General features: G+C 64.8%; 177 protein-coding genes, 8 pseudogenes and 1 riboswitch (2 of these 186 running past the window's edge). Of the genes and pseudogenes, 92 read left to right on the top strand and 93 right to left on the bottom strand.

All coding sequences use genetic code 11. The annotated features are described in order from the left end of the window. On the top strand, positions 1-663 hold the 3' portion of the coding sequence (locus tag KI242_RS16045) for a LysR family transcriptional regulator (protein WP_011061341.1). Its footprint begins 201 nt before the window's first position; the window shows 663 of its 864 coding nt (coding positions 202-864); its start codon lies beyond the left edge, outside the window; the stop codon is at positions 661-663. Positions 664-754: 91 nt separating this feature from the next. On the opposite strand, the gene KI242_RS16040 is transcribed toward KI242_RS16045, so the two are convergent. From KI242_RS16040 to arnB, 11 genes are all read right to left on the bottom strand, one after another. Next, positions 755-1,459, bottom strand: coding sequence for an HPP family protein (locus KI242_RS16040; protein ID WP_015635647.1), 705 nt, complete (start codon positions 1,457-1,459; stop codon positions 755-757). Between the two features lie 288 nt (positions 1,460-1,747). Then, positions 1,748-2,263, bottom strand: a complete 516-nt coding sequence (locus tag KI242_RS16035) for a GNAT family N-acetyltransferase (RefSeq protein ID WP_019095581.1) — start codon at positions 2,261-2,263, stop codon at positions 1,748-1,750. A 41-nt stretch (positions 2,264-2,304) separates the two neighbouring features. Beyond that, entirely contained in the window at positions 2,305-3,930 is a 1,626-nt protein-coding gene (locus tag KI242_RS16030; RefSeq protein WP_053151697.1) for a phospholipid carrier-dependent glycosyltransferase, read from the bottom strand. Beyond that, a complete protein-coding gene (locus KI242_RS16025) occupies positions 3,931-5,295 on the bottom strand; it encodes a UDP-glucose/GDP-mannose dehydrogenase family protein (RefSeq protein WP_011061338.1) in 1,365 nt (454 codons plus the stop codon). Beyond that, the gene (gene arnF / locus KI242_RS16020; protein ID WP_053151695.1) at positions 5,292-5,705 is read right to left on the bottom strand and encodes a 4-amino-4-deoxy-L-arabinose-phosphoundecaprenol flippase subunit ArnF; all 414 of its coding nucleotides are present in this window, start codon (positions 5,703-5,705) and stop codon (positions 5,292-5,294) included. The genes KI242_RS16025 and arnF overlap by 4 nt, the downstream gene beginning before the upstream one ends. Continuing rightward, entirely contained in the window at positions 5,702-6,046 is a 345-nt protein-coding gene (gene arnE / locus KI242_RS16015; RefSeq protein WP_011061336.1) for a 4-amino-4-deoxy-L-arabinose-phosphoundecaprenol flippase subunit ArnE, read from the bottom strand. The genes arnF and arnE overlap by 4 nt, the downstream gene beginning before the upstream one ends. Continuing rightward, positions 6,043-7,692 carry a lipid IV(A) 4-amino-4-deoxy-L-arabinosyltransferase gene (arnT, locus tag KI242_RS16010; RefSeq protein WP_212805337.1) on the bottom strand — a complete coding sequence of 550 codons (1,650 nt, stop codon included), beginning with the start codon at positions 7,690-7,692 and terminating at the stop codon, positions 6,043-6,045. The genes arnE and arnT overlap by 4 nt, the downstream gene beginning before the upstream one ends. After that, positions 7,689-8,573, bottom strand: coding sequence for a 4-deoxy-4-formamido-L-arabinose-phosphoundecaprenol deformylase (gene arnD / locus KI242_RS16005; RefSeq protein WP_015635642.1), 885 nt, complete (start codon positions 8,571-8,573; stop codon positions 7,689-7,691). The genes arnT and arnD overlap by 4 nt, the downstream gene beginning before the upstream one ends. After that, positions 8,573-10,579, bottom strand: a complete 2,007-nt coding sequence (arnA, locus tag KI242_RS16000) for a bifunctional UDP-4-amino-4-deoxy-L-arabinose formyltransferase/UDP-glucuronic acid oxidase ArnA (RefSeq protein ID WP_011061333.1) — start codon at positions 10,577-10,579, stop codon at positions 8,573-8,575. The genes arnD and arnA overlap by 1 nt, the downstream gene beginning before the upstream one ends. Then, positions 10,576-11,595 carry an undecaprenyl-phosphate 4-deoxy-4-formamido-L-arabinose transferase gene (gene arnC / locus KI242_RS15995; RefSeq protein WP_011061332.1) on the bottom strand — a complete coding sequence of 340 codons (1,020 nt, stop codon included), beginning with the start codon at positions 11,593-11,595 and terminating at the stop codon, positions 10,576-10,578. Before arnC ends, arnA begins: the two co-directional genes overlap by 4 nt. A gap of 5 nt (positions 11,596-11,600) precedes the next feature. Then, entirely contained in the window at positions 11,601-12,740 is a 1,140-nt protein-coding gene (gene arnB / locus KI242_RS15990; RefSeq protein WP_015635639.1) for a UDP-4-amino-4-deoxy-L-arabinose aminotransferase, read from the bottom strand. A 462-nt stretch (positions 12,741-13,202) separates the two neighbouring features. Here arnB and KI242_RS15985 point away from each other — a divergent pair, with 462 nt between their 5' ends. Beyond that, positions 13,203-14,144 (top strand): tyrosine-type recombinase/integrase, encoded by a 942-nt coding sequence (locus tag KI242_RS15985; protein ID WP_011061330.1) that lies wholly within the window; start codon positions 13,203-13,205, stop codon positions 14,142-14,144. A 12-nt stretch (positions 14,145-14,156) separates the two neighbouring features. Here KI242_RS15985 and KI242_RS15980 read toward each other — a convergent pair whose 3' ends face one another. The 4 genes from KI242_RS15980 to KI242_RS15965 all read right to left on the bottom strand — a co-directional run bounded on the left by KI242_RS15980 (position 14,157) and on the right by KI242_RS15965 (position 18,168). After that, positions 14,157-14,369, bottom strand: coding sequence for a DUF4880 domain-containing protein (locus KI242_RS15980; RefSeq protein ID WP_011061329.1), 213 nt, complete (start codon positions 14,367-14,369; stop codon positions 14,157-14,159). 109 nt (positions 14,370-14,478) lie between these two features. Beyond that, positions 14,479-15,543, bottom strand: a complete 1,065-nt coding sequence (locus KI242_RS15975) for an ABC transporter ATP-binding protein (protein WP_053158558.1) — start codon at positions 15,541-15,543, stop codon at positions 14,479-14,481. Further along, positions 15,540-17,150, bottom strand: coding sequence for an iron ABC transporter permease (locus KI242_RS15970; RefSeq protein ID WP_212805336.1), 1,611 nt, complete (start codon positions 17,148-17,150; stop codon positions 15,540-15,542). Before KI242_RS15970 ends, KI242_RS15975 begins: the two co-directional genes overlap by 4 nt. A 4-nt stretch (positions 17,151-17,154) precedes the next feature. Further along, the gene (locus KI242_RS15965; RefSeq protein WP_053158552.1) at positions 17,155-18,168 is read right to left on the bottom strand and encodes an iron ABC transporter substrate-binding protein; all 1,014 of its coding nucleotides are present in this window, start codon (positions 18,166-18,168) and stop codon (positions 17,155-17,157) included. A gap of 301 nt (positions 18,169-18,469) precedes the next feature. On the opposite strand from KI242_RS15965, the gene KI242_RS15960 reads away from it, so the two are divergent. Both KI242_RS15960 and KI242_RS15955 read left to right on the top strand, forming a co-directional pair. Continuing rightward, a complete protein-coding gene (locus KI242_RS15960) occupies positions 18,470-18,925 on the top strand; it encodes a glucosaminidase domain-containing protein (protein ID WP_015635634.1) in 456 nt (151 codons plus the stop codon). Next, a complete protein-coding gene (locus KI242_RS15955; RefSeq protein ID WP_011061324.1) occupies positions 18,919-19,389 on the top strand; it encodes a hypothetical protein in 471 nt (156 codons plus the stop codon). The genes KI242_RS15960 and KI242_RS15955 overlap by 7 nt, the downstream gene beginning before the upstream one ends. A 44-nt stretch (positions 19,390-19,433) precedes the next feature. Here the strand turns inward: KI242_RS15955 and KI242_RS15950 are convergent, their stop codons facing one another. From KI242_RS15950 to KI242_RS15935, 4 genes are all read right to left on the bottom strand, one after another. Beyond that, on the bottom strand, positions 19,434-20,924 hold the full coding sequence (locus KI242_RS15950; RefSeq protein WP_212805335.1) for an aldehyde dehydrogenase family protein: 1,491 nt from the start codon (positions 20,922-20,924) through the stop codon (positions 19,434-19,436). 137 nt (positions 20,925-21,061) lie between these two features. Continuing rightward, positions 21,062-21,496, bottom strand: coding sequence for a hypothetical protein (locus KI242_RS15945; protein WP_041752756.1), 435 nt, complete (start codon positions 21,494-21,496; stop codon positions 21,062-21,064). 177 nt (positions 21,497-21,673) lie between these two features. Then, a complete protein-coding gene (locus tag KI242_RS15940; RefSeq protein ID WP_202945056.1) occupies positions 21,674-23,146 on the bottom strand; it encodes an alpha/beta hydrolase in 1,473 nt (490 codons plus the stop codon). After that, positions 23,146-23,922 (bottom strand): metalloregulator ArsR/SmtB family transcription factor, encoded by a 777-nt coding sequence (locus KI242_RS15935; protein WP_103290191.1) that lies wholly within the window; start codon positions 23,920-23,922, stop codon positions 23,146-23,148. Before KI242_RS15935 ends, KI242_RS15940 begins: the two co-directional genes overlap by 1 nt. 108 nt (positions 23,923-24,030) lie before the next feature. On the opposite strand from KI242_RS15935, the gene KI242_RS31830 reads away from it, so the two are divergent. The 4 genes from KI242_RS31830 to KI242_RS15925 are packed head-to-tail and all read left to right on the top strand — an operon-like array spanning position 24,031 to position 26,809. Next, complete coding sequence (locus KI242_RS31830; protein ID WP_244868131.1) at positions 24,031-24,414, top strand: MFS transporter; 384 nt, start codon at positions 24,031-24,033, stop codon at positions 24,412-24,414. Then, complete coding sequence (locus KI242_RS31825; RefSeq protein ID WP_244868130.1) at positions 24,399-25,286, top strand: MFS transporter; 888 nt, start codon at positions 24,399-24,401, stop codon at positions 25,284-25,286. The genes KI242_RS31830 and KI242_RS31825 overlap by 16 nt, the downstream gene beginning before the upstream one ends. Then, positions 25,250-25,444 carry a hypothetical protein gene (locus tag KI242_RS31820; RefSeq protein WP_244868129.1) on the top strand — a complete coding sequence of 65 codons (195 nt, stop codon included), beginning with the start codon at positions 25,250-25,252 and terminating at the stop codon, positions 25,442-25,444. The genes KI242_RS31825 and KI242_RS31820 overlap by 37 nt, the downstream gene beginning before the upstream one ends. A gap of 48 nt (positions 25,445-25,492) precedes the next feature. After that, positions 25,493-26,809 (top strand): DUF6687 family protein, encoded by a 1,317-nt coding sequence (locus KI242_RS15925; RefSeq protein ID WP_212805334.1) that lies wholly within the window; start codon positions 25,493-25,495, stop codon positions 26,807-26,809. Between the two features lie 33 nt (positions 26,810-26,842). On the opposite strand, the gene KI242_RS15920 is transcribed toward KI242_RS15925, so the two are convergent. Next, positions 26,843-30,115 (bottom strand): carboxyl transferase domain-containing protein, encoded by a 3,273-nt coding sequence (locus KI242_RS15920; RefSeq protein ID WP_212805333.1) that lies wholly within the window; start codon positions 30,113-30,115, stop codon positions 26,843-26,845. A gap of 31 nt (positions 30,116-30,146) precedes the next feature. Then, the gene (locus tag KI242_RS15915) at positions 30,147-31,838 is read right to left on the bottom strand and encodes an AMP-binding protein (protein ID WP_015635627.1); all 1,692 of its coding nucleotides are present in this window, start codon (positions 31,836-31,838) and stop codon (positions 30,147-30,149) included. A gap of 162 nt (positions 31,839-32,000) precedes the next feature. Here KI242_RS15915 and KI242_RS15910 point away from each other — a divergent pair, with 162 nt between their 5' ends. Both KI242_RS15910 and KI242_RS15905 read left to right on the top strand, forming a co-directional pair. Next, the gene (locus KI242_RS15910) at positions 32,001-32,918 is read left to right on the top strand and encodes a LysR family transcriptional regulator (RefSeq protein ID WP_015635626.1); all 918 of its coding nucleotides are present in this window, start codon (positions 32,001-32,003) and stop codon (positions 32,916-32,918) included. Positions 32,919-32,989: 71 nt separating this feature from the next. After that, positions 32,990-33,607, top strand: a complete 618-nt coding sequence (locus KI242_RS15905) for a class I SAM-dependent methyltransferase (RefSeq protein WP_053158535.1) — start codon at positions 32,990-32,992, stop codon at positions 33,605-33,607. Positions 33,608-33,610: 3 nt separating this feature from the next. Here the strand turns inward: KI242_RS15905 and KI242_RS15900 are convergent, their stop codons facing one another. From KI242_RS15900 to KI242_RS15870, 7 genes are all read right to left on the bottom strand, one after another. After that, positions 33,611-34,552, bottom strand: a complete 942-nt coding sequence (locus tag KI242_RS15900) for a hypothetical protein (protein ID WP_041752258.1) — start codon at positions 34,550-34,552, stop codon at positions 33,611-33,613. Beyond that, a complete protein-coding gene (locus KI242_RS15895) occupies positions 34,539-36,233 on the bottom strand; it encodes an AAA family ATPase (RefSeq protein ID WP_125063232.1) in 1,695 nt (564 codons plus the stop codon). Before KI242_RS15895 ends, KI242_RS15900 begins: the two co-directional genes overlap by 14 nt. A 201-nt stretch (positions 36,234-36,434) precedes the next feature. Continuing rightward, positions 36,435-36,914: a copper chaperone PCu(A)C gene (locus tag KI242_RS15890; protein ID WP_053158532.1), complete on the bottom strand. Its 480-nt coding sequence runs from the start codon at positions 36,912-36,914 to the stop codon at positions 36,435-36,437. Beyond that, complete coding sequence (locus KI242_RS15885; protein WP_011061312.1) at positions 36,914-37,519, bottom strand: SCO family protein; 606 nt, start codon at positions 37,517-37,519, stop codon at positions 36,914-36,916. The genes KI242_RS15890 and KI242_RS15885 overlap by 1 nt, the downstream gene beginning before the upstream one ends. Positions 37,520-37,654: 135 nt before the next feature. Further along, a complete protein-coding gene (locus tag KI242_RS15880; RefSeq protein WP_015635620.1) occupies positions 37,655-38,071 on the bottom strand; it encodes an NUDIX domain-containing protein in 417 nt (138 codons plus the stop codon). 158 nt (positions 38,072-38,229) lie between these two features. Beyond that, complete coding sequence (locus KI242_RS15875; protein ID WP_026020264.1) at positions 38,230-38,865, bottom strand: LysE family translocator; 636 nt, start codon at positions 38,863-38,865, stop codon at positions 38,230-38,232. An 84-nt stretch (positions 38,866-38,949) separates the two neighbouring features. After that, positions 38,950-39,756: an AraC family transcriptional regulator gene (locus tag KI242_RS15870; protein ID WP_053158529.1), complete on the bottom strand. Its 807-nt coding sequence runs from the start codon at positions 39,754-39,756 to the stop codon at positions 38,950-38,952. 329 nt (positions 39,757-40,085) lie between these two features. Between KI242_RS15870 and praB (KI242_RS15865) the strand changes: the two genes are divergently transcribed. Further along, entirely contained in the window at positions 40,086-40,583 is a 498-nt protein-coding gene (gene praB / locus KI242_RS15865; RefSeq protein ID WP_015635617.1) for an alkane oxidation protein activator PraB, read from the top strand. 80 nt (positions 40,584-40,663) lie between these two features. Here praB (KI242_RS15865) and KI242_RS15860 read toward each other — a convergent pair whose 3' ends face one another. Continuing rightward, the gene (locus KI242_RS15860; RefSeq protein WP_053158820.1) at positions 40,664-41,737 is read right to left on the bottom strand and encodes a linear amide C-N hydrolase; all 1,074 of its coding nucleotides are present in this window, start codon (positions 41,735-41,737) and stop codon (positions 40,664-40,666) included. 187 nt (positions 41,738-41,924) lie between these two features. Between KI242_RS15860 and KI242_RS15855 the strand changes: the two genes are divergently transcribed. Beyond that, complete coding sequence (locus KI242_RS15855; RefSeq protein ID WP_053158524.1) at positions 41,925-42,758, top strand: enoyl-CoA hydratase-related protein; 834 nt, start codon at positions 41,925-41,927, stop codon at positions 42,756-42,758. 48 nt (positions 42,759-42,806) lie between these two features. Here the strand turns inward: KI242_RS15855 and KI242_RS15850 are convergent, their stop codons facing one another. Beyond that, entirely contained in the window at positions 42,807-43,406 is a 600-nt protein-coding gene (locus tag KI242_RS15850) for an MliC family protein (RefSeq protein WP_015635614.1), read from the bottom strand. Between the two features lie 242 nt (positions 43,407-43,648). Between KI242_RS15850 and KI242_RS15845 the strand changes: the two genes are divergently transcribed. Further along, a complete protein-coding gene (locus KI242_RS15845) occupies positions 43,649-44,224 on the top strand; it encodes a hypothetical protein (protein WP_210482071.1) in 576 nt (191 codons plus the stop codon). Between the two features lie 697 nt (positions 44,225-44,921). Here the strand turns inward: KI242_RS15845 and KI242_RS15840 are convergent. The 4 genes from KI242_RS15840 to KI242_RS15825 all read right to left on the bottom strand — a co-directional run bounded on the left by KI242_RS15840 (position 44,922) and on the right by KI242_RS15825 (position 48,062). Next, positions 44,922-45,434 (bottom strand): Imm15 family immunity protein, encoded by a 513-nt coding sequence (locus KI242_RS15840; RefSeq protein WP_244868128.1) that lies wholly within the window; start codon positions 45,432-45,434, stop codon positions 44,922-44,924. A 102-nt stretch (positions 45,435-45,536) separates the two neighbouring features. After that, positions 45,537-45,935: a hypothetical protein gene (locus KI242_RS15835; protein ID WP_169897159.1), complete on the bottom strand. Its 399-nt coding sequence runs from the start codon at positions 45,933-45,935 to the stop codon at positions 45,537-45,539. Positions 45,936-46,041: 106 nt separating this feature from the next. Beyond that, positions 46,042-47,187: an AAA family ATPase gene (locus KI242_RS15830; protein ID WP_053158518.1), complete on the bottom strand. Its 1,146-nt coding sequence runs from the start codon at positions 47,185-47,187 to the stop codon at positions 46,042-46,044. Positions 47,188-47,201: 14 nt separating this feature from the next. Further along, on the bottom strand, positions 47,202-48,062 hold the full coding sequence (locus KI242_RS15825) for an RNA ligase family protein (RefSeq protein ID WP_015635611.1): 861 nt from the start codon (positions 48,060-48,062) through the stop codon (positions 47,202-47,204). A gap of 338 nt (positions 48,063-48,400) precedes the next feature. Here KI242_RS15825 and KI242_RS15820 point away from each other — a divergent pair, with 338 nt between their 5' ends. Next, a complete protein-coding gene (locus tag KI242_RS15820; protein WP_011061294.1) occupies positions 48,401-49,060 on the top strand; it encodes a hypothetical protein in 660 nt (219 codons plus the stop codon). Between the two features lie 72 nt (positions 49,061-49,132). On the opposite strand, the gene KI242_RS15815 is transcribed toward KI242_RS15820, so the two are convergent. Next, positions 49,133-50,824 (bottom strand): SulP family inorganic anion transporter, encoded by a 1,692-nt coding sequence (locus KI242_RS15815; RefSeq protein WP_011061293.1) that lies wholly within the window; start codon positions 50,822-50,824, stop codon positions 49,133-49,135. Between the two features lie 609 nt (positions 50,825-51,433). Between KI242_RS15815 and tssI the strand changes: the two are divergent. The 9 genes and pseudogenes from tssI to KI242_RS15770 all read left to right on the top strand — a co-directional run bounded on the left by tssI (position 51,434) and on the right by KI242_RS15770 (position 61,618). Then, positions 51,434-53,682, top strand: a pseudogene (tssI, locus tag KI242_RS15810) (type VI secretion system tip protein TssI/VgrG). A gap of 11 nt (positions 53,683-53,693) precedes the next feature. Next, positions 53,694-54,140: a DUF6484 domain-containing protein gene (locus KI242_RS15805; RefSeq protein WP_053158515.1), complete on the top strand. Its 447-nt coding sequence runs from the start codon at positions 53,694-53,696 to the stop codon at positions 54,138-54,140. A gap of 14 nt (positions 54,141-54,154) precedes the next feature. Next, entirely contained in the window at positions 54,155-55,267 is a 1,113-nt protein-coding gene (locus KI242_RS15800; protein ID WP_053158512.1) for a DUF2169 domain-containing protein, read from the top strand. Then, on the top strand, positions 55,264-56,304 hold the full coding sequence (locus tag KI242_RS15795; protein ID WP_155494414.1) for a hypothetical protein: 1,041 nt from the start codon (positions 55,264-55,266) through the stop codon (positions 56,302-56,304). The genes KI242_RS15800 and KI242_RS15795 overlap by 4 nt, the downstream gene beginning before the upstream one ends. Continuing rightward, entirely contained in the window at positions 56,304-57,416 is a 1,113-nt protein-coding gene (locus tag KI242_RS15790) for a PAAR-like domain-containing protein (protein WP_073698940.1), read from the top strand. Before KI242_RS15795 ends, KI242_RS15790 begins: the two co-directional genes overlap by 1 nt. A 27-nt stretch (positions 57,417-57,443) precedes the next feature. Beyond that, positions 57,444-58,325: a hypothetical protein gene (locus KI242_RS15785; RefSeq protein WP_053158506.1), complete on the top strand. Its 882-nt coding sequence runs from the start codon at positions 57,444-57,446 to the stop codon at positions 58,323-58,325. 24 nt (positions 58,326-58,349) lie between these two features. Further along, the gene (locus KI242_RS15780) at positions 58,350-59,600 is read left to right on the top strand and encodes a TIGR02270 family protein (protein ID WP_212806358.1); all 1,251 of its coding nucleotides are present in this window, start codon (positions 58,350-58,352) and stop codon (positions 59,598-59,600) included. Positions 59,601-59,699: 99 nt separating this feature from the next. After that, on the top strand, positions 59,700-60,680 hold the full coding sequence (locus tag KI242_RS15775; RefSeq protein WP_152686217.1) for a response regulator: 981 nt from the start codon (positions 59,700-59,702) through the stop codon (positions 60,678-60,680). Between the two features lie 20 nt (positions 60,681-60,700). Continuing rightward, positions 60,701-61,618 (top strand): LysR family transcriptional regulator, encoded by a 918-nt coding sequence (locus KI242_RS15770; RefSeq protein WP_053151662.1) that lies wholly within the window; start codon positions 60,701-60,703, stop codon positions 61,616-61,618. Here KI242_RS15770 and KI242_RS15765 read toward each other — a convergent pair. The 6 genes from KI242_RS15765 to KI242_RS15740 form a co-directional block, all read right to left on the bottom strand. Further along, positions 61,615-64,785: an ATP-binding protein gene (locus KI242_RS15765; protein WP_212806383.1), complete on the bottom strand. Its 3,171-nt coding sequence runs from the start codon at positions 64,783-64,785 to the stop codon at positions 61,615-61,617. The genes KI242_RS15770 and KI242_RS15765 overlap by 4 nt on opposite strands. 128 nt (positions 64,786-64,913) lie before the next feature. After that, the gene (locus KI242_RS15760) at positions 64,914-66,383 is read right to left on the bottom strand and encodes a TolC family outer membrane protein (protein ID WP_053158497.1); all 1,470 of its coding nucleotides are present in this window, start codon (positions 66,381-66,383) and stop codon (positions 64,914-64,916) included. 78 nt (positions 66,384-66,461) lie between these two features. Next, positions 66,462-75,476, bottom strand: coding sequence for a TcdA/TcdB pore-forming domain-containing protein (locus KI242_RS15755; protein ID WP_053158494.1), 9,015 nt, complete (start codon positions 75,474-75,476; stop codon positions 66,462-66,464). Positions 75,477-75,597: 121 nt separating this feature from the next. Further along, on the bottom strand, positions 75,598-77,757 hold the full coding sequence (locus tag KI242_RS15750; RefSeq protein ID WP_123473383.1) for a type I secretion system permease/ATPase: 2,160 nt from the start codon (positions 77,755-77,757) through the stop codon (positions 75,598-75,600). A gap of 2 nt (positions 77,758-77,759) precedes the next feature. Further along, on the bottom strand, positions 77,760-79,148 hold the full coding sequence (locus tag KI242_RS15745; protein WP_053151654.1) for an HlyD family type I secretion periplasmic adaptor subunit: 1,389 nt from the start codon (positions 79,146-79,148) through the stop codon (positions 77,760-77,762). Next, positions 79,145-81,286 carry a type I secretion system permease/ATPase gene (locus tag KI242_RS15740; protein WP_212806357.1) on the bottom strand — a complete coding sequence of 714 codons (2,142 nt, stop codon included), beginning with the start codon at positions 81,284-81,286 and terminating at the stop codon, positions 79,145-79,147. The genes KI242_RS15745 and KI242_RS15740 overlap by 4 nt, the downstream gene beginning before the upstream one ends. Positions 81,287-81,776: 490 nt before the next feature. Between KI242_RS15740 and KI242_RS15735 the strand changes: the two genes are divergently transcribed. Beyond that, positions 81,777-82,544: a transporter substrate-binding domain-containing protein gene (locus KI242_RS15735; protein ID WP_123473380.1), complete on the top strand. Its 768-nt coding sequence runs from the start codon at positions 81,777-81,779 to the stop codon at positions 82,542-82,544. Positions 82,545-82,657: 113 nt separating this feature from the next. Here KI242_RS15735 and pelG read toward each other — a convergent pair whose 3' ends face one another. The 8 genes from pelG to KI242_RS15695 form a co-directional block, all read right to left on the bottom strand. After that, entirely contained in the window at positions 82,658-84,028 is a 1,371-nt protein-coding gene (gene pelG / locus KI242_RS15730) for an exopolysaccharide Pel transporter PelG (protein ID WP_011061266.1), read from the bottom strand. Then, positions 84,029-85,561: a GT4 family glycosyltransferase PelF gene (pelF, locus tag KI242_RS15725; RefSeq protein WP_053151647.1), complete on the bottom strand. Its 1,533-nt coding sequence runs from the start codon at positions 85,559-85,561 to the stop codon at positions 84,029-84,031. Further along, the gene (locus tag KI242_RS15720; RefSeq protein WP_123473379.1) at positions 85,558-86,547 is read right to left on the bottom strand and encodes a HEAT repeat domain-containing protein; all 990 of its coding nucleotides are present in this window, start codon (positions 86,545-86,547) and stop codon (positions 85,558-85,560) included. Before KI242_RS15720 ends, pelF begins: the two co-directional genes overlap by 4 nt. Then, a complete protein-coding gene (locus tag KI242_RS15715; protein ID WP_015635591.1) occupies positions 86,525-87,895 on the bottom strand; it encodes a PelD GGDEF domain-containing protein in 1,371 nt (456 codons plus the stop codon). The genes KI242_RS15720 and KI242_RS15715 overlap by 23 nt, the downstream gene beginning before the upstream one ends. A gap of 5 nt (positions 87,896-87,900) precedes the next feature. Next, positions 87,901-88,422: a transporter gene (locus KI242_RS15710; protein WP_011061262.1), complete on the bottom strand. Its 522-nt coding sequence runs from the start codon at positions 88,420-88,422 to the stop codon at positions 87,901-87,903. A gap of 28 nt (positions 88,423-88,450) precedes the next feature. Further along, positions 88,451-92,047 carry a tetratricopeptide repeat protein gene (locus KI242_RS15705; RefSeq protein WP_123473378.1) on the bottom strand — a complete coding sequence of 1,199 codons (3,597 nt, stop codon included), beginning with the start codon at positions 92,045-92,047 and terminating at the stop codon, positions 88,451-88,453. Beyond that, positions 92,025-94,835, bottom strand: coding sequence for a bifunctional glycoside hydrolase 114/ polysaccharide deacetylase family protein (locus tag KI242_RS15700; RefSeq protein WP_015635589.1), 2,811 nt, complete (start codon positions 94,833-94,835; stop codon positions 92,025-92,027). Before KI242_RS15700 ends, KI242_RS15705 begins: the two co-directional genes overlap by 23 nt. 80 nt (positions 94,836-94,915) lie before the next feature. Then, a complete protein-coding gene (locus tag KI242_RS15695) occupies positions 94,916-95,848 on the bottom strand; it encodes an NAD-dependent epimerase/dehydratase family protein (protein ID WP_212806356.1) in 933 nt (310 codons plus the stop codon). Between the two features lie 361 nt (positions 95,849-96,209). After that, positions 96,210-96,415, top strand: a riboswitch (cobalamin riboswitch). Positions 96,416-96,524: 109 nt separating this feature from the next. On the opposite strand from KI242_RS15695, the gene KI242_RS15690 reads away from it, so the two are divergent. Continuing rightward, a complete protein-coding gene (locus KI242_RS15690) occupies positions 96,525-98,675 on the top strand; it encodes a TonB-dependent siderophore receptor (RefSeq protein ID WP_080644455.1) in 2,151 nt (716 codons plus the stop codon). Positions 98,676-98,845: 170 nt separating this feature from the next. Continuing rightward, positions 98,846-99,145, top strand: coding sequence for a hypothetical protein (locus KI242_RS15685; protein ID WP_015635587.1), 300 nt, complete (start codon positions 98,846-98,848; stop codon positions 99,143-99,145). A gap of 9 nt (positions 99,146-99,154) precedes the next feature. Here the strand turns inward: KI242_RS15685 and KI242_RS15680 are convergent, their stop codons facing one another. Continuing rightward, positions 99,155-99,496 carry a lipoprotein gene (locus tag KI242_RS15680; protein WP_015635586.1) on the bottom strand — a complete coding sequence of 114 codons (342 nt, stop codon included), beginning with the start codon at positions 99,494-99,496 and terminating at the stop codon, positions 99,155-99,157. Between the two features lie 218 nt (positions 99,497-99,714). On the opposite strand from KI242_RS15680, the gene KI242_RS15675 reads away from it, so the two are divergent. The 4 genes from KI242_RS15675 to KI242_RS15660 all read left to right on the top strand — a co-directional run bounded on the left by KI242_RS15675 (position 99,715) and on the right by KI242_RS15660 (position 103,291). Next, positions 99,715-99,960, top strand: coding sequence for a hypothetical protein (locus tag KI242_RS15675; protein ID WP_015635585.1), 246 nt, complete (start codon positions 99,715-99,717; stop codon positions 99,958-99,960). A 105-nt stretch (positions 99,961-100,065) separates the two neighbouring features. Beyond that, positions 100,066-100,704, top strand: a complete 639-nt coding sequence (locus tag KI242_RS15670) for a GIY-YIG nuclease family protein (RefSeq protein WP_123473375.1) — start codon at positions 100,066-100,068, stop codon at positions 100,702-100,704. Positions 100,705-100,786: 82 nt separating this feature from the next. Beyond that, on the top strand, positions 100,787-101,167 hold the full coding sequence (locus KI242_RS15665; RefSeq protein ID WP_015635583.1) for a RidA family protein: 381 nt from the start codon (positions 100,787-100,789) through the stop codon (positions 101,165-101,167). Positions 101,168-101,290: 123 nt separating this feature from the next. After that, positions 101,291-103,291, top strand: a complete 2,001-nt coding sequence (locus KI242_RS15660) for a U32 family peptidase (RefSeq protein WP_015635582.1) — start codon at positions 101,291-101,293, stop codon at positions 103,289-103,291. A 115-nt stretch (positions 103,292-103,406) separates the two neighbouring features. Here KI242_RS15660 and KI242_RS15655 read toward each other — a convergent pair whose 3' ends face one another. Both KI242_RS15655 and KI242_RS15650 read right to left on the bottom strand, forming a co-directional pair. Continuing rightward, positions 103,407-103,943 (bottom strand): hypothetical protein, encoded by a 537-nt coding sequence (locus KI242_RS15655; RefSeq protein WP_011061248.1) that lies wholly within the window; start codon positions 103,941-103,943, stop codon positions 103,407-103,409. Between the two features lie 37 nt (positions 103,944-103,980). After that, positions 103,981-104,199 (bottom strand): PLDc N-terminal domain-containing protein, encoded by a 219-nt coding sequence (locus KI242_RS15650; RefSeq protein ID WP_015635581.1) that lies wholly within the window; start codon positions 104,197-104,199, stop codon positions 103,981-103,983. A 246-nt stretch (positions 104,200-104,445) separates the two neighbouring features. Here KI242_RS15650 and KI242_RS15645 point away from each other — a divergent pair, with 246 nt between their 5' ends. After that, positions 104,446-105,141 carry a peptidoglycan DD-metalloendopeptidase family protein gene (locus KI242_RS15645; protein ID WP_172621746.1) on the top strand — a complete coding sequence of 232 codons (696 nt, stop codon included), beginning with the start codon at positions 104,446-104,448 and terminating at the stop codon, positions 105,139-105,141. 220 nt (positions 105,142-105,361) lie between these two features. Here the strand turns inward: KI242_RS15645 and KI242_RS31815 are convergent, their stop codons facing one another. From KI242_RS31815 to KI242_RS15635, 3 genes and pseudogenes are all read right to left on the bottom strand, one after another. Beyond that, on the bottom strand, positions 105,362-105,604 hold the full coding sequence (locus KI242_RS31815; protein ID WP_244868207.1) for a hypothetical protein: 243 nt from the start codon (positions 105,602-105,604) through the stop codon (positions 105,362-105,364). Positions 105,605-105,804: 200 nt separating this feature from the next. Then, positions 105,805-106,047: pseudogene (locus tag KI242_RS31810) on the bottom strand (response regulator); the annotation flags it as partial. Positions 106,048-106,338: 291 nt separating this feature from the next. Then, a complete protein-coding gene (locus KI242_RS15635) occupies positions 106,339-106,764 on the bottom strand; it encodes a response regulator transcription factor (RefSeq protein ID WP_015635578.1) in 426 nt (141 codons plus the stop codon). Positions 106,765-107,199: 435 nt separating this feature from the next. Here KI242_RS15635 and KI242_RS15630 point away from each other — a divergent pair, with 435 nt between their 5' ends. From KI242_RS15630 to KI242_RS31805, 3 genes are all read left to right on the top strand, one after another. Further along, positions 107,200-107,826: a response regulator transcription factor gene (locus tag KI242_RS15630; protein ID WP_015635577.1), complete on the top strand. Its 627-nt coding sequence runs from the start codon at positions 107,200-107,202 to the stop codon at positions 107,824-107,826. An 85-nt stretch (positions 107,827-107,911) separates the two neighbouring features. Continuing rightward, positions 107,912-110,755 (top strand): transporter substrate-binding domain-containing protein, encoded by a 2,844-nt coding sequence (locus tag KI242_RS15625; RefSeq protein WP_244868206.1) that lies wholly within the window; start codon positions 107,912-107,914, stop codon positions 110,753-110,755. Beyond that, positions 110,743-111,042 (top strand): Hpt domain-containing protein, encoded by a 300-nt coding sequence (locus tag KI242_RS31805; protein ID WP_244868205.1) that lies wholly within the window; start codon positions 110,743-110,745, stop codon positions 111,040-111,042. The genes KI242_RS15625 and KI242_RS31805 overlap by 13 nt, the downstream gene beginning before the upstream one ends. Before the next feature lie 30 nt (positions 111,043-111,072). Here the strand turns inward: KI242_RS31805 and KI242_RS15620 are convergent, their stop codons facing one another. Then, entirely contained in the window at positions 111,073-111,987 is a 915-nt protein-coding gene (locus KI242_RS15620) for a helix-turn-helix domain-containing protein (protein ID WP_011061242.1), read from the bottom strand. Between the two features lie 163 nt (positions 111,988-112,150). On the opposite strand from KI242_RS15620, the gene KI242_RS15615 reads away from it, so the two are divergent. The 3 genes and pseudogenes from KI242_RS15615 (at position 112,151) to KI242_RS15605 (ending at position 115,954) form a co-directional block, all read left to right on the top strand. Beyond that, on the top strand, positions 112,151-113,509 hold the full coding sequence (locus KI242_RS15615) for a glutamine synthetase family protein (protein ID WP_011061241.1): 1,359 nt from the start codon (positions 112,151-112,153) through the stop codon (positions 113,507-113,509). Between the two features lie 47 nt (positions 113,510-113,556). Continuing rightward, positions 113,557-114,645, top strand: coding sequence for a polyamine ABC transporter substrate-binding protein (locus tag KI242_RS15610; protein ID WP_015635574.1), 1,089 nt, complete (start codon positions 113,557-113,559; stop codon positions 114,643-114,645). Further along, a pseudogene (locus KI242_RS15605) lies at positions 114,642-115,954 on the top strand (FAD-binding oxidoreductase). Before KI242_RS15610 ends, KI242_RS15605 begins: the two are co-directional and overlap by 4 nt. Before the next feature lie 118 nt (positions 115,955-116,072). On the opposite strand, the gene KI242_RS15600 reads toward KI242_RS15605, so the two are convergent. Beyond that, entirely contained in the window at positions 116,073-117,020 is a 948-nt protein-coding gene (locus KI242_RS15600) for an alpha/beta hydrolase (RefSeq protein WP_011061238.1), read from the bottom strand. A gap of 122 nt (positions 117,021-117,142) precedes the next feature. Then, on the bottom strand, positions 117,143-117,886 hold the full coding sequence (locus KI242_RS15595) for a TetR/AcrR family transcriptional regulator (RefSeq protein WP_011061237.1): 744 nt from the start codon (positions 117,884-117,886) through the stop codon (positions 117,143-117,145). 355 nt (positions 117,887-118,241) lie between these two features. Here KI242_RS15595 and KI242_RS15590 point away from each other — a divergent pair, with 355 nt between their 5' ends. From KI242_RS15590 to KI242_RS15575, 4 genes are read left to right on the top strand one after another with little or no spacing between them, the layout of a single operon-like run. Beyond that, the gene (locus tag KI242_RS15590) at positions 118,242-118,946 is read left to right on the top strand and encodes an ABC transporter ATP-binding protein (RefSeq protein ID WP_015635572.1); all 705 of its coding nucleotides are present in this window, start codon (positions 118,242-118,244) and stop codon (positions 118,944-118,946) included. Continuing rightward, the gene (locus KI242_RS15585; RefSeq protein ID WP_015635571.1) at positions 118,943-120,142 is read left to right on the top strand and encodes an ABC transporter permease; all 1,200 of its coding nucleotides are present in this window, start codon (positions 118,943-118,945) and stop codon (positions 120,140-120,142) included. The genes KI242_RS15590 and KI242_RS15585 overlap by 4 nt, the downstream gene beginning before the upstream one ends. Then, positions 120,135-121,625 (top strand): TolC family protein, encoded by a 1,491-nt coding sequence (locus KI242_RS15580; protein WP_011061234.1) that lies wholly within the window; start codon positions 120,135-120,137, stop codon positions 121,623-121,625. Before KI242_RS15585 ends, KI242_RS15580 begins: the two co-directional genes overlap by 8 nt. Further along, a complete protein-coding gene (locus KI242_RS15575; protein ID WP_015635570.1) occupies positions 121,615-122,910 on the top strand; it encodes an efflux RND transporter periplasmic adaptor subunit in 1,296 nt (431 codons plus the stop codon). Before KI242_RS15580 ends, KI242_RS15575 begins: the two co-directional genes overlap by 11 nt. Before the next feature lie 81 nt (positions 122,911-122,991). Here KI242_RS15575 and KI242_RS15570 read toward each other — a convergent pair whose 3' ends face one another. The 10 genes from KI242_RS15570 to KI242_RS15525 form a co-directional block, all read right to left on the bottom strand. Next, on the bottom strand, positions 122,992-124,695 hold the full coding sequence (locus KI242_RS15570) for a long-chain-fatty-acid--CoA ligase (protein ID WP_015635569.1): 1,704 nt from the start codon (positions 124,693-124,695) through the stop codon (positions 122,992-122,994). Between the two features lie 19 nt (positions 124,696-124,714). Further along, entirely contained in the window at positions 124,715-126,013 is a 1,299-nt protein-coding gene (locus tag KI242_RS15565; protein WP_015635568.1) for an acetyl-CoA C-acetyltransferase, read from the bottom strand. Then, on the bottom strand, positions 126,013-126,903 hold the full coding sequence (locus tag KI242_RS15560; protein WP_015635567.1) for a MaoC/PaaZ C-terminal domain-containing protein: 891 nt from the start codon (positions 126,901-126,903) through the stop codon (positions 126,013-126,015). The genes KI242_RS15565 and KI242_RS15560 overlap by 1 nt, the downstream gene beginning before the upstream one ends. A 3-nt stretch (positions 126,904-126,906) precedes the next feature. Continuing rightward, on the bottom strand, positions 126,907-128,259 hold the full coding sequence (locus KI242_RS15555) for a 3-oxoacyl-ACP reductase (RefSeq protein ID WP_015635566.1): 1,353 nt from the start codon (positions 128,257-128,259) through the stop codon (positions 126,907-126,909). A 30-nt stretch (positions 128,260-128,289) separates the two neighbouring features. Next, positions 128,290-130,839: an acyl-CoA dehydrogenase gene (locus KI242_RS15550; RefSeq protein ID WP_015635565.1), complete on the bottom strand. Its 2,550-nt coding sequence runs from the start codon at positions 130,837-130,839 to the stop codon at positions 128,290-128,292. 278 nt (positions 130,840-131,117) lie between these two features. After that, on the bottom strand, positions 131,118-132,566 hold the full coding sequence (locus tag KI242_RS15545; RefSeq protein ID WP_015635564.1) for an outer membrane protein transport protein: 1,449 nt from the start codon (positions 132,564-132,566) through the stop codon (positions 131,118-131,120). Between the two features lie 122 nt (positions 132,567-132,688). Further along, on the bottom strand, positions 132,689-133,195 hold the full coding sequence (gene praB / locus KI242_RS15540; RefSeq protein ID WP_011061226.1) for an alkane oxidation protein activator PraB: 507 nt from the start codon (positions 133,193-133,195) through the stop codon (positions 132,689-132,691). Between the two features lie 132 nt (positions 133,196-133,327). Beyond that, the gene (gene praA / locus KI242_RS15535) at positions 133,328-133,819 is read right to left on the bottom strand and encodes an alkane oxidation protein activator PraA (RefSeq protein ID WP_015635562.1); all 492 of its coding nucleotides are present in this window, start codon (positions 133,817-133,819) and stop codon (positions 133,328-133,330) included. A gap of 141 nt (positions 133,820-133,960) precedes the next feature. Then, a complete protein-coding gene (locus tag KI242_RS15530; RefSeq protein WP_011061224.1) occupies positions 133,961-135,253 on the bottom strand; it encodes an alkane 1-monooxygenase in 1,293 nt (430 codons plus the stop codon). A 295-nt stretch (positions 135,254-135,548) separates the two neighbouring features. Next, the gene (locus KI242_RS15525) at positions 135,549-136,544 is read right to left on the bottom strand and encodes an alpha/beta hydrolase (protein ID WP_015635560.1); all 996 of its coding nucleotides are present in this window, start codon (positions 136,542-136,544) and stop codon (positions 135,549-135,551) included. A gap of 268 nt (positions 136,545-136,812) precedes the next feature. On the opposite strand from KI242_RS15525, the gene KI242_RS15520 reads away from it, so the two are divergent. The 4 genes and pseudogenes from KI242_RS15520 (at position 136,813) to KI242_RS15505 (ending at position 141,022) form a co-directional block, all read left to right on the top strand. Continuing rightward, positions 136,813-138,381: an NAD(P)/FAD-dependent oxidoreductase gene (locus tag KI242_RS15520; RefSeq protein ID WP_212806355.1), complete on the top strand. Its 1,569-nt coding sequence runs from the start codon at positions 136,813-136,815 to the stop codon at positions 138,379-138,381. Next, positions 138,368-139,266, top strand: a pseudogene (locus KI242_RS15515) (SDR family NAD(P)-dependent oxidoreductase). The gene KI242_RS15520 and the pseudogene KI242_RS15515 overlap by 14 nt, the downstream one beginning before the upstream one ends. Before the next feature lie 39 nt (positions 139,267-139,305). After that, on the top strand, positions 139,306-140,145 hold the full coding sequence (locus tag KI242_RS15510; RefSeq protein WP_019095520.1) for a metal-dependent hydrolase: 840 nt from the start codon (positions 139,306-139,308) through the stop codon (positions 140,143-140,145). A 91-nt stretch (positions 140,146-140,236) separates the two neighbouring features. After that, the gene (locus KI242_RS15505) at positions 140,237-141,022 is read left to right on the top strand and encodes a type 1 glutamine amidotransferase domain-containing protein (protein ID WP_041118136.1); all 786 of its coding nucleotides are present in this window, start codon (positions 140,237-140,239) and stop codon (positions 141,020-141,022) included. Here KI242_RS15505 and KI242_RS15500 read toward each other — a convergent pair. The 5 genes from KI242_RS15500 to KI242_RS15480 all read right to left on the bottom strand — a co-directional run bounded on the left by KI242_RS15500 (position 140,998) and on the right by KI242_RS15480 (position 145,397). Beyond that, positions 140,998-142,200: an MFS transporter gene (locus KI242_RS15500; protein ID WP_212806354.1), complete on the bottom strand. Its 1,203-nt coding sequence runs from the start codon at positions 142,198-142,200 to the stop codon at positions 140,998-141,000. The two genes, KI242_RS15505 and KI242_RS15500, sit on opposite strands and share 25 nt — an antisense overlap. Positions 142,201-142,338: 138 nt before the next feature. Then, on the bottom strand, positions 142,339-143,199 hold the full coding sequence (locus KI242_RS15495; RefSeq protein WP_212806353.1) for an NAD(P)-dependent oxidoreductase: 861 nt from the start codon (positions 143,197-143,199) through the stop codon (positions 142,339-142,341). 149 nt (positions 143,200-143,348) lie between these two features. Further along, complete coding sequence (locus KI242_RS15490) at positions 143,349-143,930, bottom strand: TetR/AcrR family transcriptional regulator (protein WP_011061216.1); 582 nt, start codon at positions 143,928-143,930, stop codon at positions 143,349-143,351. A gap of 112 nt (positions 143,931-144,042) precedes the next feature. Continuing rightward, positions 144,043-145,119, bottom strand: coding sequence for a sigma-54 dependent transcriptional regulator (locus KI242_RS15485; protein WP_011061215.1), 1,077 nt, complete (start codon positions 145,117-145,119; stop codon positions 144,043-144,045). A 65-nt stretch (positions 145,120-145,184) separates the two neighbouring features. Continuing rightward, positions 145,185-145,397 (bottom strand): hypothetical protein, encoded by a 213-nt coding sequence (locus KI242_RS15480; protein WP_173476950.1) that lies wholly within the window; start codon positions 145,395-145,397, stop codon positions 145,185-145,187. A 170-nt stretch (positions 145,398-145,567) separates the two neighbouring features. On the opposite strand from KI242_RS15480, the gene KI242_RS15475 reads away from it, so the two are divergent. From KI242_RS15475 to KI242_RS15445, 7 genes are all read left to right on the top strand, one after another. Further along, complete coding sequence (locus tag KI242_RS15475; RefSeq protein WP_053151569.1) at positions 145,568-146,641, top strand: ABC transporter substrate-binding protein; 1,074 nt, start codon at positions 145,568-145,570, stop codon at positions 146,639-146,641. A 22-nt stretch (positions 146,642-146,663) separates the two neighbouring features. Next, positions 146,664-147,887 carry a lipase family protein gene (locus KI242_RS15470; RefSeq protein ID WP_123473351.1) on the top strand — a complete coding sequence of 408 codons (1,224 nt, stop codon included), beginning with the start codon at positions 146,664-146,666 and terminating at the stop codon, positions 147,885-147,887. Positions 147,888-147,902: 15 nt separating this feature from the next. After that, a complete protein-coding gene (locus KI242_RS15465) occupies positions 147,903-149,111 on the top strand; it encodes an LLM class flavin-dependent oxidoreductase (protein ID WP_011061211.1) in 1,209 nt (402 codons plus the stop codon). Between the two features lie 4 nt (positions 149,112-149,115). Then, the gene (locus KI242_RS15460; RefSeq protein ID WP_053151563.1) at positions 149,116-150,699 is read left to right on the top strand and encodes an ABC transporter substrate-binding protein; all 1,584 of its coding nucleotides are present in this window, start codon (positions 149,116-149,118) and stop codon (positions 150,697-150,699) included. 244 nt (positions 150,700-150,943) lie between these two features. Then, a complete protein-coding gene (locus tag KI242_RS15455; protein ID WP_212806352.1) occupies positions 150,944-153,523 on the top strand; it encodes a TonB-dependent receptor plug domain-containing protein in 2,580 nt (859 codons plus the stop codon). Positions 153,524-153,559: 36 nt separating this feature from the next. Then, positions 153,560-154,642, top strand: a complete 1,083-nt coding sequence (locus KI242_RS15450; RefSeq protein ID WP_053158398.1) for an LLM class flavin-dependent oxidoreductase — start codon at positions 153,560-153,562, stop codon at positions 154,640-154,642. Between the two features lie 486 nt (positions 154,643-155,128). Then, the gene (locus KI242_RS15445; protein WP_053158395.1) at positions 155,129-156,382 is read left to right on the top strand and encodes a ferredoxin reductase family protein; all 1,254 of its coding nucleotides are present in this window, start codon (positions 155,129-155,131) and stop codon (positions 156,380-156,382) included. Here KI242_RS15445 and KI242_RS15440 read toward each other — a convergent pair whose 3' ends face one another. After that, the gene (locus KI242_RS15440) at positions 156,383-157,921 is read right to left on the bottom strand and encodes an MFS transporter (RefSeq protein ID WP_011061205.1); all 1,539 of its coding nucleotides are present in this window, start codon (positions 157,919-157,921) and stop codon (positions 156,383-156,385) included. A 128-nt stretch (positions 157,922-158,049) separates the two neighbouring features. Here KI242_RS15440 and KI242_RS15435 point away from each other — a divergent pair, with 128 nt between their 5' ends. The 4 genes and pseudogenes from KI242_RS15435 (at position 158,050) to KI242_RS15420 (ending at position 163,454) form a co-directional block, all read left to right on the top strand. Beyond that, on the top strand, positions 158,050-158,958 hold the full coding sequence (locus KI242_RS15435; RefSeq protein WP_212806351.1) for a LysR family transcriptional regulator: 909 nt from the start codon (positions 158,050-158,052) through the stop codon (positions 158,956-158,958). Between the two features lie 292 nt (positions 158,959-159,250). After that, the gene (locus KI242_RS15430; RefSeq protein ID WP_041118111.1) at positions 159,251-160,732 is read left to right on the top strand and encodes an APC family permease; all 1,482 of its coding nucleotides are present in this window, start codon (positions 159,251-159,253) and stop codon (positions 160,730-160,732) included. Positions 160,733-160,831: 99 nt separating this feature from the next. Then, positions 160,832-162,027: pseudogene (locus KI242_RS15425) on the top strand (iron-containing alcohol dehydrogenase). Further along, positions 162,024-163,454, top strand: a complete 1,431-nt coding sequence (locus KI242_RS15420) for an aldehyde dehydrogenase family protein (protein ID WP_053158387.1) — start codon at positions 162,024-162,026, stop codon at positions 163,452-163,454. Before KI242_RS15425 ends, KI242_RS15420 begins: the two are co-directional and overlap by 4 nt. A gap of 9 nt (positions 163,455-163,463) precedes the next feature. Here KI242_RS15420 and KI242_RS15415 read toward each other — a convergent pair whose 3' ends face one another. Next, positions 163,464-164,360, bottom strand: a complete 897-nt coding sequence (locus tag KI242_RS15415) for a LysR family transcriptional regulator (protein WP_011061200.1) — start codon at positions 164,358-164,360, stop codon at positions 163,464-163,466. Between the two features lie 144 nt (positions 164,361-164,504). Between KI242_RS15415 and KI242_RS15410 the strand changes: the two genes are divergently transcribed. Further along, a complete protein-coding gene (locus tag KI242_RS15410; protein ID WP_011061199.1) occupies positions 164,505-165,056 on the top strand; it encodes a GNAT family N-acetyltransferase in 552 nt (183 codons plus the stop codon). Here KI242_RS15410 and KI242_RS15405 read toward each other — a convergent pair. After that, positions 165,049-165,969 carry a carbon-nitrogen hydrolase family protein gene (locus tag KI242_RS15405; protein ID WP_011061198.1) on the bottom strand — a complete coding sequence of 307 codons (921 nt, stop codon included), beginning with the start codon at positions 165,967-165,969 and terminating at the stop codon, positions 165,049-165,051. The two genes, KI242_RS15410 and KI242_RS15405, sit on opposite strands and share 8 nt — an antisense overlap. A gap of 84 nt (positions 165,970-166,053) precedes the next feature. Here KI242_RS15405 and KI242_RS15400 point away from each other — a divergent pair. Then, positions 166,054-166,988: pseudogene (locus KI242_RS15400) on the top strand (LysR family transcriptional regulator). Here the strand turns inward: KI242_RS15400 and KI242_RS15395 are convergent. Next, on the bottom strand, positions 166,960-167,214 hold the full coding sequence (locus tag KI242_RS15395; RefSeq protein WP_011061196.1) for a hypothetical protein: 255 nt from the start codon (positions 167,212-167,214) through the stop codon (positions 166,960-166,962). The pseudogene KI242_RS15400 and the gene KI242_RS15395 overlap by 29 nt on opposite strands. Before the next feature lie 197 nt (positions 167,215-167,411). On the opposite strand from KI242_RS15395, the gene KI242_RS15390 reads away from it, so the two are divergent. Continuing rightward, a complete protein-coding gene (locus KI242_RS15390) occupies positions 167,412-167,732 on the top strand; it encodes a DUF883 family protein (protein ID WP_011061195.1) in 321 nt (106 codons plus the stop codon). Positions 167,733-167,790: 58 nt separating this feature from the next. Here the strand turns inward: KI242_RS15390 and KI242_RS15385 are convergent, their stop codons facing one another. Both KI242_RS15385 and KI242_RS15380 read right to left on the bottom strand, forming a co-directional pair. After that, positions 167,791-168,828, bottom strand: coding sequence for an Ldh family oxidoreductase (locus KI242_RS15385; protein ID WP_011061194.1), 1,038 nt, complete (start codon positions 168,826-168,828; stop codon positions 167,791-167,793). A 201-nt stretch (positions 168,829-169,029) separates the two neighbouring features. After that, positions 169,030-169,299: a PepSY domain-containing protein gene (locus KI242_RS15380; RefSeq protein WP_011061193.1), complete on the bottom strand. Its 270-nt coding sequence runs from the start codon at positions 169,297-169,299 to the stop codon at positions 169,030-169,032. 151 nt (positions 169,300-169,450) lie between these two features. Here KI242_RS15380 and KI242_RS15375 point away from each other — a divergent pair, with 151 nt between their 5' ends. Next, complete coding sequence (locus tag KI242_RS15375; RefSeq protein ID WP_011061192.1) at positions 169,451-170,464, top strand: FecR family protein; 1,014 nt, start codon at positions 169,451-169,453, stop codon at positions 170,462-170,464. 50 nt (positions 170,465-170,514) lie between these two features. Here KI242_RS15375 and KI242_RS15370 read toward each other — a convergent pair whose 3' ends face one another. Continuing rightward, positions 170,515-172,848: an acylase gene (locus KI242_RS15370; protein ID WP_212806350.1), complete on the bottom strand. Its 2,334-nt coding sequence runs from the start codon at positions 172,846-172,848 to the stop codon at positions 170,515-170,517. Positions 172,849-173,144: 296 nt separating this feature from the next. Between KI242_RS15370 and KI242_RS15365 the strand changes: the two genes are divergently transcribed. Continuing rightward, positions 173,145-173,525 (top strand): hypothetical protein, encoded by a 381-nt coding sequence (locus tag KI242_RS15365; protein WP_011061190.1) that lies wholly within the window; start codon positions 173,145-173,147, stop codon positions 173,523-173,525. 17 nt (positions 173,526-173,542) lie between these two features. Here the strand turns inward: KI242_RS15365 and KI242_RS15360 are convergent, their stop codons facing one another. Next, positions 173,543-173,731 carry a hypothetical protein gene (locus tag KI242_RS15360; protein ID WP_015635538.1) on the bottom strand — a complete coding sequence of 63 codons (189 nt, stop codon included), beginning with the start codon at positions 173,729-173,731 and terminating at the stop codon, positions 173,543-173,545. 171 nt (positions 173,732-173,902) lie between these two features. On the opposite strand from KI242_RS15360, the gene KI242_RS31985 reads away from it, so the two are divergent. Continuing rightward, positions 173,903-174,031: a hypothetical protein gene (locus tag KI242_RS31985; RefSeq protein WP_011061188.1), complete on the top strand. Its 129-nt coding sequence runs from the start codon at positions 173,903-173,905 to the stop codon at positions 174,029-174,031. A gap of 94 nt (positions 174,032-174,125) precedes the next feature. Here KI242_RS31985 and KI242_RS15355 read toward each other — a convergent pair. Further along, positions 174,126-175,021 (bottom strand): annotated as a pseudogene (locus KI242_RS15355) (LysR substrate-binding domain-containing protein). A gap of 136 nt (positions 175,022-175,157) precedes the next feature. Here KI242_RS15355 and KI242_RS15350 point away from each other — a divergent pair. Continuing rightward, the gene (locus KI242_RS15350) at positions 175,158-176,153 is read left to right on the top strand and encodes an aldo/keto reductase (protein ID WP_011061186.1); all 996 of its coding nucleotides are present in this window, start codon (positions 175,158-175,160) and stop codon (positions 176,151-176,153) included. Between the two features lie 44 nt (positions 176,154-176,197). Here the strand turns inward: KI242_RS15350 and KI242_RS15345 are convergent, their stop codons facing one another. Beyond that, positions 176,198-176,731, bottom strand: coding sequence for a hypothetical protein (locus tag KI242_RS15345; protein ID WP_015635535.1), 534 nt, complete (start codon positions 176,729-176,731; stop codon positions 176,198-176,200). Between the two features lie 443 nt (positions 176,732-177,174). Here KI242_RS15345 and KI242_RS15340 point away from each other — a divergent pair, with 443 nt between their 5' ends. The 21 genes and pseudogenes from KI242_RS15340 (at position 177,175) to KI242_RS15240 (ending at position 202,767) form a co-directional block, all read left to right on the top strand. After that, positions 177,175-179,169, top strand: a complete 1,995-nt coding sequence (locus KI242_RS15340; RefSeq protein ID WP_212806349.1) for a methyl-accepting chemotaxis protein — start codon at positions 177,175-177,177, stop codon at positions 179,167-179,169. Positions 179,170-179,248: 79 nt separating this feature from the next. Next, positions 179,249-179,704, top strand: a complete 456-nt coding sequence (locus tag KI242_RS15335; protein ID WP_011061183.1) for an SRPBCC family protein — start codon at positions 179,249-179,251, stop codon at positions 179,702-179,704. A gap of 85 nt (positions 179,705-179,789) precedes the next feature. After that, the gene (locus KI242_RS15330) at positions 179,790-181,538 is read left to right on the top strand and encodes a copper resistance system multicopper oxidase (RefSeq protein WP_212806348.1); all 1,749 of its coding nucleotides are present in this window, start codon (positions 179,790-179,792) and stop codon (positions 181,536-181,538) included. Continuing rightward, positions 181,528-182,427, top strand: a complete 900-nt coding sequence (locus KI242_RS15325) for a copper resistance protein B (RefSeq protein ID WP_015635531.1) — start codon at positions 181,528-181,530, stop codon at positions 182,425-182,427. Before KI242_RS15330 ends, KI242_RS15325 begins: the two co-directional genes overlap by 11 nt. A 154-nt stretch (positions 182,428-182,581) precedes the next feature. Continuing rightward, positions 182,582-183,031, top strand: a complete 450-nt coding sequence (locus KI242_RS15320) for a DUF411 domain-containing protein (RefSeq protein ID WP_015635530.1) — start codon at positions 182,582-182,584, stop codon at positions 183,029-183,031. Then, a complete protein-coding gene (locus tag KI242_RS15315; RefSeq protein ID WP_015635529.1) occupies positions 183,028-183,465 on the top strand; it encodes a YqaA family protein in 438 nt (145 codons plus the stop codon). Before KI242_RS15320 ends, KI242_RS15315 begins: the two co-directional genes overlap by 4 nt. Positions 183,466-183,644: 179 nt before the next feature. Then, positions 183,645-184,655 (top strand): alpha/beta hydrolase, encoded by a 1,011-nt coding sequence (locus KI242_RS15310; protein WP_212806347.1) that lies wholly within the window; start codon positions 183,645-183,647, stop codon positions 184,653-184,655. Between the two features lie 15 nt (positions 184,656-184,670). Then, on the top strand, positions 184,671-185,624 hold the full coding sequence (locus KI242_RS15305) for a D-2-hydroxyacid dehydrogenase family protein (protein WP_015635527.1): 954 nt from the start codon (positions 184,671-184,673) through the stop codon (positions 185,622-185,624). Between the two features lie 558 nt (positions 185,625-186,182). Then, entirely contained in the window at positions 186,183-187,751 is a 1,569-nt protein-coding gene (glgA, locus tag KI242_RS15300) for a glycogen synthase GlgA (RefSeq protein ID WP_011061176.1), read from the top strand. A gap of 13 nt (positions 187,752-187,764) precedes the next feature. Then, positions 187,765-189,561, top strand: a complete 1,797-nt coding sequence (gene treZ / locus KI242_RS15295) for a malto-oligosyltrehalose trehalohydrolase (protein ID WP_041118090.1) — start codon at positions 187,765-187,767, stop codon at positions 189,559-189,561. After that, positions 189,558-191,638, top strand: a pseudogene (gene malQ, locus KI242_RS15290) (4-alpha-glucanotransferase). Before treZ ends, malQ begins: the two are co-directional and overlap by 4 nt. Next, a complete protein-coding gene (locus tag KI242_RS15285; RefSeq protein ID WP_212806346.1) occupies positions 191,635-194,415 on the top strand; it encodes a malto-oligosyltrehalose synthase in 2,781 nt (926 codons plus the stop codon). The pseudogene malQ and the gene KI242_RS15285 overlap by 4 nt, the downstream one beginning before the upstream one ends. A gap of 21 nt (positions 194,416-194,436) precedes the next feature. Further along, complete coding sequence (locus KI242_RS15280) at positions 194,437-194,736, top strand: DUF2934 domain-containing protein (protein WP_015635523.1); 300 nt, start codon at positions 194,437-194,439, stop codon at positions 194,734-194,736. Between the two features lie 113 nt (positions 194,737-194,849). After that, on the top strand, positions 194,850-197,009 hold the full coding sequence (gene glgX / locus KI242_RS15275; RefSeq protein ID WP_011061171.1) for a glycogen debranching protein GlgX: 2,160 nt from the start codon (positions 194,850-194,852) through the stop codon (positions 197,007-197,009). Between the two features lie 2 nt (positions 197,010-197,011). Beyond that, positions 197,012-198,028 carry an acyl-CoA dehydrogenase gene (locus tag KI242_RS15270; RefSeq protein WP_011061170.1) on the top strand — a complete coding sequence of 339 codons (1,017 nt, stop codon included), beginning with the start codon at positions 197,012-197,014 and terminating at the stop codon, positions 198,026-198,028. Continuing rightward, on the top strand, positions 198,025-198,783 hold the full coding sequence (locus KI242_RS15265) for a PIG-L family deacetylase (protein WP_212806345.1): 759 nt from the start codon (positions 198,025-198,027) through the stop codon (positions 198,781-198,783). Before KI242_RS15270 ends, KI242_RS15265 begins: the two co-directional genes overlap by 4 nt. Then, entirely contained in the window at positions 198,780-199,379 is a 600-nt protein-coding gene (locus KI242_RS15260; protein WP_011061168.1) for an SAM-dependent methyltransferase, read from the top strand. The genes KI242_RS15265 and KI242_RS15260 overlap by 4 nt, the downstream gene beginning before the upstream one ends. After that, positions 199,376-200,041: a glycosyltransferase gene (locus KI242_RS15255; RefSeq protein ID WP_015635520.1), complete on the top strand. Its 666-nt coding sequence runs from the start codon at positions 199,376-199,378 to the stop codon at positions 200,039-200,041. The genes KI242_RS15260 and KI242_RS15255 overlap by 4 nt, the downstream gene beginning before the upstream one ends. 282 nt (positions 200,042-200,323) lie before the next feature. After that, entirely contained in the window at positions 200,324-201,082 is a 759-nt protein-coding gene (locus tag KI242_RS15250) for a PIG-L family deacetylase (RefSeq protein WP_011061166.1), read from the top strand. Between the two features lie 83 nt (positions 201,083-201,165). Then, positions 201,166-201,972: an endonuclease/exonuclease/phosphatase family protein gene (locus KI242_RS15245; protein WP_011061165.1), complete on the top strand. Its 807-nt coding sequence runs from the start codon at positions 201,166-201,168 to the stop codon at positions 201,970-201,972. A gap of 105 nt (positions 201,973-202,077) precedes the next feature. Further along, entirely contained in the window at positions 202,078-202,767 is a 690-nt protein-coding gene (locus KI242_RS15240; protein WP_015635519.1) for an alpha/beta hydrolase, read from the top strand. A gap of 118 nt (positions 202,768-202,885) precedes the next feature. Here the strand turns inward: KI242_RS15240 and glgB are convergent, their stop codons facing one another. From glgB to KI242_RS15225, 3 genes are all read right to left on the bottom strand, one after another. Further along, positions 202,886-205,117: a 1,4-alpha-glucan branching protein GlgB gene (gene glgB, locus KI242_RS15235; RefSeq protein ID WP_053151449.1), complete on the bottom strand. Its 2,232-nt coding sequence runs from the start codon at positions 205,115-205,117 to the stop codon at positions 202,886-202,888. Next, entirely contained in the window at positions 205,114-208,461 is a 3,348-nt protein-coding gene (gene treS / locus KI242_RS15230) for a maltose alpha-D-glucosyltransferase (RefSeq protein ID WP_015635517.1), read from the bottom strand. Before treS ends, glgB begins: the two co-directional genes overlap by 4 nt. Before the next feature lie 120 nt (positions 208,462-208,581). Next, the gene (locus KI242_RS15225; RefSeq protein WP_212806344.1) at positions 208,582-210,570 is read right to left on the bottom strand and encodes an alpha-1,4-glucan--maltose-1-phosphate maltosyltransferase; all 1,989 of its coding nucleotides are present in this window, start codon (positions 210,568-210,570) and stop codon (positions 208,582-208,584) included. A 201-nt stretch (positions 210,571-210,771) separates the two neighbouring features. On the opposite strand from KI242_RS15225, the gene KI242_RS15220 reads away from it, so the two are divergent. Beyond that, positions 210,772-210,963, top strand: coding sequence for a hypothetical protein (locus KI242_RS15220; protein WP_212806343.1), 192 nt, complete (start codon positions 210,772-210,774; stop codon positions 210,961-210,963). A 26-nt stretch (positions 210,964-210,989) separates the two neighbouring features. On the opposite strand, the gene KI242_RS15215 is transcribed toward KI242_RS15220, so the two are convergent. Beyond that, on the bottom strand, positions 210,990-211,493 hold the full coding sequence (locus tag KI242_RS15215; protein WP_015635514.1) for an MgtC/SapB family protein: 504 nt from the start codon (positions 211,491-211,493) through the stop codon (positions 210,990-210,992). A 278-nt stretch (positions 211,494-211,771) separates the two neighbouring features. On the opposite strand from KI242_RS15215, the gene KI242_RS15210 reads away from it, so the two are divergent. The 7 genes from KI242_RS15210 (at position 211,772) to KI242_RS15180 (ending at position 218,751) form a co-directional block, all read left to right on the top strand. Then, on the top strand, positions 211,772-212,005 hold the full coding sequence (locus KI242_RS15210) for a DUF3203 family protein (protein WP_011061159.1): 234 nt from the start codon (positions 211,772-211,774) through the stop codon (positions 212,003-212,005). A 208-nt stretch (positions 212,006-212,213) separates the two neighbouring features. Then, a complete protein-coding gene (gene ccoG / locus KI242_RS15205) occupies positions 212,214-213,629 on the top strand; it encodes a cytochrome c oxidase accessory protein CcoG (protein ID WP_011061158.1) in 1,416 nt (471 codons plus the stop codon). Positions 213,630-213,786: 157 nt separating this feature from the next. Beyond that, positions 213,787-215,196, top strand: coding sequence for a GntR family transcriptional regulator MpaR (gene mapR / locus KI242_RS15200; protein WP_011061157.1), 1,410 nt, complete (start codon positions 213,787-213,789; stop codon positions 215,194-215,196). 295 nt (positions 215,197-215,491) lie between these two features. Continuing rightward, complete coding sequence (locus tag KI242_RS15195; RefSeq protein ID WP_212806342.1) at positions 215,492-216,547, top strand: hypothetical protein; 1,056 nt, start codon at positions 215,492-215,494, stop codon at positions 216,545-216,547. Between the two features lie 14 nt (positions 216,548-216,561). Beyond that, positions 216,562-217,347 (top strand): PoNe immunity protein domain-containing protein, encoded by a 786-nt coding sequence (locus KI242_RS15190; RefSeq protein WP_212806341.1) that lies wholly within the window; start codon positions 216,562-216,564, stop codon positions 217,345-217,347. Positions 217,348-217,361: 14 nt separating this feature from the next. Continuing rightward, complete coding sequence (locus tag KI242_RS15185; protein WP_123430828.1) at positions 217,362-218,138, top strand: PoNe immunity protein domain-containing protein; 777 nt, start codon at positions 217,362-217,364, stop codon at positions 218,136-218,138. A 58-nt stretch (positions 218,139-218,196) separates the two neighbouring features. Beyond that, on the top strand, positions 218,197-218,751 hold the full coding sequence (locus tag KI242_RS15180; RefSeq protein ID WP_161466844.1) for a hypothetical protein: 555 nt from the start codon (positions 218,197-218,199) through the stop codon (positions 218,749-218,751). Between the two features lie 225 nt (positions 218,752-218,976). Here the strand turns inward: KI242_RS15180 and KI242_RS15175 are convergent, their stop codons facing one another. From KI242_RS15175 to KI242_RS15150, 6 genes are all read right to left on the bottom strand, one after another. Next, positions 218,977-219,723 carry an SDR family oxidoreductase gene (locus tag KI242_RS15175; RefSeq protein ID WP_015635506.1) on the bottom strand — a complete coding sequence of 249 codons (747 nt, stop codon included), beginning with the start codon at positions 219,721-219,723 and terminating at the stop codon, positions 218,977-218,979. Between the two features lie 208 nt (positions 219,724-219,931). After that, positions 219,932-222,007, bottom strand: a complete 2,076-nt coding sequence (locus KI242_RS15170) for an EAL domain-containing protein (RefSeq protein ID WP_161466845.1) — start codon at positions 222,005-222,007, stop codon at positions 219,932-219,934. Positions 222,008-222,274: 267 nt separating this feature from the next. Continuing rightward, positions 222,275-223,768, bottom strand: coding sequence for an efflux transporter outer membrane subunit (locus KI242_RS15165; RefSeq protein ID WP_019095227.1), 1,494 nt, complete (start codon positions 223,766-223,768; stop codon positions 222,275-222,277). Further along, positions 223,765-226,872, bottom strand: coding sequence for an efflux RND transporter permease subunit (locus KI242_RS15160; protein ID WP_212806340.1), 3,108 nt, complete (start codon positions 226,870-226,872; stop codon positions 223,765-223,767). The genes KI242_RS15165 and KI242_RS15160 overlap by 4 nt, the downstream gene beginning before the upstream one ends. 37 nt (positions 226,873-226,909) lie before the next feature. Beyond that, positions 226,910-230,008, bottom strand: a complete 3,099-nt coding sequence (locus KI242_RS15155) for an MdtB/MuxB family multidrug efflux RND transporter permease subunit (RefSeq protein WP_212806339.1) — start codon at positions 230,006-230,008, stop codon at positions 226,910-226,912. Next, positions 230,005-230,686 carry the 3' portion of an MdtA/MuxA family multidrug efflux RND transporter periplasmic adaptor subunit gene (locus KI242_RS15150; protein WP_212806338.1) on the bottom strand. The gene runs 638 nt beyond the window's last position, so the window shows 682 of its 1,320 coding nt (coding positions 639-1,320); its start codon lies off the right edge, out of view; it ends in the stop codon at positions 230,005-230,007. Before KI242_RS15150 ends, KI242_RS15155 begins: the two co-directional genes overlap by 4 nt.

Raw genomic sequence — 230,686 nt, 5'->3', positions numbered from 1 at the left:
GCCAACCAACTGGTGCAGACCTGGGAGGCAGCCCAGCGCGACCTGCCGCTGCTGGCCGGCTACCGCAATGTGCTGCACATCGGCGGCGAGCTGAGCCTGTGCAGCCCGCTGATGCTCAACTGGGTGCGGCGCCTGCGCCAGGCGTTGCCCAACCACGCCGTGCGCACTCAGATCGGCGAAGGCGCCAGCTTGCAGCGGCAACTGGAGCTGGGCGTGCTGGACGCCGCGCTGGTGTTCCAGCCGCTGTACTCGCCGGGCTTGCAGGTGGAGCAGTTACTGGAGGAAAAACTGATCCAGGTGCGCTTGGCCGGGCGCCCCGAGCCCTATGTGTACATCGATTGGGGCGAGGACTTTCGCCGCCAGCACGACGCCGCGCTACCTGCGCAGGCCAAGGCGGCAGTGGGCTTCAACCTCGGGCCGCTGGCCCTGCAGTTCATCCTCGATGCCGGTGGCAGCGGCTATTTCCGCACACGGGTGGTGCAGAGCTACCTGGACAGCGGTGTGCTGGAGCGGGTGGAAAAAGCCCCGGAGTTCAACTTCCCCACCTACCTGCTGTACGCCCGCGAGCGCGATACCCCAGAGCTGCAACAGGCGTTCGCGGTACTGCGGGAAGTGATAGAAAGCGACACCGACTGGTCCCAGCGCTGGTCGCCGATGGTCTGAAACCCGGCAACCTGGCAGGCGAGGAGGCCCTTGAGTGATGGGCTGTCCTTGAGGGCGCCTTGGCGGGCAAGCCGGCGCCTGGCGCTGGCTGTCAGCGGCGTGAGGCGAGCACCTGGCCGATGCTGCGGCGCCGGGCGTGGGCTTCGCTGGCATGAATCAGCTGTTCGAGGTCTTCGGGGGTGACGTCGAAGAACTCCTCCATCTCCGCCAGGGCCAGTTTCAGGTCCTGGGCCGTGATCGCCAGGCTGTCGCTGGCAGCGGTTGCTGGCAGGAGCGCCGGAGCTTCGCTGGGGCCCTTGGGGTAACGGGTGCGCGTCAGGTTGTTGTAGGCCAGGGCGCTGAGCAACAGGCTGGCGGCGGCCAGCATCACCGGCCCCAGCTCGTACCAGTCCAGGGCCACGCTGGCCGGGTCCGCCAGTACCAGGGTCAGGGCCAGGGCGCCGGCCGGCGGGTGCAGGCAGCGCAACCAGCACATCAGCACCAGGGCCATGCCCGCCGCCAGGCAGGCACTGCCCAAGGTACGGCCCAGTACATGGGCCACCGCCAAGGCCATGACGGCGGCACAGAGGTAGCCGCCAAGAATCGACCAGGGCTGGGCCAGGGCGCCTGAAGACACCGCGAACAGCAGCACCGCCGACGCGCCCAGAGGGCCGATCAGGTGCAGGGCCACCGGCATGCCGAAGACCTGGGCACAGAGCCAGACACTGAACAGGGTGCCCAGGGCCATGCCGATGGCGGCGCGGCTCCATTCCAGTGGGCGGGTATTGATGGCGGCGGGTTTCCAGCGGGCGAACATCGGTAAACGCTTTCCAATCCAGAACGACAGGCAAAAAGAAGGGCTTGCCTGGATGACCAGAAAGCCCTTGAACGTTCCAACATTTGGGGAGGAACCGGCACAGTGTGCCGAGGAATCTTGCGCCTGACAAATTCATAATAATGCTGCTTCAGTGCATTTGTTTTGCACTTAAATACGACAGCCCCTGTAGGAGCCGGCTTGCCGGCGAAGAGGCCCTTGAGTGTGGTGTAGCCCTGGCGGACGCCTTCGCTGGGAAGCCAGCGAAGGCAGCCAATTTCTCACCGGTTTCTACAGCGTAAGGCGCATGGCGCAGCGGCGCGCCGCGGGCAGGCCGTACCGGGCTTCATCGGCCAGCACCTGGCACAGCCGTGGGCCCAATTGCGCCTGTTCGAGGGTGACAAAGCCCTGGCGCTGGTAGAAGGGTTCGTTCCAGGGCAGTTCGCGAAAGGTGCTCAGGGTTAGGGCTTCAAGCTGCTGCTCCAGAGCGTATTGCCGCGCCGCCTGCAGCAGGCGCTTGCCGATGCCCTGGCCCTGGTGAGCGCGGGCGACGGAAATCTCCCACACATGCAGTTCCCGGTCGCAGGCTTCGGCGTTGAGAAAGGCGCAAGGGATGTCATCCGCCGTCACCGCCACCCAGACCGGGTGGCGCTGGATATTGGCGCGGTGGCTCGGTACGTCGGCCACTGCGGCGTCTGCCAGCCAGGCCAGTTGCGCATCGGAGCGAAACAGTTCGGCAGCGCAGGTTTCAATGGCGGGAAGAAAGTCGGCGTCGGTCACCCGCGCCCGGCGGATCTCAATAGTCATGGGCGCGAGTGTAGGCAGCGGGCAGGGGCCGTGCAACGCTTTCAGGGTTGCGCGGCGGTTGGCCCGGTCAGGTGCAGGAGGACGAAGTCGTTCTTGTCGAAACGCCCGCTCAACACCGGCTTCAGGTCGGCCAGCGGCGTATTCTGCAGGCTGGCCAGGTCGCTCTGATCGAGGATGACCCAGGCCGGGCCGGGTACCTGAGCCAGGGCGTCTGGGCTTTCGGTGAACTGCGGTTGCAGATCCCGGTCCAGGTTGACCATGAACTTGATGGCCTTGGCGTCCTTGCCCATGCGGTGCAGGACCACCGGTGCCGGGTCGGCCTCGATCAGTTGCATGGCGCTGTGGCTGAAGGTGCGCGTGTCATAGAGACGGTGCTCCACCGGCTCGAAGACTCCGATGTAGCAGGCCCAGACTGCCAGCACTGCGCTGTAGGCCAGGCCCACGGCGCGCCACTGGCGCTTGAACAGCAGCCCCAGGGACAACAGCTGCAACAGGCCGAGCACCAGCAGCATCGGCGTCAACGAGTCGAGCTGCTCGGGGAATTTGCGCCGTAGCACCAGCAAGCCGATGATCAGCAACCCCGGCAGCAGCAGCCACAGGCCCTGGATCGCCCCGCGCAGCCAGGCCAGCAGCCGTCCGCGGCCGGCCTGGAACGGATAGGCGGCAATGATCGCCGCCATGGGCAGCATCGGCAGCAGGTAGCGAGCCTTTTTCGCCTGGGGAATCGACAGGCCGATCATCACGATCAACCCGGCCGCGGTGCACAGGCGCAACAGTTTCAGGCCCGGGCCCTGTTCCGTGGCGCGGGTCAGCAGCACGGCCAGCCACGCCAGGATCGCCAGGGGGTAGGCCAGGGCGTAGTTGCCCAGGGAACTGGTGAAGTAATAGAAGACATCGCTGGAGCCTTCGCTGCCGTCCATGCGCCCCATGAACTGCATGCGGATCACATCGTCGACGAAGGCCTGGCCGCCACTGAGCTTGGCCAGCCACAGCAGCAGGCCGACGCAGGCCACCAGCAGCGCCAGGGCGCTGAAACCGACGCTGAACAGCCGCCGCCACTGGCCATTGAGCAGGTAGTAGCTGCATAGCATGCCGGTGGGAATCACCAGGCCGATGGGCCCGCGAATGGCAAAGCCCAGCACCAGCAGGAGGAAGATCCAGCCCAGGCGCCGGCGGGTACCGAAATGGTCATGGGCGTAGCCCAGGTAGAACACGGCCAGGGACACCGCAGCCAGCATCTGGTCCAGGGACACGGCGCGGGTTTCACTGATAAAGGTGTTGCTGAGCAACAGCAGGGCAACGCTGAGCAGGGCCCAGGTGCGGGAATAGGGCGCCAATAGGCGATAGATCAGGCTGACGATCAAGGCCGAGGCGATGGCCGTGGGCAACCAGGCGGTAAGGCTGGTGACTTGCCCCCCTGGCAGGGAGAACAGCCAGACCAGCAGGGTCGAGGCGCTGGAGTAGTCGGCGTAGGGCTGGCCGTAGGTGGTGGGGAAGAACCCCGGCCCGTGGCGCAGCATTTCCTTGGCAAACAGCACGAAGCGCGAATCGAAGCCGATCGCCGACTGGTGGTCGGCGCCGACGCAGAACAGCAGCAGGGCCAGCAACCCCAGCCCCAACGATTGCCAAAGAAGAGTGTTCGAAGGGGAGGAGTGACTGGTGTTCATTCAGGCCTCAGCAGACCACTGCTGGTGGGGGATCGGCAGGTTGCGCGATTCACCGCGGCCAATCGGGAAGTAGGTGAAGCCGTTGCGCGCCAGGCGCTCGGCGTCGTACAGGTTGCGCCCGTCGAAGATCACCGGCGCCTTGAGACGCTGCTGGATCAGGTCGAAATCCGGTGCCTTGAACTGCTGCCACTCGGTGCAGATGACCAGGGCGTCGGCGCCCACCAGTACCGATTCCGGGGTGCCCATGAGCATCAGGCGCGACTCGTCCGGGTACAGGCGCTGGGTTTCCTGCATGGCTTCCGGGTCGAAGGCCCGCACCTGGGCACCGGCGGCGAACAGCGCATCGAGCAGCACCCGGCTCGGGGCGTCGCGCATGTCGTCGGTGTTGGGCTTGAATGCCAGGCCCCACAGGGCAAAGGTCTTGCCTTTGAGGTCGCCCTTGTAGAACGCCTTGATGCGTTCGAACAGCTTGTGCTTCTGCCGCTCGTTGATGGCTTCCACGGCTTGCAACAGGTCGCTGGAGCAGTGGGCTTGCTGGGCACTGTGGATCAGCGCACGCATGTCCTTGGGGAAGCACGAGCCGCCGTAGCCGCAGCCCGGGTAGATGAAGTGGTAGCCAATGCGGGTGTCGGCGCCGATGCCCAGGCGCACCGCTTCGATGTCGGCCCCCAGGTGCTCGGCCAGTTCGGCGATCTGGTTGATGAAGCTGATCTTGGTCGCCAGCATGCAGTTGGCGGCGTACTTGGTCAGCTCGGCGCTGCGCAGGTCCATGAACATGATGCGGTCATGGTTGCGGTTGAACGGTGCGTACAGGTCGCGCATCACATCGCGCACTTCTTCGCGCTCGCAGCCGATGATGATCCGGTCCGGCCGGCGGCAGTCGGTGACCGCCGAGCCTTCCTTGAGGAATTCCGGGTTGGAGACGATATCGAATTGCAGCGCACGGCCATCCAGGACCTTCTCGATGTGGGCCTTCAAGGTGTCGCCCGTGCCCACCGGTACGGTGGATTTTTCCACCAGGATTACCGGCTGCTCACGGTGGCGGGCCACCGCGTCGCCCACTGACAGCACGTAGCGCAGGTCCGCCGAACCGTCTTCGCTGGAGGGCGTGCCCACGGCGATGAACAGCACCTGGCCATGCTGCACCGCGAGTTTTTCATCGTGGGTGAAGTGCAGGCGCTTGGCTTCGAGGTTTTCCTTGACCAGGCTGGCCAGCCCCGGCTCGAAGATGCTCACGTGTCCCTGTTGCAGCTGTTTGACCTTTTGCTCGTCGATGTCCATGCAGATGACATCGTGGCCGACTTCAGCCAACACGGCAGCCTGTACGAGGCCGACGTAACCACTTCCAAATACACTGATTTTCATGGGGTATTCCTGGGACTTGTCGCGGGTGCAGATCGAGAGTTGATGGTGATGACCCCGAGGATGACCAGGGCCACCCCGAGGGTTTTGGAAAGCGTGAAGGGTTCGTTGAACAACGGCAGGCTGGCGGCCAGCAGGTAGACCAGGGCGTAGCTGATGCTGAGCAGCGAATAGGCCCGGCCCAGCGGCAGGTCGCGCAAGGCCAGCAGCCAACAGAGCATCGACAGCGCATAGGCAGCGATGGCCGCGGCCACCACCGCCAGGGCGGCCAGGTCGACGCTGCCGGCACTCAACGCCGGCAACCACTGATCCGGGGCGGGCAGGCGGGTCATGCTCCAGCGCATGCCCAACTGGGCGCCGCTGACCAGGGCCACGCTGCCCAGGGCGAAGGCAAATCCCTTGACCCGGCTCATGCGTGGCGACTCAACAGCAGCACGCCGCCGATCACCAGGGCCACGCCGAACCAGTGGCGCCGGTCGATGTGCTCACGGAATACGAAGTGGGCAATCAGGGTGATGAAGACGAAGTTCAGGCTGAGCATCGGGTAGGCCACGCCCACCTCCATGCGTTGCAGCACCAGGAGCCACACCAGCAGGCCTAGGCCGAGGCTGAACAGAGCCAGCCACAGCCAGCCCGAGCGCAGTTTCTGCAGGGCGCTGGAAGGCTGGCCGCGCCAGCTTTCCACGGCGAACTTCTGCGCCACCTGGCCCAGGCAGGTCAGCCCGCAGGCCAGCAACAAAAGCAGCAGGCTCATGGCTGGCTCTGGGGAATGATGAAGATCACGATATTGCCTTGCTCATAGCGCTTGGCATCCTTGGGCAGCAGCTCGACTTCATGTTCCTCGTCGCTGCTCTTGACCCGCATCACCACGCCGATCGAGCCCTGCTTGCGGGCCTCGGCGATCCACGGCTGGACCTGATTGAGGTCGACCTTGCGCGCGGCAGTGTCTTCGTAGCCCAGGCCGTATTTCACTTCGCCTTCGGTGTTGTACAGGGTCACGTCAGGGCGCCGCAGGCGCCAGGCCAGGGCGGAAGCAGCTCCCAGGTCGTTGCTCAGCAGGGCCTTGGCCTGGCCCAGCTCGGCCACGTGATCGATGATGAACTGGTCGGGGATCTTGTTGTAGACCACCGAGTTGGGCAGCGCTGCCGGGGCCAGGGCCACCAGCAGGAAGCTGCCCAGGGCCGGCGGCGCCCACAGGGTCAGGGGGCGCATGGCTTGCAGCAGGTTGCTGAGGATCCAGCCCAGCAGCAACACATACACCAGCACCAGGTGCTGCGGCTCGTCCACATACACCGGCTTTTTCATCTGGAAGTACACCAGGGCCAGCAGCCCCAGCAGGCCGGCCACCAGGTTGAGCACGCCGTTGAATGCCAGCAGCCGGGTCTTGCCGGCAGCCAGGCGGTCCACCAGGGTGTTGCCCATCAACAGCGCCAGGGGCAACAGGCACGGCAGGATATAGGCCGGCAGCTTGCCCTTGCTCAGGCTGAAGAAGGCCAGGGGCAGCACCAGCCACAGCAGCAGGAAGCCGCTGCTGTTCTGGCGCCGCTGTTGCCAGGCCTGCTTCAGGCCGGCCGGCAGCAGCAGCACCCAGGGCACGCTGAACCCCACCAGCAACGGCAGGTAGTACCACCAGGGCGAGGCGTGCTGGGCATCATCACCGGCAAAACGGCGGATGTGCTCGTGCCAGAAGAAGAAACGCCAGTAGTCCGGTTCCTGGGAGTGCACCGCCAGGGCCCAGGGCAGGCTGATGAGAATGGCCACCAGCACACCGATGCCGCCATAGATCAGCAGCGAGCGCAGGCGCTTCTGCCAGATGGCGTAGGGCAGGGCCACCAGCACCGGCAGCAGCCAGGCCAGAAAGCCCTTGGTCATGAAGCCCATACCGCAGGCCAGGCCCAGCGCCACCCAGGCCAGCACCTGGCCGCGGGTTGTCCGGCAGTCGAAGGTGAACCACAGCGCCACCAGGCTCAGGTTGACCCAGAAGGTGAATTGCGGATCGAGGTTGGCGTAGCCGGCCTGCAGCGCGACCACGGTAAAGCTCATGTAGAGCAGGGCGCTGGCCAGGCTCTTGCGCGGATCGTTCCACAGGCGCCGGGCCAGCAGGTAGGCCAGGACCACGCTCAGGCCGGTGCTCAGGGCCGAGGCCACGCGCACGCCAAACAGGTTGTCGCCAAACAGCGCCTGGCCGATGGCGATCATCCAGTAGCCGGCCACCGGTTTCTCAAAATAGCGGATGCCCATGAAGTGCGGCGACGCCCATTTGCCGGTCAGGAGCATTTCCTGGCTGATCTGCGCGTAGCGGGTTTCATCGGGAATCCACAGGCCGTGGGTGGCCAGGGGCAGCAGGTAGAACAGGCCGAACGCGATCAGCAGCAGCGGCAGAGCCCAACGTCTGGTCATGCGCCTTGCACTCCCAGCCAGCCTTCACGGCCTTCCAGCGCACCGCGCACCACCTTGCCCGCGGGCAGGCTGGCCAGATCCGCCGGGAGCATGTCGCCCAGGGGTTGGAAGTGGATGTCGCGCTGCCTGGCGCTGGCCAGCAGCTGGCGAAAATCGTTGGCCATGAGAATCCCTTCTACTTCTGCATGCACGGTATAGACGTTGAGTTTGTCCGGGCTGAACCGGTCGAGGATGTAACTGTTGAAATCCTTGGCGGCCACCACCGGCCCGACCACTTCGTCGAAGGTCGGCAGGTCCACCGGAATCTGTGGTGCGCCCAGGCTGCCGTCCGCCAGGCGTGGCAGGAACAGGCTCTGGCCGCGGCAGTCGCTGTTGTAGCGAAAGCCGAATTGCTGTTTGGCTTCGATGACGCGTTCGTCGGCGCGCCAACCGGCGGACGCCGAGCAGCTCACCGCTTGCCCGAGAATATCGTTGAGGCTGTCGACGCCACGGCGGATCTGTTCGACCAGCTGTGCCTGGCTCCAGCGCCCGGTATTGGCCTGCCAGCCGTGGTGATCCCAGGCGTGCAGGCCGACTTCATGACCGGCGGCCAGGGTCTGGCGCATCAAGTGCCCCAGGTCCCGGCCAATGGGTTTACCCGGCCAGGCCGTGCCGGCCAGGAGAATGTCCCAGCCGTACAGGCCCGCGGCATTGGACCGCAGCATTTTCCAGAGGAACTGCGGACGGATCAGGCGCCACAGGTGGCGCCCCATGTTGTCCGGCCCGACGCTGAAGAAGAAGGTGGCCTTGACCCCGGCTTCATCCAGCGATTCGAGCAGCCGTGGCACCCCCTCCCGGGTGCCGCGGTAGGTATCGACATCAATGCGCAGACCTGCCTGCATCAGCGTGCTTCTTGCTTGGCGCGGTCGGCGATTTCCAGCATCGCTTCACGCAGGAAGAAGTCCAGGGTATTGCCGATGGTTTCGCTCATTTCCACGGTCGGCTCCCAGTTCAGCAGGCGCTTGGCGTTGTCGATGCTTGGCTTGCGGTGTTCCACGTCCTGGTAGCCGGCACCGTAGAACGCCTTGCTCTCCACATCGCGGAAACCGGCGAACGGCGGGAAGTTGCCGCGCAGCGGGTGAGCTTCGAACTGGCGCAGCAGCTCTTCGCCCAGCTGACGGATGCTGGCTTCGTTGTCCGGGTTGCCGATGTTGATGATCTGGCCGTTGCAGCAGTCGTTTTCGTTGTCGACGATGCGTGCCAGGGCTTCGATGCCGTCGGCGATGTCGGTGAAGCAGCGCTTCTGCTCGCCACCGTCGAACAGACGGATCGGGGTGCCTTCCACCAGGTTGAGGATCAACTGGGTGATGGCCCGGGAGCTGCCGATGCGTGCCGAGTCCAGGCGGTCCAGGCGCGGGCCCATCCAGTTGAAGGGACGGAACAGGGTGAAGTTCAGGCCCTTGGCGCCGTAGGCCCAGATCACCCGGTCCAGCAGCTGCTTGGAGACCGAGTAGATCCAGCGCTGCTTGTTGATCGGGCCGACGATCAGGTTGGAGGTGTCTTCGTCGAAGTTCTTGTCCTGGCACATGCCATAGACTTCCGAAGTCGACGGGAAGATCACGCGCTTGTTGTACTTGACGCAGTAGCGAACCAGCTTGAGGTTCTCTTCGAAGTCCAGCTCGAACACGCGCAGCGGGTTGCGGGTGTACTCGATCGGGGTGGCGATGGCCACCAGTGGCAGGACCACGTCGCACTTCTTGATGTGATATTCGATCCACTCGGAGTGAATGCTGATATCGCCTTCGACGAAGTGGAAGTTCGGATGGCTGCGCAGGCGCTCGATGGCGTCGGAGCCGATGTCCAGGCCATAGACGTCGTACTTGTCGTCACGCAACAGGCGCTCGGACAGGTGGTTACCGATAAAGCCGTTGACGCCCAGGATCAGTACGCGGGTGCGACGTGGCTTGCGCCCCGATTCGGCGCCGCGCAGCAGGGAACCGTCCACCAGGCCCAGTTCGTTGGCCAGTTGCGGGCCACCCAGGAACAGGCCGTTGGCGTTGCGCTGGCCGGAGGTGATCACCAGGGAGTCCTGGCCACAGGCGATGCGCAGCGGGTCGACGCTGATGACCCGGCCCGGGGCCTGGCCTTCGTTGCCCTTGGCGACTTCGGCGCTCCAGACGATCAGCTTGTGCTCGCCCACGGCGCAGAAGGCGCCCGGGTAGGGTTGAGTCACGGCGCGCACCAGGTTGAACAGCTCTTCGGCCGGACGCTGCCAGTCGATCTTGCCGTCCGCCGCGGTGCGACGACCGAAGTAGCTGGCCTTGGACTCGTCCTGGGCGGTTTCGGTGATCTTGCCCTGGGCCAGTGCCGGCAGGGTGTCGCGCAGCAGGCTGGCGGCGGCGTCACGCAGTTTGTGGTGCAGGCTCAGCGCGGTGTCGCTGCGCTCGATGGCCACACGCTCCTGGGCAATGATGGCGCCGGCATCGGCACGCTTGACCATACGGTGCAGTGTCACGCCGGTTTCGGTTTCGCCCTTGACCAGCACCCAGTTGGCCGGTGCGCGGCCACGGTAGCGCGGCAGCAGCGAGCCGTGCAGGTTGAACGCGCCCTTGCTGGCAGTGGCCAGCAGCGGCTCGCTCAGCAGGTTGCGGTAATAGAAGGAGAACAGGTAGTCGGGGTTGAGCTTGGCGATGCGCTCGATCCACAGCGGGTGGTTGGCATCTTCCGGGGCATGCACGGCAATGCCCTTGCGGGCGCAGAGCTGGGCCACCGAGCCGTAGAAGGTGTTTTCCTTGGGGTCATCGGCGTGGGTGAACACGGCGGCGATCTCGTAACCTGCGTTGAGCAGGGCTTCGATGCCAGCACAGCCAATATCGTGGTAGGCGAAGACAACAGCTTTATTGCTCATGGCGAAACCTGATCAGTATGAGTGGAAGTTAAACCGTCGACAGTCACAGCAGGGGCCGGGGCCGCAGGCTGGCTGCGCAAGACTTTTTCGATGAAGAAACGCGGGCGGGCCCGCACGTCGCTGTACATGCGTCCCAGGTATTCACCCAAAAGACCCATGCCGATGAACTGGCCACCGGTGAACACGAACAGCACCGCGAACAGCACGAAGGTGCCGTCGCCGGCCCAGGTGGCGCCGAAGATCAGGCGCAGCACGATCAGCATCAGGGCAAACAGCGCGCCGAGGCCGGCCATGCCGAAACCGATGATGCTCAACAGCCGCAGGGGCGTGGTGGTCATGCAGGTGATCAAGTCGAACATCAGGTTGATCAGGCGCATCGGGCTGTACTTGGAGTCGCCGTGCTCGCGCTCGGCGTGCTCCACCAGCACCTCGGTGGTGTGCCGGGCAAAGCTGTTGGCCAGGATCGGGATGAAGGTGCTGCGCTCGGTGCAGGCCAGCATCGCGTCGATGATGGTGCGGCGATAGGCCCGCAGCATGCAGCCGTAGTCGCTCATGGCCACACCGGTGGAACGCTGCACGGCCAGGTTGATCAGCTTCGAGGGCCAGCGGCGGAACGCCGAGTCCTGCCGGTTGTTGCGCACGGTGCCGACCACGTCGTAGCCCAGTTCGGCCTGAGCCACCAGGCGCGGGATTTCCTCCGGCGGGTTCTGCAGGTCGGCGTCGAGGGTGATCACCACATCGCCGCGGCACTGCTCGAAGCCGGCCATGATCGCCGCATGCTGGCCGTAGTTGCGGTTGAGGATCACCGCCACTACCGGGCTGTCTTCGCGCTCGGCGGCAGCTTGCAGGATGTTCGCCGACTCGTCGCGGCTGCCGTCGTCCACCAGGACGATTTCAAACTCGTGCTTGAGCTGGCGGCAGGCCGCTTCGGTACGCCGCAACAGCTCGGGGAGGCTCTGTTCTTCGTTGTAGACCGGGATCACGATCGACACGAACTGAATCGGATAAGGTTTCAAAGGCTTCAGTCCAAAAGGTTTGCAATGGCACCGGTCACCCGCGCGACATCGTCGAGGGTCATGTCCGGAAACAGTGGAATCGAGCATAGCCGCGCCGAATTCCATTCGGTATGGGGCAGCTGCACTTCAGGGAAGCGCTGTCGGTAATAGGTATGCAGGTGCGTCGCAATGAAGTGGATACCGGTGCCGATATTCTGTTCCTGCAGGCCTTTCATGAAGGCTTCGCGGTCCAGGCCGCAGCGTTCGGCGTCGATGCGCAGGATGAACAGGTGCCAGGCATGCTGCTGCGGGTACTGGGGCAGGAGCAGGGGCTGTACCGGCAAGCCTTCCAGGCGCTGCAGGTAGGCCTTGGCCAGCACTTCACGCTTGGCGTTGATCTCGTCCAGGCGTTGCAGTTGCACCAGGGCAATGGCCGCGTTCATGTCCGCCAGGTTGTACTTGAAGCCGGGCTCGATGACCTGGGCCTGTGGCTTGCGGCCATGGGTCAGGCGGTCGTAGGCGTCCACTCCCAGGCCGTGGAACTTGAGCATGCGCACGCGGTTGGCCAGGGCTTCGTCATCGCTGACGAACATCGCGCCTTCGGCGCACGTCATGTTCTTGATCGCGTGGAAGGAAAAGATCGCCGTGCCCCGGGCGCCGATGGCGCGGCCGCGGTAGGTGGTACCGGCGGCGTGGGCGGCGTCTTCGATCACCGCGATGCCGTGCTTGTCGGCCAGGGCATAGAGCGGGTCGAGGTCGAAGGCTGCGCCGGCGTAGTGCACCGGGATGATCGCCTTGGTCCGCGGGGTGATGGCGGCTTCGATGGTGGCGGCGTCGCTCATCAGGGTGTCGGGGTCGACATCGACGAACACCGGGGTGGCACCCAGCAGGCAGATCATGTTGGCGGTGGAGACCCAGGTCTGCGACGGGGTGATCACTTCATCCCCGGGGCCGATGCCCAGGGCCAGCAGGGTGATGTGCATGGCGCCGGTGGCGGAGGATAGTGCCACGGCGTGGCGGGCGCCGACGCGTTCGGCGAACTGCTGTTCCAGTTCCTGGTTTTTCGGGCCGGTGGTGATCCAGCCGGAGCGCAGAACCTGCTCCACTGCAGCAATCTCTTCTTCGCCAATACTCGGGCGCGAGAAAGGAAGGAAAGCCTGGTTCATGGTTACCTCGGGTTTACACAATGCGAATTACTGGAATACGGGTTGCTGCGGGTGAACGGACAGTTCATGGAAAGCGGGGAGGTCTTGCAGTCATCAAGGCGCATCCAGTTATTGAGCCAACAGGGCATTCCATGCAGCGAATCAGTAAAGACTGAGTTTGTGAAAAGTAAAGGTGGATCAAGGTGTTATCTTTACAACCTGAGAACAAACTGCACTCGGATGGTTGTCTGTCGGGGGCTGAGATTAAGCCGAAAATTGTGAAACGAATATGAAAAATAAGGTAAAAGTCCGTTTTTCTGCGAGCCAGACAGCTAGTGTTCAGTTTGTTTCCAAAGTTATCGAAGTGCGCAGGCCTGGCGGCTTTTGTAACCAGTTTTCAATGGGTATTGAAGGGGCCTGCGGGAGTGTTTTTTTCACCTCGCCAAGGTGCTACCCGGTACAACCTTGCCCAGCGGAGCATCCATGAACCCGCCGGGCCATGACCGCGCCGCCGGCCTTGACGCGCCCAACCCCTTGAGCCTGTACCTGAAGCGCCTGGCCCCCTCCAGCCAGTCGACCCTGCGTTATGTGCTGCAGGACGCCGCCGACCGCCTGGGCTACGCCGAGCAGAACCTGGAGGAAATCCCCTGGCACCTGCTGCAACCCGAGCATGTCACGGCCCTGGTGGCCACCTTGCGCGAAGACGGCTATGCGCCCAATACCTCATCGCTGTACGTCAATGCCCTGCGCGGGGTGATGAACGAGGCGTGGCGGGCCAGCCTGATCAGCCAGGACCACCTGCTGAAGATGCGTTCGGTCAAGGCCATCAGCGGCACGCGCCTGGCCCGCGGACGCAACCTCAAGCGCGGCCTGATCCATGAACTGATGGCCGTGTGCGCTTCCGACCCGCGCCCCCAGGGCGTGCGCGATGCAGCGCTGATTGCGCTGCTCTATGGCTCGGGCATGCGCAAGTCCGAGTCGGTCAACCTGGACCTGGCCCAGGTGGATTTCAGCGAGCGCAGCCTGCAGGTGCTGGCCAAGGGCAATCGTCAGTTGATCAAGTACGCACCCACCTGGGCTTTCGACAAGCTGCAGGCCTGGCTGGAGCTGCGCCGCCGGCATCTGCCCGCGGGCCTGGTAGACGACCCGTTCCTGTTCAACCGCATCCGCCGGGGCGGGCACATCACTCGCGAGCGCATCACCAAGCACGCCATCTACTACATTGCCCGGCAACGCGGGGCCCAGGTGGGCGTGCGGATCATGCCCCACGATTTCCGACGCTCGTTCATCACCCGGGTGATCGAGGAACACGACCTGTCGCTGGCGCAGAAACTGGCTCACCACAGCAACATCCAGACCACGGCCAGCTATGACCTGCGCGATGACAACGAACGGCGCCGGGCCATCGACCGCTTCGATCTGTAGGCCGTGGCAGGGTCAGAGCGAGGGCAGGGTGGGCGACAACTGCCCGGTGAGGTCCCAGGCTTCCAGCATCTTCGCGTACTCGAAGGCATGGCTCGGGTCGCTCTGCAACCAGTCCTCGAATGCCCGGCGCTCGGCCAGGCTGCAATCGGCCTCGCGCAGGCGCATGCACCAGTGCGCGGCCTGCATCATCAGGTATTCCTCTGCTTGGCTGGCAGAATCAGTCATGGTTCATTCCTTGTTCAAGGTGGAGCCGGTAGCCACGGTGTACAGCGGCATGGCTGAAGTATCGGAGCGATTGCCGCGCGTGACCATGATCAAGGGCAGCATCCTTCACTCAAGCACCGGGGGCCGCCCCCAGCACATGGGCATGCCCCAGGGTGCGGATGCGCACCCGGCTGCCGACCGGTAGCGCATGCAGGCCGGAACTGCGGACCGGCACCAGTTGTTCATGGCCCCCGGCACCGGCCACGCCGATGCTCAGGGTGCAGGTGTTGCCGGCAAAGTCGCAGTCCCTGACCACTCCCGGGCAACTGCCGGCGCCATCGCCGTCGTCCGCCAGCACCTGCAGTTGCTCGGGGCGCAGCATGATCCGCGCCGGGCCCTTGAGCGAGCGCTCGCGGATCGGCACCTGCCCCAGGTCACATTGGGCCAGCCCCTGGTCCAGCTGCGCCGGCAGCAGCACCGCCTCGCCGAGAAACAGCGCAGTCTGGGCATCCCGCGGGTGCTGGTACAGCTCCAGCGGCGCACCGGCCTGCACCAGCCGGCCCTGGCGCATCACCGCCAACTGGTCGGCAAAGGACAAGGCCTCGGCCTGGTCATGGGTGACCAGAATGGTGGTCACCCCGGCCTCAGCCAGGAGCCGTGCCACGGCCTTGCGCATCGAGGCCCGCAGGCCGGTATCGAGGGCGGAAAAGGGTTCGTCCAGGAGCATCAGCCGCGGGCGCTGCGCCAGGGCCCGGGCCAGGGCAACCCGCTGCTGCTGGCCGCCGGAAAGCTCGTGGGGCCAACGGGCGGCCAGGCTGCTATCCAGAGCCACCATGTCCAGCAGCTCGGCAATGCGCTGCTGCCTCTGCGGGTTCTTGCCCGTCAGGCCGAAGCCGATATTAGCCGCCACGTTGAGGTGCGGAAACAGCGCGCCATCCTGGGGTACATAGCCGATCAGGCGCTGATGGGCCGGCACCGCGCCCTGAGCGTCCGCCAGCACCTGGCCATTGAGGCTGATGCGCCCGCGATCGGGAAACTCGAAGCCGGCGATCATTCGCAGCAAGGTGGTCTTGCCCGAGCCCGAAGGGCCGACGATAGCCGTGCGGCTGCCGGCGGGCATGCTGAGGCTGATGTCCTGCACCGCCGGCACGCCGCCGAAGGATTTGTGCACTGCGTGGAGTTCGAGAGCGTTCATCGGCCCGCCGTACGTCTGGATTGATGGTAGAGGAGGCCGGTCAACGGCAGGGACAGCAGGATCATGATCAGGGCATAGGGCGCCGCGGCGACGTAGTCGATCTCGCTGGTCCTGGCCCAGAAGCCGGTGGCCAGGGTGCGGGTGCCGTTGGGCGCCAGCAGCAGGGTCGCGGTCAGTTCATTGCTGATGGCCAGGAATACCAGCGCCGCGCCGGCTGCCGCTCCCGGTGCCGCCAGGCGCAGGGTGACCCGCCACAGCGCCTGGAGCGGCGAGCGGCCCAGGCTGCGGGCGATGTTTTCCAGCTCCACCGGTGCCTGGGCGATACCCGCCCGCAGGCTGACCAGGGCCCGGGGCAGGAACATCAGCAGGTAGGCCAGGAGCACGGTGAAGCTGGTCTGGTAGATCGGCCTGGCGAATTTCACCGTGACCGTCACCAGGGCCAGGGCCACCACGATGCCGGGCAGGGAACTGGTGAGGTAGTTGCAGCTTTCCAGTAGCCGCAGCAGGCGCCCTGGGGCACGGATCGACAGCCAGGCCACGGGGATCGCCGCACAGGTGGTCAACAGCGCCCCCAGGCTGGCCAGCATCAGGGTCTGGCGCAGGCTGGGCAGCAGCTCCGGCACCTGCCAGACCTCAAGGCCGCCGGCCAGCAGCCAGTTGCCCAGGGTCAGCAGGGGCACGCCCAGGGCCAGAGCACTGGTCAGCGCCGCCAGCAACAGCCCGGCGGCCCGGGCCACGCGGCGCAAGGCCTGGATGCGCTGGGGCCGCGGGCTGCCCGAGCCGACCCGGGCATAGCGCGCCTGGCCACGGCTGGCGGACTCCACCCCCAGCAGCACCAGGCAGCACAGCACCAGGATGCCCGCCAGCATGTTCGCCGCCGGGCCGTTGTAGGTGGATTGGAACTGGTCGTAGATGGCGGTGGTGAAGGTGTCGAAGCGGATCATTGCGTACAGGCCGTACTCGGCCAGCAAATGCAGGCCCACTAGCAAGGCACCGCCGCCCACGGCCAGGCGCAACTGTGGCAGTACCACCCGCAGGAACAGGGCCCAGGGTTCGAGCCCCAGGGCCTCGGCCACGTCTTCCAGGGCCGGATCCAGCCGGCGCAGGGTGGCCGCCGCCGGCAGGTAGACAAAGGGGAAGTAAGCAATCACCGACACCAGCACCGCCGCCGGCAAGCCGTGCAGCGCGGGCGCCAGGCTGACCCAGGCATAGCTGTGGACGAACGCCGGCACGGCCAGGGGCGCCACGGCCAGCAGCGACCAGATGCGCCGCCCGGGCAGGTCGCTGCGTTCGGTCAGCCAGGCCAGCGCAATCCCCAGCAGCACGCACAGCGGCAGGGTCAGCACCAGCAGCAACAGGGTATTGCCCAGCAGCTGCGCGACTCGCGGGCGCAGCACCAGCTCGGCGATGGTCGCCCAACCGGTCTGGATCGAGATGCCGACGACAAATCCCAGGGGCAGCAGCGCCCCCAGCGACACCAGCAGCGCCGCGCCCAACAGCCAGGGAGCGGCCCGCCGTCCCGGCCCGTGGCGGCGATAGCCAGTGTGGGTCGCGGCAGCGACCCGGGTCGTATCCCCGGCGGGCAAGCGTGAGAGGTCGTCGGCCATGGGTTTACAGGAGGCCGGCCTGGGTCATCAGGTCCACGGCTTTCTTGCTGTTGAGCCTGGCGGCGTCAACCTTGGGCGCGTCCAGCTCGGCCAGGGGCACCAGCTTGGGATTGGACTGCGCGCCCAGGCCGACCGCGTATTCGAACGACTTGCCGCTGCCGAGCACTGCCTGGCCCTTGGCGCTGGTGATCCACTTGAGGAAAGCCTGGGCCTGCTCCTGGTGCTTGCTGGAAGCCAGAACCGCACCGCCGGAAAGGCTGACAAACGCCCCTGGATCCTGGTGCTTGAAGTAGTGCAGGGCGGTGTTCTTGCTGTTTTCCCCCGTCTTGGCCTGGTCGACGAAGCTGTAGTAGTGATAGATCACACCACTGTCCACCTGACCGGCGTTGACCGCCTTGAGCACCGCGCTGTTGCCCCGGTAGAGGCTGGCATTGCTCTTCATCCCCTTGAGCCATTCCAGGGTGGCGGCTTCGCCCTTGAGTTCCAGCACCGCGCTGACAATGGCCTGGAAGTCGGCTCCGGCAGGGGATGCGGCCCAGCGGCCTTTCCAGGCTGGGTTCGCCAGGTCGAGCAGGGACTTGGGCAGGTCGGCCTGCTGCAGCTTGGCCGGGTTGTAGACGAACACCGTGGAGCGCGCGGCGATGCCCACCCAGTTGCCATGGGTTGGACGATAGGCAGCGGCCACTTGCTCCAGGGTAGTCGGAGCCACTTTGGCGAATAGCCCGGCGTTGTCCACCAGGGCCATGGCCGGTGAGTTCTCGGTGAGGAACACGTCCGCCGGCGAAGCCTGGCCTTCCTGCACCAGCTGGTTGCCCATTTCGCTGTCATCACCGTTACGCAGGGTGACCTTGATCCCGGTGTCCCGGGTGAAGCCTTCGACCCAGGCCTTGGTCAGGCCTTCGTGCTGGGCGTTGTACACCAGCAAGCCGTCGGCATCGGCCGCATAGGCATGGCCGGCAGTCAGCAAGGCACCGACCAGCAGGCCGGTTTTCAAGCGTGAGGGGATACGTGGGGTCATGGAGAAGGCAGCTCCTGCGGTGGTTTTTGGATGCATCAAGCCGGAAGAATCGAGCCGTCGGGCAGCTCGAACAATAGGAATCATTTGCAAATGAAAACTGCGCGCAATGTAGAGCGGCAAACAAGAAAAAATCGTCAAATTTATGGTGAATTCCCGTGATGCCCGGAGGTTCTCGCGGTAGCCGGTCACGCGTCTGCCTTGAGGCTGTGACGCACTCGACAGCGTGGGCCCCGGGTTGCTTTATAATCACGCGGCGAAAACCGCAGTAAATGGAATTGACCGGTCAACCGAGGGAACAAACGTGAGCGCCAGACTCTGCAACAACATCAGTGCCGTGACCTTTGTCAGCAAGTACAAGGCGGTGTGCCAGCCGATTGCCGACCAGCTGGACCTGCCGGTGGAAAACCTGCTGGGCCTGGCCGCCCAGGAAAGCCAGTACGGCACCGGGCGCATTGCCCGGGAACTGAACAACTACTTTTCCATGCACGCACCGGCCCCCCTGCAGATCGGCGCCGAGGCGCCCCTGGGCAACGCCAGCATCAAGGTGGCCAAGTTCGACTCCTTCCAGAAGTCCGCCCAGTCCTTTGCTTCGAGCTTTGGCACGGCAGTACGTGGCCAGCGTGACCCCATGGCATTCGCCCAGGCGCTGGTACGCAGCGGCTACAACACCGGCAACGCCAAGACCGGCGGCCGGGATGGCTTCGCCCGCTACCTGGCGGACATCATCATCGCGGTCAGAGGGCGCATGGCGTGCTGAAACTCAAGAGTCCTTCCTGGGTGCTTGGCCTGTCCCTGGCCTGCACCACACTGGTGGCCTGCGCCACCGATAGCCTGCAGCCGGCGCGGATCAAGGACAGCGGCCTGACCCGCGAACAGGCGGAGCAGGTCCTGCGGGTGGCCCTCAAGCACCAGGACTATCAGTTGCAGCGCCCCGGGGTGTTCATCGACGGCGACCTGCAGGACGAAAACGGCAAGCCGCCCCATCCCGGGTACTACGACTTCAGCCTCGGCTACAACGACCCCAAGGCCGGGGCCACCGAGTACTGGGGCCTGTTCTCGGTCAGCCTGAACACGGGCGATACCTGGGAAATCAACAGCTGCAAGCGCCTTGATGGCGCCGAGCTGCGAGCCTTGCAGCGGCGGGTCATGGCCCGCACCGGCAAGAGCCTGGCGGATGAAAAAAGCCAGCGCGAGGGCCTGGGCTGCGAAGACCAACAATAAGCCTAGGAGCACCGTCGCCGCGTGCTCTTCCAACCTCTGGCTCATCACTCGGGCAGCCCTGCGGCAAAGGCTTGCACCGGCGCCTGCTGCGTGGCCGGGGCCGCTGCAGCACCGAGCAATAGGCGCTTGGGCCGCCGGAAAGCATCCAGGGCGCTGGGAGACAAGTCGCCGGCCAATTGCGACAGGGTCCAGTGGTGCTCGCTGTCGGGGTGGTTCGGCACGGGCGGCGGGTTGATCCGCACCCGGGCGCTCAGTAAGCGTTGGGCCAGCTGCACCGCGTGCGCCGGATCTTTACTGAACAGGGTCACCTCAAAGCTTGCCGGGCAATCGTTGGCCAGTTGCGCGGCTGCGCCAAGGTCACTCACCCGTCGGATGACCGCCACCGGGCCCAGGCACTCTTCCTGGGTGATGACCATGTCGTCGTCGATCTCGGTGAGGATCACCGGCGGTTGCAGGCTGCCGGGCAGCGGGTTTTCGAGTGCCTGTTCTCCGGCCAGCAGTGCGGCGCCCTTGGCCAGGGCGTCACGCACCAGCCGCCGGACTTTGTGCCGTGCGGCCTGGCTGATCAGCGGCCGCACAGCGCTGCTGGAGTCGTGGCCCGGGTGGCGGGTGTGCTCGATGAAGTGCCGGACGAACTGGTCATGAACCTGCGCCTCGACGAAAAAATGCTGGATCGACAGGCAACTCTGGCCACCGCGGCTGAAGGCGGCGCGAGCTCCGTAGGCGGCGGCGAGCGCGACGTCGGCGTCCTGGGCAACGATCATCGCGCCGCGGCCGGTGCTCTCGATCGCACAGGGCTTGAGCAGTTCGGCGCAGGTCACCGCCACCGCGCTGGCAGCGCCGACACTGCCGGTGAAGGCTACGGCATGGGTGCCGCTGGACTGCAGCAGCCATTGCCCGGTGGCGGCGTCCCCGGGAATGCACGAGACCAGCCCCGCCGGCAGGCCAGCGAAGTGCTGCATGAAGGCCAGGGTGGACAGGCTGGCGTTCTGCGCCGGCTTGACCAGGCAACTGTTACCGGCCGCCAGGGCCGCGGCCAACGTGCGCCCCAGCAGGGCAATGCCCAGGGTGAACGGCAGGATATGCACGCTGACGCCATAGGGCTCGTACCGTAGCCGGCACTGCGCTGCACCGCTCGGGCTCGGGGCCGGGACATCGCTGTCGGCCAGTGCCCCGTAATAGCGGAACACGGCTGCGCAGTGATCCAGCTCGGCCCGGGCTTCGGCCACGCAAAGCGCCAGTTCCCGAGTCATCTGCCGGATGATCTGCCGGTTCAGTTCGCTGTCGGCGGCCATGCTGTCCGCCAGTTGCAGCAACAGCGCCTGACGCTGATCCGTATCCAGCAGGCGCCACAGGGTGTGGGCAACGTTGGCCGCCGCCACCGCGGTGTGCACATCGTCCTTGGTACAACTGGGGTTGAGCCCGATGGGCTCGCGGGTGTCCGGGTTGAACACCTGGTGCGGGGCATCGCCGGAAGCCGGCAGGTACAGCGGGTTGATATAGAACTGCGGGTTCCAGGGTTGAAAACCGTGCATTGGAAGATCCCTTTCCAAGTGTGCCGGGACTGGCAACGATGGCAACGCCGGGCCACCGCGGCGCGGTGGTCATTCAGCGGGGAGTCTAGGAAGGGGAGTGCAGAGGCGTCTTGTACGATTGTGCGAGGGCCGGGTGCTCAGAGGCGGTAGCCGACGTTGACCATCACCGCCGCGGCCCCCAGCACCACCAGCTCTGCGCCCACCGGGCCGTAATGGGTGCCGATGGCCGGGATCAGCACCGGCGCCACGCCAAAGTGGTTCAGCGGGATCTTGTCCTTGTAGTCGCCCTTGTAGCCCTGGATCAGGCCGCCACTGAGCTTGGCGTAAACCGGCCAGTCGGCATTTTCCCAGGCCTTGCCGACATAGGCGTAGTAGGAACGCTGGGAGAAGGAGTTGCGAAAGGTGCTCACGCCCCACAGTTCACCGTCGGCGTAGTTGCGCTCCAGGCCGATCAGGTCCTGGTGGTTGTTGTGGTCGGGGTCGTTGCTCCAGTGGTTGGTGTACACGCTGGTCTGTACGTACCAGAAGTCCTGTTGCTGGTCGGCCTGGGCACTGGCGGCCGCGCCCAGCATCAGCAGGGCCACAGCGGCGGCTTTCAGGGTGCGGTGCTTGGGCGTTGGCAGGCCCAGGGCCGGAAATTGAAGCATGTAGATCATGGGCTTTCCCTGCCATGGCGGCAGTTGCGCCCCCTCGGAAATCAAGGAGGGTAGGGGGCGGCGAAACTACCACTCGGGCATTCACGGGATCAATCAATGAACTGTTGCTTTATCTATCTGCGCCTCGATGCGCTGGATCAGGTAGGGGTAGAACGGGTTCGCGCTCAGGCGCATCAGCTCATCCATGGGCACCACCAGCACACCCCGTTCGCCACGGGCGGCAATGGTGCCCAGGTGCACGCCAAAATCCTCATCGGGGCTGGGCTGGGTGCCGTACAGGCCGTCATCGACGGGGAAGGGCAATGCCACATGGGACAGGGAAAACACCCCCGGCGGGTAGGCCAGGCCAAGGGGCCGCCGGCTGCTGTCCGGGCTCAGGGCGGGGGTGCTCACTTCTTCCAGTGCCGCGCTGCCCGTGCCTTCGTTGCTGAGGATGCGGGTGGTGTAGTTGCGTGGCGCGGGCGGTAGCAGGCTGGCCAGGGAGGTGACGCTGGCCGGGTCCAGCAGCCCTTCGAAATCGCGCTCGCGGTTGAGGTCGAAGATCACCAGTTCACTGCCGTTGGCCGGCAGTTGCCGGTACAGCCCACTGACCAGGGCCGGGGTGCTGACGGTGGCGTCGGTCAACGACTGGAAGCTGAGGATAGGTGGCAATCGGGCCAGCCGTGGATCGCCCACCAGGGCCAGCAGCTGCTTTTGCAGGGTGTCGGTCAGCAGCCAGGACTGGCGCGCGGCATTGGCTGGAAACGAGTTGTACTTGAACGGGTTGTATTCGGGCCGCAGGTTGAGCCACGCCGCCTTGCTGAAGGCCGGGAACACCGCAGGCAAGGCGGCCAGCCCGGCAAAACGGGCGGACGAGGCGACGCCGATCATCGGGGAAATCAGTACCAGGCGCTGGGCCTGGGGCAACTGCGGGTCGCTCAAGGCATCCAGGGTGTACTTGACTGCCAGTGCGGCGCCGTTGGAGTAGCCCACCAGGTGCAGCGGAGCCGGCGCCGGCACTTCGGCCCGGGCGGTACGCAGGGCCAGGCGGGTGGCGGCTAGCCAGTCCTGCCACTGGGCATCGGTCAGCCCCGCCGGCACCGTGCCATGGCCGGGCAGGCGCAAGCCGATGGCCAGGTAGCCGTGCTCGACGTAGCGCTGGGCGACATGCCGCAGGCTGTAGGGCGAATCGGTCAGGCCGTGCAGCAGCACCACCACGCCCCGGGGCGTACCCGCCGGGCGCAACAGGTAGGAACGGTTCCAGTTCGTGGCAAAGCGTGGCGGGTAGGCCCGGCTGTCCTGGCGGTAGCGGTTGAAGGGCGGTACCTGCCCGGGGTCCAGCCGCTCGCTGACCTGCTGCCGGACCTCGGTGAATACCCGGTCCTCGGCCTGCAGCCAGGCGCCCCAGTCGGCGTGGTCCAACTGCTCCACGCTCAGTTCATGGGGCACCTTCAGGTGCCAGGGCTGCAGCGCCGGGCCGCGCTCGCTGTCATAAGCCCGCCAGGCCAGCAGGGTCAGGGTGGCGACGCCGAGGATCAGCGCGCCCTGTTTGAGCAGGCGGGACAGGACTGGCAGGGGCACGGGCATCAACTCACTGGGGTGGCACGGATGCGATAGACGCAGCGTCGATCGCCGGTAATCAGGTGTTCCACACGCTGTACCTGGCCCAACTCGCCGATGGCGGCCTGGAACACTTGCAACTCGGAACGGCAGAAGCCCTGGCACTGCTGGGCCGCGACGCAGATCGGGCAATGGCTCTCGATCAGCAGCCAGGCATCGCCGTCGGCTTCGACACTGGCCATGTAGCCGGCCACTTCACGGATCTGCGCCAGGGCCCGGACCCGCTGCTCCAGGGTCGGCAACGGCGCGCAGACGCTGAGGTACTCGGCGCTGTTGGCCCGCTCCATATCGCTGACGATGCGCTCCACGCCGTCGGCGCCATACACCGCGCGGATCGAATCGATCAACTGCAGGGTCAGGTTGGCGTGGGTGTCGGGAAAGCGCGCCTGGGCCAGCTCGGTGAGCACCCATTTCTGTGAGGGCCGCCCGGCGCCCTGGGCCGGCATCAGTTGGCCGACGATCAGTTCGCTGTCCACCAGCTTCTGCAATTGCTGGCGCGCGGCTTCCTGGGACACCTTGAGCAGCGGCGCCAGATCGGCGGTTTTCAACGGGCCGCGGGTTTTCAGCAGAAACAGGATCCGCTCGGCGGTAGCCCCGGGGCTTTTCTTATCGGTGGAGGGGGAAATCGAAGACATCTGGGCCATTAACCAATGCACAGGTGGGGTATCAGGAGCGTCCATGACGCCGGCAACCACGCAAGCATAACAGGCTCGGGCGCAGGGGCTCGCAGCTTGTCGATCCATTGCCTGCTGCTGGGGGGAATTGCCGGAACGGCTGGAAAAAACAATTATCAAAGTATTTGCTTGTGTATTACATTCGCCCAACAGCGAACAACACACATGGAGAACGGCATGGCATCGACAAGCGGATGGTCGGCACTGTTACTGGGCAAGAACGGGCTGCGTTCTGCGGCCCTGGCTGGTGGCGTGGCCCTGCATGCAATCAACGTCTACCTGGTAACCACCCTGTTGCCCTCGGTGGTCAAGGACATTGGCGGCCTGGACTACTACGCCTGGAACACCACCTTGTTCGTGGTGGCCTCGATCATCGGCTCGGTGCTCTCCACCCGGGCCCTGGCGCTCCTGGGGCCCAAAGCCGCGTACGGCCTGGCGGGCCTGGTGTTCATGCTCGGTTGCAGCCTGTGCGCCCTGGCGGCGGACATGGGCGGGCTGATCCTCGGGCGCAGCGTCCAGGGGCTGGGGGCGGCCTGCTGTTCGCGTTGCCCTACGCCATGATCCGCCTGGTGTTCGACGAGCCGCTGTGGCCCCGGGCGATGGCGTTGATTTCCGCCATGTGGGGCGCAGCGACCCTGATCGGCCCGGCGGTCGGCGGAATTTTCGCCGAACATGGGGCCTGGCGCGCGGCGTTCTGGGTGCTGCTGCCCTGCACCTTGCTGTTCATGCTGCTGGCCGTTGCACTGTTGCCGGGCAAGAGTCGGGAAAGCGCGCCCCGTAGCCCGATTCCCGCCCTGCAACTGCTGTTGCTGACCGCCGTGGTACTGGCCATTTCCATCGGCAGCATCACCCCATCGCCGCTGTACAACGCCCTGGGGCTGGGAGCCGGGCTGGTTCTGCTGGTGCCGGTATTCGCTCTGGAGAACCGCGACGGCGCGCGCTTGTTGCCGCGCAATAGCCTGAAGGCCGGGAGTGCCTTGCTGGCGCTGTACATTTCCATGGCCCTGCTGGTGGTGGGCATGACCAGCGAGGTCTTCGTACCGTTGTTTCTGCAGGTGCTGCATCAGCAGACGCCGTTGCTGGCAGGTTATATCGCCGCGCTGATGGCCGCCGGCTGGACCCTGGGGGCGATCTTCAGCTCAGGCCTTGGCCCGCGGGGCGCGGCCCGGGCGATTGCCATCGGACCGTTCCTGGTGGTGGCCGGGCTGCTCCTGGCCTGCCTGTTCATGCCTGCCACCGCCACCCCGGCCCTGAGCCTGGGGCGGTGTGCCTGGCCATGCTGCTGGTGGGCGTCGGTATCGGCCTGGCCTGGCCGCACCTGCTGTCCCGGGTTCTGGAACAGGCCCCGCAGGATCAGAAGGAACTGGCCGGCGCCTCGATTACCACGGTGCAACTGGTGGCCACTGCCCTGGGGGCGGCGCTGGCGGGAATGATCGTCAACCTGGCAGGCCTGACCTCCACGGGCGGGACTGCTGGCGCGGCCCAGGCTGCGGCCTGGCTGTTCGGCCTGTACGCCGGGCTGTCGGCGCTGCTGTTTGTCTCGGTGCGCCAGGTACGGCGCAACGGTTCACCGCACCTGGCCCAAGCCTGAACCCTGTCGGGCGTGCGCCTGGCGTCATTGACCTGTAAGGAAACCACGATGAACAGCCTTGCCACTGATGCGCCGCAACCGGCCTTGATCCTCGATCCGGGGCTGGCCCCGCACTTGCACCACCTGCAGCTCAGGCAGTTGGGAGGAAGGGTGATCGGCATTGCCGACAACCGCTTCACTGACTTGCTCAGCGTTGTCGGCGGGCCCGGCTGCGCGGTGCGCAACGGCAACCCCTGGGACCTGCGCCGGGAGAATATCTGCCAGCTCGGCTATCGCCTGGGCGGGCAGGGCGAATTGACCCGTGCAACCGCGCCTGCGCCGGCGGCGCCCCCAGGGCCGGTGGCAACGCCGGCCCCGCCCCTGGAGCTGGATTTGCCAGCCCTGCGCCTGGGCCGGCAAAGCCGCTATGGCTTCCTGCCCCTTGGCCAGAGCACACACCGCGAGAACATCTCCCTGGATTCCATCGATACCCCGGCGACCTTATTGACCCTGTCCCATTGGCCGGCGAACAAGACGCCTGTCGAGCACAAGGCCAATCACTCCACCACCAGTGCCCTGGGCTTTCTCCAGCAGGGGTTGACGGTGGACCGGGCGCAGGTGATCACCAGCGATCATTTCGACCTCGACGGGCTGGCCTCGGTGTATGCCTTCCTGACGCCGGAGCATGCCCTGGGGCACCGCCAGTTGCTGATCGACATTGCCCGCCTCGGTGATTTCTCCCGGGGCACTTCGGCCCAGGCCCTGCACTGCGCCTTTGCCCTGCATGCCCTGGCGGGCCGGGTGCGCGTCGACCCACAGGCCAGCAACGACCGGCAATTGCTGACACGCTTCGCCGCGCTGCTGCCGCAGATGGCCGATGTACTCGACAACACCCGGCGCTATGCGCCCCTGTACGCTCCGGCCATGCTCGCGCTGCAACGCAGCGAGGCGCTGCTGGCCGATCCGGGCACGGTGATCGAGGAGTACCCGGGCATTGATCTGGCGGTGTTTGTCCTGCCCGAGCAGGGCTGGGACGGTTTGGGCGAGTATTGCGGCCTGTCGCCGGTGGCGGTGCATAACCGCAGCCGTTGCGGGGTGCTGGCCATGGTCCGTCAGGGGCGGGTGGAGATCCGCCAGCGCTACGAGAGCTGGGTCGAGCGCATCAGCGGCATTGCCCGGCCCCGGCGCGACCTGGCGATCTTCGCCCGGGCCCTGCAGGAAGCCGAACGCACCCCGGGGCAATGGCACTACGACGGCGTGCAGGAAATCATGCCGGCCCTGAGGTTTGTCGCCAGCCGGCCCAGCAGCCACGCCAGCAGCACCCTGCTGGCCGAACTGCGCCAGTTCCTCGAACAAGCCCCTGTCGCCTGGGATGCCAACGCCTGAGCAGCGGCCTGCTCCTACGATGGAGAGGCAGGGCTACCAGGTATCGACAAAACCCTGCGCGCGCTCGGCCCAGGGCACCGGGCGCGGTGCGGCCTGCAGGCCACGCAGCAGCCACGCTCGGCTTTCCAGGGGGTCGATCACCGCGTCTATCTCCAGGTAGCTGGCCATGTTCAGCGCCTTGCCCCGGGCGTAGGCCTTGGCCACCAGTTTGTCGAACAGCGCCTGTTGCGACTGCGGGTCGGGCTGGGCCGCCAGTTCCTTGGAGAAGCCCAGGCGCACCGCACCTTCCAGGCCCATGGCGCCGAACTCGGCGCTGGGCCAGGCGACGGTGAACAACGGGCTGTGAAAACTCCCGGCCGCCATGGCCTGCGCGCCCAGGCCGTAGCCCTTGCGCAGCACCAGGGTGAAGAACGGCACCGTGAGGCTGGCGGCACTGACAAACATCCGTGACACATGGCGCACCGTGGCCTGCTGCTCCGACTCCGGCCCCACCATGAACCCCGGGGTGTCGCACAGGGACACCAGCGGCAGGCCGAAGGCTTCGCACAGGCGCATGAAACGTGCGGCCTTGTCCCCGGCCGCGGCGTCGATGGCGCCGCCCAGCACCGCCGGGTTGTTGGCCAGCAGGCCAAAGGCCCGGCCTTCGACGCGGATCAGCGCGGTAATCAGCCCCGGGGCGAATTGCCGGCGCAACTCCAGCACGCTGTCGCGGTCGGCCAGGGTCTCGATGACCCGGCGGATGTCGTAGACCCGCAGGCGGTTTTCCGGAATCAAATGCCGCAGCTCACGCTGGTCGGCGCAGTGCCAGTCCTTGAGCGGCCCCTGGAAATAGCTCAGGTACTGCTTGGCCACCTGCACGGCCTCGGCTTCGTCGGCCACCAGCACGTCGATCACTCCGTTGGGGCCTTGTACCGACACCGGGCCCACCTGTTCCGGGGTGAAGCTGCCCAGGCCGCCGCCTTCGATCATCGCCGGGCCGGCCATGCCGATGCTGGCGTTCCGGGTGGCGATGATCAGGTTGCAGCAGCCGAGCAGGGCGGCGTTGCCGGCAAAGCAGCGCCCCGAGGCGATGCCCACCGTGGGCACCCAGCCGGACAGCCGGGCCATGGCGGCGAAGGTATGGCAATCCAGGCCGGCGACCCCGACAAAGTCGCTGTCGCCGGGCCGGCCACCGCCGCCTTCGGCAAACAGCACCACCGGCAGCCGCCACTCCTGGGCCAGGCTCAGCAGGCGGTCGGTCTTCTTGTGGTTCATCACCCCCTGGGTGCCGGCGAACACCGTGTAGTCGTAGGCCAGGGCCAGGCAACGGGCGTCCTGGCCGTCGAACAGCCCGGCATTCACCGTACCTATGCCTCCCACCAGCCCATCAGCCGGGCTCAGGGCCTGCAACTCCTCGACGCTGCGCCGACGCCTTTGGGCGGCCAGGGCCATGGCGCCGTACTCCATGAAACTGCCCGGGTCCAGCAGGTGCTCGAGGTTCTCCCGGGCGGTGCGCTGGCCGTTGCGGCGACGCTTGGCCAGCGCCTCCGGACGCTGGGCATCCTCCAGCAAGGCATGGCGTTCGCGGACTTCCGCCAGGTCGGCGCGAATCAGTGCCAGGTCCAGTTGCTCTTCGCTGTGCTGGCCCTGGTCGGCAAACTCCGCCGGCTCCAGAAACAGCAGGGGCTGGCCTTCGCCCAGTGCTTCGCCAACCTGGACGGCCAAGGCCCGGACGATACCGCTGCTCTGCGCCTTGACCTCGAACTCCATCTTCATCGCTTCCAGCACCGCAACCCGCTGGCCAATCCGCAACTCATCACCCACGGCCACTTCCAGGCTCACCAGCACCCCGGTGCTCGGGGCGTTCAGCGCCGCCGTGCCCGGGGGCGCCTGGACATCGCTGCGAGTGCTCTGCGCAGTGGCGGCCTGCCGGGCAAAGAACATCGGCCGGTGTTGCCCGGCGCAATCTTGCAGCAACTGGGCCCAATGGGCTTCGACGAACCTGGTGTCCACCTGATAGTCCAGCACCGCCGGCTGGCGCAACAGGTTCAACAACAGCCCCAGGTTGCTCGGCACGCCCTCCAGGCGAAACTCGCAAAGCCCACGATAGGCCCGGCCCAGGGCCGCGGGAAAATCCGTACCCTGGGCGATCAGCTTGGCCAGCAGCGAGTCATAGCCGGGGTTCACCGGGTAACCGGCATAGCCGTAGCCGTCGACCCGCAGCCCGGGCCCGCTGGGGGCTTCATAGGCGCTGAGGGTGCCGGCCACCGGCCCCATGCCGCCATCGGCCAGGGGCTGTTCCAGGTTGATCCGCGCCTGCACGGCAAAGCCTTGGGGCTCTGGTGGCCGGCTCAGGCCCAGGCTGGCCAGGGAGGCGCCCGCGCCAAGGCGCAGTTGGGTGTGCAGCAGGTCGACGCCGGTGATGGCCTCGGTCACCGTGTGCTCCACCTGGATCCTTGGGTTGGCCTCCATGAAATAGAAGCGCCCCGGGTGTTCCTGGTCGAGAAGGAATTCGAAGGTACCAATGCCCTGGTAACGCACTCGCGCGGCCAGGGCCAGGGCGGCGTCGATCAACTGCTGGCGCAATTGCGGGGCAAGGTCCGGGCTGGGGGCGATTTCCACCAGCTTCTGGTGCCGGCGCTGCAGGCTGCAATCGCGCTCCCACAAGTGGCTGACCGCGCCGCTGCCGTCTCCCAGCACCTGGATCTCGATGTGCCGCGCCCGCTGCAGCAGTTGTTCGACATACAGCGCGCCATTGCCGAAGGCCGCCTGGGCTTCGGACTGGCAACGGATGAATGCCTGCTGCAGTTGCCCGGCCTCGGTGACCGCGCGCATGCCCCGGCCACCGCCACCGGCCAGGGCCTTGAGCATCACCGTGCCATGGCGTTCGAGAAAGGCAGCGGCCTGTTCCAGGCTGACTGCTCGGTTGATGCCCTCCAGCAAGGGCACCCCACAATCTTCGGCCAGGGCACGGGCCGCGGCCTTGTCGCCAAACAGTTGCAGCACCTCGGGGCCGGGGCCGATCAGGGTCAGCCCGGCTTCCAGGCAGCCCCGGGCAAAGTCGGGGTTTTCCGCGAGAAAGCCGTAGCCCGGGTGAATCGCCTGGCAGCCCTGTTGCAGGGCCAGGGCGATCAGTTGCTGGCGGTCGAGGTAGGCCGCCACCCCGCGGCCCTTGAGGGGCAGGGCCAGATCGGCCTTGCGCGTGTGCAGGCTGGCGGCGTCGTCCTCGGCAAATACCGCGACGCTGCGAACGCCCAGGTCGGCGCAGGCCCGGGCGATACGGATGGCGATCTCGCCGCGATTGGCGATCAACAGACTCTGGAACATGGCAATTCTCGCAATGCTGAAAAGGAAGGGCTCAGAGCTGTTGTTCCAGCTCGTTCTTCTTGACCTTGCCGGTGGCGGTCATGGGCAGGCTGGCCACCAGGCGGATCTGCGGCACCTTGTAGGCGGCCATCACCTCCTGGCACCAGGCTGCCAGGGCATGCGGGTCCTGGGGCGCATCGGGCTTGAGCACAACGAAGGCCACCGGCTGCTGGCCCCGACGTTCATCGGCGCGGCCGATCACTGCGCTGGCCAGCACCTGCGGGTGCTGGCCGAACAGCGCCTCCAGCTCGCTGGGAAACACGCTCATGCCATTGACCTTGAGCATTTCCTTGCGCCGGCCCAGGTAGCGGATAAACCCTTGTCCGGTGATCTGCCCCAGGTCACCGGTGTGCAGCCAGCCGTCGCGCAGGGCCGCCGCGGACGCCTCCGGGCGCTGCCAGTAACCCTGCAGCAGGGAAGGGCTGCGCACGCACAACTCGCCCTCGGAGCCCAGGGGCAGCAGGGCGCCGCTGTCGAAGTCGCAGACCTTGAACTCGGTGCCCGGCACCGGCAGGCCGACGAAGGTTGGCGCGCTTTTGAGGTCGAAGTCGTCGGTCTGCAGGCCGGCGGTAAAGGTGTCGCAGGTGTGGGTTTCGGTCATGCCGAAGCTGAACTCGAACAGGGTGCAGCCGGTTTGCGCGCGCCAGCGCTGGCGATAGTCCGGGGTGAGCTTCTTGACGAAGGAGATGCAGCCGGTGGCCTTCAGGGAGCTCAGGTCGTAGTCGGCGACGCTTGGGTGCTCCAGCACTTCGGCGGCGCTGTCCACCAGCAGCCCGCAATGGCTGACCCGGTAGTGCGCCACCGCCGCCATGAAACCCAGGGCGTCCCAGCGCGCCAGCAGCACCAGGCGGCAGCCGGCGTAGATGGGAAACAGCAGGCCGGCGTTTTCCCCGGCGATCCAGAACTCGGGAAGGAAATTGAGCAGCACGCTGTCCTGCCTCAGGCCCAAGGCCACCGGCACGAAGCTGGCGCAGGTGTAGAGCATGTCGCCGTGGCTATGAATGCAGCCCTTGGGCATGCCGGTGGTGCCACCGGTGTAGTTCAGTGCGGCCATATCGCCCAGGGCAGGACGGTGGGCCGGGGTGGCGGCGCGACAGGCCTCCAGGGCGGGGAAAAAGTCGATCACCCCCGGGGCCAGGCGCTTGGGCGCCCGCAGCAGGTCCGGCAGGGGAATGCTCGGGGTGGCCGGGCACAACTCGCTGAGGCTGGTGGCCAGGATCGCGCTCAACTCGCAGGCGTCGCTGACCGCCTGCACCACATCCAGCAGTTGGTCGAAGCACAGGATCACCCGGGCGCCGCTGTCCTTGAGCTGATACTCCAGCTCCAGGGTGCGCGCCAGGGGGCTGACCGGCGCGTACACGGCGCCGCACTTGAGAATGCCCCAGAAACCGATATGCAATTGCGGGCAGTTGGGCAGGTACACCGCCACCCGGTCCCCGGGGCCGATTCCCAGCTCGCCGAGCAAGGCGGCGCACCGGTCGGACAGCCGGTCCAGCTCGGCAAAGCTCAACTGATAGCCATAGAAGTCCAGGGCCACGGCACTGGCTTGCGACTGCGCCCAGGCCCGCAGGTATTCGGTAAGGGGCTGCTGGCCCAGGGGGTACTGCGGGGTACGCGGCGCGCCTTCGGGCCAGGCGGCCTGCTGCAGGGCGTGAAGGTGCTGCTGATAGGCCGCAAGGTCCATGGTGCCTCCTGAATTGTTGTTATCGGCACGGCCATCTTAGGCAGCGCCCGGAGCACCACAGAACCGACGGTTATTCATCGAGATTCATGAATGCGCTACATGGTTCTGCCGGCGCCGGCCCGCTGCTAGCCTGCTGCGGGTCGAGACTGCGAGGGCACAACCATGAACTCACCGCATGAATGGTCAGGGCTGAGCCGCCTGGACCTGAACCTGTTCCGGGTCTTCGAGGTGGTGTACCAGGAGCGCAACCTGACCCGCGCCGCCTCGGTGCTGCACCTCAGCCAGTCGGCCATCAGCCACGCCCTGGCGCGCCTGCGCGCCCAGCTGGACGATCCGCTGTTCGTCCGCGAAGGCTATGGCGTGGCCCCCACGCCGCTGGCCAAGCAACTGGCCCCGGGGATCCAGGACGCCCTCAGCGGTCTGCGCCGCAGCCTCAACCCGGCCCAGGCCTTCGACCCGTTGCGGGACCGCCGGCGTTTCACCCTGAACATGCCGGAGCAACTGGAGCCGGTGATCCTGCCCTTGATCCTGGCGCACCTGAACCGTGTTGCCCCGCACCTTGAAGTGCGCAGCACCAGCGTGCACTGGGCCGACCTGAAGCTGGAGATGATTGCCGGGCGTATTGACCTGGCCATCGAACTGTCGCGGCTCACCGACCCGCAACTGCAACAGCAACTGCTGCTGCAGGATTCCTTCTGCGTGATGGCCGGCCCCGGCTTCAGCGGCGAACTGACGGTGGAACGCTACCTGGCGGCCGAGCATGTGGCGGTGACCTCCAGGCGCCGGGGCATCTGCGTCGAAGACCTGGCCCTGGGGCACCTGGGGGTGGTACGGCGCATCCGCCAGCACTGCCAGCACTTTCTCACCGCTGCGCAACTGGTGGCCCAGGGCGATGGCCTGCTGACCCTGACCCGCAACAATGCGCAGTTGATCAACGCCGGGCTGGGCAACCGGATTCTCGACATGCCCCTGACCCTGCCCGAGGTCTGCCTCAACCTGTACTGGAGCAAGCAAGTGCAGAACGAGTCGGCCAACCGCTGGCTGCGCGAGCAGTTGCTGGAGCTGGCAGGGCGCAGTTGAACGGTTTGACGCCCGGCCCAAGCGCCGTTGTGCTGTAATTTGCGGCCACACACGCACACGGAAACCTGTGGATGCACGAGTCCGCCCGTCATATCGTCGATCTGTACCAGCGTCATGCTCGGGTCTGGGACCAGCGTCGCAGCGCCAACCCCGAGGCCTTCGAGGGAGAGCAGGCATGGCTGGAGCGCTTTCGCCGGGTCATGGGGCAGGGCGGCCAGGTGCTGGACCTGGGTTGCGGAGGTGGCGAGCCGATTGCGCGCAACCTGATCGAACACCAATGTGCAGTCACCGGCGTCGACAGCTCTGCCACCTTGCTGGACCAGTGCCGCCAGCGCTTTGCCGGGCAGCAATGGATCCACGCTGACATGCGCAGCCTTGCCCTGGACCAGGATTTTGCCGGCATCCTCGCCTGGAACAGCCTGTTTCACCTGAGCCCGGACGATCAGCGCGCCATGTTCGCCGTTTTCGAACGCCACGCCGGTCCGGGCTGCGCCCTGATGTTCACCAGCGGCCCCGAGGCAGGGGAGGCCATCGGCGAATTCGAGGGCCAAGACCTGTACCACGCCAGCCTCTCCCCAGGGGAATACTGCACCTTGCTCGACACCCATGGTTTCGAGGTGGTGCAGCACATCAGCGAAGACCCGGACTGCTGCGGGTTCACCGTTTGGCTGGCGCGGACGATAGATTGAGGCTCAGAGCACCTTCAGGTTTTTGGCGATGTCCCGCAGGCAGATGCCCAGGGCACGTTTTTCGAAGTCGTGCGGGGCAAACCCAAGGATGAAATCCGCACGTATCAACGACTGAACCACCGCATCGCTCTCATCCCGAAACTGCTTGCGCTTGAGCATGTCGGTCACCTCCGGGGCGTACCACTGGTAGCGCTCCTGCAGGTGGAAGAATGTGGTGAACTCGCCCCAGGCCCCGTTACCAGTGACGGTCAGCTCAAGTTCTTCCTCGGTGATTCCAGAGATCCCAAGCGCCGACCCCTTGAGGGTAAAACTCATGTCCAGGGGGGCGGCGGGGTCAAAAGGATGGGGGATTGTATGGGCGGGGTCGTCATCCCCCTTGATCGAGGAGTTGCACGGGTGACAAGAGGGCACCAGGTTGTACAGCGACACCGCCAGATAGGGGTAGATCGACTTGGGCAAGAAGTGATCAAGGGGCGGCCGCATTTCCAGTTTCCTGGGGGTGCCGACACTCTGGCCGTGGTAATTCACATGGTGCAGGTGGCAGTAAGGGCAGATGCGCAGTGCATAACTGCCTACCAGCTTGTAGGCGTTCCAGCCGACGCCCTTGTAGATGAAATTGCTGTAGTCGAAGATTTCGCCCAGCTTGGTGATCAACTTCTCCATATCGGCCTGCCGAGCGCCGGACTTTGCGCTGGGTCGATTTCGCAAGTAATGATCAAGGGGCCCGGCTTGGTGTTTGACCTGTTGGATCACCCCGTGTAGCCGGCTGACATCGCCGACAAGTATGAAATCGCGCTCGCTCTGCAACACCTTCTTCAAGTCTGATGTGAAGGGCGGATAACCGGCGAAGGGTGACTTCCAGGCACTCATGGCCTTGTCAAAACGCTCGCCCAAGGTTTGCAGGTGCCGCTGTTTAGCGGTCGGATCCACCTTAAGCTTGAGCATGCGGGCCTCCGATCAGCACGCTCAACTGTTGTTGTACATGGTGCCTGAGCTCATCGTTGGCCAGTGTGTCGGCGATCTGCCAGGCGTGCCTGATGCTTTCCAAGTCTTGATCCTTGCGGTTCAACACATCTGAGAGTTTGGTCAGCAGGTTCAGGTTGAACTCGCCCGTGAAATCTCCCACCGCGAATACCGAGTTCAAGGTTTGCTTGGGGGTGTAGCCGAAGGCATTGGTCAGTTGCTGGTTGTCCAGGTCGAACAGGCGGCCGGCGGGTGTATCGGCGGCGACGATCAGTGAATGGGTGGAAATGAACACGTGGGTTCTTTTCGCCAGGGAACCGAATTGCCCGATGAATTTCAGCAGGCTGTCGATGTACATGCGTTGCCACTTGGGGTGCATGAACATCTCGCCTTCATCGATGCACAGCAGCATCAACCTATCCTGCGACTCGCGCTCGAACTCGCCGAAGGCCCGGGCGGTGGAGCAGTACAGCGACATCATGCTGGCCTGGCCGGAGCTCAGTTGCTTGAAGGAGAACTTGAGCAAACCGAGTGCAGCCACTTCGGAAAACACACCTTCATGTTGACGGATCTGGTGACCGGCTTGCTCATCCAAATAGGCCAAAGAGGCCAGTCGCCTCCAAGTATTGACGTTTTTGAACAAGGGACGGACTACATCCAGCGCGTTGCGGGCCTTGAGCAATTGCTCGGCCAAGAAATCGTTTCCTGCCAGCAGAAGCAGTTGAGGGAAGTCAACCAACAGCAAGTCGTTGAGCCACGGGCCGTGAACTTTGATCATTGCCAGCAACGTATCAATCAACAGATGAAGCTGTTCATCAGTTACTCTGTCCAGGCATTCCAGGACGGCAAAGGAGCAGATAAACCTCGTCTGTACTGATGAGCGCCTGTCGATCTCATGAAGCCGGGTCTTCATTTCCGGCTCCAGGGCCTTGTAGGTTCTGGCTCCGTCCGCGGAATATGACTTCACCAAGTCAACCAATGAAGCCGGCTTGAGTTTTATTTCCGCCGTCGCCTCGGAGACGAAGGTGGCTTTGTCCTTGAGAAAGGGATAGGCATTAAATGCCGCAACCATCTCCGACTCCACGACCAGACCAAACCTTGGGCTGACATCTTTTACTTTTCTACGACGCAAGAGTGCGCGTCTGACCTTTTCAAACGGAGAGGTCGAGTAGAAAACTGCCGAAAATTCGGGCGGTACGCAAAACTTGTCTTGAGTGATCTGCAGGCTGGAGAGCAGCCTGGTCTTGTTAAGCGAAAGACCTTTCGATAGGTACAGCCCCTGTTCCGTTTCCCAAAGAATGCTGACTTTGGATTTAGACTCCCAATCAGCCAGTCCTTCGCACACCCCCAGCAACATCTCGGTCTTGCCACTGCCATTCTCGCCGTAAAGGGTAGTGAACGAGGCTACGTCTAACTGCTGTCGGCTGGAGGTGCGCGATGAAGGGGCTATTTCCAGAGTGAAAGGGGGGATGTCAGGCGGTCCCTCGGAGGGATAGACCACCACCTCATAAGCATCGGTTAATGGCAATACGGTGGGCTGTCCCGATTTTCCGACGAAAAAAAGCACATGGATCACAGTGCGGTCTGGCGACATATCGAATCCCTGATAATTGTTTTTCAGCTCTTGCTTTGAACCCTGGCTAGCAGGCCAGCGCACCGGCATAAATAGCTATGTGCCATTAGTAAAAAATGGCGCGTAGATTCGCACATGAGTCGGTTGCGGGAAATAGTCGGCCAAGCATTCAAGAGATTGGCGACTGTCGGGTTTTCCAGGTCGGGACGTTTGCCTCGGACAAAAAAAAGCCGCGTCCTACGAGAACGCGGCTTTTTCAGCTGGCCCTGGGGCCATTTGCGCTACTTGTTTTCAGTGTTTCATCATGCTGTGGTCCGGCGCATTCAGCGCTCGGGCTTGGGCTTCGACCTTGATGGTTTCCTTCTCGCCCTTGGCGTTTTCCACGGTCAGGGTCAGGGGCACTATGTCGCCGGCCTTGATCTGGCCGGTGAGCTCCATGAGCATCACGTGGTAGCCGTGGGTGTCCAGGCTGACTTTCTGTCCGGCCGGCAGGGTCACGGCGTCCACTTGCTGCATGCTCATCACGTCGTTGTGCATGCTCGACTGGTGGATCTGCACGTTCTTGGCCACTGGCGATTGCACCTCAACCAGCTTGCTGTCGCTGCTGGCGGTGAGGTCCATGAAGGCGCCGCTGGCGTGCTGGCCGGCTACGGTGGCGCGGACCCAGGCGTTGTCCACTTGGGTCGCGGCGCTGGCGGTGCCGCCCAGGCCCAGCAAGGAAACCAGCAGCAGGGCAGCTTTGAGACGGGATGGGCGCTGTAGGGAATGCATTAACAAACCTCCATGACGGTGAGCAGGTCTTCCGCGCACTCTTGGGCGGTAAGGGACTGGGAAAGCCCCAGGCGCAAGGTGCCCCGGGAGTCGAAGACGAAACTGGTGGCGGTGTGGGACAGGGTGTAGGTCGAGCCGCTGGGGATCTTTTCGTAGAACACGCCGAATTCCTTGGCGGTGGCAGCGGTCTGCTCCAGGGTGCCGTACAGCGCCTCGAAGCTGGGGTCGAAGGACTTGACGTAGGCGTCCAGCACTTCGGGGGTGTCGCGCTCCGGGTCCAGGGTGATGAACACCACTTGCAGGCGGTCGCCATCACGGCCCATCAGCTTCTTGGCCTGGGCCGCGCGGGCCAGGGTGGTGGGGCACACGGCCGGGCACTGGGTGAAGCCGAAGAAAATCATCGGCATCAGGCCGCGGTAGCTGGACAGCGACTTGGTTTCGCCCTGGGAATCGGTGAGTTTGAAGGTGCGGCCAAGAATCTGATTACTCAGGTCCTTGCCGTATTTGAAGGACAGTCGGGGACTGTTGTCGCAACCGGCGAGCAGGCCCAGGCCGAGCACTCCGGCGCTGGTGAGCAGGGTGCGGCGAGTCAGCAGAACACTCATGAAATAACGCCCTTTGAACAGCCAGACAGGCAAAAACCCGCGCATGGTAACAAACAGACGAAAGCGGCGGCGGGCTAATTAGACCAATGCCTGCGGCCATCGGTCGCAGGTCGGGAAGGGCCGGGGCGTGGCTGCTCAGCTTTCCAGGGCGGCCATCTGCACCAGGGCGCGCACGGCGCTGCGGGTGGCCTGGGTCAGGGGTTGGGGCAGGCGGTCGAGCTCGAACCAGGCCACATCGCTGTGCTTGTGCGGCTCGCAATTGCGCGCCGGCATGGCCGGGGCCGAGGCCAGGTACACCGGTGATACCCAGTGCTCCTGGCGCAGCGGGTCGATCTGGTCGACCACGCACAACAGGCTCACGCCTTGCAGGGTCAGCCCCAGTTCTTCGTGGATTTCCCGGCGCATGGCCTGTTCCACCGGCTCCAGCCAGTCGACCTTGCCTCCGGGGAGGCCCCAGCAACCGGCTTCCGGGTCGCGCAGGCGCTTGACCAGCAGCAGCTGGCCGTCCCGGACAATCGCGACACCGCACCCCAGGCGTGGCTGTTGTTGCATGGCAGGTCCTCCTTGCACTGTTTCGGCGGGGCAGATACCGGGCAATGCCCGGCAGGCCCGTTCACCGTTGCGACAATATCGGCAGCGGCGCTTTCGGCAGATTATTGCTTTGTTGTTTATTTGTAATGACAGTTGGAAGTCACTGCCCGGGGCGTGGATCAGTGACGCCACACAGTGGCGCCGATCACCAGCAGCGCCAGCAGGATCAGCACCACCCCGGTGCCCCGTTCCAGCCAGGGCAGGGCCCGGGCAAAGCGCTCGCGCACCCGGCGGTTGCCAATGGCCAGGGCCACCAGCACGTCCCACAACAGCACGGCGCTGAACATCCACAAGCCATAGACCAGCTTCCAGCCGGCACTGGTCTGGGCCCCCACCAGGGACGCCAGGCTGACATAGAACAGGGCGTTCTTGGGGTTGAGGATGCCAGAGAGAAAGCCCATGCCCAGGCCACGCCACCAGGTGGCCCGGCCCAGCGGCCGGGCTTCGTCGTTGCCGTCCACCGCGGCCAGGGAACTGGCACCGGCATGACGGATAAACAGCCAGCCCATATAAAGCAGGTAGCCGCACCCGGCCAACTGGATCGCCAGGAACAGCGGGCTGCCTGCCCGAAACACCGAGACCCCGGCAAACGCCAGGACGATAAAGGCACCATTGGCCAGGGCGATGCCCAGGCAGGCGCCGGTGGCCGATCGCCACCCCGCGGCCATGGACATGCGTGCTACCAGGAAGAAATCCGGGCCGGGGGAGAGCAGGGCGAGAAAGTGCGCGGCGGCGACCAGCAGGAACTGTTGAATCATGGGTAGAGCCTTCCAGTGACGTGAAAGCCTGGAAGTCTGCGGCGCCGAGAGAGCCGGGGTATTGAAGAAAATTGCGCGGCCTCAGGCCTTGTACAGGCCCGGGGTTACGCCGACATGAGCCTTGAACACTCGCTGAAAATGCGCCTGATCGGCAAAGCCCAGGCGCTGGGCCAGGGCTGCCGACGCTTCCCCGGCCTGCAGCGAAGCGCGGGCCTGGATGATCCGCTGGTTCAACTGGTAGGCATGGGGCGTCATCCCGGTGGCCGCGCGAAAGGCGCGGATCAACTGGTAGCGGCTGATTCCCGCCAGTTCCGCCAAGTGCTCCAGAGGCCCGGCCTGCTGCGGATCACACTGGAGGAAATCCACGACCCGGCGCACGCCTGCGCTGGCCCGGGCCGGATCGGCCGCCAGGGCAATCACCGGTTGCTCCCGGGTGGCCAAGCCACCGATGAACTCGATCAGCGCGGCCTCCTTGTGCTGCCAGCTGGCGCTGGAAAACAACAACTGGTTGAGCCGGCAAAAAGCCTGGTAGAGGCCACTGTCGTGGCTCAGCACGACCTGGGAAAGCGCCGCCCCATGCTGCTGCGCTTCTTCGCGCACAGCGTCCACCCAGCGCGGGTCCAGGTGCAGCATCTGGTAACTCCAGGCGCAGTCGGGCAGGGGATTGCAGGCATGGGCGCAATCGGCCGGGACAAATACCACGCTGCCAGCCCGGATCCGGGTCGGGCCCTGGGCGCCGCCGCTGAACACACTGACACCCCGGTCCACGGCACCGATGGACACCGTCGGATGGCTGTGGGCCTTGTAGTTGGCGCGGCTGTCACAGGCCCGGCGGCTTTCGACGTAGGGCAGGTTCGGGTCGCGCCAGAATTGGGCGGTGGAGGACATGGTGCGGTTCCGCGAAGGGCTGTAGAGACCGCGGCGACGCGGTGGGCGGGTTAGCCTAACAGGGCCCCTGGCAGGCTTGCCACAGGGTTGAAGGCCGATGGGGAGCCTTGACCGATCGGAGATTGCCAGCTATTTGATTCAAAAAAATATTTCAATGCTGTTTTTGAATTTTGCCCAGGGTGGAGGACTTTCCTTGGCGCCTTGGCCGCTCCCGTGAAATGCAACCGACCTGAAGCTTGGCTGGAAAGGGACGTCCTGCCGTTTTCATGACCTCTCGATCATGGCCATTACCCCGGCGAAACACTTCGCCCTATGCGTGAGGAACAACAATGAAAAGCTTGAATAGCCTGATGATCGCAAGTGCGCTTGTCATAGGGTTGTGCTCCACGACCCTGGTGGCCGCTGCACCACACTTTTCACCCCAGGGCCCGTTCTACGGCAACAATGGCACCCTCTCGATAAAACTGCCGTCGTCGTTTCAGGCACAGGTCACCTGTGGCATCAGCCTGAGCGGTTCGATCAACACTCAGGATGAAGCCAAGATCCACAGTGTGTTCATCAGCGGTAGCGGAATCTGCAAGTCCTTGCAGGCAAAGAATCTGCCCTGGATCTTGAAACCGGAAAACGTATTTTCCTTGAAGCTGGAGGGCGTCAGCTTTGTCGTCTCCAATTTCGTGCCTGCCAGCAATTGCGGGGCCAATGACATATTCGTGACCTGGAACGGTCCCCTTCAAAAGTTGAGTGCCTTCAACCAGGCCCTCACTGGCAATTGCACACTGGCCACGCTGGATATCACCCTGCAGCCGCCACTGACCCTGGTCCCGTAGCCCCCTCGCGATACCCCGAGCTCCCGGGCCTTGTGGCCTCGGGCGCTCGGGGCACATTGCCTCGGCAGCGTAGAAACCGCTCAGGCACCTTGAAACTTGAAGGCGGGGGTGACCTTGAAGTCGCCGGAGACTTCGCCGGAATAGGTGGTGGACTGGTCCTTGCCCAAGTCGAGCTTCTTCACCTGGCCCGTAGTGCTTGCAAAGTCAATCTTCTTCAGGTCGACCCAAAAGGTATTGGGGGTCAGTGCCGACTCGAAAAAGTACAGCTTGCGTTGATGGTCCACTACAGTGCGCCAGCGAGTGGAGGAGATATTCGGTTCACCCGGGGTGGAGATGCCGTAAGGCACAGAGACGTTTCTGATTACGCTGAACACGCTGGCCAGGGAGACCTGCGGGCTCTCGTCCTTGGGAATAGCGTTGACATAGAAGGAGGCCCGGGCGAATCGATCCGCGGCGCGGTTGGTGCCCGGCAACATGACGGTGCCGCCAATGGATTTCCAGTAGGCATTGAGGGCCAGCTGTTCATCAAAGGTCGGGGAATTGGTCATGACCTGAAATTCCCGGCCATGGTGAATCACCGGCTTGCCCTTGATGTACTCGATGATCGCGCTGTCCCCCGTGGCGTCGGAAATCGACAGGTGCAGGGTCGCCAGGCGCGTGTCCCCGGGGACATTGGCCGTCACCAGGGTAAAGGGTTCTTTCTTCAGCGCATCCACGGCCTCCGCCACGGTGGCGTAGTTGTCCAGCACATACTGGGCCCAGGCGGCGATGCTGAGGCCCGGCTTGCCGTTGTCGGGCAACGGGTACTGGGACTCCACCAGCCACAGCAGGTTGGTCACCAGGCCTGCCTGGTTGACGCCGTCGGTAGTCGCGATGTCATAGCCCGAGGCAATCACACTGCCGTAGCGCGAGGTCCACTTGATCGAGTTGGCTCCCACCTCACCATTACGCTGCATGCCCTGCGGGAAGATCCACAGATGGGTCGCCACATCGGTTTTCCAGTCCATGGAACGGGCGGTGATCACGCTCTGGTTGCTTCCCAGGTAGGTCAGCCGGGTGCAGGCCTGGGCGAGGGGCAGGGACAGGATGATACTGCTGAGGGCCAGGACTAAGGCCCTAGGCACGGCTTTCCTGGGCAGTGGCAATACCTTCATTACCTTCATGGTGCTGATTCCTGTTTTATTCGGCCGAGAAGGCGCGGGTCTCTGAATTCATACCAGTCTTTTTCCTTGTCAAGAAAGCCCGGAGTGACCTGAAAATCGCCATAACCTCACTTTTAGCACTGCCTATACTGGATTGCGCAGCCGTTTCACCGCAGGACACACATAAACAGGAGCGTTTATGACTTTCAGCGAAATAGCCTATGAGCAGTCCGGGCCCGTGGTGATCATCCGCTTCAATCGTCCCGAGCAGCGCAACTGCATCGGCCCGGTCACCCATCGCGAGCTGATCGAGGCCTGGACGCGTTTTCGCGAGGATGACAACGCCCTGGTGGCAATCATCACCGGCACCGGCGACCGAGCCTTCTGCGCCGGCGGCGATCTCAAGGCGGCCGCGCAACTGGTGCCCAGCAGCGCCGAGGAAATGGCAGCCCACGACCGTGGCGAACGCCCGGGCATCATCGGCCCCAGCCGCTGGACCGATATCTACAAGCCGATCATTGCCGCGGTCAACGGCGTGGCCTATGCCGGTGGCCTGGAGTGGGCCTGTTTTGCCGACATCCGCATCGCTGAAGAACACGCCTCGTTCGGCGTTACCTGCCGGCGCTGGAATATCGGCCTGGCGGATGGCGGCACCCAGCGCCTGCCACGGATCATCGGCATGGGCCGGGCCATGGAACTGATTCTCACGGGCAAGGTGATTGACGCCCAGGAGGCGTACCGTATCGGCCTGGTCAACGAAATAGTGCCCAGTGGGCGCTCCCTGAAACGGGCACTGGAGCTGGCCCATGTCCTGGCCGGCCTGCCGCAACCGGCGATGCGTTCGGACAAGGAAGCGGCCGTGCGTGGCTATGGCTTGCCATTGGCGGAGGGCTTGAAGATCGAAGCGCAGTGCTTCAACCGCTCGATCCATCAACCGGAAACCCAGGAAGGGTTGCGGCGGTTCATCGAGCGCGATCATCCGGATCGGGCTAGCCAGCAGTCGCCCGGTACGCCGGGTATTGTCAGGAACTAACCCCCAGGGCTTGGCGGCCTGCACCCCATACGGTGCAGACGGCAGGGCTCAGCCTGCTTTCTTGCAGATCATCTCTTCAGCCCCATGGCCCCAAGTGACAACAGCCTCGCCCTGATGCTCCCAGAAGCTCTCGTTCTGCCCTAGGTAACGTGAGCCGCTGGCAGAGCTGGCCTCCAGCATCAGCGATTGCCGGCCTTTATATAAGGCGGTGAGGGTGGGCGGTTCGGTCTGGAAGAAGGTGACACTGATACGGCCATTGCTCGCGCAATCGAACATGACTGGAGCGGAGGAGGTGACCAGCCCATAACCCGTCTGCAGTTCGACGATGCGCCGACGATAGCTATCAGCCACGCAGGCTTGCTGATCATCGGTCTTCCAGCACTCGTCGCGGCCCTTGATCCAGCCACGCTGTTCGGCCTTGAGCACATTGCCGCGCTTGCCGGCATTCTTCAGGGCGTCGCGATAAATAGTGGCCAACTTGCGGTCCAGTGCCGCGAGACCAGGGTTCTGGCAGATCAGTGTGGTTATCGACCCGGTCATTTTCTCACTGCAGTTGAATGAAGGACCTTGTTCGGCCGTTGCCAGAGAAGTGGCCAGCAGGGCCGATAAAGCGACACTGCCCACCATTGTTCGAAGGGGAAAGGTCATGGGTAACTCCTGATATCCAATATAACTAAACTAAATATTCATTTAGTTTAGTTATTTATAAGCGTCATATTGTAAGGGCAGGGTAGCTCATCCCGCGAGCCATATCTCGACACCCGGCAGCACTCGGCAAGACCCGCGGCGAGGTGTATTTGATAAAGGGCAGATCGAAGCTATCCTCACCAGGGACAGCAATATCGATTATTTAAAATGCATATTGAACAACTGGGCAGGAGCCAAGAAGCATGACAGGGGAAGATCTGGTCAAGGCAATAGAAAACAATGCAACGCTCATGGGGCTGAAGGATTGTCCTTCCGTGCCCATTCAAATGAGCTGCGCTGTCTACGGGAAGGTGCAAAATGATGTTGGAAACGATGTCATTACAAATAACGGAAGCATGAAGTACCAAATCGATCAGGCTCTTTTATTTCGCGGCCTGCACTCGGAGACAGCTGTTTGGCACTTTAGTACGGGACCGGTGGTTCATCATTTTGTCGTGATCCCTTGGTACAGGCAGTCAGCCCCTCAAGGGACCGTGTATACGGTATTTATGGCCTACGAAGGAAAGTACCTGCTGGTTAATTATGTAAAACATAACAGCCCGGCCCCTGGTGAGATTAAAGGCTACAAGACAGCCTGGACGGAAAACGACTTGAGAACCATGCTCTCTGACTTGCTCACCAAGAGTAATGCCTGGGAAGAATACTTCGGCAATGTCGGACCGGCCCAGGCGAATATAATCCACTACTACAAATACAAAACAACAACGCTAGACTCTGCAGTTTCCAACGTGAATCGATACAGAGAGCTCTGTCGGTAGATTCCTTGGCCGTCCCGGCAATTAGCCAAAGCCCACCTTCAATAGTTCGATATGCAGGTGGGCCACAGTCAGCAACCACCTGAGTTTGAGATTCTCCCGCTCGAACTTTGACAGGCGTTACGAATCTCGAAAGACACACACCACGTGTTCATCCGCAGTCGGAATTCGTGGGTGTCATGCAACTGGAAGTTTTTCGGCCCAGGGCCGGTGAAGTCCTGGGTTGGCTACAAGGAGCAAAGGAATCAGGATTCGTTTGTCCAGGATGTCATTGCGAAGGCCCAGACGCGAGCGACAGCAGAGTGATCGAAGCCTGGCTTCAGAAGCTGTCCCTGAGGGTAGGCAGCGTTGCAGTTGAGCCTGGGTAATTCTTGGGTATCGTGACCCACATGAATATGTCATATCTACGCATAATGTATATTATGTTAAATAGCATAACTCCAAGGCTCACAGGAGCTGTGATCAGCTATCAGGCTTGGATCACATATCCGGGCGCTTTCGACGCTTTGAATTGGCGTACCCGAGCTGGTCATTTCCAGTTTTCGAAACCACTCACTGCTCAGATCCACCGATGGCTCGCTCTGCACCTATAGGCTTCGACCAAGCCCATGGACCTGACGCAGCGAGCAATCGCATAGCTCCCACCCCATCATTGGAGTGCTTCACCATCGAATCGGATTGGCTGACGAATCCAGTACTCTCAAGAAGTCCTGGGTACAGCAAAGACCCTTACAATTTCTTCAGCGCAAGCTGCGTCATAAGATCTGCTTTCATAAAAATCAAAAGCCGTTTCTGCCCCACAGCTGGAAAAATGTTTTTTCACTTCCTTCATCTCCTTCGACGCAAGCCCTTTATCATGTTCTCGTACTTTTTCCAAAAAACTGACTGAAGCTGGCTTTGCGTAAATAAAAATATTGGGTATGAGAACACCTTGCTGCTCCAGCCCTTCAAAGTCTGTAAAAGTCACGGCGAAAAAAACATCTTTACCTGTTGAAACCTCCAAGACTCTTAAAGTATTTAAAACAAACAAAGCGAGCCCTGTCAGAAAATCAGACACCCCGTCGCTGCTCATTTCATCCATCAGGTGCTTTAAGCGACCATACCTTGATACAAGCGGAATCTCTTCAAAGCTTTCATAGCTCTCGAAGAACACGTCCATATCATTGTACGGTTCTTTACTGATTACCTTGTTATAGAGATCTGTAAGCTTCATTTCCAGGGGATACTCCATCCGCCGCAGGATGTTCGGGTGGAACGTCAGGAGGTTCAATCAACGAGGGTGCGTGCTGGCTAGAACCACTTTCACTGGTATCACCTAGCCCTCAAGCTCATAAACCTCGATATCACGACCAATAACATATAGATCCCCTTCTTCGCGCACTTGATCAATAGATGCTGGATCAGCATCCAAAGCGTAATTTCCATCAATGTCGACACACCAATACTCGTCAAACTTCAACAACCGAACCCCCGAGCAAATTGAATTGAATTGATGACCGCTAACTTTCGCGCTCAGCTCTTCGACGCCACGGACAACCACTTTGACTTTCTTCCAAACATCCCCATCAATACGATGATCTCTGGCATGAAATACCACCTGTGCTGCGAGTCGTTCGCCTGGTGCATAATTAAACTCGAACGACAATAGCAAGCCATCTTCAAAACGGTGAAAAGCTTGTAAGACCTCACTTATTTTTTCTGCAGTTTCTGACATTTTCATTTACCTGGTGATTTCTGGCCGTGACTTTCAAGTTGGTTTTTTTCAAGAGGATAGGGTTTGAAACGCCTCATGCCTCGCGTCGCCATGTCCCCTGGACCACTCACCCCGTCACCGCCTGATAAACAACCCGATGCGCCTCGGTGGGCAGTGGCACTTCCCACTTGAACAGCATGCGGCGGATATCATCGTTGCGCAGCGAGGTGTCGCGCTGCTGGTTGCGCCGCATGATCTCGCCCTCGGGGCGCTCCAGGTAGAGAATTTCCACCTGCGCGCCGTAGCCGTAGAGCAAGTCCAGGGTGCGGTTGCGCATCTGCGCCGACAGGTGCGTCGAGTTCCACACAAAGGGTTTGTGCTCTCGCAGCAAGGCCTTGGCCCGGTCGATGGCGTAATGCGCAGCGGCGCCTTCATTCTGTCCATGGCGCAGGCCCAGGGCCTGGCGGGCGTCGTCGAACGACACCACCGGCAGCTCCGGGTGATGCTGTGCGGTCCAGGTGTCCTTGCCGCTGGCCGGCAGGCCCGAGAGCATCACCACCGACGAACCCTGCGGCGCGTGCAACGGGTAGTCGGGATGTACCCGGGCGCCACGCAGGTACTGAATGCGTGTGTAGTCGTCGGCAAAGGCCCGCGGCCCGTACAGGCAGCCCTCCTCCTGTGCCAGTTCGCGCCACAGTTCGATGGCGTCCAGTACATCGGCCTTGCCGGCGTAGTTGCGGCCCTGCATATCGGCCTCGGCGACGGCACAGAGCATCCACAGCGGCAGTTCCCAGGACAGTTTGTGCAGCAGGAACTCAGGGCTGCGGCCGCTGCGATCACCCTGCAGGGCGAAAAACGGCACTTGGTGCACGGCGATGATGCGGCAGATCTGCTCGCGCAGCTCGAACGGCACACCGGCGCGCCACAACAGCAGCCGCGCATCCACCGCCCCCCGGCGTGAATGACCGGGCTGGCCGATACGCCCGGTATCCTTGTCGATCACCGTGGTGTCGGGCTTGGCGATGTCGTGCAACAGGGCCGCGAAGAACAGCACAAAGCGCTGCTCGGCGCTGGCCTGCTGGTAGGCGGGTTGGGCCAGTAATGCTTCGACCACCAGGCGGGTATGAATCCATACATCGCCCTCGGCGTGGTAGATCGGGTCCTGCGGTGTGTCGGCCAGGCGCGCCAGGGCCGGAATGGCCGACAGGCAGGCCGCGGTGTCCAAATCGCGCCCCGGCTCGGGGACCAGTTGGCGCAGTTGTTGAATATCCATTTCGGGATGCTCCTTCAGTAGCCGTGGCGTGGGCCCTGCCAGTCCATGGACAGGCGCGGGGCATAGAGGTCGACACCGGCGGCCAGTTGATTGGGGATAAAGGGTTGGCTGGCATGGTGCTGGTCGGCATCGAGGATGGCCTGGACGAAGTCCTGGCGTACCCACTTGAGCCGGCCGAGGGTCTGCTGCTCGTCCTCGAGTTTCAGGTACAGGCCTTCCATGCGGCTGGAGCGGTCGCACTGGCGCCAGGCACGGGCCAGGTCGAGGCCTTCGCGGTGCACCACCTGCTCGAACACCTGGCGCCAGTGCGCGGTCTTGGCCAGCGAATCGCCCACCAGCGCTAGCAGCTCGGCATGCCGGCGCGGTGCCGGGCCTTCGTACAGCACAGGCACCGACAGCACCGGCCCACCTTCTAGCAGGCGCCGGCGCGCCGCGGTGGAGAGGAACAGCCCTGTGGCGCGGTCCCACACATCGAACTCGCAGAAGTAATGTGGCAAGTGGTCGTAGAACACCGAGTGCTTCTTGTGCAGCCACTCGCCATACAGCACGAAGCGATCTTCCAGGCGTTCCAGCAACCAGTGCTCATGGGCCGAGGCCCACTGCTTGAACAGATTGAACTGGCGCTCGCGCCCACCGCCGGTGAGGTAGTGACCGCGAGATTGCAGGAGCAACTCGCCGCCTGCGCCAAAGCTGATGCCCGCGTTGGCACCATCGAGTTTTTCTTCCACCACCAGCCACTGTCCGGCCAGGGCGCCATAGCGCACCTGGCCAGTGTCAGTGTCGCCATCTTGCAGGCGCGAGCCTTGCAGGTGGGGCGTGCGGGGGTATTTGAGCAGTTCCAGGTTGTGCGCGGTGGCACGAATATCCGTGTGCATGGGTTTGTCCTCGAAAACAGAGAAAAACCAACGACAGGATCAGGCAGGCATGGCAATGAAGCGCCGCCGTGCATAGGCACGGGCAGCCATCAGGCAGGATGGACCGTCGTCGGTATCAGGCGTGTTGGCTGGCGTAGGGCACTGGCTTCACCACTTGGAGAAAAGGTTGCAGAGGCTTTAGGGCGCGCATTCAACAGCAGATAGCGGCATCAGGTCAAGCCCCGAGAGGACAAAACCCCAGCGCCCCTGCTTGCGCGAAACACCCGAGCTTTTGTCATGAAAAAAATCGCCTGGGGCTCATAGGGTGCAGCCAGTCATAACCCGATAAGGAATCGATCATGAAACGTTCAAGCGTGCTGATGGCTGCAGTCATTGGCCTGGCACTTGCACCTTTGGCCCAGGCCTCGTCCATGGCTGACAGCGAAGAGAAAGCCCAGTTGCGCAAACTCTTCTGCGAGTCGAAGGGCGGCGCCGATATCACAGCGCTGGGTGAGTTGAAGAAGTCCGACGACGTCGGCGCCGTGGTGGTGTGTAAGCTCCCGCCCTCGCCCACCACCGTGGTGGAAAACCAGGCGGCATCGAGCCTTGCCGCGCTGCCATTGACGCCTGTCACGGCAACGCTTGCGCCACCGTCGGGGGTCTACAAGCTCGCCCCGGGAGCCAGCAGCGTCAACACTTCATGCTCGGCCAACCTGGCCATCGCCAAATGGGCGGGCTTTCCCAATACCAGCAACGGCAACGCCACCTTGAACTGTCGTGGATACAATGCCGGCGCAGCAGGCGGTACGCTGGGTTGCAAGATCGAATGGACCGGGCCGACCCAGGTCGCCATCGGGGTCACCCCTTACGGCGGCCAGGTCGCGGTGAACTTCAATTGCCAGGCCCTGTACTTCGGTTCCGTCGGCACGGTGATGGATTTCAGCTACGCCGACCCGACGTATCCGCGCATCCGCTATGGCTCGGTCCAGGCCACCAGCAGCATGACCATCACCCAGTGATGCCATGCCAGCCTGGCTGAGCCTCGATCAAGCGCCGGCAGGGCTGCTCCCTGCCGGTCACCCTCCTCTGCTTCATTGCTTGCCGCGCATGCTGTTGCGCCATATGCGGTAGGTCCTGATGCCCGAACGTACCGAACCGAACAGCAACTGGCTGTCCATTTCCCGGGTCATCCCCGAACGTTCCAGCATCGCCAGGAAAGTACCGCGGGCACGGGCGATAGCGAAGTAGATGCCCTGGGCGGCCAGGGTCTCGCGGATTTCCCGCAGCACCGCGATGCCGCTGACATCGATATCGGTCACCGCCTCGGCATCGAACAGCACCACCTCGGGTTGGCTCTCGCGCTGCACAGTGTCCAGCAGGCGCATCTTGAAGTAGTCGGCGTTGAAGAACAGGATCGCGTCGTCGAAGCGATACACCACCAGGCCGGGCACAGTGCGGGCTTGCGGGTACTGGCGGATGTCCACCTGGCCTTCGATGCCCGGCATCCAGCCCAGCACCGCGTCGGTGGGTTGGTAGATGCTGTACAGCAGGCGCAGGATGGCCAGGGTCACGGCGAACATGATGCCCGGCAGCACGCCCAGCCCCAGCACACTGACGGTGGTCAGCAGGCACAGCCAGAACTCGAAGCGGCTGAGTCGGTAGATTTGCTTCAGGGACTTGACGTCGAGCAAGCCCCAGCCGGCCATCAACAGCACCGCGCCCAGGGCCGGCTGCGGAATCCACGCCATGGGCGCGGTGAAAAACAGCAGAATCAGCGCAATCGCCAGGGCGGCGATGATGCCCACCAGTTGGCTCTTGCCTCCGGCCATGTCATTGACCGCGGTACGCGAATCCGCACCGCTGATGGCAAAGCCCTGGGAGGCACCGGCGGCCAGGTTGCTCAGGCCCAGGGCGATGAATTCATGGTTGGCGTTGATCGCGTAGCCATGGCGCGCGGCGAAGCTGCGGGCAGTGAGCATGGCGCTGCAGAAACTCACGGTAGCGATGCCCAGCGCGTCGCGCAGCAGGCTCTTGCTTTCCTCCAGGGTGGTCTTGGGCCAGGACAACTCCGGCATCCCGGCCGGCACATGACCGAGGATCGCCACTCCGAGGCGGTCGAAGCCCAATAGCCCGGCCAGCAAGGTGAACAGCGCCACCGTCAGCAGCGCCGCAGGTACGCGCGGATAGCGTCGCGGCAGCCAGATCAAAAGGCCCAGGCTGGCCAGGCCGACGGCCAGGGTCAGGCCATGGATCTCCCCCAGGCGCTGGAGAAAGTCCGCCAGCCCCAGGATGAAGCCGTCGCCTTCGATCTTGAAGCCCACCACCTTGCCCATTTGCCCGGCGATCAGGCTCAGACCGATGCCGTTGAGGTAGCCGATGAGGATCGGCCGCGAGAAGAAGCTGGCGATAAAACCCGCCCGGGCGATCCCGGCGGCAATCAGCATCAGGCCCACCAGCACGGTGACGATCATCGACAATTCGACGGTACGCTGCAGGTCGCCCATGGCCAAAGGCGCCACGGCCCCGCCGAGCATGGCGCAAGTGGCGGCATCGGGGCCGACCATCAGTTGCCGCGAGCTGCCGATCAAGGCATAGACGATCATCGGCAGCACACAGGCGTAAAGCCCGTACTGCGGTGGCAGGCCGACAATCTGCGCATAGGCGATGGCGATCGGGATCTGGATAGCCGCCACGGACAAGCCGGCCCGCAGGTCGGCGCGCAACCATTCGCGGCGGTAGTGCAGCAAGTTGGACAGGCCAGATAGACAGCGGGATAACGACATGCCGGGTCCTTTCGAAATATTCCGTTTTATTCTTTGGCTGCGCGCTTGTTTGGCAAGGCGACGCGGGGCGTTATTCAAGCGAATCGGGCAACTTAGCGCCATGAGCTGGAGCAGCTTTTGCTTCGATTCACCCAGGTGCTTGGCCATGGGCAACCCGCTGAGGCGCAGGTGGTGGTGAGCTTGGGCCGCTATAGATGAACAACCTCTCCCATTCATGGGACGCCAAGCCAGCTATAACGGCGAGTTGCCTTGATGACGCGCCACTTCCCGGTGCATGTCGTCGCGCTCGTAGCCAGGCAGCAAATGACCGTCGGTCACCTACCTTGAAACGGCTCGGTGTTCGCTCCATTGGTCGGAGAGTTTCTTGACTAGGATTAAACCGCGCTAAGACTTTAACCGAAATTGTTAGAGGTGACGCCCAAGTGGCTCTGGACAGAAGGTTAATCCGCAGAAGCCGGATTGACTCGTACGTTCGCTTTGACTGAGTGCCTATGAGGCCGATATGGAGATCATCTCTGTGGTGGATGTACCGCGATGGATGGACACGATTTCCCCTGACCCCGCGAGACGGACGACTGACGCCCGAACACGAGCCAGAGGAAGTCGTTTATGGCAATAACGCAAAACAACCGTTTGGTGCAGGTCGACAGTCCCCTCGGCGGCGATGTCCTGTTGCTGCAGAGCATGGAAGGCAACGAAGAGCTGGGGCGATTGTTCCACTACGAATTGGACCTCACCTCCGAAAACCGAGCGATCACATTCGACCAGTTGCTGGGCAAGCCGATGGGCCTGACCCTGGAGCTGCACGACGGCAGCAAACGCTATTTCCACGGCGTTGTCTGCAGCTGCCGGCAAGTGAACGGCCACGGTCAGTTCGCCGGCTACCGCGTCAGCCTGCGGCCCTGGTTATGGCTGCTCACGCGCACTTCGGACTGCCGGATTTTCCAGAACAAAACGGTGCCGGAGATCATCAAGCAGGTGTTCCGCGACCTCGGTTTCTCCGATTTCGAAGACAGCCTGAGCGGCAACTACCGCGAGTGGGAATATTGCGTGCAGTACCGTGAAACCAGCTTTGACTTCGTCAGCCGGTTGATGGAGCACGAAGGCATCTATTACTACTTTCGCCATGAGCAGGCGCGTCATGTACTGGTGTTTGCCGACGCCTATGGCGCCCACTCCACGGTGGCCGACTATGACTCGGTGCCCTTCTACCCGCCCGATCGGCAAATGCGCGAGCGCGACCATTTCTACGATTGGCAACTGGAGCGGGAAGTCCAACCCGGTTCTCTGGAGCTAAACGACTACGACTTCAAGCGCCCCCGCGCCAGACTGGAGGTGCGCTCCAGTGTGTCGCGCAGTCACAGCAACGGCGACCACCCGCTCTACGACTACCCGGTGAATACGTTCAGAGCAACGACGGCGAGCACTACGCGCGTACCCGCATCGAAGCCATTCACAGCCAGTTCGAGCGCGTGCAGCTGCGCGGCCGCGCCCGCGGGCTGGGCTGCGGCCATTTGTTCAAGCTGACCGGCTACGAGCGCGAGGACCAGAACCGCGAATACCTGGTGGTGTTCGCACGCTATCAGATCCGCCAGGAACTCTATGAAAATGCGCAGCTGGACCTGTCCGAGCAGTTCACCAGCGAGCTGGACTGCATGGATGCCAGCCAGGCCTTCCGCCCTCTTCCCCTGACCCCCATGCCCATTGTTCGCGGGCCGCAGACCGCCGTGGTGGTCGGCCCCGATGGCGAGGATATCTGGACCGACCAGTATGGCCGGGTCAAAGTGCATTTCTACTGGGACCGCCACGACCAGTCCAATGCCAATAGCTCCTGCTGGATGCGCGTGTCCCAGGCCTGGGCCGGCAAGAACTGGGGGGCGGTGCAGATCCCGCGAATCGGTCAGGAAGTGATCGTCAGTTTCATCGAAGGCAACCCGGATCGGCCGATCATCACTGGCCGCGTCTACAACGCCGAACAGACCGTGCCCTACACGCTACCGGCCAATGCCACTCAGAGCGGGGTGAAAAGCCGTTCGAGCAAGGACGGCTCACCGGCCAACTTCAATGAAATCCGCATGGAGGACAAGAAAGGTGCAGAGCAACTGTTTATCCATGCCGAGAAGAACCAGGACATCGAGGTCGAGAACGACGAGACCCACTGGGTCGGCCACGACCGCAGCAAGACCATCGATAACGACGAGACTGTGCATGTCAAACACGACCGCACCGAAACCGTCGATCACAACGAGACCATCACCATCGGCGTCAACCGCACCGAAAGCGTGGGCAACAACGAGGACATCAGCATTGGCGTCAACCGTACCGAAAGCGTCGGCAGTAACGAGACGATCAGCATAGGCCTCAACCGCACCATCAGCGTGGGCGCCAGCGAAACCGCGACCGTGGCCCTGCAACGCACCCATGCGGTAGGTATCAACGAGACGATCGCCATCGGCGCCGCGCAGGAAGTTGTCATCGGTGCCTTTCAAACGGTGAATGTCGGGGCCTACCAAAACGTCAACGTGGGCCTCTACCAGTCGACCAATGTGGGCACCAACCGCTCGGTGGACGTCGGAGCCAATCTTTCAACGACGGTAAAAGACAACGAATCGCGCCAGGTCGGCGCAGGACGCACGACCGATATCGGCAAGGACGATGAGCTGACGGTGGGCAAGAACCTTGTCATCGATGCCGGTGACTCGGTGACCATCATGACCGGCAAAGCCAGCATCGTCATGAAGAAGGACGGCACCATCAGCATCAGCGGCAAGGACATCACCATAGACGGCTCTGGCGTGATCAACATCAAGGCCAACAAGAACGTGGTGATCAAGGGACGCAAGATCCTGCAAAACTAGGAGTAACGCGTATGACGGTTCAATACTCACTGCCCACGCAGGCCCGCATCGATGGCGTAGTCGTCGGTGTACTGCTCGACCTGCCACAGGCCAGTGCGCCCTGGGTGACCTACCCCGGCTGCCCCGAGCAACAGAGCATCGCCGCCCGCAGCACCACCCTGCTCTCCCCTGAAGACATCGGCAGCCAAGTGGCGCTGATGTTCGAAGATGGCGACCCTTCCCGCCCGCTAGTGATCGGCCGCCTGCTGAGCCAGGCCATGGCACCCGAACCGGTTGCCAGCGTGCAACTGGACGACCAGCGCCTGGAACTGCGCGCCGAACGCGAGATCGTGCTGCGTTGCGGCAAGGCCAGCATCACCCTGACCCGCGCGGGCAAAGTGATCATCCAGGGCGCCTACCTGTCCAGTTGCTCCAGCGGGGTCAACCGCATCAAGGGTGGTTCGGTGCAGATCAACTAGACAGGTAGTCGCCTATGGAATTGCTCAACGCCAGCAAACTGCTTGCTGCCTATACCCAGGGCATGGAGCCCGATGGCCGCGAATCCCTGGTGGTGGTGGCCAAAGGCACGTTTAATCTGCCGCTGGACGGCCGCCCGGCGACCCTGGCCGAGACCCAGCAACCGCTGCTGATGGCCGATACCTTCCTCGGCGAACCCGGTCTCAGCGCCCCCCTGCAGGAAATGGACTTCGCACCGGTCAAGCCGTTCTGCGACGTGCTGGTGCGCGGCAAGGCCTATGCCCCAGGCGGGCGACCCGTGAGCCAGATGGCTGCGGGCATTCGCGTCGGTCAGATGAGCAAGGCCTTTTCCGTCCTCGGCCCCCGACAATGGCAATTGGGGCTACTGGGCGTTTCTCCCGGCTTGCCGCAGCCCTTCATCGAGCAGGACATCTCTTATGCCCAGGCCTTTGGCGGCAGCCATCCGATGGCGGAAGACTCCGAATTGCGTTACAGCTACCTGGACAATCCGACCGGTTGTGGCTGGTTTCCAAGCCGCATGGGTAGTGCTGCCATCGTCGGCATGCCGATGCCGAGCACCGAGGAATTGGGCAAGGCGATCGACAGTCCCTCTGGCGACTTCCGTCCTATGGCCCTTGGCCCCATCGGCCGCAGCTGGCCGCAACGTGCTCGCTTCGCTGGCACTTACGACGATGCCTGGCTGGCCGACCGCTTTCCGTTTCTGCCGGAAGATTTCGACCGTCGCTACTTTCAGGCGGCCCCTGACGATCAGCAGATTCCTTACCTGCGTGGCGGCGAGGATGTGTTGCTGCTCAACCTCACACGCCAGGAGCGCGCGGGCTTTCGCATCCCCGAAATGGACGTGCCGGTGACCTTCTTTCTGAAAAAAGGCGGTCACGAGACTGTGCAGGCGGTGATCGATACCCTGCTGATCGACACAGACGCGCTCCAGGTGCAACTGACCTGGCGTGTCTCTCGTGCACTACGACACAACATGTTCGAGATCGCTCAGGTGCTGGTCGGCACTATGTCCACAGGCTGGTGGCGCGCCCGCGAACTGGGCAAGGATTACTACCCGTCGCTCTCCTCCCTGGTAAAAGCCAGGCACGCCCCCGAGGAGACAGACTGATGACTGCACTTTGCATCATCGGTTCCGGCATGGTCAGCGCCGTTGGCCTCAGCGCACCCGCGAGCTGCGCGGCGATTCGCTGCGCTATCGATAACTTCCAGGAAACCCGCTTCATCGACTGCGGCGGCGAATGGCTGATCGCTGCCAGCGTGCCTCTGGAGCAGCCCTGGCGTGGGCGCAGCAAACTGATCAAGATGGCCGCCTGCGCCATCGCCGAGGCGCTGCAAAGCACCCCTAACGTCGACCCGGAAAAGACCCCGCTGCTGCTGGGGGTGGCGGAAGTCGAGCGCCCCGGCCGCCTCGACGGCCTCGATAAGGGGCTGCTGCACGCCATCGAAGCCGAATTGGGCCTGCGCTTTCATCCCAGTTCCAACGTCATCGCCTATGGACGGGTCAGCGCTGCCGTGGCCCTGCTTGATGCGCGTACGCTGATCTACCAAGGCGGCCATCGCCACGTGCTGATTGCCGGCGTCGACTCCTTCTTGAATGGACCGACGCTGGCCGCTTTCGAAGCACGCGAACGCCTGCTCACTAGCCAGAACTCCAACGGATTTATCCCCGGCGAAGGTGCCGCCGCCGTGGTGCTGGCCGCCCCCGTTGCCAGCGAAGAACCGCAATTGGCCTGCCTCGGCCTGGGGTTCGGCGTGGAGAAGGCCACCGTGGAGGCCGAAGGTACTCCCCTGCGTGCTGAAGGTCTGACTCAAGCCGTACGCGCAGCCCTGAGCGAGGTTGGCTGTGGGTTGGAGCAAATGGATTATCGGCTCACCGACATCTCCGGCGAGCAGTACTACTTCAAGGAAGCCTCCCTGGCCCTGAGCCGTACCCTGCGGGTGCGCAAGGAGCTCTTCCACCTCTGGCACCCGGCCGACTGCATTGGCGAAGTCGGCGCCGCCATTGGCCCGACGATGCTGGCCGTGGCCCTGGCCGCCAGCCGCAAGGGCTACGGTGACGGCCCGAATATCCTCTGCCACCTCGGCAACGACGCCGGCCAACGCGCCGCCGCCCTGCTCAGCTACCAGACCGTGAGGGCTGCCTGATGGCCAACGAGGTGTATGCCAACAATATGGAGATTTCCTGCAAGGCAGCCGATGGCAAGTCCGTCGCCTGCTTTCCGGATGTCTGCTTCACCCCGCCCGTGGCTCCGCCGACACCGATGGGGGTACCCATTCCCTACCCCAATACGGGTATGTCCAAGGACACCACCCGGGGCACACGAACGGTCAAGATCACCCGCAAAGAGGTGATGCTCAAGGACAAGAGTTACTTCAAGACAAGTTATGGGGATGAGGCTGGGAATGCGCCCAAGAAGGGGGTCATCACTAGCAAGATCAAGGGGAAGGTGTACTTCACTTCCTGGTCGATGAATGTGAAGTTCGAAGGTCAAAACGTAGTACGACACCTTGATATGACGACGCATAACCATGCTTCACAGCCAGGTAATACCCCTCCCTGGCCTCACCTTTCCAAGATGTCGCCGAGCACCCAGGGAAAATGCAAAAGGGAGAAAAAAAGAGAAAGAAAATCCTGCCAGGAATACAAACCGTACGGTGAAAAGAATGTTTGTAAAGAGGCCGAGCTGAGCGGTGCAATGGTCAATGAAAGCGCTTGGGCCAGCAAAACAGCGACAAGAGCCAAAGCAAACAAATGCTTGTCGGCTCGCCGCTGTCAGTTAGTGCCGTACCGCCCTAAGGACGAAGCAGGTATAGCCGGATGTTGTCCAGCACAAACACCTGACCATGTCATACCGAAAAGCTCATTTTCTGTAGGAGCGTTCAGTAACAACAAGCGCCAGCCCGGCTGGGAAGAGTATTCGAAAGATACGGCGCCTTGTATGTGCGTTGAGGGCTGGGGGAACACTCATGGGAGTCATGGTGTCCGACACAGCGAGCATAAAGCCCTGGGGGTTATCGCTGGGGTCAAGAAAGGCGATATGCGCGAATTCAGTAAAGAGGCCTCCATGGCGGCCCAAAGTACTCGTGGCGCGTTTCCCGAGTCAAACTGTAGCGAACGCTGCCTCACGGCACAGTTGGCCGACGGGCATAAAAAAATGCTACCGCCAAATACGCAGCCCCCTAAAGTGAAACATTCACCAAGCGGAAGAAGTAAGCCAGCGGTATTGAACCGTACCGCGAGAAGGCCCTCCCCTTGAGCTACCACCCAATAAACGGATATTCATATGGCTGACGAATGGCTGGAAGATTATTACTACGCTTATGTTGCCGCCGTAGACGCACAAAAATCTTTTTTCGCTTTTCGGGAAATAGGACTAGAAGCCCAGGATGTTTCGCACACTATTTTCCTGGAGTACAACTCTGGAAAGTGGCGAGAAGTTGGCGAGGCGACTTGGGATACCGTTGCCATGACCACCGACCGGTCACAACAGATGCTGGCAATATCCGAAGAGGGTGAAATCGGGGAAGGCTATCTCGGCTCGACCCTCAGCTTGTCGCAAATGGATCCGCCACCGCTAATGCTCAGAGGGATAAGCTCGATAGGCGAATATACCTACTTGTGCGGAGTGTCCCGAGAAGTGTATGTACGCCATGGATCTTCTGCCTGGCAGCCTGTACATGCCCCAAAGCCTACGAGTAAAGACAGTGTTTTTGGCTTCGAAGCACTGGGCGGTTTCTCCAATGATGAAATCTATGCCGCCGGCTGGAAGGGAGAAATATGGCTGCGGGAGCAAGGCAACTGGCGGCAAGTCGACAGTCCAACCAACTTTAAAATAACTGCATTGATATGCGCCTCTGATGGTTATTGTTATTTATGTGGCCGCCAAGGCACTTTGTTGCGTGGCAGAGCAGACACATGGGAAATTATCGATCTCGAAGAGTTCACCGATGATTTCTGGAGCATTGCTGAACACCAAGGAAAAATCTATTTAGCCACCTTGTTCGAAGTATACGTTCTCGATGAAAGTTCTTTGCGGCCAGTCAACTGGAATATGCCAAAGCCCAATACTTGCTACTGTCTTTCCGCTAAAAACGGGGCGCTTTGGTCTGTTGGCCAAAAGGATATCTTGGTACATGACGGGCAGAGCTGGAGGAAACTTGCTTAACTCACTATTTCTCAAGACTTTGAAATGTACTCGAACTTGATTCCGCTGATTCTGGATCAACATGTCGAAGAAGCCAGCTTCCTCGCCGTCCTGCGTGACTATGCCCTGGGCGCACCGCACTACGACTTCGACCACCTCAGCCAACTCGACGAGCGCATCGACGCCCACCTTGACGGCCTTCGCGTCGCCGGCACCTGCGGCCTGGAAACCCTGTTGGCTCAACTTGGGCCACACGCCATTGGCGAGCTGTTCGCCAGTGTGGTGCTGGCCTTCGAGGCGGGTAACGCACAGGTGTTGTCACGGCTCAGCGAGCATTTGCGAAGTGCCGTAGAAACGGAGAGCGGCTACCTGATGGCCTTGGGTTGGCTCGACTGGAAGTGGGTATCGCCCTGGATCGATCGCCTGCTCGCCTCCCCCGACCCCCTGTTTCTGCGCCTCGGCCTGGCCGCCTGTGGCATGCACCGCCACGACCCCGGCCCAGCCCTGCTTACCGGACTTTCCCACGCCGACCCAAGCGTCCTGGCACGTGCCGCCCGCACTGCCGGCGAACTGCGCCGTCGTGACCTGATGCCGACCATTCGCACCCATCGGCAACACCAGGACACCGCCACGCGCTTTTGGGCCAATTGGGCCACCGCGCAGATGGGCGACGAGGAGGCGCTGGAGCCGATGCGGCAGTTCGCCGAGCAACCGGGCCAGTTCCAGTACCGCGCGCTCTGTGTACTGCTGGCCTGGCAAAGGCGTGAGCACAGCATCGCCTGGATACGCCAGTTGATACAGAACCCTGAGCAACAGCGCGTCGGCATCCAGGCCGTTGGGCTGCTGGGCGACCCGGTCAGCGTGCCCTGGCTGATCCAGCAGATGAGCGACCTGCCTCATGCCCGCGTCGCCGGCGAGGCCTTCAGCCAGATTACTGGGGCAGACCTGGCGTTACTCGATCTGGAATTGCAGGACCTGCCGGATTTCGATGCAGGCCCGAACGACGACCCTGAGGATGCCAATGTCGCCATGGACCCCGATGAGAATCTACCCTGGCCCGACCCGCAGTTGATCGCAGCCTGGTGGCAGGCCCATGGAGGTGATTTCCAGGCGGGCGTGGGCTATGTGCTGGGGCTGGCGCAGCGCGAAAGCAGTTTTCAGCAAGCGCTTGTCCGGGGCCAGCAACGCCAGCGTATTGCCGCCGCCTACGGCATCGCCCGCTTCCGGCCGACCGAAGTGCTTTTCCCCACCAGCGCACCGGCCTGGCGGCAAAAGCGGTTGTTGTCCGGAGGATGAGCAGGCGATTCATTCTCTTCGACTGCGGCAGCTGGACGCTAGGTGCCCATAAACCAAATACGCTAGACTGCCGGCCTATTTTGTTCAGGCCCCCTCGTCATGCCCGCAGAGCATGTTCCCAAGCCCTATACGCTCCTGGCCATCGACGATGATCCGCAATCGTTGATCGTGCTGTCGAAAACCCTGACCGCCGAATATGAAGTGCTGCTGGCAAAGAACAGCGAACGTGGCCTGGCCCTGGCTCGCAGTGCCAGCCCCGATCTGATCATTCTCGACATCCTGATGCCGGAGATGGATGGCTTCCAGGTGCTCAGCGAGCTCAAGAGTCATCCGGCGACTGCAGCCATTCCGGTGATTTTCCTGACCTCGCGCAGCAGCGTCGAAGACGAACGCCTGGGGCTGCTGCTGGGCGCCGCCGATTACATCGCCAAGCCGATTTCGCCCCCTGTGGTACTGGCCCGGGTGGCAACGCAACTGGGCTACCGCAACAAACCCCTGCATGACCTGCAAGCAGTGGCCGGACCTTGCGCCGGCAGCGACATGCGCGACGGTTTTGTCAGTGCATTGACCCTGCAACTGGCCGGCAATCCGCAGATTCGCCTCCAGGCCCTGCTCGATACCCTGTCGATTCTGCTGCGCAGCAGCCCGAGCCGGCGCGACCCCGCGGCCTTGCGCAGCGCTGCCTGCCTGGCGCTGATGGGCCTCAATCAGCCGGGCAGCCGTATCGATCAGGCCCTGGGTCACAGCAGGCTGCTGATTGAAGAGATTCTCGCCCACGCCGAGCCGGAAGACCCGATCCTCAACCTTGCCTGGAAAATCACCCACGCCGATGCCTTGCTCAAGGGCCCTGGCGACCTGCACACCTGCGAGCGGTTGTCCCTGTCGGCCCGTCTGTTCGCCCTGGCACTGAACTACCACCTGAGCCTGCTCCAGGCCAGCACCGAGGACCTCCACAGTCGGCATGCGCAAGCCATGGGCCAGATGTACCGCCAGCCCGGGTTCGAGCAGTGCATCGCCGGCGACCCGGAGCCGCTGTCGGCGGCCTTGCTGAGTTCGTCACAGAGCTTTTTCGGCCGGTGAATGGATGGTGAGCCTGGCCAATGCCTAACTTCGCAGATCTGGAGCTGTTCATTCTGATCGCCGAGCTGCAGGGCCTGTCCCCCGCCGCTCGCGTCATGTCGATCACCCCGGCTGCCGCCAGCCTGGGGCTCAAGCGCCTGGAAAACCGCCTCGGCGTGCGGCTGTTCACCCGCTCCACCCGCACCATGAAGCTCACCCCCGAAGGCGCACGCTACCTGGAAAGTGCCCAGCACGCCTTGAAGATCCTGGCCAACGGCAAGCGCTCGTTGCGCCACGATGACGGCATGCTGGAACTCACGGTGTCTTCCGACCTGGGCCGCAACCTGCTGCTGGACATGCTCGCCCGGCTCAAGCAGGAACGGCCGCGCATGTACATCAAGCTGGCGCTGAGCGACAAGGAAGAGGACCTGCTCAAGGGCCGCTTCGATGCGGCGTTGCGCTACGGCAAGAACCAGGCCCTGGATCTGGTCGAGCTACCGGTGCTCAAGCAGCATTACTTCATCGCCTGCGCCGCGCCCGATTACCTGGCCGAGCATGGCCAGCCCGAGTCGCCGGAACAGCTGAGCGAGCACGAATGCATCATCTGCCACAGCATTGGCCGCCCGGAGAGCCGCTGGCGTTTCCATGGGGCCGGCAAGGTCGAGGACGTGCCGGTGCAAGGGCATTTTTGCTGTGATGATGGCGATGCCGCACGGCGCTGGGCCGTGGCTGGCCACGGCGTGGTCAACCTGCCGCTGCTCAATGTCGTGGAGGACCTGCTCGCCGGTCGCTTGCTGGCGCTGCTGCCCGGTTGGCAGTCCGACGCGGCGCCGCTGAATCTGGTGGTCTCGCACCGCTCGCAGATCACTTCGTCGTTGCGCGCCTTGCATCAATGCCTGGTCGAGCACTGCACCGACCGCATGGCCCGCTATCAGGCCCTGACCCAGGACACCCGCTAGCCCTGGAAGTCGACAAGCAGGTCATGGGCCTGCTGGAACTCCAACCGGTAGATCCGCTCTTGAATGGCCCGCAGAGGGCCACAGGGATATTGCTCGTACAGTTCATCGATCAGCGCCAGGGCCTGGGCATTATGGCTGCTCAGCAGCTTGGCCAAGCGCTCCAGTGCCAACACCTGCTCAGGGTCCAGCCCCAGCTGCTGCGGTGCCAGATCCCCGTCGGCTGCCCCTGGCAGGGACGCCAGGCCGGCCAGCACCGGTTCCAGGCACCGCGCCAGCTGCTCGATCAGCGGCCCCAGCGCTGCCAGCCCGCCCGCCTGTTCCTCCAGTTGTCCAGCGGCCTCTTTGACCGCCGTGGCACCGATGTTCCCAGCGTTGCCCTGCAGGCTGTGGGCCAGAGAGCCGAGGGCTGCCAGGTCCCCTGCGGCATGGGCTTGCCACAAGCGTTCGATGACCTGCTGCTGGCTGTCACGAAAGTCGGCCAGGAGTTTGCGGTGCAGGGCCAGGTCCTGGTTCACCACCGCCAGCCCGCGCGCGGTGTCGATGCCTGTATAAGTCGGGTTCAAGATGCTTGTACCCGGAGGCGCCGGAACTTGCGCTACCGGCATGTCCGTCGCTTTGATCCAGCGCACCAGGGTCCGATAGAACGCCGCGACCTCCAGGGGCTTGCTCAGCAGATCGCTCATGCCGGCAGCCACCGCCCTGCCCTGCACATCGGCCTGGCTACTGGCGGTCACGGCAATGATCGGCAGCCACCGCAGGTGCGGATACCCGCGAATCTTGCGGGTCGTGGCGAAGCCGTCCATGACCGGCATCTGACAATCCATCAGCACAGCGTCAAAGCGCCCCTCCTCAAGCAACAGACGCAGGGCCTGCGCACCGTTCGCCGCCAGCACCACCTGGACCCCCACGCGCTGCAGCAGGCCCTGCAACACTTCCTGGTTGAGCCGGTTGTCCTCGACCACCAGCACCCGCGTCCCCACCAGCCAGCGTACCGGGTCATTGATCGCGCCCTGCCCCGCTGCGGCACCAGTGGCTGGCGTGGTGCAGTTTTCCTCAAGCGGTAACGGCGACAGGCTCAACTGCACGCTGAACTTGAATGTTGCGCCCTGCCCTGGCTGGCTTTTCACCCAGATATCACCTTGCATCAGTTGCACGATTTTCTTCGAGATGGTCAGTCCCAGGCCGCTGCCGCCATAACGCCGGCTGATGGACCGGTCGGCCTGGACAAAGACATTGAACAAACGGGCCTGCTGCTCGTCGCTGATGCCCACCCCCGTGTCGGTGACGCTGAAGCACAGCAGCGCCTGATGATCCCACTGGCGCACCAGGCACACACCGATACAGACATGGCCGGCCTCGGTGAACTTGATCGCGTTGTCCACCAGGTTGGTCAGCACCTGGGCCAGACGCAGCGGATCACCCACATAACGGCGCGGCAGTGAAGCCGGAATATCCAGTTGCAGCCGCAGCGCCTTTTCTTCCGCGCGCTGGCGGACCAGCAGCAACACATCGTCCACCAGTTCCCGCAGGTCGAAGCCCACTTGCTCCATGCTCAGCTTGCCGGCTTCGATCTTCGACAGGTCGAGCACGCCGTTGATGGTGCCCACCAGGTGTTTGGCCGCACGGTCGATCTTTTCGATGTAGTCGCGCTGCACCGGCTCCAGCGGCAGGTCCAGTGCCAGGTGGGCCATGCCGATGATCGCGTTCAGCGGCGTGCGGATTTCATGGGACATGCAGTCGAGAAACTCCGACTTGGCCTGGGTCGCCCGCTCGGCATCCTGTCGTGACTGTTGGATTTGCGCTTCCACCGCCTTGCGCTCGCTGATGTCCTGCAGCACTCCGGTAACCCGCGTCGGTGCTCCATTGGCGTCGCGCTGCATGATCTTGCCGATGTCCAGCACCCACAGCCATTGCCCCTCTTTGTTGCGCATGCGGTATTCGGCGCGGTATTCGCCGACTTCATCGTTCAGGTGCGCCTTGAGCCGGGCCATGACCGGCTCGTAGTCGTCCGGATGCACCAGAGCGGTCCAGCGCTCCAGGCCATGGCCGAAGGCCTGTTCCATCTGCTGTTTGCTGTAGCCAAGAATCTGCAGCCAGACATCGTTGTTGATGACCGTCCCCAGGCTGAGGTTCCAGTCCCACAGCCCCAGGGCCCCGCTTTGCAGGGCCATGTCCAGGCGCTGTTCGCTCTGCTCGATCTGCGCCACGTCGCGCTTGTGCCGCCGGGCATCGGCCAGACGCCGCAGGCCGCCCCACAGCAACAGCAAGAACACCAGGGCACTCAGCCCCTCGATCAGCAGCACCTGTTCCCCCGGCAACAGCGTATCCAGGTCGCCCAGGGTGATCAGGGTCCAGGGACCGCTCGGGTCATTCCAGTCGAAATCCACCCGGGACAGGCTATAGCGCCGGCCGTCCAGCTGGATCACCGACTGATGGGCATCGAAGGGCAAGCGTTCGGGCACCCCGTTGGCAAACCGATAGTCGCTGAACTGGCGGCGGATCTCCCCCGTGAACCGGTTCCAGGGCCAGGCGCGGTCGGACTTGAGGATAAAGGCCGGGGAACTGGCGGCCAGCACCACGCCGCTGGGGGACAGGATCATCTGCAGATCGTCGCTGTACGGCTTGCTCAGGCTGGCATCGAGCCTATCGGCATCAAAACGCGCCACCAGCACCCCGATCACCTTGTCCTGGCGCGTACGCGACTCGAAGATCGGCACCGCCATGTAGAACATGCGAGTGCCGGTGGTGGCGCTGATGGCGCCGTAGACACTGCTGCCGCCATCGAGAGCCACCTTGAAGTAGGGGCGGAAGGCCACGTTCAGCCCCAGGGGCGTCTGCCCGTGCTGGTCATGGGCCGCTACCACCACCCCTTCCCGGTTGAGAACAAACGCATGGTTGGCTTCCACCACCAGGGACAGGGTCTTGAGGGGAATGGTGGCCCGCTCCATCAGGTCCGCAGAGGGTTCGGGCTCCAGGACAATACGCTTGAGCGAGGGGTTGTGACGCCCGAGGATCGACAGTGCGCCAATGGCAAAACCGTTGGATTTCCATTGTTCCAGGTCCTGGGCCTGCTCCCGGGTCTGCATCTGGATGCTGGCCCGGTAGACGTCTTCGACTTGCACACGGTAGTAGTTGCCCAGCGCCCCTGCGGCGCCGCCCGCGATCATCACGCCCAGGGCATAACAGCAGCGCCTGTGACTGTCGAAGAAGTCCAATAACCCGTACAACCCTGTCCCCCTTTACCTGAAAAAAATCGGTGCCCGCCAACCCTTGTCCGAGGCATTGCCTGGCCCTGTCAGCGTTTTGCCAGCCGGCGTGGAAACTCCGGCGGCAGAAAATCGCGGTCCGGATCGTAGTCGGCCTTGAGGTAATCACAAAGCGCCTTGAGGTCCTGGGGCGACAATGTCCCCACCGCCTGCTTGAGCCGCAGGGTGTCGAGAATGTAGTCATAGCGGCTGTTGTTGTATTGGCGCACGGCGTTATAGAGCTGACGCTGCGCCTCCAGCACATCGACGATATTGCGGGTTCCGACCTGAAAGCCCATCTGCGAGGCCAGCACGGCGCCCTGGTTGGAGATGATCGACTGGCGCCGCGCCTGCACCTGATCGACACCACTGTTGAGACCGCGATGCAGGTTGCGGGTCTGCTCCACTACTTGACGCCGCAAGCCGTCGTTGAGGTACTCGCGCTGGTTCATCCGCTGGTGGGCTTCGCGCACCTGGGAGCGGGTCTGGCCGCCACTGAACAGCGGAATGTTCAACTGCAGACCGACGGTGCGCTGCTCGACATTGCCACCGTAGCCATTGCCACGGATATCGCTGTTGCCGTAGCCCAGGGCGTCGTTGTCCCCGGTCTGGTAGCGCAGCACCGCGTCCAGGGTCGGCGCGTGCCCGGCCTTGCGCGCGCTCAGGGTCTGCTGCGTCGCCTCCAGGGCAAACTGGCTGGCCTGCAGGGTCAGGTTCTGGCGCACCGCCGTGTCCACCCAGCGCCGGGCGTCGTTGGGTTCGGGCAACAGCACCGGCATGTCGTGGCGCAACCCCTGGACTGCCTGGTACTGCTGATGCGTCAGGGTGTCCAGGGCTTCGAAGGCATCGTCGGTCTGCTTCTGCGCCACGATGCGGTTGGCCCGCGCCGTGTCATGGCCGGCCTGGGCCTGCAGCACATCGGTGCGGTCCGACAGGCCCAGCTGCAAGCCCCGTTCGGCCAGTTGCTGCTGGCGCTTGAGCGCCGCTTCTTCGGCCTTGGCCGCCGCCAGGGCGTCCTGAGCCTTGAGCAGGCCGAAGTAGGCCTGGGCGCTGTCGAACATGAGTTTCTGTTCGGCGGCGGCCAGCTCCAGCTGGGCCTGCTGGTCTTCAGCTTGCGCGGCCTTGAGGGTGAACCAGCGATCGGCGCGGAATATCGGCTGGTTCAGCACCGCCTGATAACTGGTGGCACTGCGCCGGGTGTCCTGCCGCGGCTGCTGCAGGGAGGTGCTGGTGGCATTGAGATCGGCACTGGCGGACAGCGTGGGCAGCAGGCCGGCCCTGGCCTGGGGCACCGCCTCGGCGCGGGCCGCCTGTTCGGCCTGGGCCGCCGCCAGCTCGCTGTTGTGCTCGCGGGCATCCAGATACACCCGCCACAGGTCGCTGGGCAGTGCCTCGGGTCGGGGTTGTGACAGGTGTTGCAGGTGCTGTGAGGCCGCCTGCGCCAGGGGCGCCGCCAGCAGCGGGACGGCAAGCAGCCAGCCGGCAAGGGCTCGCTGCCGCGAATTCATGGGTTTGCTCATGGTTGGATCTAACACCGGGAAAAGAGGGCGCCGCAGACAGGAGAGGCTTTGCGCCCCTCCTGTGTTTCTCCTGCGAGGTCAGGTCAGTGAAGGCACCAGCACCGCCTGCGCGGCCTGATGGTTTTTCGGCAGCTGTTCGCGAGCACCGCCGGTGTCAGCGAAGGCCGCCATGGCCCCGCTGAGTTTTGCCAGGCTGGGGCCCCGGCCATCCGCAGCCGAGTCCAGCTCATTCGCCGCCGAGCCCAGAGCGTTCGCCGCCGGCAGCGTCTCGCGCTGGCTCCAGGCCAGTTCGAACACGCTGTCCCCGGCCGATCCGCTCGGACCAAAGCCCTTGAGCAGTTGCTCGACGCTGAGCATCGACGAGTCGCCTTTGAGCTCGATCAGCAAATGCCCATGGGCGGCCGCCTGGCTGCCCAGCACCTGGCGCAGCACCAGGGCGGTGCCATTGCCCGTGTCGGTCAGCTGCACGTCCTCGCCCCGACGGCTGACGAGGATATTCTTGCCATCGGCCACCGGCAGGATCACCCGATCCAGGGCCAGGCCCGGATCATCGTTGTCGATGACCACCGAACGGTAATGCGCCCACATCGCCGGGCTGAAACGATAGGTGTCATCCCCGGCGCCGCCGTGCAGCACCACGCTGTCGACCCCGGCAATCAACGGCGGCGCCAGGTCATCCTGAGGAGCATTGCCGCTGGCTCCCTGAAGCAGCAGCGAGGAGCCGATGCGCTCGACATTTGCGTAATGGCCCAGCTGCAGCGCCTTGCCGTCCTTGACCTGATACAGCGCCTGCGCCGTCGGGCTGTAGACATAGGCCGAGTTCGGCGTCCCGGCAGCGACGCCGATAAAGCGCAAGTCGCTGCCACCCGGGATGCCGTTGCTGGCGAACATCTGCCCACTGGCAATATCGAACCAGCCGCGGGTGTCGCCGTCCTGCAAGCTCAACACGCCTTTGGCGCCCCACTGGCCAGCCACCGTTGCCAGGGCCTGGGGCAGATTGCCCAGCCGCGCCTGTTGCCAACCCTTGTCCACGGCCACCAGTTGCACATCGCCGTTGTTGCTGCGCAGCAGCACTTCGCCTTGCACCGTGGTCAGGCGCAACCCGGCATCGACCTGGACCGCCGAACGCAGTTGCAGCTTGGGCATCCAGTCAATGGCGGCCGGCAATTGCGCCGAGGCCTCAAGCACCTCGTCTTTGCCAAACGCGGTGGCCAGTGCTTGCGCTGTCAGCGGCGGCTGTAGATAGAGCTTGCCGCTCTCGGGCTCGAACAGCCGGGCACTGGCGCTGGCACTGTCGAAGCCGAGAAACTGCAGCGGCTTGCCTTGCAGCGCGGACGATGCCACCACCACCTGACCGTTGTGGTACCACACCGGCAGCGCACTCTTGCCGTCGGCGGCCTTGACCCCGAATACCGCCAGGGTGGCATTGCTGCCGGCGACCTCGGCGAGGTTTTTCCACCAGTTACTGTGGGCCTTGAGCCAATGCTCGTTGACCGCCTCATAGCTCAGCCGTCCCGTCGCCTCGATCCGGGCCATGCGCCCGTCGTTGGTCACGGCCAGCAGATGGCCATTGAGATTGAGCACATTGGCCAGGGGCGGCGTGCTCAGCCGCAAGGCGCTTGGCTGGCCGGCATCGAGCACCTTCTGCCCCGGCCCTTCCTGGCGGAACAGCACCTGCTGCGCCTTGCTGTAGAAATAAAACACTTCCTGGCCACCGGGCTGCGCCTGGCTGCCCGCCAACACCAGGTCGGCCGGAATCTGCCAGGCGCTTTGCGCCTGCCCCGGGGCATCGGCGCGCGGCGCCTGCCCGGCCGGTGGTGCCAGGTTCGGCTTGATCACGATGCCGTCGCTGCTGCGCACCCAGTAGCGGTGCGCGACTTTGGCGTTGTCCAGGCCAAACACCGTGATCAGCTCTGCCGCAGTCGGCTCCAGCACGGGCGCGCCCAGGCTGTACACCGGGGTGTCGCGCTGGGTGGCCTGAGTCTCGTAGCCCTTGAGCAGGGTATTGAGCAGGGTCTTGGCGTCCTTGCCATGCTGGCTGTTGCTTGCCGACAGTTGCAGCAACGACTCATCGCCGACCACCCCCACCAGCTCCATGCGGTCACCGAGGATACGGAAGCTCAGTTCGGCTTCCCGCTCCTTGAGCTGATAACGACGGGCCAGATACACCGCATCGCCCTCTTGCCAGAACCGGCTGATCTGGCCGGCGCTCTGGTTGAACGCAGGGGCGAACTGCGCATCGACCTTGCCGCTGGCAATATCGACCCGCCACGCGGCGGCGTTCTCGGCATCGACGAAGTAGGCATGCTCGCCGATGACCGCCCCCAACTGGGCGTTGCGCGCCTGTTGCACATCGGTGTCGGTGAATAGCATGCGGTCCTTGGCAACCTCGTAGTACGCCCGACCGACATTGCGCTCACCGTGCTTGTAGTTCTCCACCACCACGTATTGGCCGTGCAACTGATGGGCCTGGGCCAGCTCCTTGAGGTGCTGTTCGATGCGCTGCCCGGACACCTGCCATTGGCTGGCGTCTTCCTTCACCACGTAGGTGGTCAGGCCGGCAAAATCGGCTGCCCGTACTTCGCCCTTGGCGTTGACCAGCAGCACCTGCCCGCTCTGGGCCGGGTCGAGCCTGACCTTGACCCCGCCCACCAGCAAGTGGTCCTTCGCCACGGTGATGCTGTCGCTCTCAAGCTGGCTGCTGTCGATGATCCAGCGTGACGGCTGACGACCGGCCTCGTTACTGAGCCTGACCTCGGTGCCTTCGTTGAGGCCAATCAGGTATTCGCCGCCTGCGCCCTGGATGTCGTAGCGCAGGTAGCCGTACAGCTCCTTGGGCAGTTGCGGCACCACCAATTGCCGGTTGTGCCCATCTAGCAGCACTTCTACCGGCGTCTCGACGTACTCCTGGTGAATCCGCCGGATCGTCTCCTCGCTCGGGAAGATGTAGAAGTCGTAGTCGAAGCGCCGGTCCTGCTCGAGCTTGCGAATCACATCGAAACCCGTGTCATGCCGGGTGGTGGCCCCCGGCAGGATCATGTACTCGTAGCTGATGTAGGACTTGGGCGTGCCCGGCAGGATCACCGTCCTGCTGTCGCCGTGGTCGAGTCTGGGCGGCTTGGCGCCGTGGCCAATGCCGCTGCGCACCTCGATCGCCTGGGCGCGGTCGTGGATCATCCGCGGAAAGTCCCCGACCCAGAAGAAGTAGTTGATCGCCCCGGAACCGGTGGAGCCGTGGTGAGTGCGGTAAATGTACTGGCTGTCGAAACCTACCTCGTTCGAGCGCAGGTCGAGGCGCTTGACCACCGCCCCGGCCAGGGGCACCAGCACCTGCTGTTTCTCGTCATAACGGTAGCCGTTGCCTTGGTAGGCCTTGTCCAGGGTGTCGAAGTAACGTCCCACCGCCTTGGCATCTTCGGCCACCGCGCCAAAGGCCTGGGCCAGTGCCGTGAAGCCTACCGCCAGGCCACCGAGGATCACCCCCGCGCCGCCCAGCACCGCCGCCGTTGTCGAAGCGCCGATCAACCCGGCACCGATACCCGCCGCGCCACTGACAAAACTCGCCGAATCGAACGCCAGCTGGGTGCCGAATACGGCTTTCTGCACATCGTTCTCGGCATGGGCCAGCTCATAGGCATCCAGGCCGACCATGGCCCCGCCAAACAGCACGCCTGCGCCCTCGTTGACCGTGTGCCCCAGGGTCGAGGCAAAGTCCTTGAGCGAGGACTCGGCGGCCAGGGCTTCGCCGCGCAACGCGGTTTGCACCAGTTGGGTGACCTTGGCCACATCTTGCACCGTGCCATGGCCAATCTGCGCCAGGCCCAGGTAGCTATGGATCTTCAGGGCGGTGGCCAGGTCCGGTGAAACCACGCCCTGGGCCGCATCCTTGCGGTTCTTGTCGGCAAACCACTGGATCAGCGTCTGGACCGCAAAGCCCGCGTTCAGGCCGTCCACATGCGCCACTTCGCCGACCCCGCCGCGGGGCCGGATCTGCCCATGCTCCAGGGTGAAGTGCTCGTTGAGCACACTCATGTGCTCATCGACGAAACGACGGAATTCGACAAAGGTGCCATCGTCGGTGCTCAGCCAGCGGGTCTGATCGGGCTGGTCACGGTTGATGAACTGCACCCGATAGCCGCCCTCCGGCTGTGGCTCGGTGTTGGCGATGATCGGTATCCACTGGCTGCTCAGTTGGTGCTCCCGGGCCAGCCGGGTGCTGGCGGCGTCGAAGCGCGCCCCCCATTGCTCGGCGTCGAACGTGGTCAGCGCCGCGCCCAGGCGCAGGTCCTGGCTGACGCGCTGCTGGGCACCCACCGCCTGCTCCACCTGGCGGCGTTGGCCGATGACGCCGGCCAATTCCTCGGGACGGGACAGATCGGCAACGTTCAGCCCGCTGCCCACCGGCACCTCGGCCATCTTGTGGGTGTCGATCTCGATCAGGTTGAAGGCCGGCTGCGACTGGCTGCCGAACGAGCCGTAGTGCGCCGCCAGTTTTCGGCGCACCAGGTGCTGCTCCATGGCCTTGGCCAGGCCCTTGCTGGAGTCGAAAGCGAAGATCCCCACGTTCGGGTCATAGAAGTAGTAGCGACGGCCTTCGGGGCCCTGGGTACTGCCCACCATCATCGAGTGGTTCTGGGTGTTGAGGGCAAACATCGAGTCGCTGCTGCCGTTGGCCAACCGTGCCACCACGTCGGACAACTGGAACTGCCCCAGCGCCTTGGAGGCCTGGACCGCGTCGACATTGGAATGCAGCCGGATCAGGCTGTTCTTGAGCAAGGTCGAGCTGCCCGCCTGGGGATCGGCCGAGGCCAGGAACAGCTTCTGCACCAGGCTGTTGACCCCCGCCTCACCGCCCCTGGCCAGGGCGACGGCCATGGCCCTGACCAGCGGGTAGCAGCGGCCTCCGGAGCGGTCCCCCACCAGCGACAGGTAGAAGTCCTGGGGCGCCAACTGGCCGAAGACACTGCCGGCGCCCCGGAAGTCTTCACTGAAGGTCGCAGTCTGGCGCAGCACCTTGTCGATGTATTCGGCCTGGCTGGTCTCACTGATGCGGGCACTCAGGGCGCCACGCTGCCCAGGCGTGAGCTGGCCGTCGAGAAACAGGCGCTTCATCTCCAGGGCCGACTTCTTGTCGTCCAGCCCGGGGATCTTGATCTCGCGAAAATCCCGCACGCCGTCACTGAATGCCGTGCCCCGGGCCCCGCGCTGATAGGCCTCGGCAATGGCGTAGCGCTCGCCCACGCTGGTGCTGCGCTCATCGCCCCCGCCCTGGATCGCCGGGTCGTCGGTGCGCACCACCGCAGCACTGCCCTGCTTGGCCTGGATCTGCTGCCAGAGCCAGGTCTTTTCCACCGAAGCGGCCTCACGCAACACCGGTTCGTACTGCGCCCGGTAGAAATCCTGGGTGAGGTTGAGCTGCTTGATCTGCTGGTCGATCAGGCTCTTGTCGCTGGCCCCGCGCCGCTGCTCCTGGAGTTGATAACGCTGGTTGCCGAGCTGTTCGATGTCGGCGCTGACCTTGGCCTGGACCGCATCGCGCAGCCGATTCCAGGCGGCAATGGCCGGGTGCTCGGGAGAAAAGTCGCCGCCGCTGTAGACGCCATCGGCCACCCCTTCAGTGGACACGCCGAACTGGGTCGCCACCTTCTTCAGGTTCTGGTGCACCTGTTCGCGGTACTCGGCGAACTGGGTCCGGTTGCGTTCCTGCACCTGGCTGTCGGCGGTCTGGATGGCAAGCGGCTCTGCACCCTCGCGCAACTTCGGCCAGACCATCTGCCCTTCGCGCTGGTACTCCTGGCGCTGGAACACCAACTGCCACTGGCCGTCGACGACCTGCATGTACGCCGCAGCCAGGCCCTCGGCGGTGCCGGCCACCTGGTAGTCCTTGTAGTCGACCGCCATCACCACGTTGTCGTACAGCAGCGAACTGTTGACCCGACCGTCGTGATAGACCCGATAGGTAGTGGCGTCCAGGCTGGTCACCACCAGCGAGCAGCCCGACAAGGTGCCGGTAAAGAGGAAGCTGCCCGCGCGCGCCTGCTTGGGAATGTCCACATAGGCCGGCGCGGCGTTGGCCTGGTTCGGCCCGTTGTAACCGAGGAAATACGCCGGCACGCTGTCCGGGCTCCCGGCGCTCACGGAGTTGGCGCTGTGCTCGGTGTATTCGAGCTCATACAGCCTGGGCGCGACTTCCACCAACTGCACGTTGCCCTGGGCCGGCAAGCGCCCCGCCTTGACCAGGGCCTCGGCACTGAGGGTGTGAGTCTGGGCGAACTGCACCGGGTCGGCGGCAAACTGGTGAATGTCGGCGCTGCCCTGGCGCGGTTCGAAGCCGGCTCCGAGCGACGCCAGCCCGGTCTTGAGTTGCAGGTCCTTGGCGGCCTGCCCCAACAGCGCGGGCAGCGGCCCCAGGTCGGTGAAGCGCGGTGGATGGAACTCCTCGCTCGGCGCCAGGCCTTGATTGACGATGGGCAGGACTCGGGCCATCACGGCGTCGTACAGCTCCCCATGCAAAGCCTCCCGGCGCCCTTCGGCACGGTAGCGGTCGAAGGTCTGCAGCAGGTCCTTGCCGATGCTGTCCGGCCCCTGGGGTTCATAACGGGCGGCGACATACAGGGTTTCGAAGAACGAGTGATAGCCGTTGCGGATCATGAAGGCCGCGTTGGCCATCTGGAACTGCCAGTACTGCTTGACGCTCGGCGCGCTACCGAACAACTCCGGCAAGGCATTGCTGACGGTCTGGGTGGTCCCGGAAATGCCCCCCACGAACGGGGTGTCCAGGTCGTTCATGTAGCGTGTGGCTTCATTGTTCGGATCGGGACGGAACTGGCTGTAGCTGCGGTACTTGTCGTCCTGGATCAGCAGCGCGGCATCGGTCTGTGCCTGCTCCGGGTGGGTATTGAGGATCAGGTAGGGGTCGGGCTGATTCAGCCGGTTGTTGATCATGACCTTGTCGGCGCCGGTTTTTGGCGCCAGCGCGGCATGGGCATTGACCGGCACCGCGGCCTTGGAAAAGCTGTCGGCCACGGGGCGCAGGGCATGGAACAACGCCTGCTTGCGCAGGCTGCGGCCCTGGTCGCCGGACAACAGCGCCTCGACCGTCGGCCGCCACGCGACGTCGGCCGGCGCCAGGCCCTGGGGGCCGCTCAACAACAGGTTCAGCAACTTGCTGTCCAGGCCGCGCTCCACCGCCACCTGATCGAAGACATGCACCTTCGGGTTGCCTGGATGCTGCCCGGCGTTGGCGCTGGCCACTCGCTGTGTTTCCATCTCGATCGCCTGGGCGCGCCACTGTTCATACAGCGGTGCCAGCAGCAATTTGGCCTGGGCAATGTCGCTCTGCAGATAACCGCCTTGCAGGACTTTGCTCAGCGCCTGGCTCTTCACCAGGTTCTGCCCCAGGCCGAACAGCAGCTCATCGTTGTCGTGGCTTTGCCAGACCGACGCGGCGAAGGCCTGTTCCCACAGCACCTTGTTCAGGTTGTTGCCCTTGATATCCCGCAGGCTCGGGCGGCTGTGTTGCGCCAGCAGCACCCCGGCCGGGGTGATGTGGTTGCGTTCGAGCAGGCGCGTCAGCTGTTGCACGAAGGTGGCGCGCTCGCTGCTGCCTGCGAACAGCCGGCTGGCCTTGAAGCCCTCGCCGCGCAATTGTTCCAGGCGCTCGAAAAACGCTGCGTTGTATTGATACAGGGTCTCGGTCTGGGCCTTGCTCAGGTGGCTGCTGCTGACCTTGTCGCCCTCGACGGTCATCACGGCAAAAGGTGTCGCCGAACGGTAAGCGTCACCCTGGGGCATTTCCAGCAGGTACTGATGCTCGGCAAAGCCGACCGAGCGTTCCAGCTCATGAATATTGACGAACAGGCCGTCGCGGTCCGGGTGGTAGCTGTTCTGCCGATAGTCTTCGACGCCCAGGGTCTGGAAGCTGCTGAGGTCCGCGTTCTGGTTGATCAGTTCGCTCAAGGCGCCAGCCAGGGGCACTTCACGGGTCACGCTGGTGCCGGGCGACTGGCCCGAGACCTGGATGCCGACCTGGTTGGGCACTTTGCGATCGACGCCGGTCAACAGCAGCTTGCGGCCGTTGCTCAGCACCTGGGCCTTGAAGCCTTCGCGCAGGGAGCTTTCCGACACCAGGTGGTTGGCGAAGTACTGCTCGACGAACCCGGTCTTGACCAGCACCGAGCGAATCGGTGCATAGGTCGGCGAGCGCATGGACGGTGGCTCGCTCTTGAGCCGGTACTGTTGCTGCCAGGCCAGGGAACGGGCGGCGGTGCCAAAGGAGAAATTCAGCACGCCGTCGGTGGGCACCACCAGCCGGCCGTGCTCCAGGTAGAAGTCCTTGAAGCGGCCATCGGTGCTGGCATTGACCAGCGCCACGTTCATGCGGATGTAGCCCGGGCGCTCCTCCATCATCAGCAGTGAAAGGTTCACCGGCAGCTCGTCGGAGGCCCGGGGCGGCTTGGCCAGTGCGTCCAGGCTCGCGGCCTGCTGCTGCGGGGCGGCCTTGAGCCAGGCGTTGTAGCGGGTACTCACCTCCTTGTAGGCCTGCAGCTCGGAGAACAGGGTCACGTAGGTCTGGCTGAAGGTGGAGTCGGCCACCTGCAGGCTCAGGTGCTTCTCCAGGCGGTTGATCCGGCCCTTGAGCTCTTTCTGCTTGGCCGGCGCATCGGCTTGCAGGACCTCGGCCTTGGCGCCACCGGGACTGAGCAGCCGCAGGGCCTTGTTCCAGGTGCTGTCATAGTGGCTGATCGCCGTGTCCTGACGGCTGTACAACAGGATGTCACGGTCCAGTTGCTGCTTGTAGGCAATGGTGGCCGGGGTGTCGGCGATGGCCTTCATTTCTTTGCGGCGTTGTTGCAGCACCTGCAACTGATCGCCCACCGAAACCGGGTTGTCCTGCATCTGGTAATGCTGGGCGGCCAGCACGCTCAGGGTGCTCTGCTGCATTTCCAGCAGGCGCTCGCCGACCTGGCCGATGTACGCGGCACGCTCGTCGGCGCTCATGTTGAACCATTCGGTTTGCCGCCCTGCCGTCTTGATCTGTTGGTCGATCAGGGTATTGAGCAGGCGCGTGAAGCCCTTGGACATAAAAGCCATTGCAATGATCCTTTGTCTGTTTTGAGCCAAGCCCTGCGTCTCGCGAAGGGCTGCCTAGGGGTATGGAACTGCGGGGTGGGGAGACATGACGGGTGGGCGAGTCCTCCTGCCGTCGGTGGGGTCAGTCCTTCATCTGCAGCGCCCACTGCCGGGCATACAACCCGTCCAGGGCTAGCAGCTGTTGGTGTGTGCCTTGTTCGAGCACCCGGCCCTGATCGATGACCAGAATCCGGTCCGCATGGCGCAGGGTATTGAGGCGATGGGCGACGCTGATCACCGTGCGGCCGTGGACGATGCCCTGCAGGTTGGCCATCACCGCCGCTTCCGACTCGTAGTCCAGGGCACTGGTGGCTTCGTCCAGCAACAGGATGCCGGGGTTGGTCAACAGGGCCCGGGCCAGGGCAATGCGTTGACGCTGGCCGCCGGAGAGCTGGCCGCCACGCTCGCCCACCTCGGTCTCGTAGCCCTGGGCCAGGGCCTCGATAAAGGACGCCGCCCCGGCCAGACCGGCGGCGTGCCGCACCTCGGCGTCGCTGGCTTGAGGCCGGCACAGGCGGATGTTCTCGGCAACGCTGCCGGCGAACAACACGCTTTCCTGGAGCACCACGCTCATGTTGCGGCGCAGGGCCACCGGATCGGCGATGGCCAGGTCGATGCCGTCCACCAGCACCCGGCCGTGCTGGGGCACATAGAGGCGCTGCAGCAGGCGGGTCAGGGTCGATTTGCCGGAACCGGAAGGCCCGGTGATGCCGACGAACTCGCCCGGCTGGATCTCTAGATCCAGCTGGCGCAGCACCTCCTGGCCGTCTTCCTCGTAGCGAAAACGCACCCCCTGGAAGCTCACCCCGCCCTGCAACGCTGGCACCGAGGCCAGGCCGCCGCTGCCGCTTTCACAGTCGCTGTCGAGAATGTCCCCCAGGCGGCGCAGGGAAATCAGCGTGTGCTGGAAGTCCTGCCAGACCTGGGCCAGACGCAGGATCGGCTCCACCACATGCCCGGCCAGCATGTTGAAGGCCACCAGTTGGCCGGGGCTCAACTGGCCATCCAGCACCAGCATCACGCCCCACCACAGCAACAGCGCCGCGGTCAGCTTCTGGATCAGGCCGATGCCCTGCCCGGCCCAGATCCCGACGATGCGGGTGTGGAACGCCGCACGCACATAAGCCGCCAACTGGCGCTGCCACTGCTGCTGGAAGGCGCTTTCGATGGCCCCGGTCTTGATAGTCTCGATGCCGGTCACGGTCTCGGTGAGAAACGCCGTGTTGGCCGCATTCAACTCGTATTCGCGCAAGGCCCGGCTGCGCAGCAAGGGGCCCACGCACAGCCAGAAGAGGAAATACAGGGCCAGGGAGCCCACCACCACCCAGGTCAGCAGCGGTGCGTAGCTGTACATCACGGCGATGAACAACCCGCAGAACGCCAGGTCCAGCACCAGGGTCAAGGCCGAGCCGGTAAGAAACTGGCGGATCTGTTGCATCTCACCGACCCGGGCGATGATCTCGCCGCTCTGGCGCCGCTGGAAATAACCCAGCGGCAACTGGATCAGATGCTGGTACAGGCGCGCGGACAGCTCGGCGTTGATCTTGCTCGCCACATTGCTGAACAGCCAGGACCGCAACAGGCCGAACAAGGGCTCGAACAGCGCCAGGGCCAGCATGGCGATCCCCAGCACTTGCAGGCTCGACAGGCCGCGACTGACCAGGACCCGGTCGATGATGTTCTCGAACAGCAGCGGCGTGACCAGCGCTACGCCTTGCAGCATCAGCGACACCAGCAGCACGCTGCGAAACTGCCGCCCATGCTTGAGGATCGACGGCAGGAACCAGGAGACGCCGAAACCACCCGTCTTCAGTTGCACATGCCGCTCGGCCAGCAACAACACCTCTCCCTGTCCCTGATCATGGCCTTGCCAGAGCGTCGCCAGCTCCTGGCGCGACAGGGTCTGGCATTGCCCCTGCAGCGGCCAGAATACCCGGACCCGGTCGCCCTCCACCGCGTCCAGCACCGCCCAGCCCCGAGTGGTGTCCAGCAGCGCCGGCAGCGGCAGGTGATGCAAGCGCTGCACTCGGCTCTGCACTGCCCGTGCGCGCAGACCGATCCAGCCGGCGCAGCGCCGCAGGTCAAGGCTGTCGGCCGCTCCTTCAACCCGCCCCAGGCGGTGAGTCAGTTGCGCCACGCTGATGCTCAGGTCGAAGCGCCGGGCGGCCCAGGCCAGGGCGTGCAGGCCGGTGTCGAGCATTGTCGGTGAGGGTTCAGAAGCGGCATCGAAAGCGCGGGTCATGTTCAACGCTCCCGCAACGCTTCGGACTGATACTCGCGAATCGGGCTCAGCAGGTAATTGATCACCCGCCGCTCGCCGGTGCGAATCTCGCCGGTCACGCTCATCCCCGCCTGCAAGGGCATCCAGCCCTGCCCCGCGGCAATGGCCGCACGCTCCAGGCGAATCCGCGTGGGGAACACCAGCCCCAGCTGTTCGTCCTTGATGGCGTCACCGGAGACATGGGCCACGGTGCCGCGCAAGGTGCCGTAGCGGGTATAGGGAAACGCATCCACCTTGATCTCCACGGGCTGGCCGGCCCTGACGAAACCGACGTCCTTGTTCAGCACCATGACCTCGGCATCCAGCTCGGCCCCCTCGGGCACGATCACCAGCAACTGCTGCGCCGCTTGCACGGCGCCGCCCAGGGTATGCACCGCCAGTTGCTGGACCACACCGTCCACCGGCGCCAGCAGGGTTTGCAGGCGCTGCCGGTCGCGGCCACGGATCAGTTGCTGCTCGAGCACGGCGATCTCCTGTTGGCTGCGGTTGAGCAATTCATGCTGTTCGCGCTGGGTCCTGGCCAGGAAGCTGTCGCGCTGCTCCCGACGGTTCTGCGCCTGGGCCTTGAGCACCTGCAGTTCGGCCTGCTGCTGGGCCAGCGAACGCTCGACGTCCAGTTGCTCCTTTTCCTGCTCAAGCAATTCCACCAGGGGCATCAGCTGTTCGGCGGCCATCGCCCGGCGTGCATGGAGCCGTTTGCGCACATTACTGGCCAGCTTGCCCAGGGCGCTGATCTCGCTGCCCCGGGCCCTTTGATTGGCCTGGTTGATGGCGATTTCGGCGTTGAGGCTGTCCAGGTTGGCGCTGATTTCCTTCCAGGTACTGAGCAGTTGCTCCCGGGCCGCCGCGACCTGCTGTGCATCCAGGCCAGCAGGCGTCTGGTAGCTGTGCAAGGGGTCCGGGGTCAGCAGTGCACGGGCCCGGGCCAGTTCCAGACGCTTGAAGTCCAGTTGCGTGCGCAACTCGCTCAACTCGGCGTCGATGCCGATCGGGTTCAGCGCCACCAGCACCTCGCCGGCCTTGACCCGCTGCCCGTCACGCACATGGATGGCGCGAACTTCACCCGCCTCGTGCGCCTGGATCACCTTGGTGTAGCTGGAGACCATGAGGCGCCCGGCGGCACTGGCATGAATGTCGAGAAAGCCGAGGATCGCCCAGCCCAGGGCCAGCAGGATCGCCAGGATCAGCAGCAGTGCCGTGCCACGTGCCCAGGGCGCGGGTGGCCGCTCGACAATTTCCAGGTAGCCGGGCTGGAACTCGTATTCGTCGCGGCTGCGCTTGAGCAGCGTCCGCGCGTCACCCAGGCGCTGCCAGGCGCGGCGCCAGCGAGACAACAGTGCACCGGACCTCATGACGCCTCCTTGCACAGCGCCTGTTGCAGCGCCCACAGGCGCGAGTAGCAACCACCGTTGGCCAAGAGCTGCTGGTGGCTGCCCGATTCACTGATGCGCCCCTGTTCCAGGGCGATGATGCGTTGGCAATGCCGTACCGCAGACAGGCGATGGGCAATGATGATCACCGTGCGTCCCTGGGCGATGCTCGCCATGTTGTCCTGGATCAGCGCCTGGGATTCGTCATCCAGGGCGCTGGTGGCTTCGTCGAAAATCAGGATGCGCGGGTCGCCCATCAGTGCCCGGGCTATGGCGATGCGTTGCCGCTGGCCGCCGGACAAGGAGCTGCCGGCTTCGGCCAGCACCGTGTCGTAGCCCAGGGGCAGGCGCAGGATGAAATCATGGGCACCGGCCAGGCGCGCCGCGGCGATCACGCTTTCCAGGGAGGCGGTGGGATGGCGCAGGGCGATGTTGTGGCGCACGCTGCGGTTGAACAGGTAGTTTTCCTGGAGCACCACGCCAATCTGGCTGCGCAACCAGGCCGGCTGCAACTGCTCCAGGGGCAAGCCGTCGATCAGGATGCGCCCGCCATCGGGGGTGTAGAGTTTCTGCAGCAAGCGGGTCAGCGTGCTCTTGCCGGACCCGGACGGCCCGACGATGCCCAGGGTCTGCCCCGCGGCGATCTGCAAGTCCAGGCCGCGCAGCACCCACTCAAGTTCCGGACGGTAGCGGAACACCAACTGTTCGATGCGCACTTCGCCACGCAACGCCTGTGCCGGGCGCAGATCCCCCTCGGCCTGCTCCACCGGCAGGTTGAGCATGTCGCCCAGCTTGTCCACCGACACCCGCACCCGGACGAACTGCTGCCAGACCTCGATCAGCTTGGCCACGGGCTGGCTGACGTGGGACAGCATCATGTTGAAGGCAATCAACTGGCCGATGCTCATTTGCAGGTCGATGACCCGGCTAGCGCCCCAGCAGATCACCGCCACCGCGGTGACTTTCTGCAACAGCATCACGGTCTGGCTGATGGCGCTGCCCAGGGTCTGGCTGGCAAACCCGGCCTCGACCATCTGTGCCGTCTGCGACTCCCAGCGACGCTGCATGCGCGGCTCCACCGCCAGGCTCTTGATGGTTTCGCTGCTGCTGACGCTTTCGTTGAGAAAGGCGGTGTTGCGCGCCGCGCTGTAGAACTGGCGCTCGATGCGCTTCTCCAGCGGGCCGGTGCTGAACCAGGCCAGCAGCGCATACAGGGGCAGGGTCAGCAGCACCAGCAGGGTCAACGGCCAGGAAATCCAGGCCATGACCGCAAAAAACACCAGGGTGAAGGCCACGTCGACACACAGGGTCAGCAGCGAGCCGGTGAGGAACTCGCGGATGCTGTCCAGCTCCTGGACCCGGGTGATGATCGCCCCCACCTGGCGTTGCTTGAAGTACAGCAACGGCAGGCCCAGCAGATGGCGCAAGAGCTTGACCCCAAGGCCGATGTCGATGCGGTTGGCGGTGTGCGCCGCCAGGTATTCGCGCAAGCCCTTGAGCAGCACCTCGAACAGGCCCACCACCACCAGGGTCATCACCAGCACGTCGAGGGTCGACAGCGCCCGGTGCACCATGACCTTGTCCATCACCGCCTGGAAGAACAACGGCGTCGCCAGGGCCAGCACCTGCAGCAACAGCGAGCACAGCAGCACTTCGCCGAGTATCCGCCGATGGCGTAGCAGCTCCGGTACGAACCAGGACAGATCGAAGCGCAAACCGCTCTGGCGCAGGCGAATCACCTCCCCGCTCCACTGCTCGGCCAACTGCTGGCGATCGAGCATGTCCGGGGTCGGCATTGAAGGTCGCTGCACCAGCGCCTGGGTGTCCGAGAGCCGCGCCAGCAACATGAATTCGCCGCTCTGGTTGCGCCAGACAAGGGGCAGCATCTTCGGGGTCAGCCGGGTCAGTGCCAGGCGTTCAAGGCGCAGATCGACACCAGCGTTGCGTGCATAGTCCCTGACCGCCTGGCGCAGGTCCCGCGAAGGGTCAGGGTCCAGGGATTGCGGGGCCGCGGCTTGCGGTACGCGTTCCTGGGTAAGTTGCAGCAGCAGATGGCAGCAGGCCAAGGCTGAGTGAACGGCCGTATCGGCCGCGGATGATGGGGCAGACAGCGCTGTCATAGCGGAGCATCCGCTGAGGACAGGCTGCGGGTTGTTGCAATATTGACTGGCATAGACCGCTCGTTTCTTGCTCCAGGGAGCATGGAGGCACGAACGCAGTCTGAGCCAGCTAATTGCGAATGATAATCAGCAGTTTGATTGAAGCGTTTTAACTAAAACTTAAGGCTGTCCCCTAAATCCCCTGCATGTCCAGGCTGCGCATGCACAGGGACCTGGTCCCAGGCTGGCGAGGCTACTGATACAGCGCTGCCCACGGCTGTTCAACCTGAGTGTCAGCGCGTACCAGTCGCTGCCCTCACTGGTTGCGCCAGCCCTGAACGGTGATGGCAATCAGCGGTCAAAATAATCCGTCAAATCCATCCATCTCTGCACATAACCCTCTAATCTTGGCGGCACGTTTTGCAGGTCGTTGCGGGTCGGTCTCTGCACGTGTCGAATACGCAGCGTTAATCCGAGAGCATGAAATGCCACTGTTTGTTGAGTTACTGCCATGACTCATATGATCCAATCGTTGCGCCAGCGGGGGGCGCTGATCCTGACGACGCTGCTCGTTCTGACGGCCTGGGTGCCCTCAGTGTCTGGCGCCGAATCCCGTAGCTTCGACCTGTACATCGCCGAAGCGCCGCCTTTATCGATGCTGGACCCGTCCGGCCTGCATGGCATCCTCGGCGACGCGACGCTGGAAGCAGCGACCCGAGCCGGATATACGCTGCACTTTATAGAAGTGCCTTGGGCACGAGCCCAGCAAAGCGTACGCAAAGGCGTCGACAAGCTGATCATTCCCCTGTCGCGCACGCCAGAAAGAGAGGCTGATTACATCTGGATCGCGCCCATCATGACCATGGACAGAGCCTTCTTCAGCCTGCACACGCGCGTCGAAACCCTGCAGCAGGCACGGGAAACCTTCGCTCGGATCGCCGTTGGCCGAGGCAGTGCCCAAGAGCAGAAGCTTCGGGCTGAAGGCTTTGGCGACAACCAGATTTATCCGTTTGAAATTGGCGAGAACCCGGCTCAACTGCTGCTGATGGGACGGGTCGACGCCTGGTTCAACGGCATTCCCGAAACCCAGAGCATCTGGCGCAAGGTGTCGACTCAGCCGTTGCAGGTCAGTCCGGTCTTTATGAGCACCGATCTGTACCTGGCCTGCTCCAGAAACTGCAATGCGACACTGGTGCGCAAGCTGCGCGCGGCGGTCGAGGGGCTGCGCAAGGACGGCACGCTGGAGAGAATGCGAAAATCCTACCTCGACGCTCCCTGACCGGCCCCTGTGCTGCGCAGAACCCGGGCCGCGTTGGCATAGCCGGCGTCCCGATCCTGCAAGCCTCTGCAAAGCACCGCCGCGGGTCCGCAGCACGCGCTTGCCGATGCTCCTCAACGCGAGAGCATGAAGGTCTCGTACTCCAGGTCATCCAGCGCCGTCGACAGCCGCGTCAGCCCCAGCAGCACGCAGATCAGCAGCGACAGGGTAAAGCCATAGCCGAAGAAGCTCGGCCCCAGGTGCAGGCTGAGCAGGGTCAGGGCGGCATTGAGGGCCACGAACAGCAGGCACAGCTCCAGCACGATGGCGCGTTTGTCGAGGTAGAAGAACACGTTGAGAATCGCCATGAACACCACCTGGATGCTCACCCCGATCAGGTCGATGTAGAACAGCGGCAGGTAGTAGCTGGACATCCCCAGCCACTCCAGCAGGCGCGGGCCGAAGAGGAACAGCAGGACCACCGTCAGCCCCTGGACCTTGCAGATTTCCAGCAGGCCCTGGCGGATCGAGAAGGTCATCTCGGCCTTCAGCGAACCGATGTGCTGCAAGGTCTCGCCATCGCGCACGGCACGGAACAGGCGGTCGTACCACTCGGCGAAATCGGTTTCGATGCGCACCAGGAACACCGCCATCCCGGGAATGATCGCCAGGTAAGCGAGGAAGATCGGCAGGTCGTAGAGAATTGACGCGCGCATCGGCCCGATCACCTGGCTCGAAGTTTCCGGGTTGAACCAGAAGATGAACTTGTCGATCCAGATCCCCAGGTTGTAGCAAAGCCCGGTCAGCAGCAGGCTGACAAACACCTGGCGGCGGTCGAGAAAGTCGAAGGCCACCAGCTTCTCGGCCCGGTACTCGCGCAGGATGTCGTAGAGAAACAGGAACAGCAGCGTGCTGTGCCCCAGCAGCAGCGCCAGCAACAGCCCTTCCATGCCCATGTAGCGCAGGTAGAAGGCGCTGCCGACCATCAAGCCATACCCCACCAGCATCACCAGGAGGATGCGGTTATAGGCCTTCATCCCCGAGAGGAAGATGATCACCAGCCACAGGTTGCACAGCACCACGAAGTTGGCCAGGGTCAGCAGGCGGTAGATCAGCGCCTGGTCGAACAGGGTCACCAGCAGCAGGATGCCCAGCGCCCCGGAGCCCAGGGTCACCAGCAAGAGTACGCCCACCAGGTTCGGCAGGATCTGCTCGTACTTGCGCTCGAACAGGCGGTCGGACACGAAACGGGTGAAAAACAGCTGCAGGCCGCCGGTCAGGATCAGCGACGTGGCCATCAGGTAGGTGACGGTGATCAGGAACTGGCGGATCAGGACCTCCGGCACCACCAGCCCGAGGCTGATCACCCCCACCAGCATCACGCTGAGGATCGACAGCACCCAGGGCCCGGAACTGATCAGGCCGGCATAGACATAGGCGTGCAGGGTCGCCGTGTAGGAGTCGCGGGAGAGAATCTTGCGCAGTTCGAAACCGATGCCGGCCATTTACACAGCCTCCTTGTGTGGGGTGCCGATGGCCGTGTGATAGAGCGTGCGATAGCGGTCGAGCATCAAGCGCTCGCTGTAGTAGCGATGTACCCGCAACAGGCCCGCCGCCTGGGCCGATTGCCAGCGTTCGGGGCTGCGCAGCAGGTCGATGATCGCCTGGGAGGTGGCCTGCGGATCGGCGATCGCCACCACTTCCCCGGCCCGCCCCAGGTCCCGGTCGGCCGCCTCGCCGCCCTCGATCAGCTCGCGGCAGGAGCCCACGTCACTGCTGACCACCGGCGTGCCGGCAGCCCAGGCTTCGAGAATCACCAAGGGCTGGGCCTCGCTGATGGAGGTCAGCACCATCAGGCCCAGTTGCGGCAGGATGTCCTGGATTTTCTGGAAGCCCAGGAACAGTACCTTCTGCTCCAGCCCCAGGCTCGCCACCAGGCTGCGGCACTCGGCGACGTACTCCGGGTCTTCCTCTTCCGGCCCGACGATCCAGCCTTCGACCTCGGGCATCACGCTGACCACCCCGCGCATGGCCCGCAGGAAGGTCTTGACGTCCTTGATCGGCACCACCCGGCCGATCAGCCCGACCACCGGCGCAATGCCTTCGGCCCGGGCCTCCAGGGCCTGGGTCCAGAGCTGCAGGTCGATGCCGTTGGGGATCACCTGGGTGCGCTCGGGGGGCGCGCCGTCCTTGATCTGGCGTTGGCGGTTGCCGTCGTACAGGGCAATGATCTGGTCGGCGCTTTCATAGACCAGATGCCCGATGCGTTCGAAGAAACGCACCCAGAGCATGCGGATATAGCCGGAGCCGGAATCCATGCTGTCGTTCAGCGCCTGGTTGCTGCTTTCGGCGATCCAGCTGGCCTGGGCCAGGTCGATCTTGCGCTCCTTGGTGTAGATCCCGTGCTCGCTGAGCAGGAACTGGCAGCCCCACAACTGCTTGAGAATGCAGCCCACCAGCCCGGCGTAGCCGGTGGAAATCGAGTGCAGCACCCGGGCCCGCGGCATGTGCCGGGCGGCATTGGCCAGCATCAGCAAGGGCGACTGCATGGTGCGCAGGGTCCAGAAGTAGTTGACGAAGGACGGATCGGCGCAGTGCTGCTCGTAGCCTTCGGTCAGCGCTTCCCAGCTGGGCCGGCTGTAGAGCACGTCGTCCAGGGTGATGCGCCCCTGGGCCAGGGATGCCAGCACTTCGATGCCCAGCTCGGCGGCGGGCTTCTGCGGGTTGTGCAGGTAGCGGTACAGGTTGCTCAGTTCCTCCAGGGACGCGCTGTGGGCCTCGCGCTTGTGCCTGGGGTTGCGCCAGGCCTCTTCCAGGTACACCTCTTCGATATGCACGACGTTGGCCGGAATCTCATAGCGGCGCTGACCATAGGCCTCGCGCTGGCCACCAATGAACAGCACCGAAAACTGCAGCTGCGGCAGGCCGAGGATCATCTGGTGGATCCAGCTGGACACGCCACCACGCACATAGGGCCAGGTGCCCTCGAGCAGCAGGCAGACATCGGCGATGGGGGTTGAGTCGGGGGTTTTCTTCATGTCCAGGTCCTTACCAGCCCGGCAAAGGGCGGACGTTGCTGCATTTGCGCCGGCAGGCTTCGCAGCAGCCCGGGAATCTCGGCATAGCGGCCGGTTTCAAAGGCGATTTCGGCGCGGAACGGCAGGACCTTGGTCGGGTCCATGCCCGCCTCCTCGGCCTGGTGCATGTGCAGGCGCGCCTTGCCGACGTCACCGCGTTCAAGGGCGATGCGCCCGGCCAGCAACAGCAGCTCGCCGCCCTCCCCCAGCTTCAGCGCCTGTTCGGCATGCTCGCCGGCCTGGCCCAGCACGTGCTGCTGCACACTGCCCTGGGCCAGGCCCAGGTAGGCCAGTTCCCAGTACCAGCGGGCCAGCGTCGCGTGCAAGGCTCCGGCCTTCTGCGGCGCCGCGCCGGGCAGTTGTTCCAGGGAGGACTGGATCCGCTGGTTGATGTCGGTTTCCTGCTTGTCGAGCATCGAATACGCCAACAGCCGCACATCGTCGCTCGGGTCGCCCAGGGCCAGCTTGAGGATCGGCACCGCTTCCTTGCCCGGCATCCGCCGGGTGGCGAGCAAGGCCGCCAGGCGCTGGTCGGGGTCCGGCGCATGACGCAAGACATCCTGCAGCCCGCTGTCACCGAAGGTGGGCGAATGCAGTTGAGTCTGAGCGCGAAACGGCAGGTCGGGAATGCCCACCGCCTGCCACGTCTGCGCCTCGCGCTTGCGCGGCAGGTACAGCGCCGGAAAGATCGCGGCAATCACCCCGACGGCCCCGATCAGCGGCACAAAGAACGCCAGGCTGAAGATGAACAGCGGGCTCCATGGCAACGGCCGGCGATAACGCGCCGGCAGCAGCAGCCAGACCGCCGCGGTCAGCAGGCCACAGGCGATGCCATGGGTCATTGCATACACCAGCGCGGTCTGCAGGTCGGGCAACTGCGCCGTCAGGCTGGCCCAGCTGCCGATCTCGAAAAACAGCGCTCCGCTAAACAGCCACTTGCTGATCATTCAGGCCACACTCGTTGTACAGGAAGTTACGCAGCCCATCGCGTTGCCGGGCCGACTCCAGGTCGTAGGGAAGTACCTTGACCCCCAGGCCGGCCAGCTCCACGCTCATGCCGAAGTGTTCGTGGACCAGCTTGCCCAGGCGTGCCAGGTAGCCCTGGGCGCCCTCGGCGCTGGTCAGCGGCAACAGCACCAGCAACAGTTCGTGCCCGCGTGCATTGGCCAGGCTCAGGTGCAGGTCCAGGCCTCGCTGGCTGCGCTCGAACAGCCGCGCCAGTTCATCATTGGGCTGGGTCAGCTCGAAGGCATAGAGGCAACCGGACAGGCCGTGGCGCTCGACATCCACCAGTGAACGCTTGAGTTGGCGGGTGAAGTGCTGGGCATCGGCGCTCTGCAGTTGCAAAACCTGCGGGTCCGGATGCAACAGATCGGCGATATGTCCGGCCAGCAGGGCCAGCAGGCTGAGAGTGCGTTCCTGGAAGGCAAAGAACGGCATCTGCCGCACCGCCAGAATCGCCAGCACCTGGCCCTGGGTGTCCACCAGCGGAACACAGGCCTGCAAGGACGACACCGAGGCCTGGGCGCCGCTATCCAGCAGCTCCTCACGCACACTCACCAGCTCCTCGCGCTCCAGGCACATACGCACCAGCAGGTCCTGGCTGTCCAGGGGCCCCATGGTGCCGATCGAGGCCAAGAGGCTCAGCTGTGGCGCCGCACTGGCGCCCTGCTCCACCCGGTACAGCCCGGCCACCCGCAGCGAGCCGTACTGGCCGAGCAGGGTCAGCACCGGCTCGGCCAGCAGGCTCAGCGGGTCGCCGCCATTGGGCGCCGCGCGCAGCCGATCACGCAGGCCCAGCAGGGAACTGCGCAAGCTCTGGTCGCTGCCCGCCAGGCGCTGCTCCAGGCGGTCATGGGAGACCCGCAGAATCTGGTGCGCCCGGGTGAAATCATCGAGCCGGTACTGGCGGTACTCGTTGGCCATCTGCAAGCGCAGCAAACGCCGCTCCCAGAGGTCGCGCACCTCGCCCACCAGCATGCCGCAGACCAGTACGCCGACAATGTAGGACGGCGCGACCTGGGCGTAGCTCGCCAGCCCCGAATGACGCAGGGCAAAGAACGCCGCTACCAGCAGGCTGGCACTGATCAGGCCGCGGACAAACCCGTAGCGCACCCCCAGCAGCAGCGGCGCCAGCACCGACCAGGGAAACTCGCCCTGCACCTGCAAGGGGTCCTCGGGGGCCAGCCACAGGCCGACGCCGATGACCAGGGCGGTCACCAGAAAGGTTTCCAGCCAGGACGCCGGACCGCTGGCGCGGGGCGCCAGCGCATAGTCCATGTGTGGAGAGTTCATGGCAGTCACTCGATCCGAAGGCCACCGACAAGCTTGTCGAGAACCTTCTGGGCGGCCCCGGCCAGGCTTTCCCGGGACCAGCCGGCGCGGGCCCCGCTATTGCTCCACAGCACCTTGCCGGTACCGGCCTCGACCACCCGCAGGCTGATGCCCACCGCCGGTTCGCCATCCAGGCCGTTCTTGTACTGCCACTCCTCGACGCTGCCGGACACCACATAGTCGAGCTTCTGCTCCCGGGCCCAGTCCATGGCCCCGGCCAGGCGCTCGTTGTCGTCGAGCAGGGCCTGTTCGCCCTGCCCCGCCGTACCGGTGTAGACCTGGGGTTGCAGGCCGCGGCTGCTCAGCACGCTGAGCAGAATCTGCTCACTGCGCTCGCCGGCCTGGGGTGTCTGGGAATAGTTGACCAGCGGCAGCACGCCCCAGCGCGCACTCTTGGACAACTCGGGGCTGCTTTGCCCGGTGAAGCTGCTGCACCCGGCCATCAGCAAGGCGACCATTGCCAGACTCACGCAACGAATGGATTGCATAAGGTTTACTCCTCTTTGAATTCCATGATCAGCGTCCGAAACGCACGCTGTAGCTGACACCTGCAGTGCCCCCGGACTTGCCTGCCCCGCCTTGCGGCGCGGACTGGTAGCCAAGGGTCACTGCCAATTCGTCATCCCCTATCACCTCGGTGCCGACACCGGTACTGATGGCGTAGTTGATAGTGTTGTCGGTCCACTGCCAGCCGGTGCTGACATCCACCAGCCAGGTGTATTGCCCCCGCGTGCGGTTCAGCGCCCCCGGGAAACCGCGCCGCCAGGAACTGCCGAAGAACAGCTGGCCGTAGCGCTTCTGCAGCAGGGTCTGGCTGGTGATCTGCTCCGGATTGTCGAGATCGGCCCCGGCCAGATCGATGCCTCCGCCCAGGGTATTGGCCAGGTCGGGCAGCGAGCGGTTGTTCAGGCTGTTCTGCTGGTAGTCGATACCGCTGCGCAATTCCCAGTTCGGCCCTTCGAACTGCAAGGTGTGGTCGAACTCGATCTTCAACGCCTGGCCGCTGCCCAGGTCATCGCCGCCGCGGGTCGAGAACCAGCGCTGGGCCAGGCTCCAGGACAACTGGTCACGGGCCGAATAGCGATGCCGGCCGCCCACCCAGACATCATCCTGCTGGCCGAAGGTGCGCATGTATCCGCTGTCCTCGTTCTTGCGGTGCCAGTCGGCACCGACGTCCAGCTCGTTGCCGCTGTCCAGTTGCCAGGTGCGGCTGGCACCCAGGCCGTTGCGGTCATCGTCCTTGCGCAGGCTGCTGTCGAAGATCAGCTTGTAGTTGCCGTTCTCCAGCTGGCGCTGCAAGGTCAGTTCGGTGTTGGTCTCATTGCCCAGGCGCGACTCATCCAGCACATCGCCGCTGTAGCGGCCCTGCTCCAGGACCAGCTTGGCGTACCAGTTGTCGTTCAGATAGCGCGCGGCGGTCAGGCGCGGGCCGTTGAACACCAGGCCGCCGTAGTCCTGGCGCTCCCAGGCGATTTGCATACCCTGGGGCGTGCGCTCCGTCATTTCGATGGCCTGGCGGCGCAGTTGCTCGCGCAGCGCCGCCGGTTGCTCGTCACCCAGTGCCGAAAGGCCCACCGCCAGCGCTTCGCCGCTGCGACCCAGGCTGTTCAAGGCCTCGACCTGCTGCGCCGGGTCCAGGTCGCCGCTGGCCACCAGGCGCTCCAGGGCCTGGCGATTGCTGCCGCGCAGGGCTTCCTGGATCTGCTCGTAGCGGCTGACCTTCAGGCCGCGGCTGCGGGCCCAGGCCAGCCACTCATCCTTTTGCGCCGACTGATTGAGGTCATCCAGGCGCGCGAGGAACTGATCGAACCACAGCTGCAGCATCGGCTTGGAGCCGTCCTGCCATTGCATGGCCTTGTTCTGCGCCTTGCGTGACGAATAGCTGCTGGCCAGCAGGCGCAGCCAGGTGGCATAGCCCTGGGGCGTGGCGCGGATCTGCTCCGGGCTGACCTGGCGATCGAGCCGCAGGCGCAAGCGCTGGGCCGAGTCGGCATAACCGGCGCCCTCCAGGGCATCGGCATAGGCGGCCTGGACCATCCAGTCCCGGGGGTTGGCCTGCAAGTACAGGCGATACCAGGCCAGGGCCTCGGTATTGCGCCCGAGCAACTGGCTGGCGGCGGCGAACGGCAGCCACAGGCTGCTGTCACTGCGGGCCAGGGAGCGCCATTGCTGCAACAGCGGCTTGATCTCGCCCGTGCGGCCCAGATCGACATACAGCCACAGCAGCCGCTCACGGAAGGTGTTGTCGTCCGGGAAGCGGCTCAAGCCCTGTTGATACAGGCGCAGGGCCAGATCGGTCTGGCCCTGCTGCACCGCCAGCGCGGCGCGGGCGGCCAGCACCTGGGACTGGTCGCTGGCCCCCGGGTACTGCTCGGCCTCCTTGAGCAAATCGACCACCAGAGGCCAGTCCTGGAGTTCCTGGGCCAGTTGCAGGGCGGCCACCAGGCGCTGCGGGCTGTGGCCCTGGCGCCAGCTGTCGACGGTCAATTGCAGGGCCTTGCGCGGATCGCGGGTGCGATACAGGGCAATCAGCTCGCTTTCGTCGCCTGTATTGAGCGAGCCCTTGATCGCCAGCATCTTCTCCAGCGCCAGCTGCAGCTCGTCGTCCAATTCCAGGTCCCAGGCCAGGGCGGCGCGGGACTGCCAGTAGTTGAAGTCCTTGATCTTGTTGCCATCCACCGCGGTGATGACTTTCCAGGCCCCCTGGCTATCGAACAGCTTGAGGTGGTTGTTGGCCCAGTCCACACGTTCGGTGCTGGTGAGCGGATAGCGCTTGGCGAACTGGTTCCAGACCACCAGGCGCTGCGGGTACTGCTCGGTGTTTTCCAGGTTCTGCAACAGGCGCACCCAGGCCAGACGCTGTTTCGGGTATTTGGCGACATAGCGGCGCAGCCACTTTTCTGCCTCCTCGGGCGTCCCCCTGGACTCTTGCGCGTAGACCAGGGCATCGAGCTCGACGTTGGTCAGGGCGCGGCTGTCCATGATCCCCGCCAGCAGTGGGATGCCCCGGTCGAAGTCGTAGGTCTGCATCGCCAGGCGCCAGGTGTGCTCGAACTGCGCCGGGTCCTTGCTTAGCGTGCTCAGGCTGATCCAGTAGCCCAGGGCGGCGGCCGAGTCGCCCTGCCATTCGGCGAGATGGGCCATCTGCTCCAGCAACTGCGGGTCATCCGGCCGCTGTTCGAGCAGTTGCAGGCCCACCGCATGGGCGCCGGCCAGGTCACCGAAGGCCAGGCGCTGCTTGAATTCCTTGGCGAGGATTTCCGGGCTGTCGGGCTGCACCTTGCGCCAGGCACTGAAGAACTGTTCCGCCAAGTCCACGCGGTTGTGCGCCACGGCCACATCCACGCCGCGGTCCAGCAGCGCCGGTTCGAATGCCACGTCCGGCTGTGCGGCCAGCTCTCGGGCCAGCAGCTCCACTGCCTGATCGCCGCGATCGGCCGCCACCAGGGTGGTGAAGGCCTGTTGCAGAAACTGCCGACGCGCCTCGGGGGTCTGGCTGGCATCGAGCAACTGCACATAGAGATCGGCCGCGCGCCCCGGCTGTTCGCTGGCCTGGTACCACTTGGCGGCTTCAGGCAGCCACTGCTCGCGCCGTGTCGGGTCGCGCCGCGCCAGCTCGGCATAGGCATCCGCCGCCAGCCCCGGGGCCTGGGCGCTCAGGGCCAAAGTGGCCAGGCGCTCCAGTTGCGGCGATGGCAGCGGCTTGTAGTCAAAGGCCTTGAAACGTTCGGCCAGGGCCTGCAGGGCCGCGCTGTCGGTGCTGTTGTTCAGCGCCAGGGCATCGAGCTGCAAGCGGTAGTAGGCCTTGAGCGCCGGATCGGGCCGCTGCCACTGGGCCAGGTGTTTTTCCGCCTTGGGGTAGTCCCCCAGCTGAATCAGCAGGTCGAGCAGCTGGGTGCGCAGCTCATTGTTTTCCGGGTGTGCGGCCAGCAGCACCTCGGCGTAGCTGGCCGACACTTCGTCCGGCTGCCCGCCCTTGGGGCGGAACGCCTCTTCATTGCGAAAGGTTGCCCACAGCAGCACGCCGACGGCGATCGCCACCAGCAGCAAGGCCCAGGGGTTGAGCAGCCGCGCGCTGGGCGCCTTGGCCTTAGTTGCAGAGGAGTTGGGCATCACTCACCTGCTTCATGGGAAGTTGGAAATGCCACAGGCCCTGTTCGGACTTGCCGGCGTAGCGTTGGCCCTGGACCTCGACCCGACAGGCGCTGGCCGAACGCACCGAGAATTCCAGGTTGAACTGGCCGGCAAAGGAGAAGCTCACCTGCCGGTCATTGACATAGCGCCAGTCGCGCAGGGGAATATTGGCCAGCTCCAGTGCCGGGCGCGGATCGCGCTCGGGGCGCAGGGCCAACAGCGCATGATCGCTGCTCAAGGCTACATAGCGCCCCTGGGGCAAGTCGCGCACCCCGGCCACCCCCACCGAGCGGCCGAGGTCCGGCCAACCCAGCGCCGGGTCCAGGCGCAAGGTACGCAGGCCGTCCATGCCGCGTACCTGCCAGTCGCCATTGGCGGTCCGCGCCAGGCTTGCCTGGTACAGGCCGTGGACCCGGTCCAGGTAGTCACTCATCCACAATGACAGCGGCTGCTGGCCACGCATGAACTGGTAGATGTCGGTCATGGCCTTGATCGACGCCTGCTTGGTGCCCGAATAGAAGTGGTAGTACAGGTGGATGCCGCGCAGGCGCCGTGGGCTGTCGGTCAGCTCGAAGGTGTCGATCACATCGCGAAAGCCGTAGTACGGGCCTTTCCAGAGGTTGGTGTACATGTTCTCGTTGATCACCGGAGCGTAGTACTGCAAGCCGCCCGAGGTCGGCCGCAACAGCGGGTACAGGCCGGTGAGCGATGAGTTGGCCTTGGTCAGGATGGTCTGCCCGCCGTTGACGTTTTTCAGCCCGGCGTCGTAGGCCAGCTTGATGGTCTCGGCGCTGGGCAGCGCATCCCCCGGCCAGAAGACCAGCTTCACCGGTTTCTGCGCGGTGGTCAGGCGGCTGTTGATGTAGTCCCGCGAGCCGAGGATCTCGCGCTTGTAATCCAGGGTCTTGTACCCCGGGATATTCAGGCGCAGGCCGTATTCGGCGTGGAAATCCTCGTCCTTCTTGGCCTTCTCCGGCTGCATGTAGAACGGGTGGCTGTAGGTGTGGGTGGCCACTTCGACCTTGGGGTCGGCGAAGATCTCCTGGGCGATGGGCTCCAGCTCCCGCGCCAGGAACGGCGACATGCCCTTGGGCCCGACTTCGCCTTCGATGATCGAGACCGAGGTCAGGAACGGGTTGGGACGAATGTAGTCGTCCAGCACCTGGCGCCCGGAATACGGGGTGCCACGCACTTCGGCATGGGACGGGAAACCGTCACCGTCGATATGCACCGTGGCGATCCGCCGACCGTTCTCGGTGGTGGTGTCCGGGCGTGGCTGGGACGGCAGGCGCAGGGCCTTCTGGATAAAGGCGAACGGGTCGAGGATCCAGCGGCTGCGCTCCACATTGGCCTCCACCACATAGGGGGCCAGGGCCATGCCGCCCCAGGCGGCGGTGGCCACCGGGACGTACTTGCCGCCCTTGTCATCGCCCAGCACCAGGGCTGGTTTCGGCCCGTCGGGCAGCAGGCTCACGCGGGTCAGTTCGCGGCTGCGCGCCACCACCGGAGCCTCGAAGGCGCCGATCAGGCTCTTGTCCTGGCTCAGCACATGCAGGGCATCGCGAGCCCCCGGCGCCGCCAGGTTCAGCCCCAGGCGCTTGAGCAGCGCCCGGTCCTCGATCGGCAGGCCGGCCATGATCGCCAGGGGCACCTGCTCATCCAGGCGCTGGCCGACCCAGCTATAGAAGGCACGGCTGTCCTCGGGCGGGCCGCTGGTCATCCACAGCACCACCCCGGCGTAAAGGCCGGCGAAGCTGTAGGCAGGCAGGCTGTCGTCCACCGGGAAGTAGTCCACCCGGTAACCCAAGTACTCCAGCAGGCCACCGAGCATGCGGTGCCCGGCGTGATCGTAGAGTTCCCCTTCGCGCGGGTCATAGAGCATGGCGATGCGCCGCGGCTGGACTTCCACCGTGCTCATGCTCAGGGCGTTGAGGTCCGGGGTGGTGACCACCGGTATAAAGCCTTCCTGGCTCAATTGCCGGACCAGCTTGCGTGCCTCTTCCCGACGGTTGGCCGGCAGGTAATCGATGGCCACCAGCGGGATGTTGCGTGCGCGCAGCGGCTTGAGTTCGCCTTCAAGCCAGGTGCGGTCGGCTTCAGAAACCGGGCGGTAACGCTTGGCCGAGGCATCCCAGCCGGCGTGGATGGATTCCACCGCCACGGCCGAGGCGACGCCATCGAGCTCGCCCAGTACCTCGAAGCCCCGGTTGAAGAACAGCTTGAGGTTGGGCAGCCGGCTGTGCAGTTCCCGCAGGAACGAGGCCAGGGCCTTGCGTTGCGGTTCGCGATCGGCCTCGGGGAGCAACTGGAAACTGTCCAGGGTGTCCAGGAACAGGCCGGCGTAGCCCTGGTCCTGCAGCGCCTTGGCACGCTTGAACAGGTGTTCGCGCCAGGCCGGGGTGGCGATGTCCATCACCTGGCTGTCCCAGGCCTTGTTGCGCACGGGGCTCGCGCCCTGGGCCAGGGCCTGCTTGGCCAGGGCAGCGCGGTTGCCGTCGAACTCCCCTACCGACAGGTAGGCGAACGGCTGGCTGCCGAGCTTGCGCAAGGTGGCGACATCGGCGCTGGCCATATGGCCGGGCTCGACTACTGCCCATTCGAACTGCGCCAGCTCCTGCAAGGGTGGCTGCTCGGCGTACCAGAACCCGACACTGGCGGGCGCCGCGGGTGCGGCCTGCACCAGGGTGTTGGTGGCACACAAGGCCAATGCGGTAAACAGGCGTCGAACCACTTTGCAGACATGCCCCCTGCGAAACTCGATATCCATAACTCACTCTTCAGTAGATCAATCTGCACAACATCAGGCTCTAGGGCAGCCGCCATGGCGGGCGCCCCTAAGGCAACGAACTAAAGGCTGCGGTAAAGCCGTTCCAGGCCCTCGGCCAGGCTGCTGGGCGTGCCCAGGTCGAAGCGCTCGCGCAAGCGGCGGTTGTCGGCCTTGGAATGGCGGATATCCCCGGAGCGGGTCGCGCCGTGGCTCACCTGCAGCGGCTTGCCGCTGATCTGCTGCAGGGCGCCAATCAGATCGTTGAGGGTGGTCACCCCGCCGAGCCCGACATTGGTGGCATCGGCTGCCGGCGCGGGGCATTCCAGGCCCTGCACCAGGATCTTCACCAGGTCCGCGACATAGACGAAGTCGCGGGTCTGCCCGCCATCGCCGAACAGGGTGATGGGCCGCCCGGCCTTGGCCCGCTCGCTGAAAATGCTGATCACCCCGGAATACGGCGATGAAGGGTCCTGGCGCGGGCCGAAGATATTGAAAAAGCGCAGGATCACCGGTTCCAGCCCATGCTGGCGGCGGTAGAAGTCCAGGTAGTACTCGCTGGCGAGCTTGTCCGCCGCGTAGGGCGTGAGGGGAGATTTAGGGGTGTCTTCGGCAATCGGCGTGCCCTCGCCGTTATTGCCATAGACCGCCGCACTGGAGGCGAACACCACGCGGCGGATACCGGCCGCGGTCATCGCCTCGCACAGGCGCAGGGTGGCGATGAAATTGCTCTGGTGGGTGGCCACCGGGTCTTCGACCGAAGCCTGGACCGACGCCACAGCAGCCAGATGCACCACGGCATCGCAGCCCTGAACGGCATCCGCCAGAAGTGCCGCATCGGCGGCATCCCCCACCAGCAGTTCCAGGCCAGCATCGCCCATGGGCAGATTGCCGACCTTGCCCGTGGAAAGGTCGTCCAGAACCCGCACCGCATAACCCTTGGCCAGCAGTGCATCCACGAGGTGAGAACCGATAAAACCAGCGCCCCCAGTAACCAGTACCCGTTCGGCAGACATAGATCATTCCAAAGAGAAATATCGCGGCTACGCCGTCTGAAGCTAGCACAGCCAACGGATCAGCCCTGGCTACTTGCCATCCTGGCCGTCATGTTTTTAGTGGCTGCTCTGCGCCATAGGCTGTTTCGCCTATTTTCGGAGCAGAGTTCAGCGCTTTGGCGTCAAAAAAACTCAAGATAATCAATCGCTCAGCGCCGACATACTGGGTCAGAAAAGCAAAATCGTCAATAATGCGTCGATATTTGTCGATTATTTAAGCGCCGGGAAAAATAGGTCAATATATTGACCTGCCTGGCATAAAGCGCTGAAACCGCCGCCGTAGCTGGCCACATGCCATTGACGCAAGGGCTCGGCAGTGCTCATATGCGCGCCAGTTTCAGGTGTCCCATGCCGCCGTGCATGGGGTTAAACGGGAAGCCGGTGCGTCATTTCGATGATCAGTCCGGCGCTGCCCCCGCAACGGTAAGCGAGCGAAGCATTCGACAGACCACTGTGCCAAGGCATGGGAAGGTGAATGCCTCATGACCCTCGCAAGCCCGGAGACCGGCCTGCAACTTCGTTTGACAACCCCGCGGTGGGCGGGCGCAGTCCGGTTTTCGTGGGCGCGGCTGCCCGCGATTCCCTATGCGTTGTTCCCTCCGGGATTCATTCATTCCTTACAAGTAGTAGGAATCGCATGTCCCGCACCTCCTTGCTGCAACACCTGGCGAGCCCCTCGCTGTGTTTCACCCTCCTGCCTTGCATGGCCTACCCGGCCCTGGCACAGGCTGAACAGAAAACCTCCCTGGTCTTGCCCGAGACCCAAGTGAGCGGAGTCTCCAGCGCCCCGCAAACCTCTCTGGACACGCCCCTGCCCGCCGGCTCGCGGCTGAACCTCACGGCCCTGGAGACTCCGGCCAGCACCAGCAGCCTGGGCAACGACGCCATCAGCAACCGCAACAACCTCACGGTGCAGGATGCCGTCACCCGCTCCCCCGGCATCACCAGCATCGCCACCCCGGGCAACGGCAATACCGCACTGTCGGCCCGCGGCTTTACCGGGCACTCCTCGGTGATGACCCTGTTCGACGGTGCGCGCCTGTACACCGGCGCCGGCAGCCAGACCTTCCCGGTGGACCCGTGGATGGTCGAGCGCATCGACGTGATCCGCGGCCCAGCCTCGGTGCTGTACGGGGAAGGCGCCACCGGCGCGGTGATCAACGTGATTGCCAAGAAGCCCTTCGACGGTGAGATCCACAACCGCCTGCGCCTGGGCTATGGCTCCCATGATCGCCAGCAACTGGGCCTGGACAGCGGCGGCTCGCTGACCGACACCCTGAGCTACCGCCTGACCCTGAACCAGCAGCAGAGCAATGGCTGGGTCGACCAGGGCCAGTCACGCAGCCTGGCACTCAGCGCGGCGCTACGCTGGCAAGCCACCGACGACCTCGGTTTCACCCTGGCCCATGAACGCGGTGAAAGCGAACCCGCCAGCTATTTCGGCACGCCGCTGATTGCCGGCCAATACCGCGACAGCCTGCGGGCCAAGAACTACAACCTGCGCAACGCCGTGCAGCGCTACAACGACGAATGGACCCGGCTCAACACCGACTGGACCCTGAGCGACAACCTCAGCGCCAGCAACCAGCTCTACTACATCAAGAGCCGCCGCCACTGGCGCAACGCCGAAGCCTACAACTGGGTCAGCTCCCGGGAGCAGTTGCTGCGCGGCGACTACCTGGAGATCAAGCACGATCAGGAGCAGATCGGCGATCGCCAGAGCTTCACCTTCAACCACTCGCTGTTCGGCCTGGACAGCAGGACCGTGGTCGGCCTGGAGTACAACAGGATTCGCTTCGGCGTGGCCAACAACTCGCCCTACAAGGATATCGGTAGCGACTATATCGACCCGTGGAACCCTGCACCGGGCTACTTCCAGAGCCGCTCGCCCTTCTCGCCCCAGACCGACAGCAGCACCCGCACTTTCGCCCTGTTTGCGGAAAACCGCCTGCAACTGTCGGAGCGCTGGTCGCTGGTGACCGGCATCCGCCGCGACCAGAACCATATCGATCGCAGTGATCTGCGCGCCGGCACCCGCACCGATCGCAGCCTCACCGGCGGCAACTGGCGCGCCGGCCTGGTGTTCGCGGTCACCGATCAACTGTCGCTGTACGGCCAGTACTCCACCAGTGAAGACGGGGTCAGCAACCTGATCAGCCTCAACCCGAGCCAGTTGCAGATGGACCTGACCGAAGCCAAGCAGACCGAGTTCGGGCTCAAGCAGCAGTTCTGGAGCGGCCGTGGCGAATGGACCCTGGCGGCCTACCACATCGTCAAGAAAAAGCTCTTGACCACCGATCCGGTGACCCGCCTGGCGCAGCAGGTCGGCCAGCAATCCGCCGACGGCCTGGAAACCTCGCTGGAGCTGGCCCTGGATCACGGCTGGCAAGTCTCGGCCAACGCCTCGGTGGTGCGTGCCGAGTACGATGACTTCGATGAGGTGGTCTCTGGCAAAGCGGTGTCCCGGGCCGGCAATCGCCCCACCAACGTGCCGCGACGCACCGCCAACCTGTGGCTGAACAAGGCCCTGGCTCCGAGCCTGGAAGCCGGCATGGGCCTGCGCTACGTCGATGCGCGTTATGCCAACACCGCCAATAGCGTCGATGTACCCGGCTACACGGTGCTGGATGCCAACCTCGGCTGGCAGGCCCTGCCCGATGTGCGCCTGGGCCTGCAGGTGAACAACCTGCTGGACCGGCGTTATGCCGCGGCGCAACAGAACAGCGGCCAGCAATGGCTGATGGGTGAACCGCGCTCGTTGTTCGTCACCACCGACTACAGCTTCTGATCGAGGGGTTGCCGCAAGGCCCTGGGCTTTGCGGCGCCATTTCAGGCGTGCAGTGAGTTCGCCAGCCACTGGCCCGGGCCAGCGTCGGACAGCGACCAATCGACACTTGCACCCACGCAGTCGATGGATATCCTGAGCGCCTTTGTCCCTGCACTGCCCGCGAGAGCCCCATGCCCTGCCTGAATGCCCGAGATGTCTGCCAGCGCCTGCGCGATGCCGCCCTTGGCGTTTACCCCCTACGGCCCGGCGCCAGCCATTCGGGCGCTGGCCAGGTGCAGGTGGATATCGAGGGTTGGCAGTTGCTGCTGGATTTCGATGGCCGGCATCTGCATCACTGCCAGAGCTGCCGCAGCGCCGAAGGCGATGTCTGGCAGCTCGATACGCGGCAACGCTTCGGCACCGACCCGGTGAGCCTGCTCAGTACCTGGGAGCTGGCGCAGATCGAGAAGTTACTGAAAGAGGCGGTTTAACACGGCTGGCTACAGGCATTCCTGGGCCGCGCGTTCGAAGCTCGACGGGGCGAAGCTGGAGGCCAGCAAGTGCCGCTCGTAGAGGAACACCTTGCCGCCATTGGGCGCCTTGTAGGCTTCCAGTACGTTGTCTGCCGCCACCTTGCTGGCAACGACAATGCGAAAACCGCGCTGGGTCTGGGAAACCGTCGGGCTCTGGGCGTTGCCTTGCAGCTTGGGCACCACGCACTCGGCATATTCGGCCGGGGTTTTCCGGGTCTGCATGACCAGCGTCGGGTCGTTGGGCGCGGTGGCGCAACCGGCCAGCAGCAAGGTGGCCAGGGTCATGGCGGGAGCAAATAGAGGGCGCATCGGTAAGTCCTGAAAATGTACAGCCTGGTTCGGTGCGCAACGGTTCAGCGTCACGGGCGCTGCCGTTGCGGTCATGGTTTTGGGTCGGGGGCGATTGTCCATGGTTGGCGCCCAAAGCAGAACTTGCGTTGCTTGATTGTCACTATTACTTGAACCGATAGTTGCCCCCCGGGCAGACTGCCCGGCAGCCCGACTACAACTAAAAAAAGGATTTCCCCATGCGCACCTTTGACTTGATTCGCGACGCCGTCCTCCCGGAATTCCGTGAGCGGGTGGCGGACTACCTGGTGGAGTACGAACAGGTGCTGGGTGACAGCAGCGCCGACCCGCAAAGCCTGCGGATCGCCGCCTATCAATTGCGTGGCTACCTGCGTGGCCTGAACACCACCCGGGTCCTGGGCATGGCCGACTGGGAAGAGCTGGACCGGCGGGTGCTGGAGACATGGCTCAACCACTCGCAGTGACGTAAAGACACTCAAGGATGACATCGGCGAATACAGCCATTACCGAGTCGCTCCAGGCGTTATCGGCCCCCTGCCATTTCTACTTCAATTTGGAGCCTCGTCTTTATGAGTAGTGGATTTGTTTACATCATGATCAACCCGGCCATGCCTGGATTAGTCAAAATCGGATTAACCGAGAGAACGTCTGATGAGCGGGCCAAAGATCTACGAAGTACGGGGTTGCCGACTGATTTCATTACCGTTTACGACGAGCTTGTGACTGACTGCAAAACTGTTGAAAAACGGATGCACACGCGTTTTGACTCTTTTCGCTATCAACCGAATCGCGAGTTTTTTGAAATTCCAGTCAGGCAAGCGATACGTGGATTAATGGAGGAATCCGTCGGATATCTCGTGCCTCGGATCGGGACAAATTGTGGTGTGGAAATACTCCCTGACTTGAAGAAGAAGTACCCGGACTACCTGAAGCCGGACTTCCACTCGATTAAACTTACTCATAGCGACGGTGTTGTTTATCTGGAGTCGGTGCGTTATCGCCATTCCGGTTTGAAGGACGAAATCATTGAGCGAACAGACCTGAGCTTCATCGACGGCTCGACAAGCGAAATGTTCCCGGCCTCGAGAAGTCCAATGGACAATGCTCGCCTCTTTGTGCATCAACTCGATGAGTACTCAATGATTCATTGCACAGACCTGTTCACTCATGAAGCCTGCATGGACATAGCGCAAAGGCATAAGTCTTAAATTGAACTGTCGCCTGACTGATCTTTCCGACCAACCGTAGCGAGTGCGACCGCTGCGCCCTTACACAAATCAAGAGACCCCCATGGCCAACCAAGACCTGAGCTTCACCCCCGACCCGGACGCCGATTCCATTTCCTCCGACGTGGTCGGTTTCAACGGCATCCTGGTCTCCACCCAGATCCCCACCCGCGCCGACGGCAGCCTGGAACTGGGGGACATCACCCTGCAGAGCGAATGCACGCTGCAGGCGCTGAAAGTGGCCCTGGAGCGCGCCGGCAGTTCCATGGACCGGGTCATGCACCTGACCATCTACCTCACCGACATGGCCGATCGTGCGGCATTCAATGCGGTCTACCAGCGTTTCTTCGCCAAGCCCTGGCCGGTACGTGCCGCGGTGGGCGTGGCCGCCCTGGCGGTGGAAGGCATGCGCGTGGAAGTCACGGCAATGGCCGCAAAGGCCTGAGGCAGCGCGTCAATCGGCGGCCTCGCGCAAGGCGTGGCCGCCACCTGGCAGCACACGGGTGCCGGGCAAGCGTTTCGCCGCTACAATGCGCGCCTTGACCCTGATAAGCCTGACTAAAAAAACATGTCCTTGCCCAAACATCACCTGGAACTGCTCAGCCCTGCCCGCGATGTGAGCATCGCCCGCGAAGCCATCCTGCATGGCGCCGATGCGGTGTACATCGGCGGCCCGAGCTTCGGCGCCCGCCACAACGCCAGCAACGAGGTGGGCGAGATCGCCCAGTTGGTGGAGTTCGCCCGCCGCTATCACGCCCGGGTGTTCACCACCCTCAACACCATCCTCCACGACAACGAGCTGGAACCGGCGCGCAAGCTGATCCACCAGCTGTATGACGCGGGGGTCGATGCGCTGATCGTCCAGGACCTGGGGGTGATGGAGCTGGATATTCCGCCCATCGAGCTGCACGCCAGCACCCAGACCGACATCCGCACCCTGGAGCGGGCGAAGTTCCTCGACCAGGCCGGTTTCTCCCAGCTGGTCCTGGCCCGCGAGCTGAACCTCAAGGAAATCAGTGCCATCGCCGCTGAAACCGATGCCGCCATCGAGTTCTTCATTCACGGCGCTTTGTGCGTGGCCTTCTCCGGCCAATGCAACATTTCCCACGCCCAGACCGGCCGCAGCGCCAACCGTGGCGACTGCTCCCAGGCCTGCCGCCTGCCCTACACCCTGAAAGACGAGCACGGCGGCGTGATCGCCTATGAAAAGCACCTGCTGTCGATGAAGGACAACAACCAGAGCGCCAACATCCGCGCCCTGGTGGAAGCCGGCGTGCGCTCGTTCAAGATCGAGGGGCGCTACAAGGACATGGCCTATGTGAAGAACATCACGGCCTACTACCGCCAGCGCCTGGACGCGGTTCTGGAAGATCGCCCCGACCTGGCTCGCGCCTCCAGCGGCCGTACCGCGCATTTCTTCGTGCCCGACCCGGACAAGACGTTCCACCGCGGCAGCACCGACTACTTTGTCAGCGAGCGCAAGATCGACATCGGCGCCTTCGACTCGCCGACTTTCACCGGGCTGCCGGTAGGCACCGTGGAAAAGGTCGGCAAGCGCGACCTGCAGGTGGTGACCTTCGAGCCGTTGTCCAATGGCGATGGCCTGAACCTGCTGGTCAAGCGTGAGGTGGTGGGTTTCCGCGCCAACATCGCCGAGGCCCGTGGCGAGTTCGAAGAAGATGGCGAGAAACGCTACCGCTATCGGGTCGAACCCAACGAGATGCCCGAAGCCCTGAGCCGTCTGCGGCCCAACCACCCCCTGAGCCGCAACCTCGACCACAACTGGCAGCAAGCCTTGACCCGCACTTCCGCCGAGCGGCGCATCGGCCTGTCCTGGCTGGCACGCCTGAGCGAAGCACGGCTGGAACTGACCGCCACCAGCGAGGAAGGCATCAGCGCCAGCGTCGCCCTGGATGGCCCGTTCGGCGTGGCCAACAAGCCGGAAAAGGCCCTGGGGCAACTGCAGGATCTGCTGGGCCAGCTGGGCACCACCCATTACCACGCCACCAGCATCAAGCTGGACGCGCCCCAGGCTTACTTCATCCCCAACTCCCAGCTCAAGGCCCTGCGCCGGGAAGTCATCGAAGCCCTGGACGCCGCACGCATCGATGCCCACCCACGGGGCTCGCGCAAGGCCGAAAGCAGCCCGCCGCCGGTCTACCCGGAATCGCACCTGTCATTCCTGGCCAACGTCTACAACCAGAAGGCCCGGGATTTCTACCACCGTCACGGGGTGCAACTGATCGACGCGGCCTTCGAGGCCCATGAAGAGCACGGCGACGTGCCGGTGATGATCACCAAGCACTGCCTGCGCTTCTCCTTCAACCTGTGCCCCAAGCAGGCCAAGGGCGTGACTGGCGTGCGCACCAAGGTGGCACCGATGCAACTGGTACACGGCGATGAAGTGCTGACCCTGAAATTTGACTGCAAGCCGTGCGAAATGCATGTGGTGGGCAAGATCAAGGGTCATATCCTCGACCTGCCGCTACCGGGCAGCGCCGCCGAGGCCGTGGTCGGCCATATCAGCCCCGAAGACCTGCTCAAGACCATTCCCCGCGCTCCGCACTGAGTGACCGGCGAGCGTGGCACCCAGGTGCCGCGTTCGCTTGCGCGGCACACCGGCCAGCTGGCGCCCATAGGCCGGTAGCGTTGTGTCCCGCAGCGCAGGCAGCGAGCCTGCGCCCTCAGGAGCCCGGATTGGTCACCTGGATATACACCGCCCAAATCCCCAGCAGCAGCCAGAACGCCGCGAACAACCAGGGCGAACGCATGGAAAACAGCAACGACTTGCGATAGCCCTTGTGGCTCGACTCGCTTTCGCAGAACAGCGGCGATTCATCATAGGCCAGGCCCATCACCGGTTCGCTGTGCAGCAGGTGGCTCTGCTTGAAATGCCAATGATCGATGATCTCGTAGGCGGCCCTGATGCCTGGCCAGGCATTGAGAGAGCTGAGGATCCCCAGCAACGCCAGGAAAGGCGGCACGGACAGAGTAAACAGCTTGCCCCATTCCGGATTGAGATTGGCCATGCACGAAGCGAAGGCGATTACCAAGAATGCCTGGGCCGTCAGGTAGGCATCGGTGCGGTTGGCCAGGATGCTGGTTTCGTATTGGATCTCCCGGCGATAGAAGTCCAGCCGTTCCTTGGGCGAGCCGAACATCTTGGCGTTGTGCTCGGTCAGCTCGGCTTCGTCCACATGGGATGTAAGAATTCTTGGCATGTCGTGATCAACCCTTCAGCGGGTTTGCCCCCCGTTTTCAGCTTCTGCCGCGCTCGGCCGGCGCGTCCCGGTTCAGGGCCTTGGGGCCGACCATCAGCCATAGCAACAGCCCCAACAGCGGCACGAAGATGATCACCACGATCCACAGCCCCTTGTTTTCTGCCCGCGCACCGCTGCGCAGCAGGCTTCTGATGGCCCAGATCTCGGCCAGCAGCACGATCACGGCCAGTACGATCAACAGGTATTGCACTTGCATAAGATTCCTCCCGGTCTGTACTGCCTTAGTGCGGTGCAGGCGACGAGGGTTCACAAAGATTGCCGTGGGCGTTCATGGCGCAGGAAAGATCAGCGTCCTGTGACATCCGGATTGAATTTAACCGCTGTGGCAGCGGTCTATAACGCGCCTCTTCATCGGCAAACAGGTATAGTTGCCGGCTTTATCGGCCTGGCTAACGCCGAAGTTTCGGGCCCCCTGGCCCCGTCAAGACATAGTGGATGTCGCGTGTTCGCAAGATTGCTTTTCATCGCATTGCTCCTGACCCTGTCAGCCTGCAGCTCCAGCCCTTCCAACTCCGGCCCCCTCAAGGCCGGCGAGTACCGGGTCAAGCGCGGCGACACGCTGTATTCCATTGCCAGCCGCAACGGCACCAACTGGAAGGAGGTGGCGCGGCTCAACGGCCTCAAGGCGCCTTATACCGTGGAGGTCGGCCAGGTGTTGCGGGTAGGCGGCGCGGCCAGGGCCACCCGGGTGGTCAGCAGCAAGTCGCGAACCACCGCCAGCAAGGGCCGAACAGCGCCCCCGGCCCCTGCCCCCATGCCCAAGGTCACCCTCAAGGGCTGGAGCTGGCCGTTGCGCGGAGTGCTGATCGGGCGCTTCTCCCCCACCGGCAAGCTCAACCAGGGCATCCGCATCGCCACCACCCAGGGCCAGCCGATCCACGCCACCCTGGGCGGCAAGGTGGCGTTCGCCGGCTACATGCGCGGTTACGGCAACCTGATGATTCTCCAGCACGGCCCCTCCTACACCAGCACCTACGCCTACAACAGCCGGCTGCTGGTCAAGGAAGGGCAGATGGTGATCAAGGGCCAGAAGATCGCCGAAGCCGGTTCCCAGGACACCGACCGCGCCCAGCTTTACTTCGAGATCCGCGCCAACGGCGTGCCGGTGGATCCGCTGCGCTTGCTGCCGCCGGGCTGAGCGAGTGACTGGCCTCGCAGCGCTCCTGCCCTCGATGTCCTCGAAAACCGCGCCCGCGCTGAATGCTGGGGTTTAGCAGGATGGTAAGCGCAACCTTCTTGATGCTTGCCATAGCGACTCTGTAGTGGCCGATGAGTTCGGCGCAAGCAATTGACGCGGGGCGCGTCAATAGCTCAAGGCCTGGAAACGAGCATCAGTGCTCACGCCTGTCACTGCCGCTCTAGATGGTGCTGCGGGTCGGCGGCAGCGTCGGCTCGCTGGCCTCATCATGAAAGGCGTCCTCTGCCGGCTCGCGGGAAGCAATATGCAGGTCCAGCTTGCGCTGCACCTTGAACAGCTCGGCGTCGGTGCGGATCCCCAGCTTTCTGAACGCGGCCTGCTTCTGCCCGCTGATGGTCTTGATGCTGCGGGAAAACTTGCTGGCGATCTGCGAGATCCGCAGGCCATCCAGAAAGCAGCGCAAGACTTCGTTCTCCTTGGGGACAGGGTCTCAAGGCTGGTCAATGGCGGGCTGCCCGGCTCGGCGGCGGGGCCGATTGGCGGGTGCTGCACGGCGAAAGCCAGCAACGGCGACAGATAGAGCCGCTTGCTGGCTACCGTGCGGATGGCCGGAATCAGGTCGTCCAGGGATTGTGATTTGCCGAGAAAGCCATTGGCTCCGATATCGATGATCTGCTTGACGAAAAACGGCGTCTCGGTGGCTGAGGACACCAGGATCAGCAAGTGCGGGTATTTATTGCGCAACAGGCGGATCAGGCGCAGGCCATCCAGGTCGCATTCCTGCAGCTGGTAATCGAGCACCAGCAGGTCCAGTTCGGTATCACGCAGAGCCGAGATCAGCTCGCCGCTGCTGGCATACAAACCCACCAGCTGGAAATCCGCCACGCTCTGCAGCTGTAGCTGCATTGCCATGCGAATCAATGCGTGATCGTCCAGCACTGCGATGCGCAAGGGCTTGTTAACGACAAGTGACATAGCGCCTCCAGAACGTTCGATGGTGGTCTTCAGAACTGGATATTCCATCCTCTCAAGCCTCTAGTCCGAGTGGTCCTGGCCCACCGACCGTCACGGCCTTGCGACAGTCTTTCAGGTCACCAGTGCCGGGTACTCTAGAGCGCCGGCCGCCTCGCCATAACAAGAAACGTCTTGAAGTTTTCCAAAGAAAATCTTGAATCGAGGGCGACGCGGCCTGTTCGGCTAGGCGTCGTAGAGTGGCTTTTCCATGCTTGCCCGGCCATCGCTGAGCATGGCATAGCGCTCGCCACGGGCCAGGCTTCGCAGCGCATCAGCGTAGTCCGGCAAAGATTGCGTCTTGGCCATCACCCCATGCGCGCCCACGGCCTGTAGCTGCGAGGCAATTACAGGGTCGGGACGGTTCAGCAGCACGAGAATTTTCAGATTGGGGTAGCGGGTGATCAAGTTTCGTACCAGATGAACCGGGTCGCGATCCATCAGGTGGCCGATCATCAGCACGTCCAGTTGGTTTTGTTCCAGGGCCTCCAACATGTCGGCGAAATTGAAGAACTCGCTCAGGCACAGAACCGACTGCCCGGACAGATGCTTGAACAGGCCGTGGCGGACAATATTATGTTGCTCCAGTACCCCTACCCTTAACTTCAACATCGCTTGGTTCGACCTCAGGAAAATAGTTGGCCATCACACTGCTGGCACAGTGCACTAGAATGCCGCCCGCCACTCAGGCTCGCCCTGTGCCTGGCTGAATGACAGGGCAAGATAGGCTCTGCGTTGTGGATGGGCTTTAGGAATAGTCTTGAATTGCATTTACCCAATCGAGATCGGCGCCAAGAGCCCGTCAACCCGAAGCAATGGATTCGAAAACAGGAATTTTCTTGGCAGTACTCAGGTTGCTTCCTGCTAGCCTGCCAGTGACATTCTGATGACCCTGAAGGGCTTATTCGGCATCATTTTCTTATTTGAACTTTCCGCAAATCCGCCCTAGGTCAGAGAAAATTCTCAACCAGCCTCAGATTTCATCAAGGCGCTGACCGTTATTGGCTCACTTAATTACCTAGATATTTTGATTCTGGATAACCTGGCATGAGTAAAAGTGTACTGATCGTCGATGATCACCCGGTCGTCTGTGAGGCGATTCGCAAAACCCTGGAGACCCAGGGCTACACCATTGTTGGCGAAACGGCCGACGGTATCAGCGCTCTGAACATGATCCTGTCGCTGAGGCCCGACATCGTGATCCTGGACGTCAGCCTGGAGAAAATGGACGGCCTTACGGTGCTCAAGCGCATCGCCCAGGCGAACCTGGATGTGCGGGTGCTGGTGTTCACCGCCCAGTCCGTCGACACCTATGCCATGCGCTGCCTGCAGGCCGGAGCCAGTGGTTTCGTGAGCAAGAACGAACCCCTGACCAAACTGCTCAAGGCAGTGGACACTATCGTCGAGGGCTATGTTTTCTTCCCAAAGAAGTCGATGCCGTTCAGCGATGGCGGCCGCGGCAAACACAGCAGCGACGTCCTGGCGGCGCTGACCAATCGCGAACTGGAAGTCCTCAAGCTGCTCGCTGAGGGTCTGACCAATCTTGAGATCGCCGAGAAACTGCACCTGAGCAACAAGACCGTCAGCGGCCACAAGATCAATATCTTGAGCAAGCTTGGGGTCACTTCGGTGGTGGATCTGGTGAACATCGCCAGGCAGAACGAACTGGTCTGAGTAACCTGATGTGAGGTTACTGCCACGTCCGCTGTTTTTCATACTGATATTGTGGTTGGCCCTGCCGGTATTCGCGCAGGACAGGGTGAAGATCCGTGCCCGCCAGCCGCTGGACTTCCTCGATATTCGCCCCAGCATCGATGAACAGACCTGGCTGCGTAACAAAGAGGCCCTGTTGGTCGGCATCGTCAGTGGCGACCTGCCCCCCTACCGGGAAATCAATCAGCGCCATGAACTCGAAGGCATAGGAGCGGACTATCTGGGGGCCTTGCAGCGCGAGCTGGCGATCCCCGTGGAAGTCCGCACCTACCCCAATACGGATGCCGCCTATCACGCCTTGCGCAGGGGCGAGGTCGATCTGGTAGACAGCGCTACCCAGGTGGAAGCAGAGGATTACCAGGTCCGGCTGAGCCCAAGCTACGCGGTCACCGAACTGGCCCTGTATGCCGAGAGCGGTGATCTGCGGGACTACCGCGCGAACATCTCCAGGACACGGATCGCCGCCACCCGCGGCATGGCCCTGGAGCTCTATCTGCGCACCGGTGGACGGGGCCTGATCCAGCTGTACGATTCCCCCCGCGCCGCCATGGGCTCGGTACTCGATGGCGACGCAGACATCTACCTGGGGGACTCGCTGTCTACCGGCTATCTATCCAGCCAATTGTTCAGCGACCAGTTGGTGATCAGCCACAGTGCACGGTTGCCGGAAATCCGGGTCGGGTTTGCCGTGGCCCGTGACAATACCCACCTGCAACAGTTGCTCGAGCGAGCCCTGGGCGGCATCAAGCGCTGCCAGGTGATATCGGCGCTGCAGATGTGGGGCGGTACGGGTAACTGCGACTCCAACAGTTTTCGCGAACGCCTGGACGCCGATCAGCGTCTCTGGCTGGAGCATGCACCGCCGGTGCGGCTGGTGATCAGCGACGACCTGGCGCCCTATGCGTTTTTCAACAGCCGCGGGCTGTTCAACGGCATCGCTTCGGACCTTCTGGACCTCATCCGACGCAAGAGCGGGCTGCGCTTCGAGGTCTCCCGGGTCGGCTCGCTCAAGCAGGTCGACACCCGCCTGCGCGAAGGCCGTGCAGACCTCAGCATACTGGCCCGCGCCAACCCCAGGCGTGCGTCCTACCTGTACACCCGGCCCATCGTCACTACGCCCTATGTGATTGTGCGCAAGACCGACGCACCGCCCCTGGCACCGCTGAACCGCGACTCCATCGGCTCCGTGGCGCTCGCCTCCGGCTACCTGCAGAGCGAGGACCTGCGCGAGCGCTATCCACGGCTATGGGTCCAGCAGACATCCACCGTTGCCGAGGCCCTCAACCGGGTGCGCCAAGGCAAGGCGGACTTCACCCTGGCACCAGCCAACCTGGCCAACTACTACCTGTCCTTCAGGCTCCAGAACAGCCTGAAGATTCACGGCATGATGCAAGGCCAGGAAGCCCGGATCGCCTTCGCCGCACCGCAAAGCCAGCAGCAACTGATCGCCATCATCGACCAGGCCATGGCCGAGATCAGCCCTCAGGAATACCTGCAGGTCCTGGGTCGCTGGCGCGCCAGCGGCAGCACCGACGACAGCTACTGGAAAGGTGTGACGGCCTTCACCTGGAAAATCCTGGGCGGCCTGGGCCTGATGCTGATGCTGGCGGCCTGGTGGATTCTGAGCCAGCGACGACGGATCATTCGCAAGCGCCTGGACCTGCTGCAGCGCCAGTTGATCCTCGACCAGTTGCGCGATGCCAAAGAAGCCGCCGAGCATGCCAGCCGCAGCAAGACCGTGTTCCTGACCACCATGAGCCATGAGATCCGTACCCCCCTGAGCGCCATCGTCGGCATGCTGGAGCTGGTGCTGACCCGTGACAACGACCGCGAACTCAATACCCGTTCCGTGCATATCGCCTACGAGTCGGCGCAGAACCTGCTGGCGCTGATCGGCCATATCCTGGATATCTCGCGGATCGAATCCGGGCGCCTGACCCTGCGCCCGGAAGCCGCCAGCCTCAAGGACCTGATCGAATCGGTGGCCAATGTCTTCGATGGCCTGGCCCGCCAGAAGCACCTGGACATCCACCTGCAGTTCGATGCCTGGGCCACCGCGCAAGTGTGGATCGATGGCCTGAAGTTCAAGCAGATCATCTCCAACCTGCTGAGTAACGCGATCAAGTTCACCGAACAGGGCGAGATCCATATCCGTTGCGTGGGCCAGGTGAAAGATCAACACTTTCTCGACTTCCATGTCGAAGTGATCGACACCGGCCCGGGCATTCCGGCTTCGCAGATCCAGAAGATCTTCACCCCGTTCTTCGAGGTCGACAGCGTGGTCAGCAACCCCAACGCCGGGTCGGGGCTGGGCCTGTCCATCAGTCATTCGCTGACCCAGTTGATGAACGGCAGCCTGCAAGTCCAGAGCGAACTTGGCGTAGGTACCCGCATGACCTTCAAGGCCTGTTTTCAGCGCGTTGCCGACGAGCGCAGCAGCGCCACCGACAGCGCGGAACAAGCGGTGCTCAACAGCACCGACCAGCCCCTGTGCGTGTTGATCGTCGAAGACCACCTGCCCAGCCAGTACCTGCTCAACCAGCAGATCAACTACCTGGGACACGAGGCCCTGATCGCCTACAACGGCCTGGAAGGCCTGGCCATGTGGCAGGAGCATGACGTGGATATCATCATCACCGACTGCAACATGCCGCAGATGAGCGGCCATGAGATGAGCCAGGCGATCCGGCGCATGGAGGGCCAGATGGGGGTGCGCCCCTGCACCATCATCGGCCTGACCGCCAGCGCCCAGCTTGAGGAACTGGAGCGCTGCCTGGCTTCGGGCATGGACAGTGCCCTGGCCAAGCCGATCAGCCTTGCCGGGCTGAACCGCCTGATCCCCAAGCTGAGCCTGACGCCCCCCAGGCGCAGAGCGCGGTGCCGTCGTTGAACGGCGACATCCACGCCGCTCTGGCCGAGCACGTGATCAACAGCAACAACGAGGAACTGCAGGCCTTGAGCAAGGCCCTGGCCAGTGGCAATCGCCAGGCCCTGAAAGCCATCGCCCACAAGCTCAAGGGCACGGCCTACCTGCTCAATACCCAAGGTTTGCTGGAGCTGTGCGTCAGCCTGGAAGAGCTGGTGGCCGAGGCGGCCCAGGAGCAGCAATTGTCCAGCGCCGTGGCCCGGCTGGATCAGGCCCTGCGCGACCTCAACCAGTCATTGCAAGTGTACTGAGGGCTTGCCCGCAAGGCCCGGGCGCACGCCCTAGCGACGCGCCACGGCACTGCGTTTCAAGGTCTGGCTCGGCAGCTCCTTGAACAGCGCCCGGTAACTGCTGGAAAACCGCCCCAGGTGCCAGAACGACCAGTGCATCGCCACCTCGGCCACCGTGGTCTCAGTCGGCCCTCGGCTGAGCAGTTCGCGGTGCGCGCTGTTGAGCCGGCGCAGGCGCAGCCATTGGCTGGGGGCCATCCCGGTAAAGGCCTTGAACGCACTCTGCAACTGGCGCAGGGACACTCCGGCTACCTGGGACAGCTCCAGCAGGTTGAGGGTTTCCTCGGGCACGTCGGCGGCCCACTGCGCTACCCGTTGCATGATCCCCCGCTCCTCGCTGCGCCGTTGCAGGCCGCCGCGGTCCAGGCGCACGCAGGCGTTGTCGAGGATGTACAGGCAGTCCTCCAGGAGTTGCTGGGTCAGGGCTTCGCGGCTGGGCGGGTCGAGGGTCTGGGACAGGCGGGTCAGGGTCGAACTCAGCCAGCGGCAGAACAAGGCGTTCTGCTGGCTGTTGAGGGGCGCCATGAACAGCCCGTCGAGGCGCTCCACACCCAGGCCGTGGCCGCGGACGAACTCGGGGCCGAACACCACCGCCACTTCCTGGTAGTTCTCCGGGGTGATCCAGATGTTGCGGCTCTCGCCGTTGAGCACGTACAGCGCGTTGTCGCTGCGGTCGAAACAGAACGCCAGGGCGCCTTGGGGGGCACTGAAATTCTGCTCGACCCGGGTGTTCATGCATTCCTCGTAGATCTCCACGCCCTGCAGGTCGAGGTAACGCACCAGACCGTTGAAATGCCCGGGGGACATCTGCTGGTAGTGCTGGACCCAACCCGGGGTGGCACGGATCTGATCGGCGACATCGAAGGTGTTGAAGGCTTGAACCTGAAGCGGATTGGACGCTGTCATCGGGGGACCTTGCGCACTCTTTTGGTGCGCTTTGGTGCTGCTTAAAGTGGATAGATGGAACAACAAGGCTCGCCCAAGATAGTCGCCAATGCGCCGCAGGGGAAGCCTTGCCGGGATACTCCCGCTCACCTCGGTGCAGACAAAACCAATCATCGAGGTCTTTATGAACGCCCCTTTCGATCAGCTTTCCTCCTGGCTGAAAGATCACAAGATTACCGAAGTAGAGTGCGTGGTCAGCGACCTGACCGGCATTGCCCGCGGCAAGATCGCGCCCACCAACAAGTTCCTACATGAGCGAGGCATGCGCCTGCCGGAAAGTGTCCTGCTGCAAACGGTAACCGGGGATTTTGTCGACGACGACCTGTACTACGAACTGCTGGACCCGGCCGATATCGACATGGTCTGCCGCCCCGACTCGTCATCGATCTACCTGGTGCCCTGGGCCATCGAACCCACCGCCATCGTCATCCACGACACCTTCGACAAATTCGGCAACCCCATCGAACTGTCGCCGCGCAACGTGTTGAAGAAAGTGCTGCAGCTGTACACCGACAAGGGCTGGAAGCCGATCGTCGCCCCGGAAATGGAGTTCTACCTGACCCAGCGCTGCGAAGACCCGGACCTGCCGCTCAAGGCTCCCCTGGGCCGCTCCGGCCGAGCGGAAAGCGGTCGCCAGTCGTTCTCCATCGATGCCGCCAACGAATTCGACCCGCTGTTCGAAGATGTCTACGACTGGTGCGAAGCCCAGGGCCTGGACCTGGACACGCTGATCCACGAAGACGGCCCGGCGCAGATGGAAATCAACTTCCGCCACGGCGACGCCCTGGACCTGGCGGACCAGATCACCGTGTTCAAGCGCACCCTGCGCGAGGCGGCGCTCAAGCACAACGTCACCGCCACCTTCATGGCCAAGCCGGTGGCCGACGAGCCCGGCAGCGCCATGCACCTGCACCAGAGCGTGGTGGACATCGACACCGGCAAGCCGATCTTCGTCGATGCCAACGGTGAGAAAAGCAAGCTGTTCCTGCACCACATCGGCGGCCTGCAGAAGTACATCCCCAAATTGCTGCCGATGTTCGCCCCCAACGTCAACTCGTTCCGCCGCTTCCTGCCGGACACCTCGGCCCCGGTGAACGTCGAATGGGGTGAGGAAAACCGCACCGTGGGCCTGCGGGTTCCGACCGCAAGCCCCGACGCCATGCGCGTGGAAAACCGCCTGCCCGGCGCCGACGCCAACCCCTACCTGGCCATTGCCGCCAGCCTGCTGTGCGGCTACCTGGGCATGGTCGAGGGCATCGAGCCCAGCGCCGCGGTGGAAGGCCGGGCCTACGAGCGGCGCAACCTGCGCCTGCCGATCACCATCGAGGACGCCCTGGCACACATGGAGGACTGCCCGACCATCGAGCAGTACCTGGGGCGCAAGTTCGTGCGCGGCTACGTGGCGGTCAAGCGTGCCGAACACGAGAACTTCAAGCGCGTGATCAGCTCCTGGGAACGCGAGTTCCTGCTGCTCAGCGTCTGACAACCCGCATTCTGCAATCAACAAAAACAACCCGAAGAGGTGTCGATATGCGTCTTTTGAAAGCAGTGGTCCCGGCAGCATTGGCGGTCTTGTGCAGCACCGCCGTCCAGGCACAACCCAGTGTCAGCGTGTACAACTGGACCGACTACATCGGCCAGACCACCCTCGCCGACTTCCAGGGCAAGACCGGGGTCAAGGTGATCTACGACGTCTTCGACTCCAACGAAACCCTGGAGGGCAAACTGCTGGCCGGGCGCACCGGCTACGACGTGGTAGTGCCCTCCAACCACTTCCTGGCGCGCCAGGTGAAGGCCGGCGCGTTCCTCAAGCTCGACCGCTCGCAGTTGCCCAACTGGAAGAACCTGGACCCCAAGCTGCTGGCCCTGCTGGAGCAGAACGACCCCGGCAACCAGTACTCGGTGCCCTACCTCTGGGGCACCAACGGCATCGGCTACAACGTCGACAAGGTCAAGCAGGTACTGGGCATCGACCACATCGACTCCTGGGCGGTGCTGCTGGAGCCTGAGAACCTCAAGAAGCTGCAGCAGTGCGGGGTGTCGATGATGGACTCGCCGGATGAAGTGTTCCCGGCGGTGCTCAACTACCTGGGCCTGGACCCGCGCAGCGAGAACCCCGAGGACTACAAGAAGGCCGAGGCCAAGCTGCTGACCCTGCGCCCCTACATCACCTACTTCCACTCCTCCAAGTACGTTTCGGACCTGGCCAACGGTGATATCTGCATCGCCTTCGGTTACTCCGGAGACGTGTTCCAGGCCGCCAACCGGGCCAAGGAAGCCAAGAACGGGGTGAACATCGCCTATTCGATTCCCAAGGAAGGCAGCAACCTGTGGTTCGACCTGCTGGCGATTCCCGCCGATGCCGGCAACGTCAAGGAAGCCCACGCCTTCATCAACTACCTGCTGGACCCGCAAGTGATCGCCAAGGTCAGCGCCTATGTCGGCTACGCCAACCCCAACCCGGCTTCCCAGCAGTACATGGAGGCCGACCTGGTGAACAACCCCGAGGTCTATCCACCTCAGGCCGTGCTCGACAAGCTGTACATCTCCACCACCCAGTCGCCGGCCATCATGCGCTTGATGACCCGCTCCTGGAGCAAAGTGAAGTCCAACAAATGATTCAGCCAAACCTTTCGGGCAGCGCCAACGGGCATGCCCGCTCCTACTACGCCGCCTCGGCCGGCAGCCTGCCCGGCTACCCATCGCTGGAGGGCCAACCGAGCGCCGACGTCTGCGTGATCGGCGGCGGTTTCACCGGGGTCAACACCGCCATCGAGCTGGCCCGGCGCGGGCTCTCGGTGATCCTCCTGGAAGCCCGGCGCATCGGCTGGGGCGCCAGCGGGCGCAACGGCGGCCAACTGATCCGCGGCATTGGCCACGAGGTCACAGGCTTTGCCCGCTACGTCGGCCAGGAAGGGGTGAAATACCTCGAGCAGGCCGGCATCGACTCGGTGGAGGTGGTACGCCAGCGCATCAGCGAACATGCCATCGACTGCGACCTGCGCTGGGGCTTCTGTGAGCTGGCCAACACCCCGGCCCAGTTCGCCGCCTTCCAGGCCGAGCAGGACAGCCTGGTCAGGCTGGGCTACCGCCACCCCACTCGGCTGGTGGCGCCCCAGGACATGCAGCAGGTGGTGGCCTCCTCGGCGTATGCCGGGGGCTGGTGGACATGGGCTCTGGGCACTTGCACCCGCTCAAGCTGGTGCTGGGCGAAGCGCGGCTGGCAGCGTCCCTGGGGGTGAGGATCTTCGAGCAGAGCCCGGTGCTGGAACTGACCCACGGCGACAGTGTGAAAGTGCGCTGCGCGACCGGCACCGTCACTGCCGGGCACCTGGTGCTGGCCTGCAATGCCCACCTGGAAGACCTCGAGCCGCGGCTCAGTGGCAAGGTGCTGCCGGCGGGCAGCTACATCATCACCACCGAGCCGCTGGCCGAGGCCCGGGCCAGGCAACTGATCCCGGACAACCTGGCGCTGTGCGACCAGAAAGTCGGCCTGGACTACTACCGCCTGACCGCGGACCGGCGCTTGCTGTTCGGCGGTGCCTGCCACTATTCGGGGCGTGATCCGGCGGATATTGCCGGCTACATGCGACCCAAGATGCTCAAGGTCTTCCCGCAGTTGCAGGATGTGGCGATCGACTTCCAGTGGGGCGGCAAGATCGGCATCACCGCCAATCGCTTCCCCCAGGTCGGGCGCCTGTCGCAGTACCCCAATGTGTACTACGCCCAGGGCTATTCCGGGCATGGCCTAAACGTCACCCACTGGACTGCGCGGCTACTGGCCGAAGCCATCCATGCCGGCCACAGTCGCGGCCTGGACGTGTTCAGCGGCGTGCCGCACATGACCTTCCCCGGCGGCCCGGCCCTGCGGGCACCACTGCTGGCCCTGGGCATGCTCTGGCACCGGATGCGGGAAATGCTCGGTTGATCGGCCCCCTTCGCTGGCACCACCCGGCCTCGTAGCATCCGGCTTGCCGGCGAACACCTTGCGCCGCACCTGCTGGCGTGTTCGCTGGCACGCCAGCTCCTGCGGGGCGGCGGGTTCCCTAGGTGAACCGGCGCTGCAGGAAATCCAGCAACAGGGCATTGACCTGCTGCGGCCGTTCGTTCTGGATCCAGTGCCCGCAGTCCGCCAGCAGGTGCTGCTCAAGGTCCGCCACCTTGCCCGGCATGCGCTTGAGGGTATGGGCTTCCAGTACACCCACCGGGTCCTGGTCGCCCAGCAGGAACAAGGTCGGTTGCTGGACCTGGGCATCGGCCAGGAACTCGGTGCGCTTCCAGGTCCGCTCGAAATTGCGGTACCAGTTCAGGGCACCGCGAAAGCCGCGCCCGGCAAAGGTCTGGCGATAGGCCTGGAAATCCTCCTCGCTGCACCACTGCGGCAACCCTGCGGGCACCGTCACCCCGTCGAACAAGCGGGCATCGGCCGGCTTGGGTTGCAGCAATGCACCGACATTGCCCATGAACAGGCGCAGGCTGGCGTCTATATCGGCGTCCAGTTCCGCCTCGGCCACTCCCGGCTGCTGGAAGTAGAGGATGTAGTTGAAATGCTCGCCGTGCACCTGGCGCATGATCTCGCTGGCCGGGCGTTTCGGCCGCCCGGCAAAGGGCACCGACAGGGTCACCAGCGCCGCCACCCGCTGCGGCTCCAGCAGCGCCAGGTGCCAGGCCACGGGGGCGCCCCAGTCGTGGCCGACGATGCACACCCGCTGCTGGCCGAAGGCGTGCATGGCCTGCTGGATATCGGCGCACAGGGTCAGCAGGTCGTAGGCCTGCACCGCCTCGGGAGCCGAGCTGCGGCCATAGCCACGCATTTCCGGGACGAACACCCGGAACCCCGCTGCCACCAGGGCCGGCACTTGATGGCGCCAGGAATGCCAGCACTCGGGAAAACCGTGCAGCAGCCATACCGGCTGCCCGTGTTCCGGGCCGCTGACCCGCACACTGAGCTCGATGCCGTTGACGGCCAGAACATGCTGTTGGGAGGAACTCATGGCGAATGCTCCAAGGCAGATGCAAGGAGCAGAACCTAGCAGATGTGGGCACCTGCCCCGAGAATCATTGACGCTCCGAATGATCCTGCTGCGCTGTCGGGGCCGGGCGGCTCAGCCGGGAATCAGCCGGCCAGGGAATGGGATTGCTGACGGATCAGGCGCTGGGTATCGAGGACTTTCTCCAGGGCCTGCTCGGAATCGGGGTCCTGCATGGGGGCGCGAATCGCCGCCGACACCAGGCTGATGAGCTTGGCCATGACTTCAGCATCGGTGGCCGGGCGTCCAAGGCTCATGGCCTGCATCAGCAGGCGCAGCTCGGTGCCGGCCATGACGCCGGAAATAGCCTTGAGGGCAAATTGCAGGCGCACCCCCAGCTCGTTGCGCGGCAGGTCCGGCAAAGCCAGGGCAAAGGCCTTGAAGAAGCGCTCGAACACCGGCTGGTAATGCTCCTTGAGGTATTCCTGGATAAAGGGCGAAGTATCGCTGTAGACCCGGCCAAGGAAGCGGATGAACGAGCGCCCTTCCACGCCGCCACTCTCGTCGCTGCGCTCGAGGCCCATGGCCGGGGCGAACAGCACCCCCAGCAGGGTTTCGCAGTCCAGCGGGCCCTCGGCCTGTTCCTCGCACTTGGCCAGCAGTTCCAGGCGCTGATCATTGAGTGGCCCCAGGCGCTGCATCAACAGGGCCTTCATCAGCGAATCCTTGTCGCCGAAGTGGTAGTTCACCGCCGCCAGGTTGACCTTGGCCCGCTCGGTGATCTGGCGCAGCAGCACCGCGTCGTAGCCGTACTTGATAAATAATGCCTCGGTCGCTTCCAGCAGTCGGGTCTTGGTGACATTGGGGGCACTGAGTTTCTTGGCGACCATGGAGGACTAACCTTTGCTGGGATGAAAAACTGACCGTTCGAACAGTGTTTAAAAAAAAAATTTGATTTTTTATACCTGCGAGAAGCCCTAAAAGCAAGCGCCCGAGGGACCGTCACGGTGGCCACCGGCCTTTTTGTGACCCACGGGTTTCTCCGCAAAAAAACCTGGAAAAAGCCCTCAATTACCCGGTTCAGACGGCTGGCGTGGCAGGATGAACGCAGTTACTATTCAAACAATGTTTTTAAAATAATAAATAAAACCAGAGCTTGGCCCTGCCCCTGAATACCCCTGTTGCGTGATCCCTGCGCCCCGTGGTTGTTCAAGCAGCCAGTCGAGCCAGCCGGCGCGGTAAGCGATGACAGAGACGATAATCGAGCAAGGTTTTATCTCCCTGCAGGGCATAGGCAAGAGCTATCGGCTGGCGGAGCAACCGCTCCACATTCTCAAGAACGTCTCCCTTTGCATCGAGGCCGGTGAAAGCTGCGCCATCCTGGGTGCCTCCGGTTCCGGCAAAAGCACCCTGCTGAACATTCTCGGCCTGCTGGATCTGCCCGACAGCGGCGACTATCACTTTGCCGGCCACGATATCTTCCGCGCCAGCCCCGACCAGTTGGCGGCGATCCGCAACCAGCAGATCGGCTTCGTGTTCCAGAGCTTCAACCTGCTGCCGCGTCTCAGCGCCCTGGACAACGTCGCCCTGCCCCTGAGCTACCGCGGCGTGGCCCGGCGTGATTCCCTGGAGCGGGCCATGCACATGCTCGACCAGGTAGGCCTCGGGCAACGCGCCGACCACCGCCCGGCGGACCTTTCCGGCGGCCAGCGCCAGCGGGTGGCGATCGCCCGGGCCCTGGTGGGCGAACCCTCGGTGATCCTCGCCGACGAACCCACCGGCAACCTCGACAGCCACACCGCCCAGGACATCATGGACCTGCTGCTGGCGCTGAACCGCGAGCGTCGGGTGACCCTGATCATCGTCACCCACGACCCCAATATCGCCCAGCGCCTGGAACGGCAGATCCGTGTCACCAATGGCGTGGTGCAGGAGGTCTGCCCGGCATGAGCCTCAAGGTCGAGCAAAGCGCCAGCCAGCTGCTGCACGAAGCCTTCGTCAGCCTGCGCACCCTGGGCAAGCGTTCGATCCTGGCCCTGCTGGGCATCGTCATCGGCAGTTCCTCGGTGGTGGCACTGATCAACATCGGCCACAACGCCGCCGAGGACGCCGCGGCGATCTTCCAGAACATGGGCACCGACACCCTGGTGGCCCGCTTTCCCGCCAGCGCCGACAGCCGCACGCCGCTGCCCGCGGCCCTGGACACCCGGGCGCTGAGCCAGGCGGTGCCTAGCCTGGTCAACATTGCCCCGACGGTGTTGCTCAGCGCCACGCTTATTCGCAATGGCCGCTCCGCCAACGCCAGCGTGGTGGGCGCGACCGCCGAGCTGGCGCCGGCCATGCGTCTGCAGTTGCGTGAGGGGCGCTTTCTCTCGGACTTCGATCAGAACGAAATCTATGCGGTGATCGGCCATCAGGTGGCTCAGACCCTGGGCGCCGCCGGGGCCCCGCTGCAACTGGGGGACCGGGTGCGGATCAACGACTACCTGTTCCTGGTCATCGGTATCCTGCAGAACCAGCCCAGCGCGGTGCTGGTGCCAATCCAGGCCAATGACTCGGTGTTCCTGCCCCAGGGCAGCATGCGGCGGATTTTCCCTTCGCCACAGATCGACAACGTGGTGACCCGGGTCGCCGGTGGCCAGAACATGGAGCAGGTCGCCGCGGCCATGACCCAGGCCTTGAAAAAGATCCTGCGCGGACGTGAGGTGGAAGTGCAGGTCCCGCAGCAGATCATCGACGGCATGACCCGGCAGAGCCGCACCTTTGGCTACCTGCTGATGGCCCTGGGCGGCATTTCCCTGGTGGGGGGTGGCGTGGGGGTGATGAACGTGATGCTGATGAATGTCTCGGAGCGCCGCCGCGAGATCGGCATCCGCATGGCCCTGGGCGCCCGGCAAAAGGACATCCGCAACCTGTTCCTGCTGGAGGCGGTTAGCCTGACCGCAGTCGGCGCCCTGTCGGGGGCGATACTGGGCGTCGCCTCGGCCTTTATCTACGCCCGGATGTCCGGCTGGCACTTCTCCCTGGCGGGAGCCGCACTGCCGCTGGGGATCGGGAGCACCCTGCTGGTGGGCCTGTTTTTCGGCCTGTACCCGGCCATTTCGGCATCCAGACTGCAACCGGTGGAGGCGTTGCGCGATGAATGACTGGCGCCTGCGAACACTCGCCTGCCTGTGCCTTTTGTACTTGCCGGCGCTCAGCGCCGATGAGCGGGTGGATCGCCCCTCCGCTCCCACCATGCGCAGCGACTACTCGCGCAGCGCCCTGCTCAGCCAGCAGGTCACCGACCTGACCCTGGGGGACGCGGTCTACCTGGGCTTGCGCAACAACCGCAGCATCCGCAGTTCGTACCTGCAGCGGGTGGCGCAGAAGTTCGACCTGCGGGTGGCCGAGGATGTGTTCAACCCCAAGCTGCTGATCACCGGCAACTACCGCACCACCCGGGGCAGCAGCGACACCACGCAGAACCTCAACATGGCCCCGGCCACCAGCCTGTTGAGCGAGTACGGCACGCGCCTGAGCATGGCCTGGATCCAGGACCTGAACAAAGCCGATCGGGCCGGCCGCCAGCGCAGCGACGGCCTGGACCTGGCGATCATCCAGCCATTGCTGCGCGGCGCCGGCTGGGACGTGACCACCGCGCCGTTGCGCCTGGCGCGCATCACCGAACAAAGCAACCGCCTCAACCTCAAGGCCGGGGTCGCCCAGACCATCACCGCGATCATTACCACCTACCGCGAGCTGCTGCGTTCCCAGGAACAGCTGACCATCGCCCAGGAAGCCCTCAAACGCGCCAATGCCCTGCTGGAAGTCAACCGCGCGCTGATCAGCGCCGGGCGCATGGCCGAGTTCGAGATCGTGCAGACCGAAGCCGACATCGCCAGCCAGGAGCTGGGGGTGGAGGAAGCGCGCAACCAGGTGGACGTCAACCGCCTGTCGCTGCTGCGTCTGCTGGCCCTGGACATGTCCAGCCGGATCCACGCCAGCGAGGCCCTGCAGGCGGCCAAGATCAGCATCGACCAGCGCGAGGCCCTGCGGCTTGCGCAGATCCAGCAGCCCGAATACCTGGCTACCCTGCTGGGCAGCCAGCAGGCCGATCTGAACCTGGTGATCGCCAAGGACCAGTCGCGCTGGGACGTATCCCTGGTGGCCGGGGCCAACCAGACCCGCAGCCGCTATGACAATGACACCAGCAACGGTTCGGACCGGCGCTGGGACAGCTACGCCGGGGTCCAGGTGCAGATTCCCATTGGCGACCTGAGTACCCGCCAGGCCGAGGTCCACGCCCGGGTCAATGTGGAGAACCAGGAAATCCTCCTGGCCGATGCCCGCCAGGTGCTGGAGCGTGACGTCAACAACGTGGTGCGCGACCTGGGCACCCGCTGGCGCCAGTACGAGATTGCCCAGCGCGCCAGCGAACTGTCCAAGCGCAAGCTGGACATCGAACGGGAAAAGCTCAGTGCCGGCCGTTCCAGCAACTTCCAGGTGCTGAGTTTCGAGGGTGACCTGCGCAACGCCGAGAATGCCCGGCTCAATGCGCTGATCGCCTACCTGAACGCCCAGACGCAACTGGACCTGACCCTGGGCATGACTTTGGAGAGCTGGGACATTGCGCTCAATGACTTCTGACAAGCCGCAGGCGAGCAAGCGCCGTCGCCATACCCTGCAAGCGCTGGCCCTGGCCGTCGCCCTCGCCGTGGGCGCCGCTGCCCTGGTCACCCTCCAGTCCCCCGCCAGCACTCCGGCCAGCGAGGCCCGCTGGGTCAGCGTGCAAGGCACGGTACTGACTCACCAGATCGGCCTGGTGGGCAAGATCGAACCCCAAAAGACCGTGGTCCTCACCGCCCCGTTCGAAGGCAATGTGCAGGCCAGCCTGGTGGAACAGGGCCAGCGCGTAGAGGCCGGCCAGGTCCTTTTGCAGATGGACCCGGGGCTGGTGGAGATCCAGTCGCGCGAAGCCCTTTCCACCTTGCTCAAGGCCCGCCGCACCGTCCAGGAGCTGCAGGACTGGAACAACGGCGCCGTGGTCACCCGAGCCCGCCGTACCCTGCGCAACTCGCAGATGTCCCTGGCCAATACCGAACGCAAGCTGCGGGAAAGCCAGAACCTGTTCCAGCGCGGAATCATTCCGCGCAACGAGCTCAACGACCAGGAGCAACAGGCACAGATGCAGCGCCTGGACCTGGCCGCCGCCCAGAGTGAATTGCAGCAGGCGCTGAACCAGGGCACGGGGGAATACCGGCAGATTGCCGAAATGGAGTTGACCAACGCCACGGTCAAGTACGACGCCCTGCGCAAACTGCTGGAGCACAAGAACGTGGTCGCCCCCTTTGCCGGCATCGTGGTGCCGCCACCCAATGGCGGCGCGGGCCCGAACACCGCCGGTGCCGCCAACGGTCCGGTGCAGACCGGTTCACGCCTGAGCCCGGGGCAAGTGCTGTTCGGCCTGGCCAACATCGAACAGCTGAAGATCGTCAGCAAGGTGTCGGAGCTGGACATCAACCAACTGCACCAGGGGCAGCGCGTGGAAATTCTCGGTGACGGCTTTGATGGTGAACGCCTGGAAGGCGTGGTGGATATCGTCAGCAGCCTGGCCCTGCCCAACGAAACCGCAGGTGCCGGAGCGCAATTCCCGGTGACCCTGTCGGTGCCCAAGCTCAGCCGCGAACAACTGCAACGGGTGCGCCTGGGCATGAGCGCGCGGCTGACCATCGTCACCTACCGCAACGACCAGGCCATCGTGCTGCCGCCTGCGGCGATCCAGCGCGACGCCGACGGCATGAGCGTGGAATACCGGGCAACGGCCGATCAACCAGGCCAGCGGGTGCCGGTGACCGTGGGCCAATCGACCCCGGAGGGCGTGGAAGTGTTCGGCCTGCAACCGGGCCAGGTCCGCCTGCCCAACGCCTTGTAGGCGCTGGCTAGCCAGCGAAGGCGCCTTCGGAAACGGCGCAAGGCCCAGGGGCCTCTTCGCCGGCAAGCCGGCTCCTGCGGGTCAGCGCAGGGCGCGGCGCAGGACTTTGCCCACGGTGGTCTTGGGCAGCTCTTGGGTACGGAACTCTACATAGCGCGGCACTTTGTAGCCGGTGAGGTATTCCCGGCAGTGGGCCAGCAACTGGTCCTGGGTCAGCGCCGGGTCCTTGCGCACGACGAAGATCTTCACTTTCTCGCCGGTCACATCATCCTCGACGCCAATCGCCGCCACTTCCGCCACCCCGGGGTGCAAGGCCACCACATCCTCGATCTCGTTGGGGTACACGTTGAAACCGGAGACCAGGATCATGTCCTTCTTGCGGTCCACCAGGCGAATGAAGCCCTGCTCGTTCATCACCCCGACATCCCCGGTGGACAGCCAGCCGTGGCGGTCCAGAACCTTGGCGGTTTCCTCCGGGCGCTGCCAGTAGCCCTTCATCACCTGCGGCCCGCGTACCTGCAGCTCGCCCTCCTCGCCCAGCTCGGCCAGTTGGCCGTCCTCGCGCACGAAGCGCACCCAGGTCGAAGGCAGCGGTACGCCGATGGTCCCGGTGAAATCGCCTTCGCGCATGCGCGCAATGTCGATCGGGCTGATGCTCACCACCGGCGAGCACTCGGTCAGGCCGTAGCCTTCGATGATCGGCACCCCGGTGACTTCCTTCCAGCGCCGGGCCACCGAGGTGTGGGTGGCCATGCCGCCCGCAATCGCCAGCTTCAGGTCGGAGAAATCCCTGCCGCGAAACTCTTCGTTCTCCAGCAGGCCGTTGAACAGGGTGTTGACCCCGACGATGCCGCTGAACTTTTCCTTGCGCAGGATCATCTGCACCCGCTTCACATCCCGCGGGTTGGCGATCAGGATGTTGCGCCCGCCCAGGCACATGAACATCAGGCAGTTCACCGTCAGCGACAGCACGTGGTACAGCGGCAACAGGGTGACGTTGGTTTCCTGCTGGTTCTCGTCCAGCTGGTCACCGACCCAGGCCTTGGCCTGCATCAGGTTGGCGAGGATGTTGCGGTGCGTGAGCATGGCGCCCTTGGCATCGCCCGTGGTGCCGCCGGTGTATTGCAGGAAGGCGATGTCGTCCTGCTTGAGTTCCACCGGGCGGTGCTCCAGCACGCTGGCCAGCTTCATCATCGCCGGAAAGCGGATGGCCCCCGGCAGGTTGAATTTCGGCACCTGCTTTTGCACATGGCGCAAGGCGAAGTTCAGGGCTGCGCCCTTGAAGGTGCCCAGCAGGTCACCGATGGCGGCCACCACGATGTTCTTCAATTGGCTGCCCGGCATCGCCTGTTCCAGGGTGTGGGCGAAATTCTCGAAGATCACCACGGTCTCGGCGCCGCTGTCCTTGAGCAGGTGCCGCAGTTCGTGCGCCGTGTACAGCGGGTTGACGTTGACCACCACGGCCCCCACCAGCAGGGTGCCGAACAGGCAGATCGGGTACTGCAGGCAGTTGGGCATCATCAACGCCACCCGGTCGCCCTTCTTCACTCCCTTGGACTGCAACCAGGCGGCGAAAGCGAATACCCGCTTCTCCCACAGGTCGTAGCCCATCTCGGTGCCGATGCTCACATAGGCCACCCGTTGGCGATACTTGTCCACGTGTTCGAGGAACACTTCCCGCAGCGACGGGTAACGGTCGATCTCGGCTTCGATATCGCTGGGCACTCCCGGCAGGTAAGCGTTCAGCCAGATACGCTCGACGGGTTGCAGGCTCACGACACTCATTGGCAGTCTCCTTGTTATTTTATTTTTCGACGATGGCGGTTACGCCCAGCCCGCCTGCTGCACAGATGGAAATCAGCCCGCGGCCGCCGCCGCGCTCATGGATCGCCTTGGCCAGGGTCGCCAGTTGCCGCCCACCGGTGGCGGCGAACGGATGCCCGCAGCCCAGGGAGCCGCCGTTGACGTTGAGCTTGCTGCGCTCGATGCTGCCCAGCGGTCCGTCTAGGCCGAGCTTGTCCCGGCAGTAATCAGCGTCCTCCCAGGCCTTGAGGGTGCACAGCACCTGGGCGGCAAAGGCTTCGTGGATCTCGTAGAAGTCGAAATCCTCCAGGCTCAGGCCCTCCCGGGCGAGCATGCGCGGCACGGCATAGGCCGGGGCCATCAGCAGCCCTTCACTGCCGTCGACAAAGTTCACCGCGGCGGTTTCCCCGGTACGCAGGTAGGCCAGCACCGGCAGGTTGTTGGCCGCCGCCCAGTCTTCGCTGGCCAGCAGCACCACCGAGGCGCCATCGGTGAGCGGGGTCGAGTTGCCGGCGGTCAGGGTGCCGTTGTGGCGGTCGTAGGCCGGGCCCAGGCCGGCGAGCTTCTCCAGGCTGGCGTCGGCCCGCAGGTTGTTATCGCGTTTCAGGCCGCGGTACGGGGTGATCAGGTCATCGAAGAAGCCGCGCTGGTAGGCCGCATTCAACTGGTGGTGGCTGGTGAGGGCCAGTTCATCCTGGGCCAGGCGCTTGATCTGCCAGCGCTTGGCCATTTCTTCGCAGTGCTCGCCCATGGACAGCCCGGTGCGCGGCTCGCCGTTGCGTGGCAGCAACGGCTTGAAGAGCATCCCCGGGCGCACCTTGAGCAGGCTGCGCAGCTTGTTGCCGGTGCCCTTGGCGCGGTTGGCCTGGAGCAAGGTGCGGCGCAGGCCTTCGTTAATGCCGATGGGCGCGTCGGAGGTGGTGTCGGCGCCCCCGGCAATGCCCACTTCGATCTGCCCCAGGGCGATCTTGTTGGCCACCAGCAGCGCCGCCTCAAGCCCGGTGCCGCAGGCCTGCTGCAGGTCATAGGCCGGGGTCTGCGGCGACAGGGTGGTGGACAAGAGACTTTCCCGGGCCAGGTTGAAATCCCGCGAATGCTTGATCACCGCCCCCGCGGCGAACTCCCCCAGGCGCTGGCCGGACAGGCCGTAGCGATCCACCAGGCCCTGCAACGCCGCCACCAGCAGGTCCTGGTTGCTGTCATTGGCATATACCGTGTTGGAACGGGCGAACGGAATCCGGTTACCGCCCAGGATCGCCACCCGGCGTACCGGCGCCGGATTGAAACTGTACTCAGCCATCAACGAGCTCCCCAGATAAATAGACCGCGCATGTGGGGCTTGTCCCCCGCGTTGTTGCGCACTTCGAACTCATGGCGCGGGCCGTCCGGCAGGCGATTCCACAGGGTCACCGCCGCCGGCAGGAAGATCGGCAGCTTGAACTCGCAGTCCAGTTGGGCCGCCGCCAGTGGATGGGGCGGTTGCTGGGCCGCCAGGGCCCGGCCCAGGGTCCACATGCCGTGGGCAATGGGCCGGCGGAAGCCGAACAGCCGGGCGCCCAGCCATGAGGTATGGATCGGGTTGAAGTCGCCGCTGACCTGGGCAAAGCGGCGGCCCAGATCGCCCCCCAGGCTCCAGCGCTGAGTGCGCACCAAGGCCTGCTCATCCCATTGCAACAAGCCCTCCCAGGGCTCGCCGATGGGCCCGGCTACACCGCGGCGCAGGTACAGGCTGTCGCTTTCCCAGACCAGGCTGCCGCCACTGTGGGCCCGGGTGGCAATCGACAGCGCCTGGCCCTTGGGATGGGCCAACCAACGCTCGGCAAACACCTCCAGGCGCAGGGCCTGGCCCTCCTCCAACCGTTGGTACTGGCGGATGCGGTTGGCCAGGTGGACCATGCCACTGGCCGGATAGGGAAACGTCGGGCGGGTCAGCAGCAACAGATGCAGCGGGAACGCCAGGGTGTGGGGAAACGCCAGCGGCACCCCGTGTTCCCGGCGAAAGCCGCAGGCCTGGGCGTAACGGGCTATTTCGTCGGCCTTGAGCTCTACCGCCGGGCGCACCAGGCGCTCCGTCGGCAGTTGGGGCGCGGCGTCCGGCTTGGGCTTGCGCAGGCTGCGGATGCCGTCGTAAAGCAGCTGCCCCCGGGAGGGCGGCGGCTCGATGATGCGAATTGCGGTATCAGCATTCATGGCTCAGGCCCCCAGCAGGCTTTGCCCGCAGACGCGGACCACCTGTCCATTGATCCCGCCGGAGGCCGGATGGGCCAGCCAGGCGATGGTTTGCGCCACGTCCTCGGCCTGACCGCCCTGGTTCATGGAGTTCATGCGCCGCCCGGCCTCGCGGATCATCAGCGGGATCTTCGCGGTCATCTGGGTTTCGATAAAACCCGGGGCCACGCCATTGACGGTGATCTGCTGGCGCGCCGCCAAAGGGGCGAGGTTCTGCACCAGGCCGATGACCCCGGCCTTGGAGGTGGCGTAGTTGCTCTGCCCGAGGTTGCCGGCGATCCCGGAAATCGACGAGACGCAGACGATGCGCCCGCCGGGATTCAGGCCCTGGCCTTCCAGCAGCGCCTGGCTGAGCAGCAGCGGCGCTTCCAGGTTGACCGCCATGACCTTGCGCCACGCTGCCTCGGTCATCTTCGCCAGGGTCTTGTCCTGGGTGATGCCGGCGTTGTGCACCACGATATCGAAGGCGCCGTGCTCGCCGACGAACTCCAGCAGGCGTTGCCCGGCGTTGGCCGCGGTGATGTCCAGGGCCAGGGCGCTGCCCTTGATCCCGGCAGCCGCCTGCTGCAGCTCGGCCTCGCTCTGGGGAATGTCCAGGCACACCACCTGGGCGCCCTCCCGGGCCAGGACCTTGGCAATGGCCAGGCCGATGCCGCGGCAGGCCCCGGTGACCAGTGCCCGGCGCCCGCCCAGGGGCTGTTGCCAATCGATGTGCCGGGGCACTTCCACCGGTTCGCCGATGCGCACCACCTGCCCCGATACATAGGCCGAGCGGCGCGACAGGAAGAACCGCAGGCTGCTGTCCAGCTCGGCTTCGGCGCCGGGCTCGACGTACAGCAACTGCACCGTGATGGCCCGACGCAGCTCCTTGCCCAGGGAACGCACGAAGCCTTCCAGGGCCCGTTGCGCCACCGCCTGGGCCAGTTCCTTGCAGTGCTCCGGCGGCGTACCCAGCACCAGCACCCGGCCGTGGGCAGTCAGGCGCCGCACATTGGCGTGGAAGAAGCGGTACAGCTCGTCCAGCTGGGCGATGTCGGCCACCCCACTGGCATCGAACACCAGGCCCTGGACCTTCACCGTGGAAGGCGCGGTGATGCTTGCGGCCTGGGCCGCCACGGTGTCGGTAGCGGCGAAGATCCGTTGCAGCTCGCCCAGCAGGCGCCCCTCGGACGCTGCGGCGAGGACCACCGGGTTGAGCAGGTTGCCGCCCTGCCCCTCGCGGTGCCGTTGCAGCGGCACCGGTTGCGGCAGGCCGGTGCGCTGGGCCAGCCAGCGGCCCCAGCCGGAATTGACGAACGAAAGATAACCGTCAGACATAAAGAGATCCCGATCCAATCCTGTAGAGGGTCAATAGGCCGAATCGCTGGCGGCCACTGCGTCTTCGCTGCTGGCCGCGCGTTTGCGCGAGGCCGGCTTGGCGCTTTGCTCGAAGTGCGCCTGACGCTGTTGCAGGGCTTCGAGCAGACCGAAGTCCTGGGGGAAATCGTCGACCTGGATCGCGTGGTCGCCGTATTCCACATAGCGCCCCAGCAGCTCGTCCTCGTCCGGGCTGATCAGTTGCAGCTCCAGGGCCTTGACCCGCCAGATCACGAAGGCCTCGCGGGAGATCGGCAACGGCGCCAGGCTGCCCTGCTTGATCGCCGGCTTGAGCCGCGCCTCGATCAGGTCCACCTGTGGCTGCAGGCGGAACGCCAGTTCGCCATAGGCCAGCTTGTCGATATCCGGCTGCGGGATGTAGGAGTCGGCCAGCAGGCGGTCGCGGGTCGGGCCCGGGGTCTGCACCAGTTCGGCGACTTGCGCCAGCAGGCGGTCCGACGGCTTGCGCTGGGGAATGCCCAGGGGAAAGCTCAAGCCACGGATGATCCGCGCGGCAGCCTTGGACGGATAGTTGTCCAGCACTTCGGCCAGAGCTTCATGGGCCCGCAGCAGGCAGTCCTGGGCGGCCCAGTGCACCAGCGGCAGGTCGGCCTGCGGCCGGCCATCGTCCTCGAAGCGCTTCAACACGCAGGACAGGATGTACAGCTGGGACAGAATGTCCCCCAGGCGCCCGGTGATGCTTTCCTTGCGCTTGAGGGCACCGCCCAGCACGCCCATGGAAATGTCCGAGGCCAGGGCCAGCACCACCGACAGACGCTGGATCTGCCGGTAGTAGCCGGCCAGGGCCTTGTCGGTGTTGCCCGGGGCCTTGATCAGGCGCCCGCCAGTGACCGCGTGCACGGCAGCGCGCACGGTGTTGGCGAAGACGAAGCTGATATGGCCGAACATCGCGCTGTCGAACGCTTCCAGGCCCTTGCGCCCGGTATCCCGGGCCGCTTCCATCTCGCGAAAGACATAGGGATGGCAACGGATCAGCCCCTGACCGTAGATGATCAGGCAGCGGGTCATGATGTTCGCGCCTTCCACGGTGATGGCGATCGGGCTTTGCTGGTAGGCCCGGGCCAGGAAGTTGTTGGGCCCCATGCAGATGCCCTTGCCGGCAACGATGTCCATGCCGTCATTGACCATGGCCCGGGCGCGCTCGGTGACGTGGTACTTGGCGATGGCCGAGATCACCGAGGGCTTCTCGCCGGCATCCAGGGACGCCACCGAGACCTTGCGCACCGCGTCGCAGGCATACAGGTGCCCGGCCATGCGGGCCAGGGGCGCCTGCACCCCTTCGAACTTGCCGATGGGCAGGCCGAACTGCTTGCGCATCGCCGCGTAGGCCGTGGTGCCGCGCACCGCCACCTTGCCCAGGCCGACGTTGGCCGAGGGCAGGGAAATGGCGCGCCCGGCGGCCAGGCATTCCATCAGCATGCGCCAGCCGTTGCCCACCTGGTCGCCACCGCCGATCACCCATTCCAGGGGGATGAACACATCCTTGCCGGTGGTCGGGCCATTCTGGAACACCGCGTTCAGCGGCCAGTGGCGACGCCCGGTATTGACCCCGGGATGAGTAGTGGGAATCAGCGCGCAGGTGATCCCCAGGCTGCCCTTGGTGCCCAGCAGGCCGTCCGGGTCCTCGGCGCGAAAGGCCAGGCCCAGCACCGTGGCGATCGGGCCCAGGGTGATGTAGCGCTTGTCCCAGGTAACCCGGAAGCCCAGCACTTCCTGGCCCTCGAACTGGCCCTTGCAGACCACGCCGGTATCGGGAATGGCCCCGGCGTCGGAGCCGGCATAGGGGCTGGTCAGGGCGAAGCAGGGAATGTCTTCGCCCCGGGCCAGGCGCGGCAGGTAATGCTGGCGCTGGGCCTCGGTACCGTAGTGCAGCAGCAGTTCGGCCGGGCCCAGGGAGTTGGGCACCATCACCGAGATTGCCGCCGCCGAGCAGCGGGTGGAGAGCTTCATCACCACTTGGGAGTGAGCGTAATGGGAGAAGCCTTTGCCGCCGTACTGCTTGGGAATGATCATCCCCAGGAAACCCGCGTCCTTGGTGTATTGCCAGGCCTTGGGCGAGAGGTCCTGCCAGACCTGGGTGGTTTCCCAGTCGTTGGCCATGTCGCACAGGGTTTCCACTTCGTTGTCCATGAACGCCTGCTCTTCGGCGCTCAGGCTGGCCGGCGCGGCGCCTATCAGGCGCGACCAGTCGGGCTTGCCGCTGAACAGCTCGGCATCCCACCAGACCGTGCCGGATTCGATGGCCGCGCGCTCGGTGTCGGACATGGCCGGCATGATCTTGCGGAACATGACCAGGGCACGACGGGTGAGCAAGGCCCGACGCAGCGGCTTGACGCTCAACAGCGCAGCCGGCAGCACCACCAGCAGCGCCGCGAGGCTGATGCCCAGCGAGCCCACCAGGCCCAACCAGTGCCCTGCCCCCAGCCAGACCAGGGCCGAGCCCAGCCACCAGGATGCCGGGGCCTGCCGATAGGCCAGTGCGAACGCAGCGGCGAGTCCCACCAATAACCAGACAATCATGGAATACCTCTCTTGTTCTATGCAGACGACCACTTGGAGCCTGGGCGTTGTGCCGGCCCCTCGAAGATCACCCTACAAAGGAAACTGCCGCGTTTCAAATTTTATTTTTAAATATTGTTTTGAGTGATTTCAGCAACGCACAACGGCCGAACGATGTCAGCCAGGGCTTGGGGAAATGGCAGGTCAAGACGGGTCCTGAGGTGACCCGTCCCGCCGACGGCAGTAGCACAATCCCTTTGTACTGCCGTTATCTCGAGGCGTGGGTAAAGCCTTTACCCTCAGAAGTGATAGGTCGCGGAGAGACTCACCACCTCGCCCTTGGCGTCGACCTTGCCATCCAGGCGCGAGGCACCGAGACGGTCCACGTTCTGGGTCTTGATCTTGGCTTCCTTGACGAATTGCCGGGAATAGGCGCCGTCGATGGTCAGGCCGGGGATCGCCCTGATGTCATAGCCGAAGCCCAGGGAAGTGAACCAGCGATCGTTGTCGGGAATCCGCGGGTCACGTGTGCTGTTACGGGTTGGTGTCTGGTCGTACGCCACACCGGCCCGCAGGGTCAGCTGGTCGGTGAAGCGGTAGTCGCCACCCAGGGAATACATCATGGTGTCTTTGTACTTGTACGGGATGGAGACCAGGGTATTGCCATCGGACTTCAGGGTCAGGTCCTTGAACGACGACCATTGGGTCCACAGCATGCTGGCACCCAGGGTGAAGCGGTCATCGAACACGTGCACCCAGTCCAGCCCGGCGGAGGCTGGAATGTCCAGCTGGGCACTGGCGTTGGCACCATCCGGGTTCAGCTTCAGGCCGGGATAGGCCAGTTCCACCAGGCTTTCACCATTGGGCCCGGCCGGTTGGGTCATGTACTGGCGGCCTACCGCGTCGGCACGCACGTTGTACTTGCCGTCCATCTTGTTCTTGATCTTGGCGTGGTAGTTCAGGCCCAGGGTGTCGCGGTCGGTGGGTTTCCAGACCACGCCGGTGAACCAGCCTACCGAGGTATTGTCCACCTTGACCCGCATCAGGTTCGCCCCGACGCCGGATGGCAGCGGGATCCCGCCCAGGCCGGGAGATACCGCCGCGGCACCGGTCAGGTTGAGGTTCTGGCTGACGAAGCCCTTGCTGTGCTGGACGATGACCCCGGCACCCAGGGAGAAGTCGTCATTGACCTTGAACGACAGCGAGCCGGTCAGGCCCACGGTCTCGATCTTGGTATCCACCGAAAAGTCGCGGATCTTGGAATTGTCGTTGTCCCAGGTGCTGCGCATGCCCATGGGCACGACCTGGCTCAGGCCGAAGGCAAACTGATCGTTGATCGGCATTACCATGAAGCCGGTCGGCAACCAGGCGGTGAAGCCGCCCTGGCCACCATTGCCCTCCAGGGGCACCGGGCCACCGGTGGGGACGCCGGACGCATCCACCGGCAAGGTGGTGGCCGGATTCCCTTGATAATCGTAGGCATCGCCTTTGTATTTCATCTTGATGCGGGCGTAGTCGACCGTCATCTGTGCCACGTTCTGATCGATAAACGCCATGGCCGCCGGGTTGTTGTAAGCCGCGCTGGGGTCGTTCTTGAACAACGAACCACCACCGAAGGCCCGGCCCCATCCGGGAGCGCCGTAGGTAGGCGTGGTGAAGCCGCCTGCCTGAACAGTGCCGATCGCACCAAAGCCCCCCAACAGGGCGAGTGCCACCGCGATCTGCAACTGTTGTTTCTTATTATTCATGCCCCACTCCTTATTATTATCGATAGCAACCGACACTACAGGGCCCTCCTGATCTGCAGATCACCGCCTCTTGCGAGGCGGTGTCCTTCAGCGGGTGATCAGCCCTTGGTTCCAGATAACGCTTAAATCACGCTGACCTGTGGCGACGGCTTGGCGTTCAGCACATCCACGGAGCAGCCACCGCTCAGGGTCTGAGGCGTGCTCAGGCTCAGCGAGTGAGTCACGTTGCTCCAGGCCACGTTGATGGTGGTCGGACCGCAGTTGGTGGCAGGGAAGAAGGAAATGGTGTAACCCACGTTGGTCACGGTACCTGCGGTGGTGCTGGAGGCACTCAGGGTCCATGGCAAGCCAGTGATCTTCGGCAGGTTGCAGAGCGCGTTGCTGCCGCTGACGGTGGCGCCGGTGATGCTGGCCACGCCGCCGGCGATGTTGCCGCTGAAGTTGATGTTGCAGGTCACGGGCTGGTTGAACGAGGACGGCGAGCGCACGGTGATGGTGCCGCCAGGGGTAGTGAACGGACCATCCGGGTTCGCACCATCAATGGCGATGGATGCAGCGCTGGCCATGGAAGCAGCTCCCAAGCAGGCAACGATGGCGGTGGCGGACACGAGAGTTTTGATGCCTTTCATTGTTGTTTTTCCTCACATGTATGGCGATTCATTTCGCCGGGGTAATGGCCTTGAGCGAGACGACACGGAGAACAGCGACCGAGCTTCCCTTTCCAGCCAAATCTTCAATTCGATAAAGGTGTGACGTGCGCGTCAGGGTGCAACCCGGAACGTGGGTGGCATCTGGATCGATACGGTCTTGATGGTGCAGCCACCGTCGAGGCTGACCTGGGCCGCTTCGAGTTTTCCGGTGCTGTTGTTCCAACTGCCTTCGGCGGTGGACGGCCCGCAGTCGCCGCCCACCAGGGGCGCGTGCACGGTGACCTGGATACCCGACATGGCGCCGCTGGTTTCGTCCTTGGCGATCAGCTTCCAGGGCAGGTGCGTGGCTTCCACCTGGCCGCACTTGAGGCCGCCGCTGAAGTCGACTTTCTCGACGCTGGCGAAGCTGCCGTCGGGGCTGACCTTGCCGCTGACCTGGATGGTGCAGTCGGCATTGATGATGCTCTTGGCAAAGCTGATGGGGCCCTTGGCGGTGAACTCGGTATTGGCCGGTTCAATGCGCGCGGCTTCGGCGGCGCCCATCAGGGAGATCCCCACCAGGACCACGAACAACTGGGCAGTGAATAGCGGTGAAATAGACATCCGTGACTTCCTTACAGTTGCTTATTGTTGTTGTCGGTCAACTTGCTTAAGGACTGCCTACTGCGTTGCTCACCCTTCAAGCGGGCACATCACAGGCGAACACGACCGGTTCACCAGCACTTGAAGGGGTGAGCGGTACAACTAAAGAGCGGTGTCTGAATCGGTGTTGCTGAAGCCGTAGCGCTTGAGCAGCTCGTCACGCTTGGCCGGGTGCATGTTGGCCAGGCGTACATCACCCGAGTAGTGCGCCAGCACCCGGTGGTCCATCAGGCGCCGCCAGAGGGCCGGCACATAGGCCCAGACGATCATGGTGGCGTAGCCATAGGGCAGCTGTGGCGACTCGTCGAAGTGACGCAAGGCCTGATACGCACGGGTCGGGTTGGCGTGGTGGTCGGAGTGGCGCTGCAACTGGAACAGGAAGATGTTGGTGACGATCCGGTTGCTGTTCCAGGAGTGGCGCGGCGAGCAGCGTTCATAGCGGCCGTTGGGCTGTTTCTGGCGCAGCAGACCGTAGTGCTCGACGTAGTTGACCACCTCCAGCAGAGAGAAGCCGTAGATCCCCTGGATCACCAGGAAGGGAATCACCGCCGCCCCCAGCCAGGCGATCAGCACGCCCCACAGCACCACGCTGTACAGCCAGGCGCTGAGCACGCCGTTCTTCCAGTGCAGGGTCGGCAGGCCGAGTTTTTCCAGGCGCTGGCTTTCCAGATGCCAGGCCGAACTCAGGCTGAACCACACGGTACGCGGCAGGAAACTCCAGAAGGATTCGCCCAGGCGCGAACTGGCCGGGTCCTCCGGGGTGGCCACCCGCACATGGTGGCCGCGGTTGTGCTCGACGAAGAAGTGCCCGTAGAAGGTCGAAGCCAGGGCCAGCTTGGCCAGGAACTTGGCCATCCCGCGGTTCTTGTGCCCCAGCTCATGAGCGATGTTGATGGCAATGCCGGTGGCCGCGCCAGTGGACATCGCCATGCCCAGGTAGGTGAACCAGCCGATACTGCCGTGCAGTTGCGCACGCTCGGTGAGGAAGGCGGCGAAGCTCGCCAGGCTGCCTTGCAGGTGCAGTTGTTCACTCAGTTGCAGCAGGCCGCCGGCGATGATCCAGTCCACCCCGCTGATGGCCATCCAGGCGGTCACCACCAAAGACAGTACCGATAGCACGGCACAGCTGTAGACGATAAAGCGGTAGTAGGGTTGTTTTTCCAGATCGGGAACGGCGGATTCAGGCGGGTTGCTGGCATCTTCCCCCATCAGGCCGTCAATCAGGGGGATCAGGCCGAAGATCACCAAGACCCCGCTCCACCAGAACACTTGCACCCCGGTGGTGAGGGCGAAGATCCCCGACAGCAGAGGGGTGATCATGGGCAAGGTGCCCAGCCACCACAGGTGACGCTTGCTATCGGTCCAGACGCCGGGTGCCGCCACGGAAACAGTCATGGCAGCCTCCGCAGGATGGCAGTCGAAACAGGTGCTATAAAGGACAGCGCGGCTGCGCTGTGCCGAGCGTGAGGGGATGAAAAAACAAAAGCGTGAAATGGCGTTATTTTCATTATTTTTAATCGCTCAATTGCACTTTCAAAAAAAACATTCAAAACATTTTTTTAAAAAAATAGCTCGGGTTCGTTAGCTCGTCAACTATTTTTTCGGCTTGTTTCGAATGTCGCCCGTGAAGCATTTACAGCTGCTGTCGACGCCGCGGCAGGGGCGCTCGAAACCGCCCCCCACCACGCCCTCAACTTGCTCTTGAAGCCGCGAACGGCGGGTGCAGGATGGTTGCGCTGCGTTGTGGCGCAGCCTGGGAAGCGACGTGCTGGACCATGGCCACCACCCGCTCGACTGCGCTGATGGGCAACATGTGGCCCCGGCCCTGGACGATCTCCAGGGACAGCCCCGGCACCTTGCCGACCATTGACTCACCGTGCCGGCGGTAACTGAGCACCGGGTCCGCCGAGCCATAGATCAGCCCTACCGGCAGCTTCAGGCTGGGGTAATGCTTGACCATGCCCGGCAGCGAACGGTTGACCACGGCGATTTCGCTGGAGGCGTTGTAGAAGCTGTCCGAACGCATCCCCAGCAACCCGCCGCCACGCTCGGCGAAATCCTCGGGCACCGGGTCCGGGGCGAACACCGACTTGACCAGGCCACGGCGCCCGAGCATGGCCATGGGCGCCGCCAGGGTCAGGGACATCCAGCGCCGCAGGAACGCCGGGCGCACTGCCAGGGACAGGAACACCAGCGGCAACATGCGCTGCGGATGGGTCAAGGGGGCCACCAGGATCAGCCCGGACACCGATTGCCGATGGTCCAGGGCCAGGGACAGCGCCACCGCACCGCCCAGGGAATGCCCCAGCACCAGCGGCTGGCCCAGGTCCAGGGTACGAATGAACCTGGCCACCAGGCTGGCCTGGGCCGGTAGGTCTGCCGCGGCGCCCCGGGCCCGGGTGGAATAGCCCGAACCAGGACGATCGATGGTGATCACCCGGAAGCGTTCGCGCAGTTGCGGGGCCAGGGAGTGGGTCAGGTTGCGCCCGCAGCCGGTCAGGCCATGGATCATCAATAGCGCCGGGCCCCTGCCCTCATCGGTGTAGTGAATGCGCTCGCCACCGACCTCGAGAAAGCGTCCGTTGATCGGAACCTGGCTTTCAATCCGGCGGTTGATACGAAAACTCACCACCCAGAGCACCGCACTGACCGCCAGGAATACCGCTGCCGCTACCAGCCACTCCATAACCCGCCCCCTCAGCTTCCCTGCGCCGTTCGCCCGTGATCGGAATGACCTGGCGGTGTGGCGTGTCGCCCTGGCCTGGTGCCGCCTGTGACGCCTCACCCATGGCCTGGATGAGCCCCGCAAAATCCACAGGCGACCAGCGCAGGTGACATTTTCAGGTAATTTATTTAAATTAATTTTTAAAACATTATTTTAAATTGTGCAATCCTGAGTTTTCACCCACTGACGAAAGTCACCCAGCAGCATCATTACAATCGAGGTACACACCATGAATGCGTACTCGCCACCCGACGACCCCGAGGTCGTTGACATCGCCATCATCGGCGCCGGCTTCGCAGGGCTGTGCATGGCGATCAAGCTCAAGCAAGCGGGGATAGAGGATTTCTTCGTCGCCGAACACGCCGCGTCCCTGGGGGGCACCTGGCGCGACAATCACTACCCCGGCTGCGCCTGCGACGTGCAATCCCACGTTTATTCCTTCTCTTTTGCGCCCAACCCGAACTGGACCCGGCAGTTCGCGCCCCAGCCGGAAATCCGCGAATACCTGGAAAACTGCGCCCGGGATTTCGCCCTGGCGCCCTACCTGCACTTCAACATGGGCCTGCAACAGGCGGTCTTCGATGAAGCCCGGGAGCGCTGGCACCTGCGCTTCAGCAATGGTCGGGAAGTCAGTGCGCGGGTACTGATCTCCGGCATGGGTGGCCTGTCGCGCCCGGCGATCCCGGACATCCCCGGGCTCGACACCTTCACCGGCAAGCGGTTTCACTCCCAGCAGTGGGATCACCGCTACGCCCTGCAAGGCAAGCGGGTGGCGGTGATCGGCACCGGCGCCAGCGCCATCCAGTTCGTGCCGAAAATCGCCCCGCGGGTGGCTCAGCTCAAGCTGTTCCAGCGCACCCCGCCGTGGATCATGCCCAAGCCCGACCGCGAGCTCAGCGCGGTGGAACGCTGGGCCTTCAAGCACCTGCCCTTCACCCAGCGGCTGGTGCGCTCGGCGCTGTACTGGACCCTGGAAAGCCGGGTGATCGCCTTCGCCCGCCGGCCCAGGCTGATGAAGGTGGTGCAGCGCGTGGCCCTGCGCCATCTGCGCAAACAGGTACCCGACCCGGTGCTGCGCCAGCGCCTGACCCCGGACTACACCATCGGCTGCAAGCGCATCCTGATCTCCAACGACTACTACCCGGCCCTGACCCGGGGCAACGTGCGGCTGATCACTGATGACATCCAGCGCATCGACGGCGACGCGGTGATCACTGCAGACGGCAGCCGCCACCCCGTGGACTGCATCATCTTCGGCACCGGTTTCCAGGCCACCGACCCGATCCCCCGAGGCCTGCTGTTCGGCCGCCACGGCCAGGACCTGATGGACAGCTGGGCCCGGGGCGCCCACGCCTACCTGGGCACCTGCCTGCCGGGCTTTCCGAATTTCTTCATGATCGTCGGCCCCAACACCGGCCTGGGGCACAACTCGATGATCCTGATGATCGAGGCCCAGGTGGACTACATCCTCAAGGCCCTGGGCCAGATGCAGCGCGAACGTATCGCCAGCATCGAAGTCCGGCCCCAGGTCGAAAGCCAGTACAACCAGCGCCTGCAGCAGCGCCTGGCCGGGGCCATCTGGTCCACCGGCGGCTGCCGCAGCTGGTACCTGGACCCGCGCAGCGGGCAGAACACCACCCTCTGGCCGGGCTCCACCTGGAGCTTCAAGAAGACCTTGCAGCACTTCGAACTGCAGGACTACCAGGCCAGCCACCTGCCCCACGCCCAGCCCGCCGCCGCACCGGCCGCCGCGCGCCCCCTGCACCTTGAAGAGGCCGCTCTCAATGAAAAACTTTAACGGTAAAGTCGCCGCCATCACCGGCGCCGCCTCCGGCATGGGCCGCGCCCTGGCCGTCGCCCTGGCCCGTGAGGGCTGTCACCTGGCCCTGGCCGACAAGAACCCCCAGGGCCTGGCACAGACCGTGGCCCAGGCCCGGGCCGCGACCCTGTTGCCGCTGCGCATCAGCAGCCAGGAACTGGACGTCGGCGACCGCGAGGCGATGTTCGCCTGGGCCGCCGCCAGCGCCGCCGAACACGGCCAGATCAACCTGATCTTCAACAACGCCGGGGTGGCGCTGTCGAGCACCGTGGAAGGTTCGAGCCTGGCGGACCTGGAGTGGATAGTGGACGTCAACTTCTGGGGCGTGGTCCACGGCACCCAGGCCTTCCTGCCCTACCTCAGGCAATCCGGCGACGGCCATATCATCAACACCTCCAGCGTCTTCGGGCTGTTCTCCCAGCCTGGCATGAGCGGCTACAACGCCACCAAGTTCGCCGTGCGCGGCTTTACCGAATCCCTGCGCCAGGAGCTGGACCTGCAAGGCCACGGGGTCTCCGCCACCTGCGTGCATCCGGGGGCATCCGCACGGATATCGCCCGCACCAGCCGCATCAGCGACAACGTCAAGGGTTTCCTGATCGACAACGAGCAGCAGGCACGGGACGACTTCGAAAAACTCTTCATCACCTCCGCCGAAACCGCCGCCAAGGTGATCCTGCTGGGGGTGCGCAAGAACAAGCGCCGGGTGCTGATCGGCCGCGACGCGCACTTGCTCGACCTGTTCATCCGCTTGCTGCCCAGCGCCTACCAGGCCCTGGTGGTGTGGGCCAGCCGGCGCATGGCGCCCAAGCCGGGCAAGACGCGGCCGGCGGTCTACGAGCCCCAGGACGAACGCGGCCTGTAGCGCCGCCCACCCTTTTTCATGTCTAGAGGAGCGACAGCCATGCTGCCCATCCGCCGCGACATCAAGGTCGAACTGCCTGCCGAACGCGCCTGCGACTGGCACGAGCAAGGCAGCCACGTGACCCACTTCTTCAATGCGTTGTCCCTGCTGTTTCCTTCCGGCGAGCTGTTCTTCATGGACAGCGTGCGCCACTACCGCGAACAGATTCACGACCCCGAGCTCAAGCGCCAGATCCAGGGTTTCATCGGCCAGGAAGCCATGCACAGCCGCGAGCACCTGCGCTACAACGACCTGCTGCAGGACGCCGGGCTGCCGGCCCATCTGCTGGACCGGCGGTTGCGCTTCTTCCTCGATTTCCAGAAGAAGCACTTCCCGCCGGCCTTCAACCTCGCGATCACCGTAGCCCTGGAACACTACACGGCAATCCTCGCCGACCTGCTGCTGCGCGACCCCAGCCGCTTCGGCAATTCGGTGGCGGGCTACCGGCAGATGTGGCTGTGGCACGCCCTCGAGGAAACCGAGCACAAGGCCGTGTCCTACGACGTCTGGAACAGCGTGATCAAGCCCGGGCCCAAGCGTTACCTGATCCGCACCGGGAGCATGCTGTTCACCACCCTGGGCTTCTGGCTGGTGGTGTTCGACTTCCATGTGCGCATGCTGATCGCCGACCGCCGTCGCGGCGGCCACTGGCGCGGGTTGTGGCAGGTGGTCAAGTACCTCTACGGCCCCAAGGGGGTGTTCCCGCGGATCGCCCTGCCCTGGCTGCAGTTCTTCAAGCCGGGCTTTCACCCCTGGAACCACGACAACCGCGAGCAACTGCAACGCATCGACGGCCTGGTGCAGGACATCGAACGCACCCGCGCCGCCGCGGCCAAGTGACAAATGCCGGCACGGCGCAACAGCGGCGTGCCGGCATCCCCTGGCGGGCTGCTAACCTGCAACGCACCCTTAGGTGCTGCGAGCCCGCGCGATGATCCTGATTCTGCTGCCCCACGCCGACTACGACCCCAGCGAAAGCAGCCTGCCCTGGCAGGCTGCCCGGGACGCCGGTTTTGCCGCGCAGTTCGCCACCCCCCTGGGGATGCCGGCCTACGCCGATTCGCGCCTGGTGAGCCTGGGGTTCGGCCCGCTCAACCCGTTGTTGATGACCCCGGCGGCCGACCTGGCCCGCTACCACGCCATGACCCGCGACCCGGCCTTTTGCAGCCCTCTGCCCTATGCCGGGGTCGACCCGGCGGCCTACGAGGGCTTGCTGATTCCCGGCGGCCACGCCCGGGGCATGCGCAGCCTGTTGGAATCCGAGGAGGTGCGGCGGATCATCCTGGCCTTCTTCCAGGCCGACAAACCCGTGGCCGCGGTGTGCCACGGCCCCCTGGCCCTGGCGCGCTGCATCGATCCGGCCAGCGGGCGCTCGGTGCTCCATGGGCGCAAGGTCACCGCCCTGCTGGCCGGCCCCATGGAATTGGCGGCCTGGCTGGTCACCGCGCCGTGGCTGGGGCGCTACTACCGCACCTACGACCACAGCGTCGAAGAAGAGATCAAGGCGGCCCTGGCCAGCCCGGCGGATTTTCTGCCCGGGCCCTGGCTGCCCCGCCGGGATTCGGCAGAGCACCCCGAGCGCGGTTTTGTGGTCCGCGACCGCAATCTATTGACCGCACGCTGGCCCGGGGACTGCCACCGCTTCGCCAATGAATGGGCGAGCCTGCTGCAACAGGCTCGCGACGCCCAACCTCAGGCGCAGCAGGCAGAGCGCTGACCCGGCTTGAAGGCATGGCTGCGCGCGCTCCAGACCAGCATCAGGCCCACCAGCGCCAGGGCGGCCATGGCCCAGGGAAAAGACGCCGCACCATAGCGTTGCAAGAGCAGGCCGCCGACCATACCCCCGCAGGCAATGCCCAGGTTGAAGATGGTCACCAGCATCGATTGCGCGACATCCGCCCCCTCCCCGGCCACATCCGCCACGGCGGTCTGGAGCAAGGTCGGGGCGCCACCGAAGGTCAGGCCCCAGGCGCCAATGCCGAGCCAGGCCAGCCAGGGCTGGCTGGCAGCGATCCCCAGCAGCAGGCACGCCAGGGAGAAACCGGCGAGGCTGCACAGCGTCAGCCCGCGCAGCCAGCGGTCGACCCCGAGCCCGGTGAACCAGATCCCCACCAGGGAGGCCAGGCCGAACACCAGCAGCGCCCGGTCGAGAGAGGCCGCCAGGCCCAGGGACGCGAGGAACGGCGCGATATAGGTGTAGAGAATGTTGTGGGCCAGGATCCACACGAAGATCACCAGCAGCGCCTGGGGCAGGCCCCGGGTGAGAAAGATCCGCGCGATCGGCTGGCGCTGGTGGTCCGGCTGGCCGGGGTAGTCCGGCACTGCCAGGCGCACCCAGAACCACAGCAGCAGAGCCAGTAGCGACAGCCCCCAGAAGATCTGCGGCCAATCCATGCGGGTGCCCAGCCAGGCCCCCAGGGGCACCCCCAGGCACAGCGCGATCGGCTGGCCCACGCCCACCACCGCCAGGGCCCGGCCCTGCAACTCGGGCACCACCAGACGCCGGGCATAGCCGGCCAGCAGGCCCCAGACCAGCCCCGCCGCCATGCCCGCGGCAAAGCGCGCGGCCAGGGTCAGCAGATAGTGGGTCGACAACGCGGTCAGGCTGTTGAACAGCAACAGGCCGCCGATGGCCAGCAACAGCAAGGGCCTACGGCGCCAACTGCGAGTGGCGGCGATCAGCGGAATCGCCGCCGCCACCGAGCCCAGGGCATACAGGCTGATCAACTGCCCGGCCATGGCCTCGCTGATGCCCAGGCCCTGGCTGATCTGCGGCAACAGCCCGGCAGGCAGCGTCTCAGTGACGATGGCGATGAAACCGGCCAGGGTAAAGGCCAGCAGGCGCCAGACCGGCAACCTACTGGAGGCGGTCGGCAAAGGTACGCAAATGTTCATGAAAGAATGCTCACACAAGAAAACCAGAAATCACCGCAGGAACCGGCTTGCCGGCGAAAAGGCCCTCAACCCCTGCTCCCGACCCACGGGCGCCTTCGCTGGCAAGCCAGCGCCTGCATCAGCGCTAGAAGAAACCGCTCAGCCGAGGTAGGAGGCCGCCATGTCCTTGTCGCCATGGCCCTGCTCCAGGGCGCGCTGGAAACGCTGGATTCCGGCCTCGGCCAGATCCAGCCGGACCCCGGCTCTGGCGGCCGCCGCTACCATCAATTCGGCGTCTTTCAGGGCGTTGGCCAGGGTAAAGCTCGGGCTGTAGTCGCCACTGAGCATGGCCCGGGTCTTGGCCTGGAAATAGCCGCTGTCCAGGGGCCCGCCGCTGACCAGCTCCACCACCAGCGCCGGGTCCAGCCCCAGCCCCTTGGCCAGGGCCAGGCTTTCCGCGGCGCCGTGGGTCAGGGCCAGCACCCAGCTGTTGAGGGCCAGCTTCAGGCGGCTGCCGGCTCCCGGCTGTTCGGCAACCCAGAGCACACGCTTGGCGATGGCCTCCAGCAGCGGCTGCAACGCCGGCCGATGAGCCTCGGGGCCCGCGCCCAATACCACCAACTGGCCCTGCTCCGCAGGCTGGCGCGTGCCCAGCACCGGGGCATCGTAGAAGACCAGCCCGCCATCCCGGGCAAAGCCTTGCAGTTCGTCGTTGGCCTCGATCCCCACGGTGGCCATCTGCAGCCAGAGCGCCCCAGGCTCGAAACCGTCCCGTGCCTGCTGCATGGCTTGCAGCACGGCGGCGCCGTCCTTGCCCAGGGTGATGATCACTTGCGCCCCGCGTACCGCCTCGGCGGGCTCGGCAAATACCTGGATATCGTCCGCGATCAGCGCCTGGGCCCGTTGCAGCGTGCGGTTCCAGACCCGTACCGCAAAGCCCTTGCGCCGCAGATTGCGCGCCACTGCGGCGCCCATGATGCCGATGCCTAATACCGCAATGGATCCTGGTTGCTTGGCCATCTGTGCCTCTCCCGTGTTGAATTAATTATGGAATGATCATTCCAATAAAAAGCAAAAAAAAGCCCAGCCCTGTAGGAGCTGGCTTGCCAGCGAAGACGCCCTGGAACCTGATGCAGATTGTGAGGGGCCCTTCGCCGGCACGCCGGCTGCTACAGGCTGGCCAGGACCACCTCGACCACATCCAGCAGGCGCTGGCGTCGTTGCTCCGCCAGGCTGCCCTTGGCCAGCACCCGCAAGCCCTGCACGGTGCACACCACAAAGCTGGCCAGGGCCCGGGGATTCTTCTGCGGGTCGATCTCCCCCTGCTCCTGGCCGCGACGCAGCACCTGCTCCAGGGCCGCCTCGATACGCTGGAAATTCTGCGCCACGAGCTGAGCCACCGCCGCGTCCTGCCCGGCCATTTCCAGGGAGGCATTGGCCGCCAGGCAGCCCAGGCGCCGGGTGTCTTCCAGCTCGTTGTCGACGATGCGCATCAGCAATCGCCGGACCAGTTCCCTGGCGGGTGCGTCGGCACCCAGCAGCTCGATATTGGCGCTGGTCATCTGCTGGTAGCGCTTGAGGGCACAGGTGTACAGGCCGTGCTTGCTGTCGAAGGCGTTGTACAGGCTGCTGCGGCTCAGGCCGGTGCCTTCCACCAGGTCCTGAATGGACGTGGCGGCGTAACCGCGCTGCCAGAACACCTGCATGGCCGCATCGGCAATCTGCTCGGGGTCGAACTCCTTGGGACGCACGGCTATTACCTTTCTGGAATGATCGTTCCAAAGACTAAAGATCAAGCCGGCAGGCGTCAACCGGGCCGAGCAAAAAAAGCCCCGGGCCGGTTCTCGGGTCCAGGAAGCGGATCTAGGAAGCGGAAGTCGCCAGGGGCTTGTTCAACTCGCCGATCTTTTCCAGCCGGGCGCGCACGATGTTGCGGCTGATGTTGAGCAGGCGCCCGGTCTGCAACTGGTTGCCATGGCAGTAGCGATAGGCCTCGCGAAAGATCGTTTCCTCGATGTGCTCGTACAGGTCGGGAATGTTCTGCTCGAACAGCGCCTGCAAGGCCCGGCCCAGGTCTGCCGGCGCCTGAGGCCCCGGGACGGCCAGGGGCGCCTGTTCCTGGCGGATGCCGGAGGAGCGCATGTCCACCAGGTGCAGATCCCCCGGTGCCACCCGTTGCTGGCGGCACACCAGCAAGGCGTGGTGGATGGCATTTTCCAGTTCGCGAATGTTGCCCGGCCAGCTGTGCTCCAGCAGCTTGCGTTCAGCCTCTTCGGTCAGCGAGGCACGGTTGTAGCCCAGGCGCTGGCAGTGTTCCTCAAGGAAGAATTCGGCCAGGGGCAGGATGTCCCCCGGGCGCTCGCGCAGCGGCGGCAGGCGGATGGTGGCCACGTGCAGGCGGTAGAACAGGTCTTCACGAAAATGCCCGGCCACCACCGCATCGGCGAGGTTGACGTTGGTGGCCGCCACCAGCCGCACATTGATCGGGATCGGCGTGCGCGAGCCCAGGCGCACCACCTCTCGCTCCTGCAGCACCCGCAGCAGCTTGACCTGCATGTTCAGCGGCAAGTCGCCGATCTCGTCGAGAAACAGCGTGCCGCCGTTGGCCGCTTCGAACCAGCCGGCCTTATGGGTGGTGGCACCGGTAAAGGCGCCTTTCTCATGGCCGAAGAGTTCGCTCTCCACCAGGGTTTCGGCAAAGGCCCCGCAGTTCACCGCGACAAAGGGCTCGCGCCCGCGGCGGCTCAGGTGATGGATGTGGCGCGCCACCAGTTCCTTGCCGGTGCCGGTCTCGCCAATGATCAGGGTATTGGCCTCACTGGGGGCCAGGCGCTCGATGCGACTGAGCAATTCCTGGGAGCGCGGGTCCTTGAACACCAGAACGGTGGCCCGTACCGACTTGGTCAATTCACGGGCGTTTGGATGAGTGATCAGCGACATGGTGCATTCCTGGCAGTAAAAGCGCGGGCTCAATAGTGCACGAAGATATTTAGACTAAATAATTATTAATTAATCTTTAGATATTCCTTTTGCGAATATACCTGGAGGGTGCTCCCCACCTGCTGCTGGAGCAGCAATCGGCCAGCACCTGCCTGTTCGCAGATCAGCAGCGGCGGCTTGGGCCAGGGCCTGTCGATCTGCCTGAAGCCCTTGCCGGGCAAGGCCTGCAGCGCTTTGTAGCGGCCCTGGCATGCAATCTGCTCTATCCCTTCCGACACCAGTACCCACCACCGCCCCTCGTAGGAGCTGGCTTGCCAGCGAAGGCGTCCGCAAGGGCGAGGCAAGGTTCAAGGGCCTCTTCGCCGGCAAGCCGGCTCCTACAGGAAATACCGCGATATCCGGCGCAGGGCTGGCGGGGCTGAGGGCTTATTTTTTGAGGGAGAGTGCAATGCAAGGTTTATGGCGCAATACCCTGGCCGTTATGGCCGGGCTGCTGATCAGTGTCACGGCCCTGGCCAACCCGGCCCCCGAGTCGGTGAAGATTGCCATCGTCGCCTTCACCCAGGGCGGCAAGCCGGTGTTCGGCGGCATCGCCGGGCGGGTGATCGAGGATGGCTGGCTGGAACAGCAACTGAGCCAGCGCGGCATCAAGCTGCAGTGGATCGCCCTGCCCCACGCCGGCGCCGGGCCGCAGATCAACGAGGGCTTCAGCAACAACAGCATCGACTTCGCCGTGCGTGGCGACCTGCCGTCGGTGATCGCCGGCGCCGGCGGCGTGCCGGGCAAGCTGATCGTGCCCGGCGGCAGCGGCAACAATATCTACCTGGTGGTGCCCACCCAGTCCACGGCCAAGAGCATCGAGGACCTCAAGGGCCAGCGCCTGGCCCTGCATCGCGGCCGGCCCTGGGAGTTCGCCTTCAGCAACTTCCTGGCCAGCAAGGGCCTGAAGCTCGACGACTTCAAGATCGCCAACCTCAACCCCCAGGTCGGTGCGGCGGCGGTGTCCGCCGGCAAGGTCGACGCCGCGGTGCTGCTCAGCGAGGCCTATGCCCTGGAAGACAAGGGCGTGGGCCGGATCATCTGGTCCACCAAGCAAGGGGCCAATGACTGGCGCCTGGTCTCCGACCTCTGGGGCACCGACAGTTTCATCGAGCAGCACCCCGAGGTTACCCAACTGCTGGCCACCGCCTGGGTCAAGGCCGCCTGGTGGATTTCCCAGGAACAGAACCAGGACGCCTACTACCAACTGTCCTCCCGCGCCGGCACCGCCGAGAGCGTGCTGCGCCGCGACGACCAGGGCGACCCGGTGGCCTGGAAGGAGCGCTGGGCGCCCAAGAGCGACCAGCAGCTCAAGGCCCACTATCAGGCGCTGAGCGACTACGCCCTGGCCAACCAGCTGATCCGCACGCCCTACGACATCACCCCGGCCCTGGCCACCGGTTTCACCAACCAGGCGCTGATCGATCTGCACCTGAGTGATTACTGGCCCGCTCTGCGCGGCCAGGTCGCCACCCATCCCTGAACCCTGAGCACGAGTCTTCTTGATGAAACTGTCCGCAAAATTCACCTTTGGCCTGAGCCTCCTGGCGCTCTCCCTGTCGGCCCTGGCCGGCCCGACCTACGCGCCCAAGCCCGACCCGTTGCAGGGCGACGGCCGGGTCTCGGCCTTCTATACCTGGCAGGACGCGATCCCCCCGACCCCGGGCAAGCTGCTGCGCAGCGAACCCCTGGAAGCCACCCTGAGCCTGCCCAACGCCGCCAGCGCGCAACGGATTCTCTATAGCTCCACCGACGGCATCGACGGCAAGACCCCGGTGGTGGTCTCCGGCACCTTGTTCCTGCCCAAGGGCAAGGCCCCGGCCGGCGGCTGGCCGGTGGCCTCCTGGGGCCATGGCACGGTGGGCGTGGCGGATGTCTGCGCGCCGTCCTGGCAGGGCCGCTCCTACCGTGATGTGCAGTACCTGAGCCGCTGGCTGGACGAAGGCTTTGCCATTGTCGCCACCGACTACCAGGGCCTGGGCGTGCCCGGCGGCCATCCGCTGCTGAACAACCGCATGGCCGCCTACGGCATTCTCGACGCCGCCAAAGCGGTGGTCGCCGGGGTGCCCGGGCTGGCCAACAAGGTGCTGATCGTCGGCCAGTCCCAGGGCGGTGCCGGCGCCTTCGCCTCGGCCGCCTACGCCTCCACCTACGCGCCGGACCTGGGGGTCAAGGGCAGCATCGGCACCGGGGTGATCTACACCATCGGCGCGAAAAATGTCGGCGAACAGGACCCGAACAAGGTTGATGCCTCCCTGGCCTACGGCTTCTACACCCTGCTGGCGGCCCAGCAGTACGACCCCAGCATCAACCCCAAGGACTTCTACACCGACAAGGCCCTGCCGCTGTTCGAGCAGGCCCGTACCAGTTGCCTCGCCGCCCTGGTCAGCGACGTGGTGGGGGTCGGCCTGACCCCGGCCAACGCCAAGAAGGACTACCAGGGCAGCCAACTGGCCGCCTGGCAGAAACAAGTGTCCTACCCGACCCTGAAAACCGCCCAGCCGGTGTTCATCGGCACCGGAGCCGAGGACAAGACCCCGGCCGCCGCCACCCAGGTGGCGCTGATGCAGGACGCCTGCAAGGCCGGATCGGTGGTCGAGGGCCACCTGTACAAGGGCCTGGGCCACAGCGAAACGGTCAACGCCTCCCTCAAGGACTCGGTGCCCTTCGCCCACAAGGTGATCAACGGCCAGGCCGTTACCCCCGTCTGCAGCCCCAGCGTGCAATAACCCGGAGCCCCTGCCATGAGCATCGAATTCTTTACCCGCCTGCCCCTGCACGGCGAAACCCAGTTCCTCCCCGGCGACCCGCGCAACCGCGGCGACTGGCACCGCGGCGGGCCCAGCACCGGTGCCGTCTCAGGCTTCAGCGTCGGCGACCACTTCACCTACATCGACTACCTGGGGCAGATCGCCCGGGCCGCGGAAATCAACGGCTTCGGCGGCGCGCTGATGGTCAACGCGCCCTCCGGCGAAGAGCCCTGGACCGTGTGCTCGCTGCTGGCCCGGGAAACCCGCACCCTGAAGTTCGTCACCGCTTTCCAGCCCTATCACTACACGCCCTGGGTTGCGGTGCAGCAGGCCGCCACCTACCAGCGCGCCACCGGCAATCGCCTGGTGTGGAACATCATCAACGGCGGCTCGGACGCCATTCAGCGCCAGGTCGGCGACTTCAGCGACCACGATGAGCGCTATGCCCGCGCCACCGAGTTCATGGACGTGGTCAAGGGCTACTGGCACAACGAGAACTTCCACTACCAGGGCCAGTTCTACCGCGCCGAAGGCGGCGGCCTGCGCGGCCCCTTGAAGAAGGCCGAGCTGCCGCTGATCTGCACCGCGGGATCGTCCATCGCCGCTCGGGAATTCGCCGCCAAGCATGCCGACTTCTACCTGATGCGCGCCGAGCACCCGGACGAGATCGCCGCGTTGATCGCCGATATTCGTGAGCGCGCCTTGCAGTACGGCCGCAGCGATATCCGCTTCGGCCTGTCGATCGACGTCATCACCCGGGAAACCGAGGAACTGGCGCGCACCGAGGCCAAGCGCTTCTTCGACGAGGGCATCGCCAAGGGCGCGGTCAAGGCCGTGGCCGCCCATGCCGGGCTGCGCACCGCGCGCAAGCTCAGCTACGAGAACGGCTTCGCACAGAAGAACGAGACCCAGGGCTTCGAGGATTTCTTCATCCACCCCAATGTCTGGACCGGCTTCGGCTACATCGGCATACCGCCGGGCTGCGCCCTGGTGGGCAGCTACGAAAACGTGGTGGCACGGATCCGCGAGTACCACGCCATCGGTATCGACCTGTTCTTCCTCGCCGGCTACCCGCACCTGGAGGAAGCCTACCGCCTGGGTGAGCACATCCTGCCGCACTTTCGCGGCGAGCGCGCGGCCCTGAGCCGTCAGCCGCAAGCGCCGCTGGAGCTGCGCAGCGCCAACGGCCCGGCAGGAGCCTGACGCCATGAGCCAGGACTACTCGGGCTTGAGCCGCCGTCGTTTTCTCGGCCACAGCGCGCTGTTCGGCGGCGGCCTGCTGCTGGGCAGCAGCCTGCTGGCCGGCTGCGACGCGGACAATTCCAGCGCCCCGGGCACGGTCGCCAGCGACCAGCCGCGCTACGGCGGGCGCCTGCGCCTGGGGATTCTCGACGGCAACCAGAGCGGCAACCTGGACGCCCACAAGCCCATCGGCAGCGGCATCGTCCGAGGCTTCGCGCTGTACAGCAAACTCTGGGAATGGGACGAGCAGATGCAGCCACGCCTGGCCCTGGCGGAGTTCGCCGAACCCAATGCCGATGCCAGCAGCTGGACCCTGCGCCTGCGCCAGGGCCTGGAATTCCACCACGGCAAGAGCATCGACGCCGATGACCTGATCTTCTCCATCCGCCGCCTCACCGACCCGCAGCTGGCCTCGCCCTACGCGGCGCTGCTGCACTGGGTCGATCGCGACAACCTGCAAAAGCTCGATGAGCGCACTGTGCGCCTGAGCTTTCGCGAGGGCCGCAGCTACATGCCCCTGGCGGAAACCTGGGTCAACTTCGGTGGCATCGTCCCGGTGGACTATCACCCGGTGACCAACCCGGTGGGTGCCGGCCCCTACAAGCTGAAAAGCTTCACCCCCGGCCAGCGCTCGCTGTTCACCCGCTTCGACAACTACTACAAGGACGGCCAGCCCTACGCCGACGAACTGGAGATCATCGACTTCAAGGATCAGGTGGCGCGCCTGGCGGCCCTGCGTTCCGGGCAGATCGACATGGCCAACGTGATGCCCACCGAACAGTTGCAAGTCCTGCAGCGCGACCCGCGGGTGCGGCTGCTGAAATCGGTGACCGGCAATTGGCTGTCCTTCGACATGAACCTGGACAAGCCGCCGTTCAACGACCCAAGGGTGCGCCAGGCTTTCCGCCTGCTGGCGGATCGCGAGGAGCTGGTGCGCCGCGCCCTGAACGGCCAGGGTCGGGTGGCCAACGACCTCTATGCCCCCAGCGATCCGACCTTCAACCACAGCCTGGGGCCCCGCCCCCACGACCCGCAGCGTGCGGCGCAACTGCTCAAGGAGGCCGGCCAGGAAAACCTCGAGCTGGAACTGGTGACCACCCCGGGGCCGGCCCTGACCTCGGCCCTGGTGCTGGCCGAACAGGCCAAGCGCATCGGCGTGACCCTCAAGGTCCGCCAGGTGGACCTGGCGACCTTCCAGGGCCCGCAACGCAACGACTGGACCCTGAGCACCGGCGGCAGCATCGGCGCGCCGTTCCTGGCCAGCGCGATCCACACCGACGCGCCCTTTGCCGTGTCCAACAAGACCCACTTCAACGACCCGCAGTTCAGCGAGGTGTTTCTCGCGGCCATGGCCCAACCCGACCTGCAACGACGCACGGCCCTGGTGCACCAGGCCCAGCAGATCCAGTACGAACGGGGCGGCATGCTGATCTGGGGCTACGCCGACCTGCTGGACAGCGTCTCCACCCGCGTGGGCGGCGCCCGGGAAGAACAGTCGCTGTTCAGCACCTGGCGTTTCGAAAGGTTGTGGCTCAACAACAGCGCCTGACCCACCGCCCGACCGTAGGAGCTGGCTTGCCAGCGAAGGCGCCCGCAAGAGCACCGCGAGCCTCCAGGCCCTCTTCGCCGGCAAGCCGGCTCCTACAAGGAACCACCTCAACCGCGACACACCCCGTAGGAGCTGGCTTGCCAGCGAAAGCGCCCACAAGAGCACCGCGAGCCTCCAGGCCCCCTTCGCCGGCAAGCCGGCTCCTACAGAACATTCATGCGATTCAATATGAGGCTCATGTGCCATGCCCTCCAACGCCTTCGCTCGCCCTGCATTCGGCCCGGCCCTGGCCGTAACGGTGTTTTCTTCCCTGGCGCCGCCGCTCTTCGCCGCCGATACCCAGTTGCAAACCGTCACCGTCCAGGCCAGCAGCCAGGCCGATGACGATGCCCTGCCCACCCGGCCACCGACCTCGGTGTATGGCGGCACCGAAACCAAGGTCCTGGACACCCCGCGCTCGATCACCCAGGTCAACGCCGAACAACTGGCCAACGACCCGATCCGCAGCGCCGACGACCTGGTCAAGTACGCCCCGGGGATCACCCGCGGTGGCGGGCAGAACGCCGGTATCGCCCCGCAGTTCCGCGCCCAGGGCTCGGAAGTGTTCCAAGACGGCCAGCGCGCCTATGGCGTACGCCATCCGGCCAACTTCAACGCCTACGAGGGCGCGGACATCGTCGCTGGGCCTTCTTCGGTGACCTACGGTTCGGTGTCCGGCAGCGGCGGCTACGTCAACTACCTGAGCAAGAAACCCGATTTCAGCGGGTTCAAGACCCGCCTCAGCGGCGAGCTCGGTGCCTGGGTGCCGGACGGCCAGTCCCGCGACTCGCGCAAATTCAGCATCGACAACACCGGCCCCCTGAGCGACCAGCTGGCCTACCGGGTGAGCATCACCCAGCAGCGCCAGCAGGACTACTACGACAACGTCGACAACAATTTCGATGCCTTCTACGGGGCCCTGGCCTGGCGCAACGACAACCTGCGGGTGGACTGGAACGCCAGCTACGACAACTACTACGACTACAACATCACCCACGGCTGGAACCGCGCCACCCAACAACTGGTGGACAGCGGCAAGTACTACGCCGGCCGCGCCACGCCGATCATCCAGAACGGCAATACCCTGTGGTCGCCGGTGCTGGCCTCCGGTGCCGCCAATGCGCCGACCCTGGGCTGGGTGCAGCGCCAACGCAACGCCCAGGGCCAGTACAGCGTGGTGGATGGCAGCTTCCAGGCGGCCTCGCCCAACACCCAGGCCAGCCCCGGCACCCTGCGCGGCTGGGTCTATGACCCGAGCCTGGCGGGCAACGGCTTGACTTCCCTGTCGCCACAGGCCGGCCAGCGCGGCGAAGACCAGAGCAGTTCACGGCGCTTCACCACCCAACTGCGCATCGAGGGCGACCTGTCCCCCAGCGTGACCCTGGCCAACAGCACCTTCTACCAGCGCTCCCGGGACCTCACCGACGCAGTCGGGGCGTTCCAGGTGCAATCCCGGGACAACCTGCTGGACAACCGCTTCGAGCTGCGCTCGGGCAATGAAACCCGGATCGGCGGCCTGGCCCTGCGGGACGACAGCAACAGCGGGCTGATCTACCGCCGCGAGTTCAACCAGTCGATCGCCGCCAACAATCATTTCGGCTCCACCATCAACGCCTACGACCTGACCCTGGACCCTTCGGGCAAGAACCCCGGCGACCTGCTGGGGCTCACCGGCAGCAACCCGGCCGGCGGCAACGGCGCCTGGATCGGCCAACCCGGGGTGCCGCAATACTCCAACTACTACGGCTGGCTCAACCTGGCGGCCATGTACCCCGCCGGCCACGGCCTGTACGCCGAATCCCTGGCGCCCTACACCGCCGAAAGCACCTGGACCACCAAGACCCTGTTCAGCCAGCACAACCTGCGCCTGGGCGAGCGGGTGGGCCTGAACATCGGTGCCAGCCGCAGCTGGATCGACGCCCGGATCGACAACCCCTTCGTCCTTGCAGGTGGCAGCGACCGGCGCGACAGCCACAACTACCGGCTGTTCGCGTTCCAGGTCAGCCCCTACGTCAAACCCACCGAGAACAGCACCCTGTACTACACCTTCGACCGCTCCCTGGCGGTCAACACCGGGTTCTTCTCCAACGGCCTGGGCTGGGGCAGCGGCAGTGGCGCCAACCAGCTCAACCCCCTGGCGTTCCAGAGCCTGAGCGTGCTGCATGAACTGGGGCTGAAGGTCGAAGCCATCCCCGACCAGCTGTTCATGACCCTGGCCACCTTCAAGCAGGCCCGGGACCAGTCCCCGGACAGCAACAACAACATCGCCCGGCTGATCATCAAGGGCACCGAGGCGACCCTGCGCTACCAGCCAGACCCGCACCTGCGCAGCGGCCTCAACCTGTCCCGGCTCAGCGCCTACAACGAATTCACCTCCCAGGCCGGCTTCGCCTCCGCCGGGTTCATCCCCGACAACGGCACCGTGTTCGGCGACAACAACAGCCTCAACCAGCGGCCCTCCGGGCGCTTCGACGCGGTGCAGATCCCCGAGTACACCGCCAGCGGCTACCTCGACTACCGCTTCGACTCGGGCTTTGGCGCCGAGCTCTCCGGCTGGTGGACCAGCAGCTGGTACCTGAACCTGAGCAAGACGGTGAAGGTCCCCGACGAATACAACCTCGACCTGGCCCTGTACTACCGCCAGCCCCAGTGGAGCACCACCCTGCGGGTGCTCAACCTGACCAACGAACTGAACTTCGTCAGCGGCCTGGCCGGCTCCACCAATACCTTCCTGCAGCCCATGCCCGGACGCACCGTGCTGGCCCAGGTGGACTACCGCTTCTAGGCACTTTCCTTCTTCTGCGACCTCAGGACACTCCCCATGAGCATTGAATTCGTCGGCATGATCTTTCCCCGCCAATGGTCCGAAACCCGCGGCGTGCGCAGCCCGGACTTCGACCTGGCATTCATCCGCGAGCACGCGCGCGCCCACGAACACGCGGGCTTTGACCGAGTGCTGATCGCCAGCGGCCCGGGCAGCGCCGACAGCCTGCAGATTGCCGCCTACGCCGCGGCCCACACCGAGCGCCTGGGCTTCATGATTGCCCACCGCCCGGCCCTCAGCGCCCCCACCGTGGCGGCCCGGGCTTTCGCCACCCTGGACCACACCACCGGCGGCGGGCGCATCCGCCTGCATGCCATTACCGGCATCACTGCCGAGCCCCAGGAAGGCGACACCCTGCTGGACAAGACCGAGCGCTATCGACGCACCGACGAGTACCTGGAGATCGTGCGCCGCACCTGGACCGCCGAAGAACCCTTCGACTTCGAAGGCCGCTACTTCAACCTCAAGGGCGCGTTTTCCCCGGTCAAGCCGCTGCAGCAGCCGCACATCCCCATCTCTTTTGGCGGCTCTTCGGACATCGCCTACCAGATCGCGGTCAAGCACGCCGACCTCTACGCCCTGTGGGGCGAGCCCCTGGAGGGGGTGGCCGAACAGATCGGCAAACTCAAGGCCGCGGCCAGCGCCGCGGGGGTGGCCGCGCCCCGGGTCAGCCTCTCGGTGCGGCTGATCCTGGGGGCCACCGAGGAATTGGCCTGGCAACGGGCCGAACAGATCCTGGCGCAGATCCGCGCCAACCCGCAGTTCGCCGCCGGCAGCCCCTGGCAGAAGCGCCTCAAGGGCACCGGCTCCGAACGCCTGCTGGCGGCCGCAGCCCGCGGCGACCGCCATGACCGCGCCCTGTGGATGCCCACCGCCAGCGCCGTTGGCGCCTACGGCGACACCACGGCCCTGGTGGGCACGCCGGAGACCGTGGCCCAGGCCCTGCTGGACTACGTCGACCTGGGCGTGACCACCTTCCTCAACCGTGGCTACGACCCTTATTACGACACCATCGACTATGGGCGCTGGATCATCCCCGCCGTCCGCGAAGCCGCCACCCGCCGCAAGCAACACCTGTAGAAGGCGTTTACGAGGCTGGCATCCGGCTTGGAGGCCCTTTCGCCGGCAAGCCGGCTCCTACAACTGCGTTGACCTTTCCCACAACCCTGTAGGAGCTGGCTTGCCAGCGAAGGCGGTTAAGAGGCTGACGCCCGGCTCAGGGGCCCTTTCGCCGGCAAGCCGGCTCCTACAAGCGCGTTGACCTTTCCCACAACCCTGTAGGAGCTGGCTTGCCAGCGAAGGCGCCCGCAAGAGCACTGCCCGGTTCAGGGGCCCTTGGCCGCCTGCCAGCGCCTGCGCAAGCGGTGGCCGGGGAATCGGAATGCGAGTGATAGTCGATCATTTTCAACACTTTATCGGCGCCAGGCCGATGACCCAGATCACCACGAATACTCGCCAAAGCGTTAACATTCCACCCAGCCTTTGGCTTTGAACCTGTCATATCCACTTTATGCATCGCGCCCTTTGCTGCGCCATGACGGCATTTCCTCACCGGAGTCATGCACTTTGAAAACCTGGCACACACTTGTCGGCATCCTGCTGATCACCACGATCACCCTGCTGCTGGAGATCCCTTCCGCCACCTGGCTGACCTCGGCCACCCTGAGCATGATCCTGGGCACAGCAGCCCTGGCCTACATGGCGATGTCCTGCCTGCTGGCCAGCCGCTGGGGCTGGGTCGAACGGCTGTTCGGCGGCCTTGACCGGGTCTACGAGGCGCACAAATGGCTGGGCATCTGGGCCCTGGCATTCGCCAGCTACCACCTGGTGTTCAAGGCCAACCTGGATGAATGGAACAGCGTGCCGATCCTCGAACTGTCCAAATACTGGACGCGCCTGGTCCGCCAGCTGAGCTACGTGGCCCTGGGCCTGATCGTGCTGCTGGCACTGAACCGCAACATTCCCTACAGCCAGTGGCGCTGGTGGCACAAGCTCTCCGGCCCGCTGTTCCTGATCGTCATCCTGCACTGGCTGAGCTTCAAATCGCCCATCACCCTGGATTCGCCCTCGGGTATCTGGCTGGCTCTGCTCTGCGTCCTCGGCGTGCTCGGCGCCCTGTACAAGCTGCTGCTCTACCCCCTCGTGGCCAAGGCCGGCGAATACCAAGTGACGGCGGTTCGGGTGGAGAAGAACTCCCTGCACCTGGAGCTGATTCCCCAGGGCCGGGGCTTTCCTTTCAAGGCCGGGCAGTTCGCCTTCCTCTCGATGCAGGAAAAAGGCCTGCGCGAACCCCATCCGTTCACCATCGCCAGCGCCCAGGCCCATGACGGGCGCATCGAATTCGTGATCCGCGCCCTGGGGGACTACACCCAACGCCTGCGCCGCCAGGTCAAGGTCGGCATGCGTGCGGACATCTACGCGCCCTATGGGCGTTTCAAGCGGCCGCAGGCGGCTGCCCGGGAAATCTGGATCGGCGGTGGCGTGGGCATCTCGCCATTTATTTCCTGGCTGCAGGATGAAGCTGCCGGGCAGTTCGACAAGGCCACCCTGGTGTACTGCTACAACCCGTCCCGGGCCTTCCCCAGTGTCGACACCCTGCAGGGCATGGCCCAGGCCCGGGGAGTGAACTTCGTGGCCAACTGCGGCGGCACCGAGCCCCTGGCCCAGACCCTCAAGCGCACCGCGGCCGAAACCGATCCGCAGCAGATCCAGGTCAGCTTCTGCGGGCCCAAGGGCTTGCTGGGCCAGGTCCGGGAACTGATGAGCGAGTGCCGGATTCCCCAAGGCAACCTGCACTACGAATTCTTCGAGTTCCGCTGATCAAGCCGCTGGCGGCCCTGGCTGACGCGGCTCGCGCAGCGTCACCCAGACCACCAGCGCCGCCAGCAGGGTCATCAGGGTCAGCACCTGCAACAACTGGCTGAAAGCCTGCCCGTACAGGGCCAGCAACCCCTCCCGGCCCAGCGCCGGCAACGCCGCCAGAGTACCGGGCAGGTCACCCCCGGCCAGTTGCCGGGCAGCCCCCATCAACGTCTCGGCGGGCAGCGCCTGATCCGCCAGGGCGTGCTGCAGCAGCCCCGCCAGCAGCGCCACCACCAGGGCCAGGGCAATGCCCTCGCCGGCCACCCGGGTGGTGCTGAAGATGCCGCTGGCCATGCCCGCGCGCTCCTTGGGCACCACGCTCACCGACAAGCCGTCCATCAGCCCCCAGGGCAGCCCGCTGCCGAGGCCGATCAGCAGCAGCGGCCAGATCCGATCGGCCGGCGCCTGGCCCGCAGCGATCCGGCTCAGCCACCACAGCCCGGCGGCAGCCAGCAACAGGCCCAGGCTCGACAGGTTGCCGGCGCTGCACCAGCGGCTGAGCCAGCCCGCGGCGAACGGCACCACCAGCATCGGCGCCGACAGGGCAAGCATCAGCAGCCCGGCATCGATGGCGCTGTAGCCTTCGACGCCGATAAAGCGGATCGGCAACAGGATCAGCAGCACCACGTAGCAATAGCAGGTGGCGATGGGCAGCACCTGCACCCCGACAAAACGCGGATAGCGAAACAGCGACAGATCCAGCATCGGCCGCGCTGCACGCCGCTCGACGACGATGAATAGCCACAGTGCCAGCAGCGCCCCCGCCAGCAACAGCAGAACCCAAGGGCTGCTCCAGCCGTTTTGCGGGGCCTGCAGGATGCCCCAGGTCAGCAGCACCAGCGCCAGGGTGAAACTCAGGGTGCCGGGCCAGTCCACGCCCTGGGCGTCGGGGTCGCGGGACTCTTGCATGCGCGGCACGCCAAAGGCCAGGGACAGGCCGCCGATCAGCGCCCCGGAGACAAAGATCCCGCGCCAGCCGGCCTGTTCCACCAGGACCCCGGCGAGGATCGGGCCAAACGCCAGGCCGACACCAAAGGTGGTGCCCAGCAGGCTGAAGGCACGGGTTCGCGCTGGGCCGTCGAAGGCCTGGGCCAGGGCCGCCGAACCACCGGCCAGGGCGGCGGCACCGGCCAGCCCCTGGACCCCGCGCAAGAGGTTCAGCCACAGCAGCGACGGCACGAACACCAGGGCCAGGGAGCTCAGGCCGAACAGCGCCACGCCGAGGCTGAACAGGCGCTTGCGGCCAAATTCGTCGGCCAGGGTGCCGGCGGCCATCAGCACGCTGCCAAAAGTCAGCATGAAGGCATTGGTGGTCCAGCTCAGGGCCAACGGGCTGCCCCCCAGTTCATGGCCGATGGCCGGGGTCGCCACCGCTACCCCGACAAAGGTCAGGGGCAGCATCAGGGCCGCCAGGCACACCGCGGCCAGCACGCCATGGGCGGACTGCCGGCGACTTTGGGCGGCCTGCCCCAGGGGTAATTCGAGTTCGGGATTCACACGGACCTCTCAAGCCCTGGCAACCAGGGGTGGGCTAAGAAAAATCCATGGTAGGTATGCCGCAATCACTGAAAAACAGGGCATTCTTCCGCTCTTTACGGACAAAAACGCTGTAATCGAGGTGAACGATGGATAACCTAAACGGCTTGCAGGTGTTTGTCAGCGTGGTCCAGAGCGGTAGCCTGGTGGGCGCCGGCGAGCGCCTGGGGCTGTCTGCCTCGTCGGTGGGCAAGGCCCTGGCGCGCCTGGAGCAGCGCCTTGGCGTGCGCCTGCTGAACCGCAGCACCCGGCGCATCAGCCTGACCGATGAAGGCGCGCTGTTCTATGAGCGCGGCCAGCGCATCGTCGCCGAAGTCCAGGAAGCCGAGGCCGAACTGGCGCGGATCAGCGACAAGCCCCGGGGCCGGCTGCGGGTCAGCCTGCCGGCCATCGGCTATCGGATGCTGCTGCCGATCCTCCCGGAGTTTTCCGCGCGCTACCCGGACATCGAGCTGGACCTGGATTTCAACGACCGGCTGATCGACGTGATCGCCGAAGGCGTGGACGCGGTGATCCGCAGTGGCGAGCTGCCGGACTCGCAACTCAAGTCCAGGAACCTGGGGCCCTTCGGCTTCGTGCTGGTCGGCGCCCCCGGCTACTTCGCCCGGCGCGGCACCCCGCGCACGCCCCGGGACCTGGAGCAGCACGCCTGCCTGCGCTACAAGTTCCCCGGCGGCAGCTTGCTGCAGCAATGGAGCCTGCGCCTGCCCGACGGAGCCCCGCCGCTGGTGCTGGGCAGTGCCCTGACCAGCAACAACCTGGAATCGCTGATCCACGCCGCCACCCAGGGCCTGGGCATCGCCTACGTGCCCGAGTTCGTGGTCTGCGGGGCCCTGGCCGATGGCAGCCTGGTCGCGGTGCTGGACGACTACCAGCAAGAGCGCGGCAAGTTCTCCATCCTCTGGCCCAGCAGCCGTCACCTGCTGCCCAAGCTGCGGGTGTTCGTCGACTTTCTCGGTGAACGGCTGGAGCTGGGCAAGCACCACGCTTCCCGCTGATATCCCCTCGATGCCTGGCGCTGGCCGGGCAGTCGCCGGCCCCTGCAAAACATCAGCAAATGCAGATGCCAGCTTACCAATCCATGTATTCATCTTGATGTTTGCCCGCCGTAAGCTCGTCCTGGCCTGCTGCTGCAGGCCAGGCAATGTCGGTACGCCAAAAACAACAGCTAAAGGCCATCCCAATAACAATCTGATCTGCCGACTCCAGGAACCGCTATGTCAACTACCCCATCACGCCGCCCTTGCGTCGGCCTGCATCGTGGCGCCCGCCCCTTGAACGAGGTGCGCCATGACTGACTTCCTGCCCGCTCCGGGCACCGATGAACACTTGCTGCACCACCAGGGCTATCGCCAGGAGCTGCACCGCGGCCTGTCCCTGTGGTCGTCGTTCTCCGTGGGCTTTGCCACGGTCTCGCCAGTGGTGGGGATCTATTCGGTGATGGCCCTGGGCGCCATGAGCACCGGCCCGTCCTGGGTCTGGATCGTGCCCCTGTGCCTGGCCCTGCAGATGCTGGTGGCGCTGGTCTATGCCGAACTCGCCTCGCAGTACCCCCTGGCCGGCGGTTGCTATCAATGGGTCAAGCGCCTGGCTGGAGACCGCTGGGCCTGGTTCACCGGCTTCATGTACCTGGCCTCGGCCCTGGCTTCCCTGACCACCGTGGCCTACCTGGGCGGGTTCTGGCTGTGGCTGTTCGTCACCGGCACGCCGCCTTCGGCCAATGCCCAGGTGGCCAGCGGCGCCGTGCTGCTGGCGTTGGGGCTGGGGGTCAACCTGTTGGGGATCAACCCGCTGAAGTACTTCGTCAACGCCGGGATCATCGCCGAAGCCATCGCCTCCATCGGCATCGGCGTGCTGTTGCTGCTGTTCTTTCGCAACCACTCCTGGTCGCTGCTGCTGGAAGGCCTGGGCAACAGCGTCAGCGGCGATGGCACCTACCTGAGTGGCTTCGTCACCGCCATGGCAGTGGGCGGCTGGGCCTTTCTCGGCTTCGATGCCTGCTCCCAGGTGTCCGAGGAAACCGCCGATGCCCGCACCTCCACGCCGCGGGCCATCCTGCGCTCGATGCTGCTGGTGGGGCTGACGGTGATGCTCACCGCCTTTGCCGTGACCCTGTCGTTCACCGACACCGCGGGCCTGGTGGCCGGCCAGGTGGTGGACCCGGTCACCCCGGCGGTGGTGGATGCCTTTGGCGCCTGGGCCGAGCGGCCCTTCGTCGGCGTAGTACTGGTGGCGTTCATTGCCTGCGTGGTCTCGGTGCAGACCTATATCGGCCGCGCGGTATTCGGCATGGCCCGGGACTCGATCCTGCCCGCCTCGGCGTTCCTGCGCCGGGTGGATGGGCGCAAGGTGCCCTTCGCCGCCATGCTCGTTTGCACCCTGTTCGCCAGTTTCGGCCTGGCCCTGGGCCTGAACGCCACGGCCGTGGGCACCCTGATCGCCTTCGGCAGCGGGGGCTTCTTCATGGTGTTCCTGATCGTGATCGGTTGCGCCCTGGTCCATCGCCTGCGTGGCCGCTGGCGGCCCGACGCCGGGGTCTTCAACCTCGGCCGCTGGGGCCTGCCGGTGAACCTCGCGGCCTTTGTCTGGCTGCTGTTCGAGAGCGTCAACGTGGCCTGGCCCCGGGAATCCCTGGCGCCGCCCGGAGCGCCCTGGTTCCAGGTCTGGGCAGTGGTGCTGGTGTTCTCGACCCTGGCCGTGCTGGGCCTGATCTACATGGTCCTGGCCAAGCCCTACCTGCGCCGCGACAGCAGCGCATCCGACCGCGGCTGAATCCTCATGCGCTGTCAGCGACAGCGCATTCCCTGCCCGCTACTGGCCCGGCGCCTGCTGCGCCGGCCGCTTCACGCCTGATGTTTCTGGAGACCATCGATGCCCCCGTCCATCCATTACTGGAATTACCCCACCGAGATCTTCTGCGGCGCCGAGGCCCTGCACGGCCTGGCCCAGCGCTGCGCCCTGCTGGGCATGGCCAGGCCCTTGCTGGTCACCGACCCGGGCATGCTCGAACTGGAACCCTTTGGCCTGTTGACCGTGCACCTGGAGCAGAGCCGCCAGGGCTTTGCGGTATTTGCCGAACTGGCCAGCAACCCGAGCCTGGACGATGTGCAGCGCGGCGTCCAAGCCTTCAGGGCCGGCGGCCACGACTCGCTGATCGCCCTGGGCGGCGGCAGCGCCATGGACGCCGCCAAGGGCATCGCCCTGGCCGCCGTGGACCCGCAAGGGCTGCAGCGTTTCGAGTGGTCCCGGGTGATCGAGCATTACCCGAGCCTCAGTGACTTTCCGCGCCTGGGCCTGCCGCCCCTGATCGCCCTGCCCACCACTGCCGGCACCGGCTCCGAACTGGGCCGCGAAGCGGTACTGACCGACAGCCAGCAGCAGGTCAAGCGGGTCATCAGCCACCCCGAACTGCTGCCCGCCTGCGTGATCCTCGACCCGCTGCTGACCCGCGGCCTGCCGCCCGCGCTGACCGCCGCCACCGGCATGGATGCCCTGACCCACCATATCGAGGCGTTCTGCTCGCCCCTGTACCACCCGATGTCCAGCGCGATTGCCGTGGAAGGCATGCGCCTGGTGCAGCAGCACCTGCGCCGGGCAGTGAGCCACGGCCAGGACCTGGACGCCCGGGAAGGCATGCTGGTGGCCTCGGCGATGGCTGCGGTGGCCTTCCAGAAGGGCCTGGGGGCGTCCACGCCCTGGCCCACCCGCTGGGCGCCCGCTATCACCGTCACCATGGCCTGCTCAATGCCGTCCTCCTGCCCTATGTGCTGGTGGCCAACCAGCCGGTGATTGCCGAGGAGATCGGGCGCCTGGCCCGTTACCTGGACTTGCCCCGGGGGGATTTCCAGGGGTTCCTGGACTGGATCCTGGCCCTGCGCGCCGAGCTGGGCATCCCCCACTGCCTGGCGGATATCGGCCTGGACAGCCATGAAGCCGAGTGGGTCGGGGCCCAGGCCCTGGCGGATATCTCGTCCTCCGACACCAATGCCCGACCGCTGAGCGCCGCCGACTACAGCCAGATCTTCCGCAACGCCGTGCACGGCGTCCTGCCAGGAGCCCGCCCATGAAACCGGCCCTGTTTATCGATGGCCACTGGGTCGATGGCGACGGCGCGCTGATGCCGGTGCATGACCCGTCCCTGGGCCAAATCATGGCCCAGGTACCGGCGGCCAGCGCCCATCAGGTGAACCTGGCGGTGCAGGCCGCGCGCCGGGCCCTGCCCGGGTGGCGCAGCCTCAGCGGCGCCCGGCGTGCCGAGTACCTGCAAGGCTTCGCCCGGCACCTGCAGCAACGCCGCGAAGGGCTGATCGCCCTGCAGATGCGCAATAACGGCAAGCCGCGGCACGAAGCCGAACTGGACCTGGACGACGCCATCGCCACCTTCGACTACTACGCCGGCCTCGCTGCCCAGCTGGACGCCCGCCAGGATCAACCGGTGCCCTTGCAGGCTCCGGGCTTCAGTGCCCACTGCAGGTTCGAGGCCCTGGGCGTGGTGGGGCTGATCGTGCCCTGGAACTTCCCCCTGGTCACCAGTGCCTGGAAGCTGGCCCCGGCCCTGGCCGCGGGCTGCACGTTGGTGCTCAAGCCCTCGGAAGTGACGCCTCTGATCGAACAGGTCTACGGCGAAATCGCCGACGCCCTGGGCTTGCCGGCGGGCGTGTTGAACCTGGTGGCCGGCGCCGGAGAAACCGGCGCAGCCCTGAGCCAGCATCCGGGGCTGGACAAGCTGTCGTTCACCGGCAGCACTGCCACCGGTCAGCGAGTGATGGCCAGCTCCGCCGCCTTCTGCCGGCCACTGACGCTGGAGCTGGGGGGCAAGTCGCCGATCCTGGTATTCGCCGACGCCGACCTGGACCAGGCAGTGCACTGGATCATCGGCGGCTTTTGCTGGAACGCCGGGCAGATGTGCTCGGCCACCTCGCGCCTGCTGGTCCACGAGTCGATTGCCGATGCTTTGCTGCAGCGGTTGCGCAGTGCCCTGCTGGCCCTGCGGGTCGGCAACCCCCTGGAGCAGGAAGTGGACATGGGCCCCCTGAGTTGCCAGGCCCAGTGGCGCACGGTGTGCACCTACCTGGAACAGGCCAGGAACGAGGGCCTGGAATGCCTGGTGGGCGGCCATGCCCTGCCCGGGCCGGGCTGGTTCGTGGCGCCCACGGTGTACACCGATGTGCCCACCAGCAGCAGGTTGTGGCAAGAGGAGATCTTCGGCCCGGTGCTGTGCATGCGCCGTTTCAGTGACGAAGCACAGGCCCTGGCCCTGGCCAACGACAGCGCATTCGGCCTGGTGGCCACTGTGATCAGCGCCGATCTGCAGCGCGCCGAACGGGTCGCCGCCGCCCTGGACGTGGGCCACGTGTGGATCAATTCACTGCAGGCGGTGTTCGTCGAAACCTCCTGGGGCGGCACCAAGGGCAGCGGCATCGGGCGGGAACTGGGCCCCTGGGGGCTGGCTGCCTATCAGTCGATCAAGCACCTGACCCGCTGCCTGGGCTGAAGCGCAGGATCAGCCGCCATGCTCTGCCAGCAGGTCGGCGATGAAGGCCTTCAGCGCTTCGCCACGGGCATGCCCGGCGTGGGTGATCATGCTGTGCTGCACCTCGTAGCGCAGCGTCTCGGGGTGCAGCACGCGCATCTGCCCGGCCGCGACCCAGGGCTGGGCATAGTGGCTGGGCAGGTAGCCCAGGTGGGTGCCCGCCAGTACCCCGTGGACCACCGCCTCCATGTGGTAGGCGGTGGCCGAGGCGCGCTGGGGCGTTACCGGCAGCACCTGGCTGGCGGGCAGGAAACCGTGCTTGATCCAGTCACAGGCCTTGATGTGCGCAAGCTCTGGCTCCAGGACAGGAAACAGCGGGTGCGAGGCGCCGCAGAACAGGGCGATTTCCTCGGCGTACAGTGGCTGATAGTCGAGGGTCGGCAGGCTGCGGCTGAAATAGGAAATGGCCAGGTCCAACTGGCCGTCGATCACCGCCCGCTCAAGCTCGGTGGGCGAATTGATGAACACATGCAGGTGCAGGTCGTGCTCGCGGCGATAGAAGCGCGCGATGGCCGCGTCGATGCGTGCCGCGGGCAAGGTGGCGATGTTGTCCGCCAGCCCCAGGTACAGATCCCCCACCAAACGCCCGGACAACTCCTGGGCCTCGCTCTTGAACGCCTCCACCGCGCCGAACAGCGCCTGGGCCGCCGCCAGGATCCGCTGGCCCTTCTCGGTCAGGCGAAAGCCGCCCTTGCCGCGCTCGCACAGCCGATAGCCGAGGCGTTTTTCCAGGCTGGAGATGTGCATGCTGATATTGGACTGGCTCATGTTCAGTTCGGCCTGGGCCGCGGTGAAACCGCCGCACTTGACCACTACGGAGAAAATCCGCAGCAGGCGCAGGTCCATGTCGGTGACGTTTCTAAGCACAGGAGGTTTCCAGGAGTCGCGGGGCTGAACCAGGGGGCTATTCAACGGCAGCGCCCGGGCCGCGTCAAATCCATCACGGCTTGCGTGATCGATGACATTGCAGGGACTATGCAACGCCTCCTTGCCACCTTGGATCGCTTGCCAATGGACTCACACCCCACGCCCGCGCTGTGCACCGAACGCTTGCTGCTGCGCCCCCTGGAACTGGCGGACGCCGACGCCATCCAGCAGCTATTCCCCCAGTGGGAGGTGGTGCGCTACCTCAACGCCCTGGTGCCCTGGCCCTACCCGGCCGACGGCGCCCTGAGCTTCCTGCGGGACATGGCGCTGCCGGCGATGGCCCGGGGCACGGAATGGCACTGGACGCTGCGCCTGCGCAGCAACCCCGGGCAGATGATCGGCAGCATCAGCCTGATGGACGAAGCCGACAACAACCGCGGCTTCTGGCTGGCCCCGCCGTGGCAGGGCCAGGGCTACATGAGCGAGGCCTGCAAGGTGGTGGACCACTATTGGTTCGAGGTACTGCAACGGCCCTTGATGCGGGTGCCCAAGGCCGCGCCGAACCAGGGCTCGCGGCGGATTTCCGAACGCGCGGGCATGCGCCTGATCCGCTCCGAGGACGGTGAGTTCGTCAGTGGGCGATTCCCCGTGGACATCTGGGAAATCACCCGCGAGCAATGGCGCCGGCTCAGGTAAAGCGCACCCCGGGACGGGGGCGCTGGTCCACCGTCAGTTCGAACACATCCGGGCGGGCGTAGTGGCCGACCACGTCGTAGTCATAGCGCGCCCGCACCAGGTCGGCGGTATCGATCTGCGCGCTGATCAGCCCGGCCCGGCCCACCAGGGGGCCGGCCAGTACGTCCCCCATGGGCCCGACGATCACACTGCCGCCGGCAATCAACGGCCGTTGGGCCGGCCAGTTGGCAATCTCCAGCCCCAGTTCTTCGGGCGAGGCCTGCACCTGACAGGCGCTGACCACGAAGCAGCGCCCCTCGTGAGCGATATGGCGCATGCTCACCTGCCACATTTCCCGCTCGTCCACCGTGGGCGCACACCAGACTTCGATGCCCTGGGCGTACATCGCGGTACGCAGCAGCGGCATCATGTTTTCCCAGCAGATCACCGCGCCCACCCGGCCGACCTGGGTGTCCAGCACCGGCAGGGTCGAGCCGTCGCCCTTGCCCCAGATCAAGCGTTCGGTCCCGGTGGGCATCAGTTTGCGATGCTTGCCCGAAAGCCCCTGCTGCGGGTCGAAATACAGCGCCGTGCAGTACAGGGTGCTGCCACTGCGCTCGATGACACCCAGCACCAGGTTGGCTCCGGTACGGGCGGACAGCGCGGCCAGGGCATCGGTTTCCACCCCGGGGACCTCGATGGCATTGGCGAAGTAGCGGGCAAAGGCCTCGCGACCCTCCGGCAGGCGATAGCCCAGCTGGGTGCCGAAGCCTTCGCCCTTGGGGTAGCCCCCCAGCAGCGCTTCGGGCATCACCACCAACTGCGCGCCGGCTTCGATGATGGCGGCCTCGTACGAGAGGATCTGTTCCAGGGTGGCGGCCTTGCCTTCAGGCAAGGCCCCGATCTGCAGGGCAGCGACAACGGACTTGGGCATGGGATGACTCCTTGAGCAATCAGGTGTTGCCCATTCTGCTGCCGCCCCTGATCATCGATAAACCCCACTCCAGTGCTTAATGATATGAACCAGATGAATATCGCCAGTGTCGACCTCAACCTGCTCAAGGCTTTCGAGGCGCTGCATGACGAGTCCAGCGCCAGCCGCGCCGCCTTGCGCCTGGGGGTGACCCAGTCAGCCATGAGCGCTGCCCTGCGCCGGCTGCGCGAGCTGTATGGCGACCCGCTGTTCGTGCGTACCGGGCGCGGGCTGGCGCCGACCCTCAAGGCCAATCAGTTGAAGCCCGTGGTCAGCGAAGCCTTGAACAAATGCCGCCAGAGCCTGGCCATGGTCGCCCCCGACACCGCCGACTATCAGGGCCGCTCGGTAACGCTGGGGCTGTCGGATGATTTCGAGATTGCCTATGGCCGGCAGATGATCGAGGCCGTGGCCCGGCGGGCGCCAAAGCTGCGGCTGATCTTTCGCCAGAGCCACAGCCAGATCGTCGCCGAGGCGCTGTTGCAGCGCAGCGTCGACCTGGCCATCAGTGCCGGCGGCTTTGCCGAACGCCTGCTCAGCCGCCAGGTGCTGGGGAAGGCCATTACCTGTGCCTGGCAGACCCGGCCAGCCTGGCCCCCGGGCAACAGCAGATCAGTCTTGAGGAGTTTGTCGCACGGGAACACCTGCTGGTGTCGTCCCAGGGGTTTATCGGGATTACCGATGAAGGCTTGGCCAACCTGGGGCTAAGCCGCCAGGTGTGCGCCTCGACCACGCACTTTGCCGCCTTGCCCTTTCTGCTCAAGGGCAGCCAGGCGGTGGCGACCATTCCGGCCCATGCCGCCCGGCGCATCGCCGAACTCACCGGGCTGCAGTTGCTGCCCTGCCCCCTGGCCCTGCCGCGCTACCCGATCGAGCTGGGCTGGCGCACCAGCCCGCAGACCGACCCGCTGCTGGTGAAGGTACGCGAGGCGATTGTCGAGAGTTTTGCCCTTACTTGTTCGCCGCCATCAGGCGATTGACTTCACTGCGCACCATGTTCGAGTACTCCGGCGGCGACATGCCGTCGAGCTCGGCGCGGACCCACTCGGCCCACTTGCCCTTGCGCTTGCCACGCTCGCCGAACAGCCGCGCGGCCTCGCCCTTGGCCTTGCCCAGGTTGCTCTGCCACAGGTCGAACAGACGGGACTTCTCGTCCTCGATGGCGGCGCGCTCGGCCAGGGTCTTGTTAGCCAGATTGAAACTCATGGGAAATTCCTGCTGCGTAAAATAGGCGCCATCTTACACTGTAGGGGCTACGGGTTTTACCCCGGGGTCGCCAACGGGGCGTAAAACAACTGCAACTTTTGCCCCCGCGCCAGACTCCATTGCTTGCTACCCATTCACCTGTAGCCGCTGGCGGATGTGTTGTGCACCAGCGGCGATATTTCCAAGGAAAAAACTTCATGGCTCGTAAATCTGCCGCGCAAGCGGAAAACGATCAAATCAAGGACCAGGCCTTCAGCGAACTGCAGGCGCTGATCGAAGAATCGGAAAAGCTGCTCAAGGGCAGCGCCAGCCTGGTCGGCGAAGAAGGTGAGAGCCTGCGCCAGCAAGTCAGCCTCAAGCTCAAGCAGGCGCTGGATTCGGTCAGCAATGTGCGCGAGCGCAGCAAGCCGGTGGTGGATGCCACCGAGCAGTACATCGGTGGCCACCCGTGGCAGACCGTGGCCATCTCCGCCGGTTTCGGCCTGGTGGTAGGCCTGTTGCTGGGCCGTCGTTCCTAAGCCCCCACGCAACGTTGAGGCCAGGTACGCCAATGGCGGCCTGGCCTTTTTCATGCCTTCAGTCCTGGGCCAGCGCCCGCAATTGCTGCAGCTGCTCGGCGGGAATGGCGATGCCCGCGTGCTGCGAACGCTCGCGCTGCTGATGCCGGCGATCCCCCGGCAGGCGCTTGAGCCCCACCGCATGCATCTGCCGCACCAGCTCCTGGCTGCGCTCGGCAAAACTCTGCCCGGCAGCCTTGCTCGGGTCGATGACGATCAGCAACTGGCCGGTCCAGGGCGTCTTGGCCCCCGGGTGGCCGGACCAGTCGAATTCGAAGGAGAAGTTGCCCCCGGTCAGGGCTGCCGCCAGCAGCTCCACCATCATCGACAGAGCCGAGCCCTTGTGCCCGCCAAACGGCAGCAAGGCGCCACCTTCAAGAATCGCCCTGGGGTCCTGGGTCGGCTGGCCCAGGCTGTCGACACCGATGCCCGGCGGCAGGCGCTCGCCCTTGCGCGCGGCGATCTGCACGTCGCCATGGGCAATGGCGCTGGTGGCCAGATCGAAGACGATCGGCTGGCCCTGGGCCTGGGGTGCGGCGAAGGCGATCGGGTTGGTGCCGAACAATGGCCTGTCGGCGCCGTGGGGCACGACGCAGGTCATGCTGTTGACCACGCTCAGGGCCACCAATCCTTCCTCGGCGAAGGGTTCGACATCCGGCCAGAGTGCGGCGAAGTGGTGCGAATTGCGGATAGCCAGCACGGCGATACCGGCGCTGCGGGCCTTGCTCACCAGCAGCTCGCGGGCGGCAGCCAGGGCCGGCTGGGCAAAGCCGTTGCCGGCGTCGACCCGGACAAAGGCCGCCGCCACATCCTCCACCACCGGCACGGCCTGGCCGTCGACCCAGCCACTGGCCAGGGTCGAGACATAACCGGGAATGCGGAACACGCCATGGCTGTGGGCTCCGTCGCGCTCGGCGCCGGCACAGTTCTCGGCCAGGCAGCGGGCCACTTCGGCGCGGCAGCCGTGGCGTTGGAAAATCGTTTCCAGCAACTGCACCAGGGCCGGTAAAGAAAGGTATTGGGGCGGTGTTTCAACAACCACGGACGATGCAGACATCTGAAGCTCCAGAGTAATTATTGGAGGGGGCGACAGCGTGTGAACCTGGCGATTAAACAACGCCGCACTCCAACCCTGTCAACCACTGCCGGCGCCTTGCAGGGAAGGTGCCAGGATGGCCGGAACAACCATCCCCCTGGAGCAAGAAAAAGCCCCCTGTGCGCTGCCGTGGCAAGGCACAGGGGGCTGTATCAGCCTGGCTCAGTCCTTCTGGTCGCGCAGCACATTGCCCGAGGCGCCGTCGATGCGAAACTCATAGACACTGCCATCGGACTTGCGCCCTTCGCCTTCCCAATAGCCATCGTTGTCCGCTTCGATCTTGTAGATCTCCACGTAGCCGGCTTTGGTCTTTGCGGTTTCAATGGCTTTTTCAATGGTGATCCAACCGGCCCCCGGACGGTCGGCCAGGGCCGCTCCAGCGCCCAGCAGGCTGGCGGTGGCAAGTAATGCGGCAAGCGTCTTCTTCAACATGGTCCATCTCCTTGTGTATTCACTTTCGATACAGAGCCTGGTTTTAGGGCGTGCCAGATGAAAATAAGTTCACTTTGATGCTCATTAGCCATGACGGTTGTTCTCCAAGACTTGCCGCGGAGGGTAGAATGCGGGAAATCAGGAAGAGTCAATGAGCGAACAGATCCTCTCAGAAGCCGAATACGACGCCATCACCCAAGCGGCAGCCCAATGGTGCATGCGCCTGCATGAACCCGACTGCAGCGACGCGGAGCGTCTGGCCTTTCAGCAATGGCATGATGCCGACCCCCTGCACGCCTTCGAATACGAGGCGATGCGGGAAATTTGGGAAGTGGCCGATCAACTGCCCCCTTCCACCCTCACTGCCGCACCAGCCCCCGCACCGGTCAAGCTCGTTCCCCGGCGCACCTGGCAGCAGTATGGCGTGGCGGCGGCCATCGCCCTGTGCGCCCTGCCCCTGGCCGCCTACAGCGGCTGGGAACTGGGTTGGGTGCCGTCCTCCTACCAGCGATTCGAAGCCGGCGACAGCCTGCGCAGCGTGACCCTGGCCGATGGCAGCCAAGTGCAACTGAACCTGGGCAGCACCCTGACCTACAGCAACTACAAGGACCAGCGCCGGGTCACCCTGAAAAAAGGCGAAGCCTTCTTCAAGGTCAGCCACGACGCCAGCCACCCGTTCGTGGTCAAGGCCGCCAATGGCCAGGTCAAGGTCACCGGCACCCAGTTCAATGTGTGGATGTACGAGGACCAGGTGCGGGTCACCCTGCTCCAGGGCTCGGTCCTGGTGAGCAGCAACACCGCCCTGCCCGGCGAAGGTTTCCGCCTGGAGCCGGGCATGCAGGCCAGCTACAAGGCCGGCGACTACCAGCCGCAGATCAGCCAGACCTACAGCAACGACAGCTCCCTGGCCTGGCGCGAAGGCAAGCTGGTGCTGGACAACCTGGCCCTCACCGACGCCCTGCCGCTGATCAACCGCTACCTGGACACTCCGGTGCAGGTCGCCGACGCCAACACCGGCAAGATCCGCGTCGGCGGCATCTACAACACCCGGGAAATCAAGAGCCTGCTGACCTCGCTGCCCAAGGTGCTGCCGGTCTACCTGACGCGCAATCGCGATGGCAACCCGGTAATCAACTCACTGCCCCAGTCCCCGCCAAAAAGCTGAAGGCCGCCCCGTTGCCGGGGCGGCCTCCTCTTGATGCTCACGCTCAATCGTTACTGGCGCGCCAGTACCGCCCCCTTGCGCGGCTCTTCGATCACCTGCAACTGATACTGGCCATCGGCACGGATCTGCGCTTCGGTAAAGGGCAGCACGCTCCACTGGTTGCGGGCGAAAGCAGCGGTCTGGTCGCGAAAATGCGCTGAGCCCGGGTCGCTGGACAGGGAGAACGCCAGCAGCCCCAGGGCGCGCGGCCCCTGCTCGTCGAAGCTGACCACGTTCAGGTAGCTGGTACCGCTGACCACTTCACGCTTGCCATCGGCCGCCGGCACGCTCTGGATGGCGTTGTACACCCCCAGGCTTTCAGGGCCGCCGGGCACCGGGGTCGGCTGGCCGCCCTGGCTGACCTGCTGGATATCGCCCCAACGAACGTCACTCCCCAGCCCGGCCTCGGCGACCTGCTGCGCCGAAGCCAGCATCGACTCGCGCAGTGCCCGGGCCACCGCTGGCCGGCCAATGGCCAGGCCCCGTGGGGTGTGCTGGGGATCTTTCGGGTCAAAGGCCACGCGCCACACGCTGGGGTCCTGCAACAGCGGCTGCATGATGCCCTGGAAGTGCACGAAGCCCAGGCCGGCCTGCAACCCCGCGCTGCGGTCCCAGGCTTTCAGGCTGGCGCACACCGGCCCCAGGCGCTGGGCATCCGCCCCCAGGTCCTGCTCACAGAACTGCAGCAGATCGGGCATCACCTGGCCGGCCAGGTACACCTGATCGTCCGTGACCAGGTGCTGCAGGTCGCTGACCTGGGCCTTGTGCATCCGGCTCAGGCGATCCAGAGCAAAGCGCGCGCGCATCTTCAGCGGCACGTCCTGCTCGCTGATCACCGGCGAAAAGCCTTGCAGCGGCGCCGCCGGGTTGACCATCCAGGCCGAATCGTTGGAATGCTGCAGGTAGTCGTTGCGCGCCAGTTGCGGCAACTGGCTGGCGGCGAAGATCCCCGGTTGCGCCGCTGCCGGGTCGATATCCCAGGCGCAGGCACTGCGCGAGCCATCCAGAACGATGACCCGGGTGCCGGCCCGCGGATCACTGCACTGCGCCAGCTTGGCCTGGGTGACGTTGGGCACCACCGACTGGTTCATGTACAGCGCCCGGCCCTGGTCGTCCACCGTCAGGGTGTTGACCCAGGGAATGCCCTGCAACTGGTGCACGCTGTCCTGCAGGCCGGCCACGCTGCTGGCCTGGTTCATCGCGTACCACTGGGCCAACACCCGGCTGTTGTCCAGGTTGGCGTCGCGCAGGCTGTAGGCATATTGATGATCCCAGTCCAGTTCCCCCGGCCACTGCACGATCGGGCCGAAGACCGAGCTGTAGAGCGTGCGCGTGCGCGGCTGCAACTGGCCGTCCAGGCCCTTGCTCTGCACGGTCAGGGTCTGGCGCTCCAGGGGCAGCGAACGGCCGTCCAGCAGGTAGCGGGTCGGGTCCTTGGGGTCCAGTTGCAAGCGGTACAGGGTGAAGTGCTTGGAGGCGTCCACGGTGTGGGTCCAGGCCAGGTGCTGGTTGAAGCCGATATTGATCAGCGGCAGGCCGGGCAAGGCCGCGCCCATCACATCCAGTTGCCCGGGAATGGTCAGGTGCATCTGGTAGAAGCGCATGCCGCCGACCCAGGGGAAATGCGGGTTGGCCAGCAGCAGCCCACGGCCGTTGAACGAACGCTCGCTACCGATGGCCACCGCGTTGCTGCCACGGTCCAGGGCGAAACGCTGCTGGCGTGCCGCCGCCAGTTGCCAGTGCTCGGCTGGCAGCCCGGCCTGGGCCGTGGCTCCAGGTGGCGTGGCCCCGGCCAGGGCCTCGGCGAACTGCCCGGCACCGCCTTCCACCAACAGGCGTCGGGTCAGTTTCACCAGGTCCGAGGTGGCCAGCGGCCGCACCCAGTCACCCCGGCATTGCTCGGGCAGGCCCTGGACCTGGCGCTCCGCCAGCTGGCGGTTGTAGCCCTCCACGTAACCCTGCATGCGCTCGCGCATCGCCGGGGTCTGGGCCTGCCAGAAGGCCGCCACGGCCTGGGGAGTGTTGAGCCAGCTGAAGAACAGGTCGCTGCTGAGGTTGTCGCGCTGTTCCAGGGTCTGGCCCTCGGCGCCGAAGTATTGCGAGCGCTGGGCGTTGACCGTCAGCACCTCATTGGCCATCAGGCACAGGTTGTCCTGGGCGTAGGCGTAGCCGATGCCGTAGCCCAGGCCGCGCTCGTCGTCGGCACGGATGTGCGGCACACCAAAACTGGTGCGGCGAATCTCGGCGCGGGTCTGCTCGGGCTGCGCCAAGGCATGGGCGCCACCGCTGAAGCTTAGAAACAGGGCTGCAAGGCAAAAACTCGGTAACTGCCTGGAAATGATCACGCCGACTCCTGATGCAAAAATACAGAACCAGGACTGGTGTGCAGGAGCGGTTGGCAACGCCGCCAGTCTGGGAATCCAGCCGCGCACGGATCACCCGACGCCTGCCTGCCCATAAAGACGAAATGCTTGAAAAAAATTTAATCCGCAAAGGCCAAAAGCCCCGCCATCACATGTCAGCGACCTGATACCGACAAATTTTCTACATTCAGGACTTCATGATTTGCCGTGCTCGTTCGTCTAGTTACTAGAGCATCCATCATTCTTTTCCTGATCAGGCTCTGATAAGGAGTTTTTGCATGTACAACCCGCAACTGCCAATGGACGGCAACACCGTGAACAGCACGCCTTCCCTGAATGCCGGCGCCGGTGTCTTCGGCAAGAACGCCGAGCGCAACAGTAATGAACGAATCAAGCACCTGCTCAAAAGCTTCGGCCTGCGTACCAGCCTGATTCGCCTGAAAGTCATCGACGCCCTGCTCACCGCGGCCCAGAGCGACCGCTCCCTGGGGGTGCGCGGCATCCACAGCCAACTGCTGGAACTGGACATTCCCCTGTCCTTTCTCAGTGTGCGGGAGGTGCTCAAGCGGCTGTGCAGCGAGGGTGTACTGACCCTCAATGCAGACAAGAGCTACAGCCTGCACCAGCAGGCCGCAGCGGTGCTCGACGGTCTCTCCTGAGGCCGTCGAGCCCGGGTTCAGGGCTTGACCTTGCGGCGCATCACGCCGTTGATCACCACCACGACCACCGCCACGCCAATGGCGATGTACTGGAACAGCTTCTCGCTGATGATGCCGTTGTTCTGCAGGTAGGAAAGGCCAAGCATGATTCCCAGTACCACCAGGGAAATCAGAATCGAGTAGATCAAGCGTTGTTTCTGAGTCATTGCCGGGTCCTGAAGCTGAAATTGTATCTGCCGTGTATCAAGATCGATGCCAAGCACATACCCGGATTCGGGGATGAGCCGGGCAAATCGGGGTCACATGGTACAGGCGCGAAGGAGTTTTTTCTTCCTTGTCGTCCTGCCGTGTTCCCCGAGCCCTTTGAGGATTGATCCATGTTTCGTCGAATCACACTGCTGATTCCCCTGCTGGCCATGCTGACCCTGTCGGGCTGCATCATCATGCCCCACGATGGCGGGCACCACCGCTACTACGACGGCGGCCCGGGCTACTATCACCGCTGAGTCATCCGGCCAGCCCATCGGCCCCATGAGCCGCCCGATCTCGCCACCAGCGCCCACCTTGTCGCGGGCGTTTTGCTGCCTGGCACCCGGCCATTCAGGGGCAAGAAATGTGATTGCCCGGGCGGGCGAACAGCTCCACCAGCCAATCGATGAATACCCGCAGGCGGGTCGACAGGTGCCGCTGGGGCGGGTACAGCGCGGTCAGCGGCAATGCAGGCAGCGGGTAGTCCTCCAGCACCCGCTGCAGGGTCGCGTCCTGCAACTGCCGGGCAACGTGGTAGTACGGGGTCTGGATCAGCCCGTAGCCGGCTTCGCAGGCCGCCAGGTAGCCATCGGCGCTGTTCACCGCCACCCGTTTGGGCAACTGCACCGGCTGCAACTGGCCGGCGAAGAAAAATTCCAGGCCATAACGCTTGCCGCTGACGTTGGAGAAATACTCCACCATCTGATGCCCTTGCAGCTCTTGCGGAGTACGGGGAACCCCCGCTGGCGCAGGTACCCGGGGCTGGCACAGGTGACTTGCTGCAACTGCGCCAGCGGCCGCGCCACCAGGCTCTCGTCCAGGGCCGGGCCGCCGCGCAGCGCACAGTCCACGCCCTCGCGGATCAGGTCCACCGGGCGGTCATTGAGGCCGATCTCCAGTTCGATCTGCGGATAGCGCGCGGAAAACTCCGGCAGCGCCGGTATCACCAGCAACCGGCCGATGCCCACCGGCATATCGACACGCAACAGGCCACGGGGGTTGTGCCGGGCCAGGGAGAACGCCGCCTCACTCTCCTCCAGGTCCGCCAGCAAGCGTACGCAACGCTGGTAATAGGCGGCTCCGTCCAGGGTCGGGCTGACCTGGCGGGTGGTGCGGTGCAACAACTGCACCCCCAGATGGGCCTCCAGTTGCTTGATCAGAATGGTCACCGAAGCCGGCGGCATCTGCAGACTGTCGGCAGCCTTGGCAAAGCCGCCCAGCTCGACGATACGGGTAAAGACGCGCATGGCGTTGAAACGATCCATGGAGCAAACCTGCCGATTATTTAGAATTTAATAATAGTGATAGCGCTTTTAGCCTGTTTATCGGTTTTTTGTCGAGTAGCACACTGCAGGCTCTTTCCCCTTACCGGAGCATTCATCGATGCGCACTCGACAACTGGGCCAGGACGGCCCGCAGGTTTCCGCCATTGGCCTGGGCTGCATGGGCATGAGCGATTTCTACACCACCGGCAACGATCCCCGGGAAGCCGTCGCCACCTTGCATCGGGCCCTGGAACTGGGCGTCAACCTGCTCGATACCGCCGACATCTACGGCCCCCACAGCAACGAAGAGCTGATCGGCCGGGCCATTCGCGGCAAGCGCGAACAGGTGTTCCTGGCCAGCAAGTTCGGCATTGTCCGCGACCCGGCCAACCCGGCGGCCCGCGGGGTCGACGGCCGGCCGGAATACATCCGCGCCGCCATCGACGGCAGCCTGCGGCGCCTGGGGGTGGACACCCTGGACCTGTACTACCAGCACCGGGTCGACCCGGACGTGGCCATCGAGGAAACCGTCGGCGCCATGGCCGAGCTGGTCCAGGCCGGCAAGGTGCGCTACCTGGGCCTGAGCGAAGCCTCGGCGGCAACCCTGGAGCGGGCGCACAAGGTGCATCCGATCAGCGCCCTGCAAAGTGAATATTCGCTATGGAGCCGGGATCAGGAAGACAACGGCTGCCTCGCCGCCTGCCAGCGCCTGGGCATCGCCTTCGTGCCCTACAGCCCACTGGGCCGGGGTTTTCTCACCGGGGCCCTGAAAAGCCCGGAAGACTTCGCCGCCGACGACTACCGGCGTTTCAACCCACGTTTCCAGGGCGAAAACTTCCAGCACAACCTGCGCCTGGTGCAACAGGTGCAGCAGTTGGCGGCGGACAAGGGGGTGAGCAGCGGACAACTGGCCCTGGCCTGGGTGCTGGCCCAGGGCGATTACCTGATTCCGATTCCCGGAACCAAACAACGGCGGTATCTGGAAGAGAACGTGGCGGCGCTGGAGGTGAGGCTGAGCGCCGAGGAACTGGCGTCACTGGAGCAGATCTTCAGCCCGCAGACCACCGCCGGAACCCGGTATGCCGAAGAGGTAATGGGCTTGCTGGGGCGTTGAAGGCAGCTATGGCGCGCACCGGCAGGCAGTGCGCGCCATGGGGATCAGGCCTTGGTGGAGACGTTCTTGTCAGTCACCGTGGTGCCGTTGCCCTTGCCATAGTTCTGCAGCCCCTGAAGTACATAGATGGCTTTCTTGTACTCGGGGATCAGGTAGTTGGCGTACTTGTTGCCCTTGAGGTTGTTGTTCTGGATGTCATCGAGCTTCATGGCGAAATACTCGAGGGCATTGAACGGCTGATCGGGGTTCTTCGGAATCCCGAAACGGTCGAACTGATCGCCCGCGTTGATCAGGTTCAGCGCCGTGACATCGGAAATCAGGCCATTGTTCTTGAGAAAGGTACTCATGCCGCCCAGGGACTTGGCGGTGACGTTGGTCGGATCGAAACCCTTGATCTGCTTGTGCAGCTTCAACTGATCCATCTTGCGGATGTCGAGCACGGTAGGGTTCTGGCCTACCAGGCTGAGCATCTGCCGTACCTTGGCGCTTTGGGAAACCGGCTTGGACGAGCTGCCCGGGCTTTCCTGCACCAGCAGCCCAGCCTTGCTGGTCCATCCGCCGACGTATCCGATTGCCATGCTGTAACTCCTGTAGTCCGGCCTTCCAATCACCTTTTTCAGCACCATGAAACTTCTGACAAGGTGCCTGAACAAGGATGTAAGCCGTGTTGAAACATCTGAATGGGCGCAAGTATCAACGCCGTGGCAAGCACCAACAACGCTTTATTTCCTGAATTTACAATTTTTGTACAAACTCGACACAATTACCGCAAAGGCCCTGTTTAAAAGGCCCGGGAAGTTTTCCCGCACATCAAGGCGTCATCTTTTCATGCCTGGCCTTGCCCTTGACCGGGCGCCTTTGCCCTACCCCACCATCCCTGGGCGCAGTTTTTTTTCCAGGGCATGCCTTTTTTTTGGACGATCGTACTAAAGAGCGGAAAAACCGCGCCGACATCCTGTGGATGCCCTGACAAGGCATCGCATTCCCGAATAATAAAAATCGCTCGGTAAGGACAGGTCCCATGCCCGCTTTGCGCACGATTCAAGCCCGCTACACGCTGTTTCTGGTCCTGTTCATTGTCTTGATGCTGATACTCACGGTGGTGGGCATCAGCCAACTGGTAGCGCCCAAGCTGCGTCATACCGAAGAACAGGTAGCCCTCAACCGCATCGCCGAAGTGGCGCAGCGCATCCAGGGCGAACTGAACAAGGTCCAGGCCCAGCAACGCAGCATCACCCAGACCATTCCCCTGCTCGACAGCGACAGCATCGACAAGGTCCTGCCGGGCCTGGTGGACCAGTATGGTGAACAGAAAGTCTTCGGCGGCGGCATCTGGCCCCTGCCCGGCCAGCGCACCCCGGGGCGCAACAAACACAGCACCTTCTGGCACCGTGACGCCTCCGGCAAGCTGGTGGTCAACACCTTCTGGAACAGCGACCCGGCGCCCAACTACTACGAGCAGCCCTGGTACCTGGGCGGCATGCAGACCGCCCCCGGCCAGTGCGCCTGGGCTGCAGCCTACAAGGACGATGCCAGCGCCGAGCCGCGCACCAACTGCGCCATGGCCATCCGCAGCGACGGCCAGCCCTGGGGCGTGGCCACCATCGACGTGACCCTGGGTTTCTTCAACGACCTGGTGGCGCGCCAGGAACAGGCACTCAAGGCCGAGATGCTGATCGTCGAAGCCGACGGCAAGATCATCAGCAACAGCTCGCGGATCAACGGCCCGATCGTGCTCAAGAACATCCGCGACCTGAGCCCCGGCTCCCCTTTCGCCGCCCAGGTCCAGGCCGCCCTGCAGCAGCGTGACCAGGGGGCACGGCGCGTCGAGTTCGACAATGCCGGGGTGCCCAGCACCTTCTTCATGCGCGCCATCGAAGGCACGCCCTGGTTTCTCGCCAGTGCCCTGCCGACCCAGCTGATCACCGCCCAGCGCGACGACGTGCTGAGCACCCTGAGCCTGTTGCAGATCCCCATGGTGATCCTGCTGGTGTTGCTGCAGGTCTATGCGATCCGCCAGCTGGTGCAGCGTATGAAGATCCTCAAGGGCAATATCGACGCCCTGGCCACCGGCGACGCCGACTTGACCCGGCGCATCGTGATCCGCGCCGAGGACGAACTGGGGGCCATCGGCCACTCGGTGAACCGCTTTATCCAGTACCTGCAGCAGATGATCGGCGAGGTCACCCAGGCCACCGAGGCCATGGCCGGGAGCCTGGGGCAGTTGCAGCAGAGCTCGGCCCACAGCCAGCAGATCCTGTTGCGCCATGCCTCGGAAACCGATCAGACGGTGACCGCCATTACCGAAATGAGCAGCACCGCCGACAGCGTTGCCGCCAACGCCGCCCAGACCGCAGACTTCACCCGCCGCGCCAACGAACACGCAGAACGTTCCCGGGTGGTGGTGGGCGAAGCTTCCGGCAGCGTCATCGCCTTGATCGACGAAGTCGCCGATGCCACCCACAAGGTCGAGGCCATGCAAGCCGACGCCCAGCGCATCACCGAGGTCCTCGGGGTGATCGGCGCCATCGCCGGGCAGACCAACCTGCTGGCCCTGAACGCCGCGATCGAGGCCGCCCGGGCCGGAGAACAGGGCCGCGGCTTCGCCGTGGTCGCCGATGAAGTGCGGGCCCTGGCCGCGCGGACCCAGGACAGCACCTCGCAGATCAACGAAATGCTCGCGCGCCTGACCCAGGGCGTGAGTTCCTCGGTCAGCGCCATGGAAAACACCCAGGCCAGTTGCCAGTCAGCGGCGGATGCCACGGCGCGGGTCAACAGCGGGCTCGACGAAATGGCCGACTCGGTGAGCCAGATCAACAACCTGAGCACCCAGATCGCCACCGCCGCCGAACAGCAGAGCGCCGTGACCGAGGAGATCAACCGCAGCATGGTGAGCATCCGACACATGGTCGAGGAGCTGGTGGACAGCGCCCGAGCCGGGGAAAGCAACACCCAGAGCCTGTTGCAGGCCAATGCCCAGGTCAGCCACCTGATGAGCCGCTTCAAAGTCCGCTGAACGGTCTGCCCCCGCCCCTGGCAGCCCGCCGGGGCGGGGCTATATTTCAGGCTCCGGTCACAAGGACGTGAGGTGCCTCATGGGACAGCGCCAGACACATCTGTTGCATGAACAGATCAGCCACGAACTGTTTATCCAGGCCAGTATCGACACCGTCTACTACTACGTGACGCAGCCGGACCGCTGGCCGGAGTGGCACCCTTCCAGCCTGCGTGCCGACACCGGCCTGTGCGGTTCATTGCCCGCCGGCCACCGCTTCAGTGAAACCATGGACTTGCTGGGGGTGCAGCTGCCCATCAGCTACCGGGTGCTGGTGGCGGTGTTTCCCAAGGAGTTCAAGACCCTGTTCAGTTCCGCCGCGCTGGACGGTTCGATCCACTACCTGTTGAGCAAGCAGGGCGACGGCACACTGTTCCGGCGCACCCTGGAATACGCCACCGACCTGCAGCTCAGTGGCCTGCGAGCACGCATGGAGCAGCTTTCGAGCCAGGCCCTGGGCAACCTCAAGCAGCGTCTGGAACAGCCCGACGACTGACAAATCTGTAATGCCCACCTCAGTTTCCTGACAGCCAGCGCCGATTAGAGTCCGCTCCAATCCGCTGACTGACTGGAAGCCTCCGATGCCGCGCCCCTCCTCGTTCCACAGCCCCTCCCGCCGCACCTTCGTCAAGGCCCTGGCTGCCGGTGGTGTACTGGCCGGCTTCGGCCTGTGGCGCAACCCGGTCTGGGCCGTCAGCAGCCCGGGCCAGCCCGAGGTCCTGGCCGGCAGCGACTTCGACCTGTGCATCCAGCAGTTGCCGGTGAATTTCAGCGGCCGGCCACGCAAGGCCATGGCCATCAACGGCAGCCTGCCCGGGCCCCTGCTGCGCTGGCGCGAAGGCGACCGGGTGACTGTGCGGGTGCGCAACCGCCTGGACCAGCCCAGTTCCATCCACTGGCACGGGATCATCCTGCCGGCCGACATGGACGGCGTGCCCGGCCTGAGCTTCGAGGGCATCGAGCCCGGCGGGCTCTACCGCTACAGCTTCCCGGTCAAGCAGCACGGCACCTACTGGTACCACAGCCATTCCGGGCTGCAGGAGCAACTGGGGGTGTATGGCCCGCTGGTGATCGACGCCCGGGAACCAGAGCCCTTCAGCTACGAACGCGACTACGTGGTGCTGCTCTCGGACTGGAGCGACGAGGAGCCGGGGCAGATCCTGCGCACCCTGAAGAAACAGTCCGACTACTACAACCAGCACAAGCGCACCCTGGGCGACTTCATCGAGGACGTCGGCCGCGACGGCTGGGCGGCCACGCTGGCCGAACGCAGCATGTGGGCGCAGATGAACATGACCCCCACCGACCTCGCCGATGTCAGCGGCGCCACCTATACCTTCCTGCTCAACGGCCAGGCCCCGGGCCAGCCATGGTGCGGGCTGTTCCGCCCCGGCGAACGCCTGCGCCTGCGAGTGATCAATGCCTCGGCCATGAGCTATTTCGACCTGCGCATTCCCGGGGTGCAGATGACCGTGGTCGCCGCCGACGGCCAGCACGTGGTGCCCGTGACCGTGGATGAACTGCGCATTGCCGTGGCCGAAACCTTCGACGTGCTGGTGCAACCCGGTGCCGGAGCCCACGCCTTGTTCGCCCAGGCCATGGACCGCAGCGGCTATGCCCTGGGCACCCTGGCCAGTGCCCCCGGGCTCGTGGCCGAGGCACCGGCCATGGACCCGCGACCGCTGCTGGGCATGACGGACATGGCCATGGGTGCCATGGATCACGGGGCAATGCCGGGCATGGACCATGGCGCCATGGCCGCCATGGATCACGGCGCGATGAACGCCACGATCAGCCACCCGACCTCGGAAACCAGCAACCCCCTGGTGGACATGCAAGCGGTGAACCCCATGCCGCGCCTGGACGATCCGGGCATCGGCCTGCGCGACAACGGCCGCCGGGTGCTGCGCTACGCCGACCTGAAAAGCACCTTCGCCGACCCCGACGGCCGCGAACCGAGCCGGACCCTGACCCTGCACCTGACCGGGCACATGGAAAAGTTCGCCTGGTCCTTCGACGGCATTCCCTTTGCCGAAGCCGAACCCCTGCGCCTGCGGTATGGCGAGCGGCTGCGCATCGAACTGGTGAACGACAGCATGATGGCCCACCCCATCCACCTGCACGGGCTGTGGAGCGACCTGGAGGACGAACACGGCCGCTTCCAGGTGCGCAAGCACACCATCGACATGCCGCCGGGCACCCGCCGCAGCTACCGGGTCACCGCCGATGCCCTGGGGCGCTGGGCCTATCACTGCCACCTGCTGTACCACATGGAAAGCGGCATGTTCCGCGAAGTCCGGGTCGAGGAGGAACGCCACCATGAAGCTTGATTACCTCCGCTTCACCCGGCAGCCCGGCGTTGGCCTGGCCCTGCTCCTGTTGGCCTGGCCCTGGGCACCGGCACAGAGCGAATCGATGCCGGGCATGGACCATTCCAGCGTGCCCGGGACCGCCATGGGCGCCATGGACCACTCGCAGATGCCCGGCATGCAGGCGCCAGCCCCCACACGAAGCCGCACACCGATCCCGGTGCTGACCGATGCCGATCGGGCGGCGGTCTACCAGGGCCCCAGCGGCCACATCCACGGCCCGTCGCTGAACACTTTCCTGCTGGTGGACCAGTTGGAATGGCAGGACGCCGACCCGGGCGGCAGCGTCGCCTGGGAGGTCGAGGGCTGGGTCGGTGGCGACCGCGACCGGCTCTGGCTGCGCAGTGAAGGCGAACGCACCCGGGGCGTCACCGAGCACGCCGAGCTGCAAGCCCTGTGGGGCCATGCCATTGGCCCCTGGTGGGACCTGGTGGGCGGCCTGCGCCAGGACTTCAAGCCCGGCACGCCGCAGACCTGGGCCGCCCTGGGGCTGCAAGGCATGGCCCTGTACAACTTTGAAAGCCAGGTCACCGCCTACCTCGGCGAGGACGGCCAGGCCGCCCTGCGCCTCAAGGGTGACTACGACTTGCTGCTGACCCAACGCCTGATCCTCCAGCCCTCCGCCGAGGTCAACCTCTATAGCCGCAATGACCGGCAACGGGGCCTGGGCGCAGGCCTGGCGGACAGCGAGATCGGCCTGCGCCTGCGCTACGAGATCCGCCGCGAGTTCGCTCCTTATATAGGGGTGACCTGGAACCGCAGCTACGGCCGCAGCGCCGACTACGCCCGGGACGAGGCCGAGCTGGACAACGACCCGCGCCTGGTCCTGGGCCTGCGCCTGTGGTTCTGAAGGCCACAACCGCTGGCCGGCCTTGGTATCACCTTGAAACAAAAGCCAGCGGCGGCCAGCGAAAAAAACCGCAAAATGCACCACCCCGAGCGTGCAACCGCGGGTGGCCGGCCATGCCACCCTTCCTTATTGATCAGCGACAAAGAGACTTTCGATGAACACCTCACTGCGTCTGGCGGCCCTGTCCGCCCTGCTGATCAGCTCCCTGGCCCAGGCTGGAGAACTGATTCCCATCGACGTGCACCGCGACGCCAACTGCGGCTGCTGCAAAAAGTGGATCGAGCACCTGCAGGACAACGGCTTTGCCGTGACCGACCACGTGGAAAGCAACATGAGCGCGGTCAAGCAGCGGCTCGGCGTCGCCCCGCGCCTGGGCTCCTGCCATACCGCGGTGATCGACGGCAAGTTCGTCGAGGGCCACGTGCCGGCCGAACAGGTGCTGGCCCTGCGCAAGCGCGATGACCTGCTGGGCATCGCCGCCCCGGGCATGCCCATGGGCTCCCCCGGGATGGAAATGGACGGCATGGGCGCCGATGCCTTCCAGGTCATCGGCCTGACCCGCGAGGGCAAGGACGTGGTCGTCGCGGACTACCCGGCCCGTTGATCTTCGGCGCCTACTTCGGCCTGTTCCTGGCGGCGTTCGGCGCCGCCACCCTGCTGCCCCTGCAATCGGAAGCGCTGCTGGTGGGGTTGCTGCACAACAGCCAACTGGCAGTGCTCGGGCTGTGGCTGGTGGCGACCCTGGGCAATGTCCTGGGCTCGCTGGTCAACTGGTGGCTGGGCCAGCGCCTGGAACACTACAAGGAGCGCCGCTGGTTTCCGGTCAGCTCGCGTCACCTGGAGCGGGCCCGGGGGCCTTACCAACGCTATGGCCACTGGACGCTCCTGCTGAGCTGGATGCCGCTGATCGGCGATCCGCTGACCCTGGTGGCCGGCGTCATGGGCGAACCCCTCAAGCGCTTCCTGCTGCTGGTCACCCTGGCCAAGGGCGCGCGCTACGCCGTGCTGGCGTGGCTGACCCTGGGCTGGATCGGCTGAGCGCCCGCAGCTCCCCATCACCGCGCAGGAGCTGGCTTGCCAGCGAAAGTGCCCGCCCCCGCAACCACCTGCCTCAAGGCCTTCCTTGTCGGCAAGCCGACGCCCAGGGTTTGCCTGTGGCTTAACGTCGCCCTAATCCGGCGGCTACAGCATCGCCCGCAACCTTGCGGAGTGTCCTTATGCCCCTTGCTACCCCTCGCTGGCTCAGTGCCTTGCTGCTGCCCCTGGCCCTGCCTGCCCTCGCCGCCCAGGCGCCGGTCTACGGTCCCGAACTGCAGGGCTTCGACTACCCCTATCCCTTGCACCATTTCAGCTTTGTGTCCCAGGGCCAGGCACTGCAGATGGGCTATATGGATGTACCGCCCCAGAGCCCGGCCAACGGGCGCAGCCTGGTACTGATGCATGGCAAGAACTTCTGCGGCGCCACCTGGGAGGGCTCGATCAAGGCCCTGAGCGCCGCAGGCTACCGGGTGATAGTCCCGGACCAGATCGGCTTCTGTACCTCCAGCAAGCCCGAACACTACCAGTACAGCTTCCAGCAACTGGCGCAGAACACCCATCAACTGCTGGCCAAACTTGGCGTCAGCCAGGCCAGCCTGCTGGGCCATTCCACCGGTGGCATGCTGGCCACCCGCTACGCCCTGCAATACCCCGATCAGGTACGGCAACTGGCCCTGGTCAACCCCATCGGCCTGGAAGACTGGAAAGCCCTGGGCGTGCCCTGGCGCAGCGTCGACCAGTGGTACCAGCGCGAGCTGAAGCAGACCGCCGAGGGTATCCGCCGCTACGAGCAGCAGACCTATTACGCCGGCCGCTGGAAGGCCGAGTACCAGCGCTGGGTGGACATGCTCGCCGGCCTCAACCAGGGCCCCGGCAAGCGCCTGGTGGCGTGGAACTCGGCGCTGATCTACGACATGATCTTCAGCCAGCCGGTGTACTACGAATTCCAGGACCTGAAGATGCCGACCCTGCTGCTGATCGGCACCGCCGACACCACCGCCATCGGCAGCGATATCGCGCCGCCCGAGGTCAAGGCGCGCATCGGCCACTACCAGGACCTGGGCAAGCAGGTGGCGCAGCGCATCCCCCATTCGACCCTGGTGCAGTTCCCGGGGCTGGGCCACGCACCGCAAATGGAACAACCCGAGCCTTTCCACCAGGCCCTGCTGGACTGGTTGAAGCAACCCTGAGCCAGGAGCCCGAACATGGCACTAGAGATTGCGGTAATCGATGATTGGCAGGACGTAGCGCGCGAGGTAGTGGACTGGTCGGTGCTCGATAGCATCGGCCGGGTCAGCTTCCTTCACGACTACCCGGCAGACCCCGCCACCCTGGCTCGGCGCCTGCAACCGTTCCAGGTGATCTGCGTGATGCGCGAGCGCACCCGGTTCGATGAAACCCTGCTACGCAGCCTGCCGCAGCTCAAGCTGCTGCTCACCGGCGGCATGCGCAACGCCGCCATCGACCTCAAGGCGGCCAGCGCCCTGGGGATCCAGGTGTGCGGCACCGACAGCTACAAGCACGCCGCGCCGGAGCTGACCTGGGCCCTGCTCATGGCCCTGAGCCGCAACCTGCTGAGCGAAGCCTGCGCCCTGCGCGCAGGCGATTGGCAACAGGGCCTGGGGGGTGATCTGCACGGCAAGACCCTGGGCATTCTCGGCCTGGGCAGCATCGGCCAACGGGTGGCGCAATTCGGCCAGGTGTTCGGCATGCGGGTGATTGCCTGGAGCGAGAACCTCACCGCTGAACGCGCGACCGCGGCCGGCGTGACCCATGTCGACAAGCAGCAACTGTTCGAACAAGCCGATGTGCTCTCGGTGCACCTGGTGCTCAGCGAGCGCAGCCGCGGCCTGGTGGACGCCCAGGCCCTGGCGTGGATGAAGCCCGGGGCGCTGCTGGTCAATACCGCCCGCGGGCCGATTGTCGATGAAGCCGCGCTGATTGCCGCCCTGGAACAGGGCCGGCTGGCGGGGGCCGCACTGGATGTATTCGAGCAGGAACCCTTGCCTGCCAACCACCCCTTGCGGCGCTTGCCCAATGTTCTGGCCACGCCCCATGTCGGCTATGTCAGCCGGCAGAACTACCAGCAGTTCTTCGGCCAGATGATCGAAGACCTGCAAGCCTGGCACGCCGGCCAGCCGATCCGCCTGCTCAACTGAAAGCCCCCCGTGGCGATCGCCAGGCAAGGTCCTGCGCAGCTTTTCGCAGCCTCGCAGGCTCGGCGGCGACCAGGCTCGCAGGGACGCTGGGCGCAGGAGCCCGCCTGTGCCCGTTCTTTGGGCGGCGCCGCACCACAACGGCACCGGCCCCCGGCAGCCACTCCCCATTTTCGCCCCCGGGCCGCAACGGCCCCGCTCCCGGGCAGTGCATGGCCGACCTTTCGTCGGGACGCGTTCGCCGCCCGCCCTGCCAACCCCGGGAAGCACCCACCTCCCCCGGCACCGCTCTAGGTTCTGTCCTAGACTGAATTTCGCACTGTGACCGGGCAGTCACATTCGCCGAGAAAAAGTCGAAACTTTTCGCTTCGGCCCAAGGTCAGGTTAAAGGTAGGGTCGCTGCCACTGGTGCATTCCTTGCAACGGCTCCTCCACCCTTTCTGCTTCCACGCTCGAGCAGCGCAGGCTGATCGACGTGTGGCGCGTTTGCGCCCGGCCATAGGAATTGGCCACGCGCGGCGCTCGAGACACCAGAACAGATCAATAAAACGGGAGAGACACATGATCAGCGCCGTATTGGACACTCAGGGAGATCACCCTCAACAGCAGGCCGGCGACCGCGCCGCCCCCTCGGTTCCGGTCCCTGGGAACAAGACGGTGCTGCCGCTGGCGCGGCCCAATCCCAACCGCAAGCGAGTGCTGTTCGTCACCTCGGAAATCGCCGACCTGGTGAAGACCGGCGGCCTGGGCGACGTCTCTGCCGCCCTGCCCAGGGCCATGGCCCACCTGCACGATGTGCGGGTACTGATCCCCGGCTACCCCCAGGTGCTGCATAGCGAGAACCCGATCCACATCATCGGGGAGCTGGGTGGCCACGCGGCACTGCCGGCCTGCAAGATCGGGCGCATGGACATGCCCGACGGCCTGGTGATCTACGTGCTGATCTGCCCGGAACTCTACGAGCGCGAAGGCACGCCCTACGGCGCCAACAACGGCCGCGACTGGCCGGACAACCATATCCGCTTCGCCCGCCTGGGGCTGGCCGCCGCCGACATCGCGGCCAACCTGGCGCAGATCCACTGGTGCCCCGACCTGGTGCACGCCCATGACTGGCCCGCCGGGCTGGCGCCGGCCTACATGCACTGGCGCGGGCAACGCACGCCGACCCTGTTCACCATTCATAACCTGGCCTATCAGGGCGTGGTCAGCCTGGCCTCGTGCCCGGAACTGGGCATCCCCGAGCATGCCCTGCAACAGGAAGGCATGGAGTTCTACGGCAAGCTGTCGTTCCTCAAGGCCGGCATGGCCTACGCCAGCCACATCACCACGGTGAGCGCCACCTATGCCCAGGAAATCACCACCCCGGCCTTCGGTTGCGGGCTCGACGGCTTCCTCGCCAGCAAGACCCAGCAGGGCCTGCTCAGCGGCATCCCCAACGGCATCGATGAAAGCTGGGACGCCGCCACCGACGCGCACCTGCTCACGCCTTTCAGCATCGGCGACTGGGACGGCAAGGCAGCCAACGCCGCCCATGTGCGGCAGATGTTCGGCCTCGACGCCTCCAGCGGCCCACTGTTTGCCGTGGTCTCGCGGCTGGTCTACCAGAAAGGCCTGGACCTGACCGAAGCGGTGGCCGAGTTCATCGTGCAGTCCGGCGGCCAGATCGCCATCATCGGCCGCGGCGAGCCGGAGGAAGAACAGTCCATGCGCGCCCTGGCCCGGCGCTTCCCCGGCCGCATCGGGGTGCACATCGGCTTCAACGAGACCGACGCCCGGCGCATGTTCGCCGGCAGCGATTTCCTGCTCATGCCCTCGCGCTACGAGCCCTGCGGCCTGAGCCAGATGTATGCCCAGCGCTTCGGCTCGCTGCCGGTGGCGCGCAACACCGGCGGCCTGGCAGACACCATCGAGAATGGCGTCACCGGTTTCCTCTTCGACGAATCCACCGTGGCCAGCTACCAGGAAGCCCTGACCCGGGCCTTCAAGGTGTTCGCCTACCCGGCGCTGCTCAATGCCATGCGCTGCCGGGCCATGGCCGCGCCCTTCAACTGGTGCAAGGCGGTGGAACCCTACGCCGAACTCTACGAGCAACTGGTGGCCAAGGCCCTGGGACAGGCCGCCCGACAGTAAGAGGCAAGGACCGATGCCCTCAAGCACGCTGCACACCTGGACTCATGGCGCGCGGCTGCTGGATGCCGAGCACACCCGGTTCGCCCTGTGGGCGCCGGATGCGCGCTGCGTCAGCGTCGAACTGGCGGACGGCCAGTCGCTGCCCATGCAGCCCCAGCCCGAAGGCTGGTTCATGACCCAGGCGCGCTGCCCCGCGGGCAGCGCCTACCGTTTCAATATCGACGAGCGGATCCAGGTCCCCGACCCGGCGTCCCGGGCCCAGCTCGGTGATGTCCACGGGCCAAGCCTGGTGGTGGACCCTGAGCGCTATCAATGGCAGCACCCGCAGTGGCGCGGCCGGCCCTGGCACGAGGCGGTGATCTACGAACTCCACGTGGGGGTCATGGGCGGCTATCAGGCGGTGCAGCAAGCCCTGCCGGCCCTGGTGGAACTGGGGGTGACCGCCATCGAGCTGATGCCCCTGGCGGAGTTTCCCGGTGAACGCAACTGGGGCTACGACGGCGTGCTGCCCTACGCCCCGGAAGCCTCCTATGGTTCGCCCGACGAGCTGCGCGCGCTGATCGATGCCGCCCATGGCCTGGGCCTGGCAGTGATCCTCGATGTGGTCTACAACCACTTCGGCCCCGACGGCAACTACCTGCAGGAGTACGCCCAGGGCTTCTTTCGCCAGGACCTGCACACCCCCTGGGGCGCTGCCATCGACTTTCGCCGCCCGCAGGTCAGCGAGTTCTTTATCGACAACGCCCTGATGTGGCTGCTGGAGTACCGTTTCGACGGCCTGCGCCTGGACGCGGTGCACGCCATCGACGATCCGGATTTCCTGCGGCAACTGGCGCAGCGGGTCCGCCAGGCAGTGCCACCCGATCGCCATGTGTGGCTCAACCTGGAGAACGAGTTCAATCAGGCCAGCCTGCTGCAACAAGGCTTCGACGCACAGTGGAACGACGACGGCCACAACGCCCTGCATGTGCTGCTGACCGGCGAAACCGACGCCTACTACGCCGACTTCGCCGAGCAGCCCACTGAGCAACTGGCCCGCTGCCTGAGCCAGGGTTTCGCCTTCCAGGGCCATGCCAACCGCCATGGCGAGGCCCGCGGCGAACCCAGCGGGCACCTGCCGCCCAGCGCCTTTGTGCTGTTTCTGCAGAACCATGACCAGATCGGCAACCGGGCCTTTGGCGAACGCCTCAACCAACTGGCGCCGACCCAGGCCCTGCACGCGGCCACGGTGCTGTTGCTGCTGTCACCGATGATTCCGCTGCTGTTCATGGGCGACGAAGTGGCCGCCCAGGAACCATTCCTGTTCTTCACCAGCCACCAGGGCCAGTTGGCCGAAGCGGTGCGCGAGGGCCGGCGCAACGAATTCGCCGCCTTCAGTGCCTTCGCCGACGCCGGGCAGCGCCAGCGCATTCCCGACCCCAACGCCGCCTCGACCTTCCAGGCCTCACGCCCACGGGCCCAGTCCCGACAGGCCGAGGCCACCCGCGAGCTGTACCGCAGCCTGTTGCAGATCCGCCACCGCGAGCTGGTTCCGCGCCTGCCCGGCGCCCGAGCCCTGGGCTGCCAGGTACTGGCCGAGGGCGCCCTGAGTGCGCGCTGGCGCCTGGGGGACGGCAGCCTGTTGCGCATCGACCTCAACCTCGGCCCGCATCAGGTCGAACTGGCCGCCGAGGCCGCACCGCAGCTGTGCTTCGAATACCCGCCGCACACCCTCAAGCACTGGTGCCAGGGCCAACTGCCTGCCTACAGCGTGCTGGTGCTGCTGGCCCCCACCTCTTCCCCGACCGACCCAGATGGAGAATGCCTATGAGCGATGCGCAACTGGAACTGCTTGCCAGCCGCGCCGGCCTGGCAGTGGACTGGATCGATGCCAACGGCCGTGCCCAGAAGGTCGAGGACCGGGTCCTGCGGGCTGTCCTGGCCGGCCTGGGGCATCCGGCCGAAGACCCGCAGCAGGTCGAACAGAGCCTGCTGCAATTGCAAGGGGTGCAACAGAGCCGGCACCTGCCCCCGCTGCTGACCGCCGACCACGGCCAGAGCCTGGACCTGGCGCGCTACTTCCCCCCGCACACGGCCTGTTTCCTGCGGCTGGAGGACGGCAGCCCGTTGCACCTGGACCTGGATGCCGAGAGCCGGCTGCCGGGCTCGATTCCGGTGGGTTACCACGCCGTGAGTATCGACGACGAACACTTTGTCCTGGCAGTGGCCCCCGAACGCTGCTTCAGCGTGGCCGACGCCGTGCACCAGCCCACCCCGCGGGCCTGGGGCCTCAGCGTGCAGCTGTACGCCCTGCGCCGCCCCGGCGATGGCGGTTTCGGCGATACCCAGGCCCTGGAAGAACTGGCGCGCCAGGCCGCCGAACGCGGTGCCGATGCCCTGGCCATCAGCCCGCTGCACGCCATGTTCAGCAGCGACCCGCTGCGCTACAGCCCCTATTCGCCTTCCAGCCGGCTGTTTCTCAACAGCCTGTATGCCGCCCCTGGCGCGATCCTCGGCGACCGCGCCTGGCGCACCGCGATCGAAGCCTGTGGCCTGGGCGAACAACTGCAGGACCTGGAACAGTTGCCGCTGATCGACTGGCCCCTGGCGGCCCAGGCCAAGTTGCAGGCACTGCGGGCGCTGTATGAAGGCTTCTGCCAGGGCGAGCACCCGCTGCACGAGGACTTCGCCAGCTACCGCCGGGCAGCCGGCGAGGCCCTGGAAAACCACTGCCGCTTCGAAGCCATACAGGCCCAGCGCGCCGCCCGTGGCGAGGACCTGGACTGGCGTCACTGGCCGCCGCAGTGGCGTGATCCGGCCAGCCCGGCCCTGGCTCATTTCGCCGAGGAACAGGCCCACGAAATCGGCTTCCATGCCTTTTGCCAGTGGCTGATCGCCCGCAGCCTGGAGCGAGCGCAAAGCGCGGCCCGCAGCGGCGGCATGGGCATCGGCCTGATCGCCGACCTGGCGGTGGGCGCCGACGGCGGCGGCAGCCAGGCCTGGAGCCGGCAGGAGCAGTTACTGGCCAACCTGACGGTGGGCGCGCCACCGGACATCCTCAACCGCCAGGGCCAGAGCTGGGGGATATCGGCCTTTTCCCCGGAAGGCCTGCAACGCCACGGTTTCCGCGCCTTCATCGAAATGCTCAGGGCCAACTTCGCCCATGCCGGGGGCCTGCGCATCGACCATGTGATGGGCCTGCAACGGCTGTGGGTGATTCCCCTGGGCGCGCCCCCAGCGATGGCGCCTACCTCTATTACCCGGTGGACGACCTGCTGCGCCTGCTGACCCTGGAATCCCATCGCCACCAGGCCATAGTGCTGGGCGAAGACCTGGGCACAGTGCCCGACGGGCTGCGGGAAAAACTTGCCGCCCGGGCCATGCTCGGCATGCGTGTGCTGTTGTTCGAACAGGACCACGGCTGCCACTTCAAGCCCATCCTCGACTGGCCGGACAATGCCCTGGCCACCACCAGCACCCATGACCTGCCGACCCTCAACGGCTGGTGGCATGGCCGCGATATCGACTGGAACCAGCGCCTGGGCCTGGTGGACGAAGCGGCGGCGCGGCACTGGCGCGAACACCGCCAGCACGAACGCAACGGCCTGCGCCACGCCCTGGCCCAGGACCCGCAGAACTTTCGCGAGGAAAGCCACGAGGCCGACCAGGTGGTAGACGCCAGCGTGCGTTTCCTCGGCCACACCCGGGCGCCCCTAGTGCTGCTGCCCCTGGAGGACGCCCTGGGCATCGACGAACAGGCCAACCTGCCCGGCACCCTCGACAGCCACCCCAACTGGCGCCGGCGCCTGGCCACTGCCAGCCGGCGCCTGCTGGACGACAGCGACGCGGCGCGGCGCCTGGAGCTGCTGGCCTGTGCCCGGCAGCAGGCCCTGGAGCGTGACCGATGAGCCCGCCAGCCACGCCAATGCCACGGGCCACCCTGCGCCTGCAATTTCACCAGGGCTTCACCCTGGATCATGCGCTGCCCCTGGTGCCCTACTTCGCCGGCCTGGGCCTCAGCCACCTCTACGCCTCGCCACTGCTCTGCGCGCGGGCCGGTTCCATGCACGGCTACGACGTGGTGGACCCCACCCGGGTCAACCCCGAGCTGGGGGGCGAGGCGGCCCTGGTACGGCTGGTGGATGCCCTGCGCCAGCACGGCATGGGCCTGATCCTGGATATCGTCTCCAACCACATGGCGGTGGGCGGCAATGACAACCCCTGGTGGCTGGACCTGCTGCAATGGGGGCGTCTGAGCCCGTACGGTGAGTTCTTCGATATCCAGTGGCATTCCCCGGACCCGCTGATGGAAGGCCAGTTGTTGCTGCCCTTCCTCGGCAGCGACTATGGGCAGGCCTTGCAGGAAGGCAGCCTGCAACTGCAGCTGGACGACGATCGCTGCGGTTTCCATGTTCGCCACTATGAACACTGTTTCCCCATCTGCCCCGCCGACTTCGGGGAACTGCTGCGCCTCGCCGGCCCGCCGGATGCCGCCCAGGCCCTCAAGCCCCTGGCCGACAGCTTTGCCGCCCTGCGTTTCAGCGGCGACGCCCACGCCCAGGCACAACCGCTGCAGCAGGCCCTGGGCCAACTGTTGCAGCAACCGGCGCTGCACCAGGCCGTCACCGCCCACCTGCAAGGCTACGACTCACGCCACGACGAAGGTTTCCAGCGCCTGCACCATCTGCTGGAGCAACAGAGCTATCGCCTGGCCAGCTGGCGCACCGCCGCCGACGACATCAACTGGCGACGCTTCTTCGACGTCAACGAGCTGGGCGGGCTGCGGGTCGAGCGCCCGGCGGTGTTCGAAGCCACCCACGGCAAGATCTTCGAGCTGATCCAGCGTGGCCTGGTGGACGGCCTGCGCATCGACCATATCGACGGTCTGGCCGACCCTCGCAGCTATTGCCGCAAGCTGCGGCGCCGGATCGACCGCCTGCGCCCGGGCCAGCACCTGCCGATCTACGTCGAGAAGATCCTCGGCGCCGGGGAAACCCTGCACCGCGACTGGGGCGTGGATGGCAGCACCGGCTATGAGTTCATGAACCAACTGTCGCTGCTGCAGCAGGCCCCTGCAGGCCAGCCGGTGCTGGCCGAACTGTGGAGCCGGCACAGCCAGCGCCCCGCGGCGTTCGCCGAAGAGGCACTGCTGGCCCGTCAGCAGATTCTCAACGGCTCCCTGGCCAGCGATTTTGAAAGCGTGGCCCAGGCCCTGTTGCAGGTGGCTCGCCTGGACCTGATGAGCCGCGACCTGACCCTGGGGGCCATCCGCCGCGCCTTGCAGGAACTGATCGTGCACTTCCCGGTGTACCGCACCTATATCAGCGCCTGTGGCCGCGGGCAGCAGGACCAGCAGTTGTTCCAGCAGGCCCTGGACGGCGCGCGACAGAGCCTGGGCGAGGCCGACAGGCCGGTGCTCGACTGCCTGGAGCGCTGGCTCGGCGGCCAGGGCTGGCGCCAGCAGCCACCGGGCCGTGGGCGCAAGCTGCTGCGCCACGCCTGCGTGCGTTTCCAGCAACTGACTTCGCCCGCCGCGGCCAAGGCCGTGGAAGACACCGCCTTCTACCGCTCGGCGGTACTGCTGTCGCGCAACGACGTGGGCTTCAACAGCGAACAGTTCAGTGCGCCGATCGCCGCCTTCCACACGGCCTGCCAGCAACGCCTGGCCAGCTTCCCCGACAACCTGCTGACCAGCGCCACCCACGACCACAAACGGGGCGAGGACAGCCGCGCGCGCCTGGCAGTGCTCAGCGAACGGGCCCCCTGGTATGCCGCCCAGGTGGAGCACTGGCGCACCCTGGCCGCGCCCCTGCGCCAGCAGGCGGATGCGCCTTCGGCGGGGGACGAACTGATCCTTTACCAGACCCTGCTGGGCAGTTGGCCCCTGGAACTGGCTGCCGAGGATCAGGCGGCCCTGCAAGGCTATGGACAAAGGATCTGGCAATGGCAGCTCAAGGCCCTGCGCGAGGCCAAGCTGCAAAGCAGCTGGGCGGCGCCCAACGCAGAATACGAAGAGGCCGTGCAGGCCTTTGTCCAGGCCCTGCTGCTGGCGCCCCAGGGCCTGGCATTGCGCCAGTCGATTGCCGCGGCGGCCCGGGCCATTGCCCCGGCGGGCGCCCTCAACAGCTTGGCGCAAACCTTGCTGCGCATGACCGTGCCTGGGGTCCCCGACCTGTACCAGGGCAACGAGTTCTGGGATTTCAGCCTGGTGGACCCGGATAACCGCCGGCCGGTGGATTACCCGGCCCGGCAGGCGGCCCTGGAGCGCGGCGGCGAACCACGCCAGTGGCTGGCCCAGTGGCACGACGGACGCATCAAGCAAGCCTTGATCGCCCGCACCCTGAACCTGCGTGGCCAGTACCCGGAGCTGTTTCGCCGGGGCCGCTACCAGCCGCTGCCGGTGCTTGGCCAACATGCCGGGCGGGTCCTGGCGTTCATGCGCGAGCACGGTGCACAACGGGCAGTGGTGATAGTGCCGGTGCAGGTCGCCGGCCTGCTGGGGGATCGCGCAATGCCCTTGATCGAGGGGCCGCTGTGGGGCGATACCCGGGTGCAGCTACCGTTCGACGCCTCGGGGCAAAAGCTGAATGGATTTTTTTCCACGGTGGCAGTCACACCCCACAGGGAGCTGATGCTTAGCGCCGCACTGCAAGACTTTGCGCTCAACCTTTTGATTCAACCTTGAATTCAGTCCAGGAGCATTGCGATGAGTACCGACGACAAACGCATTCGTGAATTCGCTTATCAGATCTGGGAGTCGGAAGGTAAGCCAGAGGGCCAGGAAGCCCGGCATTGGGACATGGCCCGCAAGCTCGCCGAGGCCGAAGCCCTGGCTCCAAGCACGCCACCCAAGGCCGGCAAGGCCAAGCCTGCGACCGGAAAGCCCGCCGCCAAGAGCGCGGCCAAGCCCAAGGCCAAGTCGGCCGCCGCCGTGGTAGTGCCCCCGGGAGAAAAACCCGCGGCGGCGAAGAAGCCCCGGGCGCCGCGCAAACCGCCGGCCAACTGACACCCGCCGGCCATCTCGTCCTCGTCAACCCGTGGCGCGCCCGCGCGCCATAAGGGTCGCGTTCGCCCTGAAGAAAGGGCCCGGCCCGTCACCGTCTCACTGCAGGAGCAACCATGAGCAGATCCAAGCAGCCCGCCGCCACTCCCGAGAGCGAACCCTCGCGCATTCGTGAAGGCCTGCCCTTCCCCCTCGGCGCCACCTGGGACGGCCTGGGGGTCAACTTCGCGCTGTTCTCGGCCAATGCCACCAAGGTCGAGCTCTGTGTGTTCGATGATGCCGGCGAAGTGGAACTCGAACGCATCGAACTTCCGGAATACACCGACGAAATCTTCCACGGCTACCTGCCCGACGCTCACCCGGGGCTGATCTACGGCTACCGCGTGCACGGCCCCTACGACCCGGCCAACGGTCACCGTTTCAACCCCAACAAACTGCTGATCGACCCCTATGCCAAGCAACTGGTGGGCGAGCTGAAATGGTCCGAGGCGCTGTTCGGCTACACCATCGGCCACCCGGATGCCGACCTCAGTTTCGACGAGCGCGACAGCGCGCCCTTCGTGCCCAAGTGCAAGGTCATCGACCCGGCCCACACCTGGGGCAACGACCAGCGGGTCAGCGTGCCCTGGGACAAGACCATCATCTACGAGACCCATGTGCGCGGCTTCACCATGCGCCACCCTTCGGTGCCCGAGAACCTGCGGGGCAGCTTCGCCGGGCTGATGGTGGACGACGTGCTGGAGCACATCCGCAAGCTCGGGGTGTCGTCGGTGGAGCTGCTGCCGATCCACGCCTTCGTCAACGACCAGCACCTGCTGCACAAGGGCATGACCAACTACTGGGGCTACAACAGCATCGCCTTCTTCGCCCCCGACCCGCGCTACCTGGCCAGCGGCAAGATCGCCGAATTCAAGGAAATGGTCGCCCACCTGCACGAAGCCGGGCTGGAGGTGATCCTGGACGTGGTCTACAACCACACCGCCGAAGGCAACGAGCAAGGCCCGACCCTGTCCATGCGCGGCATCGACAACGCCTCCTACTACCGCCTGATGCCCGACGACAAGCGCTTCTACATCAACGATTCGGGCACCGGCAACACCCTGGACCTGAGCCACCCCTGCGTGCTGCAGATGGTCACCGACTCGCTGCGCTACTGGGCCACGGAGATGCACGTGGACGGTTTCCGCTTCGACCTGGCGACCATTCTCGGCCGCTACCACGACGGTTTCGACGAGCGCCACAGCTTCCTCGTGGCCTGCCGCCAGGACCCGGTGCTGCGCCAGGTGAAGATGATCGCCGAACCCTGGGACTGCGGCCCCGGTGGCTATCAGGTGGGCAACTTCCCGCCGGGCTGGGTGGAATGGAACGATCGCTTTCGCGACACCGTGCGCGCCTTCTGGAAGGGCGACGACGGTCAACTGGCGGATTTTGCCGGGCGCATGACCGCCTCCGGCGAGATGTTCAACCAGCGCGGCCGCCGGCCCTACGCCTCGGTCAACTTCGTCACTGCCCACGACGGTTTCACCCTGCACGACCTGGTGTCCTACAACGACAAGCACAACGAAGCCAACGACGAGAACAACCAGGACGGCAGCAACAACAACCTGTCCTGGAACCACGGCGTCGAAGGCCCCAGCGACGACCCCGAGATCAACGCACTGCGCCTGCGCCAGATGCGCAACTTCTTCGCCACCCTGCTACTGGCCCAGGGCACGCCGATGGTGGTGGCCGGCGACGAATTCGCCCGCACCCAGCACGGCAACAACAACGCCTACTGCCAGGACAGCGAGATCGGCTGGGTCAACTGGGAGCTGGATAACGACGGCAAGTCCCTGCTCAAGTTCGTCAAGCGCCTGATCAAGCTGCGCCTGAGCTACCCGATCCTGCGGCGCGGGCGCTTCCTGGTGGGCAGCTACAACGAGGACATCGGGGTCAAGGACGTCACCTGGCTGGCTCCCGACGGCAGCGAGATGACCACCGAGCACTGGCAGGACCCCCATGGTCGCTGCCTGGGCATGCTGCTGGACGGCCGCGCCCAGGAAACCGGGATCCGTCGCCCCGGGGCCGACGCCACCCTGCTGCTGGTGGTCAACGCCCACCACGACATCGTCAACTTCCGCCTGCCTGAGGTGCCCGCCGGGGAGTTCTGGACCTGCATGCTCGACACCAACCAGCCGGCGGTGCGCGGCCAGGAACGCTTTGCCTTCGGCCACGAGTATTCGGTGACCGGGCGCTCCCTGCTGCTGTTCGAACTGCAACATGAGGAAGAAGACTGAACATGGACCTGCAAGGCTTCCTGCATCACTCCCCCGACCTGGGGCATGCCGACACCCGCGCCCTGGGCCTGTGCCTGGACGCCCTGGTGGGCGCCGGGCTCGACCGCCTGCCACTGCCCGCCGGGGGCGCCACCCTGCAACGCTGGCAGGCCCTGGCCAGGGTCGCCGGCCATGACCTGGGCCTGTGCAAGCTCTACGAGGGGCACACCGACGCCCTGGCGATCATGGCGGAACTGGGCTGCCCCGTGCCCCCCGGCACCACCTGGGGCACCTGGGCCGCGGAGCCGCCCCAGGCCCGGGTGCACGCCGTTGCCGATGGCCCGCACTGCCGGCTCAGCGGCACCAAGGCCTGGTGCTCGGGGGCCGAGGTGCTCAGCCATGCCCTGCTCACCGCCTGGGACGCCGACGGCCACCAACGCCTGGTGGCGGTGGCCCTGGACCAGCCCGGGGTGCAGGTCGAGAGCGGCAGTTGGCAAGCGGTGGGCATGGCCAGTACCGGCAGCCAGCGGGTTGACTTCCACGAGGCTCGTGGCCAATGGGTCGGCGGGCCGGATGACTACCTGCAGCGCCCGGGCTTCTGGCAAGGCGCCATCGGCATCGCCGCCTGCTGGCTGGGAGCCGCCCAGGCCATCGCACACCCCCTGCGCGAACACTGCGCCAAACGCGACGAGCCCCATGCCCTGGCCCACCTGGGGGCAGTGGACAGCGCCCTGCATCAGGCCGCCTGCGTGCTGCGCCACAGTGCCCGGCAGTTGGATCAGGCGCCCCAGGCCAACTGCCAGTTGCTGGCCCGGCGCGCCCGGGCGGTGACCGAGGCCAGCGTCGACAGCGTGCTGCACCACGTCGGCCGGGCGCTGGGCGCCGGCCCCTATTGCCTGGACCGGCACTTCGCCCGGCTGCTGGCGGACCTGCCGGTATTCATCCGCCAGAGCCATGCCGAGCGTGACCTGGCCATTCTCGGGCAACAGCTGGCCAACGCCGCCCACGCTGCAGCGGACCCGGGAGGATGGCAACTGTGAAAGCCAATCCGATTGTCGGTCGCGGCACCTCGCTGCGGGCCTGGCAGGCTTCCTCGCAACTGCAGGCCATGGCCGCGGTGGATATTCGAACCCTGGTCCCGCAAGGAGCGCGGGCGGTGATTGTGGCCCCGCACCCGGACGATGAAATCCTCGGCTGTGGCGGCCTCCTGCAACTGCTGGCGGCGCAGGGGCGCGAGCTGCTGCTGATTTCGGTCACCGATGGTTGCGCCAGCCATCCCGGCTCCCGGCGCTGGCCGGTACAGCGCCTGAGCCAGGTACGGCCCCAGGAGTCCGCCGAAGGCTTGCGCCGCCTGGGCCTGCCGCTGCAGCGCTTCACCTGGCTGCGCGCGGGCTTCGAGGACAGCCGCGTCGCCCGGGACGAAGCCGCCCTGACGCAGTTCATCCAGGGTTGCCTGCGCGCCGGTGACGTGCTGTTCAGCACCTGGTGCGAGGACGGCCACTGCGACCACGAAGCCGTGGGCCGGGCCAGCGCCCTGGCCGCCCGGGCCGCGGGCGCGAGCCTCAAGGAACTGCCGATCTGGACCTGGCACTGGGCCGATCCCGAGGGCCGGCAGCTGCCCTGGGGGCGGGCCCGCAAGGTGCTGCTCAGCCCTGCCCAGGTGGCCCGCAAGCGCCATGCCATCCACGCCTTTGCCAGCCAACTGGAGGGCGACCCGCAGATCGGCCTGGCGCCCGTGCTGGCACCGCACATCATCGAGCGTCTGCTGCAACCTTTTGAGGTGGTGTTCCTATGAGTGTCGACAGTCGCTATTTCGAAGGGCTGTTCGCCCGGGACCAGGACCCCTGGGCCTTTCGCCAGCGCTGGTATGAACAGCGCAAACGTGCAATCACCCTGGCCAGCCTGCCGCGCCGCCACTACCGGAGCATTTTCGAACCCGGCTGTGCCAACGGCGAACTCAGCGCCGAACTGGCCAGCCGCTGCGACAGCCTGCTGGCCTACGACACCGCGCGCAACGCGGTGGACCTGGCCCGGCAGCGCTTGCGCTCCTTCCCCCACGCCCGGGTGGAACACGGCCGCCTGCCCCAGGACTGGCCCAAGGGGCCCTTCGATCTGATCGTCATCAGCGAGATCGGCTATTACCTGGACGCCGCCGACCTGGCGCAACTGGTGGCACGGGCCCTGGGCTCCCTGGCCGCGGATGGCCAGCTACTGGCCTGCCACTGGCGCCCGCCCATTGCCGAGTGCCCCCTGGATGCCGGACAAGTGCACGAACTGCTCCATCGCCATTTGCAACTGCCACGCTTGCTGGAGCACCAGGAAGCGGACTTTCTCCTCGACCTCTGGGGCCGCGAAGCGGATTCGGTCGCGACCCTGGAGGGCCTGCGATGATCGGAGTGGTGATACCCGCCCATAACGAGGAGCAACTGCTGGCCGACTGCCTGCGCTGCGCCCTGAAAGCCGCCAGCCACCCCGAGCTCAATGAAGACGTGGCGATCCTGGTGGTGCTCGACAGCTGCTCCGACGGTTCTCTGGACATTGCCCGCCAGTTCGCCGTACAACACCTGCAATTGCAGGTGCGCAATGTCGGACGGGCACGGGCCGCGGGCGCGCAGTTGCTGCTGCAGGCCGGCGCCCGCTGGCTGTCCTGTACCGATGCCGACAGCCGCGTACCCGAGGACTGGCTGGTGGCCCAACTGGCCCTGGGCGCCGACGCCGTCTGCGGCACCGTCACCGTCGACCGCTGGAGCGAAGGCTTCGAACCCCAGGCCCGGATCCGCTATCACGACGCCTACCAGGACAGCGATGGCCACCGGCACATCCATGGCGCCAACCTCGGCATCAGCGCTGCAGCCTATGTCCGCGCCGGCGGCTTCGAGGCCCTGGCCTGCCACGAGGATGTGCAGCTGGTGCGGCAGTTGCAGCGCTGCGGCGCCAGCATCGCCTGGAGCCGGCATCCGCAAGTGATTACCAGCGGGCGCCTGGATTCGCGGGCCAAAGGTGGGTTCGGCGATTACCTCAAGCGCCTGAACGAACCTTGCGCAGGGCTGTGAAGTACAGCATGGCATTGGTCAGTGCGCCTCCCCGGGGGGAGAATTGCCGTCTACCCTGTGACGGGCTTGGTAATCAGCAAATAAGCCTGGGCTGGCACTGCGTGGAAAGCTCCAGGCTGTGTATGATTACCCCCGAATCGCGGTGCTCCAAAGGTATGGGGCACCGGTACTTCACGCTGAGGCAGGTGCCAAGGAATCAGCGTGCGTGCAAACCCAGGGTCGCGACTGAACGGAGGTTCAACCGCTACTGCCGTGGCCCGGAAAACAGGGATGTGACACCCCATGAAAGCCATACCCGCAATCGACAGCAACTGGCCCAGCCAAGTCTGGAACAGTGCCCGCAGCCTGGCCGAGGTGCCGGCCATCAATCTGGCCAACCTGGTTCCGGCCGGCTCCCGGGCAGTGATAGTCGCCCCTCACCCCGGTGACGAAGTGGTCGCCAGCGGCGGCCTGCTGCAAGTGCTGGCCCACCACGGCCACCCTCTGCAACTGATTTCCATCAGCGACGGCAGCGCCAGCCATCCCGGGTCGGAGCTGTGGCCCAAGCGCCGCCTGAGCGTGTTCCGGCCCCAGGAAAGCGCCGAAGCCCTGCGTCGCCTGGGCCTGCCCCTGCACAGCCTGAAGTGGATCCGCGGCGGCTTTGCCGACAGCGCCTTGAGCGAACGGGAACAGCAGCTGGTGCCCTTCATCTGCCGCTACCTGCGCGACACCGACGTGGTGTTCAGCACCTGGCGCGCCGATGGCAACCTCGACCACGAAGCCGTGGGCCGGGCCACGGCCAAGGCCGCGAGCCTGGTAGGTGCGCGTTTTCATGAGATTCCGATCTGGGCCTGGCACTGGGCGGCCCGCGAGGAGCACCAGATCCCCTGGCAGCGTGCGCGCAAGCTGCGCCTGGACACCTGGACCGTGGCCCGCAAGCGCCACGCCGCCCACGCCTATGCCAGCCAGTTGCAGGGCGAGCCGGAGATCGGCCTGGAGCCGTCGCTGTCGCCGGTGCTGCTGGAGCGCCTGCGCCTGCCCTACGAGATCATCCTGATGTAGGCCTGCGCGGGTGGAAAATAAGCTGAACGCACACACCGGTCGCCAGTCCCATCTGTAACCGCCACTGATTCCAAGGAGCCCGCGTGAGCAGCGATTCCACCCGCCAGCCCAACCCCGAGGCGGTCCAGCGGTTACGCGTTCTGACCGTCAACACCCACAAGGGCTTCACCGCCCTGAACCGCCGCTTCATTCTTCCGGAACTGCGCGAGGCCGTGCGCAGTACCCAGGCCGACCTGGTGTTTCTCCAGGAAGTGCTGGGCGAGCACGAGCGCCATGCCTCGCGCCTGGACAACTGGCCTCAGCAGTCACAGTACGAGTTTCTCGCCGACAGCATGTGGAGCGACTACGCCTACGGGCGCAACGCGGTGTACCCCGACGGCCATCACGGCAACGCCCTGTTGTCGAAGTTTCCGATCCGCCAGTACCGCAACCTCGATGTTTCGATCACCGGCCCCGAGCGCCGGGGCCTGCTGCACTGCGTGCTGGATGTGCCCGGCCACGCCGAGGTCCACGCCATCTGCGTGCACCTGAGCCTGCTGGAAAGCCATCGCCAGTTGCAGCTGGCGCTGCTGGGCCAGTTGCTCGAGTCACTGCCCGAGGAGGCACCGGTGATCATCGCCGGCGACTTCAATGACTGGCAGATGCACGGCAACGCCACCCTGGGCCGGCGCAACGACCTGCACGAAGCCTTCGAACGCCATCATGGCCGCCCGGCCAAGACCTACCCGGCCCGCTGGCCACTGCTGCGCCTGGATCGGGTCTACCTGCGCAACGCCCACAGCCACCGCCCGCAGATCCTCGGCAACAAGCCCTGGACCCATCTCTCCGATCACCTGCCGCTGGCGGTGGAAGTGCACCTGCCGCCTGGGGCCGCACATCAGAATTCATGAATAAATAGCCGTATTCCCGCCAGAGTCGACCATGCTTTTCCCCGAACCCGAGCCTGGGGGCGCCCGCCTCCGGGCCAACCTTGAGCCCAGAGAAGGAATCAAGCGATGAGCGAGCAACCCACGATTGTCCTGGTCCACGGTTTCTGGGGCGGTGCCGCCCACTGGAACCGGGTCATCGTCGAACTGCTGAACCGCGGGTACGAGAAGATCCGCGCCGTGGAACTGCCCCTGACCTCCCTCGCCGAGGACGTCGAACGGACCCGCAAACTGGTGGCCCAGCAAGCGGGGCCGGTGCTGCTGGTGGGGCACTCCTACGGCGGCGCGGTGATCACCCAGGCCGGGCATGCGCCAAACGTCGCGGGCCTGGTGTACATCGCCGCCTTCGCCCCGGACCAGGGCGAAAGCCCCGGTGGCCTGACCCAGGAGTTCCCGCCTGAAGCCGCCGCCAATCTGGCGCCCGACAGCGACGGCTACCTCTGGGTGCGTCCGGAGCGTTTCCAGCAGAGCTTCTGCCAGGATCTCAGCCCCCAGGAAGGGCTGGTTATGGGCCTGACCCAGAAGGCGCCGCTGGCCAGCACCTTCGGCGACGCCCTCGGGGCCCCGGCATGGCGCGACAAACCTTCCTGGTACCAGGTGTCCCGTGCCGACCGCATGATCGCCCCGGCGAACCAGGAGCGCATGGCCGCCCGGCTCAACGCCCGCAAGGTCATTCACCTGGACGCCAGCCACGCCTCCCTCGCCTCCCAGCCCGGGCCCGTAGCCGCGCTGATCGCCGAGGCCGCCGACTCCCTGTAACCGGTTGACTGGGCGATCTTCAGACGAGCCGTTGGCGTCCTCGCAAACCCCGCGCCCCAGCGACGGAGCGCCGCCCAGACCGTTCGCAACCTTCGGCAGCGGCTACAGGACGCCTGGGTCAACTGTCAGGGCGCAGGATCAGTACGGCCAGCGGCGGCAGGTTGAGCACCAGGGACAGGGCCTGGCCATGGCTGCTCTGCTCTTCGCTGAAGGCCTCGCCACCGTTGCCGTAGTTGGAGCCGGCATACAGTTGCGAATCGCTGTTGAGCAACTCGCTCCAGCGCCCCGCCACCGGTACGCCGACGCGATAGCCCTGGCGTGGCACCGGGGTGAAGTTGGCCACCACCAGCAGCGGTTCGCCGCTCTTGCTCCAGCGCAACCAGGCATAGACGCTGTTGATCGCATCGTCGCCGATCAGCCATTGGAAACCCTGGGGCACGTCGTCCTGGTCGTGCAGCGCCGGGTACTGGCGATACAGGCGGTTGAGGTCCCCCACCAGTTGCTGCACCCCGCGGTGCTCGGGGTATTGCAGCAGGTACCAGTCCAGTTGCTGGTCGTGGTTCCACTCGCGCCATTGGCCGAACTCGCAGCCCATGAACAGCAGCTTCTTGCCCGGATGGGCCCACATGAAGCTCAGGTAGGCCCGCAGGTTGGCGAACTTCTGCCAGCGATCGCCGGGCATCTTGTCGATCAGCGAGTGCTTGCCGTGCACCACCTCGTCGTGGGAGATCGGCAGGATGAAACGCTCGGACCAGGCGTACACCAGGCCAAAGCTCAGTTCGTTGTGATGGTGGGCGCGGTACACCGGGTCCTGCTGGATGTAATGCAGGGAATCATGCATCCAGCCCATGTTCCATTTATAGGCAAAGCCCAGGCCGCCCTGGTCGGTGCGCTGGCTGACCCCGGGCCAGGCGGTGGACTCCTCGGCGATCACCAGGGCGCCCGGGGCCTCCAGGGCCACGACGTCGTTGAGGTGACGCAGAAAATCAATGGCTTCGAGGTTTTCCCGGCCGCCGTGGCGGTTCGGCACCCATTCCCCGGCCTTGCGCGAATAGTCGCGGTAGAGCATCGAGGCCACGGCATCCACCCGCAGGCCGTCGACGTGGAAATGCTTGAGCCAGTGCAGCGCCGAAGCCAGCATGAAACCGTGCACTTCGGTACGCCCCAGGTTGTAGATCAGGGTGTCCCAGTCCTGGTGGAAGCCTTCAAGGGGGTTGCCGTACTCATACAGTGCAGTGCCGTCGAACTGCGCCAGGCCGTGGGTATCGGTGGGAAAGTGCGCCGGCACCCAATCGAGAATCACCCCGATGCCCGCCTGGTGGCAGGCGTCGACGAAGGCTGCAAAATCCTGCGGGCTGCCGTAGCGGGCGCTGGGGGCGAACTGCGACAGCGGCTGGTAGCCCCAGGAGCCGCCAAACGGGTGCTCCATGATCGGCATCAGTTCGATATGGGTAAACCCCAGGTCCTTGACGTAGGGAATCAGCCGTTCGGCCAGTTCGGCCCAGCTGTACTGGCGGGCCACTTCTCCAAGGTCGTCCACTTCGCACTGCCAGGAACCGGCATGCAGCTCATAGATCGACAGCGGCGCGTCCACCCGCTGGCGCTCGCCTCGGGCCAGCATCCACTCCTGGTCCCGCCAGTCGATGGTCAGGGGCGGCGCGACTCTGGAGGCGGTGTCCGGCGGCAACTGCGTGGCCAGGGCCATGGGGTCGGCCTTGAGCGGCAGGATGCCCTGGGGCCCGAGGATCTCGTATTTGTAGGCCTCGCCCGCCTGCAGGCGCGGGATGAACAGCTCCCAGACCCCGGAGGGATGGCGCAAGCGCATCGGGTGCCGGCGCCCGTCCCAGATATTGAAGTCGCCCACCACCGAGACCCGCCGGGCATTCGGTGCCCAGACCGCAAAACGCACGCCGTCGATGCCGTCCACGGTGGTCAGTTGCGCCCCCAGGCAGGAACTGAGGTCGCGGTGATTGCCTTCGGCAAACAGGTACAGGTCCATCTCCCCCAGCAGGGGGCCGAAGCTGTAGGGGTCTTCACTGACCTGTTCGCCCCCGGCCCATTGAATGCGCAAGAGATAGGGCCGGGCCTCGGGAAAGTGCCCGACAAACAGCCCCGGCACCTCACCGGCTTGCAGGCTGCCGAGCACCTGCTGCTGGTCGCGGTCGAGCACCTGCACACTCAGCGCCCCGGGCAGGAAAGCGCGGATGAATTGCCCGCCGGCGCCATCGCCGTGGGGCCCGAGAATGGCGAATGGATCGCGGTGTTCGGCCCGTACCAGGGCGTCGATGGCCTTGGCCGAAGGAAGCAATGCCGGTTGCTGCTTTCCCTGTTCCTTGTTCGAGAAACTCATGACTGCTCTCCACCACTCTCAATATCGGAAAAGGGTTTCAGTTCACGTAACAGCCCCACCAGGCCGTGCAATGGCACAGGCAACCAGGCGGGACGGTTCTCCGCTTCATAGGCCAGCTCGTAGGCGGCCTTCTCCAGGCTGAACAGTGCCAGGGCGGCATCCGCGGCCGCCGGGTCCTGCCAGCCATGGGCAAGATTAGCCGTCGCCAGCCGATACGCCTGGACAAAGGCGTGGCGCGCCTCGGCCAGGTAGCGCGTGACCACTTTGCGCCGCCCCGCCGCCGCGCCTTGCGCGCCGTCCACCGCCGGTGCCTCCAGGGCCATGGCCGCCGCGTAGTCGAAGGAACGCAGGACCCCACTGACATCCTTGTACGGGCTGTGCTTGCCGCGGCGCTCGGCCAGGGGCCGGGCCGGCTCGCCCTCGAAGTCGATCAGGTAGGCATCGCCCTTGATCACCAGTACCTGCCCCAGGTGCAGGTCGCCGTGGACACGAATCCGCACGCCCCCCACCAACTGTTTGGCCAGTTGCTGGATGTGACCCAGGATCAGCGCCTTATGCTGCAACAATTTGCCGAGCAATTTCTGCTCCCCTGCCGCGAGTTCGGCCTGGTGCTGTTGAAGCAGTTGCAACCCGCGCTCCAGTTGCTCGGCAACCTGCTGGTTCCAGGCCTGGGCATCCTTGGCGGTGGCGTGCTCGGGAGCGAAATCCGGATTGTCGCTGGGGGCCGCCAGCAGCAGGTGCATTTCCCCCAGGCGCTGGCCCAGCAGGCCGGCGAAATCCTGGAGCTCGCCCAAGGCGTTGTAGTGCTGCTCCTGCTCGGACATGGCCTCGGCCAGCTCGTCGCGGATCGCCCGCTCGAGGTTGTTCTGAGTCCACTCCCAGGCATCGCCCTGATTGTTCAGGTAGCCCTGGGCGATCATCAGCAGATGGTCTTCGCCCTGGGCATCGCGGCGCAGCACCGAGCCCAGCAGCGGCGAGATGTGGGCAAAGCCGGCAGCGGTGAGGAAGGCGCCCATTTCCAGTTCCGGGTGAATGCCCCCCGCCACCTTGCGGATCAGCTTGAGCACCAGGCTGCCGCCCACCACCACCGAGCTGTTGGATTGCTCCGCCGACAGGTAGCGCACCTCGGCGTCGGCCCCCAGGCCCAGCGCCGCCAGCTGCGCGGTGGCCTCGAAACGGATCTGGCCCTGCTCGCTGTCCAGGCAGGTGGCGCCCTGCAGCGCCAGCAGCACGTTGCGCACGAAACTGTCGAGGGCGAAGGCGTCGGTGATCAGCCCCACCTGGCGCCCGCGACGCACCCGGGCCATGGCCAGTTGCTGGGGCAAAGCGCTGTTGATCTGCTCTTCGGCCAACAGGCCGAACGGCAACTGGTAGCGCTCGCTGCGCCCGGCGCTGGTGACTTCGATCTCGCTGAGCAGCACCGGGTGCTGCGGGTCGCCAAAGCGCACGCCGTAGGCGATCCGCGCCTGGTCGATGGCGCTGTCCTTACCGGCGAACCAGCGCCGCTTGGGCAGCCAGTTGGGCAGTACTTCCTGCTCCAGGGTGGTGCGCGATGGCGCTTCGAGCAATTCTTCGAGGCGTTTCTTCAGCACCAGGGTGGTGAAATCCGGCAGGCTCTGGGCCGGTTCCACGTGCCAGCTGGGCATCTGGTTTTCCGCCGCCAGGACGAACCAGTAGAAACCGTAGGGCGCCAGGGTCAGGAGGAAATTCAGCTGTCCAATGGGCGGAAAGGCGTTCCCGCCGAGCATCTCCACCGGCACCATGCCCGCGAACGCCGAGAGGTCCAGCTCCGCGGCCTGGGCGCTGCGCGAGACGTTGGCCACGCACAGGATGATCTCCTGCTTGCCGTCAGGCCCGGTGTATTCCCGGGTATAGGCCAGGATCCGTCGGTTGCTCGGCGACAGCATCTTCAGCGTGCCGCGGCCAAAGGCCTTGGACTGCTTGCGCACCGCCAGCATGCGCCGGGTCCAGTTGAGCAGCGAATGGGGATCGCCGGACTGGGTCTCGACGTTGACTGACGGGTAGCCGTACAGCGAATCCATGATCGGCGGCAGCACCAGGCTGGCCGGGTCGGCCCGGGAGAAACCGCCGTTGCGATCGATGGACCATTGCATCGGCGTACGCACGCCATCCCGGTCCCCCAGGTAGATGTTGTCGCCCATGCCGATCTCGTCGCCGTAGTACAGGGTCGGGGTACCGGGCATCGACAGCAGCAGGCTGTTGAGCAGCTCGATGCGCCGCCGGTCACGCTCCATCAGCGGCGCCAGGCGCCGGCGGATCCCCAGGTTGATCCGCGCCCGGCGGTCGGCGGCGTAGTAGTTCCACAGGTAGTCGCGCTCGCGGTCGGTGACCATTTCCAGGGTCAGTTCATCGTGGTTGCGCAGGAAGATCGCCCACTGGCAGTTGGCCGGGATCTCCGGGGTCTGGCGCAGGATGTCGGTGATGGGGAAGCGATCCTCCTGGGCCAGGGCCATGTACATGCGCGGCATCAGCGGAAAGTGGAAGGCCATGTGGCACTCGTCGCCGTCGCTGCCTGTGACATCACCAAAGTACAGCTGGGTGTCTTCCGGCCATTGGTTGGCCTCGGCCAGGAGCATGCGGTCCGGATAGTTGGCGTCGATTTCGGCGCGGATCTGCTTGAGCACCTGATGGGTCTCCGGCAGGTTCTCGTTGTTGGTGCCATCGCGCTCGATCAGGTAGGGAATGGCGTCCAGGCGCAGGCCGTCGATGCCCATGTCGAGCCAGTAGCGCATCACCGAGAGCACGGCCTTCATCACCTGGGGGTTGTCGAAGTTGAGGTCCGGCTGGTGGGAGTAGAAGCGGTGCCAGAAGTACTGGCCGGCCACCGGGTCCCAGGTCCAGTTGGACTTCTCGGTGTCGAGAAAGATGATCCGCGTGCCGTCGTATTTCTGATCGTCGTCGGACCAGACGTAGAAATTGCGCGCCGCCGAACCCGGCTTGGCCTTGCGTGCCCGCTGGAACCAGGGGTGCTGGTCGGAGGTATGGTTGATCACCAGCTCGGTGATCACCCGCAGTTCGCGCTTGTGGGCCTCGGCGATAAAGCGCCGGGCGTCAGCCAGGGTGCCGTAGTCGGGGCTGACCCCGCGGTACTCGGCGATGTCGTAGCCGTCGTCACGCCGCGGCGAGGGGTAGAACGGCAACAGCCAGATGGTGTTGACCCCCAGGTCCTTGATGTAGTCGAGTTTGGCGATCAGCCCGGGAAAATCGCCGATTCCGTCGTTGTTGGAATCGAAGTAGGACTTCACATGCACCTGGTAGATCACCGCGTCCTTGTACCAGAGCGGGTCCTTGATAAAGGTCGTGGGGCGAGGTTTCTTGGCCATGTCGGGCTCCTGAAAAAATTGAATTCGCAGCTGCCACAAACCACGCCCCACCGTGGGAGCTGGCTTGCCGGCGAAGGCGTCGGCCGGGCCTGCACAAGGCCCATGGGCCCAAGCCGGCTCCTACGTGGCGGTGATGCGCCAGATGCCGAAGGGCTGCGCCGGTTCGATGCGCATGAACTGGGTCTTGCCGTACCAGGTCCAGCGGTGGCCGTTCATCAGGTCCTCGCCCTGGGTCTGGGCGTCATCGGCCAGGCCCATTTCCCACAGCGGCAATTCGAAATGCGCCTCCTGGGGGTTGAACGGGTCGAGGCTGACCGCCACCAGCACGAAGTTGTCGCCGCTGCGCTTGCCGAAATACAGGATGTGGTCATTCCAGGCGTTGTACAGCTTGAGCCCCAGGTGGCTGTGCAGCGCCGGGTTCTGCCGGCGGATGCGGTTGAGCTGGGCGATCTCGGCAATGATGTTGCCCGGCGCCGAGAAGTCCCGGGGGCGGATCTGGTATTTCTCCGAATCCAGGTACTCCTCCTTGCCCGGCACCGGCGCCGATTCGCACAGCTCGAACCCGGAATACATGCCCCACAGCCCGGATCCCATGGTGGCCAGCACCGCGCGGATCAGAAACCCCGGGCGCCCCGAGTCATGCAGGAACTGCGGGTTGATGTCGGGGGTGTTGACGAAGAAGTTGGGACGGAAGCAGTCGCGCCACGGCGGCTGGTTGAGTTCGGCCAGGTAGCTGGACAACTCGTTCTTGGTGTTACGCCAGGTGAAGTAGGTGTAGCTCTGGGTGTAACCGACCTTGCCCAGGCGCGCCATCATCGCCGGGGTGGTGAAGGCTTCGGCGAGGAAGATCACCTCCGGGTACTGGCGGCGCACTTCGCCGATCAGCCACTGCCAGAACGGCAGCGGCTTGGTGTGGGGGTTGTCCACGCGAAAGGTCTTGACCCCCTCCTCGACCCAGCCGATGACGATGTCCCGCAGTTCCAGCCACAGGCTGGGAATGGCCTCGGCGGCATAGAAGTCGACATTGACGATGTCCTGGTACTTCTTCGGCGGGTTCTCGGCGTATTTGATGGTGCCGTCCGGGCGCCAGTTGAACCAGCCCGGGTGCTGCTTGAGCCAGGGGTGGTCCTGGGAGCACTGGATGGCGAAGTCCAGGGCGATCTCCAGGCCGTGGTCAGCGGCCGCCGCCAGCAGCCGGCGGAAGTCCTCCCGGCTGCCCAGTTGCGGGTGGATGGCCTCATGGCCGCCCTCCTCGCTGCCGATTGCATAGGGGCTGCCGGGATCGTCCGGGCCTGCGCTCAGCGAGTTGTTGGGCCCCTTGCGGTGGCTGCGGCCGATGGGGTGGATCGGCGGGAAATACAGCACGTCAAAGCCCATGTCGTGAATCATCGGCAGCCGCGAATGAACGTCGTTGAACGTGCCGTGTCGGGCCGGATCGTCGGTGATCGAGCGGGGAAACAGCTCGTACCAACTGGCGAACTGCGCCTGTAGCCGCTCCACATCCAGCGGGTACTCGGGGCTCAGGCTCAGGTAGGGCCGGTGATCGGCCTCGGCCATCAGGCGCGCGCTGGACTCGCTGAGAAACAGCGCCACCTGCTCGGCCTCCAGCAACCCGGACAGCTCGCGCTGCAACGCCAGCAACTGCTCGCGCAGCGGCCCTTCGCTGCGCTCGGCGGCCTGTTGCACATGGCTGCGGCCCTCCTGCAGCTCCAGGCTGACCGCAACCCCGGCCAGGTGCTTTTTCTCCAGCTCGTAGCAGAAGCTGGCGAACTGATCGATCCAGGCTTCGATGCAGAAGCGGTAGCGCCCCACTTCGGGCACCGTGAAACGCCCCTGCCAACCGTCGTTGCCCTGGTCTTCCAGGGCCTGGCTGGCCCAGCTGTCCTGTTGCTCGTTGTGCCAGCGCACCCGCACCGCCAGTTTGTCGTGGCCGTCGGCGAATACCTTGCACGCCACCTCTACCTCCTGGCCGGCCACTGCCTTGACCGCGAACTGGCCGCCGTCGAGCACCGGGCGGATGCTCTCGATGGCAATGCGCGGCAGCAGCAGGGCCTGGGACAACGGCAGGTGCGCCTGGTATTGCTGTTCGGTCGGTTTTTCTACAGTCATCGAGCATCACCCCTTTTTCACGTCTTCGACGCTCTGGTGGCGGGGCCGCGGCCCCGGTGAATCAATGCACTTAGGTTCCGAGCCAAAGCCTGCGGCGAAAGTTCACCGCGATTGGTCGGCCAAGCGGCGGGAATCAAATCCGCGCCGCTGCGGTCCACCAGAAGAGCCCGTGCATCTGCAAGCACAAAGGAGGCCAGCGCGATGAATATCCCGATCCCGGCAGAAACCCCCGACCCCAACATCGACCAACCGACCCTGCCCCCCAGCGAGCCTGAACCGATCCCGGAGCAGGAACCGCCGGAAACCACCCCGCCACCCAAGGGCGACCCGCCCAGTACGATGCCGCCGGTGGTGGTCAGCGAGCCCAGGCGCCCGCCCAGCCAGCAAGCATAGACAGCCGCGTGGGGAGGCCCGGAGCATCAGCCGTCCTGGCGCTTTTCCAGGCGCCGGACAATCAGCGGCATCAGGCTGAAGACCATCAGCGCCAGCAAGGTACTGAGCACCGCCGTGGCCTCGCGGCCCATGCCGGCGGCCACACCGATGGCTGCGGTCATCCACAGCCCGGCGGCGGTGGTCAGGCCCTTGACGTGCTGGCCCTGGTCTTCTTCACGGCCCTTGAGGATGGTCCCGGCGCCGAGAAAACCGATCCCGGCGATGACCCCCTGGAGCACCCGGCTCATGGCATCGGCCTGGGCCCCGGACAGGCTCGGCACCAGCACGAACAGGGCCGCGCCCATGGCCACCAGCATATGGGTGCGAACCCCGGCGGCCTTGCCCTGGTGCTCGCGTTCGAAGCCCAGAATGCCCCCCAGCAGGGCCGCCACCAGCAGCCGCAGGGTGATCTGGGTCAGTTGCCGGGCATCGCCAATATCGGCGAATTCGTATTGCAGGGTCAGCCAGACTTCTTGCCACCAGGTGTTCATGCGATCGCTCCTCGTCCCTTCGCGGGCTCCTCAGCGATGGACCGCGCCCGCCAGCAAAAGGTGCCGCCATCACCACCACCGCAGGAACCGGCTTGCCGTAGAAGAGGCCCCAAGCTGGCTGCCAACCCCACGGACGCCTTCGCTGGCCAGCCAGTTCCTGCACAAGCCTGCGCCCCCCCTCCCGCCAGCGCCTGCCCAGCCACCGTTGATCGCCGTGGTCGAACCCTGGCCGGCCCCTGCGCCCTAACCTGTACAGCCATTGCCTTGAGGTAACCGCCATGAGCCTGCGCATCGAAAACCAGACCTGCTATTTCGACACCGAAACCCTGCACCAGCACCTCCCGGCCAGCGCCGTGACCATCATCACCGACAGCGCCAAGTCGATGTCGGCGGTGGACCTGGGTGGCGAGCGGGTCTACATCACCGAAGCAGAAGCCGACGCATTGACCGTAGCAGGCGCCACCGACGGCCGGCGCCATCTGAAAGCCAGTGAAGGTGATTCGGTGATTTGACTGACCTGGATCAGGGCCCGCCCCGCGGCCCTGTGCCAGCACGGCCTGCAGCCCTCCCTGGTGGCACCTGAGGGGGTACGGCAAGTTGTCGCAGGGGCGCTGCAAAGGGCCATCTGATCCGGTTTTTTATCAAATACCTGAGTCTGTTATGCAAACAGATCCGTGGTCATAGTTGCCCGGCCTGATGGAGGCTGATGAGCGAACGACCATGAGCGAAAGAATCCCCGTCCGATTAGTAGAAACCTTCGAACCTTCACGCCCTACACAGATGAAGACGAAGACCACTGACAAACACGTCTACACCCGCAGTTTCAGCGGCCTGTTCCGCACCCTGCGCATGAGCGGAGCAGGTTTCCTGTTCCTGCTGTTCTTCGGCACCGTGTGGCTCAACTGGGGTGGCCGCCAGGCCGTGCTCTGGGACCTGGCCGAAAGCAAGTTCCACATTTTCGGCGCAACCTTCTGGCCCCAGGACTTCATCCTCCTCTCGGCGCTGCTGATCATCTGCGCCTTCGGCCTGTTCGCCATCACCGTGTTCGCCGGCCGCGTCTGGTGCGGCTACACCTGCCCGCAAAGCTCGTGGACCTGGCTGTTCATGTGGTGCGAAAAGGTCACCGAGGGCGAGCGCAACCAGCGGATCAAGCTGCAGGCCGCGCCCTGGGGCCTGAACAAGCTGGCCCGCCGGGCCATGAAGCACACCCTGTGGCTGGGCATCAGCCTGCTCACCGGCCTGACCTTCGTCGGCTACTTCACCCCGATCCGCCCTCTGGCCCAGGAACTGCTGACCCTGCAGATCGGCGGCCTGAGCCTGTTCTGGGTGCTGTTCTTCGCCGCGGCCACCTACATCAACGCCGGCTGGCTGCGCGAGGCGGTGTGCATGCACATGTGCCCTTATGCGCGCTTCCAGAGCGTGATGTTCGACAAGGACACCCTGACCATTTCCTACAACCCGGTGCGCGGCGAAAGCCGTGGCCCGCGCAAGCGTGATGTGAAGCCTGCCGATGTCGGCCTGGGCGACTGCATCGACTGCCAGCTGTGCGTACAGGTCTGCCCTACCGGCATCGACATCCGCGACGGCCTGCAGATGGAGTGCATCGGCTGCGCTGCCTGCATCGACGCCTGCGACTCGATCATGGACAAGATGGGCTACGCCCGCGGCCTGATCGCCTACACCTCGGAACACGAGTTGCAAGGCGGCAAGACCCACCTGCTGCGTCCGCGCCTGGTGGGCTATAGCCTGGTGCTGCTGGTGATGATCGGCGCCCTGGCCCTGGCCCTGGTGCAGCGGCCGATGGTGTCCCTGGACGTGAGCAAGGACCGCGGCCTGTTCCGCGAGAACGCCCTGGGCCAGATCGAGAACATCTACAGCCTGAAGATCATCAACAAGACCCAGGAACGCCAGCAGTACCACCTGGCCCTGGTGGATGGCGAAGGCTTCGAGCTGCAGGGCAAGACCGAGCTGAGCCTGGCCCCCGGTGAAATCACCGACCTGCCGGTGTCCGTGGCGATGACCCAGGACAAGGCGCAGAGCAGCTCCCAGGCCATCAGTTTCAAGGTCAGCGACAGCGATGACCCGGGCGTCTACGCGGTGGCCAAGAGTCGTTTTGTCGCGCCGATGAACCGCTGAGCCTCTAGAATGCCCTGGCGAGGGAGCCGGCTCCCTCCGGGGCCGGCCCCGGAGCCAATGAACCGTACACCCGCCGCCAGCCCGCTGGCGGCGCTCGTCACTCCCTCGCCACCGCAGATATGTCGACCCGATGACCAGACTGGATCCTCAACCGCAGATGAAACGCTACGAAAAATTCGCCGATGACATCGCCGAACTGATCCGCTCCGGGGTCCTGGGGCCGGGCCAGCGTGTGCCTTCGGTGCGCTACGCCAGCCAGACCTACGGGGTCAGCCCGTCGACGGTGTTCCAGGCCTATTACCTGCTGGAGCGTCGCGGCCTGATCCGCGCCCGCCCGCGCTCCGGCTACTTCGTCAATGCCCACGCGCCGAGCCCGTTCTCGGAGCCGGTGATCAGCAGCGAAGTCAATGAATCCACCGAAGTCGATGTCAGCGAACTGGTGTTCTCGGTGCTCGATTCGATCAAGGACCCGAGCACCGTGCCTTTCGGCTCGGCGTTCCCCAGCCCGACCCTGTTCCCCCTGCAGCGCCTGTCGCGCTCCCTGGCCAGCGCCAGCCGCGAGATGGACCCGCGGGTGGTGGTCACCGACATGTCGCCGGGCAATCCGCAGCTGCGTCGGCAGATCGCCCTGCGCTACATGGTGGCCGGGCTGATGCTGCCCATGGAGGAGTTGCTGATCACCAACGGCGCCCTGGAGGCGCTGAACCTGTGCCTGCAAGCGGTGACCGAGCCCGGCGACCTGGTGGCCATCGAGGCTCCGGCCTTCTACGCCAGCCTGCAAGTGCTGGAGCGGCTCAAGCTCAAGGCGGTGGAAATCCCCGTGCACCCGCGCGACGGCATCGACCTCGGGGTGCTGGCCCAGACCCTGGAGCGGCACCCGATCAAGGCCTGCTGGTGCATGACCAACTTCCAGAACCCCATGGGCGCGAGCATGCCCGAGGCGAAGAAACAGGAGCTGGTGGAACTGTTGCGCCAGCACCAGGTGCCGCTGATCGAAGACGACGTCTACGCCGAGCTGTACTACGGCCAGCAGGCGCCGAAACCGGCCAAGGCCTTCGACACCGAGGGCCTGGTGATGCACTGCGGCTCCTTCGCCAAGAGCCTGGCCCCGGGCTACCGCATCGGCTGGGTCGCGGCCGGGCGCTATGCGCAGAAGATCGAACGGCTGAAACTGATGACCTCGTTGTGTGCCTCGATGCCGGCCCAGGCGGCGATTGCCGACTACCTGCAACACGGTGGCTACGACCGCCACCTGCGCAAGCTGCGCTATGCCCTGGAAGAACAGCAGAGCGCCATGCTGGCGGCGATCGCCCGCTACTTCCCGGCCCAGACCCGGGTCAGCCAGCCGGCAGGCGGCTACTTCCTGTGGCTGGAGCTGCCGCCGCAGATGGACTCGCTGAAACTGTTCCAGATGGCCCTGGCCCAAGGCATCAGCATTGCCCCAGGGCCGATCTTTTCCCCGACCCAGCGCTTTCGCAACTGCATCCGCCTGAACTACGGCAGCCCGTGGAACGAAGCCGCGGAAAAGGCCATGGAAACCCTGGGACGGATCATTCGGTCCTTTTAAGCACAACCGCCCCATCCACACCTGTAGGAGCCGGCTTGCCGGCGAAGAGGCCCGTGAGCCATGCAGCGCCTGAGCGGACGCCTTCGCGGGCAAGCCAGCTCCTACGGAGCGCTGCACACCACCCAATCTCCAGGCCGAGTGAGTCGATGCAAGAGCGGAACCGCAAGTAGCCGCACCCGCCGGAATGGATAGGTACCCCATCCCACGCGCCCCATCAAAGAACCAAATCCCCTTGCCACCTCCCCTCAATTCATTCAGCATCCGCGCTCCAATTTTCCAGGGAAAGGAACACGTCATGGTCGAAGACCTGTATTACGACGACTACCCAGAGGCCAAGGCCGAACTGATCAAGGCCATCGAACGCGGCCGCCTGCCACTGCTGACCCAGGAACTCAACGCCTACGACTGCATCCAGGCGATCTTCGAACTGGACGCCATCAACAACCCCAAGGACGAGGAAGACGCCTTCTTCGACCTGGCCCTGGCCCTGATCGGCTGGATTCCCGGCCCCGGGCACGGCCTGAAGATCCTTTTGCGCCTGATCAACCGCGCCCCCCAGCGCCACGCCGAAAAGCTCTTCGACCTGATCCGCCACACCCTGCTGGCCTGCCGCCTGAAGACCAGCCCCGAACAGCTGCTGGAAAAGTGCCTGGACCCCGTGCGCCTGGCCGAGGAACTGCCCGAGATCATCCGCGGCGTGAGCGCCTCCAGCACCTTCAACGGCCTGACGCCCCAGCAGCAGCGCCTGGTGCTGCACAACCTCAACGAAGCCTGCGAACACACCGAGTTCCTCATGGTGTCGGTGCAAGAACGCATTGCCCCCTGGATCGCCGAGCAACGCAACAACTCGGCCGCCGCCCACAGCCGCGGCCCGGCCCTGGCGCCCAAGCCGCAGTCGTCCCTGGAACCGCGCCCAACGACCCTCACCGCCGCGACGCAACCCGGGGCCCACGACGCCGCAAGCCTCGCCCAGGACATCAACCAGGGCCTGGAACACCTCACCGGTGAGGGCCACTGGCTGGAACTGAACCTGCACTACCCGAACCTGGAGCCGGTGTCCGGCGCCGCCTACCGAGCGGTGTTCAGTGACGGCTCGCAAGCCGAGGGCAACCTCGACCAGGAAGGTTTTGCCCGCCTGGAAGGCATCCCCGAGGGCCCGGTGAAGGTCTACTACGGCGAAGACCCACGGCCCTACCTGCGCCGGCCAATCGTTGCCCTGCCCGCGGATGCACAGCAGTTGGAAGAAGAGCTGGAGCAGCTTGACCTGGAGCCCGCCGAAGTCGACCTGCCGACCCTGCTGCTGGAAACCTCGCAGCGCAAGGCGCCCTTCACCCTGATTCCCGTGTACTGAGCCAAGGCACCGACATGAACCGCAGACAAGTGTTTCTCAGCCACAAGCAGTACCACGACTTCCTCGAAAGCCTGGCCGGCGAAGAGGCCCACTGGCAGACCCACTCGATGATGGCCGACAGCCCCGAGCAGGAAGCCTCCCTCAAGGCCTCCAATGTGCGCAGCGCGCGCCTGCACCACCTGATCCTGGGCTACACCGGCGGTGCACCCATGGAGCAACTGGCCCGGGAGCTGGATGGGGTGATCGAGGGCTACGAGGACTACCAGCGCAAGATGGGGGTTTATGAAGAACGGCCGGATATCGCGCCGCTGAACATCGAAGACTACCCCGACGAGTACGAGGAATATGTCCAGGTCATCAGCCTGTGCATCCTGCTGCAACGCAGCGACCTGCTGCCGCGTCTGGTGCTGCTGCAGGACCGTGCCGGCTTTGGCGGCCAGGACACTCTGATCGAGGACCTGCTCAAGGCCTACCTGCCGGATCGTGAAGACGTTGATCAGTGGTTCCACGACGTCTCCACGCCCCTGATCCGGGCCATCTACACCGAAGATCCGGATGAACCCCGGGAACTGCTGGTGGAGTACTGCAACCAGTGGTACGAGGCGTTCGAACAGGCCCCATGGCACGACAGCCACCTGGACGGCGACGAGGGTTCCTACTTCGGCTACTGGGCCTTTGAAGCTGCGGCAGTGGCCTACCTGTTCGGCCTGGACGACAGCGCGGTAACGCACATGGTCTTCCCCCGGGAGATGCTCGAATACGCCCGGCGCTTTACCCCGCCGCCGATGCCCTTCCACTGAGGCCGGGTACTGACATGCAACGCAGGCAGGTGTTTCTCGACCCGAAGCAGTACCCCATCCTCCTGGAGTTCCTGGCGGGTACCGAAGCCCATTGGCAGACACACTCTATGGAAGAGGACTACCCCGGGCAGGAAGCCTCGCTCAAGGCCTGGGAGGTCAAGCGAGCACGCCTGGACCATCTGATCCTGGGCTACACCGGCGGCAAGGCCATGCCGGAGCTGGCCCAGGAGCTGGACGCACTGATCGCCAGCTACGAGGAGCATCAGCGCACCTTGGCCCTGTGCAACGAGGTGCCCGATATCGCGCCGCTGAACATCGAGGACTACCTCGACCAGTACGAGGAGTACGTGCAGGTCATCAGCCTGTGCATCCTGCTGCAACGCCGCGACCTGCTGCCGCGCATGGTGGCGCTGCAGGACCGCGCCGGCTATCACGCCGAGGACACCCTGATCGAGGACTTGCTCAAGCCCTGCCTGCCGGGCCGCGCAGACATTGATGAGTGGTACCACCCGGTCTACACGCCGCTGATCAGGGCCATCTACGCCGATCAAGCGGACGAGGCCCGGGAGCTGCTGGTGGAGTACTGCAACCAGTGGTATGAAGCGTTCGAGCAGGCCCCATGGCACGACTCCCACCTGGACGGTGAATCCTACTTCGGCTACTGGGCCTTTGAAGCTGCGGCAGTGGCCTACCTCTACGGCCTGGACGACAGCGCGGTCAAGCACATGGTCTTCCCCCGGGAGATGCTCGAATACGCCCGGCGCTTTACCCCGCCGCCGATGCCCCAATAGCTGGCGCAGCACTGATAGCCCCCGTTTACCGCTCCTTCTTAAAGGTTATGCATTGCCCATGAAATCCTGGATCAAGACCCTGCTGATCACCCTGCTCGCAGCCGCCCTGTGCCTGCTGTTCGCCCGCGTTGTGCTGCCCCCGCTGCTGGTGCAGTTGATACCGCCGAGCTGGGAAGGCGGCCCGTGGTTCTGGGTCAATCTGCTGCTGGCGGGTTTCCTGGCCGGGCTGGTGGTGGCGCCCCTGCTGCGGACCCGGCGTTATTACCCGGTGCCGCTGCTGCTTCTGCTGTCCGCCCTGGTGGTGGTCGGCAATTGGGCGCAGAACCGCTGCAACGACGCCCAGTTGCAGGCCATCGAGCAGCTGGAAAGGCGCAGCGCGAGCCATTCGAACCTGGGGTTCTCCAATGAGGAACCCGCACCATCGGCGCCTGTGGACGTGAGCGCCACTCCGGGCGTCTGGGCCCATGAGCAAGGCGAAGGATATGGCTACAGCTGCAACCGCCCGGGGGAAACCCTGGGGTTCCTGATGCCACAGTTGATGAGCTTTGGCACCAGCGTACTGGGGCTATTGCTGGCCCTGCTGATCGGCCCCGGCCGCCGCCGCGCCCGCTGAGGAAACCGCAGGAGCTGGCTTGCCAGCGAAGGCGTCCGCAAGCGCGGCGCAAGACTCAAGGGCCTCTTCGCCGGCAAGCCGGCTCCTACACGGCAGACCACAAGCTCGGAGGGGGCTGTAGGAGCTGGCTTGCCAGCGAAGGCGTCTGCAAGGTCGGCGCAAGGCTTGAGGGCCCCTTCGCCGGCAAGCCGGCCCCTACGGGATAGGCCGCGGACTTGCGGGGGCTCAGCGGCCGCCGCCCAGGTCGACGAAGGTGCCGGTGGCGTAGGAGGCCTTGTCCGACAGCAGCCAGACAATCGCCTCGGCTACTTCATCAGGACGCCCGCCACGCCCCATGGGGATTGCCGATTCCAGCTTGCTGACCCGGTCGGCATCGCCGCTCAGGGCATGAAAGTCGGTGTAGATATAGCCCGGGCGCACCGCGTTGACGCGGATGCCCTCGCCCGCCACTTCCTTGGACAGGCCGATGGTGAAGGTGTCCAGGGCGCCCTTGGAGGCGGCGTAGTCGACGTATTCCCCCGGCGAACCCAGGCGCGCCGCCACAGAGGAGACGTTGACGATGCTGCCGCCCTGCCCGCCATGGCGCGGCGACATGCGCAGCACCGCGTGCTTGGCGCAGAGGATCGGCCCCATGACATTGGTCTTCATGATCTTCTGGATGCGAAATTCGGACATTTCATCCAGCCGCGACTTGTGGCCCACGGTCCCGGCATTGTTGACCAGGGCCGTGACCCGCCCCAGCTCGCTGTCGACCCGCTGGAACAGACCGATCACTTCATCCTCGATGCTGACGTCGGCGCGCACCGCAATGGCCTGCACGCCCAGGGCGCGAACCTGTTCGAGCACCTGCAGGGCGGACTGCTCGTCGGCCTGGTAGTTGATGCACACCTTGAATCCCTGCTGCGCGGCCAACACTGCCGTGGCGGCGCCTATACCCCGTCCGCCACCGGTGATGACGATGACTTTATCCATGCTGCCGACTCCCTCACTGAACATATCAACGCGAGCCATTAAACACCGCGCGGGCGGCGATGAAAACTGCGCAAATGTGCCACATCAAGCCAGTAGAAGTGCACGGTAGCCCCGCGCACCGACGGCGCAAACCGGCTGGGGCCTGGGCGGCGGCCATATCCCTGCGAACTGCCGCCAGATCGCGACCGCAGCCGGCAAGGCGAGAGGCTCAGGCTTTTTCTTCGCCCCGGTGGATGCCCTGCATGAAACCTTCGGGCGGCAGCGGATGGCCAAGGAAATAGCCTTGCAGGGAATCACAGCCCAGTTGGGTGAGGAAGGTCTGCTGCACCCCGGTTTCCACGCCCTCGGCGACGATCCGCAGGCCCAGTGCCTGGCCCAGGGCGACAATGGCCGAGACGATGGCGGCATCGTCGCTGTCGTGCTCCAGGTCGCGGACGAAGCCGCGGTCGATCTTCAGCTCGTTGGCCGGCAGGCGCTTGAGGTACATCAGGCTGGAATAGCCGGTGCCGAAATCGTCGATGGACAGGTCCACCCCCATGTCCGCCAGCTGTTGCAGGACAAGCATGCTGACATCGGCGTCGTTCATCGCCGTGGTTTCGGTGATTTCCAGGGTCAGGTTGTTGGCCGGCAGGTGGTAGCGTTCCAGGGCATTGGCCACGCTCCTGACCAGCCCGGCATGGCAGAACTGCAAGGCCGAGAGATTCACCGCGATGCGCCAGTCGGTGTAGCCCTGGACGTACCACTCGCGCATCTGCCGGCAGGCCTCGTTGAGCACCCACTCGCCGATGGCAATGATCAGCCCGGTCTTCTCCGCCAGTTCGATGAACTTGTCCGGCAGCAACAGGCCATGCTGGGGATGCTCCCAGCGCAGCAGCGCCTCGGCCCCCACCGGCAGGCCATTGGCAGCGTCGAACTTGGGTTGGTAGTGCAGGCGGAACTGATGATGCTCCAGGGCATTGCGCAGATCCTGCAGCAATTGCAGCTGGCGCCGGGCATTGCTGTTCATCGAGGCATCGAAAAAGCTGTAGCCATTCTTGCCGGTGCCCTTGGCGTGGTACATCGCCGCATCGGCGTTCATCAGCAGTTCCTGGGCACTCAGGCCATTGCCCGGGTACACCGCAATGCCGATGCTGGCGGAAATCTGCAGGTCGTGCTCGGCCACCCGGAACGAGCGCGATACCAGCCCCACCTGGCGTGCCGCCAGGCGCAGGGCATCGTCCGGCTCGGCCAGTTGCACCAGCAGCACGAACTCATCGCCGCCGATCCGCGCCAGGGTGTCTTCGCTGCGCAAATCCTCGCGCAGGCGCTGGGCCACTTCGCGCAGCAACTGGTCGCCCATGTGGTGGCCAAAGGCGTCGTTGACCGGCTTGAAACCGTCCAGATCGATGAACATCAGCGCAAAACAGCCACCATGGGCAGTGACCCGGTGCATCGCCTGGTCAATGCGGTCGGCCAGCAGAATGCGGTTCGGCAGCCCGGTCAGGGTGTCGTGCAGCGCCAGTTGGGTCAGTTCCTTGTTGGCTTCGGTCAACGATTGCGCCAGCACCGCGGTGCGGGCTTCCAGCCGCGCATCCAGCACCGAGGTCAGCAAGGCGATGATCAGCACCGCCAGGGTGGTGATCAGCACCAGGTTGTCCAGGCCCTTGCCGCTCAGGCCGTTGCCCAGGGCGCCGCAGAAACTGCCATCGGCGAAACGCGCCGCGGCCATGCCGGTGTAATGCATGCCGACGATGGCAAAGCCCATGACAATCGCCGCGCCGGTCCGGGCCAGACGTACGTAGGGGGTGTTCTGGCGCAGGCGAAAGGCAATCCACAGCGCCGCCAGCGACGCGCCGAAGGCAATCAGCAGCGAGGCGCCGAACAGGGTCGGGTCGTAGTCGATGCCCGGCTGCATGCGCATGGCCGCCATGCCGGTGTAGTGCATGCCACTGATGCCCGAGCCCATGATCAGCGCGCCGAACAGCAACTGCCACAGCGGCAGCCGCGGCTGGCTCACCAGCCACAGGGCAAAGCCGCAGGACAGGATCGAGATCAGCAGCGACAAGGCGGTGAGCTGGATGTCGTAGCCCAGGTCGATGGGCAGGCTGAAGGCCAGCATGCCGATAAAGTGCATGGACCACACACCGACGCCCATGGCCAGGGCTCCGCCCATCATCCATAGATAAGCGGCACGGCCGGTGGTGGTGGCAATGCGCCCGGTCAGGTCGAGGGCAGTATAGGAAGCGAGGATCGCCACGAAAATGGAGATCAGGACCAGTGCGGAGGAGTAGCTACCGATGAGCATGAGGCGTCTCTTGGCCGTTGTGCCGACATCCCTGCGCGGCGGGCAAAACCGCAGATTGTACTGATTGCGTGGAAGAACGCATCTACAAAGTTAGCAAAAAGCCATTAGTCGGACAGAACGCCGTTTTCGGCTGTCTCATACCCCTACAAGCCCTGTGGGCATGGGCTTTGCGGGAAGTCGCGAGCAGTTGCAAACGGCTCCGGATACGCCCTGCCTGCGGCTGTCGAGCAGGCCTTGCAGCCACCTTGCTGCAAGGCCTTCAAGGGCCTATTTCTGCTCGCTGGCCTGCAGCTGGCCATCCCAGCCACCGCCCATGGCGGCGATCAGCTGCACGCTGGCGATCAGCCGGCTCTGCAACAGGCTGAGCACGCTACGCTCGTTGCTCAGGGCAGTGGTCTGGCTGGTGACCACATCCAGGTAGGCGATCAGCCCGGCCTTGTACTGGTTCTCGGTCAGGCGCAGGGCCTCGCGGGCCGAATCCAGGGCCTGCTGGCGCACCCCCGCCTCGTCCTCCATGACCTTGAGCTGGACCATGTAGTTCTCCACCTCGCGGAAACCGTCGAGCACGGTCTGCCGGTACTTGGCCACGGTCTGGTCGTACACCGCCTCGGTGCGGTCCACTTCCGCCGAACGCTGGCCGCCGTCGAACAGGGTCATGGCCAGTTTCGGCCCTACCGACCAGAAGCGGTTCGGCAGGCTGATCCAGTCGGCGTAGGTGCTGCTGCTGTAGCCGCCGGCCAGGCTCAGGGTCAGGTCCGGGTAATAGGCGGCCTTGGCCACGCCGATCTTGGCGTTGGCGGCAATCACCGAACGCTCCGCCGAGGCGATGTCCGGGCGCCGCTCCAGCAGTTGCGACGGCACGCCCAATGGCACCTGGGGCAGCACGGGGATGGTCTTGCTCTCGGCCAGGTTGAACTCTGCCGGCGGCACGCCGATCAGCACGGCGATGGCGTTCTCGAACTGCGCCCGCTGCCAGATCAGGTCGATCAGGTCGGCCTGGGTGCTTTTGAGCTGGGTCTGGGCCTGGGCCACCGCATCCTTGCCGGAGACCCCGGCCTGGTACTGGTTCTGGGTCATGGTCAGGGAGCGCTGATAGGCCGCCACCGTGGCCTCCAGCAGGCGCTTCTGCTCATCGATCACCCGCAGTTGCAGGTAGTTCTGCGCCAGCTCGGACTGCTGGCTCAGGCGCATGGCCGCCAGGTCGGCGAAGCTGGCCTCGGCGCTGGCCTCGTTGGCTTCCAGGTCACGGCGCAACTTGCCCCACACGTCCGCTTCCCAGCTCACCCCCAACTGGGTGTTGTAGGTGTCGCGAATGCCGCTGCTGGAACTGCTCAGGGCCGAACTGCTGCTGCCGGTGCCCTGGCTGGCGCGGGTCTTGCCGGCGCTCAGGTCGACACTGGGAAAGAACGAACCCCGGGAGCTGCGCACCAGGGCCCGGGCCTGACGGAACTGCGCCTCGGCCTGGGCCACGCTCTGGTTGGAACTGTTGAGCTTGTCGATCAGGCCATTGAGCTGGGCATCGCCGTACAGCTCCCACCAGGCGCCACGGGCCAGGGCGTCGCTGGGGTTGGCCTGGCGCCAGCCTTCGGCTTCCTTGTAGTGCACCGGCTCGGCCACCTGCGGGCGCTGGTAGTCGGGACCGATGGCGCAGGCGCTGAGCAGCAGCACGCACAGGCCCAGGCTCAAGGCCCGCGAGCCCCGGGCCATGGCCAGGCGCTGGGCGGACAGCAGAGTAACGGGACGGGACGATTGGTCGGTCATAGCGGCGTTTCCAGAGCAGCATCGGTACGGACCCCACGCCAGTGGTTGAACTTGTGGCGCAGGCGATCGAGATAGAGGTAGACCACCGGGGTGGTGTAGAGGGTCAGGACCTGGCTGAAGACCAGGCCGCCAATGATGGTCAGGCCCAGGGGCTGGCGCATTTCCGAGCCTTCGGCCCCGCCCAGCAGCAACGGCAAGGCGCCGAGGATCGCCGCCAGGGTGGTCATCAGGATCGGCCGCAGGCGTTGCAGGCAGGCGCTGCGGATCGACTGCAACGGGTCCAGGCCCTGGTGACGCTCCAGTTGCAGCGCCAGGTCGATCATCAGGATCGCGTTCTTCTTCACCACCCCGATCAACAGGAACAGCCCCAGCAGCGAGATCAGGCTGAACTCACCGCCCAGCACATAGATCGAGAGCAAGGCGCCAACCCCGGCCGAGGGCAAGGTGGAGAGGATGGTCAGCGGGTGGATGTAGCTTTCATAGAGCACCCCCAGCACCAGGTACACCGCCAGCAGCGCGCCGAGGATCATGAACGGCTGGCTCTTCTGGGTGGCGGCGAAGGCATCGGCGGTGCCGGCCATCTTGACGATCACGTCTTCGGGCATGCCCAGCTTGGCGATCGCCCGTTCGATGGCGGCGGTGCCCTGCTCCACCGTCACGCCCTCGGCCATGTCGAAGGAAATGCTTTCCGAGGCGAACTGCCCTTCATGGCTGACCCGGTCGTCTTCCAGGCTGTTTTCATAGTGGGCGATGGCCGACAGCGGAATCCGCGCGCCGTCGGCGGTGATCACCTGCACTTGATTCAGGGTAATCGGGTCCTGGGCGTATTTCGGGTTGACCTCCATCACCACCTGGTACTGGTTGAGGCTGTCGTAGATGGTGGAGATCTGCCGCTGGCTGTAGGCGTTGTTGAGCACCGCGGTGACCATGTCCATGTCCACCCCCAGGCGCTTGGCCTGGTCGCGGTCCACCATCAGGGTCACTTGCTGGGCACCGTGGCCTTCCCGGGCGTCGATGGCGGTGAGCTCAGGCAAGGCGCGCAGCGCCGTCACCACTTTCGGGTACCACTGGCGCAACTCGCCCAGGTCACCGCTTTGCAGGATGTAGGAATACTGCGAGGTGGTCTGCTCGCGGCCGCCGCCGAACTGCAGGTCCTGGTCGGCCATCAGCATCAGTTGCGCGCCGGGCACCTTGGGCATTTCCTTGCGCAGGCGCTCGATGACCTTCTGCGCCGAGATATTGCGTTCCTTGATCGGCTTCAGGCGTACCAGCATGAAGGCGTTGTTGGTGCCGTTGTTGCCACCGATAAAGCCGGCCACGCTCTCCACTGCCGCATCCTTGAGCACGGCGCGGCGGAATATTTCCATCTTCGGCTGCATCACGCTGAAGGACAGGCCGTCGTCGCCGCGGACAAAACCGATCAACTGGCCGGTGTCCTGCTGGGGCATGAAGGTCTTGGGCACCACCACGTACAGGGCCACGTTGACGCCAATGGTCAGCAGCAGGCTGAGCAGGGTCAGGCGCCTGTGCCGCAGCACCCAGTCCAGGCTGGTGGCGTACTTGCCCACCATCCAGTCGTTGCTGCGCCGGCTCCAGCGTTGCAGGCGGTTCTCCTGGCCCGGGGTGTGGGGCTTGAGCCAGCGCGCGCAGAGCATCGGGGTCAGGGTCAGGGACACCACCAGCGATACCACGATGGCCGCGGCCAGGGTGATGGAGAACTCGCGGAACAGGCTCTCGATGATCCCGCCCATGAACAGGATCGAGAGAAACACCGCCACCAGCGACACGTTCATCGACAGCAAGGTGAAGCCCACCTCCTTGGCCCCCAGGTACGCCGCTTTCATCGGCGCGATGCCTTCGTCGATGTGCCGGGAGATGTTCTCCAGCACCACGATGGCATCGTCCACCACCAGCCCGGTGGCAAGGATCAGCGCCATCAGCGACAGGTTGTTCAGGGAAAAACCGTAGAGGTACATGATGGCAAAAGTGCCCACCAGGGATACCGGTACCGCCAGGGTCGGGATCAGCGAGGCGCGGAAGTTGCCGAGGAACAGGTACACCACCAGGATCACCAGGGCCACGGCGATCAGCAGGGTCATCTCGGCCTCGTGCAGGGTGGCCTTGATCACCGGTGAGCGGTCCATGGCCAGGTTGAGCTTGACGCTGGCCGGCAGCACCGCCTGCAACGCCGGCAACTGAGCCTTGATCTCGTTCACCGTCTCGATGATGTTGGCCCCGGCCTGGCGGTTGATCACCAGCAGCACCGCCGCGTCATCGTTGAAGAAGCCGCTGTTGTAGCGGTCTTCCACGCCGTCGCTGACCTTGGCCACGTCTTTCAGGCGCAGGGCCGCGCCGTCCTTGTAGTGGATGATCAGCGGCTCGTAGTCGCGGGCCTTTTCCAGCTGGTCGTTGGCCTGGATCTGCCACAGCCGCTGGCCATCCTCCACCGAGCCCTTGGGCCGGCGCTGGTTGGCGTTGGCAATGGCGTTGCGCACGTCGTCCAGGGCCACGCCGTACTGGTTGAGCAACTGCGGCTCCAGCTCGATGCGCACCGCAGGCAGGGAGCTGCCGCCCACCTGCACCTCGCCCACGCCCTGCACCTGGGACAGGCTCTGGGACAGGATGGTCGAGGCCAGGTCGTAGAGCTGGCCCTTCTCCAGCACATCGGAGGTCAGGGACAGCACCATGATCGGCGCCTGGGACGGGTTGACCTTCTTGTAGGTGGGCATGCTGCGCATGCCGCTGGGCAGCAGGTTGCGCGAAGCGTTGATGGCCGCCTGCACTTCCCGCGCCGCGCCATTGATGTCCCGGTCCAGGTCGAACTGCAGGATCACCCGGGTCGAGCCCTGGCTGGAGCGGCTGCTCATGGTATTGACCCCGGCAATCGCGCCGAAGGAGCGCTCCAGGGGCGTGGCCACGGTGGAGGCCATGACCTCGGGGCTGGCCCCGGGCAGGCTGGCCTGGACCACGATCACCGGGAAGTCCATCTGCGGCAGCGGCGCCACCGGCAGCAGGCCGAAGCTGACGCCGCCCAGCAGCATGATCGCCAGCGACAACAGCATGGTCGCCACCGGGCGCTTGATGAAGGGGCCGGAGAGGTTCATGCCGACACGCTCCAGGCTTGAGGCAGGCTGCGGCCCTTCATGCCTCCACCTCTTGGGCGTCTTCACGCTTGCCGAAGCGCCGGCCCAGGCGATCGAAGTACAGGTAGATCACGGGCGTGGTGAACAGGGTCAGCACCTGGCTCACCAGCAGGCCGCCGACCATCACCAGGCCCAGGGGCTGGCGCAGCTCGGCGCCGGAACCGGTGGCCAGCATCAGTGGCACGGCGCCGAACAGCGCCGCCAGGGTGGTCATCAGGATCGGCCGGAAACGCAGCAGCGCCGCCTGGTAGATAGCCTGTTCCGGGGCCATGCCCTGGTGGCGTTCGGCGTCGAGGGCGAAGTCGATCATCATGATCGCGTTCTTCTTGACGATGCCGATCAACAGGATGATGCCGATGATGGCGATCATGCCCAGGTCGTTGCCGCTGAGGATCAGCGCCAGCAAGGCCCCCACCGCCGCCGAGGGCAAGGTGGAGAGGATGGTGATCGGGTGGATGTAGCTCTCATAGAGCACGCCGAGCACGATGTACATGGTCACCACCGCCGCCAGGATCAGCAGCAAGGTGCTCGACAGCGAGGCCTGGAAGGCTTCCGCCGCGCCCTGGAAGCGGGTCTGCACGCCCACCGGCATGCCGATCTCCTGCTGCACCTGCTCGATCACGTCCACCGCCTTGCCCAGGGCCACGCCCGGAGCCAGGTTGAAGGACATCATTACCGCCGGGAACTGGCCGATATGGGCGATGGCCAGTTGCGCCTGGCGCTCCTCGACATGGGCCAGGCTCGACAGCCGCACTTGGCCACCATCGGTGGTCTTGACGTGGATCTGCTCCAGGGCCTGGGGCCCGATGCGCTCGCCGGCCTGGGCCTGGAGCACCACCCGGTACTGGCTGGCCTGGGTGTAGATGGTGGAGATCTGGCGCTGGCCGAAGGCGTCGTACAGGGCGTCGGTGATGTTCGCCACCGAAACCCCGACCCGGGACGCGGCGTCACGGTCGATCACCATGAACACCTGCAGGCCCTTGTCCTGCAGGTCGCTGGCCACGTCGGTGAGCTCCGGGCGCTGGGCCAGGGCCTGCACCAGGCGATTGCTCCACAGGCTCAGCAGCTCGGCATCCGGCGACGACAGGCTGAACTGGTACTGGGTGCGGCTGACCCGGTCCTCGATGGTCAGGTCCTGTACCGGCTGCATGAACAGGCGGATGCCCAGCAGCTTGTCCACCTCGGGCTGGATCCGCGCGATCACCTGGGCTGCGCTCAGGTCGCGCTCGCTGTGGGGCTTGAGGTTGATCAGCAGGCGGCCGCTGTTGAGGGTGGCGTTGTCGCCGTCCACCCCGATGTAGGACGACAGGCTTTCCACGGCCGGATCCTGCAGGATGATCTTGGCCAGGTCCTGCTGGCGCTGGCTCATGGCGGCGAAGGACACCGACTGCGGCGCCTCGGAAATGCCCTGGATGACCCCGGTGTCCTGCACCGGGAAGAAGCCCTTGGGCACCACCATATAAAGGAACACGGTCAGGCCCAGGGTGCCGATGGCCACCATCAGGGTCAGGAACTGGTGCTTGAGTACCCACTGCAACTTGCGCCCGTAGCTTTCGATCAGCCAGTCGATCCAGGCCCCGCTGGCGCGGTAGAAGCGCCCCTGCTCTTCAGGCTTGGGCTCACGCTTGAGCAGCCGCGCGCACATCATCGGGGTCAGGGTCAGGGACACCACCAGGGAAATCAGGATCGCCACCGCCAGGGTGATGGCGAACTCGCGGAACAGCCGGCCCACCACGTCGGCCATGAACAGCAGCGGGATCAGCACCGCGATCAGCGACAGGGTCAGGGAGATCAGGGTGAAGCCGATCTGCCTGGCGCCCTTGAGCGCTGCCTGCATCGGGCTGTCGCCCTCCTCGATGAAGCGCGAGATGTTCTCCAGCATGACGATGGCATCGTCCACCACGAAGCCGGTGGCGATGGTCAAGGCCATCAGGGTCAGGTTGTTCACCGAGAAGCCGGCCAGGTACATCACCCCGAAGGTGCCGATCAGCGACAGCGGCACGGCAATCGAAGGAATGATGGTGGCACTGGCGCGGCGCAGGAACAGGAAGGTCACCATCACCACCAGCGCGATGGCGATCAACAGCTCGTGCTGCACATCCTTGACCGAAGCGCGGATGGTCTGGGTACGGTCGGTGAGCACGGTGACGTCCAGGCCCGCCGGCAGGTTGTCGGTGATGCTCGGCAGCAGCGCCTTGATCCGGTCCACCACCTCGATCACGTTGGCCCCGGGCTGGCGCTGGATATTGAGCAGCACCGCCTGGTTCTCGTTGGCCCAGGCCGCCAGGCGCTCGTTCTCCGCGCCATCGACGATCTCGGCCACATCCTTCAGGCGCAGCGGCGCGCCATTGTTGTAGGCCAGGATCAGCTCGGCGTAGTCCTTGGGCGAGGTCAACTGGTCGTTGGCGTCGAGCATCGAGACCCGGGTCGGGCCGTCGAAGTTGCCCTTGGGCTGGTTGACGTTGGAGGCGCCGATCAGGGCGCGCACGTCCGCCAGGTTCAGCCCGTTGGCCGCCAGGGCCTCGGGGTTGACCTTGATCCGCACCGCCTGGCGCTGGCCGCCGGCAATGCTGACCATGCCGACGCCGCTGATCTGGGCGATCTTCTGCGCCATGCGCGTATCCACCAGGTCATTGAGCTTGGGCAGCAGCATGGTCTTGGAGGTAATGGCCAGGGTCAGCACCGGGGTGTCCGCCGGGTTGACCTTGTTGTACACCGGCGGGGCCGGCAGGTCCTTGGGCAACAGGTTGGTGGCAGCGTTGATCGCCGCCTGCACCTGCTGCTCGGCCACGTCCATATTGATATCGAGGCTGAAGCGCAGGGTCAGCACCGAGGCCCCGCCGGAACTGGTGGAGGCCATCTGGGTCAGGCCGGGCATCTGCCCGAACTGGCGTTCCAGGGGCGCGGTGACCGCGCTGGTCATCACGTCCGGGCTGGCCCCGGGGTACAGGGTCATGACCCGGATGGTCGGGTAGTCCACCTGGGGCAAGGCCGAGACCGGCAACAGGCGATAGGCGATCAGGCCGGCCAGGACAATGGCCAGCATGCTCAGGGTGGTGGCTACCGGACGGAGGATGAACAGCCGCGAGAAATTCATGCGCCGACCTTTTGCGCCTTGCCATCAACCGGCTTGCCGTCTGCGGCCGGTGCCCCGGCGGGCTGCCCTTGCAGGTGTTCGGTGGGGGTGGTGGGCACGTCGATGCTGTCGTTGACCACTTCCACTTCGCTGCCGTCCTTGAGGCGGTCGGTGCCTTCCATCACCACCCGGTCGCCGGCCTTGAGGCCGTCCTGGATCACCGTCGAGTCGCCGTTGCTGGCGCCCACCTTGAGCTGGCGGATCTTCACCTTGTTGTCGCCATCCAGGGCGTAGACGAAGGTGCCGTTGGTGCCGAACTGGATCGCCGCCGAGGGCGCCAGCACCACGTTCTTCAGGGTATCGGCCAGCAGCCGCACATTGACGAACTGGTTGGGGAACAGGCCCTGGTCGCGGTTATCGAAGCGCGCCTTGAACTTCAGGGTGCCGGTGGTGGTGTCGATCTGGTTGTCCAGGCTCTGCAGCACGCCTGTGGCCTGCAGCTTCACGTCACCGCGGTCCCAGGCTTCCACCGCCAGCCTGGCGCCGCTGTGGTAGCGAGCGAGCACGGTTTCCAGGCTGTTTTCCGGCAGGGTGAAGGCCACGCTGATGGGCTGGGTCTGGGTGATGATCACCAGCGCGGTGGTGTCGTTGGCCGCCACCAAGTTGCCCACGTCCAGCTGGCGCAGGCCCAGGCGGCCG

The organism is Pseudomonas sp. Eqa60, assembly GCF_018326405.1.
In the GTDB taxonomy this organism is placed as follows: domain Bacteria; phylum Pseudomonadota; class Gammaproteobacteria; order Pseudomonadales; family Pseudomonadaceae; genus Aquipseudomonas; species Aquipseudomonas protegens.
This window is presented reverse-complemented; position numbering and strand designations above follow the sequence as displayed.

What these genes read in the sequence shown, in the direction of transcription:
- KI242_RS16040 (WP_015635647.1), bottom strand. Translation starts at nt 1,459, where the DNA reads ATGTTCGCCCGCTGGAAACCCGCCGCCATCAATACCCGCCCACTGGAA.
- KI242_RS16035 (WP_019095581.1), bottom strand. Translation starts at nt 2,263, where the DNA reads ATGACTATTGAGATCCGCCGGGCGCGGGTGACCGACGCCGACTTTCTT.
- KI242_RS16030 (WP_053151697.1), bottom strand. Translation starts at nt 3,930, where the DNA reads ATGAACACCAGTCACTCCTCCCCTTCGAACACTCTTCTTTGGCAATCG.
- KI242_RS16025 (WP_011061338.1), bottom strand. Translation starts at nt 5,295, where the DNA reads ATGAAAATCAGTGTATTTGGAAGTGGTTACGTCGGCCTCGTACAGGCT.
- arnF (WP_053151695.1), bottom strand. Translation starts at nt 5,705, where the DNA reads ATGAGCCGGGTCAAGGGATTTGCCTTCGCCCTGGGCAGCGTGGCCCTG.
- arnE (WP_011061336.1), bottom strand. Translation starts at nt 6,046, where the DNA reads ATGAGCCTGCTGCTTTTGTTGCTGGCCTGCGGGCTGACCTGCCTGGGC.
- arnT (WP_212805337.1), bottom strand. Translation starts at nt 7,692, where the DNA reads ATGACCAGACGTTGGGCTCTGCCGCTGCTGCTGATCGCGTTCGGCCTG.
- arnD (WP_015635642.1), bottom strand. Translation starts at nt 8,573, where the DNA reads ATGCAGGCAGGTCTGCGCATTGATGTCGATACCTACCGCGGCACCCGG.
- arnA (WP_011061333.1), bottom strand. Translation starts at nt 10,579, where the DNA reads ATGAGCAATAAAGCTGTTGTCTTCGCCTACCACGATATTGGCTGTGCT.
- arnB (WP_015635639.1), bottom strand. Translation starts at nt 12,740, where the DNA reads ATGAACCAGGCTTTCCTTCCTTTCTCGCGCCCGAGTATTGGCGAAGAA.
- KI242_RS15985 (WP_011061330.1), top strand. Translation starts at nt 13,203, where the DNA reads ATGAACCCGCCGGGCCATGACCGCGCCGCCGGCCTTGACGCGCCCAAC.
- KI242_RS15980 (WP_011061329.1), bottom strand. Translation starts at nt 14,369, where the DNA reads ATGACTGATTCTGCCAGCCAAGCAGAGGAATACCTGATGATGCAGGCC.
- KI242_RS15975 (WP_053158558.1), bottom strand. Translation starts at nt 15,543, where the DNA reads ATGAACGCTCTCGAACTCCACGCAGTGCACAAATCCTTCGGCGGCGTG.
- KI242_RS15970 (WP_212805336.1), bottom strand. Translation starts at nt 17,150, where the DNA reads ATGGCCGACGACCTCTCACGCTTGCCCGCCGGGGATACGACCCGGGTC.
- KI242_RS15965 (WP_053158552.1), bottom strand. Translation starts at nt 18,168, where the DNA reads ATGACCCCACGTATCCCCTCACGCTTGAAAACCGGCCTGCTGGTCGGT.
- KI242_RS15950 (WP_212805335.1), bottom strand. Translation starts at nt 20,924, where the DNA reads ATGCACGGTTTTCAACCCTGGAACCCGCAGTTCTATATCAACCCGCTG.
- KI242_RS15945 (WP_041752756.1), bottom strand. Translation starts at nt 21,496, where the DNA reads ATGCTGGGCGCGGCCGCCAGTGCCCAGGCCGACCAGCAACAGGACTTC.
- KI242_RS15940 (WP_202945056.1), bottom strand. Translation starts at nt 23,146, where the DNA reads ATGCCCGTGCCCCTGCCAGTCCTGTCCCGCCTGCTCAAACAGGGCGCG.
- KI242_RS15935 (WP_103290191.1), bottom strand. Translation starts at nt 23,922, where the DNA reads ATGGATCGACAAGCTGCGAGCCCCTGCGCCCGAGCCTGTTATGCTTGC.
- KI242_RS31830 (WP_244868131.1), top strand. Translation starts at nt 24,031, where the DNA reads ATGGCATCGACAAGCGGATGGTCGGCACTGTTACTGGGCAAGAACGGG.
- KI242_RS15925 (WP_212805334.1), top strand. Translation starts at nt 25,493, where the DNA reads ATGAACAGCCTTGCCACTGATGCGCCGCAACCGGCCTTGATCCTCGAT.
- KI242_RS15920 (WP_212805333.1), bottom strand. Translation starts at nt 30,115, where the DNA reads ATGTTCCAGAGTCTGTTGATCGCCAATCGCGGCGAGATCGCCATCCGT.
- KI242_RS15915 (WP_015635627.1), bottom strand. Translation starts at nt 31,838, where the DNA reads ATGGACCTTGCGGCCTATCAGCAGCACCTTCACGCCCTGCAGCAGGCC.
- KI242_RS15910 (WP_015635626.1), top strand. Translation starts at nt 32,001, where the DNA reads ATGAACTCACCGCATGAATGGTCAGGGCTGAGCCGCCTGGACCTGAAC.
- KI242_RS15905 (WP_053158535.1), top strand. Translation starts at nt 32,990, where the DNA reads ATGCACGAGTCCGCCCGTCATATCGTCGATCTGTACCAGCGTCATGCT.
- KI242_RS15900 (WP_041752258.1), bottom strand. Translation starts at nt 34,552, where the DNA reads ATGCTCAAGCTTAAGGTGGATCCGACCGCTAAACAGCGGCACCTGCAA.
- KI242_RS15895 (WP_125063232.1), bottom strand. Translation starts at nt 36,233, where the DNA reads ATGCCGGTGCGCTGGCCTGCTAGCCAGGGTTCAAAGCAAGAGCTGAAA.
- KI242_RS15890 (WP_053158532.1), bottom strand. Translation starts at nt 36,914, where the DNA reads ATGCATTCCCTACAGCGCCCATCCCGTCTCAAAGCTGCCCTGCTGCTG.
- KI242_RS15885 (WP_011061312.1), bottom strand. Translation starts at nt 37,519, where the DNA reads ATGAGTGTTCTGCTGACTCGCCGCACCCTGCTCACCAGCGCCGGAGTG.
- KI242_RS15880 (WP_015635620.1), bottom strand. Translation starts at nt 38,071, where the DNA reads ATGCAACAACAGCCACGCCTGGGGTGCGGTGTCGCGATTGTCCGGGAC.
- KI242_RS15870 (WP_053158529.1), bottom strand. Translation starts at nt 39,756, where the DNA reads ATGTCCTCCACCGCCCAATTCTGGCGCGACCCGAACCTGCCCTACGTC.
- praB (WP_015635617.1), top strand. Translation starts at nt 40,086, where the DNA reads ATGAAAAGCTTGAATAGCCTGATGATCGCAAGTGCGCTTGTCATAGGG.
- KI242_RS15860 (WP_053158820.1), bottom strand. Translation starts at nt 41,737, where the DNA reads ATGAAGGTATTGCCACTGCCCAGGAAAGCCGTGCCTAGGGCCTTAGTC.
- KI242_RS15855 (WP_053158524.1), top strand. Translation starts at nt 41,925, where the DNA reads ATGACTTTCAGCGAAATAGCCTATGAGCAGTCCGGGCCCGTGGTGATC.
- KI242_RS15850 (WP_015635614.1), bottom strand. Translation starts at nt 43,406, where the DNA reads ATGACCTTTCCCCTTCGAACAATGGTGGGCAGTGTCGCTTTATCGGCC.
- KI242_RS15845 (WP_210482071.1), top strand. Translation starts at nt 43,649, where the DNA reads ATGACAGGGGAAGATCTGGTCAAGGCAATAGAAAACAATGCAACGCTC.
- KI242_RS15840 (WP_244868128.1), bottom strand. Translation starts at nt 45,434, where the DNA reads ATGAAGCTTACAGATCTCTATAACAAGGTAATCAGTAAAGAACCGTAC.
- KI242_RS15835 (WP_169897159.1), bottom strand. Translation starts at nt 45,935, where the DNA reads ATGTCAGAAACTGCAGAAAAAATAAGTGAGGTCTTACAAGCTTTTCAC.
- KI242_RS15830 (WP_053158518.1), bottom strand. Translation starts at nt 47,187, where the DNA reads ATGGATATTCAACAACTGCGCCAACTGGTCCCCGAGCCGGGGCGCGAT.
- KI242_RS15825 (WP_015635611.1), bottom strand. Translation starts at nt 48,062, where the DNA reads ATGCACACGGATATTCGTGCCACCGCGCACAACCTGGAACTGCTCAAA.
- KI242_RS15820 (WP_011061294.1), top strand. Translation starts at nt 48,401, where the DNA reads ATGAAACGTTCAAGCGTGCTGATGGCTGCAGTCATTGGCCTGGCACTT.
- KI242_RS15815 (WP_011061293.1), bottom strand. Translation starts at nt 50,824, where the DNA reads ATGTCGTTATCCCGCTGTCTATCTGGCCTGTCCAACTTGCTGCACTAC.
- KI242_RS15805 (WP_053158515.1), top strand. Translation starts at nt 53,694, where the DNA reads ATGACGGTTCAATACTCACTGCCCACGCAGGCCCGCATCGATGGCGTA.
- KI242_RS15800 (WP_053158512.1), top strand. Translation starts at nt 54,155, where the DNA reads ATGGAATTGCTCAACGCCAGCAAACTGCTTGCTGCCTATACCCAGGGC.
- KI242_RS15790 (WP_073698940.1), top strand. Translation starts at nt 56,304, where the DNA reads ATGGCCAACGAGGTGTATGCCAACAATATGGAGATTTCCTGCAAGGCA.
- KI242_RS15785 (WP_053158506.1), top strand. Translation starts at nt 57,444, where the DNA reads ATGGCTGACGAATGGCTGGAAGATTATTACTACGCTTATGTTGCCGCC.
- KI242_RS15780 (WP_212806358.1), top strand. Translation starts at nt 58,350, where the DNA reads ATGTACTCGAACTTGATTCCGCTGATTCTGGATCAACATGTCGAAGAA.
- KI242_RS15775 (WP_152686217.1), top strand. Translation starts at nt 59,700, where the DNA reads ATGCCCGCAGAGCATGTTCCCAAGCCCTATACGCTCCTGGCCATCGAC.
- KI242_RS15770 (WP_053151662.1), top strand. Translation starts at nt 60,701, where the DNA reads ATGCCTAACTTCGCAGATCTGGAGCTGTTCATTCTGATCGCCGAGCTG.
- KI242_RS15765 (WP_212806383.1), bottom strand. Translation starts at nt 64,785, where the DNA reads ATGATCGCGGGCGGCGCCGCAGGGGCGCTGGGCAACTACTACCGTGTG.
- KI242_RS15760 (WP_053158497.1), bottom strand. Translation starts at nt 66,383, where the DNA reads ATGAGCAAACCCATGAATTCGCGGCAGCGAGCCCTTGCCGGCTGGCTG.
- KI242_RS15755 (WP_053158494.1), bottom strand. Translation starts at nt 75,476, where the DNA reads ATGGCTTTTATGTCCAAGGGCTTCACGCGCCTGCTCAATACCCTGATC.
- KI242_RS15750 (WP_123473383.1), bottom strand. Translation starts at nt 77,757, where the DNA reads ATGACCCGCGCTTTCGATGCCGCTTCTGAACCCTCACCGACAATGCTC.
- KI242_RS15745 (WP_053151654.1), bottom strand. Translation starts at nt 79,148, where the DNA reads ATGAGGTCCGGTGCACTGTTGTCTCGCTGGCGCCGCGCCTGGCAGCGC.
- KI242_RS15740 (WP_212806357.1), bottom strand. Translation starts at nt 81,286, where the DNA reads ATGACAGCGCTGTCTGCCCCATCATCCGCGGCCGATACGGCCGTTCAC.
- KI242_RS15735 (WP_123473380.1), top strand. Translation starts at nt 81,777, where the DNA reads ATGACTCATATGATCCAATCGTTGCGCCAGCGGGGGGCGCTGATCCTG.
- pelG (WP_011061266.1), bottom strand. Translation starts at nt 84,028, where the DNA reads ATGGCCGGCATCGGTTTCGAACTGCGCAAGATTCTCTCCCGCGACTCC.
- pelF (WP_053151647.1), bottom strand. Translation starts at nt 85,561, where the DNA reads ATGAAGAAAACCCCCGACTCAACCCCCATCGCCGATGTCTGCCTGCTG.
- KI242_RS15720 (WP_123473379.1), bottom strand. Translation starts at nt 86,547, where the DNA reads ATGATCAGCAAGTGGCTGTTTAGCGGAGCGCTGTTTTTCGAGATCGGC.
- KI242_RS15715 (WP_015635591.1), bottom strand. Translation starts at nt 87,895, where the DNA reads ATGAACTCTCCACACATGGACTATGCGCTGGCGCCCCGCGCCAGCGGT.
- KI242_RS15710 (WP_011061262.1), bottom strand. Translation starts at nt 88,422, where the DNA reads ATGCAATCCATTCGTTGCGTGAGTCTGGCAATGGTCGCCTTGCTGATG.
- KI242_RS15705 (WP_123473378.1), bottom strand. Translation starts at nt 92,047, where the DNA reads ATGCCCAACTCCTCTGCAACTAAGGCCAAGGCGCCCAGCGCGCGGCTG.
- KI242_RS15700 (WP_015635589.1), bottom strand. Translation starts at nt 94,835, where the DNA reads ATGGATATCGAGTTTCGCAGGGGGCATGTCTGCAAAGTGGTTCGACGC.
- KI242_RS15695 (WP_212806356.1), bottom strand. Translation starts at nt 95,848, where the DNA reads ATGTCTGCCGAACGGGTACTGGTTACTGGGGGCGCTGGTTTTATCGGT.
- KI242_RS15690 (WP_080644455.1), top strand. Translation starts at nt 96,525, where the DNA reads ATGTCCCGCACCTCCTTGCTGCAACACCTGGCGAGCCCCTCGCTGTGT.
- KI242_RS15685 (WP_015635587.1), top strand. Translation starts at nt 98,846, where the DNA reads ATGCCCTGCCTGAATGCCCGAGATGTCTGCCAGCGCCTGCGCGATGCC.
- KI242_RS15680 (WP_015635586.1), bottom strand. Translation starts at nt 99,496, where the DNA reads ATGCGCCCTCTATTTGCTCCCGCCATGACCCTGGCCACCTTGCTGCTG.
- KI242_RS15675 (WP_015635585.1), top strand. Translation starts at nt 99,715, where the DNA reads ATGCGCACCTTTGACTTGATTCGCGACGCCGTCCTCCCGGAATTCCGT.
- KI242_RS15670 (WP_123473375.1), top strand. Translation starts at nt 100,066, where the DNA reads ATGAGTAGTGGATTTGTTTACATCATGATCAACCCGGCCATGCCTGGA.
- KI242_RS15665 (WP_015635583.1), top strand. Translation starts at nt 100,787, where the DNA reads ATGGCCAACCAAGACCTGAGCTTCACCCCCGACCCGGACGCCGATTCC.
- KI242_RS15660 (WP_015635582.1), top strand. Translation starts at nt 101,291, where the DNA reads ATGTCCTTGCCCAAACATCACCTGGAACTGCTCAGCCCTGCCCGCGAT.
- KI242_RS15655 (WP_011061248.1), bottom strand. Translation starts at nt 103,943, where the DNA reads ATGCCAAGAATTCTTACATCCCATGTGGACGAAGCCGAGCTGACCGAG.
- KI242_RS15650 (WP_015635581.1), bottom strand. Translation starts at nt 104,199, where the DNA reads ATGCAAGTGCAATACCTGTTGATCGTACTGGCCGTGATCGTGCTGCTG.
- KI242_RS15635 (WP_015635578.1), bottom strand. Translation starts at nt 106,764, where the DNA reads ATGTTGAAGTTAAGGGTAGGGGTACTGGAGCAACATAATATTGTCCGC.
- KI242_RS15630 (WP_015635577.1), top strand. Translation starts at nt 107,200, where the DNA reads ATGAGTAAAAGTGTACTGATCGTCGATGATCACCCGGTCGTCTGTGAG.
- KI242_RS15620 (WP_011061242.1), bottom strand. Translation starts at nt 111,987, where the DNA reads ATGACAGCGTCCAATCCGCTTCAGGTTCAAGCCTTCAACACCTTCGAT.
- KI242_RS15615 (WP_011061241.1), top strand. Translation starts at nt 112,151, where the DNA reads ATGAACGCCCCTTTCGATCAGCTTTCCTCCTGGCTGAAAGATCACAAG.
- KI242_RS15610 (WP_015635574.1), top strand. Translation starts at nt 113,557, where the DNA reads ATGCGTCTTTTGAAAGCAGTGGTCCCGGCAGCATTGGCGGTCTTGTGC.
- KI242_RS15600 (WP_011061238.1), bottom strand. Translation starts at nt 117,020, where the DNA reads ATGAGTTCCTCCCAACAGCATGTTCTGGCCGTCAACGGCATCGAGCTC.
- KI242_RS15595 (WP_011061237.1), bottom strand. Translation starts at nt 117,886, where the DNA reads ATGGTCGCCAAGAAACTCAGTGCCCCCAATGTCACCAAGACCCGACTG.
- KI242_RS15590 (WP_015635572.1), top strand. Translation starts at nt 118,242, where the DNA reads ATGACAGAGACGATAATCGAGCAAGGTTTTATCTCCCTGCAGGGCATA.
- KI242_RS15585 (WP_015635571.1), top strand. Translation starts at nt 118,943, where the DNA reads ATGAGCCTCAAGGTCGAGCAAAGCGCCAGCCAGCTGCTGCACGAAGCC.
- KI242_RS15580 (WP_011061234.1), top strand. Translation starts at nt 120,135, where the DNA reads ATGAATGACTGGCGCCTGCGAACACTCGCCTGCCTGTGCCTTTTGTAC.
- KI242_RS15575 (WP_015635570.1), top strand. Translation starts at nt 121,615, where the DNA reads ATGACTTCTGACAAGCCGCAGGCGAGCAAGCGCCGTCGCCATACCCTG.
- KI242_RS15570 (WP_015635569.1), bottom strand. Translation starts at nt 124,695, where the DNA reads ATGAGTGTCGTGAGCCTGCAACCCGTCGAGCGTATCTGGCTGAACGCT.
- KI242_RS15565 (WP_015635568.1), bottom strand. Translation starts at nt 126,013, where the DNA reads ATGGCTGAGTACAGTTTCAATCCGGCGCCGGTACGCCGGGTGGCGATC.
- KI242_RS15560 (WP_015635567.1), bottom strand. Translation starts at nt 126,903, where the DNA reads ATGAATGCTGATACCGCAATTCGCATCATCGAGCCGCCGCCCTCCCGG.
- KI242_RS15555 (WP_015635566.1), bottom strand. Translation starts at nt 128,259, where the DNA reads ATGTCTGACGGTTATCTTTCGTTCGTCAATTCCGGCTGGGGCCGCTGG.
- KI242_RS15550 (WP_015635565.1), bottom strand. Translation starts at nt 130,839, where the DNA reads ATGATTGTCTGGTTATTGGTGGGACTCGCCGCTGCGTTCGCACTGGCC.
- KI242_RS15545 (WP_015635564.1), bottom strand. Translation starts at nt 132,566, where the DNA reads ATGAATAATAAGAAACAACAGTTGCAGATCGCGGTGGCACTCGCCCTG.
- praB (WP_011061226.1), bottom strand. Translation starts at nt 133,195, where the DNA reads ATGAAAGGCATCAAAACTCTCGTGTCCGCCACCGCCATCGTTGCCTGC.
- praA (WP_015635562.1), bottom strand. Translation starts at nt 133,819, where the DNA reads ATGTCTATTTCACCGCTATTCACTGCCCAGTTGTTCGTGGTCCTGGTG.
- KI242_RS15530 (WP_011061224.1), bottom strand. Translation starts at nt 135,253, where the DNA reads ATGACTGTTTCCGTGGCGGCACCCGGCGTCTGGACCGATAGCAAGCGT.
- KI242_RS15525 (WP_015635560.1), bottom strand. Translation starts at nt 136,544, where the DNA reads ATGGAGTGGCTGGTAGCGGCAGCGGTATTCCTGGCGGTCAGTGCGGTG.
- KI242_RS15520 (WP_212806355.1), top strand. Translation starts at nt 136,813, where the DNA reads ATGAATGCGTACTCGCCACCCGACGACCCCGAGGTCGTTGACATCGCC.
- KI242_RS15510 (WP_019095520.1), top strand. Translation starts at nt 139,306, where the DNA reads ATGCTGCCCATCCGCCGCGACATCAAGGTCGAACTGCCTGCCGAACGC.
- KI242_RS15505 (WP_041118136.1), top strand. Translation starts at nt 140,237, where the DNA reads ATGATCCTGATTCTGCTGCCCCACGCCGACTACGACCCCAGCGAAAGC.
- KI242_RS15500 (WP_212806354.1), bottom strand. Translation starts at nt 142,200, where the DNA reads ATGAACATTTGCGTACCTTTGCCGACCGCCTCCAGTAGGTTGCCGGTC.
- KI242_RS15495 (WP_212806353.1), bottom strand. Translation starts at nt 143,199, where the DNA reads ATGGCCAAGCAACCAGGATCCATTGCGGTATTAGGCATCGGCATCATG.
- KI242_RS15485 (WP_011061215.1), bottom strand. Translation starts at nt 145,119, where the DNA reads ATGTCGCTGATCACTCATCCAAACGCCCGTGAATTGACCAAGTCGGTA.
- KI242_RS15475 (WP_053151569.1), top strand. Translation starts at nt 145,568, where the DNA reads ATGCAAGGTTTATGGCGCAATACCCTGGCCGTTATGGCCGGGCTGCTG.
- KI242_RS15470 (WP_123473351.1), top strand. Translation starts at nt 146,664, where the DNA reads ATGAAACTGTCCGCAAAATTCACCTTTGGCCTGAGCCTCCTGGCGCTC.
- KI242_RS15465 (WP_011061211.1), top strand. Translation starts at nt 147,903, where the DNA reads ATGAGCATCGAATTCTTTACCCGCCTGCCCCTGCACGGCGAAACCCAG.
- KI242_RS15460 (WP_053151563.1), top strand. Translation starts at nt 149,116, where the DNA reads ATGAGCCAGGACTACTCGGGCTTGAGCCGCCGTCGTTTTCTCGGCCAC.
- KI242_RS15455 (WP_212806352.1), top strand. Translation starts at nt 150,944, where the DNA reads ATGCCCTCCAACGCCTTCGCTCGCCCTGCATTCGGCCCGGCCCTGGCC.
- KI242_RS15450 (WP_053158398.1), top strand. Translation starts at nt 153,560, where the DNA reads ATGAGCATTGAATTCGTCGGCATGATCTTTCCCCGCCAATGGTCCGAA.
- KI242_RS15435 (WP_212806351.1), top strand. Translation starts at nt 158,050, where the DNA reads ATGGATAACCTAAACGGCTTGCAGGTGTTTGTCAGCGTGGTCCAGAGC.
- KI242_RS15430 (WP_041118111.1), top strand. Translation starts at nt 159,251, where the DNA reads ATGACTGACTTCCTGCCCGCTCCGGGCACCGATGAACACTTGCTGCAC.
- KI242_RS15420 (WP_053158387.1), top strand. Translation starts at nt 162,024, where the DNA reads ATGAAACCGGCCCTGTTTATCGATGGCCACTGGGTCGATGGCGACGGC.
- KI242_RS15410 (WP_011061199.1), top strand. Translation starts at nt 164,505, where the DNA reads ATGGACTCACACCCCACGCCCGCGCTGTGCACCGAACGCTTGCTGCTG.
- KI242_RS15405 (WP_011061198.1), bottom strand. Translation starts at nt 165,969, where the DNA reads ATGCCCAAGTCCGTTGTCGCTGCCCTGCAGATCGGGGCCTTGCCTGAA.
- KI242_RS15395 (WP_011061196.1), bottom strand. Translation starts at nt 167,214, where the DNA reads ATGAGTTTCAATCTGGCTAACAAGACCCTGGCCGAGCGCGCCGCCATC.
- KI242_RS15390 (WP_011061195.1), top strand. Translation starts at nt 167,412, where the DNA reads ATGGCTCGTAAATCTGCCGCGCAAGCGGAAAACGATCAAATCAAGGAC.
- KI242_RS15385 (WP_011061194.1), bottom strand. Translation starts at nt 168,828, where the DNA reads ATGTCTGCATCGTCCGTGGTTGTTGAAACACCGCCCCAATACCTTTCT.
- KI242_RS15380 (WP_011061193.1), bottom strand. Translation starts at nt 169,299, where the DNA reads ATGTTGAAGAAGACGCTTGCCGCATTACTTGCCACCGCCAGCCTGCTG.
- KI242_RS15375 (WP_011061192.1), top strand. Translation starts at nt 169,451, where the DNA reads ATGAGCGAACAGATCCTCTCAGAAGCCGAATACGACGCCATCACCCAA.
- KI242_RS15365 (WP_011061190.1), top strand. Translation starts at nt 173,145, where the DNA reads ATGTACAACCCGCAACTGCCAATGGACGGCAACACCGTGAACAGCACG.
- KI242_RS15360 (WP_015635538.1), bottom strand. Translation starts at nt 173,731, where the DNA reads ATGACTCAGAAACAACGCTTGATCTACTCGATTCTGATTTCCCTGGTG.
- KI242_RS31985 (WP_011061188.1), top strand. Translation starts at nt 173,903, where the DNA reads ATGTTTCGTCGAATCACACTGCTGATTCCCCTGCTGGCCATGCTGACC.
- KI242_RS15350 (WP_011061186.1), top strand. Translation starts at nt 175,158, where the DNA reads ATGCGCACTCGACAACTGGGCCAGGACGGCCCGCAGGTTTCCGCCATT.
- KI242_RS15345 (WP_015635535.1), bottom strand. Translation starts at nt 176,731, where the DNA reads ATGGCAATCGGATACGTCGGCGGATGGACCAGCAAGGCTGGGCTGCTG.
- KI242_RS15340 (WP_212806349.1), top strand. Translation starts at nt 177,175, where the DNA reads ATGCCCGCTTTGCGCACGATTCAAGCCCGCTACACGCTGTTTCTGGTC.
- KI242_RS15335 (WP_011061183.1), top strand. Translation starts at nt 179,249, where the DNA reads ATGGGACAGCGCCAGACACATCTGTTGCATGAACAGATCAGCCACGAA.
- KI242_RS15330 (WP_212806348.1), top strand. Translation starts at nt 179,790, where the DNA reads ATGCCGCGCCCCTCCTCGTTCCACAGCCCCTCCCGCCGCACCTTCGTC.
- KI242_RS15325 (WP_015635531.1), top strand. Translation starts at nt 181,528, where the DNA reads ATGAAGCTTGATTACCTCCGCTTCACCCGGCAGCCCGGCGTTGGCCTG.
- KI242_RS15320 (WP_015635530.1), top strand. Translation starts at nt 182,582, where the DNA reads ATGAACACCTCACTGCGTCTGGCGGCCCTGTCCGCCCTGCTGATCAGC.
- KI242_RS15310 (WP_212806347.1), top strand. Translation starts at nt 183,645, where the DNA reads ATGCCCCTTGCTACCCCTCGCTGGCTCAGTGCCTTGCTGCTGCCCCTG.
- KI242_RS15305 (WP_015635527.1), top strand. Translation starts at nt 184,671, where the DNA reads ATGGCACTAGAGATTGCGGTAATCGATGATTGGCAGGACGTAGCGCGC.
- glgA (WP_011061176.1), top strand. Translation starts at nt 186,183, where the DNA reads ATGATCAGCGCCGTATTGGACACTCAGGGAGATCACCCTCAACAGCAG.
- treZ (WP_041118090.1), top strand. Translation starts at nt 187,765, where the DNA reads ATGCCCTCAAGCACGCTGCACACCTGGACTCATGGCGCGCGGCTGCTG.
- KI242_RS15285 (WP_212806346.1), top strand. Translation starts at nt 191,635, where the DNA reads ATGAGCCCGCCAGCCACGCCAATGCCACGGGCCACCCTGCGCCTGCAA.
- KI242_RS15280 (WP_015635523.1), top strand. Translation starts at nt 194,437, where the DNA reads ATGAGTACCGACGACAAACGCATTCGTGAATTCGCTTATCAGATCTGG.
- glgX (WP_011061171.1), top strand. Translation starts at nt 194,850, where the DNA reads ATGAGCAGATCCAAGCAGCCCGCCGCCACTCCCGAGAGCGAACCCTCG.
- KI242_RS15270 (WP_011061170.1), top strand. Translation starts at nt 197,012, where the DNA reads ATGGACCTGCAAGGCTTCCTGCATCACTCCCCCGACCTGGGGCATGCC.
- KI242_RS15260 (WP_011061168.1), top strand. Translation starts at nt 198,780, where the DNA reads ATGAGTGTCGACAGTCGCTATTTCGAAGGGCTGTTCGCCCGGGACCAG.
- KI242_RS15255 (WP_015635520.1), top strand. Translation starts at nt 199,376, where the DNA reads ATGATCGGAGTGGTGATACCCGCCCATAACGAGGAGCAACTGCTGGCC.
- KI242_RS15250 (WP_011061166.1), top strand. Translation starts at nt 200,324, where the DNA reads ATGAAAGCCATACCCGCAATCGACAGCAACTGGCCCAGCCAAGTCTGG.
- KI242_RS15240 (WP_015635519.1), top strand. Translation starts at nt 202,078, where the DNA reads ATGAGCGAGCAACCCACGATTGTCCTGGTCCACGGTTTCTGGGGCGGT.
- glgB (WP_053151449.1), bottom strand. Translation starts at nt 205,117, where the DNA reads ATGAGTTTCTCGAACAAGGAACAGGGAAAGCAGCAACCGGCATTGCTT.
- treS (WP_015635517.1), bottom strand. Translation starts at nt 208,461, where the DNA reads ATGGCCAAGAAACCTCGCCCCACGACCTTTATCAAGGACCCGCTCTGG.
- KI242_RS15225 (WP_212806344.1), bottom strand. Translation starts at nt 210,570, where the DNA reads ATGACTGTAGAAAAACCGACCGAACAGCAATACCAGGCGCACCTGCCG.
- KI242_RS15220 (WP_212806343.1), top strand. Translation starts at nt 210,772, where the DNA reads ATGAATATCCCGATCCCGGCAGAAACCCCCGACCCCAACATCGACCAA.
- KI242_RS15215 (WP_015635514.1), bottom strand. Translation starts at nt 211,493, where the DNA reads ATGAACACCTGGTGGCAAGAAGTCTGGCTGACCCTGCAATACGAATTC.
- KI242_RS15210 (WP_011061159.1), top strand. Translation starts at nt 211,772, where the DNA reads ATGAGCCTGCGCATCGAAAACCAGACCTGCTATTTCGACACCGAAACC.
- ccoG (WP_011061158.1), top strand. Translation starts at nt 212,214, where the DNA reads ATGAGCGAAAGAATCCCCGTCCGATTAGTAGAAACCTTCGAACCTTCA.
- mapR (WP_011061157.1), top strand. Translation starts at nt 213,787, where the DNA reads ATGAAACGCTACGAAAAATTCGCCGATGACATCGCCGAACTGATCCGC.
- KI242_RS15195 (WP_212806342.1), top strand. Translation starts at nt 215,492, where the DNA reads ATGGTCGAAGACCTGTATTACGACGACTACCCAGAGGCCAAGGCCGAA.
- KI242_RS15190 (WP_212806341.1), top strand. Translation starts at nt 216,562, where the DNA reads ATGAACCGCAGACAAGTGTTTCTCAGCCACAAGCAGTACCACGACTTC.
- KI242_RS15185 (WP_123430828.1), top strand. Translation starts at nt 217,362, where the DNA reads ATGCAACGCAGGCAGGTGTTTCTCGACCCGAAGCAGTACCCCATCCTC.
- KI242_RS15180 (WP_161466844.1), top strand. Translation starts at nt 218,197, where the DNA reads ATGAAATCCTGGATCAAGACCCTGCTGATCACCCTGCTCGCAGCCGCC.
- KI242_RS15175 (WP_015635506.1), bottom strand. Translation starts at nt 219,723, where the DNA reads ATGGATAAAGTCATCGTCATCACCGGTGGCGGACGGGGTATAGGCGCC.
- KI242_RS15170 (WP_161466845.1), bottom strand. Translation starts at nt 222,007, where the DNA reads ATGCTCATCGGTAGCTACTCCTCCGCACTGGTCCTGATCTCCATTTTC.
- KI242_RS15165 (WP_019095227.1), bottom strand. Translation starts at nt 223,768, where the DNA reads ATGACCGACCAATCGTCCCGTCCCGTTACTCTGCTGTCCGCCCAGCGC.
- KI242_RS15160 (WP_212806340.1), bottom strand. Translation starts at nt 226,872, where the DNA reads ATGAACCTCTCCGGCCCCTTCATCAAGCGCCCGGTGGCGACCATGCTG.
- KI242_RS15155 (WP_212806339.1), bottom strand. Translation starts at nt 230,008, where the DNA reads ATGAATTTCTCGCGGCTGTTCATCCTCCGTCCGGTAGCCACCACCCTG.